Genomic DNA, 230,686 nt, shown 5'->3' on the forward strand with positions numbered 1-230,686 from the left:
GGCTCTGGCCGATGCGACGAGTTCCGCTTCGGCGGCGGCTGACGTGACGGCTGATGCGGCCGCGTCTGCGGCGGCGACGGACGACGCATCCACGGACGCGTCGACCACGGCCACGACGGATGTGGACGCGTCTGCTGCAGCGGCCGCTCAGGCGGCGGCGCAGAACGATGCGACCTCGACGAGTGCGGCTGACGCGTCCGCGGCGGCAGATGCCGATCCGAACGCGTCGGCGGCCGCCGCGGCCAACGCCTCGTCGTCGGCCACGGCGTCCGCGTCGGCGGCGGCTGATGCTTCCGCTGAGGCAGAGGTCGAGGCATCCGCTGCGACCACGGCTGACGCTGCGGCTACGGCCGATGCCTCGGCTGCGGCCGACCCGTCGGCTGAGGTCGACACCAACGCCTCGGCATCCGCTGCGGCGTCGGCTCAGGCTGATGACGACAGCAATGGCCGATGCGACGAGTTCCGCTTCGGCGGCGGCTGACGTGACGGCTGATGCGGCCGCGTCTGCGGCGGCGACGGACGACGCATCCACGGACGCCTCGGCCACGGCCACGACGGATGCGAACGCGTCGGCCGCCTCCGCGGCAGCGGCGCAGGCGTCGGCGCAGAACGACGCGACCTCGACGAGTGCGGCTGACGCATCGGCTTCGGCTGACGCTGATCCGACCGCGTCGGCGGCCGCGGCGGCCAACGCCTCGTCGTCGGCCACGGCGTCCGCGTCGGCGGCGGCTGATGCCTCCGCTGAGGCTGCTGCCGAGGCATCCGCCTCGGCGACTGCTGAGGCCTCGGCGTCTGCAGACGCGGCAGCCGACCCGACCGGACCGATCGCCATCACGATCAAGGTCCCGGTTCTGGAGCGCGGAGAGAAGCAGACGGCGGTCGGCACCGGGTTCCAGCCCGGCGAGTCCGTCACCGGTGTGATGACGTCCGAGCCGATCGCACTGGGCACCCAGGTCGCCGATGCGCAGGGCACGGTCACCTTCACCTGGACGATCCCCTCCGGCACCGACCTCGGAACCCACGCCGTGACACTGACCGGAGCGACCTCCGGCAGCGTGTCGGCCTCGTTCCAGGTCGTGGCCACGGGCCTCGCCACCACCGGTGGTGAGATCCAGGGCGGGTGGATCGCGCTGGCGGCTCTGCTGCTGATGCTCGGACTCGGGATGACGAGGGTCGCGCGTTCCAGACGGCCGCTCGTCCGGACGGAGTAACGCAGTGCAGGAACGCTGAGAGGTCGGGGCCGTCGCTGCGGCGGCCCCGACCTTCAGCGGTGAGAAGGATGTGGATGGGCACGATGACTGAGACCTCACCCGAAGTGCAGGATGCGGCGGTCGCCGCGACCGCCCCTCGACCGCGCCCGACCTGGTGGGTGAAGCTCATCGCGTTCGCCGCCTGTCTGCTCACCCTGTGGCACGTGGGGGCGTCGTTCCTGTGGATCGCTCCGTACTCGGCGCTCCGCGAGATCCCCACGCAAGAAGTCCTCGCCGGGTACATGCTGCCGATGTTCGGTCAGTCGTGGAGCGTCTTCGCGCCCGAGCCCATCAACGGCGACTACCACTTCAACGTGCGTGCCGTCATCGAGAAGGACGGTGAGGAGATCGAGACCGGGTGGGTGAGCGCCACCGACGTCGAGCTCTCGATGATCCGCTACAACCTCTTCCCGCCCCGAGCAGGGATCCAATCGAGCGAGGTCGCGAGCGGCCAGATGAACGCCTACAACAAGCTGGACGACGACCAGAAGGCCGTCGTCGGGCTCGACTTCGCCGAGGACGGATGGGAGGAGTGGATGGTGCGCTCCTTCGACGAACTCGAGGGCGACAACCCGTCGACCGACGCGTACATGGCGGAAGAGCACCTCTCCACCGCCTACGCCACCCAGGTGGCCTATGCGATCTGGGGCGCCGACTCCGTCATCAAGGTCCAGTACCGAGTGAGCCGCCAGAACGTGGTGCCCTATGCGGATCGCAACGATCCGAGCGCGCAGCGCCCCGACCCCACGTTCTCGACCACCGGGTGGCGCCTGCCTATAGAAGAGGAAGGGCAGAGTCGCGAGAACTTCGCGAACACCTTCCGCGCCCAGTTCGAGAGGATCCAGCCGTGAGCGCGCCCACCAAGACCGCGCCCCAGACGAACGGCGCCGCGAACCGGGACCGGAAGAAGGATGCTGCCGGGCGGTCGACCGTGACGGCGCCCGCTCCGGCATCCGCTCCGCCCGCCTCTGCGCCCGAGCCTTCGCCGCCGCGCACGCCCGCGCCTGCCGCCCCGCCTCCCCGGTCTTTCGTGACCCGCCTGCTGAGCTTCGCCTCGTCGATGATCGGCGGACTGTGGTCGATGGTCCTCTCGGCGATCGACCGGATCTCCGCGTTCGCGGGGGACTGGCTCTTCAACGGCAAGAAGGCCCTCTACGGTCTCGCGGTCACCCGCATCCTCTTCGGCATCACGGCGATCGGCCTGCTCGCGTCGAACTTCAGCACTCGTCTCTATACGTTCGGCTCGGGGTCGGCGTGGAACGGCGAACTCGCCGAACCCGTCAGCGAGTTCCCGAAGATCTGGATCTTCAGCGCGTTCCATGCCGCGATGGGCAATGACGCGCTCTACACCGCCCTCTATCTGCTGCTCGGCGTGCTGGCGGTGCTGTTCGTCCTCGGCTGGCGTTTCCGGATCGTCCTCCCGGTGTTCTTCTGCCTCTGGGTCGGGTTCATCGAGGCGAACGACATGGTGGGCGATCAGGGCGACAACATGTTCCGCATCGCGCTGCTCCTGCTGTTCTTCGCCGACCCGGCCGCTCGCTGGTCGATCGATGCCAGACGTCGCGCCAAGAAGGGGGAGTGGTTCGCTCCGGGAAGCCAGCCCGCCCTCCTGGGAACGGTCTTCCACAATCTGGCCCTCGTGGCGCTGACCGCGCAGGTGTGCTTCGTGTACGCATCGGGTGCTCTCTACAAGGCGGGAGGCGCGCCCTGGGAAGAGGGTTACGCGGTCTACAACCCGCTGCAGACCGCTCGGTTCGGCACGTGGCCGGTGCTGAGTGACCTGGTCACGACCTGGGGCCCGATGGTGGTCGCGGCGACCTGGGGTTCGATCATCCTGCAGGTGGCGTTCCCGCTGATGCTGCTCACACGGCCCACTCGGCTGATCGGCCTCATCGGCATCCTCTCCTTCCACATCGGCATCGGCGTGCTGATGGGGCTGCCGTGGTTCTCGCTGACGATGATCGCGATCGACTCGATCTTCATCCGCGATCGGACGTGGGCGCGGTTGAGCGAAGGGACGAGACGGCGGTGGGAGCAGGCGCAGACCGCGCCTCCCACGCCCGCACGCGTCGAGGCCTGAGACTGCGGCTGGGCTGAGACTGTGGTCTGACGACAATCCGACCGGGCGCCGTCCCGGGAGCTTGTTGGAGGATGCGCACACAGCAGTTCGCTCCTGGTTGTGGCAGACCTACCATGGGAGTATCCCTACTTCCCTCTGAGAGGAACGCTCATGGTCGACGCCGCCGTCCGTCCGAAGACGACTCGCCCGCACACCGACAGCGCAGATGCGAACCTGAGGTTCGATGTCGCCCGGGTCACCGATCTGCTGATGGGCACCTGGGCTGACACGCGCCGCGAGGCGCGCGAGCTGATCAAGGATTCGGCGTTCTGGCGCGATGACGCGCTGAGCAAGGACGAGCACCGCGAGCGTGTGCTCAGCCAGCTGCACCTGCTCGTCGAGAACAAGGCAGTGCACCGGGCATTCCCGACCGCACTCGGCGGAGAAGACAACAACGGCGGCAACATCGCCGGCTTCGAGGAGCTCGTCGTCGCCGATCCGAGTCTGCAGATCAAGTCGGGAGTGCAGTGGGGGCTGTTCGGCTCCGCCATCCTGCAGCTCGGCACCGCCGAGCACCACGAGAAGTGGCTGCCCGGTGTCATGGATCTCTCGATCCCCGGCGCCTTCGCGATGACCGAGATCGGGCACGGCTCCGACGTGGCAGCGGTCGGCACCACCGCCACGTACGACCCGAGCACCGAGGAGTTCGTGATCAACACGCCGTTCCGCGGCGCGACGAAGGAGTACCTCGGCAACGCGGCGCTGCACGGCGTGGCGGCGACGGTGTTCGCTCAGCTGATCACGAACGGCGTGAACCACGGGGTGCACTGCTTCTACGTGCCGCTGCGCGGCGAAGACGGCGTCGATCTTCCCGGCATCGGTCGTGAGGATGACGGACTCAAGGGCGGACTCAACGGCATCGACAACGGCCGCCTCAGCTTCGACCACATCCGCATCCCCCGCACGAACCTGCTGAACAAGTACGGCGATGTGGCGGCCGACGGCACGTACTCGAGCGCGATCGACAGCCCCGGTCGCCGCTTCTTCACGATGCTCGGCACGCTGGTGCAGGGACGGGTCTCGCTCGACGGCGCCGCGTCGTGGGCTTCGGCTCTCGGGCTGAAGATCGCGATCACCTACGCGACGCAGCGCCGCCAGTTCGACGGAGCAGACGGCCAGGAGGTCGTGCTCATGGACTACGGCAAGCACCAGCGCCGCCTGCTGCCGCGCCTGGCGACGACCTACGCGCAGATCTTCGCGCACGACGAGTTCCTGCAGAAGTTCGACGGCGTGTTCTCCGGCCGCATCGACACCCCTGATGACCGTGAGGACCTCGAGACCCTGGCGGCAGCCCTCAAGCCGCTGTCGACCTGGCACGCGCTCGACACCCTCCAGGAGGCTCGCGAGGCCTGCGGTGGAGCGGGCTTCATGTTCGAGAACCGTCTCGTGGGACTTCGCGCCGACCTCGACATCTATGTCACTTTCGAGGGCGACAACAATGTGCTCCTCCAGCTGGTCGGCAAGCGGCTGCTCACCGACTACGCCAAGCAGTTCACCGGCAAGGATGCTGCGGCCCTGGCCAAGTTCGCCGTAGGCATGACCGCCGGCAAGCTGTTCCACGGCGCAGGCCTTCGTCAGTTCGGCCAGTCGGTCGTCGACCTCGGTCAGGTCTCGCGTTCGGTCGAGAACGGTCTGCGCGAGGAGCAGCAGCACCAGCTGCTCGCCGAGCGCGTGCAGCAGATGGTCGCCGACATCGCCGGCCGGCTGCGTCCGGCGGGCAAGGACAAGGCCCTCGGCGCGAAGCTGTTCAACGAGAATCAGGCCGAGCTGATCGAGGCGGCCCGTGCGCACGGTGAGCTGCTGCAGTGGGAGGCGTTCACGGATGCCGTCCACCGCGTCGACGACGCCGACACCAAGAAGGTGCTCACGTGGCTGCGCGACCTCTTCGGTCTGCAGCTCATCGAGAAGCACCTCGCCTGGCACCTCATCCACGGGCGTCTCTCGACGCAGCGCGCCGCCGCGGTCTCGCGATACATCGACCGTCTGTGCGCCAGGCTCCGTCCGTACGCACTCGACCTGGTCGACGCGTTCGGCTACGAGCCGGAGCACGTCCGGGCGCCCATCGCCTCCGGCGCCGAGCGCGTGCGGCAGGACGAGGCTCGGGAGTACTACGCGGCGCTCGCGGCATCCGGTGACGCCCCTGTGCTGGAGAAGGCGCTCAAGAAGAACGCGAAGCGCTGAGGTTTCCTCCTCGCTCCGCTGACGAAGGCCGGGATCAGTGGTCCCGGCCTTCGTCGTGGGCGGTCAGGTGCCGCAGAGGAGGGCGCGAGTAGTGTCGATCTGGCCCATCCGCACCGATCAGAGGAGTCCGAGATGACCCGTGTCACCGCCTATGCCGCACCCAGCGAGGCCGCACCGCTCGAGAAGACCGTCATCGAGCGTCGCGAGCTCGGCCCGAACGACATCCTGATCGACATCGCGTTCGCCGGCATCTGCCACTCCGACATCCACACGGTGCGCGGAGACTGGGGGCCGCAGCAGTACCCGCTCGCACCCGGACACGAGATCGCCGGAACCGTCGCGGCCATCGGATCGGATGTCACCAAGCACGCCGTCGGCGATCGGGTCGGCGTCGGCTGTCTCGTGAACTCGTGCGGAGAATGCCGCAACTGCCTGCGCGGCGACGAGCAGTTCTGCTCCAACGGTGCGATCTTCACCTACGGCAGCACCGACCGTGACGGCAGCGTCACTCAGGGCGGATACTCCGAGCAGGTCGTGGTGACCGAGTCCTTCGCCGTGCGCATCCCCGACGCGCTCGGGCTCGACGTCGCGGCACCCCTGCTCTGCGCAGGAATCACCACGTACTCCCCGCTGCGGCACTGGAACGTCGGACCCGGCACGCGCGTGGCGGTCGTCGGCCTCGGCGGACTCGGCCACATGGGCGTGCAGATCGCGCACGCTCTCGGAGCAGAGGTCACCGTGCTGTCGCAGACGCTCAGCAAGAAGGATGACGGCCTCCGTCTCGGTGCCGATCACTACTATGCGACGAGCGATCCCGAGACCTTCCGCTCGCTGCGCGGGTCGTTCGACGTCATCCTCAACACGGTCAGCGCGGTCGTCGACCTCCGCGCCTACCTCGGTCTGCTCGACGTGGGCGGGTCGATGGTCTGCGTGGGAGCCCCCGCAGAACCGCTCTCAGTGAACGTCTCGTCTCTGATCGGCGGGCGTCGATCGCTCGCGGGGTCCAACATCGGCGGCATCCAGGAGACCCAGGAGATGCTCGATTTCTGCGCCGAACACGGCATCGCAGCCGAGATCGAGATCATCAGCGCATCGCAGATCAACGAGGCGTACGAGCGCGTGCTCGCCTCTGACGTGCGCTATCGCTTCGTGATCGACGCCGCGACCATCGCCGACTGAGTTCCGGAGGGGGTCCTCGGGGTACGCCCCAGGGGACCCCCGTCGGTTGCTCCCCTGGGACCGTTCGCGCAGTGGGTGCGGCGGTGTGGGTCGGGGTGGTGCTGGGCCTGTGCGGCAGGGCGGCGCGGTAGCCGTAGCCGTAGCCGCGCTCAGTTCGCGGGATCCGGCTCGCGGTAGTACTCGAGGAAGTTGACGCGCGTCGCGGCGTGCAGCTCGTGGATCAGATCTCCGGCTCGTTCGCCGTCACGGGCTTCGGCCGCTGCAGTGATCGCGCGGATGAAATCGCGCGCCTGGAGAGGCGTGACGAGGTTCTCGCGAGGCGTGAGGAAGCGCACCAGCTGCAGCGACAGGGTCTCGGCCTTCGCTCGCAGCACGGAGTTCGTCGCGGCGCGGACGACGACGAGGAAATACCGGCGGATCGCTCGTCCGAGAGCGGCCGCGTCATCTGCATCCACCGCATCCTCGACATGCGCCAGCTCGCGACGCAGGTCGGCGATATGCGCATCCGCGAGGTCGGCGGTGGTGGTGCGGGCAAGGTGCTCGTGGATCACTCCGATCACGAACAGGCTCTCGTTGATCGCCGCGACGTTCACCGGGGCCACCCGGGTGTGACGGTGCGGCACCAACTCGACGACGTCCTCCTCGGCGAGTCGATTGAGCGCCTCGCGGATCGGGGTTCTGGACGACCCGAGCCACGTCATGAGCTCCTCGTCGTGGAGAACTTCCCCGGGTTCCAGCGTCCCGTCGAGGATCGCCCCGAGGATCGTGTCGTAGACCTCGTCGCGAAGCAGCCGCCGCGGCGGAGGTGTGTCCCTCGTGGGCATCACGCGTCCTCGCTTCCGCGCCGCTCAGCTGTATCGGCGCCAGCAGCGACCTGCGGGCTCGATTCGGCCGCATCTCGTGCCTGCACGCTTGCGGCCCCTGCAGTGAAGTACGCCTGTGCGGCCACGGCTGCGGCATCCGCGTTCCCTGTGGCGGCGGCGGAGGCAAGCGCGTCGAGCGCGGCCGATGTGTCGGTCGCGTCGAGTGCGCCGGGTCGAGCGGTGATCATCCGGGTGACGTGCGGCACCGACTTCTCGCGGATGCGCTGAACGAGGGTGTTGCGGTAGCGGTCGACGAACACGTTCATCAGGTTGTTCACGATCCGTGCGCGTTCGAGGGCGTTCGAGGTCCGGCTCACCGTCGTGTGCAGGTCGGCGATCTGCGTCCGGTCCGCGTCGGTGAGGAGCGGGACAGCCTCGCGCACCGTCGCCGAGTACACGACGCCGAGCATCTCCATCTCCTCTGCGAACCTCGTGGGATCGAGAGGTGCGATGCGGGTGCCCCGCTGCGGAAGCACTTCGATCAGCCCCATGCCGGCGAGCCGGTTCACCGCCTCCCGGATCGGCGTGCGCGAGGCGCCCAACCAGCTCTCGAGCTGCTTGTCGGAGATCGGCTCTCCTGCGGCCAGGTCACCGGCGACGATGGCATCCAGAAGCGTGTCGAAGATCTGGTCGCGCAGCAGCTTTCGGGGCATTTGCGCCGGGGTCTTGGGCACAGGCATGGGTCAATGCTAGTCGGAATCATCTGGGTACCTGATATATCAATCGCCCGCAATATATACCCATGCCCTGTCTCTCGGTGGATGAGGCGACGACTTCAGGCAGGGTGCCCGAGCATTGAAATATCAGATGATTTGTGTCCACGGCTAACTTATGTCATCCTCTAATCATCCAATATGTTAGTTGATGAGAGCGATGTGATCATGCCCATGGGCTCCCTCGAGGACCAACTGCGCCCGCAGCTTCTCAGCGGTCTCGCATACGAGCGCCTGCTCGCCGAGATCGTGAGCGGCCGCATCCCGCCCGGCCAGCGACTGCGGCTCGATCTGCTCGCCCACGCGTGGGCCGTCTCCCGGACGCCGGTGCGCGAGGCGCTGCAACGGCTTGTCGAGATGCGGTTCGTCCAGGTGTCTCCGAGCGCCGGAACTCGTGTGGCGGAGTGGTCGCGCGCTGACATGATCGAGCGCGCCCACGTCGTCGGTCGCCTGATCGTCGAGAAGAGCTGCATCGGCCCGCCCGTGCGCACGCACCAGCAGTCGACGCGACTGGCGGACGAGACCTGCGAGCTGCTCGGCTACCTCGAGCTCTCCGAGATCCTCATCTCGCGGGAGCTCGGCCGTCTGGGCCCCCGCCTCGCCCGCGACCACATCGACCCGCTGCGGCTGTTCGTGGATCCGCAGACGGCCCGCCACCACGGCATCGATCTCGACACGGATCGGGCCTCCCGCCGCCGTCTCCTCTCCGCCGCCCTCGCCGCCATCGAACGACAGGATGCTGCCGCGGCGCGCGAAGCTCTCGACGGGTTCTCGACGTCGTTCATCGACGCGCTCGGATCCGGCCCCGCAGAGGCCGCTGCGTAGTCCCGGCAGGAGAGCCGGGATCACCCGCCGTGTCGGTGGCGGCGGCTAGCGTGGGCTCATGACGTCTCTGATCGCCGGCCCCGACCTCCGCGACCGATGCGGGTGGGTGGGCGACGACGCCGAATACCGCCGGTATCACGACGAGGAATGGGGCACCCCGCTCCACGGCGACCGGGCGCTGTTCGAGAAGATGGCCCTCGAGGGGTTTCAGGCGGGGCTCTCGTGGATCACCATCCTGCGCAAGCGCCCCCGGTTCCGCGAGGTCTTCGTCGGCTTCGAGCCCGAGCGGGTCGCCGAGTTCGACCGATCCGACGTCGAGCGGCTCATGGCGGACGCGGGGATCATCCGCAACCGGGCGAAGATCGAGGCCACCATCGGCAACGCCCGAATCGTGCGCTCGATGGCAGACGGCGAGCTGGATGAGCTGATGTGGTCGTTCGCGCCGGCATCGGGACCGCGGCCCGCATCGTTCGCGGATGTTCCGGCGGTGACGCCGGAGTCGACGGCGATGAGCAAGGAACTGCGTCGTCGCGGCTTCCGATTCGTGGGTCCGACGACGATGTACGCGCTCATGCAGTCCGCGGGCATGGTCGACGATCATGTCGTCGGGTGCTGGCGCGCCTGACCACCGAGGCGTGCTGGGCGCGCCCGCCGTGTCGGGGCGAGTGCCGGGGCGATCGCCCGCCTTCGGGATCGTCCACACCCTCGATATACTCGTGGTCGGGGGGATCGCCCAGCGCGGCGCGCAGGGATCATGCAGAGCGCGGTCTCCCGACCGACCGTGAGGAGCATGGGTGGCCACGCGCATGGCATCGACACCGCCGACGCTGGCGGGGTACAGCTATGTGCGTCCGCTCGGATCCGGCGGGTTCGCAGATGTCTTCCTCTACGAACAGGACATGCCGCGACGCGTCGCCGCTGTGAAGGTGCTGCTGGCGGATGCCGTGAACCGCGAGGTTCTCCGCACCTTCAACGTCGAGGCCGACATCTCCGCGCGGCTCAGCGCCCACCCCTCGATCGTCACCATCTATCAGGCGTCCATCTCTGCAGACGGTCGGCCGTACTTCGCGATGGAGTACTGCCCCGACACCATGAGCGCCCGGTACAAGAAGGCGCCGCTGGCGCTCGCCGAGGTGCTCGACACGGGCGTGCGCATGGCAGGCGCCCTCGAGACCGTGCACAGGGCCGGACTCCTGCATCGCGACATCAAGCCGTCCAACGTGCTCATCAACTCCCTCGGCGCCCCCGTGCTGGCCGACTTCGGCATCGCGGCCGCCGTGATCGACGAGGGCGACGGAGAGACCATCGCGATGTCGGTGCCGTGGAGCTCGCCGGAGGTGCTGCAGGAGCGCGTCTCCGGATCCGTCCCGAGCGAGATCTGGAGCCTCGGAGCCACCCTGTACACGCTCCTCGCGGGAAGAAGCCCGTTCGAACGCGCCGACCGAGGCTCCAACTCCCGCGACCAGCTCACCGAGCGCATCATCAAGGCGCGCTATACCGCGGTGCCGATACCCGGCATCCCGCCGATCATCGACGAGATCTTCGCGACCGCGATGCACCGTGATCCGGCCAGACGGTTCGCAAGCATGGCCGACTTCGCGGAACGCCTGCGCTGGGCGCAGTTCGAGCTGGGTCTGCACCCGACGGCCTTCGAGGCGGCGTCCGCTGAATGGGCCGCAGCAGCGCCCGTCAGCTTCTCCGACTCCAGCGCCCGCGGCCCGGTGATCACCACCGTCGCCCCCGACTCGCGACGTGCAGTGCGCGCCGCGAAGCAGCAGGCGATGCCGCGCGACCGCGACGAACTGCCCGCCGCGCGTGCGAAGACCCGCTCGCCCCTCGTCGCCGGCGTGATCGGCGCGTTGATCGGAGCAGCGGTCCTCGGTGGCGTCGGCGTCGGCGTGCTCTACCTGACCGGGGTCCTGTGATGGCCATCGGCGACCGCGCTCGCGCGGAGGCGAACCCCCGATCGCGCGGACGCCTGATCGCGGCCATCTCGGGTGTCGCCGCCCTGGCGGTGGTGCTCACGCTCGCCATCACGGCCCAGGGATACCAGTCGCAGGAGGTGCCCCGCCTCGAGTCGTCCGTCTGGGTCATGCGCGACAGCGGCCAGTACGCCCGCGTGAACACCGAGCTCGCCGAGATCGACACCGTGCGCAACGTCGACGATCCCGAGGCCGTCTGGCAGAGCGGCTCGGCGGCCGTCATCTACGCCCAGGGCAACAGGCAGCGGTGGGATCTCGACCCCGCGAATCCCGCCGACCTGCTCTCCGACGCGTCGGATGAAGGCACGCCGATCGCTTCCGAGCCGACGCCGGCGGGCACGCGGGAGATCCTGTCGGCCGGTGCCTATGTGGCGTATCGCACCGACACCGGCCAGGTATCGGTCACCACTCTCGAGGCGGGTGCCGCCACTGCTCTCGTCGACCCGTTCGCGGGCGTCGAGGTCGAGGAGGGCGAGGACCCTCCGACGTACACGGCGGATGCGATCGGGCTGTCGCCCGCGGGCCTGCTGGTGCTCTTCTCCGCAGACGAGGGCGCGATCCGCCGGTTCGACATCGACGAGCACCGCTTCCTCGGCGATCCCGAGTCCGTCTCGCAGGCTCCGGATGCCGCAGAGGGCCTCCTCGTCACGGTCGTGGGCGACCGCTGGGCGATGCTCCAGGCGGGCACCGGCGAGCTGTGGCTGCAGGGGCGCGACGAACCCGTGGAGCTGGACGTCGCTGAGGACGCGCGTCTCCAGGAGGGCGCTGAGTCGGGCGAGAACGTGTCGATCGCCGACTCCGACGGACTCGTGTCGGTCGATCTGGATTCCGGAGAGTCGGAGCGGGTCGCTGACGCGTCGGGCGTGCCGGCGACGCCGGTCGTCGTCGACGGCGAGGTCTATGCCGCCTGGCTCGACACGGGTGCGGGCACTCTGTGGGCAGGTGGCGAGACCGTTCCGCTGCGTGTTCCGGACGAGGCCCTCGACTCTTCGACGATCGAACCGGTCTTCCAGGAGAACGGCGATCGAGCGGTGCTGAGCGAGATCGGCACCGGACTCATCTGGACGGCCCCCGACGGCGTGCTCATCCCGCTCGAGCAGTGGGCGATCGAAGACGACACCGAGCAGCAGGAGGGCACGATCATCGTCGAGGACGTGGCCGAGCAGATGCCGCCCGTCGCCGTCGACGACGCATTCGGTGTCCGTGCGGGCGAGCAGGTGATCCTGCCGGTGCTCCTCAACGACCACGATCCGAACAAGAAGGACGTGCTGTCGATCGATCCCGAATCGGTCTCGGGCGGGCTCGGCGACCCGGCGTTCGGTGACCTGACTCTCGTCGCGAACGGGCAGTCGCTGGTGGTCGACGTCAAGGCGGGCTCGGGGCAGGCGAGCTTCACATATGCGGTCACCGACGGCGCCGCGGTGTCGGCTCCGGCGACCGTGACCCTGACCGTCGTCGATCCGGGAGCGAACTCCGCGCCCGTGTGGTGCGGAGTCGACGCCTGCCAGCAGGAGTGGCCGACGCCCCAGCTCCTTCCGGGCGGCAGCACGGTCGTCTCGGCGTTGTCGGGCTGGGTCGATCCCGAGGGCGATCCGTTCGTGCTCAGCGATGCCTACGAGACCGATTCCTCGTCGCCCGTCATGGTCGTGCCGATGGCCGACGGGCGGGTGGCCATCCGCCACACCGACCCGAACGCCGCAGATGCCGTGATCTCGGTCACCGTGGTGGTCGAGGACGTGCACGGCGCGACCGCCGAGAAGACCCTCGATGTGCAGGTCACAGGGAGCCCGGCTCTCGTCGCCTCGCCGGTCGCGCTGACGGCGCGTGTCGGGGAGCTCCAATCGGTGCGCATCTCAGATCATCTGTCCGGCGGCTCCGGTTCGTATCGTCTCGTCGACGCCGTGCAGACTGCGGCGACCGCGCAGGGACTCGAGGTCAACCCGAACGCGGCATCCGGCACCGTCGAGATGACGGTGGCCGAACCGGGGCAGTACGTCGTCACCTACACGGCTCAGGATGTCACCACCCAGGCCGAGCAGTCGGCCGTCATCCGCATCACCGCGGTCGACGGATCCGCGGGCCTCGCGATGGCACCGCTGACCGCGTTCGTCCGCGAGGGCGAGGACACGACGGTCGACGTCATCCGCGCCGTGCAGAACACCAGTGGTCGGGTGCTGATGCTGGCCGATGCGGTGAGCTCGACGCCGCAGCTCGGCGTGCGTGTGGTCGGCAACGAGAGCATCCGGGTGAACGGCACCACGGAGGACGGCGAGCCCGGGGTGATCGGCAAGGCCACCGTGACGATCGCCGACGGCACCGGCGCCGCAGTGCAGGGAACCGTCACGGTCTTCCTCACGCCGCCGTCGACGGTGACGCGTCCGATCGTCTTCCCCGATGCGATCACCGTGCGCGCAGGTTCGCTCACGCGTATCGCTGTCACGGCCAACGACGTGGCGCCGCGAGGGGAGCCCCTGGTCGTTCTCCCCGAGGTGACCGGCTCGGGCGAATCGGGTGAGCTCGTCTTCGCCGACCGCAACGCGCTGCGCTACCTCGCACCCACGACGCCCGGCACCTACCGTCTGTCGTACTCGGTGTCACTCGAGCGCAACCCCGCCCTCGCCGACAACGGTGTCGTGACGGTCACGGTCGTGCCTCCGGGCACCAACCGTGCCCCGACGCCGTCGACCCTGACCGGCCGAGTCCTCAGCGGTCAGACCGTGTCGCTGCCCGTGCCTTCGACCGGCATGGACAGCGATGGCGATCGAGTCGTGCTCGCGGGCGTCGACCAGCCCCAGAAGGGTGCGGGCACGGCGACGATCTCGGCCGACGGCGACGCGATCGTCTACCGGGCGCCCGCGGGCGGTGTCGACGGCGGTCAGGTGAGCTTCGGTTACACGGTGCGCGACCCGCAGGGCGAGCAGGGGACGGGCACCGTCCGCGTCGGCGTGCTCGACGCGGACATCGATGACGCGGCGCCCGTGACCTTCAGCGATTACGTGCGCGTCGAGGCCGGGTCGACGACACCGATCGTCCTCGACCCGCGTCTCAACGACCTCGATCCGGCGCAGAGCGAGCTCGAGATCACCGAACTCGTGCCGAACGCGCCACCGGTCAAGGGGAATCCGCTCTACGACCGCCTGAACGCGCTGATCGATCCCGACACCTCTCTCGAAGACGGCCGTGTCGTGCTGCGCGCGGGGGACACCGCCGGCACGAACTCCTACTTCTATACGGTCAGGTCCACTCGCACATCCAGCACGTCGCAGGGTCTCATCGTCGTGACCGTGACCGACGGTGCGGTCGCCGACCAGCCGAGCGTCGCCGACACGGTGCTCACTGCGCGCGATCGGGAGGAGCTCCCGGATCGCGGCATCGACGTCGTGACCGATCGTGTCAGCTGGCCCTCGGGTGACGCCTCCTCCCTCACCTTGAGCCTGTGGGGCGACCAGCCCGGGTTCACTGTTCAGGGGAACCGCATCGTGGGCGCCGCCCCTGAAGACGGCGCGCTCGTTCCGTTCCAGCTGAAGGGCGAGGGATCGGGCGGCAGAGCAGTGGTCGCCTACGGGTTCCTGCGCATACCCGCCTTCGACGACATGCAGGTCCAGCTCAAGCCCGCCTCGACTCCTGTCGTGGTCGACGAGGACGCCTCGGTCTCGTTCGATGCGGCCGACTACGTCGACCTGACCTCCTCAGATGCCCTCGAAGTGGGATCCGGGCAGTTCACCGCGCAGCGGGCGGCCGCGTCGTGCTCCGCCGAGGGTGCAGGCAGCGTGACGTATCGCGCCGGCCGTGAAGCGCCATGGTCGGACACCTGCCTGGTCCAGGTGCGGTTGCAGGGGCAGGAGCGCTGGTCGTTCATCGACGTGCCGATCAGCATCCGTCCTGCCGAGCCGCAGCTGCTGCTGTCGTCGATCTCGCACACGATCGCCCCCGGAACCACCGAGACGGTCGACATGTACGCGAACATGGCCGCGTGGGAGGGCGGACGTGAGGGTGACGCGGGATCCCTCGAGTACCGGATCGTCTATTCGGGCTCGGCCTTCATCGTCACCCGAAACGGGCCTCAGCTGACCATCGAGGCACGCGCAGACGCGCGACCCGGCAACGCCGAGAACGTCAGCGTCACGGTGCCCCAGTACGGCGAGCCGTCGGCATCCGTCCGCCTCGTCGTCGGAGCAGCGCCGCCGGATGCGCCGCGCGGCGCGACCTTCACGAAGCAGTGCATCGTGACGAACCCCAGCTGCACCATCGACGTCGTCGACGTCGCCGGGGAGTACGACCCGTTCGCCGGGAAGCCCGGATCGGGCCTCCGACTGATGTCCCTCGGCGGGGGCACACGATGCGATGTCGCGTCGATCTCGACCTCGGGAAGCAAGGCGATCACGGCGAGCTGGCCCGGCGGAGGGCAGGCACCGGGTGGACAGTGCATCATCCCCTTCGTCGTGCAGGATGCGCAGGGGCGCACCGGCACCGGAACCCTGACCCTCGATCTGCAGGGCTTCCCGCAGGCACCCGCCAGCGTCACGACGGTCGGATTCACCCGCTCGACCGTGGTGCTCGACGTGCCCCTCGGCGAGGCCGGTCGCGCGCACCCCGGCGTCACGGGGGTCGAGATCCTGCAGGACGGAGCGCCGGCGAACGCGTCGTGCAGCCCGGCGGCAGGTGCCTACCGGTGCACGGTGAACGGACTCGTCAACGGAGCGCCGCACGTCTTCACCGCGGCGGCCGTCAACGCGGTCGGCACATCGGCGGCGACGTCACCGCACACCAGCTGGGCGTACGCCGCCCCTGTGGTGTCGAAGGCGAACGCCACACCCGTCTATCGCCCCGGCAGCACGGAGCGCGGGCGCGGCATCGTCGCTCTCGCGGTCGATGCGTCGGACGACTCCCTCGCGTTCCGCATCGAGGAGACCGGGCAGGTCATCAACCGCACCGGCGCGACGACGACGGCCGACATCGCGCTGGCGCCGGGCCCGCAGAACATCACGATCGTCCCGATCAGCCAGTTCCAGCCGCCGACGGGCGATGGTGGAAACGAGGGCGGAGCCTTCCGCACGTCCGTCACCGCTGCGGGAACCGTCTACTTCGACCCCTCGGGAGCACGCGCGACCGCGACGTCGAACACCTCGATCGACGTCTCGGGAGTGGCTGCGCAGCCGAACGGCAGCGCCCTCGGCATCGACGTCGTGTACCTCGCCTGGCGATCGGGCAACGCGAGCTGCACCGCTGACGGCGACGGTCGTCTGCAGGTCTCGGGTGCGGAGGCGCAGTCCTCGTCGCCCACACTCACCAAGCTCGCCGAGTACTCGACCTACAACGTGAAGGCGTGCGCATCGAACGGCTTCGGCGTCGCCGAGTCGGCGACCACCCAGGTCTTCACGTTCACCTTCGTGGAAGGCCCGAAGGGCAACACGAGCTACACGATCGCCACCCAGCCGTCGGTCCAGGACAACCGCTATTCCTACCGGCTCGAGTCGGCGCCCGACATCGCCGTGCGAGACGGCTTCGTTCCGCAGTACTACATGTACGGGTCCTGGCGGTCGGACTTCCAGCTGAGCACCGACTCATCACCGTTGCCGGTCGGGGCGCGCTCCTGCCACGCGGTGCTGCGGGAGTACTGCTCCGATTCGGTCGAGATCTCGCCCCGGACGGCGCCGACGACGGTGGCGGTCGAGTTCCGCGAGTGCGTGCCCGCCAACCCGGATGACGCGTTCGTCGTCAGCCCTGCCGCCCGCGGGTCGTACTCCCTCGCCGTGACTCCGAGGATCGTCGACGGCATCTCCATGGTCGACATGAAGATCACGTGGACGGGCGCTTTCAGTTCGCTCAAGCCGATCACGCACCGCGTGACGCTGTGCACGCAACCGGAGCCGGAGCCGGAGGATCCGAAGGACTCCGACAAGCCCGCCGACCCCGCCGATCCTGCCGGATGAACCCGCCGCGATGACGACTCCCTCCTCCCCACCGCCCTGCACACCGCAGGTGCCAGAGACGAATACGGTTGCCCTATGCCTGCTCCCTCCGCTGCTCCCGTGACCATCGCCGCCGAACAGGCCGCCTGGTTCGCCGAGACGTTCTCGATCCTCACCGCCAACGTCGAACAGGCGATCCTCGGCAAGCGGCACGTGATCGAGCTCGTGCTCGCCGCGGCGGTCAGCGGCGGCCACGTGCTGCTCGAGGACTTCCCCGGCACAGGCAAGACGGCTCTCGCGCGGGCGATCGCGCAGACCGTGACGGGAACGAGCACCCGGATCCAGTTCACGCCCGACCTGCTCCCCGGCGATGTCACGGGCATCACCGTCTACGACCAGAAGGAGGGCGCCTTCGAGTTCCACGCCGGTCCCGTCTTCGCGAACATCGTGCTCGCCGACGAGATCAACCGGGCGAGCCCGAAGACGCAGTCGGCGCTGCTGGAGGTCATGGAAGAGGGCACGGTCACGGTCGACGGCGTCACGCGGCCGGTCGGATCGCCGTTCCTCGTGATGGCGACGCAGAACCCGATCGAGCAGGGCGGCACCTACCGTCTGCCCGAGGCGCAGCTCGACCGCTTCATGATCAAGACGTCGATCGGATACCCCGACGAAGCCGCGACCATGCGCATCCTCCAGGGAGCAGCCCAGCCGAAGCACGTGCTCGACGGCATCGTCGGCGTCGACACCATCCTCACGATGGCCGAGATGACCCGCGGCGTGTACGTGAACCCGCTGGTCTCCGACTACATCATGCGCATCGTCGATGCGACGCGTCGAGCGTCCGAGGTCCGCCTCGGTGCCAGTGTGCGAGGAGCCCTCGCCCTGTCACGTCTCGTGATGACGTGGGCTGCCAAGAACGGTCGCACCTTCGTCACCCCCGACGACGTCCGAGAGCTCGCCGTCGTCGCCCTCGCGCACCGCCTGGTGCTCGAGCCGGAGGCCGAGTTCGACGGCGTCACCGCGGTCGCCGTGGTGGGGCAGATCCTGCTCGACGTCGAGCCGCCCCGCGAGAACGGCACTGCGTGAGCTTCAGCACCGAGTCCCGTCTGACGCGCACCACGGCGGGCACCAGCACGTCGACGCGCACGTCGACGGTCACGCGCTACGACCGCACGCGCCGCGGCCCCGTCCGCGGCGCCGTCTTCGGCGTGCGTCGGGCCGCTCGCAGCACGGAGCGCGCAACCCGTGCGGCTGTCGCGTGGGTGCGTGAGACGGTCACATCCGCCGGGATGCTGGTCGTCGCGGCGCTGGTCCTGTGCGTCACCGCCGGGCTGCTGTTCGGCTGGGTCGAGGCGTGGGCGGTGGCGGCGATCGCGCTCGTGCTGCTGATCGCCTGCATCCCCTTCATCCTCGGCACCCACGACTATCGCATCGAGCTGACCCTCGACCGCGACCGCGTGGTCGCCGGTGCAGAGATCGGTGCGACGCTCGACGTGCGCAACAACAGCGAGCGTCTGTCGCTGCCCGGCATCGTCGACGTTCCCGTGGGGGAGGGGCTCGTCGAAGCGCACGTCCCCCTGTTGCGCCCCGCCGCCCACCATCGCGAGCAGCTGACGATCGCCGCGCACCGCCGCGGTGTCATCGACGTCGGCCCCATGACCATCACCCGCGGTGATCCGATCGGCATCCTGCGCCGTGAGCTGCGCTGGCCCGATGTCCAGCGCATCCACGTGCATCCGGTCACGGTGCGCCTGCCCAGCACCAGCGCCGGTCTCATCCGCGATCTCGAGGGCACGCCGAGTTCGACCCTCGTCGATGCCGACCTCTCGTTCCACGCGGTGCGCGAGTACGTCGTGGGCGATTCGCAGCGGCACGTGCACTGGAAGTCGACCGCCAAGACCGGCAAGCTCATGGTGCGTCAGTACGAGGAGTCGCGGCACGCTCGCATCGCCATCATCCTCGACCTCGACAGCGAGTCGTACGAGAGCGACGACGAGTTCGAGAACACGGTCAGCGCCGCCGCATCCCTCGCCCTGCAGGGTGTGCGCGACGGTCGTGACGTGCTCTTCTCGGTGAGCAACGAGATCCCCGAGCACAGCCGTGCCGAGTTGCTGTCGATACGCACTCTTCCCACGGTGACTCCCAAGGCCCTCCTCGATGCCACCTCGACCATCGATCCGGCCGACCGCGTGATGCGGCTCGAGGCGGTCGCCGCGCTCACCGCCCAGTCCTACCCCGACCTGTCGATCGGATTCCTGATGACGGGCTCGCGCATGCCGCTCGAGCGTCTGCGCCACGCCGCCATCACGCTGCCGGCGGCAGTCGAGGCGGTCGCGGTGCGCAGCGAACTCGGCGAGCAGCCCACCCTGCGCACGGCGCGCGAACTCGCCGTGATGACGCTGGGCGCACTCGGCGACCTTCCGCAGATGCTCGCCCGCGGAGCACTGCGATGAGCGCCGCGGGTCCGCGGCGCGGCGTCGCGAGGTCGCGCCGGACGTTCGCGCTCTCGGCTCTGACCCTCTGGTCTCTCGGATACGTGCTGGTCGGCATCGGTCTCGCCACGGCGACTGCATGGCCGGTGTACGAGTCCCCCCGGGCGCTGGCGGTCGGTCTGATCGGCGGCCTGCTGGGCATGGTCGTCGCCGTGCTGACCCGGCTGCTGCGGTGGGGGCTGCTGATCGGTGCGCTCGCGGTGACCGGCGTCTATCTGGTCGTCTCGGTTCCGCTCGCCATCCCATCGGCGCTCTCGTCGCTTCCCGCGTTCCTGGGCGGAATCCGCGACGCGGTGCTGGGGGTGGTGCTCGGCTGGAAGCAGATGCTGACGCTGAACCCGCCCCTCGGTGAGTACCAGGCGGTGCTCATCCCGCTCCTCGTGGTCATGCTGTTCGGTTCCTTCATCGCCACTCTGCTCGTGCTCGAAGGCGGACGTCGGGCGACCATAGCGGTTCCCGTCGTGACCGCGATGAGCGTCTTCGGCATCGCCTTCGGTGTGAGCGGCACGACGGCTCCGGTCTCAGTGCTCGGCGTCGCGCTTCCCGCTCCTCGGGAATGGCTGATCGGCGTCGCGCTCTTCGTGGTCTCTCTCGTCTGGCTGGTCGGACGCTCGCGGCTTCAGCGGGCACAGGCGCTGCGCACCGTCGCGGCGGCGAACATCTCGCGCCGGGCGACCCCGGTGTGGCTGACGATCCGTCGGCATCTCCTGTCGGCCGGTCTCGCGGTGATCGCCCTCGTCGCCGGTTTCGCGGTGGCGCCCGCCGCGGCCGGCTGGAGCGACCGCTCCGTTCTGCGCGACGAGGTCGAGCCGATGATCGTCGTGCAGCAGCAGGCGAGCCCCCTCAGCGCCTACCGGTCGTGGTTCGCCGGCAGCACTCTCGATGACACGGTCGTGCAGGTGGAGGGTGATCCTGGAGCGCTGGAGCGCCTCCGGCTCGTCACCCTCGACTCGTACGACGGCGAGGACTTCCACATCGCGCCGGACGACCGGTTCAGCCGGCTGCCCCGCAGTGCGATGCCCGGCGAGGGCCGCGTGTCGCTCGGGATCACGATCGGCGACGCCTATCGAGGCATCTGGGTCCCCTCGCCGGCCGGTCTCGCCGAGGCGCCGGACTTCTCGGGTGCGCGCGCCGAAGCGCTCGCCGACGGGTTCCACGTCAACTCGGGCGGCGACACGGCGATCACCGTGGCAGAGGCGCCCGGCGGGGGAGAAGGGCTCGTTCCGGGCGATCGCTACAGAGTGCTCGTGGACGCCCCGGCGAGCCCCGGCGACATCACCGCCGTGCAGGGCGGTGCCTCGAACCTCGACACCGACCTGTATCCCGCGCTCACCGAGTGGGCCGAGATGCAGGAGCAGCCCCGCACTGGGGCAGGGTATCTCGAGATCATCGACCGCCTGCGCTCCCGCGGTTACCTCAGCCACGCGCTGATCGACGATGAGGCGGCGGCGGGATGGATCGCCTCGTTGAAGGAGTCCGAGGGGTACGCTTTCGCACCCAGCTATGCGGGACACTCCGCGGCCCGCATCGAGGAGCTGTTCACCGACCTGCTCGAACAGGAGCGCAGGGCAGGCTCGGATGCCGCGCCCGAGCTGCTCGTGTCGGCGGTCGGCGACGATGAGCAGTTCTCAGTGGCAGCGGCGCTTCTCGCCGAGCACTGGGGGCTCGAGTCCCGAGTCGTGATCGGTGCGCGCCTTGCGGCCGCAGAAGAGGTGCCCGGCATTCCCGCCTGCACGGAGACCTGCACGGGCGCGAACATGAGCGCCTGGGTCGAGGTGAGAGGATCGGGCGGCGAGTGGATGCCGGTCGACACCACACCGCAGTACGCGATGCTTCCGAGTTCCATCACCGAGGGCGAGCAGCTGCCCGAGCATCCCACGGTGCCCGAGCAGCCCCGGTCGGAGGCGTTGGATCCGCCTCAGGCGCAGAGCGATTCCAACAATGACGCGCCTCCACTCGAGTCGCCGCAGTCAGAGGTGCTCGCCGTCCTGCTGCCGATCCTCCGCGCTGTGGGGCTCGGCATGCTCGCGCTGGCATTGCTCGCGCTGCCCTTCCTCGTGCTGCTGCTGGCCAAACGGCAGCGAGCCAGGGCCCGCCGAACCGCCGAAGATCCCGAGGTGCGTCTCGCCGGGGCGTGGGAGGAGCTGGTCGACGTGTACGCCGACCACGATGTGCCGATGGATGCCGAAGGCACCCGCATCCAGCGCGCACTCTCGACCGACCGAGAGGCAGCGGACCGCCTGGCAGAGATCGTCGATCGCGCCGTGTTCGCCGAGCATCCTCCGACGGACGAGGATGCGCGCGCCGCCTGGGAGATCGTCGACGCCGAGCGGACGGAGCTCGCAGCGGCAGGCAGATGGTGGCATCGCATCGTCATGCGCGTGCGACCGACGTCGTTCGTCGGTCGCATACGGGGCGCGAACGGTCGTGGATTCACGGCCGCCGTGCCTGTGCTCGCTACGCTCGGATTGACCTGGTCGCCCGGCGACCGGAAGAAGGGGAACTCATGATCGCGCCCGTGGATACCGGCTACGTCACGATGCTCGCCATCGTCGGCGGCGTCGGCGTGCTCATCGGCCTCGCCGTCTACGTCTGGTACGCGCTGGCGCTGTCGCGCCTCTTCCCGCGCATCGACGGAGAGGGGTGGAAGGGCTGGGTCCCCATCCTCAACGAGGCGGAGATCCTGGCGCGCGGCGGAGTGCCGGCGTGGTCGGTGGTGTTCTACTTCATCCCGATCGTGCAGCTGTACGGCATCTACCTCAAGGTCGTCGCGACCCACCGCATCAATCGGAGGTTCGGTCGCGGTGCGGGAATGACGGTGCTCGCGATCCTTCTACCTCCGGTCTGGGCGACGGTTCTCGCCTGGGGCGCCCCGCCGTATCCCGAGGGCGAACGGCTGGCCGCTCTGCAGCCCGGCCCGCGCCGAAGCTCGCAGCCCACGGCCACCCCGGCGAGGGACGCATCGGGATACACGATCCCGTCCCTGGCTCCGCATACCCAGAGCCAGCCTGACGCCCCCGCGCCCGTGTTCCCCGACTACGCCGCACCGAGCCGTCCGGCCGTGCAGCCCGACCGGACTGCGACCGCAGCCGCGGCGAGCGGTGGTCCCGCGGGTTCAGGGTGGGGCGCGCCTCCCGTCCCGGGCGCCCCGCCGGTTCCCGTCGCCGGACAGCCCCCGGTGCAGGGTGCGCCGGCGGCATCATTCGCTCCGCCGCAGCCGCCCGCCTCGTCCTTCGCGCAGCAGCCTCCTGCTCCTCAGCCTCCTGCTCCTCAGCCTGCGGCTCCTCAGCCTGCGGCTCCTCAGCCTGCGGCTCCTCAGGCGCCGGCTTTGCAGCCTCCTGCGCCGCCCGCGCCGGTGCGCGCACCTGAGCCCCCTGCGGTGGAGCAGCCACCCGCCGTGAACCCGCCGGCTCCGACCGAGGCGCACCCGACCACCGGCATCATGGCCGCAATGGGTGGCGCGCCTGTGGCTCCGGCGGCGCCGCAGCCACCCGCGCCGCCGGTGCCGGTATCCGACGACGTCGTGCCTCAGCAATCGGCACAGACGCCGGCGGCGGCCCCGGCATCCGCTCCCGTGCCCGAGTTCGAGCGGCCGGCGGAGAACCCGCCTGCCGCGGCTCCCGCCGAAGAGGCGCAGCGGATGGTGCGGCCCGCTCCGCCCTCGTTCCGAGATGGTGGCCTCTCGGATGAACAGCCGCAGGCGCCGGTGATCCGTCCTGTCCCGTCGTCCCCCGCGGCTGCGGGGACCACCGCGGATGTGCCTGCGGCCGCCGTGGTGCCCCCGGCCGATGCAGCGCCCGCACCCGCGGTCGAGGAACCCGTCCCGGCGCCCCTCGCGATGCCGTTCGGAGGCCTCGCGGCCGACGTCGACAAGACGGTCGTCACACCGCGTCCGACGCACGATGTCGACGAGGACCTCGACGCCACCGTCGTCGTCGCCCGCAAGCGCGGAGTCCGCCGATCGCTCGTGCTCGATGACGGACGGAAGTTCTCGCTGTCCGGCGCCAGCGTCGTGATCGGCCGCAATCCGATCGGCGAGCCGGGCGAGCAGCGACTCGCCATCTCCGATACGACCCGCACGCTGTCGAAGACGCACGCTCGTCTCGTCGTGCACGACGACGAGTGGCGTCTCACCGATCTGCACGCCACGAACGGCGTCGTCGTGGTCGAGGAGAACGGCACCGAGACCCTGCTCGATCCCGGAGAGAGCGTCACCGGCAACGGCCGCTTCATCCTCGGTGAAGTGGGGATGCATGTGATCGCGGAGCGCGATTCATGACGCTCTCCTCGGTCGTCCTCAGCGTCGCGTCACTCACCGACACCGGTCTCACGCGCTCGGCGAATGAGGACTCGGTGCTGGTGGCGTCTCCGGTCTTCCTCGTCGCGGACGGCATGGGCGGGCATGAGGCGGGGGATCGTGCGAGCGCTGCGGTGGTGGAGGCGTTCGAGCCGCTTCGCGGGGCGACGGTCGACGTCGCCGACATCGGACAGGCATTGAGTCGCGCTTCGGCTGTGGTCGATGACATCTCCGCCGAGCACAAGCGCGGCGCAGGAAGCACCGTGACCGGTGTCGCTCTCGTCGATCACGACGGCGTGCCGCACTGGCTCGTCTTCAACGTCGGCGATTCCCGTGTCTACCGGCACCACGGCAACGAGCTGACACAGCTGACGATCGATCATTCGCTGGGGCAGGAACTGGTGGATGCCGGTGAGCTCCGCGCCGAGGATCTCTCGACGTTCTCGCAGCGCAACGTCATCACGAGGGCGATCGGTGCTCCCGACAGCACCGCGGACAGCTGGCTGCTGCCCGTGGTCGACGGCGAGCGACTGCTGATCTGCTCCGACGGCCTGAGCGGCGAGGTGAGCGACGAGGCGATCCGAGCGACCCTGACGATGAACGGGCGGCCGGAGACCGCGGCAGCGGCTCTCGTGAGCCGGGCGCTCAAAGCGGGTGGTCGCGACAACGTGTCGGTCGTCGTGATCGACGTGATCTCGGGAGGCGCGAACGGGCACTCGGACGACCTCACTGCGGGCCGCGATGCCGCATCCGCCTCGCTGACCGATTCGATGCTCGAGGGCACGACGATCCCGGTTCGAGCCAGATGACGGACGACGAGACCGAGGTCGAAGAGACCGTCATGCTGACCAGACGCGATCGGCGCCGGGGGAGACCGGTCGCCGAGTCCGGCGAAGTCGCCGAGTCTGCTGAGCCCGCCGAGTCTGCCGAGCCCGCTGAGCCCGTCGAGCCTGCCGAGCCCGCCGAAGTCGCCGAACCCGCTGAGCCAGCGGATGACGTGGACGAGGCGACGGTCGTCGTCGACCGGAGACCCGCGGAGGCTGAGGAGCCAGGTGCCGATCGGGAGGACGACCCTGTCGACGAGTCGACGATGCTCGTCTCCCGGACGCCGCGTCGTGTGCGACGCAAGAGATCGGAACAGCCCGCCGACAGCGACGACTCTGCCGACCGCGCAGAGGCTGACGTGCCCGCCTCGTTCGAGGCGCCGACGGATGCGCCGGCACCGGAGATCTACCGGCCGCGTCCGGCCCCGCTCGGCCCTTCTGCCCCGCCCGTCGTGATCGGCGCCGCGGCGCCCACGCGCACGGTGGACCCGGATCTCCCGTCGGTCGCGAAGCAGGGACTGCGCTGGAGCCGGGCGGCCCTCATCACGTTCGCAGCAGCCTGCGTCGTCTCCGTCGCGGGTCTGGTGGGTCTGGGCTTCTTCGTCTTCGGGTGACGCCCTCACCCTGACGGAGCCGTGCTCAGCGTCCGCGCACTCCCACCGGCCGTCGGGCCGCCTGGATGCCCTGAAGCGGCCGCGCCGTGTCGCTGCGGACCATCGCGCCGCGCGTCTCAGTGAAACGTGCTCGGGTCACCCGATGCCGGACCGGGGATGTTGAGCAGTCCGCCTTCGCGTTCGACCTCGACCGGATCCACGACCGGCTGCTCTCTGCGGCGACGCAGCACGATGAGGATGCCGAGCACACCGAGCAGAGTCGCTCCGCCGATCGCGGTGAACAGCGCGGCCTCCCGTGTGAGCAGGAACGGCGACGCTCCGTGGTCGGGGTCGGCGGTGGCTGCGGGCGGTCGCACGGCGCTCTCCGAGGTGTCGAAGTATGGGCTCACGGGCCCGCGCGTCGTCTCATCCGGGAGCAGCTCGATGGCGGCGAGCGGCTGGATGAAGCCCCAGCCGTCGATGTCGTCCCGATTGTCGGCGTCGGTTCGCAGCGCGGTGGCGGTGAGCCGATACGCCCAGCCGGCGGGCGGATCCTCGGGGTGCGCTTGCGCCACCAGTGCGGCGGCCGCGCTCGCGTATCCGGTCGCGAAGCTCGAGGCAGGGGCATCGGCGGCGAAGACGCAGTCGCCCCCGCCGACCGCGGCGCTCAGCACCGTGCTTCCGGGGGCTGTCACGCCGACCTGGGGGCCGTGGATCGAGTCATCGGTCGCGCGTCCGGTGGCGTCGGCCGCGCTGACCCCGAGAACCTGCTCATAGGCCGCGGGGTAGCGAGCGCCGTCTTCCGCGTCCGGATCTGACGCCCTGTTCCCGGCGCTCGCCACGACCAGGGCGCCGACGGCGGACGCGTGTTCGACCGCCGCCCGGAGATCGGGGGAGTCGGCTGTCTGCGAGATCGAGACGTTGATGATGTCCGCGCCGTTGTCGGCCGCCCAGTGGATGCCGTCCGCGATGCGCTGCGAGGTGGGCCCGTACCCCTTGTCCTTGTCCTGCTGCTGCTCGCTGCGGAACACTCGCACGGAGAGCAGCCGGGCGTCGGGCGCGAGTCCGACGACGCCGGAGTCCGCGACCGGCTGTGCGGCGATCTGCCCGGCGATCGCCGTGCCATGCCCGGTCGTGTCGGTCAGACCGTCAGCCCGCTCGCCGTCTCCGACGAGATCGACACCGCCGATCACGGCTCCGGCGAGATGCGGATTGCCGGCATCGATGCCCGAGTCGACGACGGCGACGACGACCCCTCGGCCCGTGGCGACGCGGTGGGCCTCGTCAGCACCGAGCAGTGCGAGGGCGGGTGGGACCTCGGGCGTGAACACCACGTTGCCGGGTGTGCAGGCATCGCCGGACGTCGCCATCGATGCGATCGACGTCGGGACGGCGGGCGATGCCAGAGCGGATGCCGGTACGCCCAGCAGCGTGGCGCCGAGGACGACGGCCGTGAGAGCGGCTGTGCGGCCGCGCATCAGTCGGTCCCCGAGCCGGGCGACTCTCTCGCAGCATCGGAGGTCAGCGCGGGGCCGGCGGCGAAGAACTCGATCCACGCGTCCGACACCTGTCCGACGTCATCGGGGGAGTACCCGAGCTGAGCGATGGGGCCGCTTGCGGACTCCTCGGCGTTCTGCGCTGCTGCAGCACCGGGGATCGCGAACGCGGTGCCGGATTCGTCGATGAGCACGGCCAGACCCGCCGCGTCCTCGGACCCACCCGTGACCTCGACGAGGGCGCCGCCACCGACCTTCACATCGACGCCGGAGCGCTGCTCGGGCAACTCGGTGGTCGTCGCCGCGAGCACCGTGTGCGCGTCATCGGTGAGCATCGCGCAGGGCGTCTCGCCGGCGGCGAGCGTGGTCAACGGCAGCGTCGGCCAGTCCTCGCCCCCGATGTACGGGCGGGTCTCCACGTCGGCGACCTCGGCGGGGGAGACCTCCTGCTGAGCACCGACCTCCTGGCCGCTGCCGAGGAGGTAGAGCTGATATGCGAGGGGACTGAGCCTGGCGAGCTCGCCGGTGCCGAGCGCCACGTAGCGCTCGTCGGCAGGGCTGCCCTGGGTGTGCACGATCGTGCCGGCTCTCAGATCCGTTCCGGGCACCGATGCGCCGATGCCGTTGATGCGGATCGGCTCGAGCTCGTCACCGGACTCGAAGAGGTTGAGCCATCGTCCGTCGACCTCGAGGACGTCGCTGGTGCCGAGTCCGACGGCGCGGAGCACGGCGTTGGCATCGTCGGCGGGCACTGCGTGGCGTTTGCCGTCTGCGATCACGAACAGCTCGTCGCCGCGCTGGACGACGGCACCGGTTCCCGTCGACACCTCGGCGATCGGCGCGCTCGACAGTGACACGGCGGCGCCGGCCGTGTCGTCGATGCACGCTGTCCAGGAGGAGTTGATCAGCGCCGCGGGCGCGGGCAGATCATCGGGCGCACCGAGGATGCCGATCGAGGGGCCGACCGGGATCCCGTCGAGCGCCGCCTGATCCGTGCGCACCACCTTGAACTCTCCGGCGGGGATCAGAAGCCGCGCGCTGGCCGTGTTGATCACCGGGTACAGCGTGCCCTCGACGGAGACGTAGCGGGCACCGGTGTCGGTGGCGACGATCAGGCGGTTGTTCTGCCAGTCGCCGGGGAGCCCGGGCTGCATGATTCCCCAGAACACCCCGACGAGGATCACGCCGACCGTGAGTGCGACTCCGGCGACGACCGCGCGCAGGGGCTTCGCGGGGTCGAGCTCTTTGCCCCCGGGGGCTCCGCCGGTGAACGCCGAGAGCAGGCGGCGCCTGCTGAAGCCCTGGGCCTCGATCAGATCCTTCTTGGTCGCCATGGGTCAGATGAGTCCGGCCGTCGTGACGCCGAGCGGCAGCAGCAGAGCGAGTGCGATGACCTCGACCGTGTCGCCCAGCCTCGTGAGCCGCAGACGCGCTTTCGGCGTGAGCAGCGTGAGACCGACCAGGATCACGGTGGCCACGACCAGGATGAGAAGCATCCAGGTGCGGACGTCGGGCAGAGCGAGTGCCACCGTCACACCGGTGACGGCGAGCCCGATCGCGCCGATGGCCATGAGGACGAGCACGCCGAGGCGCGCGTGGATCTGACGCGACTGGAACATCATGCCCACGAACGCGAGCACGCAGAGCAGAGCGCCGAAGACGCCGCTCCCGGCGACCAGAGGGGTCGCGATCAGCGCCGCGAGGCCCAGCGCAGCGCGCAGTGCGATGAGAGTGCGTGTCCCCGCGGCGGCGCGGCGCTTGACCTCGTCGGCATCGATGGGCTCGGGTGCGGCGAACATGTCGGCGTCGCTCTGAGGGGAGATGACTCTGATGCGCGTCGAGCTGAGAGCGAGCCACGGGATGCCGTTCGCGAGCAGTGCGGTCGTGGCGAGCATGATCGCGTAGGGAGCGAGCGCATCGCCGAAGATCGCGGCGGTCGTCGCGGTGATGCCGATCGAAGCGCCGAGCGCGATCGGCACGAGATGGATCTCGGGCTTCTCCTGGGTGACGGCGAGGCCGAGGCCGCCGACGATGACGAGACCCAGTCCCATGGCCGCGAGCGGCCAGCCCCAGATGCTCTGCACGGGAACGGCGAGGAAACCCGCGAGCCCTCCGTAGGCCGCGGCGGTGAGTCCCAGGGCGTGTCCGGCTTCCGGCTGACGGAGACGCATGAGCACGGCGGCCGCGACGCTGAGGACGATGGCTCCCGAGCCCGCGATGATCGCGGGCAGGAGGGACGTCGGCGGTGTGGCGACGAGCAGCAGTGCGCAGAGGGCGAGGAAGGTGAGGCTGACGAAGAGCGCCGTGCGCGAGCTGTCCGCGGGCGTCCAGGAGCCGTGCTGCTCTGCCGTCGCATCGATCACCGCTTCGACGACGTCGTCGTAGACGCGCGGCTCCTGCATGAGGCCGCCGCGGACGAGAGTGAGCAGCTCTCCGTCGTGCACCCCCTGCGCCGCCGCGCCGCGTGCCGGGTCCAGGGGTGTGCCATCGGCTCGCTGCAACGAGTAGCCGCCGTGGGTGAGGGTCGGGTCGAGCACGCCGAGACTCCGGGCGAACCCGGGGATGATCTCGACCAGCGGGACCTGCGACGGCACGCCGACGTCGAGCCGACGGTCGTCGCTGACGACGGAAAGCCGCAGCACGGTGCCTGCCGTTGCGCTGCTCTGAGTCATGGAACGATGCCCCCTCCATGGTGTGCAGCCGGGCGGGAGGAGACCCGTGGCTGCGCATTCCGCCTTTCACCCTAGTTGAGGCGTGCGACAACGCACAGTCGCAGGATGCGACGTTTCTCCATCGACTGCACGATCTCCCAGAGGATGCTGTGCGTTCTGGTGATCGGAGGCAGGACCTCTCGAGCCTCTACGCGATACTCGAAGCGCGGGGGAACCAGTGCGCTGATCGTGTGCCCGTGACAGGGCGCGGAACTGAGCATCTTCGATTTTCTCCATCGACTGCAGGATCTCCGCTCGGATGCATCATGAAATCTGGCGATTCGTTCCGATGTGTTCTAGCCTGTGTCGTGAAACAGATTCGTGGGGGGTTGTTTCGTTGTCGTCCCAAGACTGGGATGCGCTCCCCCGCACGTGTGTCCCATGTGGACCGGAGGGAGTGAGTTATGGCTGATGTCATCTCCGCAGAAGAAGGGGCTCTGCGTCGCGGAGCCCAGGCGGTGCGGGAGACCAAGTCCGGGATCGACCAGCAGACCAAGAAGGTCCGCGGTGAGATCGAGCAGCTGCGTGGTTTCTGGACCGGTGCGGCTGCTGTGTCGTTCACGACGCTGATGTCGCGCTGGGACGAGCAGGCGCGTCAGCTGAACGAGGTCCTCGTGACGCTCGAGGATGCTCTTGCGGGCACCGAGCGTGACCAGGCTGCGACCGAAGAAGCTCACCAGCAGACCATCTCGGGCCTCGGCTCGATGATGGGCGCCTGAGCGTAGACCACAGAGATTTCAAGGAGAACATGATGCAGTCGATGTCAGTTCGCCCGGAGCAGGTCAACGCTCTGGCAGCGCAGATCCGCAGCGGGTCGCAGGGTATTCGTTCCGAGCTGGACCGTCTCGAGTCCGAGGTCAGCAAGCTCCGTGCGGCGTGGGATGGTTCCGCGCAGCAGGCGTATGACCAGGCTCAGGCCAAGTGGAACCGTTCGCTGAGCGAGATGCAGCAGCTTCTCACGCAGATCGCGGGCAAGACCGAGGAGATCTCGGGCCAGTACGTCCAGACCGACAAGTCGGCCGCTGGGCGTTTCGGGGCCTGATCCGTGGCGCGGGCCCGACGCAGCGATGCGCCGGGCCCGCGCCGTCTACTGTGCTGTTCGGCGATCGAGTCGGAGGGCGCAGCAGATGTTTCGGAATCATCTGCCGTTGTGAAGGGGAGGGTCGTCGATGAGCATCGCAATCGACTTCGATGGAGTGTTTGCTGAGCTGAAGCGGATCCTGCGTGAGCTGCAGGAGTTCCCCAGCCCGTCTGAGGTGGCGGTCTCCGAGGGAGGGTCGTCGAAGGCCACCGTCGACTTCCGGCGGGCCGTGGCCGATGCCGCGCAGTCGATGGGAGACGCCACGGCGCGGACCATCGCCAAGATCCAGGACACTCACGACGTGATTCGCGCCGCCGTGATGCAGATCGCCGAGCAGGACGCGTCGCTCGCCGACGAGACGAAGCTGATCGTGTCGCTGCTGGACTCGGCCGTCGCCCAGGGCGACGGCGACACCGCGACATCGACAGGCGCTGGGACCGGCGCGACGGGTGGGGGCTCAGCCGGAGTCCAGGCATCTGCACCGACGTCTACGGGTGCCGATGAGCCCGAAGAGGCCGACTACTGATGAGACGCACTCGCCGCGGAGTGATCGCGGCGGTCGGCGCTATGGCGCTGGCCGCCGCGATCGCCGTGCCCTCGAGCGCGACAGCGGCCGCCGCGTCGGGTCTGTGGTGGTTCGATCGCGGCAAGGTCCAAGAGGCGCACGATGCGGGCTTCGACGGGGCGGGAATCAAGATCGCCGTGATCGACAGTCAGATCAACCCCGACGTGGTCGGGCTCCGCGGGGCGAACGTCACCGTCGATGACTCCTCGTACTGCTTCGACGCGACCGGCCAGCCGTATCCGGCGGTCTCTGCCGAGTACGGCAAGTCCTCTCACGGCACCCAGGTGGTCTCGATGATCGCCGGAACCGGCGAGGCTCCGGCCGGGGGCGCCCCGGTCAAGGGTGTGGCGCCGGGGGCAGAGGTGGTCTTCTACAGCACCGGCGTCCTCGACGGCGTCATCGGCGAAGACGGCGGCGATGCGGAGTGCCTCCAGGAGAACGGCGAGGAGCTGGGCGACGACGGTCGTTTCGCTCTCGACCGCGCGATCTCGGACGCCGCGGCAGATGGCGCCGACATCATCTCGATCTCCTCCGGAAGCAGCATCAACATGCGGCAGGGTCTCGCCGACGCCTATGCCTCCGACGCGGTCGTCGTCGCCGGCATGTCGAACGAGGACGGGATCAGCCTGTGGCCCGCGGGGCTCAACGGAGTCGTCGCGGTGCAGGCCTTCGGTGAGGACGGCAAGATCCAGACCGGAACGAACGGCAAGCCGAACCTGGCGGAGGACGTCGTCGTCGCCGCACCCGGGGTCGGGCTCCTCCTGCAGGGGACCCCGGATTCCTGGGACGCCCAGCAGATCGGGTCGGGAACGTCGTTCTCGACGCCTATCGTCGCGGGCTTCCTCGCGATGGTCAAGCAGAAGTACCCGGATGCGACAGCAGGGCAGCTGATCCAGAGCCTGATCCACAACACGGGCACCAAGGGCGAGCACGAGCCGGAGTGGAACGACAGCACCGGGTATGGAGCGGCCTCCCTCACCGGGATGCTCGCGGTCGACCCGTCGAAATATCCTGACGTGAATCCGCTCTTCGACACCGAGGACACGTACGCGCAGCCGTCTCTCGGCGACGTGAACGAGGCGAAGGCGGCGCTCGGAGGCGGCGCGCAGACACCCGTCCCGACGGACGCGCCGGTCGCCGAGCAACCCGATCAGCAGGCATCGCCGATCACTCCCTGGCTCATCGGCGGAGGGATCGTCCTCCTGCTGCTGGTGATCGGCGGGATCATCCTCGCGATCGTACTGACACGCTCCTCACGACGAGACACCACCGAACAAGGGGGAAACCATGGCCGGTAAGCAGATGGGCCCGGGCGGGTACGAGGCGGAACTGAACCGCATCCGGCAGCTCGACGACTCGATCATCCCGCGGCTCTCGGCCGTGACGAATGCGTTCACCTCACTGGAGCGAGCGCTCTCGGCCGTGCGCCTCTCCGAGTTCTGGGAGGGCGAGTCCGCCAAGGGGGCGACCGCTGACATCGACGAGATCCGGTCGAAGGTGTCGGCCATTCTCAGACTCGTCGAGGCCGTGGACTCCGCGGTCGTCGAAGGCAACTCGGCTCGACGCGAGATCGCGGCCGCCGAACTCCCGTCGGCATCGATCGACCCCTTCTGGGCGAACGCTGCCAAGGGCGCGTCCTTGGTGGTGCACCCGGTCCTCGGTCCGCTCGCGGCGGACAAGGCTCTGGACGCCATCGGCGACTTCCTCGGCAACCAGCGGGAGGATGCCGCGCGCGAGGTCGTTCAGAAGGTCGAGGCGTCGCTGACGGAGCCGACGAACAAGCTGGCTCAGGCGGCCCGCGCGATGAACGAGGTCGACTACCGGTCGTCGAAGGCCCCGTCCGGTTCTGACGAGCCGATCCCGGGCGCGGAGATCGACGCCCCGAGGATCGGATCCCCGGGGATCGGCGGCGGCCCGTCCGGGTACACGCCCGGTGGCGGTGGATACCAGACCGGTGGCGGTGGAGGAGGGGTCGGCGAGTATGTCCCGCCGACGCCGACGGACCCGACGGTCCCCGAGTACCTGCCTGACCCCACCTATCCGACGATTCCCGATGGTCCCGGAGACTGGGAGTACGACCCCGACGGACCGGGAGGCCCCGGTGATACCGGCGGCGATGACCCGACGGTCGACTTCCCCGGCGGCGGCGTGCTGCCGGGAGGCACCGGCGGCGGCGGTTCAGGAAATGGAGGCGGGTATCCGCTGCACCCCGGTTCGACGCTCCCCGGCGGAGTCATCGGTGGGGGCAGCGGCATCGGCGGCATCGTGGGCGGCGGCGCAGGAGCCGCTGCCATCGCTGCGGGATCCAAGATCGCCGGTATCGGCAGCATGGGCACCCTCGGCGGATCCGCACTCGGAGGCTCGTCCGGCGCCGGCCAGAGAGGCACTGGCGGCCTGCTGGGCAAGTCCGCCGTCGGCGGAGTGGGTGCGCGCGGCGCGGGTGGATTCGGCTCAGGTGTCGGTGGCGCTGGCGGCGTCGGTGGCGCTGGCGGTGTCGGCGGAGCAGGCGGTGCGGCGGGCTCGTCCGGCGCAGCAGGCTCCGGCATGCGTCCGGGTATGGGAATGATGGGCGGCGCGGGAGGCGCCGACGAGGAGGAGAAGGCCAAGCGCTCCGGTCTCGGTGGTCCGATCGCTCCCAAGCTCGAAGACGACGAGGAGCGCGGTCCGCGTGCCAAGGGCGCCCAGGCGGGCTCCCGCGACGAGCACGCGGACTGATCAGGATCACCGCGGCGGGCGTGGACGGCGGATGCCGTCCACGACCCGCACGCGTGCATGGTCGGTGGTCGGTCACGCCGCGGAGTGAGCAGCCGCACACGGTCGATAGGGTTCAGGTATGTCAGTCGAAACGGTAGAACGGCGTCGGATCGTTCTTCAGAGCGAGGACCGTCGTTTCGACCTCTCGCTTCCCTTCGACGAGACCCTCGATGACGCGCTCGTCCTCAGCGGACTGTCGACGGCCGATCGCTTCGCGACGATCGGTCCCGGCGGATTCGAGATCCCCGGCGACACCGAATGCGAGGACCTCATCGACGGAGGCCTCTACGCGCTGATCGACCGCACGGCACTCGCGCCGCAGGCGCGAGCCACGGGCGCGCCGGAGCGGCCTTCGCGCGCGGACCACGGCGCCCGATGGTGGATGCTCGGCGTCAGCGGACTGCTGCTCGTCGCGGTCTTCGCCCAGGGGGCCGGAGATCCGCTGCTCAGGCTCCTGATCGGTCTCCTCCTCGTGGTCGGCGCCGTGAGCGGTGCCGTCGCATGGTCGCGCCGGGACTCCGCAGCGGGGGTGCGCGGCATCCTCGGCGTCCTCGCGCCTGTCCTCCTGTCGTTCTCGGCCGGAGCGCTCCTGATCCCGGCTCAGCTCGACGCGAGTGCGCACCTCTCCGCCGCATCCGGGTTCCTCGCCGCGGGCATCACCACTTCGGTCATCGCCGTCTCTGCCCGAGCCCGTCCGATGCGCGCGGCCGCCGGAACGGCGACGGTGCTCCTCGTGGGTCTCGCGGCGGTCTGGGGGCTCTCGCTGCTGCTGCGATGGGGCCCCGCCGAGGCCGCAGCCATCTCTCTCGGACTCGTGCCGCTCGGGCTGCGCGCACTGCCCAGCAGCCTGGTGAACCTCCCGGAGGGGTACTTCATCGACTACAAGCACTTCATGACCAGCCGGTGGACGGTTCGAGGAGCGATCCCGGAGTCGGTCGGGCTGCTGCGGCCCGAGCGCATCATCGCCGTCGTCGATGACTCCTCGGCCCGGCTCATCGCCGGAACAGCAGTGCTCAGCGTCGTCGCCGCGCTCATGGCTCCTCTCGCCTTCCTGCGCCCGTGGCCGGACGACCCCTTCGTGATCTCGGGTGGCATCGCACTCCTCGTCTGCGTCGCGCTCGCACTCCTCCTGACCCCTCGGCACACGACGTCGCGCATCCTCCGCTGGCTCCCGCGTGCGGCGGCGGCGGTCGTGTCCGTGGTCGCCGGGTTGCAGGCGGCCGCAGCGCTGGGCTCCGGCTTCCAGGTGCTCGGCGCCGCCGTGCTGTTCGCGGTGGGCCTCGCGGCGGTCGCCGTGATCATCCCCGTCTCTCGCGGTGCGAGCTCGCTCATCTGGTCGCGCTTCGGTGACGCCTTCGAATGGCTCGCCGTCGCCCTCGCCCTTCCCGCCGCGCTGCTCTACGCGAATGTGCTGTCCCTCGTTCGTGGAATGATGGCCGGATGAGCGGGAACGGTGAACCACAGTCCTGGCCGGGCGGTGGAGCGATCCCACCCGTCCAGCCCGGACCCGGCCAGCTCGGGGAGGTCCCGGCGCTCCCGCCGGCGCTGATCGCCGCGGCCCCCGGTGTCGACGGCGCGCCCCTCCGGTCCGCATCCGCGCCTCCCAGCCCCACTCCGATCGTCTCGACACGCGCCAGGACGAGACGACCCGAAGACGGGCTCGGTCCGGCTTTCGTCGGCTCGCCCGCGGGGACCGGGGCGCGGATCGCCGCCTTCACGCTCGACAGCGCCGCCGTCATCCTCGCCGCGTCCATCGTCCTCATCACCACTCGCAGCATGCTGCTGGCCGGCCTCACGGTCGCCGAGCTCGCCATCTTCCTGTGCGTGCTCGAAGCGCGCACAGGACTCACCCTGGGCAACGCCGTGCTGCGTCTGCGCGCGTCTCGCGGCGACCGGCCGTACTCGCCCGGCGTGGGGCGCCAGTTCGTGCGGGGGATCATCACCGGCGCCGGCTTCCTCGTCGCGGTCGGCAGCTGGGTCGTCGTCGCCTCGAGCGCATGGGACCGTGGCGGACGTCGTCAATCGTGGGCCGATCGCGTGGCCGGCACGGTCGTCGTCGCCGTCCCGCCGCGGGCGCCCGCCGATGCGCCGCAGGAGGCGACGGTCGCCGAGGTCGCCACTCCGCTCGCTCCTCCGCAGGTCGTGCCTCTCGGTGCCCATCCGTCCGTCGTCGACGAGGACTCCGAGCCCACCGACGCCCGCGCGGCCTCGCACCGCACCGAGAAGCCCGCCCCCGCGGCCCAGGGTGACGACAAGCCGCTCTTCACGGTCGCCCCGGCGGCTGCGCAGCATTCCGATGCTCCGACTCCGGCATCCGAGTCCGGGGCGTTGCTCCTGATCTTCGACACCGGCCAGCGCGTGCAGCTGGGGCTCCCTCTGGCGGCGAACATCGGTCGCGCGCCGGTGGCGAGTGTGCACGACGATCGGCTGGTGACCGTGACCGACCCCGACTCCTCGGTGTCGAAGACGCACCTCCGGCTCGAGCACTCGCGCGGCAGAACCTGGGTGACCGATTTCGGCTCCACCAACGGGTCCGACATCCGATCCGACGACGGGCAGACGACCGAGCTCGTCGCCGGCGAGCGCGTTCTGCTCGACGATGCCGACCGGGTGCGCATCGGCAATCGGAGCTTCACCATCAGCCTCCTGCTGGCCACCGACAGCAGCGCCGGAGAGAGAGCATGACAGGACCCCGTCTCGCGCCGCCCCGAGTCCCCTCCGGAAAGCTCCCCGTCCAGGCGCCGCCCGAGCTGCAGCCCAATGACGGCGGTATGGGAATCCTCGGATCCCTCCTGCCGATGCTGGGCAGCGTGGGCGCGATCGTCATGGTCACGATGTCGAACCAGTCGGTGACCGGACTGCTCACCGGCGGGATGTTCCTGCTGTCGTCGCTCGGCTTCGTGGCGGTGAACGGATGGCGTCAGCGATCCCAGCGGCAGGCCGCGACGCTCGGCTCGCGCCGTGAGTATCTCGCCTACCTGACCGAGCTGCGTCAGACCGTGCGGGTCGCGGCTCGCCAGCAGCGCCGTGCCGCGAACTGGCACCTCCCCGCACCGTCGGCGCTGCCGTACATCGCGGAAGAGCGCACCAGGGTGTGGGAACGCGGGATGAACGACCCCGACTTCCTCACGGTGCGTGTCGGCACGAGCGACCAGCCGCTGTGCATCTCGCTCGAGGCACCGGAGCTGCCGCCGCTCGCCCAGCTCGACCCGGTCGCCGCCTCTGCCGCGCACCGCTTCATGCTGACGCACGAGATCCAGAAGAACCTCTCGCTCGGCATCACGCTGCGCGACTACGCCCGTGTCGAGATCACGGGAGACGAGACCGAGTCCCGCGGCCTCGCGCGCGCCATCCTGCTGCACCTCGCGACGATGCACGATCCCGACACGGTGCAGGTCGTCATCGCGGCGGACGCGGCGGTGCTCCCGCAGTGGGAGTGGGCGAAGTGGATGCCGCACACGCACTCGCGCACGGTCAGGGACGGGCTCGGCGCTGCGCGCATGATCGGATCTCAGCTGTCGGAGCTCGAGGAGATGCTTCCGGCCGAGGTCAGGGAGCGGTCGCGTTTCGCGCGTGACGGATCCGGTGCCAAGGTGCCGCACATCGTCATCCTGACCGATGGGGTCAGCACCTCCTTCAACGACGCGCTCGTCAGCGGCGACGGCGTGCAGGGTGTGACAGTGATCGACCTCCCCTCACGGTGGGGCGATCTCGACGATCCGAACGCCCTGCGCATCGCGTTCGAGCCGGGGGACAAGGGTCGCCGAGCCGAGCTGGTCAGCCTGCAGGTTCCCGCGCGTCCGTTCGAAGCAGACTCGATCAGCATCGTCGAGGCCGAGGCGACAGCGCGTCGACTCATCGCCCTCTACGCGGGTGGCACGACCATCGCGAAGAAGAAGAGCGCGACGGATCAGGCGGAGCTCGTCGAGCTGCTCGGCCTTCCCGACGTCCGCGATCTCGATCTCGATGCCGCGTGGGCTCCGCGTCTCGAGCGCGACCGTCTCCGGGTGCCCATCGGGCAGACCGAAGACGGCAGCCCTCTGATCCTCGACATCAAGGAATCGGCCCAGCAGGGCATGGGCCCGCACGGCCTCATCATCGGTGCGACGGGTTCGGGCAAGTCCGAGGTCCTCCGCACGCTCGTGCTCGCGCTGGCGATGACGCATTCTCCCGAGCAGCTCAACTTCGTGCTGGTCGACTTCAAGGGTGGTGCCACCTTCGCCGGTATGGCGGACATGCCCCACGTCTCGGCGATCATCACTAACCTCGGCGAGGAGATCTCGCTCGTCGATCGTATGCAGGATGCGCTGCAGGGCGAGATGGTCCGCCGTCAGGAGCTGCTGCGGGCGACGGGGCCCTTCGCCAACGTCGCAGACTACGAGAAGGCCCGCCGTGGCGGACGCACGGACCTCGCTCCGCTTCCCGCTCTGCTCATCGTCGCCGACGAGTTCTCGGAGCTGCTGTCGGCGAAGCCGGAGTTCGTCGACACGTTCGTCAACATCGGTCGCCTCGGACGTTCGCTCCAGGTGCACCTGCTGCTCTCCTCGCAGCGCCTGGAGGAGGGCAAGCTGCGCGGTCTCGACACGCACCTGTCGTACCGGATCGGCCTCCGCACGTTCTCGGCCGCCGAGTCGCGCACCGTGCTCGGAGTTCCTGACGCGTACCACCTGCCCACTCAGCCCGGTGCCGGAATCCTGAAGTCCGACACCGAGACGATGACGCAGTTCCGCGCCGCCTATGTTTCCGGGCCCCCGCCCCGCCGTCGGCGCCGCGCGGCATCGGGCTCTGCGCAGAGCACCGGGTCGACAGCGGTCGAGCTCTTCACCGCAGCACCCGTGTGGCGGGCCGAGACGCCCGTCGACGAGCCTGAGGTCGTCGTCGACGCCGAGCCCGAAGAGAAGCGCAACACGTTCGAGATCGCCGTCGAGACGATGAGTGGCCGAGGACCGGCCGCCCATCAGGTGTGGCTCCCGCCGCTCGAGACGCCCGCGACGCTCGACCAGCTGTTCGGCGACCTCGTCGAAGACCCCGCCCTCGGTCTCATCTCCCCGCGCTGGCGGGGCGCCGGCGCACTCACCGTGCCGCTGGGAATCGTCGACGTGCCGCTCGAACAGCGACGCGAGAACCTCGCGATCTCGCTCGGAGGGGCGGCCGGTCACATGGCGATCGTGGGTGCTCCGCTCAGCGGCAAGAGCACCCTCGCCCGCACCACGTTGGTCGCACTGGCGCTCACGCACACTCCGCAGGAGGTGCAGTTCTTCGTCATCGACTTCGGCGGCGGCAGCTTCACCGGCCTGCAGCGGTTCACGCACATCAGCGGGGTGGCCACGCGTTCGGAACCCGACATCGTGCGTCGCACGGTGGCCGAGGTCACGGGCCTGCTCAACGCCCGCGAGGTGTACTTCCGTCAGAACGGCATCGACTCGATCGACACCTATCGCCAGCGCCGCGCCCAGGGCCTCGCCGACGACGGCTACGGCGACATCTTCCTCCTGGTCGACGGCTGGGGAACCCTGCGTGCCGAGTTCGAGATGCTCGAACCGCAGATCCAGGCGATCGCCGCGCGCGGTCTCACCTACGGTGTGCACATCGTCATCACGGCGTCGCGCTGGATGGAGGTCCGAGCCAACATCAAGGACCTCATCGGCACCCGCATCGAGCTGCGCCTCGGCGATCCGACCGACTCCGAGGTCAACCGCAAGGCCGCCGAGAACGTCACGTCGATCCCGGGCCGCGGACTCAACGAGAACGGCCTGCAGATGCTGACCGCACTGCCGCGCATCGACGGTGTCGATGACGCCTCCTCGCTGGCCGACGGCATCGACGACCTGGTCACCCGGGTGGCATCAGCGTGGCACGGCCCCGCGGGTCCGAAGCTTCGTCTGCTGCCGTCGCGCATCAGCCACGCCGATCTGCGAGCGGTCGCCGCCGCCGCTTCGACCGACGGCTCGGAACCCCGCGAGATCCTGCTGGGAATCGACGAGGCCAACCTGGCCCCGTTCTCGATCGATCCGCTCGAAGAGCCTCTGCTCTATCTCTACGGCGACGCCGACTCGGGCAAGTCGTCGATGCTCCGTGGCGTCGTGCATGAGATCACGCGTCTCTACGGCCCGACGGAGGCGAAGATCTTCGTCGTCGACTATCGCCGAGCACTGCTGGGCGAGATCCCGCAGGAGTATCTCGGCGCCTACCTCACGTCGCACGAGATGACCGAGGGCGGGATGAGCGAGCTCGCGCAGTTCTTCCAGAGCCGCATCCCCGGCGCCGATGTCACGCCCGACCAGCTGCGCTCCCGGTCGTGGTGGAAGGGCGCCGAAGGTTTCGTGCTGATCGACGACTACGACCTCGTGGCGACGTCGCAGGGCAATCCGGTCGCTGTGCTCGCACCTCTGCTCGCGCAGGCCGCCGACCTCGGGCTCCACGTGATCCTCACGCGTCGCACCGGCGGAGCCAGCCGCGCGGCCTACGATCCGATCATCCAGCGGATGACCGACCTGGGTGCCACCGGCATCCTGCTCTCGGGAAACCCCGAGGAGGGTCAGCTGATCGGCAAGGTCAAGGCGATCCCGGCCATTCCGGGGCGTGCCCAGATCGTCAGCCGAGACCGCGGGCTGGTCGCCGCCCAGCTGCTGTGGGTGCCGCCGAGCTACCAGTAGGACCGAGAGAGAGGCCGTCATGACCTTCGAACCCCTAACGCCGTCTCAGCCGATGGTGCCGCCCGTGCTGTATCTGCCGTTGAGCGTGACGTCGACTCCGGAGGCGCAGCTCGTCGAGATCAGGGAGTTGAAGGACGGGCGACTCGCTCTCCTCGCATACACGGCGCTCGACCGGCTGCTGACGCTTGCGGGCGAACGGCAGCCGTGGATCCTGGTGCGCACCGAGGACCTCGCGGAGATCAAACGCGCGCAGCCGTACGACGTCGTGATCTTCGATCTCGATGTGCCCGCGTCGTATCGACGGGACGGGGCGATCGCATGACTCGCATCGCGATGGACCCGGAGGTCATGGCCGTCCACGCGAGCATGCATGAGGAGGCCGTGGAGGCGATCGAAGGCAAGCTCGCCGCCATTCCGACCGCCGTCGACGGTGGCCTCGCTTCCGATGCGGTGGCGGCGATCATGATGCGGGTCGGTGACGGCGTCGACGCGCTGTACCGGATCAACGGCACGCTCGGAGAGATCGTCCGTGCCATCGCACAGGATTCCGCGACGAACGAGCAGGACGTGATCGATCAGCTCACCCCGGTCGCGACGATCGTCGAGGACCTCTGATGACGATCGACACGACCACCCATGGTGACGCCGCGCAGGTGCGGGCGGCTGCGGAGTGGCTCGATCCCGGTCTGAAAGACGCGGCCGACGGTTCGTCCCGCACGACGAGCTTCATCCCCACGGGCGTGCGATCGCACTGGTACGGCGAATCGGCTGACGACTACGTCACCATCCTGTCGCGGACCACGGACGCGGCGGACGAGATCGCAGGGTTGGCGCGCGACGCGGCGGAGAAGCTGCGCTCGTACGCCGGCCAGTTGGAGCGGATGAAGGAGGACTTCGCCGCGCATCGGGAGAAGGCCCGCGGCGAGGGGCTCCCCGTGAACGGAATGGTGATCGGTCGGCCGGTCTCCCTGATTCCCGTGTGTCCTGCGACGCGCGACGATCCGTACTGGGATGAGTGGCAGCAGCACCTCGACCGCATCGACCTGTACAACAAGATCGCCGAGGACGTCGGTTCGTGGTGGGGCGAGCTCGAAGTCTGGATCAGCGAGAATCTCGACGGCTTCCTCGATGGGCTCCCGACGCAGTCCACCGCACAGAAGATCCTCGCCGGGCTCCACGAGGCGGGCGGTGAGGCTCCGAAGATCTACCTGGAAGGGCAGGCGCTCGCGTGGAAGACGACGGCGACCGACCTTGTCTCCCATGCGGAGGATCTCCGCCTCGGGGCCTCCGACTTCGTGCGCGAGCTGCGGTCCGGGAACCCGGCTGTGAAGGCGGCTGCTGAGGCGGCCAACCCCGGCGGAATGCGCTGGGCGGCGGACGAGGCGGAAGACCTCGCTCGGCGACTCTCCCGAGCGGGCAAGGCGCTGCCGGTCGTGGGTTGGGGCATCGACATCTGGAACCTGGGTTCCGACATGTCCACAGGTGACGACCCCTCCTCCACTGCTGTGGAGATCGGCGGCGGTGTCATCGGCGGCATCGCTGCCACCGCCGGCGTCGCGGCTCTCGCCGCGGCGGGCGTGATCACTCTGCCGGTCTGGGGCACTGCGGTCGTCGTCGGCGGGGCTGCGGTGGCAGTGGGCGCCGGCGCTGTCTGGGCGTACGAGAGCTGGGTGCCGCAGGACGTGCGGGAGTCCATCGATGCAGGGATGGAGAACGCATGGGACGCGACCACGGACTTCGCCGAGGACGCGTGGGAGAACACCACCGATTTCGTCGGCGACGTCGGTGACGGCGTCGGGAAGGCGTGGAAGGGTCTGTTCGGGTGATGGGGCAGGAGAAGACCGCGGAGACCGTCTGGGTTCCCGGCCATGCCGGATGGCAGGGCCAGAAGGGGTCGACGACGGGGCTGGTGGTGCTCGGCGTCGTGCTCACGGCAGCAGTCGTCTTCTATGCGGTCACACTGCTGGCTGACCCCGCCCCGGCCATGAAGCTCCTCGGATCGGGGGTCGTGCTGGCGGTCGGCGTCGCGGCGTGGCTGTTGACCGCTCATCTCCGGATCGAACGAGTGAGGGTCGTACGGGTTGCGGTCGACGGATCGACGGTCGTGTTCGGCGGTGCGGCGGAGGTCGTCTGGCCGCTGCGCGCGTTCGTCGCAGCCGGAGCGCTGCTCCTCGCCGGATGGGCGTGGAGCATCTTCACCGTTCCTGCCGAACGGATGACGATACTGACTCTGCTGGGCGTGCCGGTGATCGGGCTGATCCTGCTCACCGTCGGCGTGCGCTCGTGGTTCCGTCCTCTCGACGGCCATCGCCTCACCCTGCGTCGTGACGGGGTCGAGCTGCGGATTCCACGCAACCGCGTGAATGCGGCCTGGGATGAGATCTCGGCTGCATCGTTGGAGGGCGATCGCGTGGTCGTCCGGACGACGACGACGCGTCCATCCTCGTGGGCGACGCGCGATCTCGCGAGTGATCCGGTGATCCTCGCGGAACTCGTCTCCTTCTACGGGAAACGCCCCGAGGCCCGCGCCGAGATCGGAGCGGGAACTCTCGCTCGACTTCGCTCGGGAGACTTCTGAGCGCGAGACATGTGAACCCGCGAGCTCAGCGCGTGGCGTCGGCCAGATGACGCGCGTCGTGACTCAGCACCTTGACGATGATGCCGTGGCGACGCAGCTCCTTGGCGGTACGCGCGCCCTCTTCGGAGTCGCGGCCGAGAGCGTTGATGTTCGCCACGACCAGGACGTCACCGGGCTTCAGCGTGCTGATCAATCGCGACAGCCGATCGCTCCAGCTCTCGAGGATGTCGGGAGCGGGGTGCCGGAATCCTTCGATCGGCACCCCAAAACGCGTGAGATCGTCGCGCTGCTCGACCACCGAGGGCATGCCCTCGCGGGAGACCACGAGCCCGACCAGACGTGAACCGTCCGGGCGTGCGAGCCAGAAGTCGCGATTCTGCTGCAGTTCTGTGAAGCACTTGGGGCACTCCGCAGCCGCGTGCGGCAGATGCAGCGGGCTCGTCAGGGCCTCGTCGACGGATGCCGTCGCCTTCATGGGATCGATCGTCTCGCTCATCGCGCACCTCCGGCATCCATTCTGCCCTGCGCGGAGCCGGAGCGGTGACCTTTCAGAGCATCCCGAGGGCTGTGACCGCGTCCCGTTCCTCGACGAGCTCGGCCACCGAGGCATCGATGCGCGTGCGGGCCCACTCGCTGACCTCGAGCCCCTCGACGATCTGCCATTCTCCGTCGACCGACCGCACGGGGAACGACGAGATCAGGCCGGCGGGCACGCCGTACTCGCCATGCGAGACCACGCCGGCCGAGGTCCAGTCGTCGGTGCCGCGCACCCAGTCGCGCACATGCTCGATCGTGGCGTTCGCGGCGGAGGCGACGGACGATGAGCCGCGCACCTCGATGATCTCGGCACCTCGCTTCGCGACCCGGGGGATGAAGGTCTGCTCGAGCCACGTGGGCACATCGCCGACGATGGCCTCGAGCGCATCCGCGACGGGCCTGCCGCCGACGGTCGCGTGCGAGACGTCGGGGAACTGCGTCGCGGAGTGATTGCCCCAGATCGGCACACGTCGCACGGTGTCGACCGGCACGGCGAGCGTCTGCGCCAGCTGGGCTCTGGCGCGATTCTCGTCGAGCCGGGTGAGCGCCGCGAATCGCTCGGCCGGAACGCCGTCCGCCGAGGCCGACGCGATCAGCGCGTTCGTGTTCGCCGGGTTGCCGACCACCGTGACCCGCACGCCATCCGCGGCATGGGCGGCGATAGCGGCACCCTGGGGACCGAAGATGCCGGCGTTGGCCGCGAGCAGGTCTCCGCGCTCCATGCCCGGCCCGCGCGGTCTCGCGCCGACGAGCAGAGCGATATCGCACCCGTCGAAGCCGACGGCCGGGTCGTCCGTGACCTCGACGTGCTCGAGCAGTCCGAAGGCGCCGTCCTGCAGTTCGAGGGCCGCACCCTCGGCGGCGCCGAGCCCCTGAGGGATCTCCAGCAGCCGCAGCCGTACCTTCTCGTCGGGGCCCAGCAGGTCTCCCGCGGCGATCCTGAAGAGCAGTGCGTAGCCGATCTGTCCGCCCGCACCCGTGAGCGTGATGGTGGTCGTCATGCCTCGAGCCTACGACGGTGCGAGCCCGTGGTGCAGAGTACCCTCGTGGCATGACCTTCAACCCTGACGCAGACGTCTCCGGCAACACGGCCCGCCGACGTGGCCGTGGTGCCGTCGTAGCCGGAGCGGGCGGCGTCGGCCTGCTCGGCATCATCGCCCTGATCGCCGGACCCCTGCTCGGCATCGATCTGACCGGCCTCCTGGGCGGCGGCACGACCGGTGGCGGGACGGAGCCGCAGGGTGGCAGTGTGATCGAGAACTGCCAGACCGGCGAGGATGCCAACGAGAACGTCGACTGCCGTGTCGCCGCATCCCAGCTCGCGCTCGACGGCTACTGGGAGGACTACATCGATCCGTATCGGCCGCCGCAGCTGATCGTGGTCGATGGAGCGACCTCGACCGCCTGCGGCACCGCGTCGAACGCGGTCGGTCCCTTCTACTGCCCGCCGGATGAGACGGTCTACATCGACCCCACGTTCTTCGATCTGATGGAGCAGCAGTTCGGAGCATCCGCCGGCAACCTCGCCCAGCTGTACATCGTCGGGCACGAGTGGGGACACCACATCCAGTACATCACCGGCGTCATGGACAGGTACCCGAACAACGGCACGGGGCCGGACAGCAACGGCGTGCGCGTCGAGCTGCAGGCCGACTGCTATGCGGGTGCGTGGATCGGGCAGATGACGAAGGAGAAGGACCCCGACGGGGTTCCTTACCTCCTGCCGCCGACCGAGGCGGAGCTCGAGGACGCCCTTAACGCCGCGAACACCGTCGGCGACGACAACATCCAGCAGCAGTCGTCCGGCACCGTCAATCCCGAGAGCTTCACGCACGGCACGAGTGTGCAGCGCAAGGCCTGGTTCGCCCAGGGATACACCAACGGTCTGGACGTCTGTGAGCAGCCGCTGACCGTGTCCGGCGGAGAGCTGTAGGCAGGCGCGATGGACCTGGACGCGCTGTACCCGCCCATCGAGCCCCATGAGACGGGCGAGCTGCTCGTCGGTGACGGACACCGCATGTACTGGGAGGTCAGCGGGAACCCCGAGGGCAAGCCCGTGGTCTTCCTCCACGGCGGACCGGGCAGTGGCACCTCGCCCTGGCAGCGACGATTCTTCGACCCGGAGGTCTACCGCATCGTGCTGCTCGACCAGAGGGGCTGCGGGCGCAGCACCCCGCACGCGAGTGCGCCGGACGCCGACCTCCGCTTCGTCACCACCGCGCACCTGATCGCCGACATCGAGCTGCTGCGCAAGAACCTCGGCGTCGAGCAGTGGCAGGTGTTCGGGGGATCGTGGGGTAGCGCGCTCGCACTCGCCTATGCGCAGGCTCATCCGGATGCCGTCAGCGAGCTGATCCTGCGAGGCATCTTCACCCTTCGGCGCGCAGAGCTCGAATGGTTCTACGAGGGCGGGGCCGCCGCGCTGTTCCCCGACCTGTGGGAGGAGTTCATCGCTCCGATTCCGGTGCTCGAGCGCTCGCACATGATCGAGGCCTACCACCGGCGTCTGTTCGACGCCGACCCTGCGGTGCATGGTCCGGCGGCGGTGGCCTGGTCACGGTGGGAGGCGTCGACCGTGACCCTTCGCCCGGACGCCGCGCAGATCGAGGCGATGTCAGACCCGGACACGGCTATCGCCTTCGCCCGGATCGAGAATCACTTCTTCGTGAATCGCGGATGGTGGAGCGAGGGTCAGCTGATCGACGGTGTCGACGGCATCCGCCATATCCCGACGGTCATCGTGCAGGGACGCCACGACGTGTGCACGCCGATGATGACGGCGTGGGATCTGCACGTGGCCTGGCCGGAGGCGGAGTTCGTCGTGGTCGACGACGCGGGTCACTCGGCGACGGAGCCCGGCATCCAGCGAGCGCTGCGTGCAGCGACCGACCGCTTCTCGGCCTGACGGCTCGCGGCCGCAGGGAGTGCGTCAGGCGCGCAGAGCCGCAGTCAGCGTCTTCACCAGCCGGATCAGACCGCCGTCGGCGCGGAATCGCGTGAGCCCTTCGCTGACCGTCGCCCCCGTACGCGCGGAGACGAACCACGGCGGCTTCGGGAGGATGCTGAGGCGTCCGCCGCCATTCGCCACCGGGAGCGACCGGGGGAAGGGACGGAACGGTCCGCGGATCACCGAGCGCTCGACGCGGTCGAGCAGGAGCGCGTTGTGGACCACTCCGATGCCGCTGCCGACGTCGGCGATCGTGCTGCCGGGGAATGCTCCCCAGGTCATCGTCGGGGTGATGAAGCCGAAGGCGGTCCAGCCGTTGATCGCGATAGACCCGTAGCTCAGGGCGGCGATGGCACGGTCGAATCCGGCGCCGAGGGCCTTCTCAGTCGACGGCTCGATGAGCAGGTTCGCCCCGAGGGTCCCCTGCAGCCGGTCATTCGCATAGGCCACCGCCGAGTCGAGGAACTCCTGACCGGTTCCGGTGAGCGAGACGACGCCCAGCACCGGGGCGAAGTACTCGGTGCTCTGCAGCGCCGTGGCGTCGTCGCCCTCGGAGACCTCGACCAGCACCCTGTCGCCGAGCACGAGGGCATCGGGGTACGCGTCGGTCGCGAGGTGCATCCGCGAGGGGGAGCCCGGGTACCAGATCGGTCGTTCCGGAGCGTTCGCATAGGCGCGGCGGAGGGCCGCCCGGAAGTCATCGGCCTGCGCCCAGTCGGAGGACATGATGACGACCTGTCCGGCGATGCAGTTGTGGCCGCTGTTCTGCAGGCGCATGGTGGCGACGTGCTCGGCCTGGTACGTGAGATCGGCATCGGTCCACTCGCCCGGCACGATGATGATGGGCGATACTCCGCCGAGCTCGGCGGTGATGGGCTTCTTCAGCAGCGGGCGGTCCTCACGGCGTCGCCGGGTGGCGGCAGCTCCGGTGCCCCACACGATCGTGTCGAAGGTCGCGGCCGATCCGGTGATGTGCACGTGCGCGAGGCCGGAATGGCCGGTGAGGTAGGTGCCGACCTCGGGCCCGCCACGGGTGATGCGCAGCAGTCCTGGGCCGATGAGCGGTGCGAGCGCCCGCTTGTAGACGGGCACCAGCGCATCCTGGGTCGGATTGACCTTGAGCAGCGCCGTGCGATTGTGCGCGAGCAGTTCGTAGAGCACGTCGAGCACGGGGATGGAGGTGATGTTGCCGGCGCCGAGCACGAGCCCCACGCCCCCCGATTCCGAGGGCGTGCGCTGGGCCAGTCCGGCCGCGGCGCGTGCGCCGTTCGGGGTCACCCCGGGTTCGAGCCAGACCTCGCCCGTGTAGCCCGAGAGCAGGAACCGATCGAGGCCCGTGAGAGGGAAGGCATGCACGCGGGTGCGTCCACCCGGGGCGCGGTCGATCGTGATCCCGTCGAGCGGATTGGTGCCGTGCGCGAGGCGCGCGAGGGTCTCGATGTAGGCGTCGAGGGCGCCGAGAACGCTGTAGGGACCGCTGAGCCATTCCTCGCCACGCAGCGGATGCCGGGCGTCGAGGCCCTTCGAGGCGGCTGCGGTGTGCGCCCAGTCCTCAGCAGCGGCGGCGACGCTCGAGCGGACGGCCCGCAGGAGCGTGACCCGCTGAGCCAGCGTCAGCGCTGCCCAGGTTCGGGTGCCGGCGTGCAGGTCCTCGATCGCGGTGTCGAGGCGAGTGCGCTCGGCCTCACCCAGCTCGGGGCTCGCCGTCGAAGCGGCGGGCGTTGTCGCAGAAGTCATCGGCGTCTCCTTCGGACGGGATCCCAGCTTATGTCGCGTACTCCGGTCGGGTGTCGATGTCGGCGCGACGCAGACGGTAGCGGCGGAGCGTCAGCAGGCTCGCTGCCATCAGGAACGAGGGGAGGATGCTGAACGCGAGCACGATGCCCGTGATCGCGGCATCCGGTTGTGAGGCTGTGGCACCTGCGATGCTCGACACGTAGCCCGTCGCGGCGAGGGTGAGGGACACAGCGCTCGCTCCGAGCGCGAACCCGATGGTCTCTCCCGCCGTCCACACTCCCGTGAAGGTGCCCGCCTGCCCGCGCCCGCTGTGCCGCTCATCGTGCGAGATCACGTCGGGGAGCATCGCCATGGGCAGCGACTGCAGTCCGGCGTAGGCGATGCCCGCCACCGCGATCGAGCCGTACATCCATGCTCCCGGCGTCCAGACCGCGACGACGAGCGATGCGGCGGCGGTCAGGAAGATTCCGCTCGCGATCGCGAACGCCCGCTCCTTGCCCAGGCGTCGCGCCACGATCGTCCAGCCGGGCGTCGCCACCAGGGCGGGGCCGACGAGCGCCAGGAAGACCAGCGTGACGGCGTCCTCCGAGCGCAGCACCCAGGTGGCCACGTACTGCGCGCCGGCGAGCATCGTGCCGGTGGCGAGAGCCTGCAGCAGGAACGTGCCGAGCAGTGCGCGGAAGGGCTGGCTGCGACGCAACGTGTGCAGGCCCGCAGCGTACTGCTCACGCAGGCCCACGGGGGCGAGGGCCTTCGGTCGGTCAGCCGCGGCCATGCTCCGCGCGGCCGCATCGGCTGTCCGCGATGCGATGAGCATGCCGATGCCGATGACCACACCGGCGACCACGCCCATCAGCAGGTATCCCGTGACGGGGTCGGCGGTCGCCCGTCTCAACTCGGGTCCACCGGCGCCGAAGAGCAGGATGGATGCGGTGAGCACGACCACGCGCCACCCGAGCAGGCGGGTGCGCTCGTCGTACCCTGAGGTCAGCTCGGCGGGCAGCGCGACGTAAGGCACCTGGAACAGGCTGAATGACGTCGCGGTGGCGAGGAACGCGAGCAGCACGCACACCGCGCCGGCGAGGGGCCCCCACGCCGGCGGCACCGCGAAGGTCAACGCGAAGAACACGGGGAGCGTCAGAGCGCCGACGACCATGAGTCCGCGACGCGAACCGGTCTTCGCGTACTGGCGGTCCGAGGCTGCGCCGATCAGGGGGTCGATGACGACGTCCCAGATCTTCGCCGCGGTCACGATGAGACCGGCCGCGAGTGCGGCGACGCCGAGATTGTCGGTCAGGAAGTACGTCAGCACGAGCCCGGGCAGCGTGGCATAGCCGCCTGTGCCGAGCGAGCCGATCGCGTACAGGGCGACCGTGCGAACGGGCAGGCGGACGGACGCCCGTTCGGGCCGAGCCGCGGTGCTCATCGCGCCAGTGTATCGGTGCGCGACGAGGCCGCTTCAGGTCAGATCAGGGAGAGTTCGCGGAGCTTCGACTCGACGTCCGCGTTCGACGGCTCGACGTGGTGCGAGGAGTCGGGGTAGACCACGACGGGGATGTTCGTGCGACCGGAGATCTCCTTCGCGACGTCGGCCGCGGAGGGGTCGGCGACGAGGTCGACATAGGTGTACTCCACGCCGAGGGAGTCGAGCTGCTTCTTGGTGCGGATGCAGTCGCGGCACCAATCGGCACCGAACATCGTGATGGCGGAGTCTGCAGGAGAAGTCATGTATCCAGCGTAGAGCCGCTCGGCTGGGCAGGCGCCGAGACGGCGGATGCGGCGATGCGACTGATCCGCCATTGATAGATAAGGGTACCCTTACCTATACTCGGGCGTATGAACAGCGCATGCGAGCACCTCGAGGATCCGGACTGGGAGAACATCGAGGGAGTCGTGCTGATCGCGGGTGATTCGACCGATGCCGGGGCCATCGCTGCCATCGCCGCTCGCATGCCGTGGGATGCCGAGGGGGTCATCCTCATCGAGGCGGCCGCTCGCATCCAGTTCCGCCACATCGACGTGCCCGAGGGAGTGTCCGTGCGGTGGCTGCTGCGCGGTGACGGTGCCCGTCAGCATGCGAAAGGCGAGCGCCTCGCGAACGCGGTGCACTCCTGGTGCGTCGAGTGGACGTGCGCGGAGCCGGCGCTGCAATGGACGGTCTGGCTCGGTGCGCACACGCCGCCGCACGTCGCACGGATGGCGCGCAGCCTGCTCGGCGTCGCGAACTGACTGACGGCAGGGTCCGGCCCGGGCCCGCCCCGCCGTCAGTCAGGGGCAGTCAGCGCGTCGCGAGCGCAGGAGCGCCGCCGACGGTCGCGCCTGCGCTGATCGCATCGAGCGCACGACGCAGCGACGAGCTCGACGTGTGCGCGGTGTACGGGAAGTACACGACCTCGACGCCGACCTCCCCGAACTCCCTCTCGAGCCGCAGGCCCTTCTCGGTGCCCCGCCAGTCGTCGCCCTTGAAGAAGTGCGTGAACTGCACGTCTCGCCACGAATCCATCTTCGACGGCGTGGTCTCGACGTACACATCATCGACGAACGAGATGTGACGGACGATCTCCGCCCGCTCAACGGTCGGGATGACGGGCTCGATGCCCTTCACCTGCCGCAGCATCTCATCGCTGACGACACCGGCGACGAGAATGTCGCAGTGCTGCTTGGCGTGACGAAGAAGGTTGAGATGCCCGACGTGAAACAGGTCGAAAGCACCCACGGCATAGCCGATGCGCGTCCCCATGATCTCCCCAGATCAGTATTTCCCCAGAGGCGGATCCCCATCCGCCCAGCGACTCCCACAGCCGCATCCCGTCACTCTAGCAGGTCGCGGTTTCCCGACGCATAGGAACACATGGAACTATGGAGTCCGCAGTGATGCCGGCACAGGCGAAGGGGGCGGACAGTGGGGACAGCGGTCACCGTCATCGTGCCGACCTTCAACGAACGCGACAACGTCGCTGAACTGGTGGCCCGCACCGCGCTCGCGCTCGCCGCGTACGACGCCGAGATCCTGTTCGTCGACGACAGCACAGACAGCACGGCCGCCGAGGTCGAGCGGGTGGCAGCCGATGCTCCGCTGCCCGTGCGCGTGATCCACCGGGCCGACAACACCGGTGGGCTCGGGGGAGCGGTCGTCGTCGGGCTGGAGGCCGCACAGCACGATCTCTGCATCGTCATGGACGGCGACCTGCAGCATCCGCCCGAGCTGCTTCCCGTTCTTCTGGGAAGGCACGGCGAAGGCGGCGCCGATCTCGTCGCCGCCTCGAGATACATCGGCGGCGGCGACACGAGCGGCTTGGGAACGGCGGTCCGCTTCGGTGTCTCCAGGGCGGCCACCTGGCTGACACGGGCGATGTTCCCGATCCGTCTCGCCCGCAGCACCGATCCGATGACCGGGTTCTTCCTCGTCGACCGGTCGCGTCTGGACCTGGCCGCCCTCAAGCCGCAGGGATTCAAGATCCTCCTCGAGATCCTCGCTCGCACGGACCTCCGCATCGCCGAGGTGCCGATGGAGTTCGGCGAGCGTCGTCACGGGACCTCCAAGGCGAGCCTGCGTCAGGGGGCGACCTTCGTGGCGCACCTGGCCAGACTCCGATTCGGCAAGATGTCGCTCTTCGCGATCATCGGAGTGATCGGCGCGGCCGCGAACCTGGGGATCATGTGGCTGCTCACCGCCGCAGGTGTTCCTTATATATGGGCCGCGATCATCGGCGCCGAGGTCACGATCATCGGCAACTTCCTCCTGCAGGAGCGGTTCGTCTTCGCAGACATGCGCACGGACGCACGCGGACTGGGCGGCCGATTCGCCGCGTCGTTCACCTTCAACAACGTCGAAGCCGCACTGCGGATCCCCGTGATGGCGCTCATGGTCGAGACCTGGCATATCTCCAGCGTGCTCGCGACGGGGCTGTCGCTCATCGTCGCCTTCTTCGCGCGATTCCTCTTCCACTCCCTCGTGGTCTACGCGCCGCAGCGGCGGGCGAAGGAGGCGACGCAGGACGGGGAGCCGAAGCCGGACACGGCGACGCTGCGCATCATACGGGCGATCGATGCCGAGGCGATGAAGCCCGGCGAGCTCTGAGCCGAAGAGCGTACGACCGGGGCCGCCGGTGCTGCGGCTGGCCGCGCTCCGACGCCGGGATCGAGCGACGTCGATGGCGTGCGAGGATGTCAGGCGGGGAGGCGACATGAAGCGCAAGGCACTGGGGGCCGTGATCGCGCAGGCGGCGCAGGCGGGTATCGGTCTGCTCCTGCAGATCCTCGTCGCCCGAATGCTCGGCATCGAGGAGTACGGCCGATTCGCGATCCTGTACGGTGTGGTGATCGTCGCCACCGCTGTCGTCACCGGCCTCGTCGGCGACTCCCTCGTGGTGCTCGACCGCTCGCAGCGCCCGATCAGGGCAGGCCTCGAGACGATGCTGCTCGCATCATCCGCGGTGCTGGCGGTCGGCTCCTTCCTGATCGCCTGGCTCACCGGATTCTCTGACGCAGCGGAATCGGCGCTGTTCGCACTTGCCCTCGCCGCGTTCGCGGTCGAGGAGATCGTCCGGCGGACGCTGATCGCGCATCTGTTGTTCATCCGCACCGCGATCACCGACGTCGCAGGATTCGTCGTCGCGCTCGCCATCATCCTCACGGTGCATGTCACGGGCACCCTGACACTCGCCGCCTTCCTCGGCGGCATCGCCGCGGGACAGATCGTCGCGACGTTCGTCGGCTGGTTCCTGTCACCTCGGAGCGACAGGCGTCTCGTGGGCCTCCGTGGTGCGGACATGGCCGCGGTCTGGCGGTACGGAATGTGGCGTGGGCTTCAGCAGGTGCTGCGCCCGAGCCTGTTCACCGTGCTGCGTCTGCTGGTGCTCGCCGGCGCCGGGCTCACCGCCGTCGGTCTGCTCGAGGCCGCTCGCACCTACACCTCTCCGCTGATCCTCGTGATAGGCGGGCTCTCGTCCTTCCTCTTCGTGCGCTTCGCCGACCAGCACAAGGCAGGCGGAAGCGGATCCGTACGCGAGGCCGACCGTGTCGTGGTCTTCCTGCTCGCAGGCACGGTGGTGATGAGCGCGATCGCCGTGGTGCTCATCCCGTGGGTGAGTCCGCTCCTGTTCGATGTCGAGGTCGACCCGCTTGCTGTGATCGCATGGCTGGCCTACGGAATGTCCGTCGCTGTCGTGACCCCGTACGGGGCGTTGGGGGCGGTCGCCGGTCGCCAGGTAGCGGTATTCGTGATCCGTCTCTCCGACACGATCCTCGCGATCGTGGCCGCGATCGTGATGATCGCGCTGGGTGCGCAACCGTCGACGCTGCCGTTCGCGCTCGCCGTCGCATCACTGCTCGGGGGTCTGGGCCTGCGTTGGCTGGTCGTCGCGGGTCGTGGCCCCGGCAGCCCGCGTGGTGACAGAGCACAGGACCGTGAATGATAGGTTTAGGCCCTGTCTTCGGCTGAGGGGGTTGGCGATGGAAGATGTCCCTTATGGACGTATCCTGCGCGAGGGATGGGTTGTCATCGTCGTACTCGCGGTACTCGGTGCCGGCATGGGGTGGTTCGTCACGAAGCTGTTGCCCGAGACGTACGCGGCCACGTCGACACTGCTGCTCCGCGTCGATTCGACCGAGGCGTCTCTCTTCGAGCGGAATCAGTTCAGCCTCGCCCGCATCAAGTCCTATCCGCCGCTGGTCGACAGCCCCGAGGTGATCGACAAGGTGCGCGCAGAACTCGACCTCGACGAGGACGAGTACACCGACCGTGACATTCGACAGATGCTGTCCGCCGAGAACACGGCCGACACGGTGCTGCTCGTGGTGCGCGCTGATGCTCCCACCGCTGAGCTCGCCACCGACATCGCCAACTCGGCCGCGACGCATCTCTCGGAGCTGATCGGCGAGACCGAGAACGACGAGGACGACGCCCGGTACACCGTGGCACTCGATCAGGTGCTTCCGGCGGTCGCTCCCCTTGCGCCGATCTCGCCTCAGGTGACCGCGATCACCGGACTCGGCGGCATCGCGGGCCTCGCGCTCGGCGCCATCATCGCGGTCTATCGCACGACGACGAACCGTCGGCTTCGGACCATCTCCGACGTGCGGCGCTCCTCGGGTCTCCCGGTCATCGGGCAGATCCCGCGGCGCAGTCGACTCCGTCCCGATGACGGCTCCGGCGCGATCGTCGCATACGAGGAGGCGGCCGGGAACCTCGTGGCGCTCGCCGGAGGGCGCATGCGAACGCATGTGCTCGTCCCCGCCTCGGACGGAGCGATCGACGACGATGCGGTCACCGGGATGCTCGAAGCGCAGCGTCTGATCGGCGCGACCGCCTGTGTCATCGATACCCGCGAGGCCCACGTTGCCGGTCATGGGCACACCCTGAACGAGGTGCTCGACGGGGCGACGATCTCGGACGATGAGGACAAGAGAGCGGTCCTCGTCGCCGCGGAGCCCATCACGCTCGAGAGGCTCGTCTCCGAGCTCCCCGAGCTGGTCAGCTCCATGCACGACAGCTTCGACGTGGTGATCGTCGTGTGCGAACCCGGCGCATCCGCGCTCATCGAACAGCTCATGGGCCCGGGCGCCGGTCTCATCATCACGGTGAGGCACAACTCGACGTCGGCGACCGACCTCGTCGCCGTGGCGACACGGTTGCGGGTCATGGGCGTCCGCCCTCTGGGCGTCGTCATGCTGCACACGGGGTCTCGGTCGCTGGGCTCGATCGCCGAGTCGTGGCGAGTCTCCGATCGCGACACCGTCGCCGCGGGCGCCGGAGGCTCGCATGCTCGCTCCGACTGATCTTCAGCGCCCGCCTCGGCAGCAGTCCGCGCACCATCCCAGCGCGGCGAGAGTGGCGGTGGTGGGGGCTCTCTATGTGCTGATCATCGTGAGCGTGATCCCCTGGCGCAGCGCGACGATCTACTCCGGCGGCGCGGATGGGGTGGTTGTCGCCAAGGCGTTCATCGCGCTTCTCGCGCTCGCCGCGACGGTCGCGCTGGCGGCGAGGACGCGCGAGCGGGTCGCCGTCGGTATCGCACCCGCGGGAGTGATCGCCGTCGCGCTGCTCGTCAGTGTTCTCGGGTCGATTCTCGCGGGCAACGACTCTGCGACGATCGTCCTCGTCGGCAGGATGTTCCTGGTGATGGCGACGATCCTCTTCCTCCTCACGACGGTGCCGTGGGTGACGAGCATCGTGTGCCTGCTCGCGGCGATGGCCTCAGTGGCCGTCGTCGCGGCGGTGACCGGACTGCCGAGCCTGGCGGCGAGCGGTCGTCTCGGTGGGGGTATCCCCGAGATCCACCCGAACGAACTCGCCGGCCTTGTGGCGGCGCCGATCGTCGGTCTCGTCATCCTCATGCTGCGCAACGGCGTGCGGGTCTGGCGGCTGCTCGCCGCCGTCCTCCTGGTCGGCATCGCCGTGGCGAGCGGATCACGCACCGGCCTGCTCGCGATCGTGGTCGGAATCGGCGTCGCAGTGGTGGTCAACGGCATCCGGGACCGCAGCGTCGTCTACCTTCTTCTCGGCGCTCTTCCACTCGGCTACGCGATCGGGTCGTTCACCGACGTCTTCGGCAGCCTCGCCACCCGAGCAGGGTCGAACGACACCTCCACCGCTCTCGACTCGCGTTTCGACGTGTGGAGGGTCGTGATCGGATGGGACTGGAGCGAATGGCAGAAGTGGATCGGCATCGGCCTCTCCGCCAAGAAGATCCCGGTCGACATCAAATGGCGTGACGAGCAGGTGCTCGACAGCAGTTGGGCCTCGCTGCTCGCCCAGACGGGGCTCATCGGCACCGCGCTGATCGGAGCGCTGATCGTGTGGTGCGTGGCGAGCGCGCTGATCTCATCTCGGCGCCGATGGCTCATCACGCCTTTGCTGACGCTGGTCATCATCCGCTCCGTCACGGAGAGCGGTCTCATCGACAGTGCGACTGCCTTCATCCTGTTCTTCGTCGTGGCCTCATTGCTCACCCATCGTTCCAGGCACGCCGATGACCCTGTCGGACCCGAATACGATCGGGTGGACGGGCGCCGGTCGCGACAGGCGAGTCTCACCTAGAATGTCGGAATATCCGTGTCGTCGACGCGGAGACCCGGCGCGGAGGAGAGACCAGTGACTGAGTCGGTCGGAGGTCCGCAGCGGCGGATGGGGTGGCGTGGATGGACGATCGTCGGCGTGGTCGCCGTGCTCCTCATCGGCGGGATCGTGTGGGGCGTGATCGCGAACAGCAACTCAGGTCAGGGGGAGCCCGGCGCGTCGACCACACCGGGGGTCACCACCACACCGGGACCGACGCCGACACCACAGCCCACCGAATTCGAGACTCCGACGCCCGGTGCCACCGACGACGTCGCGAAGCCCGGCAACGGTGAAGAGGTGCCTCTCGACGAACCCGCCCCCGCGGTCGACGGCGTGGTCGCCGAAGTCACGACGATCGAGTCGATCACCGCAGGCAACGACATCCCGGGCGAGCCCAGCGGGCCGGCGATCCAGGTGACTGTCCGCCTCACGAACGATTCGGATGCGCCCGTCGACACGGCGGGGGCGAACGTCACGCTGACCTATGGCGGGGACGACCGGCTTCCCGCGGCGGGCTTGACCGGCGAGGGCACCACAGTGTGGCCGGATTCCATCCCGGCAGGCGCCAGCGCGGATGCGATATACCAGTTTGCAGTTCCCTCTTCTCCTGACGGGGACGTGCGTGTTACTGTCGATATATTGGCCGCTGCGCCAAACGTCGTCTTCGTCGGTCCTCGACCTTAGGTCGTCACCGTCGGACGACGGATTACTGGGGAATCATCGTTCGGTGCCAATGTAGGGGTTGAGCGCGAACGGTCCATCATCTGGGGAGATGAACGATGGGCACTACAGCTCTGTCTTGGGGACGCCGCGCACGGGGAGCATCGATCGCGATCGCGATGACGCTCGCCATAGCCTTCGGATCGCTGGTGGCGATCTCGCCGGCTCAGGCGGACGTCAGTCCACCCGAGGGGGAAGCGCCGACGGTGACCGCCGACTCGCTTCCGACGGTTCAGATCAACGGCATCGTCTGGGATCAGGCAGTCGTGGGCAACGTCGTCTACGCGGCCGGAAAGTTCACCAGCGCACGCCCGGCGGGCGCGGCCGCGGGGACGAACGAGACGCCCCGATCGAACCTGCTGGCCTACGACATCCGCACGGGCGCGCTGATCACGTCGTTCGCCCCCTCGATCAACGGCCAGGTGCGCCAGGTCGAGGCCTCGCCCGACGGAACGCGGCTCTACATCGTCGGCGACTTCACCACGGTGAACACCCAGACGCGCAACCGCGTCGCCGCGTTCGATCTGCCCAGCGGCAACCTGGCCGCGTTCAACCCGAACTCCAACGGCGTCACCTCCGGCGTGGCCGCGACCAACGACACCGTGTACATCACCGGCACGTTCGGCCGAGTCTCGGGCAACGACCGCTCCGGCGCCGCAGCCTTCACCCGCAGCGGCACTCTGCTCCCCTGGGCGCCCGTGCTCGAGTCACGTCAGGGCCGCGTCGTCACCGTCTCTCCCGCGGGTGACAAGGTCGTGCTCGGCGGAAACTTCCTGACCCTCAACGGCAGCTCCAATCCCGGTTACGGACTGGCCATGGTGTCGGCATCCGACGCCTCGCTGCTGCCCTTCTCCGCGAACAACGTGATCCGCAACGCCGGTCTCGACGCGGCGATTCTCTCGCTCAAGTCCGACGGCGACGACATCTACGGCACCGGCTACGTCTTCGGCAACGGCGGCAACCTCGAGGGCTCGTTCCGTGCGTCGTGGTCGAGTGGCAACCTGGTCTGGGTCAACGACTGCCACGGCGACCAGTACGACGTCGAGCCCATGGGCGACAGCGTGTACGCGGCTGGCCACTCGCACTACTGCGGCAGCCTCGTCGACGGATTCCCGCAGAGCGACCCCTGGTCGTTCTACCGCGGCCTGGCCGTCACAAAGGACGTCGAGCGCACCACGCCCTATGGCCTGAACCTCGGCTACTACGACTTCGGCGGAAACCCCGCACCCAAGCTGCAGCACTGGTTCCCCGCCTTCAACGCGGGCAACGTCAGTGGCGCATCGCAGGGTCCGTGGTCGGTCTCCTCCAACAGCGAGTACCTCGTGTACGGCGGCGAGTTCACCCGGGTGAACAACACCGGGCAGCAGGGCCTCGCCCGCTTCGCCGTGACCAGCAAGGCTCCGAACGCACAGGGCCCTATCCTCTGGAACACCGCGTGGCCGGCATCCTCGATCGCGCTCACCGGCGGATCGATCCGCGTGAGCTGGCCACTCAACTACGACCGTGACAGCGAGTTCCTGAAGTACGAGGTCCTGCGCGACAACGTGGTCGTCAAGACCTACGAGAAGATCCGGTCGAAGTCCGCCGACTGGGGCCTGCCCCCGATGGCGTTCGTCGACACCACCGTCACGAACGGCACGAGCTACACATACCGGGTGCGCGCCACGGATAACGAAGGTCATTCGATCCTCGGCGGGACGACGACCGTGACGGCGTCCGGCTCGGCGGCTCCGAGTGCGTACCGTACCGCGGTGCTCGAGGACGCGCCCCTGAGCTACTGGCCGCTCGACGACTCGTCCGCGAGCCTCTCGTACGACTGGGCCGGTGCATCGGACCTCGCGGTACGCAGCGGCGTCACCCGCGGAACCTCGGGCGCCATGCTCTCGGATTCCCGTGACGCCTCCGACTTCGACGGCTCGGCCAACGGCTTCGCGTCGACCACCTCGGCCATCGCCGGCCCTGACACCTTCGGTGTCGAGGCCTGGTTCAAGACGACATCCACCGACGGCGGCAAGATCGTCGGCTTCGGCAGCAGCTCGACCGGCACATCCGGCAGCTATGACCGCCACGTCTACATGGAGGCCAGCGGACGCGTCACCTTCGGCGTCTACCCCGGCTCATCTCAGACGATCAGTTCGTCGTCCGCATTCAACGACGGTCAGTGGCACTACATGTCCGCCGGCCTCAGCGACGGCGGCATGGTGCTCTACATCGACGGCGTCCGGGTCGCCCAGCGCACCGATGTCACCTCTGCCCAGCCGTACAACGGGTACTGGCGCGTCGGTGGAGACACCTCCTGGTCTGGAGCCGCGTTCTTCGACGGTCAGATCGACGAGGTCGCCATCTACGGGGCTCCGCTGACGCGCGAGCAGGCAGCCGCCCATTACACCGCATCCGGGCGCGAGCTCGAGGGCTCGACCGCACCGAGCGACGCATACGGCGCAGCCGTCTACGCCGCCGACCCCGCGCTGTACTGGCGTCTCGGCGAGTCGACCGGCAGTGTCGCGGCAGACGCCTCCGGTTACAACCAGAAGGGCAACTACTTCGGCGCTGTCACCAAGGGCGCGAACGGAGCTCTCGAGGGAGTCAGCAACTCGGCGGCCACGTTCGAGGGCGGCCAGGTCATCAGCCAGAACGCCTTCACGAACCCGCGGTCGTACTCGCTCGAGGCGTGGTTCAAGACGGACACCACGACCGGTGGCAAGATCATCGGATTCGGAAACAGCGCTGACGGCAACTCCTCCGGGTACGACCGACACGTCTACATGACACCCGACGGCAAGCTGATCTACGGCGTGTGGGTCGGTTTCGCCGAGACGCTGCAGACCAGCGCGTCGTACAACGACGGTCAGTGGCATCAGGTGGTCGCGACGCAGGGCGCGACCGGCATGCGTCTCTACGTCGACGGCGTGCTGCAGGGGTCGAACGGCCAGACGAACGCGCAGGACTACACCGGATACTGGCACGTGGGTGGCGACGTCACCTGGGGCCCCGGAGACTGGGAGTTCGACGGAGCCATCGACGAGGTCGCGGTCTATCTGACGCCCATCTCCGAGACCGCCGTCTCTCAGCACTACGCGCTGGGAACGACCGGCGCGCCGGCGAACATCGCGCCGAGCGCCAGCTTCACCACCGCGGTCACGAAGCTCGGCCTCGCGGTCGACGCCTCGGCCTCGACTGACGCCGACGGCACGATCCAGGCCTACAGCTGGAACTGGGGCGACGGATCGCCCGCGGGCTCCGGTGCTACGGCGACGCACACCTACGCCGTCGCCGGGTCCTACACGGTGACCCTCACGGTCACCGACGACAAGGGCGCGACCGACACCGAGACGGCGATCGTCGAGGCGGTGGCCAACCAGGCGCCCGTATCGTCGTTCACCTCGGCGGCGGCCGACCTCAAGGTCGACGTCGACGCGAGCGCTTCTCAGGACACCGACGGCACGATCGCCGGATACTCCTGGAACTGGGGTGACTCGACGGCAGCGGGCTCGGGGGCCACGGCGACGCACACATACGCTGCAGCCGGCACTTACACGATCACCCTGACCGTCACCGACGACGAGGGTGCCACCTCGCAGAAGACCGCCTCGATCACCGTGTCGGCGCCGGTCGGTGCAGTGACATACGCCTCGGATTCGTTCAACCGCACGGCCGCCAGCGGCCTCGGGACCGCAAACACGGGTGGGGCCTGGACGCTGTCGAACACGGCATCCAACTACCTGGTCAGCGGTGCATACGCGGCGTTCCAGCAGCCCGCCGGAGGAGCGCAGCGGTACGCCTACCTCACCGGCGTCTCCTCGACAGACACCGCGGTGGACGTCGATGTGGTCCTGCCGCAGCTTCCGACCGGAGGCAGCGCGTACTACACAGTGGCGGCACGCCGCGTCGGCACCGAGGACTACAGGTCCCGTGTGATCGTGTCTCCGACCGGCGGGGTGCAGCTGCAGCTGCAGCAGACCACCACCGTGCTGACCACGATTCCGACCGGGCTGACCGTCGCCGCGGGCGACGCGCTGCATGTGCGCACCGAGGCGACCGGCACGTCTCCGACCACAGTCCGGGCGAAGGTCTGGAAGGTCGGAACGACGGAGCCGACCGCGTGGACGTCGACCACGACGAGCTCCACGGCGGGGTTGCAGTCGGCCGGCCACGCCGGACTCGGGGTGTACCTGGGCGGATCCGTCACCAACGTGCCCTTCCAGACACGGTTCGACAACTTCTGGGCAGGCTCGACCACGGGCGGTCCCACTCCTCCCGCCAATCAGGCGCCCACGGCCGCGTTCACCAGCTCGGTGAGCGGACTCGCAGCGACGGTCGACGGGTCGACCTCGGCGGACGCCGACGGAACCATCGCGTCGTACGCATGGGAGTTCGGAGACGGGTCCACGGGTTCGGGAGCGACGCCGACGGCGCACACGTACGCCGCGGCGGGCACGTATCAGGTGAAGCTGACTGTGACGGACGACAAGGGTGCGACGGGCACGGTGACCAAGCCGGTGACCGTGACGGCTCCGGCCCCGGGGAACCAGAACCCGGTCGCTTCGTTCACGGCCACGCCGACGGATCTCACCGTCGCAGTGGATGCCTCGGCATCGACGGACCCTGACGGCTCGATCGCCTCGTATGCGTGGAACTTCGGTGACAGCACCACCGGCACGGGCGCGACGACTTCGCACCCGTATGCCGCAGCGGGCACATACACGGTGACTCTCACGGTGACCGACAACGCCGGCGCCGTGAACACCGTCACCCAGTCGGTGACCGTGGTCGCTCCCGCGGGCGCTGCCTTCGCCGCCGACGACTTCGGTCGGGCGAACGGTGCTCTGGGAACGGCGCAGACCGGCGGCGTCTGGTCGCAGACCAGCGGAGCGGCGAACGTGTCGATCGACAACGGCGCCGCGAAGTTCACGACGCAGGCGGCGGGGCAGACCCGCACCGCATCGCTGAACGCGGCGACCTCGACCAGCACGGACCTTACCTTCACGGTCACGGCCCCCGCACTGCCGACGGGCGCGCGGGTCTACGTCGCGGCTCTCGCCCGGGTCGTCGGTGCGGACGACTACCGTGCACGCTGGCTGATCGGGGCCGACGGCTCGGTGACGGCGCAGCTCGCTCGCGGCGGCACGGCTCTCGTCTCGCAGAACCTCACCGGGTTCACATTCGCAGCGGGAACGATATATAACGTGCGAGTGCAGGCATTCGGCACAGGTACGACGACGCTGCGGAGTAAGCTCTGGGCGGCGGGAACGACAGAACCGGCTGCCTGGCAGCTGTCCACGACCGATTCCACCGCAGCCCTGCAGACCGCCGGCTACATCGGGATCTCGACATATGCGGGGTCCGGATTCAGCAGCGTTCCGTACACCGTGGCATTCGATGACTTCCGAGCACGAGGAGTGACCCCCTGAGTTTCGCAGACGCCTACCGGAGCCTTTCAGCAGCGCAGAAGGGGAGGGCCCGCGGGGCCCCCGCCTACTCGGTGTTCGTCAATCGTCCGGTGGGTCGAGTGATCGCGGCGGGCGCATACACCGCCGGCCTCACGCCCAACAAGGTCTCGCTGATCAGCGCCGCGTTCACCTTCACGGGGATCGTCCTGCTGGCGACGGTGCCCCCGTCCATCGTTCTCGGCATCGTCGTCTGGCTGCTTCTCGCGATCGGCTATGCGTGGGACAGCGCCGATGGCCAGGTGGCGCGACTGCGTGGGGGCGGATCGCTCGCCGGAGAATGGCTCGATCACGTTCTCGATTCGACCAAGCTCGTCTCCCTCCCGCTCGCCGTCGCGATCGGGTGGTACCGCTTCTTCCCGCTGCCCTCCGATCTCTGGCTTCTGGTTCCGCTCGGGTTCGCCGTGATCTCGACGGTCACGTTCTTCGGGATGATCCTGAATGACCTCCTGCGCGGCAAGCGCGGGGTGCCGCAGGCGGCGCAGGCCGGGGGATTCTCGCTCGTCCGTTCTCTGATGGGTCTACCCACCGACTACGGCGTGCTGTGCTTCGCGTTCGTGCTCTGGGGTTGGGCGCCCGCGTTCATGCTGGTATACAGCCTGCTGGGACTCGCCGCGCTGCTGTACCTGGCCGCGGCCTTGGCCATATGGTTCCGAAAGATGTCGGCGCTCGGCTGAGTCGAAAGGATCTCCGATCGCTGACGTTTACTCAATCGATATCAGCGAACCCAGCGTGACTACCCAGGGAATTCAGGCTATGGTCTAGGATAATCCGCCACCCGAAGGCGGATGTCGTAGCTGCCACCCCGACCCTGCAGTGACGAGAAGCACATCGGAGCCTCCCCCTCATGCGCAAAAAAACCCTCCCCCTCATCGCATCCCTATCCGCACTTCTACTCCCCTTGGTCGTCGTCTCACCCGCCGCGGCGGCGACGACAGACGTGGTCGTGGTTCAGGACTCCATGACCCGTACCGTCGCCAAGGGCCTCGGCACATCGGCCCAGGGCACGACCTACGACGCGGCACCCGTGACCTCAGCCTCGGTCGCCAACGGCGCGGCGAAGCTGACCGCCGCCGCCTCGGGCGCCACGGTCACCGCTCGGCCTGTCGGCCTGTCGGTCAGAGACTCGACCCAGTCCACGGTCTTCACCCTCCCGAAGCTTCCGACTGCAGGCTCCGGCGTGTACCTGAGCCTGCAGTCGCGCCTCGCCGCCGACGGCTTCTATCAGACCCAGGTGCGCGTCGACCCGAAGGGCGTGATCCTTCTCGAGACGCTCCGAGTCAACGCGGGCGTGCAGACCTCGCTCGGCCACACCTCGATTCCGGACCTGCGGGTCAAGGCCGGAGTCCCCTTCGTGCTCGAGACCCGTCTCGCGGGGACGGTCGCCGTCACCATCGACGCGCGTGTGCACGCCGTGGGCGTGAAGCCGTCCACCTGGAAGCTCAGCGTCACCGACCGTGCGACGAAGCGACTCACGGTCGCCGGCCGCACCGGAGTGCGACTCTATGTCTCGCGGAGCACTCCCGCACTCGCGGTCCTGTTCGACGATCTTCGGGTGACGACGAAGCAGGAGGTGAAGCCGACAACGCCCCCGGCGACGCCGACCGCTCCGACGGCCCCGACGACGCCGACCGCTCCGACGACGCCGACCGCTCCGGCGGCCCCCGCAGGTGGAGCCCCGGTCTGGAACGTTGCCGGCACTCGCACCGCGGCCGGTTCTGCGGCGGTGGGGTCGACGAACTACGCCGTTCCATCGGGTGCGCTGTTCGTGAGCCCCAGCGGCACGGCCGCCGGAACAGGGTCGTCCGCAGCGCCTTTCGCCACCGTGCAGACTGCGGTCGACCGTGCAGCATCCGGGGCCACTCTCGTGCTTCGGGCAGGCACGTATCACGAGTCGGTCGTGATCCCCGCGGGCAAGAAGCTCACGGTGCAGTCCTACCCCGGCGAGGCCGTCTGGTTCGACGGGGCGTCGACGCTGAAGAACTGGCAGGGCTCGAGCGGACGCTGGTTCAGCGCCGACTGGAAGTACGACTTCGACTCCACTCCATCGTTCACGAAGGGTGAGGCCGACGGCACCGAGGCCGGGTGGAGATGGCTGAACGACGCGCATCCCATGGCCGCGCATCCCGAGCAGGTCTGGATCGATGGCGTCGCACAGGCGGAGGTCGCCTCGCTCGCGAATCTCAAGGCGGGCACATTCTTCACGGACGTCGCGAACGACCGCCTCTACCTCGGCACCGATCCGACCGGACGCAACGTCAAGACCTCGACGCTGACGAAGGCGCTCTCGCTCCGAGGCGAGGGAGCCGTGGTGCGGGGGATCGGCATCCGCAACTATGCGACGTCCGTGTGGATGATGGGCGCCGTCACGGTCGAGGCGCCGCGCGCGACGCTTGAGAACGTCGTGATCTACGACAACGCCTCGACAGGACTCTTCGTCGGGTCGTCGAACGCCACGGTCCGCGATGTCACGCTCGCACGCAACGGCCTCATGGGCCTCGGCGCGAATTACGCTGATGCGCTCGTCATCGATGATCTGCTCGCTATCGAGAACAACGCCGAGCATTTCAATACATCGCCGGTGTCCGGCGGAGTGAAGATCGCGAAGTCGCGCGGCGTGACGGTGACCGATTCCGCGTTGCTGCGCAACGACGGACCGGGTGTCTGGCTCGACCAGTCCGTGTACGACGTCCGCATCGCCGGATCCGACATCATCGAGAACAAGGGAGCCGGGGCATTCCTCGAGCTCTCGCAGAAGATCGATTTCGTCAACAACCTCGTGCTGCGAAACGTCGGCAACGGGGTCAAGATCAACAACACCGGTGGTGTGAACCTCTGGAACAACACGATCATCGGCGGCGACCGCGCCGTCAACATCGTGCAGGACAGCAGAAGCGCCGCTGACGCGTCGGTGCCGGGACACAACGCTCGGCGCCCGTTCCCGGACCCGACGATGCCGTGGCTCATCCGCGACGTCTCGATGGGCAACAACGTCATCGGTGAGAGCGCGGGCAACTGCACGGTGTGCGTCGAGGACTACACCCACCGGTACACGCCCGCGCAGCTGAACATCCGCTCGGACGGCAATGTGGTCCAGCGCAACGGTGCCGCCGCACCCAGCTGGTTCGTCGTCTGGTCGCGCGGCGCGGAGAACGTGAACCCCTACGTCTTCTCGACGTGGGCGACGTACCGCGGCACGACCGGGCAGGATGCGAACTCGACCGCGATCGAAGGTCGTGCGGCCACCGATCGCTCCGGAAGGCTGCTGGCCGGGGTGACCGCGTCGGCTCGGACGATCCCGGCAGTGGTGGCGACGATCCTCGGTTCTGCGACGCCGACCATCGGGGCCCGCTTCCCCTGATCGGCGGTACTCATGTAAGAGGCCGGGGTGCGTGAGCACCCCGGCCTCTTTGCCTCCCCTACTGAGCCGGGCCGGACCAGAAGTCGTCGTAGGTGTACACGACCGGCACTGCCGTCGCGCTCCCCGACAGGTAGCTGTTCACTCCGACGTAGCCGCCGGTCTGCAGAGACGCCGTCGCATCCGTGGCAGTGAGTGCCCACGCGGTGGGTTCGGTGGCCGACGTGCGCCACACCTTCGCCTTCAACGTGGTCGGGTTCGTTCCGGTGACCTGCAGTCTGACGCTCAGCTGATCTGCGGTGGTGACCGAGAGACCGGGGATCGTCGTAGACGACAGGACCGTCTCGACCCCGCCGATCGTCTTCGTCAGCCACAGCGACACGACGCCCGTGGAGGCTACACGGAACTTCGCGCGGTAGTCGTTGCCACTGTCGATCTGACGGCCCAGAGCCGAGAAGTAGAAGCCGCCGCCGGTCGACGGCTGGTTGAACGCCACGGTGAACCGCTCCTCGGTGTTCGTCGACGGCGTGGAGCCGGCGAGCGATGCCGAGTAGTTGTTGCCGGCGGACAGCGTGACCGTGCCGCCCGTGCCGTTGACTGCGAACTTGCTGAGGGCCGTCGCGCTGCTCGGGAACATGGTCCATGGGCCGCCCGTCGTCGTCGCGGTGCCCCAGCCGTTGGTCGCCGTGCGCGTGAAGGCGTCCTGCGCCCATACCTGCGGAGCCGCCACCGTGACCGCGTTCGTTGTGGTGGCAGTGGCGCCTCGATCATCCGTCACCGTCAAAGTCACGGTGTACGTGCCCCCGGCAGCGTAGGCGTGCGTGGCTGTCGAACCCGAGCCCGAGGTGCCGTCTCCGAAGTCCCAGGCGTAGGAGGCGACGGTACCGTCGGCATCCGCGGAGCCGGAGGCGTTCACGGAGGCGGTGAGGTTCGCGACCGACGTGGTGAAGGCCGCGGTCGGTGCCTGGTTCTGCGCGACGGTGACGTCGTGCGTGACCGTCGAGGTACCCCCTCTGTTGTCGGTCGTCGTGAGCGTCACCGTGTAGGTGCCGGCATTCGCGTACGTGTGCTCCGCGGTGGCTCCGGTCGCGGTCGCACCGTCTCCGAACTGCCAGGCGTACGACTCGATGGTGCCGTCCGGGTCCGCCGACGTGGACGCGTCGGTCGAGATCCGGAGCATGTCGGTCGCCGTCGTGAAGGCGGCCGTCGGATCCTGGTTCGGCGCCAGCGTCGTCGTCACCGTGCGAGTCGCGGTCGCCGTGGCGCCGCTGTCGTCGGTGACGGTGAGCGTTGCGGTGAATGTGCCCGCCGTCGTGTAGCTGTGCGACGCGGTCGCCCCGGTGCCTGTCCCGCCGTCGCCGAAGTCCCAGGCGTACGAGGCGATCGTGCCATCAGGATCCGTCGATGCCGACCCGTCGAAGGCGACGTCGAGGTGATCCGCGTTCGTGGTGACGACTGCCGTCGGGACCTGGTTCGGAGCGACCGTCACGGCGCGCGTGAGGGTGTTGACCAACGATGTGCTGTCCGTCACCTTGAGCGTGATCGTGTACGTTCCGCCAGCGGCGAAGGTGTGCGACGCCGTCGGCCCGTCCGCCAGGGTGCCGTCACCGAAGTTCCAGGCGTAGACGAGCGGGCCCCCGTCAGCGTCGGTGGAGGTGCTGGCATCGACCGCGATGTTCAGCTTGTTCGCCGCAGATGTGAACGCTGCCACCGGGGCACGTCCTGGCACTGTCCGGCCGCTTGCGGCGAAGTGATCGCGCACCCGCTGCTCAGAGAGAGCGGTGGGGTACACGGCGACCTCGTCGAGTGTGCCGGCGATGTAGTTGCTGAGTGTGCTTCCCCAGGTGCGGTCCGCGCCGATGCGCCAGTAGCCGCGGTAGTTCTCAGCCCCTGCCATCGAGTTGCTGCCCACCAGCTGCGTGTCCAACCACAGTTTCATGCCGCCGGTGCCCTGAGTGGCCACCACATGGTGCCACTGCCCGTCGTTGTAAGCCGTGGGGGTCACGAGCGTCGTCTGCGGCTGCCCGCTTCCGAACTGGATCTTGCCGTCACTCTGCATCACCACGTGACGGTCGTACGACGAGCTCAGTCCGCTGGTCGTGTTCCCGAACCCGATCAGGGTCCCACCCCTGGTCGACGTCGTCTTGAACCACAGCTCGGCGCTGTAGGTGCTCGGCGCCGTCCAAGCCTCCTGAGCGACGACGAGCGCGCTCGTCCCGTTGAACGTGGTCGCCGTGCCGGCCCCGATCGCGGATGCCTGCCCCCGGGTCACGGTGCCGGAGAGGTTTCCGGTCGTGCCGCCGGTCGCCGAATCGACGATGCTTCCCGCAACGGTCTCGTTGAGACGCCAGAACAGGTCAGGCTTGTCCGTGGATACGGCGGCGCCGTAGACATCCGTCGGAGTCGAGGTCCAGGCTGCGGAACGCCCGCTCGCGAGGTAGTGCGACTGGATGTCCGACGGGCTCAGGGCCGCCGGATACACGGCGACGTCGTCGATCGTTCCCGCGAGTCCCGCGTTGGTCGGCTTGTTGGTGAAGCCGTTGGTCTGGTCGGCGCCGATGCGCCAATACCCGTCGTAGATCCTCGGCGAGGTTCTGGCCTGGTCGCGGTCGACGCGCTTGCCGTCGACGAAGAGCTGCATCCCCTCACTGCCGACGGTACCCACGATGTGGTGCCAGTTGCCGTCGTTCACGGCGGTCCGGCTGTAGATCGTGCGGTAGGAGCCGTCGTTGATCGCGAAGTTCGCTCGCCCCGAGGCGTCGAGGTAGAGCACGCGATCGGTGGTGCCCGAGGTCGAGGTGCCGGTGGCCGAGTCGCCGAAGCCGACGATTCGTCCGCCCCTGGTGTTCGTGGTCTTCACCCAGGCTTCGACGGTGACTGCGGCGGGCGCGGCGTTGACGTCCTGCGTCGTCATCTTCGGTGAGCTGCCGCCCGCGGAGGTGATGGCCGCGTTCGTGTCGTTCGTCATCGCGCCGCTCGAGCCGAGCGTGAGGCCTGTCGCAGTGCCCGCTGCGTTTCCGATGTCGTCCTTGAGGCGGGTTCCCGTGGTCTCATCGAGGCGCCAGTAATGCTCGGCTCCGCTCGCTCGCACTGCCGCGCGGTATGCAGCGGTCGGCGTGCTCGACACGGTGACGTAGGGCGACCACGCGCTCCACTGGACGTTGCCGTCTGCGTCCTTGGCCCTGACCTGGTAGCGCACCTGCGCTCCGGGCGCCTGCCCGGTGTCGGTGATGCTGAGGTCCGGGAGGTTCCAGAAGCGGCCGTCGCTGCGCGTGAAGGTCGCGATCTTCACCGACGGGCTGCGGAAGACGTCGTACGTGATCGTGGCGTTGTCACGATCCCAGACACTGGTGAACGGCACGCGCACGACGCCGGACTCGTTCGAGTACGGAGCCGGTGTGAGGCCCGCGTTGTACACCGGGCCGACCGCGTGCGGCGAGACGCTCGTCTTGCCGAAGCGGACGAGCCCCTGCTGAGCGACGTTGTTCACCTTCGGGAACTCGCCGCCGAGCACCACGTAGTTCGCGTTGCCGGTCACTGACCAGGCCGCCTGGCGAGAGCTGGTGTAGGTGCCGAACTCGAGGTCGGGGTACCAGTTCAGCTGCTCGGTGTACGGGAGTCCGGTGAAGTCCCAGCCGTAGGCGTCCTTCTTGGTGATGACGCCCGTGGGTGTCGTGCTCTCGGCGATGGCCTTGGTCCAGCGTGAACGCGGGTTCGTGTCGCCGAACGCTCCGACCACACTGCAGTCGTGTTTGTGCGAGACGGAGTACAGCACCCCGTCCCTGGGGAACGAGCCGTAGGTGTCGCCGAGGCAGTCGTTGACCCAGTTGATCGAGCCCGTGTACGGGTCCGCAGCGAATGTTCCCTCGAACGACGCTCCAGCGCCGAAGGCATAGCCCGTCCCGTAGACCTGGGTGCCGTCAGTGCTGAGGCTCGAGATCGCGCCATTGAGGCCGGCCGTCTTGATCTTGTCGGTCGCGGCCCACGGAAGGGCGGTGCCCGACGCGGCGTCGATCGATGCCATGCCGTAGGCGGACGCGCCGTTGAGCGTCGTGAAGGAGCCTCCGATGATGACGCGGGACGCGTCGGGACTCATCAGCATGTCCCAGACGAATCCGTCGCCGGCGGCAGACGGAGCCCACGGGAGGATCGCCTTGGTCGTGCTGCTCCAGGCGGCCAGCTCGCTGCGCGGTTGCCCCCCGCTGGAGCGGAAGTTGCCGCCGACGTAGACCGTGTCACCGGCGAACGCGAAACCGCGTACCTGTCCGTCAGCGCGCGGTGCCCAATCGAGCATCGCACCCGTTGCGACGTCGAACGAGGCCACATGCGCGCGAGCCTGTCCGTCGACAGCGGTGAAGTCGCCGCCGAAGTAGACCGTCTTGCCGTCGGGGGTGACCCGCACGACGAGGCCCTGGCCGTCGAAGGCATGGTTGAAGTTGGGCACCGGGTTGCCGGTGGTGATGTCGAAGGCGAACACGTTGTTCGCGTCGATCTCGCCGGGGCCGCCGACGGCGACCCCCGGCGGACGCGCCTTGGTGAAGCTGCCCGTGACGTACACGGTGTTCCCGGCGACCGCCTGGCTCCATACGACGCCGTTGATCTGCCACGTCGGCAGGACGTCGGCGGTGACGGTGTCGGGCTGGCCGGGGGTGTCAGCGGATGCCGACTCGGTCGGCATCGCGATGAAAGCGATCATGGCGAGCGCCGTGGCCGCGGTGGCGATCGCGGCGATCACGCGACGGAGACGATCTGCTCCGCGGGCGGTGCGTGTCATGGAAGTTCCTCGTTCTGAGATGCGGTCGAGTCGAGTGGTGGCGCGCGGGCTCAGTGATGACATGTCAGTCGAGCCCTCCGCGGAAGATTGCGGATGTATGGTCGCCGTCGAAGTCGACGACCAGCGTGACCTCGTCGCGCGCATCGGCGGGAACGGCGAAGGCGTACGCGGCGGTGGCGCTCTCTCCGGCTGCCAGGACACCGGCGAGGTCGACGGTCTCAGCCTCTGCGGCGTATACGCGCACGGCGGTCGCGCCGTTAGCGTCGAGCAATGTCAGCACGGAGGTGCCGAGGTCGATCGCCTGCGAGGAGCCGTTGTCGATCGTGATCGTCAGGCGGGCGTACTCGCGGTCCGGGAAGCTCCCGGGGCCCTGCGCCGTCTCGGCTGCGAACGTGACATCGTCGATCGCGACGCTCACGCCGTCGTCATAGGACACCGCATCCGAGGTGCGGGCGGGATCCGCCTTCACGCTCGGGTCGCCCGACTGGCCCGCCCTCTCGATCTTCGCGACCGGTTCGTCCGGAGACGGCCCGTCGGACTCGCTCGGTGCTACGGCGCCCGCGGTCGGATCCGAAGCGGACGTCGCCGACGGATTCGCCGACGGCCCTCCGCCGCTCGGTGCCTCGCTGCTGCCGGTGCAAGCGACCAGGCTCACGCAGAGCGCGAGGGTCGCGATGGACATGCTTGTACGCGCAATCATCATGATTGTCGATCCCCAGATTCCCCAATCAGGGTTGCCGACATCGATCCGTTCAGAACGGATCGGTCAGCTTGTGTCATCCCCAAATGACACTATCCCCAGTGGCGAGATCATATCATGTCCACCGGATGGGGGACAAGAGACCTGTGGATAGCGTTCGCTAGACCTTCAGCGCAAGCGCGGCCAGGATGCCGTCCGAATAGCGCGCAGTCGAGAACGCCTCAGCAACGGCGACGGAATCCGCCAGTGCGAGCCGAGCCTGCGCGGGCCAGTCGTCGATCTTCGCGGCGATGGTCGCAGCCAGTTCGGCGGCGTCGCCGGGGGTGACGAGCGTGGCGCTCTGCGAGGCGCTGACAGCCTCGGGCAGACCCCCGACCCTGCTCACGACTGCGGGGCGCGCGGACAGCGCGGCCTCGACAGCGGTGTTCCCGAACGTCTCGTCGACCAAAGAGGTGACGAGCGCGAGATCTGTGCGGGCCAGGTCGTCCCACACGGAGGCCTTGAAGCCGAGGAAGGATACGCGCTCGCCGAGTCCGCGCTGCTCGATGCGAGCGTGCAGCTCCTCGAGGTAGGACTCGTTGCCCGGGAAGACGGCTCCGACGATGTCGAGGCGGGCGTCCCGGCGACCGCGGACGAGGATGTCGAGCGCATCGACCGCGACATGCACACCCTTGCGGTGAGAGAGACGACCGACGTACAGAAGGCGGGTCGGCGCGACGAGGGACGAACGCGGTGGCACGACCTCTGGCGGCCCCGGAACGGCATTGTGCACCACCACAGTGCGCGAGCGCACCCGAGGCGCGGCCTCGGCGAGGACACGCCTTGTGAAATCGCTGTTCGCGATCACCCGATGGCTGAACACGAGTGGAAGATAGAGCGCGCGTCGCAGGATGCCCGACACGGAGCCTTCACCCTCATGGACATGGCACACGGTCAGCCGGCGGCTCCACCGGGCCAGGGCGATCCACAGCGGGGGAGTGATCGTGTTCACGATCACGGCGCCGGGGTCGACGCGCCGGATCAGTCGGAGGCCCGGTCCGATCGACCTCAGAGCGGTGACGAACAGGCTGATCAGCCCGCGCGGACTCAACAGGCCCTTGCGCACGATGGGAGTCGAGCATTCGACCACCTCGGCACCCGCCTGCGTGAGCAGCGGCACGAGAGGTCCCGAAGCCGGCACGGTGACGACGACTCGTCGCCCCGCACCTACGAGAGCCCGCACGGTCTCGAGCACCATCCGATCGGAGCCGTAGAGGTCGGCACCGGGGTTCGCGATCAGGACGACGTTGGGATCACCGGTGGGCATGTCAGCGCTGCGGCCAGTATTCGTCGACCAGACTCACTGTCGACGCGATGTTCGCCCTGCTCGATGCGCCGAAGACGATCGACTCGAGATTCGGTAGCGAGGTCACCCATTCGATGGCCTCCCGCGGCGGGATGGCACCGCTGGCATACACCGACATCGCGACCGCGCGGAACGGGCGCTTGTCCATCGCCTCGCGGTACGCGTCGACGCCCCCGGACATACGGAAGCCGAGCTTGTTGATGTTCGAGCACACGATCGGGTTCTCGACGCCGGCCTTGTCGAGGTCGTCGAGCAGGCGAGGCAGGTTCATCGTGATGAACCCGGGTTCCGCGTTGTAGCGCTTGCGCACGTGATCGGCGAAGATGCGGAACGCGTCGGTGAAGCCCAGTCCCGAGAGCAGATCGACGACCACGTTCTGAAGCCAGATGACGGGGGTGTCGAGGCCCTCGAACATCTTCATCTCGGCGTCGATGAGCAGCGTCGTCACGCCCTCGATGTCTTTGCGGGCGAGCGAGGAGGTGCCGCGAGCGATGCTGTCGAGGAGTCCCTCCTCCGGGAGGAACTTGCGGATTGCGCCGAGGAAGCCGTCTTCCGTCACCGCATTGGCGTACTTGTGCGCATACGGCATACACGGGAAGAAGGTCATGTCCGAGTAACGATCGGGGTGCGCGCGGACGTGGTCCGTCACCTCGGCGATCCGGTCGTGAGTGGTGCACATGAAGGTGTGGACACCCTCGTCGTACGCGGCGTCGAGGACGCTCATGATGGCGTCTGTGTCCTGGAAGCGCATCTGCTGCGCCCGTGCCTTCTCTTCTGACATGTGATTGACGCCGAAGAACTGGTTGTCACCGAACAGCAGCCGGTCCATCGTTCGAGTGGTTGTCGTCATGGTCATTTCCCTCCGCGCAGCGCGGTCAATGCCGCCGCGATGCGCCCCTTCGGTGCGGTGTTCACTGCGAGATCGGATGCTGCGTCAGAGGTGAGGCGCGAGTCCTCGCGCACCGCGTCCTCGCTGATCATGGAGATCACCCTGTCGGTGACCGCGGCCGACGCGAAGTCGTTCGTGCCGGCGGACGCACCGGCCTGCGCACGCTGCACGAACGAGTCGAGCTGGGCGCTGTATTCCTCGCCGCGCAGATAGAACCACGGTGCCTCGGTGAGCTCGGTGGTGTATCGGACGTTCCAACCGACACGGTATCCCTCGGGGATCGTCGCCGTGTCTCGCAGGTAGACGTGGATCTCCTGGCGGTCTGCGTAGATGCGACCGTTGGTGCCCCACAGCGTGATCTTGGTGGTCATCTTGCGCTGCGACTCGTCAGACCAGTTGGAGATGATCTGCGCCGTGCCGTCGGGGTAGTGCAGAGTGCTCGCGACAGCGTCGTCGATCTGGGCGGAGAAGATGCTCGTCAGCTGACTGCCGCTCACCGACTCCGGTGTGCCCAGGTACCAGGTGAGGAGGTTGAGCGGATGCGCCGCGTAGTCGTAGAGGCACCCTCCACCGGTCGCTCGCTCGCTTCGCCAGGTGCGCCCGGCGGGCTTGAGCACGACGGGGCCGTACGCCTCGGCGAGCGCGGTGTTCACGGTGCCGATCGCGTCGAGGTCGAGGAGTCGCTTGACTTCGCGGAAGGCGCCGACGAACCGATTGTGGTAACCGACCTGTGTGACCAGACCCTTCTGCTCGGCGAGTGCGGTGAGCTCGATGCTGTCAGCGGGGTCGATGACCAGAGGCTTCTCGCAGAACACGTGGATGCCGCGTTCGAGCGCCCGCCGGATCATGCCGGCGTGCAGGTGCGTCGGCGTCGCGATGATGATTGCCTGCGGACGAGCCTCGTCGAGCATCTTGTCGAGGTCCTTGTATGTCGTGACCCCCGTGTACTTCGCGAGGATGTCGAGAAGGTACCCCGTCGCATCGCACACTCCGACGAGATTCACGTCTGGGTGGGCCTTGATCATCGACAGGTGGGACAGTCCCATCTTCCCCAGTCCGACTACCGCGACATCGATCATGCGTTTACCCCTGTCTGCTGATGCGTATGGCCTCGTCGCGCGAGTGCCGTCCGTAGCGCCTTCTCGTACTCGGCGCCGATCTTGGTCCAGGTGAATTCCGCGTGGAACCTGTCGCGGCTGGCGGCGCCCATGCGCTGCCGTCTGCTGTCATCGGAGAGCACGTCGTCGAGCAGGCCGGCGAGATCGTCGGCTCCGGTGAAGTAGGCGTTGTCGGGTCCTGCGACCCAGGTGTTGTAAGAGTTGTCGTGAGCGATCACGGGGTTGCCCGCGGCCATGGCCTCGACGAGCGAGGGGTTGGTCCCACCGACAGTGTGACCGTGCAGATAGAGAGCGGAGTGGAAGCGGAGCGACCGCATCCGCTCCGGCTCGAAGATGGCACCGGGGAAGAGCACCTCATCGGATGCCGCCGCCCGCACAGCCACGTGGTAAGGGTCGTCCTCGCCGTAGGGGCCGACGACCACCAACGGCATTCCCCGTGAGGTGGCCGACCACGCCTGCACGATCTCGAGAACGGAGTTCTCGGGGATCGGTCGGCAGACGACGGTCGCGTACCTGCCGGGCACGAGGCCGAGTTCCTCGACGGGTGCGGTCGGAGCATCGACGACCTCGTGGGCGCCATAGGTGATGGTCTGAACGCGCCGCGTGCCGAAGTGGCGCCGCAGATACGTCGCGATCACGGGGTGGTCGGCGATCAGCACATCGCCGACCCAGCCGGCGAGACGCTCGTTCGCCAGCAGGATTCCCTGCTTGACGATGCCCCAGCGCTTGCGTGTCCACTCCATGCCGTCCATGTTGATGACGTTGGGGATCCGCCGAAGCCGCGGGATGACGTCGAAGACACCGGTGTTGTAGCCGAAGGTCAGCCAGACGTCGCCGTCGATGTGCTCGCGCATCGCGTGACGGATCGTGGTCAGGTCGAATGCCGACGTGCCCTTCCAGCCTTCACGTGGCTCGTGCACGAGCACGCGCTGGAGACCGTTCCAGTCGTCGACCGTGGTCGGACCCTCGCCCGGGAGCTGGCAGTAGACGATGACGTTCCACCCCTGATCGCGAAGATACAGACCGACGTTCTCGGCCGCCGTCTCGAAGCCGCCATAGGCGGCAGGAACGCCGTGGGTGCCAAGTATCCGAACGGTTGATGGCACGGTGATTTCCCCCTCATGTCGGGTGCTCCCGCACCCATTTCACTGCATCACGGCCCTGCATCCGCCTCCCCGGCAGACCGAACCACAGTGTTCTGTACCTAGTATGCCCCGCTGGGCTGGACCATGACCTTGGCGGTGCGCCACATGATCTGCAGGTCGTTCATGACCGACCAGTTCTCGACGTAGCGCAGGTCGAGGCGAACGCTCTCGTCCCACGAGAGATCGCTGCGCCCGGAGACCTGCCACAGGCCCGTGATGCCCGGCTTGATGTAGAGCCGACGGAACACGGTGCCGTCGTAGGCGGTGACCTCGGTGGGCAGCGGCGGGCGCGGACCCACGACGCTCATGTCGCCGATGAGGACGTTCCAGAACTGCGGCAGCTCGTCGAGAGACAGCTTGCGCAGGATCCTGCCCACCCGCGTGACGCGGGGGTCGTCCTTCATCTTGAACAGCAGGCCCGCTCCCTGGTTCTGCTCCTTGAGCGTCGCGAGCTGCTGCTCGGCGTCGGTCTTCATCGAGCGGAACTTCATGATCTTGAAGGTGCGACCGTCGCGACCGACGCGCTCCTGCGAGAAGAACAGCGGTCCGGGCGAGTCCAGCTTGACGAGGAGCGCGAGGATCGGCGTGATGAGTGCGATCGGGATGAGAGCGACGGACGCGACGGCGATGTCGAGTGCGCGCTTCAGCACGTGCTGACCGCCCTCGTACGAGGGGATCTGCACCTGGATCAGCGGAAGACCTTCGACAGGAGCGAAGGAGATGCGCGGGCCCGCGACATCGGTGAGGCGGCTCGAGAGCACGAGCTCTGCGGCGGTGCCCTCGAGCTGCCAGCTGAGGTGCTTCACGAAGTCGGGCTCGCCGTCTGGGCGGCTTGCGACGATGATCGTGTCGGCGCCCAGTTCGGCAGCCACGGTGGAGACGGAGTTGACGTTGCCGAGCACCGGGAACTGCTCGCCGCGTGCTTCGACATCTCGCGCGTTGCCGTCGAGCAGCGTCGCGCCCACCACCTGGTACCCGGAGGCGCCGATCGGGTGCAGGGTGCGGATGACGTACTCGACGTCGTCGCGGTTGCCGACGACGAGCGTGCGCGAGGCGAAACGACCTCGCGCACGCTGCGCCGTCAGCCAGTGCCGCCACGCCCAGCGCGTGACGAGCAGTGTGAGGACACCGAGCGGCAGGCCGACGAGCAGCACGAGCTGCATCGTCTGCCAGCCGAGCACGACGCTGAGCATGGCGATGATCCCGAACGCCAATCCACTCGCGTGTGCCACACCGCGGTACTCGGTGGCGCTGGCGCGGAACAGCGCTGCGTCACGGGTGTGCAGCGCGCCGAGCATCAGATACCAGAGCGTGGCCAGCAGAATGCCGTTGCGCAGGGCCTCTTCCCCTGCGACACCGGTCATCACCTGGACCGCTGCTGTGATTCCGACCGCGAACAGGATGACCCCAGCATCCGTGATCCGCAGTCGCATCCGATAACGCCGCTCCCACTGGCGACGTCGCTCCAGCGTTGCGGACACGCGCGGTGTGACCACCGTGCGCGTGACCGACTTCGCGGCTCGCGGAGCAGAGACCGGCGTGAAGACCGAACCCGCGCGAGTGATGCTCAGAGCATCCTCGACGGAAGTCATGCCGAGGCCCCTTGAGCCGTGAATGTACGCAGAATTCCCCAGTGCGCCATAGTTATCCCCAGATATTCCCCAGACCACGGACCCCACGTCCATGGCATCGTCTGCGTTCCCGACCCCTCGGGTCCTGCTGCATCCGTGATCCCACATCACGGGTTGCGGTCACCGTCCCACACGGTGGTGCTGGCAGCAGGCACTGCAGACTTCGTTCACTCTAGCGGAACCAAACGTTCAGGGGAAGATAATTCACGGGAGTGGATCAACCTGTATTCCGGTACATCTGCTTAGTCGGAGAATGGCCCCGATATTCTGACCGCGTGACCACCACTTCAGCGCCTCGATTCCGTCTCAGCCGCATGCTGCCGAGGGATCCGGCTCAGCCTCATCGCACGGCCAGCACGCTCGAGCTGTTCTTCGATCTCGTCTTCGTCGTCGCGGTGAGCATCGCCTCGGCCCAGCTGCACCACGCGCTGAGCCACGGCGACTTCGTGCACGGAATCACCTCCTACGCGATGGTGTTCTTCGCGGTGTGGTGGGCGTGGATGAACTTCACCTGGTTCGCCACCTCCTTCGACACAGACGACTGGTTGTATCGCGTCACCACCATCATCCAGATGGGCGGGGTGCTCGTGCTCGCTGCCGGCATCCCTGCGGCGTTCGAGGAGGGGGACTTCACCGTCCCGGTGATCGGCTACATCGTCATGCGTGTGGCCATGATCGCGCAGTGGCTCCGGGCGTCCCGCGGTGCGGGAGATCTCAAGGCCGCCGCGCGTCGGTACGCCATCGGGATCGCCGGTGTGCAGGTGCTCTGGGTGCTCTTCCTGCTCATCCCGTCGGGCCCCCTCCAGCTCGTGGCCTTCGTGATCTTCGCTCTCGTCGAGGTCAGCGTGCCCGTGTTCGCCGAGCACCGCAGACAGACGCCCTGGCATCCGCATCACATCACCGAGCGCTACGGGCTGTTCACCCTGATCGTGCTCGGCGAGAGCCTCCTCGCCTCCGCCAATGCGATCATCGACGCGAAGAACGAACTCGACTCCTTCGTCCCTCTCATCTCGATCTCCGTGCTGACCCTGGTCGTGACCGCGTCTCTCTGGTGGATCTACTTCTGGGCGCCGCACCACAGGGCGATCACGACGTTCGGCCGCTCGCTCCGCTACGGGTACACGCACTATCTCGTCTTCGCCGCGGCCGCCGCCTTCTCGGCGGGCATCGAGGTCGAACTCGACGTCCTGATAGGGGAGAGCCATCTCTCCACCATCCAGGCGTCGTTCACCGTGACCATCCCGATCGCGATCTTCCTGCTCGGCGTCTGGTGGATCGCGATCCGCGAGAACGCCGACAGGGTGGTGAACACCGTCGTGCCGGTCGGTGCGGCTGTCGTCCTCCTCGACGCCGTGCTGCCCATCCCTGTCGCGGTCAGCGCCCTCGTTCTCGTGGTGATCGTGGTCGTCCTCGTCCTCCATCCGCCGGTGCGTCGAGAGCCATAGATTCTGCATAGACGCGGCATAGCTCGCTGATCGTCTCCTCCGTGACCATGGGTACATCGACACCCATCCACATCGAGAGGAGCACGATCATGAGCCGCATCCCCGAACCCCTACAGACCCCTGAGGGCCCGACCTACGAGGGGCGGCTGCTCGACCGTGCCGATGAGGAGGTCGTGGATCAGGGCGCCGCCTTCGACATCCGCACCCTGGTGACGCGCCGCGGCATTCTCGGACTCGCCGGACTCGGGGTGGGCGCGATGGTGCTCGCCGCGTGCGCCCCGTCGGGCAGCGGCAGCACGAGCGAGTCGACATCGACGAGCGATACGGGGACGACGTCCGGATCGTCGACCGCGACAGCGGCCGGCGAGATACCCGACGAGACCGCAGGTCCCTACCCCGGAGACGGATCGAACGGACCGGACGTCCTCGAGGATTCGGGCATCGTGCGACAGGACATCACGACGTCGATCGACGGGTCGGCGACAGCCGACGGCATCCCGCTGACCTTCGAGTTCCAGGTGGTCGACCTCGCGAACGGCAGCGTCCCCTTCGAGGGCGTCGCGGTGTACGCATGGCACTGCACGGCTGAGGGGGAGTACTCGATGTACTCGTCGGGGCTCGAGGATGTCACCTACCTCCGTGGAGTGCAGGTGGCGGATGCCGAGGGGAAGGTCTCGTTCACGTCGATCTTCCCCGGCTGCTATTCGGGCCGCTGGCCGCACATCCACTTCGAGGTCTACCCCGACCTCGCCTCGATCACCGACTCGGCCAACGCCATCGCCACGTCCCAGCTGGCACTGCCCGAAGATGTCTGCGCCACCGTCTACGCCGATTCCCGCTACCCGGGCTCGACGCAGAACCTGTCGCAGACGAGCCTCTCCGGCGACAACGTCTTCGGCGACGACTCCGGCGCCCTTCAGCTGGCCGCTGTCACCCGCGGCGGCAGCGGATACACCGCGACGCTCGTGGTCGGCGTCGACACGGCCACGACGCCCGGCGCAGGCTCCGCGCCGTCGGGCGGCGCGGGCGGCCCCGGTGGTGGCGGCGAGCCGCCGTCCGACTGAACCCGAACCCCGACAACCCCTCCACGCGAAAGAACAGAGACCATGCTCCAGAACCTCACAGGGTGGCACGCCCTGATCATCCTCGCGATCGTCGTCCTCGTCTTCGGCGCCGCGAAGCTCCCCGCCCTCGCCAAGAGCGTCGGCCAGTCGATGCGCATCCTCAGATCGGAGGTCGCCGAGCCTTCGAACGAGGCACGGGTCGAGCCGACGCCGAGGGGCCGGGACCGTGTCGACGCTCGGGAGTCCGCAGACCTCCCGCAGCCCGTCCTGCGGCCCGCGGAGTAAACCGTGTCCTCGCTCGCCGCTGATGCCGTCGAGGCGAGCACCGCGCCCGCCCTGGCCCGGATGCCGCTGTCCTCGCACCTGCGGGAGGCGCGCACGCGCTCGTTCCGTGCGACGGCGGCGCTCCTGACCGGGGTGGTCGCCGGGTATCTCCTCTCGGACCAGATCCTCGAGGTCGTGCGAGCACCGATCAGTGCGCTCGCCGAATCGCGCGATGCGAGCCTCAACTACGACAGCATCATCGGGGCTTTCGACCTTCGGCTCAAGATCGCGCTCTTCGCCGGTGTCGCGCTGTCGAGTCCCGTCTGGATGCACGAGCTGCTCGCGTTCCTCGCTCCGGGTCTGACCACCAGAGAGAAGAGGTACACGTTCGGCTTCCTGGCGGCATCCGTTCCCCTGTTCATCGGCGGATGCCTGATGGGCTTCCTTCTCTTCCCCCACATGGTCGAGCTGCTCGCGAGCTTCGCCTCGACCGAGGACAGCACGCTGCTGCAGGCGTCGTACTACGTCGACTTCATCCTCAAGATCGTGCTCGCGACCGGGGTCGCCTTCGTGCTCCCGGTGTTCGTCGTGATGCTCAACCTGCTCGGTGTCGTGTCGGCGGCGGCGATCGCGCGGAGCTGGCGTCTCGTCGTCGTCGCGATCGTCCTCTTCAGTGCGGTCGTGACCCCCGCGGCCGACGTGCTGTCGATGTTCCTGATCGCGATTCCCATGACCCTGCTGTTCCTGATCGCCCTGCTGCTCGCATGGCTGCATGATCGCAGGGTCGGGGAGTCGGCCGTCGGCACAACGGAGGCATGACGATGTTCGGAGTGGCGAGCATCCGCCAGGAATGGACCGCCGTGGATCCCCGGCGGTACGACCCGAGGCAGATCATCCGCGAGGCGTGGGATGCGGGGGAGGAGTCGGACGGCTCGAAAGCCGCTGAGGCCCCGCAGCCGGAGCCCGAGGGGCGCTGGATCGTGGCTGGATCGTCCGGTCATCCACGGCGCGTGTGGGAGCCCGTTGAGGCGGAGGCCCGCGTGCGCGGCGCCGACCTGCTAGACTGATGGAGCAACGTGAGTTCTGGCCGCCCTCTAGGCCACCACGGAGCCACTGATCAGGGCCATTACGGACCAAGCGCATCGATGCGCGCGGCATCCGCCTTCGATCTCACATCTTGCGGGTCGCGACAACGCGTGCCCGTCACACAGCAATGAGTATCACCATGAGCACGACCACTTTTCCTCCTTCCGATCCGTTGACCTGGAAACAGGCCGACACAGATGTGCACGTCGCGACCCGCGGCGGCGAGTTCGCCGGGTTCGTCGAATTCGACGGCACCGCGCATGTCGCCCGCGACCAGCGCGGTGACGACCTCGGCTCGTTCGAGTCGCTGGATGCCGCCCGTGACGCCCTCGAGAGCGCGAATGCGCCGAGATCTCGCCCGCGCAGCCTCACCTCTCCCTTTCGCCGCGCCCTCCGCAGCCGACCGCGTCGCGCACGCGCCTGACCGTTCCATGCGGGGGAACTGTGAATCGGCAAGGGATGCTGATGTATTCCCCAAATCGCATGAGGGCAGGGTTAGCCTGAGTTAAGCGTTCGGCGATCTGCCTTGGGCTTCACATCAGCTCAAGGGCTCCGATCGACGGGAGAGCAACATCTCCATTTCACAGGTCGAAAAGACCGACGCAGTTCTCGGACCGGTACGTCAGACGTATTCGGGCAATGCGGACATTCCTCCGATGACCCACGCCTACAAGCAGGTCTCGCAGGTCATCCGCGAAACCGGCCTCCTCCAGCGCGCCGGATGGTTCTACATCTTCGTGGCCGCCGGCATCGCCGTGGCTCTGGGCGGAGTCATCACGGGCTTCATCCTTCTCGGCGACAGCTGGCTCCAGCTCCTGATGGCCGGGGCTCTCGGCATCATCCTCACGCAGGTGGCGTTCCTCGCCCATGAGGCCGCGCATCGTCAGATCCTCTCCACGGGCCCGGCGAACTTCCGCCTCGCCCGCATCCTCGCCGCCGGCGTGGTGGGAATCAGCTATTCCTGGTGGGACTCCAAGCACACCAAGCACCACGGCAACCCGAACCAGGTCGGCAAGGACCCCGACATCGAGGTCGACACGATCTCGTTCCTCGAGACCGACGCCGCGCAGTCCCGCGGTATCGTCCGTCTGATCACGCGCAAGCAGGGGTGGCTGTTCTTCCCGCTGCTGACGCTCGAGGGCCTGAACCTCCACTACCTGGGCGTGAAGCACCTGGTGACCAGCAAGAAGGCCAAGGGTCGCTGGATCGAGCTGGGCCTCATCGCCCTCCGGTTCGCGATCGTCCTCGTGCCTGTGTTCCTGATGCTGCCGCTCGGCATGGCATTCGCCTTCATGGGTGTGCAGCTCGCCGTCTTCGGCGTCTACATGGGCGCGTCCTTCGCGCCGAACCACAAGGGCATGCCGATCATCGATCCCAACGCCCGTCTCGACTTCTTCTCGAAGCAGGTGCGCACCTCTCGCAACATCCGTGGCGGATGGTGGGCCACCTGGCTCATGGGCGGACTCAACTACCAGGTCGAGCACCACCTGTTCCCGAACATGCCCCGCCCGCACCTCTCGAAGGCTCGCGAGGTCGTGCGCGACTACTGCGCCGCCAACAACGTGCCCTACACCGAGACCAGCCTCGGCCGGTCGTACGCGATCGTGATCGAGTACCTCAACCGCGTCGGTCTCGCCGCCGGTGCTGATCCGTTCGACTGCCCCGCAGCGGCCCAGTTCGTCCGGGCGTAGACACTCTCGCGGCATCGCAGCCGACCTGCACGGCCCCATCCTTCGGGATGGGGCCGTTCGCATGCCAGACGGTCAGTTCCGCCGGATCCAGCGGAACGTCGCGCGGCTGAGGATGAAGCCGACCACGAGCCATGCGGCGAGGGCGACCGCCACGAGCCCGAGATCCCATGATCCGCTCGGCTCTGCCGAGGAGAACGACTCGGGCAGGATCGCCGCGCGCATACCCTGAGCCATCCACTTGAGGGGAAAGACGGAAGCGACGTTCTGCAGCCATTCCGGCAGCGCGGTGAAGGCGATGTAGACGCCGGAGATGAACTGCAGCAGCAGCACGACCGGGATCACCACGGCGGACGCCGTCTTGCCCGACCGCGGCACGGCAGACAGTGCGATGCCGAGAAGCGTGCACGAGAGCAGGCCGAGCACGAAGACCCAGGCGAAGCGACCCCAGGCCTCAGCATCCGAGGGCAGCTCGACCTGATAGAGGACGACCGCGACGACCAGCAGCAGAGTGATCTGCAGGATCGCGGTGACGAAGACCTCACCGATCTTGCCGATGAAGTACGTCGCCGGTGAGATCGGCGTGCTGCCCAGCCGCTTGAGGGTTCCGTCGCTCTTCTCCACTGCGATCTCGATCGACAGGCCCTGCATCCCGGAGAGGAAGATGCCTCCTGCGACGAGACCGGGAAGGTAGTACGTCGCCATGCTGATCTTGTCGGGCCCTTCGCCGATGTCGCCCGTGAAGATCGTCGCGAAGATGAGGTACATGAGGGTGGGGAACAGGAAGGTGAAGAAGACCTGGTCGCTGGCGCGGAAGTACTGACGCAGTTCGAACGGGATGCGGCGTACCCCGAGGCGAACCGTGCGAGCGAGCCCGAAGTTCGGCGTGGCAGTCGTGGTGCTCATGCGGACTCCGCCACATCTGCCCGCAGGGCCTCTGCGGTCGGATCGGAATCGGATGCGGCTCCGTGCTCACGGATGAGGCCGAGGTAGATGTCCTCGAGAGTGGGACGCACGACCTCGAGGCCGTCCGGCTCGCCGCCCGCGCGCTGCAGCTCGGAGACGACCGCACCGGGAGTGGTCGTGCGCTGCTCGCGGCGCACGCCGGCGGCATCCCTCCAGCGAACCATCGGCGTCCTCGCCTCGGGCCCGCCGATCTCGTCGATCTTCCCGATCGCCACGATGCGCCCGTCTGTGATCACCGCCGCGCGATCGCCCAGCCGGGCGGCCTCATCGAGATAGTGAGTGGTCAGCAGGATGCTGGTGCCCTCGGACTTCAGGGTGCGGATGAGCTGCCAGAACTGCTGTCGGGCCTCGGGATCGAAGCCGGTCGTCGGCTCATCGAGGAACAGGAGTTCGGGGCGTCCGATGATCCCGAGGGCGACATCGAGACGGCGCTGCTGACCACCGGACAGCTTGCCCGCTCTGGATCGCTGCTTGTGCTCGAGCCCCACGGCGGCGATCACCTCGTCGACCGAACGAGGGTGGGGGTAGTAACCGGCGAACTCGGTGAGCAGCTCCCGCACGGTGAAGTTGCCGGCCTCTCCGGTGGACTGCAGCACGATCCCCAGTCGCGCCTTCCACGCCAGACCGCCGCGCTGGGGGTCGACACCGAGCACGCGCACGTCGCCGGACGTGCGGTGACGATAGCCCTCGAGGATCTCGATGGTCGTCGACTTGCCAGCGCCGTTCGGGCCCAGAAGAGCGAAGGTCTCTCCCCGGCGGATGTCGAAGCTGATGCCGTCGACTGCGACGGCACCCCCGTACTCCTTGCGGAGATCCCGCACCTCGATCACGCTGTCTGTCATAGGTACAGCGTGCACGCTGACGGCTCCGAGCGATAGCAGGACGGGTGAACGAAGCGGGGGCGTGGGCGGATATCCGCCCACGCCCCCGCTCGGTCAGTCAGGAGAAGTCGCTCAGCGGGAGGCCTTCTGATCGGACTCGACGACCTCGATGGTGATCTTGCCGTCGATCGTCTCGGCGTTCTCGTCGAGGAGCTCGTCCTCCAGTGCCTCGTCACCGCGGAACTCCTCGTCGCCGGTGACCTCGTCGACCGCGTCGTCGGAGTCGTCGATCAGCTCGGCTTCCTCGACCTCGACGGTCTCGGCGTCGGTGTCGTCATCGACCTGCGACGCGGCCGCTGCAGAGCCGACGGATGATGCCTCGTCGCTGAAGATGCCCTCCGGGCGGATCAGCTCGCGCACCTCGGCCATGAAGCTGGCGAGCTGCTGCTGCTGCCAGCGCAGCTGGCGCGCGTGGTCCTCGGCATCCCGCAGCACGGCGGACGTGTGACCCGTCACCGAGTCGACGATCTTCTGCGACTTCACGCGGGCACGGTCCAGGGTGTCGCGGGCGCGCACCTGAGCATCCGCTTCGATGGTCTGCGCCTGCGACCGCATCAGGCGCTCGTAGTCGTCAGCCTTCGCCGAGATGCGCTGCGCGTGATCGAGCGAAGCGGCCACCTGCTCGTTGGCATCGGTGGTGATGCGCTCGGCGTGGGCGACGGCCTGGTTGTGCAGCACCAGGAACTCCTGCTGAGCGTCGTCCTGCCGACGGGTGAGCGTCTCCTCGAACTCGAGGACGCGGGCGTTCATCTCGCGCACCTCGCGCTCGGCCTCGGCGCGCAGCTGGGTGGTCTCGCGGGTGACGAGCGAGCGGAGCGCCGCAGCGCCCTTCTCCGCCTCGGTGCGGATGGCCGTGGCCTCCTGCGTCGCCTGGTGCACCCGCTCGGCGGCGTGCGCTGCCTCGCGCTCGAGCGTCGCCTGGTGGGCGGTGTACTCGGTGTCGATCTTCAGGCGCACCTGGTCGGCGTCGTGCTGAGCGTGCGCGATGATGCGGGTGACGTCGGCATCCGCCTCGGCCCGCTGTGCGGTGACCTCTTCGCGCGCGGCCGCCATCAGACGGTCGGCCTGCACGGCGGCGTTCTGGATGAGGACGTTGGCCTGCTCCTCGGCCACCCGGAGGATCGCCTCGAACTGCTCCCGCGACGGTGCCTCCTGGCCATCCGCGCGCGGGGTGTCGACGAGCTCGTTGGTGAGGGTGGCGACCTGCTGCTCGGTCTCGGCAGCCTTCGCCTTGGTGGCGAGGAGCTCCGCCTCGAGCTCTTCGCGGGCGATGCGCTCTTCTTCGCGAAGCGCCTCGACTGCGTCCTCGTGACGTGCCTCGGTGGCGGCGAGGTCGGCCTTCGCCTGCTTCAGCTGATTGCGCAGAGTGCTGAGGGCCGAGTCGACCTCCGCCTTGTCGTAGCCGCGGAACGAGGCCGTGAAGCCGGACTGCTCGCGCGGCGTCTCTTCGATCAGCTTGTCGAAGAAGTCGGGGGTCCGGTCGTTGTCGGGGGATTCACTCATGGGTCGGCCTTTCCGGCGCAGGTCACAGGGACTGAGAGCTGTGATGAGAAATGGTGCCGTCGCGAGGCCGACTGTGGGCTGGCCGGTGCGTGATCAGCAGTAACACAGCCTAGTTGCGACGGCTGTGAGATGCACCCGATGTTCCGGTACGCGCTGGGCTTCTCTACTCCGCGATCCACGACTCGGTCGCATCGTCGCGCCGGTGCCGCAAGGGCGGCCCGGGCGAGACCTGGACGCCCTCAGCGCGTGCTGCGGCGGAGACGGCGGAGCGCAGGTCTGACCAGAACTCGGAAGTGTTGGGAACGCCCAGATGCTCGCGGATCCTCTCCACCTGCAGACGGGTCCCGTTCTCATCGTCGACCACCCGCACGATCGCGTCATCCGGTTCGACGAATCGGATACCGTAGCCTCCGCTCGCGAGCGGGGTGAACTTGCGTGGCTGCTGACGCACGACCCCGTCGACGATCTCCCTCGCCGTGGCCTCAGACGTCTGCAGCACGAGCGTCGTGCCCAGTTCCTCGAGTATCCCGGTGAGGCGGTCGGCCACGTGACGCTGCCCTGCTCTGCCGCCGGCGGCGCCGGTGGAGCGACGGACCCAGCGGGGCAGGAGGATCGCGAGCACGATGATCGCGCCGATCGCGGCGATGTAGATGAGCGGATTGTCCACGGATACAACCTACGTGCACCTCGTCCCCGAGGCCTTGGAGGAATTTAGCTCCAGTGCTACATTCGGAGCATGACGATCATCCGCGGTGTCCGTGCTCAGCTCCGTCGGCGACTCCTGATCACCTATCGGGTCGAGCCGGAGGTCGCCGCCTCCCTGCTGCCCACGGGATTCCGCCCGCAGATCGTCGACGGGTCTGCGGTGGCCGGCGTGTGCGTGCTGGGGCTGGAGTCGATCCGACCGAGCTGGGCGCGGGGCCGGTGGGGTCTGCGCTCCGAGAACGCCGCCCACCGGGTCGCCGTCGAGTGGGACACCGCGGATGGCGTGCAGAAAGGCGTCTTCATCGTCGGTCGGCACAGCTCGGCGTGGCATCCGGTCATCTTCGGCGGACGGTTGTTCCCGGGGGTGCATCGCCGAGCGAGGTTCGAGATCGAGGAGGGGGATGATCGCTACGCGGTCACGATGGATGCCGGCGAGCACAGTCTCTGCGCGGATGTCGAGGTGGGAGGCGCATGGTCGAGCTCTCTCTTCGCCTCGATCGACGAGGCCTCGGACTTCTATCGCGCCGGTCGGCTCGGCTGGTCGGCGGCGCGGGGAGGGCGCGGCGTCGAATCGGTCGCGCTCACCACCGACGCGTGGAGGGTCGAGAACGCACACCTGCACAGCGTGAGCTCGTCGTTCTTCGACGCTCTTCCCGCCGGCTCAGCGGTGTTCGACAGTGTCGTCGTGATGCGCGATCTTCCGCTGACGCTGTCGGACGTGCGCGAGTCCCGGATCGACGCGGTGCTCAGCCCAGCAGGAACATGATGAGGATCAGCACGGGCAGGCAGCCGAGAGTGGTCAGGAATACGGTGTCGCGCGAGATCGTCTCGCCGATGTCGTAGCGCTGCGAGTAATTGAAGACGTTCTGTGCGGTGGGGAGCGCGGCGAGGATCACGACGATCAGCACCTCGGCCGGCGAGAGCCCGAAGACGAACTCGGCCACCACCCACGCGATCAGCGGCATCGCGATGAGCTTGAGCGAGGTGGCGAGGATGACGTCCCGCCGGTGGCCGGGGGCGCCGAGTACGCGCTGGCCGTGCAGGGAGATGCCGTAGCTGATCAGCAGAACCGGCACGGCGGCATCGGCGATCAGCTGAGCCGGCTCCATGATGATGGGCGGTACTGTGAGGCCCAGCACCGAGATGAGCGTGCCGAGGAGCGACGCGATGATGATGGGATTCGTCGCCGTGCGCACGAGCGTCTTGCGCAGCGAGACGCGATCGCTCGTGACGGCGTCGAGGATCGTCAGCGAGATCGGGGTGAACACCAGCAGCTGCATGAGCACCACCGGTGCGGGGTACGCGGCGCTGCCGAGAAGGTAGAGCGACAACGGGATGCCGATGTTGTTCGAGTTGACCTGCCCCGCCGACAGCGCTCCGATCAGGGTCTCTCCGACCGGGCGCTTCCACCAGAGCCGCGCGATGAGTGTGTAGATCCCGATGATCGCGACGGCCGCTATCGCCGACACGGGCAGCAGCGAGGAGAAGAGCATCTTCGCATCGGCGTGGGCGAGCACGGTGAAGAGCAGGAACGGCGACAGCACGAAGAAGATCAGACGCCCGAGCACGTGCCGGGCGTGCGGTCCGAGCAGGTCGATCCGGCCGAGCAGATAGCCGAGTGCGATCGCGACTCCCACGACGGCGAATCCGGTGAGCGTCTCGAGCATGGTTCGAGCGTATCCAGCCCGGAGGCACGTCGTCGCCACCGGCACGGTCGGCGCGCGGGAGTCCGCCGTAGCAGTCGGAGTGGGCCCGCGTCAATGGATGAGCTCCGATCAGCGTCAAGACGGGGTGCGGCCATACGCTGAGAACACGACGAGCAGCATCTGCCGCTCTCCGTCGGTCGAACCAGACGGTGCCCTCGAGTTCTCTCGGTCTTGAGCGCCCACATGGGGGTGGGTGCGCTTGCGGACCTTCTCATCGACTGCTCCGGTCCCCCCGTTCGGGCGCGGGGGACCGGAACCAACTCCCTCGGGAGTGGCCGCTACTTCAGGCGGAGCATCCTCTGCACGGCCTTCACGCCGGCGTTCGCGCTGCGGGCGCGCATCGCGGACTCGAGCTCCTCGAGCGATTCCTTCGTGTCCACCCGGGGCTCGCCGAGGTAGAGGTCGCGGAACACGAGATACCAGAAGTCGCTCAGCATGAGTCGATAGAGATCGTTGAGCGCGCGGTCGGTGAGGAACTCGAAGAGCTCCACATGGGCTTCGATCCATCCCTCGCCCGTCTCGACGGACTGGATGGCGTCGGCGATCAGTTCGCACGCGATGGCGAGATCCGCCTCGGACAGCGCAAGCGCGGCCTCACGGATGATCTCCCCGCCCTGAGAGGCGGCGAACTCGCGGGTGATGCGGGACCGCTCGTCGGTGATGTCGGTGACCATCGAGTAGCGGTTCGCGTGGACCTCCATCAGCCCGGCGCGCGCCAGTCGCTGCACGGCCTCTCGGACGGGGGTGCGGGTGACTCCCAGATCGTCTGCGATCGCCTTGTCGCTCAGTTTCGCGCCAGGCGCGTAGGTGCCGTCGGCGATCGACGTCGCGAGTCGACGAAAGAGCTCTTCAGCTCCGAGGTTCCGCTGCGCCCCAGGCACAACGGGCAGTTCAGGTCCCATATCGGTATATTACGACGCATAGGTATGGCGGGGCTGTCCGCCGAGCGAATGCGTGTTTGACCTGCGGCCCGTGCACCTGCTCGACGCATCGAGACGGTCGACCTGAGACGTGCCGTCTCGTGGCTGGAGCGCGTGACGACAGGCACAGAACCAGCAGCCCAGGGGAGCGGAGCAGACACCGACTCTCACCGGAAAAAGCGGAAACCCCCGCCATGTAGAAGCTAGGCGAGGGTTCCTAAGGTGACTGTAATGATCACCCTGTGGCTCCGACGGGCGTCGATCCCGTGACCTCACGATTTTCAGTCGTGCGCTCTACCAACTGAGCTACAGAGCCATGCGACCGGCTAGACCTGTCGCATCTAGACGAAAGGCCCTTCTCGAAGAAAAGGGCCCGTCGCTTAGAGCGACCCTGACGGGACTTGAACCCGCGACCTCCGCCGTGACAGGGCGGCACGCTAACCAACTGCGCTACAGGGCCATACTTGTTTTCAATTGTACCGGAAGGAGTGACCCCAACGGGATTCGAACCCGTGCTACCGCCGTGAAAGGGCGGCGTCCTAGGCCGCTAAACGATGGGGCCGAAGTCTGTCCCGGAGGACTTCCTTGCCGACGCTCAAGCATAAGGGAAGATCTGAGCAAAACGCGAATCGAGGGCGAGCCTGCTGTCTCCCGGGCGTGTTCAGGAGGACGATGGACTCACATCGCTGTGCCCTCTCCCGCTGTCCGCCCCCTGGTGCGGATGTGAAAGAAGTTGTTAGTGTGGCATCTGTGAAACCGGCGAAAGGGGCCGTGTGAACGACCATCACTCCACGTCGGATGCTGCTGCGGCGGCGTCCGACGACTGCGGCTGCGCGCCGACCCCTGCGGAGAGCCGCGCGTTCTGGAAGGACCGTTCGGTCACCCGTCGCAGCGCCCTCACGTTCGGCGCGCTCAGCGTCGTCGCCCTCAGCGCCTTCGGCGTCTCCTCAGGAGTGACCGCCGCGTACGCCGCCTCGTACCCCAGCTGGGACGACGTGCAGAACGCCATGAACAACGAGTCCGCGAAGGCAGCGGAGGTCACGCGCATCGAGGGACTCATCCAGTCGCTCAAGCAGCGGGTGGCGGATGCGCAGGCCAAGGCCGTGCTCGCGGGCGAGGAGTACAACGCCGCGCAGCTCGCCTACTTCGACGCCATCGCCGTCGCGGAGGAGCTCCAGTCGAAGGCCGATGAGCAGGCCGTCGCCGCCGATGACGCCACGAAGAAGGCGGCCCAGCTCGCGGCGCAGCTGTATCGCAACGGCGGTGACGACACCGCCCTCGAGCTGTTCTTCGCCGGCTCGGCCGACAACGCCGACCAGCTGCTCTCGCGTCTCGGCACGATGGACAAGGTCTATCAGTACAACCAGACGGTGCACGACAACGCGGTCGCTGCCCGCAACTCGGCCCAGCAGCTCACCGATCAGGCTGTCGTCGCCCGCACGGAGCGCGATCGCCTGCAGCAGATCGCCGAGCAGAAGATGATCGAGGCTCAGGCCGCTGCGGACGCCGCTCAGGCTGCGCTCGACGAGCAGTCGGCGAACCTCGCGACGATGCAGGCACAGCTCTCAGCCCTGAAAGACGCCACGGCGACGACCGTGGCCGGGTACAAGGAGGGCGTGCGCGTCGCGGAGGAGGAGCGCAAGCGTCGCGAAGCGGCCGAGGCCGCGGCAGCCGCCGCAGGCAACGGCGGCGGAGGAGGTGGCGGCGGAGGCGTCGGCGGCTCGCCGGGTTCCGGCGGCTGGGTTCGACCGCACGGAGGACACCGGAGCGCCGGATTCGGCCCCCGGCCCAAGCCCTGCGCAGCCTGCTCCGGCTACCACTACGGCGTCGACCTCGCGAACGGGTGCGGCGCGGCGATCTATGCGGCGCAGTCCGGAACCGTCGACTACGCCGGTCCGCGCGGCAACTACGGCAACTACATCCGCATCCAGCACGGCGGGGGAGTCTCCTCCGGCTATGCCCACATCAGGGACGGCGGCTTCGCCGTCCGCAGCGGGTCATGGGTCAACTCCGGTCAGGTCATCGCCTACGCGGGCAACACCGGAGCATCCGTCGGCTGCCACCTGCACTTCGAGGTGTACATCAACGGCGCGTACACCAACCCGATCACGTTCCTCGCAGATCGCGGCGTCTCGGTCTGAGAACGACCACGACGAGAAGACCCCCGGCCGCTGAGCGGAACCGGGGGTCTTCTCGTCGGAGCCTGGGGTCAGTGACCCTGCTCGCCGAAGCGGACGATCGCCTCGTCGAGGATGCGCTGCGCCTCTGCGGCGTCGCCCCATGCGTCGACCTTGACCCACTTGTTGGGCTCGAGGTCCTTGTAGTGCTCGAAGAAGTGCTCGATCTCCTTCTTGGTGTACTCGGCGACGTCGCCGATGTCGTGGATGTGGGCCCAACGGGGGTCCTTCGACAGCACGGCGACGAGCTTGTCGTCTCCGCCGGCCTCGTCGCTCATCTTGAGCACGGCGACCGGGCGCACCTCGACGACGACGCCGGGGTAGATGGCGTGGTCGAGGAGCACGAGAACGTCGAGCGGGTCGCCGTCCTCGCCGAGGGTGTTGTCGAAGTAGCCGTAGTCGGCGGGGTACCCGAAGGTCGTGTAGAGCACGCGGTCGAGGTGCACTCGTCCGGTCTCGTGGTCGACCTCGTACTTCACGCGGCTGCCGCGCGGGATCTCGATGACGGCGTCGTGTGCGCCCATGCGTGTGCTCCTCAGAAATGACGGTTGGATGCCGCGCACTAGCCTAGCCGGGCCGTCGACGGGTGCTGTCAGCGTTCGGCGGCCGGGGCGATGCCGAGCAGTGCATCCTGGACGGCCGCCGTGCGGTCGCGGATGGCGGCAGCCACCGCGGCGACCGCGGGCTGGCGCAGCGAGTCCGGACGCAGCACCATCCAGTAGGGCAGGCGCTCGGCGAAGTCGTCGGGGAGGAGCCGCACCAGATCGGCGTGGCCGTCGGCCAGGAAGCACGGAAGGAAGCCGATCCCCGCGCCGGCGCGTGTGGCCTCGACATGGACGAAGACGTTGGTCGAGCTGAGCGAATCCGGCATCCCCGGCACGAGTCGTCGAGGAGCATCCAGATCGTCGACCTGGAGCATCGAATCGACGAAGTAGACCAGCGGATGCCTGCTCAGCTCATGGGAATCGGCGGGCGTCCCGTGCTCGTCCAGGTACCCGTGCGACGCGTACATGCCCAAGGTGTAGAAGCCGAGTCGGATGGCCTCGGCGCGGTGCACCTGCGGTTCTCCGACCACCACTTCCAAGTCCAGCCCGGAACGGTACTGCAGAGCCCGCCGGGTGACGTTGACGATCTCGACGCTGAGTCTCGGATACTTTCGCCGCAGCTGCGCGACCGCGGGCGCGATGACGAACGCACTGAACCCGTCGGTGGCGGAGATCCGCACGACCCCGGCTATCTGATCGGACTCGGCTTCTCCTTCATGGATCGTCGCCACCGCCGTCTCCACGTCCTCGGCAGCGCGCACCGCCCGACGCCCGAGGTCGGTCAACTCCCACCCTCCCGAGCTGCGGGCGAGGACCCGCCCGCCCAGGACTCTCTCCAATGCGGCGATGCGTCGCGAGACTGTCGTGTGATTCAGCCCCAGGCTCTGGCCGGCAGTCGTGAAGCGACCGGTGCGCGACACGGCGAGAAGGATGAGGAGGTCGTCGGCGTGCGGCTCGGAGGTACTCGGGGAAGATGTCACATCTGCAATTGTGCACTCCGTCTCTGCTCGACTGGTCATTGGCGCACAGAGCCGGGCGTGCACATACTGGCGGAGGCCGCCCGCAGACGGGATACCGGCCCGCCAGGCAGCCGTCGACGAGGACGCTGCAGAACACGAAGGAGTGCATTCATGGGCGTCGAGCAACCGGTCGACTCGCAGGTCGAGACCCGAACATCCGGGCTGAAGAAGATCGTGGCCGCCTCGATGGTGGGCACGGTGGTGGAGTGGTACGAGTTCTTCCTCTACGCCACCGCCGCATCGCTCGTCTTCGGCACCTTCTTCTTCCCCAACGCCGGCACCGAGCTCGACGGCATCATCGCCGCATTCCTGACCTACGCGGTCGGATTCATCGCCCGTCCGCTCGGCGGCATCGTGTTCGGCCAGATCGGCGACAAGCTCGGCCGCAAGCACACCCTGCAGATCACCATCATCCTCGTCGGGGTCGCGACCTTCCTGATGGGGTGCCTGCCCGGCTTCGATTCGATCGGCTACTGGGCGCCGGCGCTGCTCGTGCTCCTGCGATTCATCCAGGGGTTCGCCGTCGGCGGTGAATGGGGCGGTGCCGTGCTGCTGGTCGCCGAGCAGAGCCCCGACAGGTCTCGCGCGTTCTGGTCGAGCTGGCCCCAGGCCGCCGTCCCGGTGGGCAACCTGCTGGCGACCCTGGTGCTGCTCGGCATGTCCTGGGCGCTTCCCGCCGACCAGTTCCTGAGCTGGGGATGGCGCGTGGCGTTCTGGGTCTCGGCGATCGTCGTCGTCATCGGCTATTACATCCGCCGGCACGTCAGCGAGGCGCCCATCTTCCTCGAGGCCCGCGCACAGGTCGAGGCCGACAAGGCCGTGAGCTACGGAGTGCTCGAGGTCGTGCGCAAGTACCCGCGGGGCATCTTCGGAGCCATGGGCCTGCGCTTCGCGGAGAACATCCTGTACTACATCATCGTCTCGTTCACGATCGTGTACCTGAAGACGGTGCACGCCTACGACACGAGTCAGCTGCTGCTGGCGCTTCTGGTCGCGCACGCCATCCACTTCGTCGTGATCCCGCAGGTCGGCCGGCTCTCGGACGCCTGGGGACGCAAGCCCGTCTACCTCGCCGGCGCGGTGCTCGGAGCCAGCTGGGCGTTCTTCGCATTCCCGATGTTCGACACCCAGAACCCGTTCGTGATCATCGCGGCGGTCACGATCGGTCTGTGCTTCCACGCGCTCATGTATGCGGGGCAGCCGGCGATCATGGCCGAGATGTTCCCGACCCGCATGCGCTATTCCGGCGTCTCCCTGGGGTACCAGGTCACCTCGATCGTCGCGGGCTCGCTCGCGCCGATCATCGCCACGGCCCTGCTGCAGGACTTCGGCTCGTGGCTGCCGGTGGCGATCTACGTCGCGGCAGCTTGCGCCGTCACCGCGGTCGCGGTGGTCACCCTCAAGGAGACCCGCGGGGTGTCCCTGCACGACATCGATGACGCGGATGCACGCAAGCACGGGCTGAACACTCCCCGGGTGAGCGCGGCATGACCGAGCGAAGCATCGAGAGGCCGGGTGCGGCCGGTCTGTCGCTGAGCGGCCGCCGAGCCCTGGTGACGGGAGGCGCCAGCGGGATCGGCCTGGCGGTCGTGCGAGCATTGGCCGCGCGTGGCGCTCACGTCGTGGTCGCAGACAAGGATCGCGCGCAGTGCGAGGCCGCCGCGGCCGAGGTCGGAGGCTCGAGCTGGGTGGTCGATCTGCTGGAGCCGGCCGCCGTCACCGACGACCGGCTGGCCGACGTGCTGGCCGGTGTCGACATCCTGGTGAACAACGCCGGGATCCAGCACATCAGCCCGATCCAGGATTTCGATCCCGAGGACTTCCGACGGATCGTGACCCTCATGTTGGAGGTCCCGTTCCTGCTGATCCGCGCGGCTCTGCCGGAGATGTACGCGAACGGGTTCGGCCGGATCGTGAACGTCTCATCGGTGCACGGACTGCGCGCATCGCCCTACAAGTCCGCCTACGTCGCGGCCAAGCACGGGCTGGAGGGACTGTCGAAGGCCACCGCGCTCGAAGGAGGGGAGCACGGCGTCACCAGCAACTGCGTCAACCCCGGCTACGTGCGCACGGCGCTGGTCGAGAAGCAGCTGTCCGACCAGGCGCGGGTGCACGGCATCCCTGAAGCCGAGGTGCTGGCGAAGATCATGCTGACCGAAAGCGCGATCAAGCGCCTGATCGAGCCCGACGAGGTGGCATCGCTGGTCGCCTGGCTGGCGAGCGACGAGGCGTCGATGGTCACCGGGGCGAGCTATGCGATGGACGGCGGCTGGTCGGCGCGATGAGGAACGATCCGCGTCCAGAGCCGATCCAGGAGCGATGACAGAGGTCCGGTGAGCCAGAGCAGCAGCAGGGCGAGGTACCCCACTCCTCCGAGGCTGATCGCCAACAGCATCGCCACCGCCGAGAGCAGGATCGAGGCGATGTCGGCGGCGGCACCGTGACGGATACGGGAGGGCGGCGTCTTCGTCAGGTCAGGGCGCCGCAGCAGATAGATGCGCGCGCCGAGCGTGGTGATCTGCGTGGCGATGAGCGTGCCGATGTAGAGGACCACCTGCAGTGGGTCGGTGTCCATCTGACCGAGCATCGCCGTAGGCACCGGCAGCCAGACGATCGTCGCCATCCAGGCCACGTTGAGCCAGAGAAGCGGTCTCGTGATCCGCGTGACCTCGTCGTACTGTCGGTGGTGCCCCATCCAGAAATTGGCGATGAGGACGAAACTCAGCCCGAAGCTCAGCAGCTGTCCTGCATGCTCCTGCAAGAACTCGGCGGTGCCCAGACCTCCGGCGGCGGCCTCGGACACGGACTCCATCAGCGGCAGGATCAGCAGCGTCATCGCGATGGCGACGACCGCGTCGACGAACGCCTTGAATCGTTCGGTCCTGAACCGCAGCACGTGATCCGTCACGGCGCCAGGCTAGAGCGCGATGCCCGTCGAGCGCGAGCGCTGTGCGGTGATCCGTCCCCGTGATCTACCGTTGGTCTGTGCCGTCGCTCTCTCCCGTCATCGCCGAGATCCGCCTCGCCGTGCGCACCGCGCTCGCCGATCTGCCCGAGGGGTCGACAGTCGTCGTCGCTCTCTCCGGGGGAGCGGACTCCCTCGCGCTCGCCGCGGCGACCGCTTTCGAGGCGCCCAAGCTCGGGCTTCGGGTGGGCACGCTCACCGTCGACCATGGGCTGCAGAACGGGTCGGATGCCGTCGCCGCGCGCGCTGCGAGAGCGGCGGCCGCGCTGGGGCTCGACGCGCTGGTCGTGCGCGTGGAGGTCGGCGCTGACGGAGGCCCTGAGGCAGCGGCGCGAGACGCGCGGTACCGGGTGCTGAAGGACGCCGCGACGGATGCCGGTGCGGCGGCCGTGATCCTCGGGCATACGCTCGACGACCAGGCCGAGACGGTGCTGCTCGGTCTCGCACGCGGATCCGGCGCTGCGAGCCTGCAGGGGATGGCTCCCGTGCGAGAGGACGATGACGGACTGCGCTGGGTGCGCCCGATGCTCGGGGTGCGGCGCGAGACCACACGAGCGTTCTGCGCGGAATCCGATCTCGAGGTCTGGGACGACCCGCACAACACAGAGGATCGGTTCGCCCGGGTGCGGGTGCGCGACCGGGTCCTTCCGGTGCTCGAGACCGAGCTCGGCCCCGGCATCGCCGAGGCGCTCGCGCGCACCGCCGAGCAGCTGCGCGAAGACGCCGAGGCGTTCGACGAGATGATCCACGAGACGATCGAGGACATCGTCGAGCACGCCGAGGCGGGGATCTCCGTGAGCGTCGCCGCACTCGCCGCGAACCCCGCCGCTCTCCGCAACCGCATCATCCGACTCGTGGTCGACAGCGAGTTCGGCGTGAGCCTGACCCGATCGCAGACCCTCGAGGTCGCTCGTCTGGCGATCGACTGGTCGGGTCAGGGGCCCATCGATCTGCCGGGGTGCTCGGCGGCTCGAGCGGGCGGTCGCATCGTGTTCACCGCGCGCTGAGCCGCGGCATCCCACTCCTCGCGGAGACGGAGAACTCCCGCGGTCGCCTCCTCAGGAGGGGGCCGCAGGGGTGTCGTCCGGCAGGCTGGCGGGGGGCTACTTCTTTCCGCCCAGCAGGCCGCCGAGGATGTCTCCGATTCCGCCGCCGCCGGACGAGCTTCCGCCGCCGAGGATGCCGCCGAGGATGTCTCCGATTCCGCCGCCGCCCGTGGAGCCGCCGCCGAGGATGCCGCCGATGACGTCACCGATTCCGCCGCCGCCCGACTGCGACTCTGCAGGCGCGGACTTCGCGGACTTGTCCTTGGTGGCGTTGGCGATCAGGCCCATCACGATCGGAGCGAGGATCGGAAGGAGCTTGCCGAAGTCGATGCCCGCGGTCTCCTTCGATTCGGTGAGCTTCTGGGTGACCTTCTGCTCGTCGTCGCCGAGGATGTGCGAGACGATCTTGCCGCCGTCGGTCTGATCGATGTCGTCGACCTTCGCCGCACCGGTCCGTCCCTCGTGGCGCTTGAGCGCGTTCTCGATCGCGGAGGAGCCCTCAGCGGTCGAGGCGTTCTTGGCGAGGCCGCCGAGCAGCACCGCTCCGCCCTGTTCGACCGCCTCCTTGGCGACGTCGGGGGAGACTCCGAGCTTCGCGGCGATGTCGTCGATCGGGACCTGCTTCAGGATGTCGTCGAGAGCCATGGGTGAATCCTTCCGTCCGGGGCGTCCGCCCGTCACACCGTCAGAGTAGTGGGGATGCCGGCGCGCATCCGGAATTCTGGTCGACGATCTGCGGATGCTGTGCAGGACCATGGTGATGCGTCGCCTAAAATCGATCCATGCGCGCCGCGGAGATCCAGGACGACCTTGCTCAGATCCTCGTCACAGAGGAGGAGATCATCGCGAAGCTCGATGAGATCGCGGCCCAGGTGGCGATCGATTACGAGGGCAAGGAGATCATCCTCGTCGGCGTGCTCAAGGGCGCGGTCATGGTCATGGCCGACTTCGCCCGCGCACTTCCGTTCCACGCTCCGATGGACTGGATGGCCGTCTCGAGCTACGGTGCGAGCACCAAGTCGAGTGGTGTCGTGCAGATTCGCAAGGACCTCGACACCGACCTGAACGGCAAGCACGTGCTGATCGTCGAGGACATCATCGACTCGGGTCTGACCCTCAGCTGGCTGCTCGAGAACTTCGAGTCGCGCGGCGCGGAGTCCATCGAGGTGCTCGCCCTCCTCCGCAAGCCCGAGGCCGCGAAGGTGGTCATCGACTGCAAGTACGTCGGCTTCGACATCCCGACCGACTTCGTGGTCGGCTACGGCCTCGACTACGACGAGCGCTACCGCAACCTGCGCGATGTGGCCGTGCTGGCCCCGCACGTCTACAGCTGAGCGGACGCTCCGGCGCACCCGCTACGCCGTGGGTGAACGCACAGCGGCCACCTAGGGCGCGCGCGATACGCTGATCCGACCATGGATGTCAAGAAGCTCACGCGGAACCCGCTGATCTACGTCGCTCTGATCGGACTGCTGCTGTTCGGCGGCTTCCTGCTGATCTCGAACCTCGGCGCCCCCAAGCAGATCACGACCCAGGAGGGTCTCGAGCTGCTCGGCGGCAAGACGGTGACCGAGGTCGTCAACACCGACGGCGACCAGCGGGTCGACATGACCCTGTCCAAGGCCTTCGAGGGCGCGGACAAGGTGCAGTTCTACTACGTCGACGCCCGGGCCGAAGAAGTGGTCACGGCGATCAACGACGCCGACCCGAAGGACGGCTTCAACGATGCCGTTCCGCGTGCGACCTGGTTCGACGGCATCCTCTCCCTTCTTCTTCCTCTCGTGCTGCTCGGCCTGCTGTTCTGGTGGCTCCTGTCGTCGATGCAGGGCGGCGGCGGCAAGGTCATGCAGTTCGGCAAGTCCAAGGCCAAGCTCGTCAACAAGGAGACCCCGACCGTCACCTTCGCCGACGTCGCCGGTGCGGATGAGGCGATCGAGGAGCTCCACGAGATCAAGGAGTTCCTGCAGGACCCGGCCAAGTTCCAGGCCATCGGCGCCCGCATCCCGAAGGGCGTGCTGCTGTACGGCCCTCCCGGAACCGGAAAGACGCTGCTCGCCCGCGCGGTCGCCGGCGAGGCGGGAGCCCCGTTCTACTCGATCTCGGGTTCCGACTTCGTCGAGATGTTCGTCGGTGTCGGCGCATCGCGAGTGCGCGACCTGTTCAACGTGGCGAAGGAGAACTCTCCCGCCATCATCTTCATCGATGAGATCGACGCCGTCGGTCGTCACCGCGGTGCCGGCATGGGCGGCGGAAACGACGAGCGCGAGCAGACGCTCAACCAGATGCTCGTCGAGATGGACGGCTTCGACCCGAACGCGAACGTCATCGTGATCGCCGCGACGAACCGTCCCGACATCCTCGACCCCGCGCTGCTGCGTCCGGGCCGCTTCGACCGCCAGATAGGCGTCGACGCCCCTGACCTCCGCGGCCGCCAGAAGATCCTCGAGGTGCACAGCAAGGGCAAGCCGCTGTCGAAGAGCGTCGACCTCGAGGTCGTCGCCCGCAAGACTCCCGGATTCACGGGTGCCGATCTCGCGAATGTCCTCAATGAGGCCGCGCTGCTGACCGCCCGCTCGAATGCGCAGCTGGTCGACAACCGTGCGCTCGACGAGGCCATCGACCGTGTGATCGCCGGCCCTCAGCGTCGCACCCGCGTGATGAAGGACAAGGAGAAGCTCATCACGGCGTATCACGAGGGCGGTCACGCTCTCGCAGCTGCGGCGATGAACTACACCGACCCTGTGACGAAGATCACGATCCTGCCTCGCGGCAAGGCCCTCGGCTACACGATGGTGCTGCCGCTCGACGACAAGTACTCCGTCACGCGCAACGAGCTGCAGGATCAGCTCACGTACGCGATGGGTGGCCGCGTCGCCGAGGAGATCATCTTCCACGACCCGACCACCGGTGCCTCGAACGACATCGAGAAGGCGACCTCGATCGCCCGCAAGATGGTCATCGAGTACGGCATGACCACCCAGGTGGGTCCGGTCAAGCTCGGTTCCGAGGGTGGCGACATGTTCGTCGCGCGCGACATGGGCCGTGGCCGCGAGTACTCCGAGAAGGTCGCGGAGCGGGTGGATGCCGAGGTGCGCGCACTCATCGAGCAGGCGCACAACGAGGCGTACGAGGTCATCAGCGCCAACCGCGACATCCTCGACAGGCTCGCTCTGGCCCTCCTCGAGGAGGAGACGCTGGACCACAATCAGATCGCCGAGATCTTCACCGAGGTGAAGAAGCTCCCCGAACGTCCGCTGTGGCTCTCGAGCGAAGACCGCCCCGTCTCGGAGCGTCCCCCGATCGAGGTCCCGAAGAAGGACGTCTCGCTGGCTGCTTCGATCCAGGCGCCGGCGTCGGCTCCGCGCACACAGCCAGGATCGGCGGGAGCCGGTCAGGCTCGACCAGCGACGGCCTGACCCGTGTCTGTCGACCGCGCGCGTGTCGAGCGACTCACCAGGGAACTGCTCGAGGCGATCGGCGAAGACCCTGACCGTCCCGGGCTGAAGCAGACGCCGACGCGGATGGGCGATCTGTATGCGGAGTTCTTCGCCGGGGTCGGCGAAGACCCCGCAGCGCCTCTCGCGCACACGATCAGCGTCGCCCGGGGTCCCGCACCCGACACGCTCCCCTCGGGGGCCGTGCTGCTGCGGGACATCCGATTCCGGTCGGTGTGCGAGCACCACCTGCTGCCGTTCGCGGGGCGCGCGCACATCGCCTACCTTCCGGGCGAGCAGGTGGTCGGGCTGGGCGCGCTCGTGCGCGTCGTCGAGATCCTCGCCACCCGCCCCCAGGTGCAGGAACGACTCGGCGAGCAGATCGCCGACACCATCGCGGAGCACCTCGACACCCGCGGAGTGCTCGTCGTGCTGGATGCCAGCCACGGCTGTGTGACGATGCGCGGAGGACGGCAGCCGGAGGCGTCCACGCTGACCATCGCCGCCCGCGGCGAGTACACGGACCCGATCGCGAGGGCGGAGCTCATCGCGCTGATCGGCGCCCCGAGCGCGGGGCACGCATGACGGGGATCTGGGGGATCGTCAACGTCACGCCCGACTCGTTCAGCGACGGCGGTCGGTATCTCGACGTGGATCGGGCCGTCGAACACGGCCTGCGGCTGCGGACCGAGGGAGCAACCGTGCTCGACGTCGGCGGCGAGTCGACGAGGCCGGGAGCCGAGCGCGTGGGGGCGGAGATCGAGCAGGAGCGCGTGCTCCCCGTGATCGAGCGACTCGTCGCTGAGGGCGCGCCTGTGAGCATCGACACCATCAACGCGTCGACTGCGGCGGCGGCCCTCCGAGCGGGCGCTCGGATCGTCAACGACGTCTCCGGCGGACTCGCCGACCCCGACATGCTGGCTGCCGTCGCCGAGTCCGGCGCGGACTATGCGATCGGCCACTGGCGTGGTTTCTCCGCTGACATGTACGAGCACGCCGAGTATCGTCGTGCCGCCCGCGAGGTCGCGGGAGAGCTGCGCGAGCGCATGGGCGAGGCCGCGGCTGCGGGAATCGCGCCGTCGCGCCTGATCGTCGACCCGGGGATCGGATTCTCGAAGAAGGGCGGCCAGAACTGGGGCGTCCTCCGCGGCCTCGACGAGATCGTCGCGATGGGGCCACGCGTGCTCGTGGGCACCTCCCGGAAGAGGTTCCTCGCGGAGACCATCGGCGCCGACCCTGCGGCGGTGTCCGAGGCGCGTCGCGACCTCGCGACAGCGGTCACGAGCGCCCTTGCCGCCCGCGCCGGAGTCTGGGCCGTCAGAGTCCACGATGTCGGTGCCACCCGCGATGCTCTGGCCATCGTGCATGCCTGGGAGGGATGAACCATGGATGTCCTCGACGAGATCGTCCTCACCGGACTGACCGTGTTCGGTCGGCACGGCGTGTACGACCACGAGCGGGAGAACGGTCAGGAGTTCACGATCGATCTGCGCCTTCGGATGCCGCTGGACGATGCGGCGTCATCGGACGACGTGGCCGACACGGTGCACTACGGAGAGCTCGCCGAGAGAGTCGCAGAGGTCGTCGCGGGCGAGCCGGTGAACCTCATCGAGACGCTCGCCGATCGCATCGCGGCTGTCGCGCTCGCCGACGCCCGGGTGCACTCCGTCACCGTCACGGTGCACAAGCCGCATGCTCCGATCGCCCTGACCTTCTCGGACGTCGCCGTCACCGTGCACCGGGCGCGACAGCAGTTCGCCGAGGAGGAGTCGCGATGAGTCGCAATCTGGCGAACCCGCCGAGTCTCCCCGGCCCGCGACCCGGGCGCGAGGATGCCGTCGCGGTCGTCGCCTTCGGCGCGAATCTGGGTGATCGCGAAGGCACGATCCGCGCCGCCGCCGAGCGCATCTCGCGACTGCCGCTGGTCAGAGACGTGCGGTTGTCCTCGTTGATCGAGACCGTCGCGCTGCGGCTCGACGGGCCGGATCTCGACGCCCCGGGGTATGTGAACGCGGTCGCCCTGGTCACCACCCGCCTCGCTCCGTCGATCCTGCTCGGCATGCTGCACGCGATCGAAGAAGAGTACGGCCGCGAGCGCCTGGAGAGATGGGGCGATCGGACACTCGACCTCGACCTGATCGCCTACGGTGACGAGTCGGCGGAGGGTGACGGACTGCAGCTGCCGCATCCCCGTGCGTTCGAGAGGTTGTTCGTCCTCGAGCCGTGGCTCGAACTCGATCGCGACGCAGTGCTTCCCGGTGCGGGCCGCGTCGCCGACCTCGTCGCGGATCTGCGACGCCGGGAGCAGCGATGAAGCGCACCTCGATCGGACTCCTCGTGCTCCTCGCCGTGCTCGCCGCCGGCGCGGGTTTCGTCCTCGACCACATGCTGACGGCGATGGGCCGCACGACCTTCACGCCGTCGTTGCTGCTGCCCGTGCTGCTCCTGCTCATCGGCGCAGCCTCGCTGGGCGTCGCCTGGCCCGTGCGCGCGAGTGTTCGCAACGGCGTCCGCATCGATCCGTTCCGTGCGACGCGCGCGGTGACGCTGGCCCGCGCGTCCAGTCTCGTCGGGGCGATCATGGCGGGGTTCGGAGCGGGCCTCTTGGCGTTCCTCCTCTCCCGGCCGATCGATCCCCCGGTAGGGTCGACTGTGGCGATGCTGGCACTGATCGGAAGCGCGGTCGTGCTGGCCGTCGCCGCGCTCATCGCCGAACAGTTCTGCATACTTCCGAAGGATCCTGATGACTCAGAACCCAGAGATCGAGCCGGGGATCCCGGCCCCGCTGAACTCGGCGGAGGTCACTGACCGCGCGGCCCTCGACCAGGGCACGTACCCGCAGCTGCGCACCGCGCGCAGCGAGGCGAGACTCGAGCTCGACGGGACCTGGCATCAGATCTCCCCTCGCTACGTGGTCTCGCAGAACGTGCAGAACCTGATCTTCATCGCCGTCGTCCTCGCGGTCGCGGCGGTTCTCGCGCTCGTGCTGCATCAGACCTGGGCGTGGATCCCGGCGGGTGTCGTCGTGCTCATCACGCTGATCACCATGGTCATCCTGCCGAGGCAGGCGAGGGCCATCGGATACATGCTCCGCGAAGACGACATCGTCTTCCGCAAGGGCATCCTCTGGCAGCGCATGATCGCCGTGCCCTACGGACGTATGCAGCTCGTCGATATCACCCAGGGGCCGCTGGATCGCGCGTTCGGCATCTCCCAGCTGAAGATGGTCACCGCCGCCGCGACGACCGGAGTGCAGATCCCCGGTCTCACCCAGACGGCGGCAGAAGCGCTGCGGGACACCCTGATCGAGGTCGCCGAGACTCGCCGGACGGGCCTGTGAGCGAGCACCAGCCGCCGGCACCGACGGGAGAGCGGCCCAGCGCGGCCACCGGGCGCGAGACCCTCGCCGACGGCGAGTGGCATCGGATGCATCCGCTCACCCCGCTCTTCAAGGGCGGGCTGGCCCTCATCATCATCGCGGGCATCGCGATCGCCAACCTTCGCGACCGTCTGATCGCCTGGTTCGTCGACCTCTTCACCCCCGAAGAGGCGCAGTACGACTACAGCGGCGGGGATCCCGTCGACTGGGTGCTGCAGAACAACCTCATCGTCATCGTGCTGCTCAGCGTGCTCGGACTGGTCGTCGTCCTCGTCCTCATCTTCTGGTTCGTCTGGCGCTTCCAGCAGTTCCGGATCACGGGGGACCACGTCGAGGTCCGCAAGGGCATCGTTTTCCGCTCGCACCGTCGCGCTCCGCTCGACCGGGTGCAGGGCGTCAACCTCACCCGTCCGTTCCCCGCGCGCATCATCGGACTCGCGAAGCTCGAGGTCGTCGGTGCCGGCACCGATTCCAACGTCGAGCTCGAGTACCTCGCGACTCCGCGCGCAGAGGCGGTGCGCACCGACATCCTGCGCCTCGCCTCGGGTGCGCGCGCAGCCAGACTCACAGCTGCGGACGCCGCGGCCGGCGTGCGCTCCTCTGACGCCGCAGGCTCGGGGACGGTCGCGCCCGGTTCGGCACGGGCACAACTCGTCGGATCGATGAACGCCGGCGTCAACGATCTGATCAGCGGCGTCGACCTCGGCGACGTCGAGCCCGAGAGTGTGGTGAAGATCCCGACGGGGCGTCTCGTCGGCTCCCAGCTCATCTCGAGCGTCCTCTGGCTCATCTTCTTCGGGATCATCTTCGGCGTCGCGGTCGGCGGCGTCGCGATCGGCTCGCTGATCGACGGAGACCCCATCGGCGGGTTCCTCGGTCTCGGGATCACGCTGGGCATCGCGATCCCCATGATCATCGCGATCGTCGGAATCACCTGGGCGCAGATCTCGAAGTCGCTGCGCTACTCGATCGCCCCGACGCCCGACGGCGTGCGGATCACGTACGGTCTGCTGACGACCGTGACCGAGACGCTGCCGCCTGGACGCATCTTCGCCGTGGAGGTCACGCAGTCGCTGCTGTGGCGGCCGTTCGGCTGGTGGACCGTCAGGATCAACCGCATGAGCGGCAAGAGCGCCGCTCAGCAGTCGTCAGGTTCGGCGCAGCAGTTCAGCGTCGTGCTGCCGGTCGGCAAGCGCGCCGATGTCGAACGCGTGCTCGCGCTGATCCTTCCCGATGCTCCGGTCGCCGACATCCCGCTCGTGTGGGAGCACGGCATTCTCGGGCCGGTCGAGGGCGACCCGTACCGGACGATGCCTCGGCGCGCATGGTGGCGCAGGCCCGTGTCGTGGAAGCGTCACGGCTTCGCGTTGACCGAGTTCGGACTCCTGCTCCGGCGTGGCATCGTCTGGCGCAAGCTGGCGATCTTCCCGCTCGCCCGGCTGCAGGGAGTGTCGCTCTCGCAGGGGCCGATCGACCGTGCGCAGCGTGTGTCCGGTGCGCAGGTGCACTCCGTGCAGGGGCTCATCACGGGCTATCTGTCGGGTCTCGAACGCGATGACGCGCTGTACCTGCTCGACAGGGTGAGCTCGGCAGCGGTCGCCGCCGCCGCGCGCGATCACACCCACCGGTGGGGCGAATACGTGACGGATGCCGAGGGAGCGCAGGTTCCCGGGTACCCGGTCGCCGGGGCGGATGCCGCTGCAGGCGTCTCCGGGACCCCGCTGCCTCCTCCGGCTCCGCCTGTCGCGCCGCCGGCTCCGCCTGTCGTGCCTCCGGCTCCGCCTGTCGCTCCGCCCGTACCTCCGGCCCCGCCCGCAGCGCCGGCTCCGAACGGTGAGTGATCCGACGCGCCGCGATGGGCGCCTCGGAGTCGGCATCATCGGCGCGGGACGAGTGGGGCCGGTCATCGGCGCGGCTCTCGCCGGAGCAGGACACGCGATCATCGGCATCACGAGCGGCTCTGACGACGACCGTGCGTCAGCGGTGCTGCCGGACGTCCCGATCCTCGATGCGCTGGAGGTCGTGCGTCGCAGCGAGCTGGTCGTGGTGGCCGTTCCTCACGATCAGCTGGCGGGCCTGATCGCGGGCATCGCCGAGGTCGGAGGCTGGCAGCTCGGCCAGCTCGTGCTGCACACGGACCCCGGTCACGGCATCGAGGTGCTGCGACCGGCGGCCTCGAGCGGTGCGATCCCGCTCGCCGTGCATCCGGCGATCACCTTCACGGGCACGTCGATCGATCTGCGTCAGCTGCAGGCGAGCTATGCGGCGGTCACCGCTCCGGCGGCGGTGCTTCCCATCGCACAGGCTCTGGCAGTCGAGATGGGATGCGAGCCGGTCGTGATCTCGGAGGCGGATCGGGAGGCCTACGCCGACGCGATCCAGACCGTCACCGAGTTCTCACGCTCGATCATCGCGCAGTCCACCTCGCGCCTCGGTGAACTCGGCGTCGAGAACCCGGGGGGATACCTCTCCGCCCTGGTGCAGTCGACGGTCGAACGGGCGCTCCGCGATGCGTCAGGGCCGCCCCCTCTGCTCTGACGTCAGCGACCGCCCGAGAAGCCGCCTCCACCGCCTCCGCCGGAGAAGCCGCCGCCGAACGATCCGCCTGCGCTCGACGACGAGCTCGCACTCGGTGCCGCGTACGTCGCGGACGCGTGCGACGTCGCAGCGAACGCCACGAGCTGACCGCGGACGAAGGGCGCGCTGGGATCCCCGATCCACGACGCGCCTCGTTGCTCGTAGGCGTACACCTGCTCGAGAATGGCGCCCCATTCGTTCTCCATGCCGAACAGCATCGCGTAGGGGAGCAGGCGCTCGTAGACGACGATCACGTTCGCGCTGCCGTCCTGTCGCCTCTCGGCGCCCGTGTACGACTGGAGCATCCGGAGTCGATCGGCTTCGGCGACGCGGATGAACTCCCTGACGCCCATGAGGTATTCGTACTGTCGGGCGCCTTCGGCGGTGAGGACGGTGTGCTTCGAGAAGCCGTAGAAGGAGGACAGGAGAACGAGGAAGACACCGAACGCGATCGCGACGAACGCAGGAATCGCTGTGACACGTCCGCCGATGATCCCCCAGAGGCCGAGGGCGAAGCCTGCGAGCACGACGCCGATCGCACACCACTGCAGGATCATCGCGCCCCTGCTGCGCGCCTTGGTGGTGAGGCCGCGTGACACCGCTGCCTCGATGCCGCTCTGCGACAGCGTCTTCATGCGCGCCGCGAAGTCCTCGCTCGAACTCGGAACCTCGGCGACTCCTGCGGCGTCGGCGCCGACGAAGAGCGCATCCAGTGCCTGGGCGTCGAGCTCGTCAGGAATCCTCCCACCCGGAAGGCGTCGCAGCCGTGGCTGCTCGACGTCGGTGCCCTCCTCGATGCGCAGCAGGCCGCGTACCGCGAGGTGGATGATCTCTGCGGGGATCGGGTCTTTGGCGCCGGGCACGATCCCGGCGGCCAGCAGTGGCGGCAGCGAATCCGGCACGTCGTACTGCGCGACGATGATGCCGCTGGATGTGCGTCGCTTCTTCTTGAACGCCGACACGGCGATCCAGCTTCCGACCGAGAGCCCGAGCCCGCCCAGTGCCGCGATCGCGGGAACGGTGTCGGTCACGGGATCGGGCTGCCGAGCCGACGGCTGCACAGCGGTGCGAGGGTCGAATCCGACGGCGACCGTGATCCCCTCGCCGGGGGAGAGCTCTTTCGCCTCGACAGCGAACTGCGCGCCGTCGGGCGACGCGACGAGGTCGCACTCGTTCGTCGATCCCTGGTAGCCGGTGTAGCAGCGGGCGTTTCCGGTCAACCGATCCGTCATCGTCTCGTCGAACACGATCTCCGCACGGAAGTCCTCGACGGGCTGGGTGCTGTCGAGAGGAAGGAGGTCCCAGTAGAACTCGTCGACTCCGGAGTCTGCCGCCAGGATCACGTCGCGCATCTCGTACTCGATCACGTAGGTCGCGAGTCCGCGCACGTAGTCGTCGTCGCCGGTGAGCACCAGCAGCAGCCCGTCCTCCTGCTCGGTCTCGTAGGGCACGTCGGCCCCGGTCTCGTCGGTCACCGACAGCACTCGCACATCGAGCCACGCGTTCTCGTAGCTCGTCGGAAGTCCGCGGACGATCCCCTTGTTCTGATCGACCTCGGGGAATCGAGCCGTGAGGGACTCGGTGACGTGCATGTGCGAGCGGCCGTCGTCGTCGAGACCCACCTCGTACCGTGCATCCCACGATGCGTAGGAGAAGTCGTCCACGTCGGCGCGGATCGCGGTCGAGGCGCCGGCGGCGGGTGCTGGTCCCGCTGCTGCTGCAGCTGCCGGTGTCGTGGGCACGAGCAGTGCAGCGGCGGTGAGACCGATCGTGACGAGCGTGCGGGCGAGTCTGGTGGCTGCCATGCTTCGAGGCTACCCAGACTCGACCGCAGGGTGAGGGGTCGGACCTCGGTAAACTGGACACGACTTTCAAGGAGCCCCGAATGACTGACGCGTCTGCCGCGCCCGAGACGACCACCGCCGTCACCGAAGAAGACGTCCACGAGCAGAAGGCCGTGCGCCTGGCGAAGCGCGAGCGTCTGGTCGCGAACCGCGCGGATGCCGGCGGGGGAGCGTTCCCTGTCAGCGTGCCGGTGACTCACCAGATCCCGGCGCTGCGCGCCGAGTACGGCGAGCTCGAGGCGGGTGCCGAGACGGGCGTCGTCGTCGGCGTCGCGGGTCGTGTGGTGTTCAGTCGCAACACCGGCAAGCTGTGCTTCGCGACGCTGCAGGCCGGCGACGGCTCGCGGATCCAGGCGATGATCTCGCTCGCGAACGTCGGGGAGCAGTCGCTCGCCGATTGGAAGGAGTACGTCGACCTCGGGGATCACGTCTTCGTGCACGGCGAGGTGATCTCCAGCCGCCGCGGCGAGCTGTCGATCATGGCCGACGGGTGGGCGATCGCCTCGAAGGCGATCCTGCCGCTGCCGAATGCGTACTCGGAGCTCAGCGAAGAGGGCCGGGTCCGCAGCCGATACCTCGACCTGATCGTCCGCGAACAGGCGCGCACGACGGTCCGCGCTCGTGCGGCGGTGAACGCGAGCCTCCGAGCGACGTTCGGCAGCCACGACTACCTCGAGGTCGAGACCCCGATGCTGCAGGTGCAGCACGGTGGAGCGTCCGCTCGCCCGTTCGTCACCCATTCGAACGCGTTCGACACGGAGCTCTACCTGCGGATCGCGCCCGAGCTGTACCTGAAACGTGCCGTGGTCGGCGGCATCGAGCGGGTGTACGAGATCAACCGCAACTTCCGCAACGAGGGCGCAGACTCGACCCACAGCCCCGAGTTCGCGATGCTCGAGGCCTATCAGGCCTATGGCGACTACACCCAGATGGCCGCGCTGACGCAGGAGCTGGTGCAGCAGGCGGCGATCGCGGTCGCCGGTTCGACCACGGTCACCTGGGCGGACGGCACCGAGTACGACCTCGGTGGCGAATGGGATCGCATCTCGATGTACGAGTCGCTGTCGGCGGCATCCGGTCGCACGATCACCCCGAGCGATCCGGTCGAGGACCTGATCGCCTTCGCCGAGGCGAACGGCGTGGACCTGCCCGCTCAGGCCACGCACGGCAAGCTCGTCGAAGAGCTGTGGGAGCACTTCGTGAAGGGCGACCTCGTGCGCCCGACCTTCGTCATGGACTTCCCCGTCGACACCTCGCCCCTCGTCCGCGAGCACCGCTCGATCGAGGGCGTCGTGGAGAAGTGGGATCTGTACATCCGCGGGTTCGAGCTGGCGACCGGATACTCCGAGCTCGTCGACCCCGTCATCCAGCGCGAGCGCTTCGTCGAGCAGGCGAAGCTCGCCGCCCGCGGTGACGTCGAGGCGATGCCGGTCGATGAGGAGTTCCTGCGGGCGCTCGAGCACGGCATGCCGCCGTCCGGCGGCATGGGCATGGGCATCGATCGCCTGCTGATGGCGATCACCGGGCTCGGCATCCGCGAGACCATCCTCTTCCCCCTCGTCAAATAACGGGCGTCGCGCCGCGTCTGAACGCCCACTCCGGCAGCATCGCCGCGTCGATCATCGACGCGAGCAGCGCGGCGAGACCGTACTCGGGATCGATCGCCCGCACGAGATCGAGGTACTGCGCGGCATGGCTCGAGCGGCCGAGTGCCCACGAGAGCCATGCCGCAGCGGTGAGCGGAGCGGGTCTCGCCGCAGGCGGGGCGAGAGCGGCAGCCGTGCGGACGAGTGAGAGGGCGACTGCGAGTCGCTGCGGATCAGGAGTGGCTCCCCGGCCGAGGAAGACATCGCCCAGGTCGTCGGGCACCCTGGTCGTCGCGCCCGCGAAGTCGAGCTGCGCCTGGAGCGTGCGCTCGCCGCCGCGCGCATCGGTCGCCCATTGGGTCAGCGCGACGTCTCGGAAGAGCGGGCGATCGAGGCACCACAGGAGGGCCGCGGTGGCGAACGGCGGCAGATCGTCCGGGGATGCCAGAACGGACTCGAAGAAGGCCGGGATGTCCTCGAGGAGCACGAGCGCCGCGATCGCCTGAGGGTTCTCCGTGCCCGTCGCCCCAGGTGTGCCGCCTCGTTCGAGGAGACCGCCGACGTCACGCAGTGCGCGCCCCACCCGCTCCTTGTCGGCGAAGCCGGCCGCAGGAAGAGCAGCACCGGACAGCTGGTCCCCGGAGACGTCACCGACGCCCGGCACCTCTGGTGCGAGGCGGTCGAGACGGCGGACCTGCGGATCGCCGTCGAGGTAGCTCGACCACCCGTCGGGGGTCACGCAGAGCGCGTCGACGATACGCAGTCCGGCCTCCTCCGCCCGACCCAGCACTTCATCGACCTCGACGGCGAAGGGGAGCACCAGCCCGTCGCGTGTGCGCTGCACGGAGTCATCCGTATAGACCACGAGGGCGACCGCATCCGTCCGCTCGACTCGCGAGACGAGGCCGACCGCGGCATCCGCGTAGTCGGCGAGGTCGTCGTGGCTGCGGGGGAGGTCGAGTCGCATCGCGCCGTACGTGCGTGTGCCACGGAACGGCAGCAGGACGAGGCTCTCAGTCGGGGTGAAGCCTGCGAGAGAGGGGACGATGCTGAGGAACTCAGCGGAGCCGGAAGCGCGGAGCAGTGTTGTCATCCGGCGAGTCTCATCGCACGAGCACGCTCGCGGTCGGTCTCCACAGCGCCGATGGCCTATCCCCCTTCTGCGCCCGAGTGTGGAGGAGCAGTGGGGTAGTGAGTCGCGTACCATGGAGCCATGGAGAACTTCTGGCTCGCAGCCGCATGGTCGCTCATCCCGACCATCGGGGTGAGCGTCGTGTTCTTCTTCGTGCTCCGCGGAATCCTGCGGTTCGATCGCACCGAACGCAAGGTGCACGCACGGATCGAAGCCGAGGAGCGGGCCGCACGCGGTCTGCCGCCGCGCTCCTGAGCGGCGTCGGAACCATCGGCTACTGTGTAGCCAGCGCACCGTCATCGGTGCCCACTGAAGCGCCCGGCGTCGAAGTGCCGAGCGGCCGAGAGGACGAGGGATGACGCCCGAGATCTGGGCTTGGTGGACCGCGGCGTTCCTGATCGCCCTCGACCTGACCATCCGCATCACGGCGATCATCATCATCCCGCGCAACCGGCGTCCCACGGCGGCGATGGCCTGGCTGCTCGCGGTCTTCTTCATCCCGTTCGTCGGCGTGTTCCTCTTCCTGCTCATCGGAAATCCACGGCTGCCGCGAGCGCGGCGTCGCAAGCAGGATCAGATCAACGAGTACATCGCCGAGACGAGCGAGCACCTGCACTTCGGCACCCTGCGCCCGAATGCGCCGAGCTGGTTTCCCCCGCTCGTCGAGATGAACCACCGTCTCGGAGCGCTGCCGATCTCCGGCGACAACGGCGCGCATCTGATCGCGGACTATCAGGACTCGCTCGACGCGATGGCCGACGAGATCCGCAAGGCCCAGGACTACGTCCACATCGAGTTCTACATCCTCCAGTCCGATGCGTCGACGGACAACTTCTTCCGCGCGATGGAAGAGGTGGCAGAGCGCGGCGTGCATGTCCGCGTGCTGCTGGACCACTGGGCGAACAGGTGGAAGCCGAAGTACCGGAAGACCGTCGCCCGGCTCAATCGGATGGGCGCGAACTGGCACCTGATGCTGCCGGTGCAGCCGCTGAAGGGACGCATGCAGCGGCCCGACCTGCGCAACCACCGCAAGCTCCTCGTGGTCGACGGCAAGGTCGCGTTCCTCGGCTCCCAGAACGTCACCGACTCGACCTACAACCTTCCCAAGAACATCAAGCGGGGTCTGCACTGGGTCGACCTCATGGTCCGCATCGACGGGCCCGTCGTGCTGAGCGTGAACGCCATCTTCCTCAGCGACTGGTACAGCGAGACCGACGAGGTGCTGCAGGAGATCGACATCTCGCACGCCGAGGCGGGCTCGGGCGACCTGGACTGCCAGGTCGTGCCGTCGGGACCGGGGTTCGAGGTCGAGAACAACCTGCGTCTGTTCCTCGGGCTGCTCTACGCGGCAAAAGAGAAGATCATGATCGTCAGCCCGTACTTCGTGCCGGATGAAGCGCTGCTGCTCGCGGTCACCGCAGCGGTCGACCGGGGGGTCGCGGTCGAGCTGTTCGTCTCCGAAGAGGGCGACCAGGCGATGGTCTACCACGCCCAGCGCAGCTACTACGAGGCGCTGCTGAAGGCCGGGGTGCGGATCTGGATGTATCGCAAGCCGTACATCCTGCACACGAAGAGTCTGACCATCGACGACCAGGTCGCCGTGATCGGCTCGAGCAATATGGACATGCGCTCGTTCGGTCTGAACCTCGAGGTGTCGATGCTCGTCCGCGGCGAGGAGTTCGTCCTCGAGATGCGCGCGGTCGAAGACGTCTACCGCTCGCTCAGCCGGGAGCTCACTCTCGAGGAGTGGATGCAGCAGCCGCTCCGGTCGACAGTCCTCGACAACCTCGCCCGTCTCACCTCGGCGCTGCAATAGGGCGCCGATAGGGGGGGTGCTTTCGGCAGACCGCGGCCGGTACCCTGTGTGCATGGCTTCCCCGTCGCGTGTCGTCGCCGCTCTCTCGTCCCTGGCCGCTCTGCTGCTGATCGCGGGGTGCACGATCGGCCCCGGGGCCACAGGATCGCAGGCGACCTCGAACCCGTCGAGCGGGCCCGGGCAGAGCACCGACGATTCGGACGACGTCGAAGGCACGCTGCTCGACGACGGCCGCATGTTCGCCGTGGTGACGTGGGGCTCCTCGACGTGCATTCCCCAGGTCGACGCGGTGACGGCCGAGGGGCAGACGGTATCGGTGACGCTGGTCGAGCCGGAGTCAGAGACGGACGGCGAGAAGGCGTGCACCGCTGACCTGGCCTCCCGCGCGAGCGTCGGCGCACTGCCCGAGGGAGTCGACCCGACGAAGGAGATCACTCTGCAGGTGACGTACGGCGACATGGTCGACGACGTCGAACTCGACGGCGACCCGTCGTTCACCGGCACCCCCGGCTCATCGACGGAGTACGCGCCGAGTGCCGGCTGGTTCGATGACGGCTCGCTGGTGCTGCTCACGTGGGGCTCCTCAGGCTGCCCCCCGGTGGTCGAGAGCCTCGAGGGATCTGGTGCATCGGGCACCGCGACCTTCACGACCGACGACGATCAGGTGTGCACCATGGACATGGCACCGCGCGCGACGATCCTGGAATTCGGCGAGGACGCCGTCGATGATGACGCCTTCACCCTCACGCTCGTCGGCGGGAACCTCGACGGCACGGTCGAGGTGCGCAGCTGACGCTGTAAGAAGTGCGCGCCCCGGTGGATCAGAGCGATGCGACCGGGTGATCGGCGGGGAGCGCCAGCAGAAGAGCCCCGGGATCGACCCGGCACGTGACGCGCACCGCTGTCCCGAACTCGTCGCCGTCGAGCTCGATCGGGGTGGGAGAGGTCACCGCGGCTTCGGCGACGGCTCCGCGGAAGTAGTGCACCGATGCGTCCCGGCCCCGTCGCTCGAGCACGCGACGGCCGGCGCGCGAGCGTCGCAGCACCGAGTTGTCCCACCAGATCTTGCGCCACACGCCGAGCCAGCCCCAGACGCCGGTCGGCTGGATCACGGCGACGTCGAGGACGCCGTCGGTGATGGAGGCGTCGGGGATCAGCGCGATTCCCGCAGGCAGGGTGCCGCAATTGGCGAACAGGATGCTGTGCACCTTCGTCGAGTGCAGGCGGCCGTCGTCGATCTGGAACACGGATCGGAACGGCTCGGCGCTCACGAGCGACCTCGCCGCGCCGTCGACGTACGCGATCCAGCCGACCGACTTCTTGAGGTCGGGGCGCGTGTTGGCGATCATGTCCGCATCCAGCCCGACGCCGGCGAGAACGACGTAGGCGTGCTCCTCGTCTTGCCCGCTCTCTCTCGTCAGACGCGCCCAGCCGATGTCGATCGCGTGGCGGAATTCGCCCAGCGCCGCGCGGATCATCTCGTCGGGGTCGGCCAGCGGGAGTCCGAGATTGCGCGCCAGCAGGTTGCCCGTGCCACTCGGCAGGATCGCGAGCGGCACCCCGGTGTTGGCGATGGCCTCGGAGACAGCGCGTACCGTGCCGTCTCCGCCGGCCACCAGCAGGACATCCACGCCGCGTGCGAGGGCCTCGGCCGTCGCACCCTGACCGGGATCTTCGATCGTGGTCGGATAGAAGGCCGGATGCTCCCACCCGGCCTCGTGCGAGAGAGCGCGGACTCGCGCCCGCAGCTGCTTCCCGTCGACCTTGATCGGGTTGTAGACGAGCGCTGCCTGGCGTCGGCCGGTGGCGCTCGTGGTCATGGCGCTACTCTAGCCCGGGCGTCGGCCCGCCCGGACGCGGCGGACGCGCCCGGGCCGCACCATAGACTTGATGGATGATCGACCTCGCACTCCTCCGCGAAAATCCGGAGATCGTCCGCCGCTCTCAGGCCGCCCGTGGCAACGACCAGGGCACCGTCGACACCGCGCTCGAGGCTGACCGATCGCGCCGAGCGGCGCTCGCCGCGTTCGAAGAGCTGCGCGCCGAGCAGAACGCCTTCGGCAAGCTGGTGGCGAAGGCTCCCAAGGAGGAGAAGGCGGCGCTCGTCGCTCAGGTCAAAGACCTCGCCGAGCGCGTCAAGCAGGCGCAGCAGGCCGCGAACGAGGCGGCAGACGCCCTGGCGGTGGCTCTCGCACGCATCGAGAACGTCGTCGTCGACGGCGTCCCCGCGGGCGGCGAGGCGGACTTCGTCGAGTTGCGACGCGTGGGCGAGGTCCCCGCATTCGACTTCGAGCCGCGAGACCACCTCGAGCTCGGCGAGATCCTCGGCGCGATCGACATGGAGCGCGGCGCGAAGGTGTCGGGCGCCCGCTTCTACTTCCTGCGCGGGATCGGAGCGCGGCTCGAGATCGCGCTCATGAACCTCGCCCTCGACAAGGCGCTGCAGAACGACTTCATCCCGCTGATCACGCCGACCCTGGTGCGGCCCGAGATCATGCAGGGCACCGGATTCCTCGGCGAGCACGCCGACGAGGTGTATCACCTGGACAAGGACGACGACCTCTACCTCGTCGGCACCAGCGAGGTCGCACTCGCCGGATACCACAAGGACGAGATCCTCGACCTCGGCAAGGGCGCGCTGCGGTACGCCGGATGGTCGACCTGCTACCGCCGTGAGGCGGGCTCCCATGGCAAGGACACCCGCGGCATCATCCGGGTGCACCAGTTCAACAAGCTCGAGATGTTCGTCTACACGAACCCGGAGGACGCGGAGGCCGAGCACCTGCGCCTCGTCGCGCTGCAGGAGGAGATGCTGACCTCGCTCGGTCTCGCCTACCGCGTGATCGACGTGGCCGCCGGCGACCTGGGCTCCAGCGCCGCACGCAAGTACGACATCGAGGCGTGGGTCCCGACGCAGGGCGCGTTCCGCGAGCTCACATCCACCTCGAACTGCACGACGTATCAGGCGCGCCGTCTCGACATCCGCCACCGACCCGAGGCTCAGGAGGGGCAGACCGCGAAGACGCAGCCGGTCGCCACCCTCAACGGCACCCTCGCGACGACCCGATGGATCGTCGCGCTGCTCGAGACGCACCAGCAGGCCGACGGATCGGTCCGCGTGCCGGAGGTGCTGCGCCCGTACCTCGGCGGGCTCGAGGTTCTGGAGCCGACCGCGTGACAGCTCCCTGGCTCGTCGGGCTCGACGTCGACGGCACGATCATCCTGCAGGACGAGACGATGAGTCCCGGTGTTCCCGAGGCGGTCGCGCGCCTGCGAGACGCCGGCCATGTGGTCACGATCGCCACCGGACGCAGCTGGATGGCGACGCGTCGCTATGTCGAGCAGCTCGAGCTGACCGCCGATTTCGTGGTGTGCTCGAACGGTGCGGTGACCATGCGCCGTGTGGGAGACGACTGGGAGCGGTGGCACATCGAGACGTTCGATCCGTCTCCCGTGCTCGCTCTGCTGCGCGAGCGGCTCCCGGAAGCCCGCTTCATGGTCGAGCTCGGGTCAGGGCTGCGGCTCTACACCGAGCACCTGGACGACTGGACGCTCGACGGCGGACGGCAGGTCGGCTTCGAAGAGCTCGTCGCCGAACCGGTGTCCCGTGTCGTCGTCGTCTCTCCCGGGCACGACGAGGAGGACTTCCACCGCCTCGTGGCGGACGCCGGGCTGAATGAGGTCTCCTACGCGATCGGCTGGACGGCCTGGCTCGACATCGCACCGCAGGGAGTGGACAAGGGCACGGCGCTGGAGCGCGTGCGCACCGAGCTCGGCTTCGAGCGCGGGCACGTCTTCGTGGCCGGCGACGGGCGCAACGACATCGGCATGTTCGGCTGGGCGCTGGGTCTCGACGGCCGGGCGGTCGCCATGGGGCAGGCGCCGACAGAGGTGAAGGATGCCGCGGGCGAGGTGACCGGCGATGTCGAGGACGGCGGTCTCGCGATGGCGCTGAACACGCTTCCAGCGGCCGCCCAGGTCAGCGCGGGAGAATAGAACTCGGCTAGACTCACGGCTTGTCGGCAGATTCGTCTGTCGGGAGGGTTGTCCGAGTGGCCGATGGAGCTGGTCTTGAAAACCAGTGGGCAGAGATGTCTCGTGGGTTCGAATCCCACACCCTCCGCATTCCAGGGACGGTGCCTCCGCGCCGTACGCTGAACCGAAAGGCCCCGAGTGAGTCCCACCACGCGACGCCGCCGCACCATCGCGCGCCACGGTCAGCTCCACACGCCGGGCCCCCTCAGCCAACTGCTCAAGTTCATCGCGATCGGTCTCGCCGTCGTCCTGGTGAGCGGCTTCGGCGTCGTCTCCTACATCGTCTACGACCTCTCGAGCACCGTCTCGGCCAACGCTGTCGAACTCGACAGCACCGAGGAGCTGCCGCCCGACATCAGTGAGTACAAGGGCGGATTCAATCTGCTGCTCACCGGTGTCGACACGTGCGAAGAGGCGTACGCGCAGTACTTCGGCGACCGCTGCACGGGCGCGGACTCCGAAGGCACCCTCAACGACGTGAACCTCCTCATGCATGTGTCGGAGGAGCCGCGCCGGATCACTGTCGTCAGCCTTCCGCGCGACATGATGGTCCCGATCCCCGAGTGCGAGGACGCGGAGGGCGAGGTGCACTCCGCGATGAACAAGCAGCAGATCAACGTCGCCTACACCGACGGAGGACTCAACTGCGTCGCGAAGACGGTCTCCGACCTGTCCGGTCAGGACATCCAGTTCGCGGCCTCGGTCACCTTCGGCGGCGTGATCGAGATCACCAACGCGATCGGCGGCGTCGAGGTGTGCCTCGCCTCCCCGATCAAGGACCGGTACACGGGCCTCGACCTCGCAGCCGGAAACCATGTGATCGAGGGCATCACCGCGCTGCAGTTCCTGCGGACCCGACATGGAGTCGGCGACGGAAGCGACCTCGGCCGCATCGGCAACCAGCAGCAGTACATGTCGAGCCTCGCGCGCACGCTCATCAGCGGCGAGACGCTCGGCAACGTGCCGATGATGCTGAAGCTCGCGACGACCGGTCTCGACAACGTCGAGGCGAGCACGTCGCTGGCCGACCCGATGAAGATCGTGCAGATCGCGCTCGCGGTGAAGTCCGTGCCCTTCGAGGACATCGTCTTCCTGCAGTACCCGACCTTCACGGACCCGGACGACCCCAACCGCGTCGTGCCGGACAAGACGTCAGCAGAGGCCATGTGGGACGCGATCAACCAGAACGCTCAACTGCAGGTCACGCATCAGAACACCGAGAACGACGGCGTCGTCGTCACGGACCCGGGAACGCAGGCACCGGCGGAGCCGGGAGCGGAGGCGGCGACGCCGGACCCCTCGGCCGCACCCGAGAACGTGGTGGCGCTGCCCGACACGATCAAGGGCAACTCGGCCGCACAGCAGACCTGCTCGAACGGGAACGTGCGCTGACGCGCCGACTGCACTCTCCGTCACGAAGAACCGCCCCTCGCCTACAGCGCGAGGGGCGGTTCTCCGCATTCAGCCCTCTTGCGCGTCGGGCTGATCGGTCGGCGGGTAGAGCACATCCATCAGAGCGCTGATGATGCCGGGCATGTCGACCGAGCGATCGATCATCCACTGCAGTTGGAGTCCGTCGGCGACCGCCTGGATCACGCGCGCCATGGTGTCCGGATCGAGAGTGGCTCGACGGCCGGCATCGTGGGCGAAGGCGTCGGTGATGCTCTCACGGAGTCGCTCGCTGCGCTCGAGGAAGTACTGATGCGCGGGATGCGCGGGGTCGACGGCATCGACGGAGAGTCGGGAGAACAGCTCCACGACGCCCGGGACCTCGGTGTTGTGGCGGATGACGTCGACGAACGCGGACTTCGCGTCTGCGGGGTTCGAGGTCTGCGGCGCCATCCCGTCGTGTTCGTCGCGCGTGCGCAGCACCTCGGTGAACAACTCCTCCTTGCTGCCGAAGTAGTGCAGCAGGGCGGCCGGGGTGACGCCGACGAGTTCGGCTATCTGCTTGAGTGAGGCGTTCTGATACCCCTTGCGGCCGATCACATCGAGAGCGCTCTCGAGGATCTCCTCGCGCCTGGCGACGCCCTTCGCGTATGAACCTCGTCGTGCCATTCCTCGAGAGTAATCCTGAACAACGTTTGAGATCCAATACTTACTGGCATATAGTTTTCACAAGACACCGTTGTCGCGCGCGAAAGGAAGACCATGACCGACACCTCGGCATCCGATCTCACCCTCGAGGAGAAGGCGTCGCTCACGAGCGGCGCGGACTTCTGGACCACGAAGGCCATCGATCGCGTCGGTCTGCCGTCGATCATGATGACCGACGGGCCGCACGGCCTGCGCAAGCAGTCGGGGGGAACCGACCACCTCGGCCTCTCGAGCAGCGTGCCGGCGACGTGCTTCCCACCGGCCGTCGGCATCGGATCGTCGTTCGACCCCGAGCTCATCGAGCGGGTCGGCGCCGCCATCGGAGTCGAGGCGGCCATCGAAGACGTCGCGATCGTGCTGGGCCCCGGCATCAACATCAAGCGGTCGCCGCTGTGCGGCCGCAACTTCGAGTACTTCTCCGAAGACCCGATCGTCTCGGGAACCCTGGGTGCCGCCTCGGTGCGCGGTGTGCAGTCGCAGGGCGTCGGCACGTCGCTGAAGCACTTCGCCGCGAACAACCAGGAGTTCGACCGGATGCGGGCGAGCTCCGACGTCGACCCGCGACCGCTGCACGAGATCTATCTGCGTGGCTTCGAGCGCGTGGTCAAGGACGCTCAGCCATGGACGGTCATGTGCTCGTACAACCGCATCAACGGCGTCTACGCATCGGAGGACCCCTGGCTGCTCACCCAAGTGCTCCGCGACGACTGGGGCTTCGACGGTCTCGTCGTGTCGGACTGGGGCGCCGTGAACGACCGTGTGGCGGGCGTCGCCGCCGGCCTCGATCTCGAGATGCCGTCGTCGGGAGGTCGGACGGATGCGCAGCTCGTCGCTGCCGTGCGCGCCGGCGAGCTCGCCGAGAGCGTGCTGGACACAGCGGCCGACCGCGCGATCGATCTGGTCCGCAAGGCGCAGCGGCGTCCGGCCGTCTCCGGCCCGCTCGACGTCGACGCGCACCATGCGCTCGCCAGGGAGGCGGCCGGCCGCACGATCGTGCTGCTCAAGAACGACGGAGACCTGCTGCCGCTCGCCCCCGAGCAGCGCATCGCGGTCATCGGCGCCTTCGCCACCGAGCCGCGATTCCAGGGAGCAGGATCGTCGCTCATCAACCCGACCAGGGTCGACAAGGCGCTGGACGAGCTGCGCGCGATCGGTGGGGACGACGTCGCATATGCGCCGGGCTTCGCCGTGGAAGGCGGCGACACCGCCGCATCCGGTCGCTCGGCTGACGACCTGCTCGCGGAGGCGGTCGCCGCCGCGTCCGCAGCGGATGTCGCGGTCGTGTTCCTCGGCCTCCCCGCCGCAGAGGAGTCGGAGGGCTTCGACCGCGAGCACATCGACCTTCCGGCGGCTCAGCTGGCGGTGCTCGACGCCGTGATCGAGGCGAATCCCGCGACGGTCGTCGTGCTCTCGAACGGCGGCGTCGTCGCGCTGCCCTTCGCCGACCGGGTGCCCGCGATCGTCGAGACCTGGCTGCTCGGACAGGCGGGCGGCGGAGCGGTCGCCGACGTGCTCTACGGCGCCGTGAACCCGTCGGGCAAGCTCACCGAGACGGTGCCGGTGCGTGTGGAGGACAACCCGTCGTTCGGCAGCTTCCCCGGCGAGTTCGGTCATGTCCGCTACGGCGAGGGAGTGCTGGTCGGCTACCGCTGGTACGACGCGAAGGGACTCGATGTCAGGTTCCCGTTCGGCCACGGGCTCTCGTACACGGCCTTCTCGTACGGCGAGGCAACGGTCGAAGCGGCCGAGAACGGTGACATCGCCGTGCGCGTCGACGTGACCAACACCGGAACCCGCGACGGCCGCGAGATCGTGCAGGTGTACGCCGCTCCGGTGTCCTCGGTCGTCCAGCGCGCGCCTCGCGAGCTCAAGGCCTTCGCCTCGGTGGCGATCGACGCGGGCGAGACCCGGACGGTCGAGCTGGTCATCCGTCGCGAGGACCTCGCCTACTGGGACGTCCGCGTCGACCGCTGGATCGTCGAGCCCGGCGAGTACCGCATCGATGTCGCGGCATCGAGCCGCGACATCCGCTCCACCGCGACCGTCGAGGTGGCGGGTGATGTGGTCTCGCTGCCCCTCACCATGAACTCCTCGATCGGCGATGTGATGGCGCACCCCGTCGCGGGGCCGATCATGATGGGCGCGCTCGGCGGCTTCCTGGGCGAACTGAGCGGCGCCGATTCGTCGGCGGCGTCGATGATGCCCAACGACGAGGCCATGGAGAAGATGATGGCGTCGTTCCCGATCGGCCGCCTCATCGGATTCCCGGGGGTGGACGTGACGCACGAGCAGGTCGAGGAGCTGCTCGCCGGAGCGAACGCCGGCGCGCTGCCGCAGGCCTGACCGCACGCCTCGGCGCCGAGAACTCAGGCGCCGAGGCGGGCCCCGTCGTCGAGCAGGGGAGCGAAGCGGAGCCCGAGACCGTGGTGCGCGTTCTCGGTGAGGTGGCCGTCGGCGATCGTCACCGGCGAGGGCTCGGCGAGAGCTCCCAGTGCACCGAAGCCGGCGTCTTCGACGTCTTCGACCAGGACCTCGTGGCCGGTGTCGGGCAGAGTCAGCGCGAGCTGACCCGAGAGCTCGGGCAGAAGGTGCGGGTGCAGGGTCGCACCGTGCGCGGCGACCAGCTCGGCGATGCGGAGGAACGGCGTGATCCCGCCGACCCGCACGATGTTGGGCTGCAGGATCTGCGCCGCACCCGCGCGCAGGAAGTCGCCGAAACGGTGCGCGGTGTGCAGATTCTCGCCGAGCGCGATAGGCACGTCGATGCGCCGTGCGAGTTCCTTGTGTCCGTCGAGGTCATCGGCGCGCAGGGGCTCTTCGATCCAGGCGAGGTCGAAGCGCGACAGGACCTCGACGGATGCGGTCGCCCGCGCCAGATCCCACCGCTGGTTCGCGTCGATCATCAGCCCCCGATCAGGGCCGAGCAGCTCGCGGACGGAGGCGACGCGATCGGCGTCCTCGGCGATGTCGGGCTTTCCGACCTTGATCTTGACCGCCTCGAACCCCGCATCGATCCAGCGCTGCACCTGGGCGAGCAGTTCGTCGAGCGAGTAGTGCAGGTTCACGCCTGAGCCGTAGGCGCGCACCCGTTCGCGGCGGCGGCCGATCGACTCCGACACCGAGACGCCGGTCGACCGCGCCTCTGCATCCCACAGCGCCAGGTCCAGACCGGCGAGTGCGATCGTCGTGATCCCCCCGCCTCCGGCTTCGTGCAGGTGCTCCCACATCCCCTGCCAGCTCTCGCCGGGCATGGCGGAGCGGCCGACCGCGGCGGGAGCGATGTCATGCTCGAGCAGCGCCTGCACGGCGGGCGCGCCGATCTGCGGACTCCACGAGAAGCCCCATCCCTCGCCACCGTCAGAGCGCACGACATGAGTCGCGATCACGCCGACGGAGGTGACGTCGGCAGCCCACGGACGAGTCAGCGGCACCCTCTGCAGACGAGTCGACAGGCTCCGGATCGTGGTCACAGCAGTGCCAGCTCTGCACGCCAGGTGCGGGACGGGCGCCAGCCGAGGAGTCGGGCGGCCTTGTCGGACGAGAAGGCGGGGGAAGTGCCGGTCAGCGCCGCGGCCGCGTGCTCGGTGCCGGGGTGGAACTCGGGCAGCAGCTCGCTCAGCGGGCGGCGGGCGAGGGCATCGTCGGCTCCCACGAAGAATCTCTCGCCGTTCGGGATGTGGTCGAGCGCGGCGAGGAGGGTGTCGGTGAAGGCTGCGACGTCGCGGGCGTCGACATAGTTGAAGAGCGCCGGCGCGGAGAGCGCCGGATCGTCGAGACGATCGAGAACGGTGTGGCCCTGCTGGGTGAGAGCGCCGGCCCACTCCTCCGGGGCGATCACGTAGCAGGGGCGGAAGGAGGCGAAGCGCACGTCGTCGCCGGCCTGACGCCGCAGCATGTCGACGGTCTGCTCGATGAGCAGCTTCGACAGGGCATAGGCGTTCCAGGGCTCGGTCGGCGACGTCTCGTCGAGGGGGAGGCGCTCAGGGGTCCAGCCGCGAGGTGCGCCATAGCCGACCACGGTGGGACTCGACGCCGCGACGACGCGGTGGATGCCGGCCCGTACGGCTCCGCCCAGCACCGACTGGGCGAGAGCCGCGTTCGTGCGGATGATCACGTCCTCGGGTGCGCTGAAGGGCACCGCGATCGCCGCGAGATGGATCAGTGCATCCGCCGACGTCGCGGCGAGAGCGGATGCCGTGGCATCCGCGTCCGTCAGGTCGAGGGACGCCTGCGTGATCCCGTCCCGGTCGAGGGCCGCGCTCGGCTCCCGGTCGATCGAGACGATCTCGTGCCCGGCATCTGCGAGGCCCGTCACCAGGGTGCGTCCGAGTCTGCCCGAACCGCCGGTGACGATGATCCTCATGGCCGCGCCAGCAGAGCGATCCCGAGCTCGTCGACCTTCACCGGAAGGCCCGTCTCGAGTGAGCGGTTGCCCGCGATGCCCACCGCGATCGAGCGGATGCCGTCGGTCCAGTCGGCCGGACGCGCGAGGGGGTCGTCCCCGGGGCCCTCGAAGACATCGGACAGCAGCAGCTCGTCTCCACCGCCGTGGCCTCCGTCGCCGCCGTCGATCGGGACCTCGTAGGCCTCTTCCCAGTGGCGCTGCACGATCAGACGCTCGCTCTCAGGGCGCAGTGCGGTCGTGCCGTGGCCGCCGGAGAGGCTGGGGTCGATGTGCGGGTGCAGTCCCTCGCCCGCGAGCACGGCGCCGCGCTCGACCACCTCGAGCTCGACCCGGCCGAGGGTGCCGTTGACGGCGACGCGGTAGCCCTCCCAGGGGGAGTGCGCGTTCAACGAGTACGACATCGTCGCGCCGGACGCATAGTCGACGACGAGTGCGAGGTTGTCCTCGATCGTGATGCCCTCGCTGAACACGTCGAGATCGCGCCGGTACCCGTCGTGCTCCTCGGCGTCGAGGTAGAGCGCGGTGAGACGCTCATCGGTGCGCAGGTCGAGTTCGAACAGGTCGCCGTCGTCGTGGGTGCCTCGCGCCGGTCGCTCGCCGAGGCCACGGCCGGCCGCGTTCTCGGCTCCGTAGAAACGCAGGCCGCCGGAGGCGAAGACGCGGGTCGGCTGCGAACGGATCCACCAGTTGACGAGGTCGAAGTGGTGGCTCGACTTGTGCACGAGCAGACCGCCCGAGTTCTTCTTCTCGCGGTGCCAGCGGCGGAAGTAGTCGGCGCCGTGGTTCGTGTCGAGCATCCACGAGAAGTCCACGGACGTGACGTCGCCGATCGTGCCGTCCTGGATCACCTGGCGCAGTGCGCTGTTGCGGGGCGAGTACCGATAGTTGAACGTCAGCACGACCTGGCGACCGGTGCGCTCGACGGCGTCTTCGATGCGGGCGGCGCTCGCCGCGTCGATCGTGAGCGGCTTCTCGACGACGACGTCGGCGCCCGCTTCGAGCGACCGGACGATCAGCTCGGCGTGGAGGTCGTCGCGGGAGCAGATGATGACCCGGTCGACCCGCTCGTCGCTGATCACCTGCTCGAGCTCGTCGGGGGTGGCGAGGCGGGGCGCCGGCGCGCCGACCTCCGCGATGCGGTCGGCGTAGTGCCCGGCCCGCACCGGGTTCGGCTCGATGATCGCCACGAGCTCGGCGCGGTCACGGTGCGTGCCGATGATCCCCTCGACGTACATCTGCGCGCGGGCTCCGGCACCGGCGAGGGCGTAGCGGGTCTTCGTCATCGTGATCTCTCTTCGATCTCCGGTCAGGAAACGTTTTCTCGACGATAGCACAGGAGAGGTGTCAGGCCCCGGGACCGCCGGCGGTTCAGGGCGTGTGCACGGTGGCGGTGCTGCCGCGCACGATCAGGGTCGGCGTGAAGGTGAGCGCTGCCGTGGGATCGCCGCCGGTGAGCTGGTCGTGCATCGCAGCCCATGCGGCTGCGCCGATCTCGACCGCGGGAACGGCCACGGTCGTGAGCGGGGGTGAGGTGTAGGCGGCGAAGGGGATGTCGTCGAAACCCGTGATCGACAGCTGCTCCGGCACGTCGACACCGCGCACGGTCAGGGCCGAGAGCAGCCCCATGGCGACGAGGTCGTTGTAGGCGATCACTGCGGTGGCTCCGCTCGCGAGAACCTGGTCGGCGACCGCGGTGCCGCTGTCGAAGTCGACGCCTGCGGTGATCTCCTCGACTTCGAGCCCGTCGGTCCGGGAGAGCTCCGCCGCGATCGCATCCTGCCGCGCCCTGTGCGTCACGCTGCGGGTGGCACCGGCGAGATAGACGAGCCGGCGGTGGCCGAGCGAGGTGAGGTGGCCGACGATCTCGCGCATGCCGGATCCGTAGTCGGCGCCGACCACGGGAGTGCTCGTCTGCGGGCCGCGGTTGATCACGACGGCGGGGGAGAGCATCGGCAGCAGTCGGCCGAGGTCCTCCTCGGGCATTCGAGGGGCGCAGAGGATCACGCCGTCGGTGCGCAGCCTGGTCGATCGGGCGAGCGCCTGCTCTTCATCCAGGTCCTCACGCGAGTCGGCGACCAGCACGTGATATCCGTCGGCCGCGGCCGCGCGGCTGAGGCCACGCAGGATCGCCTGGAACGTCGGGTTCTCGAGGTCGGGGATCACGACGGCGATGGTCTGGGTGCGGCCGAGCACCAGGCTCCGTGCGACGGGGTTCGCCGTGTAGCCGAGCTGCGCAGCGGCTGCCTGCACGCGCTCGGCGAGCGCCGGATCGACCGTCGGGTTGCCGTTCATCGCGCGCGACACCGTCGACAGTGAGACGCCGGCGAGTTTCGCGACGTCGGTGATGCCGGGGCGTGTCGATTCGCGTGCCATCGGCATCCCTTCGTGTCCGCGAGAGGTCGCGGCTGTCGTCATACTACGAGAAAACGTTCTTCAGGGAGGGTCTCATGGCTGGAGCATCCGAGGACCGCGCCGAGAAGCAGGATCGGCTGGCGCGCGTGCGCCGAGAGGTCGACGGGGCGCCCGTGGTGCTCGTCTCTCACGAATCGCTGTCGTGGTACCTCGAGGGCGTGCGCACGCATGTGTCGCTCGCGGGTCCTCCGGTGCTCGCGGTGCGGGCGGAGGCGCAGGGCGATGTGCTCTTCATCGCCGAGAACGAGGCCGATCGGCTGATCGCCGAGGAGCTGCTGCCGGAGGATGTCGCGCGCGTGGTGCGCGTGCCGTGGTGGATCCCACCCGCTGCCGCCGCGGCTGAGGAGGCCGGCGTCGCCGAATCGCACGTGGCGGCTGAACTGCGCGCGGCTCGCGCGCGCCTGCTGCCGGCCGAGCGTGCCAGATATCGACTTCTCGGACGGGAGACGGCCGAGGCGCTGACGGATGCGCTCGCCCGCGTCGGTCCGGAGCAGAGCGAGCGGATGGTCGCCGCGATCGTCTCCGCCGAGCTGATCGCCCGAGGAATCGATCCGCTCGTCGTGCTGGTCGCCGGTTCCGAACGGACTGCGTTCCGGCATCCGCTTCCGACCGCCGGGCTGCTCGGAGGGCGGGCGATGATCGTCGTGTGCGGGCGTCGGAACGGGCTCATCGCCAACGCGACACGCTGGGTCGGCGCATCCGTCGACGAGGAGCCGATCTGGGGCGTGGAGCGGGCTCTCCTCGATGCGTCTGTGCCGGGAGCCCGTCTGAACGACGCGTTCACGGCGGGCATCGCGGCGTACGCCCGCTTCGGGTTCGACGCTGACGAATGGCAGCGCCACCACCAGGGCGGACCGACCGGGTATGCCGGTCGCGATCCCCGCGCCACGGCATCCACTGCGGATCTGATCGTCGAGGATCAGGCGTTCGCCTGGAACCCGACCGCACCGGGCCGCAAAGTCGAAGACACCCTGCTGCGCACAGATGACGACTGGGAGGTGCTCACGGTCGATGAGCGCTGGCCGTCGGTCGAGTACGAGGGGCTGCATCGGCCGGTCTCGAGGGCGTACGGGGCCTGATCGGGGGGTCGATGGCGGGGCTCGGCGCCGAATGCCGGCTCAGGTTGCGGATGCACGTGAGCCGCCGATGTCCGGGGAAGGCCGCCCCGGGTCAGCCGCCGGTCGAGCTGCGCACGATCAGCTCGGGCGGGAACACGGTCTGGCGGGGGATGCTCTCGGGGTCGGCCGCCTCTTCGAGCACGATCCGCAGCGCCGTGCGACCGATCATGCGGCTGGGCTGACGGATGGATGACAACGGCACCGCGGCGGCGGCCGCGAACGGATTGTCGTCGAAGCCGATCAGCGCGATCTCGTCGGGGACGAGCAGGCGTCCGCCCGACACGAGCGACTGCAGCAGGCCGAGGGCGAGCAGATCGTTGGCGGCGAAGAGCGCGTCGGGCCACTCGCGCCGAGGGCGGGTGAGCAGGCGCGCTCCGGCGGCGACGCCCTCGTCGACCGTCATCGCCGCCGTCGGCACGACCTCGAGCTCGACGTGCACCGCCGCGTTCTCGGCCGCCGCGCGAGCGCCCGCGAGACGGTCGGTGACCTGACGCATGTCGAAGGGGCCGCCGACGAAGGCGATGCGCCGTCGACCTCCCTCGATCAGATGCTCGACCGCGAGCCGCCCGCCCGCGACGCTGTCGACCGACACCGACGAGAACCCGCTGTCGGCGCTGAACCGGTCGACGAGGACCGTGGCGATGCCGCTCGCCCGGAACTTTCGCAGCTGCGTCATGACGTCGCCGTAGGGGGCGATGAGAAGACCACGCACCTGCTGCTCGCGGAAGAGGTCGAGATAGACCTTCTCGCGAGAGGGGTCGTCGTCGGTGTTGCCGTAGAGGATCGCGATGCCGTGGCTGGACGCCTCATCTTCGGCACCGCGCACGACATCGTTGTAGAAGGGGTTCTGGCCGTCGAGCACGACGAACCCGACGGTCGTGCTCACGCCGGCTCTGAGCTTGCGGGCGGCATCGTTTCGCACGTAGCCGAGCTCTTCGATCGCCTGCGTCACTCGCTCGACCGACTCGCTGGAGACCTCGTCCGGTCGGTTCAGGACGTTCGAGACGGTGCCGACGGAGACGCCAGCGCGAACGGCGACATCGCGGATGCTGACCGGCATTCGGCAGTCCTCTCGTCGTCGGGCGGATCACGCTTCGGCATCGGGGGTTGACCTGAGACCGGCATCACATACACTAGCCTGAAACGAGCTTGAATCGATTCAGGTAAAGTTCATTCCGATCATCATCCCCCTCAACGGAGAGGAAAGCCAGTGGTAGACGCAGCCTCCGCCCGCAGCGCTCCCCCCACCGCGCTCGAGCTGCATCGGGTGGTGAAGTCCTTCGGCCCCGTCGTCGCACTCCGCTCCGGCAGCCTGACGCTCCGCCCCGGCTCGATCCACGCCCTCATCGGCGAGAACGGCGCGGGCAAGTCCACGCTCGTGAAGATCATGGCCGGTCTGTACCGCCGCGACTCAGGCGACTTCCGTCTGCACGGCGACGATGTCGATTTCACCAGCACCGCCCAGTCGAAGGCCGCGGGCATCGCGGTCATCTACCAGGAGCCGACGCTGTTCCCCGATCTCTCGGTCACCGAGAACATCTTCATGGGACGTCAGCCCACCGGCTTCCTCGGCCGCATCGACCGCAAGGCCATGCGCACCGAAGTCGACCGGATCTTCCGCCGCCTGGGCGTGACGCTCGACCCCGACCGCATCACCGAGGGTCTGTCGATCGCCGACCAGCAGATCATCGAGATCGCCAAGGCCATCTCCCTCGACGCGAGCGTGCTGATCATGGACGAGCCGACGGCCGCACTCAGCGGCGTCGAGGTCGACCGACTCTTCGCGGTCGCGCGGAGCCTCCGCGACGAGGGACGCGCGATCCTCTTCATCTCGCATCGCTTCGACGAGGTGTTCGACCTGTGCGACACCGTCACCGTCATGCGTGACGGGGCATACATCGACACCACTCCCATCGCCGAGACCACGGTCGACGAACTGGTGCGCCAGATGGTCGGCCGCGACGTCACCGAGCTGTTCCCCAAGCAGGAGGCCGCCATCGGCGAGCCGCTGCTCGAGGTCACAGCGCTCACCCGTCCCGGCGTCTTCCATGACATCTCGTTCACGGTGCGCGCGGGCGAGATCGTCGCACTGGCAGGTCTCGTCGGCGCCGGTCGCTCGGAGGTCGCCCGCGCGATCTTCGGCGTCGATCCCTACGACGAGGGAGAGGTGCGGATGCTCGGCGCGGGCGTCGCCCGCCGCAACCCGACCGCCGCGATGCGCAGCGGACTCGCGCTCGTTCCCGAGGACCGCCGCAAGCAGGGCCTCGTGATCGACGCGAGCGTCGGAGGCAACATCACGCTCGCCATCCGCCGGCGCCTCTCGAAGTGGGGACTCATCACGAGCGGCATCGAGAACCGTGCGGCGAAGGAGTGGGCATCGCGTCTCGAGGTGAAGACGCACGCGCTCGACACCGTGGCGTCCACGCTCTCGGGCGGCAATCAGCAGAAGGTCGTGCTGGCCAAGTGGCTGGCCACCGACCCGCGCGTCCTCATCATCGACGAACCGACCCGCGGCATCGACGTCGGCACCAAGTCCGAGGTGCACCGACTGCTGTCGCAGCTCGCCGGCGAGGGCATGGGCATCCTGATGATCTCGTCCGAGCTGCCCGAGGTGCTCGGCATGGCGGATCGCGTGCTCGTGATGCGCGAAGGACGCATCACCGCCGAGATCTCCCGCGACGACGCCACCAGCGAGAACGTCATGTTCGCCGCCACCCACTCATCGGAGCTGCACTCATGAGCACCACCACCGCACCCGCGGCCGCCGCTCCGGCGATCGCGAAGAAGCCCGGCGGCATCGGCCGTGCACGCGAGTTCGGCATCCTCGCCGCGCTCGTGCTCGTCGTGATCGCCGCGACCGTCAAGAACCCGGCGTTCCTCTTCAGCTCAGACGGCTGGCGCGATCTGCTGCTCACGCCGTCGATCCTCATGCTCGTCGCCGTGGGCCAGGCGATCGTCATCATCACGCGCAACGTCGATCTGTCGGTGGGCTCGGTGATGGGCCTCACGGCCTACCTGACCGGACGCCTCTTCGTCGACGTCCCCGGCATCCCGATCGTGGTCGTCGTGATCGCGGCCGTCCTGCTCGGTGCCTTCCTCGGCCTGGTCAACGGCGCATTGGTCGCCTTCGCGAAGGTGCCGGCCATGGTGATCACGCTCGGCACGCTCTATGCCTACCGCGGCATCAACGTGCTGTGGACCGGCAGCGATCGCATCAACGCCTCCGACATGCCCAAGGACTTCCTCGCACTCGGCACGCAGCAGATCCTGTTCATCCCTGTGCTGACGATCATCGCGGTGATCGTGCTCGCGCTCGCGGCCTGGTATCTGCGCAACATCCGGGGCGGACGCGAGTACTACGCGATCGGCTCCGACCCCTCGGCGGCCGAGCTCTACGGCCTCAAGGTCACCCGTCGGGTGCTCTCCGCGTTCGTCCTCTCGGGTGCACTCGCAGGTCTCGCCGGCGTCTTCTACGCCGCGCGATACGGATCCATCAGCTCGCAGGCGGGAAGCGGCTGGGAGCTGGATGCCGTCGGCGCAGCCGTCATCGGTGGCATCGCGATCACCGGCGGTGTCGGCACGGTCTGGGGCGCGGCCATCGGCGCGATGCTCCTGATGACCATCAACCGCGCGCTGCCCATTCTCGGCATCCCGGACTTCTGGCAGCGTGCCGTGGTCGGTGTGCTCATCATCGGGGCCATCGTGCTCGACCGGGTGCTCGCGGTCAGACAGAGACGCCAGCTCATCGAGGCGAGGGACGAATCATGACCACGACAACGACGACGACGTCGACCCGCGTCATCCGCGACTACGACCGTCCGCTGTGGCGGCGCATCTTCATCAACCGCGAGTTCGCGATCATCGCGCTCCTCGTGCTGGTGACGATCGTGGCGGCCGTCACGATCCGCGGCTTCGCCCAGCCGATCACCGCGAACTACCTCCTCCTCGACGTCGCACCGATCCTGCTCATCGCGCTGCCCATGACGCTCGTCATGATCACGGGCGAGATCGACCTGTCGGTGGGATCCATGGTGGGGCTCGCCAGCGTCGTCACCGGAGTCCTCACCGAGTCGGGTGCTCCCTTCGAGGTCGCCGCCCTTGCGGCCCTCCTCGTCGGCGTCGTCGGCGGAGCCTTCAACGGGTTCCTCGTCACGATCGTCGGGCTGCCGTCGCTCGCCGTCACGATCGGCACGCTCGCACTCTTCCGCGGGCTTGCGGTCGGCCTGCTCGGCACCACGGCCGTCACGGACTTCCCCGAGACATGGACGGCGCTCGCGAAGGCGAAGATCGCCGGGACGACCATCCCGTACATCGTCATCCCGTTCCTGATCCTGCTGGTGCTGTTCGCGGTGCTGCTGCACTTCACGCCCTTCGGCCGTGGTGTCTTCGCGATCGGTCTGTCGAAGGACGCCGCGCGGTTCTCGGGCGTCGACGTCGAACGGACGAAGTTCATCCTGTTCGTGCTCTCGGGCGTGGTCGCCGCCTTCGCAGGCATCTTCTACACGCTGCGGTTCGGCAGCGCCCGAGGCGACAACGCCACCGGGCTCGAGCTGCAGGTGATCGCGGCCGTGGTGCTCGGCGGAGTGTCGGTGTTCGGCGGACGGGGACACCTCCACGGCGTCGTCGCCGCCGTTCTCCTGATCGGGGTGCTGGGCAGCAGCCTGCGCCTCGCCGGAGTCACATCCGACGTCATCAACATCATCACCGGCGGGCTGCTGATCTTCTCGGTCGTCGCAGCGAGCGTCCTCGCCTGGGCGCAGCGCGTCCGCGCGAAGGCCGGTCCGCCACTGCGCGTAGCAGCCTCTCCCGCACCATGAGGCAGCCTCTCATCGCCGGCACCCGCCAGCGGTGATCATCACGAAAGGAAGAACAATGACGTTTGCACGTAAGAAGATCGCGGGGTTCGCGGCGGTCGCCGTGGCCGCAGCGCTCGTGCTGAGCGGCTGCGCCGACACCAGCGGCGGATCCGGAGGCTCGGGTTCAGAGGGTGAAGGCGGATCCGACAACCTCGCGATCACGTTCCTGCCCAAGAACCTCGGCAACCCGTACTTCGACACCTCGAGCGAGGGCGGCAAGACCGCCGTCGACGAGTTCGGCGGCACGTTCGCCGAGGTCGGCCCGGCCGAAGCCACCCCCGACGCCCAGGTCAGCTACATCAACACCGCGACGCAGCAGGCCGTGGGCGCGCTCGTCGTCTCGGCGAACGACCCGAAGGCGATCTGCGACGCGCTGAACGAGGCCCGTGACGCCGGCGTCAAGGTCGTCACCTTCGACTCCGACACGAACCCCGAGTGCCGCGACCTGTTCATCAACCAGGCCGACTCCGAGGGCATCGCCAAGGTGCAGGTCGACCTGATCGCCGACCAGATCGGCGGAGCCGGCGAGGTCGCGATCCTGTCGGCATCCGCCAACGCGACCAACCAGAACGCCTGGATCGACCTGATGAAGGAGTACGTCGCCAGCGAGTACCCCGACATCACGATCGTCGAGACCGTCTACGGTGACGACGACGACCAGACGTCGTTCGACAAGACCGCTGCGCTGCTGCAGAGCCACCCGAACCTGAAGGGCATCATCTCGCCCACCACGGTCGGCATCGCGGCTGCGGCGCGGTACGTGTCCACCTCGGACTACAAGGGCAAGGTCGCCATCACCGGTCTCGGCACGCCGAACCAGATGCGCGAGTACGTCGAAGACGGCACCGTCACCGCGTTCGCGCTGTGGAACCCTGCCGACCTCGGCTACCTGGCCGCGTTCGCCTCCAAGGCGCTGATCGAGGGTGAGATCACCGGCGAAGAGGGCGACACCTTCGAGGCCGGAGACCTCGGCGAGTACACGGTCGGCGCCGACGGCGTCGTTCTTCTCGGCGACCCGTTCGAGTTCAACGCAGACAACATCGGCGAGTTCGACTTCTGAGTCGAGTTCGTGAGGGGCGTCGGGGCTTCGGCCTCGGCGCCCCTTTCCGTGTGCGCCGCGGTGTGCCGTCTCCGGCGCCTGACAGGGCTGGCATCCGCACCCCCGATGGATCCTGCACCGGCATCCATCGGGGGCTCGGGCGGTCGGATGAGGGGCTGCGACGGGCGTGAGGGAGTCAGCGCGGGTCGAAGCGCTCCGGTTCGTGCGTCGCGGCGACGAGGGCGCGCAGCTCCTCGAGGGATGCCGGGGCGGCGCCGAGAGCCCGTGCCTGCACGAGCACGTTGCCGAGGGCTGTCGCCTCGACGGGGCCGGCGAGCACGGGACGGCCGGTGCGATCCGCGGTGGCCTGGCACAGCAGACGGTTCAGCGAGCCGCCTCCTACGAGGTGGATGCTGTCGAGTTCGCGCCCTGACAGATCGGCTGCCGTCTGCACGGCATCCGCGAAGGCGGTCGCGATCGACTCGACGATCGATCGGGCGAAGGCGGGTCGCGTCGTCGGAGCCTCGGGCCCGAGCAGTGTCGCGATGCGCGCGGGCATGTCTCCCGGTGCGCTGAGCGACGCGTCGTTCGCGTCGAAGAGGGGCACGTCGTCCGTCACGGCGGCGGCCGCAGCCAGCAGCTCGGGCAGGTCGATCCGCGAGCCGTCCTCCGCCTCCCACGCGCGCACGGTCTCGCTCAGCAGCCAGAGCCCCGTCACGTTGTGCAGGAAGCGGTAGCGACGGTCCACGCCGAGCTCGTGCGTGAAGTTCGCCTCGCGCGCGGCATCCGTCAGCACCGGCTCGGTCAGCTCGACGCCGACCAGCCCCCAGGTGCCGCACGAGATGTAGGCGGAGTGCGGGGTCGACAGGGGAGCGGCGACGACGGCGGATGCTGTGTCGTGCGACCCGACCGCGATCACCGGCAGCTTCTTGCCGATGCGCTCGACCAGGTCCGCGCGGAGTGTGCCGATCGTCTCGCCCGGATCGACGAGCGTCGGCAGGATGTGCGTCGGGATGCCGATGCGCTCGGCGAGCTCGGCGTCCCACTCGCCCGACTCGACGCCGAGGAGCCCGGTGGTCGAGGCGTTCGTCCGCTCGGCCACCGCTGTTCGGGTGAGCAGGAACGCGATGAGGTCGGGAATGAGCAACGCGGTGTCGGCGTCGGCGAGGCGGGCATCGACGCGGTACTGGTACAGCGTGTTGAACGGCAGGAACTGCAGTCCGTTGCGGCCGTAGAGCTCGGCGAAGGGCGCGACCGTGTGCACCTCCTCGACCCCGCGCGCCGTGCGCTCGTCGCGGTAGTGGAACGGCTCGGCGAGGAGTTCGCCGTCTCGCAGCAGGCCGTAGTCGACGGCCCACGAGTCGATGCCGACGCTCTCGATCGCCGGTTCGCGCCGTACCGCCTCGGCGAGCCCTGCGACGACGTGCTCGTAGAGAGCGCCGAAGTCCCAGTGCAGACCGTCTTCGCGCTCGACGGGCCCGTTCGGGAACCGCGAGACGAGTTCGAGGTCGAGCCGGCCGTCGCCGATCCGGCCGATCATGACGCGACCGCTGGTCGCTCCGAGGTCGACGGCGGCGACGGACCGCACCGTCATCGCAGGAACGCCGCAGCGACGCCGGAGTCGACCGGGATGTGGAGACCGGTCGTGCGGCTCAGCTCGGGACCCGTCAGCACGTAGACGGCATCCGCCACGTTCTCGGGAACGACCTCGCGCTTGAGGATCGTGCGGTTGGCGTAGAACTGGCCGAGGTCCTCTTCGGCGACACCGTAGGTCGCGGCACGGTTCGCGCCCCAGCCGGAGGCGAAGATGCCCGAGCCGCGCACGACACCGTCGGGGTTGATGCCGTTGACGCGGATGCCGAACTCGCCGAGCTCGACGGCCAGCAGCCGCACCTGGTGGGCCTGGTCGGCCTTGGTCGCCGAGTAGGCGATGTTGTTGGGGCCGGCGAAGACGGAGTTCTTCGACGAGATGTAGATGATGTCGCCGCCGAGCTTCTGGTCGATCAGCACGCGGGCCGCGGCCTTCGACACGAGGAACGAGCCCTTGGCCATGACGTCGTGCTGCAGATCCCAGTCCTTCTCGGTGGTCTCGAGCAGCGGCTTCGACAGCGAGAGACCGGCGTTGTTGACGACGAGGTCGACGCCGCCGAACGCGAGCACGGCGTCGTTCAGCGCCGCCTGGATGGCATCCGCATCGGCGACGTTCGCCGCGACGCCGATCGCGACGTCGGTGCTGCCCAGCTCGGCGGCGGCCGCCTGTGCCTTCTCGAGGTCGAGGTCGGCGATGACGACGCAGGCGCCCTCTGCGGCGAGGCGGGTGGCGATGGCCTTGCCGATGCCGCTGGCGGCTCCGGTGACGAAGGCGATGCGTCCCTGGTGCGACTTCGGCTTCGGCATGCGCTGCAGCTTGGCCTCTTCGAGCGCCCAGTACTCGATGTCGAACTTCTCGGCGTCAGAGATGGGCGAGTAGGTCGACAGTGCCTCGGCGCCGCGCATGACGTTGATCGCGTTGACGTAGAACTCACCGGCGACGCGGGCGGTCTGCTTGTTGGCGCCGTAGGAGAACATTCCGATGCCGGGCACGAGCACGATGAGCGGGTCGGCGCCGCGGATCGCGGGCGACTCGGCGGTCGCGTGCGCGTCGTAGTAGGCCTGGTAGTCGGCGCGGTACTCGGTGTGCAGTTCGTGCAGACGGGCGATCTGCTCATCGGCGGATGCCGTGACCGGCAGGTCGAGGATCAGCGGCTTGACCTTGGTGCGCAGGAAGTGGTCGGGGCAGCTCGTGCCGAGAGCCGCGAGTTCAGGGGCGCGCTCGGAGGCGAGGAAGTCGAGGACGACGTCGGAGTCGGTGAAGTGGCCGACCATCGGCTTGTCGGTCGACGCGATCCCGCGAATGGTGCCGGCGAGGGTCGCTGCGCGCTCACGCCGCTCGGCCTCGGGGAGTGCCTCGAAGCCGGCACGGACGCCGCCGAACGGATCGGCCTTGCCGTTGGCCTCGATGTAGGCGGCCGCGGTGTCGATGATCCAGAGGGAGTTGGCTTCGGCCTCCTCCGACGTGTCGCCCCAGGCGGTGATGCCGTGGCCGCCGAGGATCGTGCCGATGGCCTGCGGGTTCTTCGCCTTGATGGTGGCGATGTCGAGTCCGAGCTGGAATCCGGGGCGACGCCACGGAACCCACACGACCTTGTCGCCGAAGATCTTCGCCGTCAGCTCTTCGCCGTCGGCCGCGGTGGCGATCGCGATGCCCGAGTCGGGGTGCAGGTGGTCGACGTGCGCGGCGTCGACGAGCCCGTGCATCGCGGTGTCGATCGACGGAGCTGCACCGCCCTTGCCGTGCAGGCAGTAGTCGAACGCGGCGACCATCTCGTCCTCACGGTCGAGGCCCGGGTAGACGTCGACGAGTGCGCGCATGCGGTCGAGGCGCAGCACGGCGAGACCCTGCTCTGTGAGCGTGCCGAGGTCTCCACCCGAACCCTTGACCCACATCAGCTCGACGGGCTGACCCGTGACGGGGTCGGTCTCCGTGCCCTTCGCCGACGTGTTGCCACCGGCGTAGTTGGTGTTCTTCGGGTCGGCGCCCAGGCGGTTCGACCGCTCGATGAGGGCGGCGGCGGTGGGGTTGGTCATGGCTGTTCCCTGTTCTGTGGAGACGTGGCGAGGATGCGGGCGGCGAAGCGGTCGATCGATGCTGTCGCTGCCGCGAGTTCGGGCTGATTGAGGTGGCCGTGGCGGGTGCCCGCCTCGGTCGAGATGTCGATTTCGACGCCCGCGTCGCGCAGCAGGGCGCCGAACGCCTCGCCGGAGACACGGAGCTCGTCGACCTCGCCGTTGATCATGATCGTGGCGGGGAAATGCGAGAGCTGGGCGGGGGACGCGGTGCCGGGCACGGCGTAGACGTCGCCACCGTCGACCGGCCCGCCGAGGTAGTTCTCGTACATGCCGCGCACCGGGTCGGGGCCGAACACGTCGGCATCGGGGTCCGCGTCGAGGGCGGCGCGCAGCGCAGCATCCGGGGCTGCCTGCACGGCGTGGAGCGTCGGATAGGCGAGCACCGCGAGCGCAGGGAAGGGCCCGGGACCGTGACTGAGGCGCAGTGCCGCGCCGGCCGCGAGGTTGCCGCCGGCGCTCGCTCCGCCGATCGACCACGGCCCCTCGGTGAGGCCGGAGTCGACCGCCCAACGGAATGCGGCCTCGACCTCCTCGGAGGCGACCGGGTAGTGCACGCCCTCTCGCTCGGGTGCCCCGGCTGCCGCAGCCCAGGTGCGAGGGAAGGGAGCCAGCGCGTAGTCGACCGACACCACGGCGATGCCACGCTCGGCGAAGCTCTGCGCGACCCAGTCGGCCTCCGGCATGTCGATCTCACCGGCGGCGAACCCTCCGCCGTGCACCCAGACGAGTCCGGGGCCGACGGGAGAGGTCGGGGTGTACACCCGCACGCGCAGCGGTCCGTGCGGTCCGTCGAGCACCTGCTCGTTCACGGTGTCATCCGTTCTGTCGGGGGGCGTCGGGATACGGGGATCGGCTCCCGCATCCCGACGGGGCGGGGTGCGGGCTCAGGCGCCCCAGCCGGCCTGCACGCCACCGACGCGGTCGGCGGCGATCTTCTGCTGGTAGCCCGACTCGGCGTAGGCCGCCATCGGGTCGGCTGCGAGGCCGCGCGACTCTCGCCATTCGGCGAGCGCGGGGCGCACGTCGGTGTAGAACGCGTCCATGAAGACGGCGTTGGCGGCGAGCACGTCGCCGGACTTCTGCGCCGCGGTCAGGGCGTCGCGGTCGACGATCAGCGCACGCGCCGTCATCTCCTGCACGTTGAGCACCGAGCGGATCTGACCGGGGATCTTGTCCTCGACGTTGTGGCACTGGTCGAGCATGAACGCCACATCGGGGTTGTTCAGGCCGCCGCCGCGTACGACCTCGAACAGGATGCGGAACAGTTGGAAGGGATCGGCCGCGCCCACGATGAGATCGTCGTCGGCGTAGAAGCGCGAGTTGAAGTCGAACGACCCGAGCTTGCCGAGGCGCAGCAGCTGCATGACGATGAACTCGATGTTGGTGCCGGGGGCGTGGTGGCCCGTGTCGAGGCACACCATGGCCTTGTCGCCGAGGGACGAGACCTGGGCGTAGGACGTGCCCCAGTCGGGAACATCGGTGTGGTAGAACGCCGGCTCGAAGAACTTGTACTCGAGCACGAGGCGCTGGTCGTCGCCGAGGCGTGCGTAGATCTGCTGCAGCGACTCCTGCAGGCGGTCCTGACGGCCGCGCAGGTCGGCCTGCCCCGGGTAGTTCGAGCCCTCGGCGAGCCAGATCTTCAGGTCGCGGCTGCCCGTGGCATCCATCACGTCGATGCAGGCGAGGTGGTGGTCGATCGCCTTCTGGCGGATCGACGGGTCTTCGTGGGTCAGCGCGCCGAACTTGTAGTCGTCGTCCTGGAACGTGTTGGAGTTGATGGTGCCCAGGGTCACGCCGAGGTCCTCGGCGTGCTTGCGCAGGTCGGAGAACGAGTCGACCAGGTCCCACGGGATGTGCAGGGCGACCGAGGGTGCGAGCGCCGTGTACTTGTTCACCTGCGCGGCATCCGCGATCTTCTCCCACGGGTCGCGGGGCGTGCCGGGCGTGCCGAACACCTTGAAGCGCGTGCCGGAGTTGCCGAACGCCCAGCTGGGGAGTTCGATGCCCTGCTGTTCGAGGGCGGCGAGGTTGTCGGACGAGAGGATGCTCATGAGGCGCTGCCTTCGGTGTCGGTGCGGTTGGCGATGTCTGATGCGGGGGAGTCACCGGCGTCGGCGAGCTGGTCTTCGAGGTGGAACACCTCGGCGAGTGCGGTGGCGGCCTGGTCGGGGCGTCCGTCGAGACCGATGAAGAATCGGCTCATCTCGGACTCCCAGCGCGCGGCGACGGGGGAGGCGGCGAGATACGCCTGGGCGGCGGCATCGTCGTCGGTCTCGTAGTAGCCGACGAGCGTGCCGCCCTCGGCGAGGAACAGCGAGTAGTTGCGGCGGCCGGCGGCCGCGATCTCGGCCAGCATCTCGGGCCGGACCGGCGAGTGACGGGCGAGGTATTCGTCGAGCAGTTCAGGACGCACCTGCAACTGGAACGCGACGCGGGTCATGATGGTTCTCTCTTCATCGAGCGGATTTTGAATCGTTTCATTCAATGTCTCAACCCTAGACACGGGCGAGCGACGTGTCAAGTGAGCGTCGGCGGTCACACGGCGGTGATGACCGCGTTGTCGAGCTGATCGGCGTCCACGCCCGGGCGCACGGCCGCGTTCGTGAGCAGCACCCAGCAGACGCCCGCCGTCGGGTGCACCCAGAACTCCGTGCCCGCCCACCCGCCGTGGCCGAAGACGTCACGGTCCACCAGCCCCGGCGCTCGTGAGCGCAGGTTGAACGTGAAGCCCCAGTCCTGACCGCGCTCAGAGGGGTACGGGTCGAGGCGGGGGATCGCGCCGGTCAGCGGGCGGAGCATCATGGCCAGTCCCGCCGGAGACAGGATGCCGTCTGTCGCGCCCTGGCCGATGCGCAGCAGCTCGGCGCCGAGGTGCAGGAGATCCTCGGCTCTGCCCAGGAGTCCTGCGCCGGGAGCACGCGTGGCGTGGAACCGGTCGAGGTCGAGTCCGCCGGCCGCGGCATCCGGAACCCCGAGGGACTCGCTCGGGTCGAGGGTCAGGCCGATCGCGCCGATGCGATGCGCCCAGTCGAATGTGCCGGCATCCCAGGTCGAACCGGTCGCGTGCTCGATCAGCGCCGCGATCCCCTCGAAGGCCAGGGTGGAATACCGCGACGCGGTGCCGGCGGCGAAGTCCCGCCCCTGGCTGAGCAGCTCGTCGCGCAGCGGAAGCGCGGTGTCGAGAGCCGGCTCGGAGATCCCCGAGGTGTGGGATGCCAGGTGCCACAGCCGCACGATGTCGTCACGAGAGATGCCGAACTGCGGCAGGGCGTCGGCGAGCGGAGTGTTCGGGGTGAGCAGACCCCGCTCGATGGCGCGCGTCGCCGTGATGCCGGTGAGCACCTTCGTGATCGAGAACAGCGGATACACGGCATCCGTCGCGGCCCCGAAGCCCTCGAGGTCGACGATCCCGTCGGCGGTGGCCATGCCGAGCACCGCTGTCGGCAGGCGCTCCGCCTGCACGTGACCACGTGCCCAGTCGAATGCTGCGTCGAAGGTCATGGCTGCTCCTGCTGATTCGGATGGTCGCGCTTCCCAGACGGGTGCGGTGACTCTACGATAGGACCATGGCACAGAAAGCGCTTTCCCATCCGGCCGCGCTCATCGACGGTGATCACCCGACCCGCTCCGTGCTGCGCCTCGTCGCCCGCCGTCCCTGGCGACTGACCTTCGCGATCACGGCCTTCGCGATCAAGGAGATCCCGCTCTGGTTCCTGCCGGTGATCACCGCCGCGATCATCGACGTCGTGGCGAGCGACGGCGATGTCACCGAGGTGCTGTGGTGGTTCGCGCTGGCCGCCGTGCTGCTGCTGCAGAACTACCCGAACCACATCATCTACACCCGCAACTTCATGACCGTGGTGCGAGACCTCGGTGCCGATCTCCGCAACGCCCTCACCGCGCGACTGCAGAGCCTCTCGATCGGGTACCACACGAGGATGAGCTCGTCGATCGTGCAGACGAAGGTGGTGCGCGACGTCGAGAACGTCGAGCTCATGCTGCAGCAGGTCACGCATCCGCTCCTGTCGTCGACCATGGTGATGCTCGGCGCACTCAGCATGACGGCGGTCACCGTGCCGCAGTTCCTTCCCGTGTATGCCCTCGCCGTGCCGATCGCGATCGGCATCCGCTACGGCATGCGCAATCGATCGCAGCGTCGCAACGAGGTCTTCCGGCGCGAGATCGAGACGCTGTCGGCCCGCGTCGGCGAGATGGCGTCGCTGATCCCGGTGACCCGCGCTCACGGGCTCGAGGAGACGGCGATCAACCGCGTCGCGGGCGGGGCGGATGGCGTGCGCCGCGCCGGACTCGACCTCGACCTGCTGAACGGCCGGGTGGCCTCGATCTCCTGGGTCGCGATGCAGCTGCTCGGCGTCGCCTGCCTCATGCTCGCCGCCGTGTGCGCGCTCACCGGCTTCCTCCCGATCACGCCGGGCGAGGTCGTGATGCTCTCGAGCTACTTCACGCTGCTGACCGGCGGGCTCACCCAGCTGCTCATGCTCATTCCCGTCGGCGCCCGCGGGCTCGAGTCGGTGCGCTCGATCGCCGAGGTGCTGCAGGAGCCCGACGTCGAGCAGAACTCCGGCAAGCGCGTCGTCTCGGCGGTCGCCGGCGAGATCGTGCTCGACTCTGCGACGCATCGCTACGCGGATGCCGACGACGACGCCCTGTTCGAGATCGATCTGCGGATCGCCCCCGGCGAGACGGTCGCCTTCGTGGGATCGTCGGGATCGGGCAAGTCGACCCTCCTGAACCTCGTGCTCGGATTCGTCCGTCCGACGAGCGGCCGCATCGTGCTCGACGGCGCCGACATGCAGGAGCTCGACCTGCGCACAGTGCGCCGGTCGATCTCGGTCGTGCCGCAGGAGTCGGTGCTGTTCGAGGGGTCGGTCTTCGACAACATCGCCTACGGCATGCCCGACGTCACGCCCGATCGCGTCGAACAGGCGCTGCGAGACGCCAACGCGTGGGAGTTCGTGAGCGAGCAGCCGCAGGGGTGGGACACGGTGGTCGGCGAGCGCGGAGCGCGCCTCTCGGGTGGTCAGCGCCAGCGTCTGGCGATCGCCCGCGCGCTCGTGCGCGATCCGCGGATCCTGCTGCTCGACGAGGCGACGAGCGCGCTCGACCCCGAGTCCGAGGGACTCGTCAAAGAGGCCCTCGAACGGCTCATGCGCGGTCGCACGACGCTCGTGGTCGCGCACCGGCTGTCGACGATCCGGCAGGCCGATCGCATCGTCGTGCTCGAGCACGGACGTATCGTCGAACAGGGCTCGCACGACGAGCTGCTCGCCGCCGACGGGCGATACGCCCGCCTGCACCTGGTGCAGAACGGCATCAGATGACCCCGGCTCAGCGTCCTGAGGAGGAACGATGACAACCGAGAAGACCCTTCGCGCGGCCCTGGTCGGCACCGGGGCGGTGGCGAACGCGCACGCCCGCGCAGTCGCCGCCTACCCGCGCGCCGAGCTCGTCGCCGTCGCCGACCTCAGCCGGGAGAAGGCGCAGGAGTTCGCCGACCGATACGGCATCGATGCCGCCTACGGCGACCTCGACGAGATGCTCGCCGCCGAGCACCCCGACGTCGTGCTCATCTGCACGCCGCCCGGGCCGCACCGTTCGCAGTCGCTCGCAGCCTTCGCAGCCGGCGCGCATGTGATCGTCGAGAAGCCGCCGGCACCCTCGCTCGATGAGCTCGACGAGATGCGCGCGGCGGCCGAGGCCGCGGGCAGGCAGCTGGCGGTCGTCTTCCAGCAGCGCACCGGCACGGCCGCGGCGCACGTGCGCGGGATGCTGCAGAGCGGAGCCCTCGGCCGCCCGCTCGTCGCCGTGTGTCAGACGCTCTGGTTCCGTGACGCCGACTACTTCGCGGTGCCGTGGCGCGGCAAGTGGGAGACGGAGGGCGGCGGAACGACCCTGGGCCACGGCATCCACCAGATCGACCTGCTCGCTCACCTGCTGGGCGACTGGTCGTCGGTGCAGGGCAGGCTCTGGCGGCTCGACCGCGAGACCGAGACCGAGGACGTCTCGACCGCGACCATCGTCTTCGGCCAGGGAGTGGTCGCGCAGCTCGTCACCAGTGCCGTGTCGCCGCGAGAGACGAGCTCGATCCGCATCGACACCCAGAAGGCCACGGTCACGGTCGACCACGTCTACGGCCACGGTCATGAGAACTGGCGGATCACCCCGGCGCCCGGCTTCGAGTCGGAGGCCGAGGGATGGGCGCTCCCGGATGCCGAGGAGCGCAGCGACCACGAGCCGCTGCTGCGCGACGTGTTAGACGCTCTGCTGGAGGGAGCACCCCTGCCTCCTACTGCTGATGCACCCGCACGCTCGCTCGAGATCGTGGCGGCCATCTACGCCTCGGCCGCTGCGGACGGCACGGTGATCACCCCCGAGCTGCTGGGCTCGCACCCCACGCACCGGGCCGGCTTCGCGAGTCCGGTCACCGATCTCCGCAGATGAGAGAGCTCTACCGCGACCCCGTCTACGACGGAGCCACCGACCCGCGGGTCGTGGTCGACGCCGACGGGCTGTGGTGGATGTTCTACACCCAGCGTCGGGCGAGCCTCGCCGATGCGGGACCGGGGGTGTCGTGGGTGCACGGCAGCCGGATCGGGGTCGCGACATCGACCGACGGTCTGGACTGGCGCTACGACGGAACGCTCGAGCCCACGGCATCCGATCTCGTCCTCGAGCCCGGCCCGCCGCCCGCCGAGGTCGACCGCACGCACTGGGCCCCGGAGGTCTTCTGGGACGGTGCGCGCTGGCGGATGCATCTCACCGAGATCGACGGCATCCCCGACCGCTGGCCGGGGTTCGCTCGCGCCATCGTCGAGTACGTCTCCGACGACCTGAGGCACTGGTCGAGACGCGGCCCGCTCGTGCTGAGCAGCGATCGGGTGATCGATGCGGCCGTCGCGCGCACGCCCGACGGACTGTGGCGCCTCTGGTACAAGGATGAGGCGGCCGACTCGGTGACCATGGTCGCGTCATCGCCCGACCTCGCGGACTGGTCCCTCGACGGCATCGCGATCGGAGGGCGGCCGCACGAGGGGCCGACCGTGTTCGAGCTCGGCGGTCTCTGGTGGCTGATCGTGGACGAGTGGCGGGGGATGGGCATCTATCGCTCCGACGACGGCACGCGCTGGACGCGTCAGGGTGATGCGGATGCCGTGATCCTCGCTGATCTGCCGACCGGAGGGCACGGCAGTCACGGCGCGCAGGTGCGCGTCGGCGACGACCTGTGGTTCTACTTCTTCGCCGCCGCGGAGGGGGCTCCGGCCCACTCTGCGACGGGCGAGCAGAGACGATCCGCCGTCCGTCGCGTGGGGCTCGAGGTCGAGGGCGGGAAGCTGATCGTGAGAGGATCGAAGACCCCGCGGTAATCGATGTAATCCCCTCCGCGAATTGCCGGTTGCGAAACGTTTCAATCTGGATTAGCGTGCAGGTAAGCGTTTTCCCCGCACGATGGAGATCGCATCCCGCACCACATGGACACAGGCGTTCCGCGGCCCTGCCGAACGAGGACGTTCATCAGAGAGGACAACGATGTTCAGCAAGAAGCGTCTGGCGGCCGCAGCGGCCGTCGCCACCAGCGCAGCGCTGGTACTCGCCGGCTGCGCCGGCGGAGGCAGCCCCGAGGGCGAGCCCACGTACGACCCCGACGAGAAGGTCACCCTCGACCTGGCGTTCTGGGGCAACGACGTCCGCGCCGATCTCTACAACCAGGCGATCGAGGCGTTCAACGAGGAGTACCCGAACATCACGGTGAACGCGACGTTCCTCGGGTTCCCGGAGTTCTGGGAGAAGCGCCAGACCGAGGCCGCCGGCGGCGGACTCCCCGACGTCATGCAGTTCGACTACTCGTACCTGCGTCAGTACTCGGAGAACGGCCTGCTGCTCGACCTCGAGCCCTACCTCGGCTCGGTCATCGACACCGAGCCGCTCTCCGAGAACATCCTCGGCATCGGCGTCGTCGATGACACGACCTACGGCATCACCACCTCGACCAACGCGTGGGGCGTCTTCACCAACCCCCAGCTGCTCGAGACCGCAGGCGTCGAGGAGTTCCCCGGGGGCGACTGGGAGGACTACGACGAGTGGATGGGCGAGATCACCGATGCCGGCGCGGGTGAGTTCTGGGGCGGGTCCGACTGGACGGGGCGCATCCAGAACTTCGAGCTGCAGCTGCGCAGCGAGGGCAAGAACCTGTTCGACGAAGACGGCACGCCCGGCTTCGACGAAGACCGTCTGAAGGAGTTCTGGGAGGCCGGAGACGACATCCGGGACGGAGTCGTCGTTCCGCAGCAGGTCGTCGAGGAGCTCAACCCCCTCACCGCGTTCGACGCCGCGAAGAACGCCAGCGAGCTGACGTGGGACAACTTCGGTGCGGGCTACCTCGCCAACCTCGGCGAGAGCTACACCGAGCTCGGCCTCGTCGCCCCGCCGGTCACGAAGGAGGGCGCGAAGGATCTGTACCTGAAGCCCTCGATGCTGCACACGATCTCGGCCAAGACCGAGCACCCGGAGGCGGCGGCGACGCTCGTCAACTTCCTGGTCAACTCGCCCGAGTCCGGCGAGATCTTCGGCACCAACCGTGGCCTCCCCGCATCCGAGACCGCTCTCGAGGCCGCAGAGCTCGATCCCATGAGCCAGCTCGTCAAGGACTACGAGGAGTCGATCGCCGACCGCCTCGGCGACGCTCCGCCCGTGCCGATCGTCGGCTACGGCACCCTCGAGGAGAAGTTCCGGGTGCTGGGCACCGAGCTGAACTTCGGCACCACGACGGTCGACGAGGCCGTGACGCAGTTCTTCTCCGAGATGGACGTCGTCCTCAACCAGTGATCCCGTCGGTGGGCCGGGTGGCATCCGCCCGGCCCACCGCATCCCATCCACTTCGGAAGGAGCTGTCATGAGCACGACGGCGACCAGGACGATCGTCACGGGCAAGAAGTCCGGGCGAGGGCGGGCGCTGCGCAGCGGCCGCCGCCCCGAGAACGAACTCGCGCGGCCGGGCCAGCGCGCACGTCTGCGGCGTGAGACGGCGACCGGCTATGCGTTCCTCACCCCGTGGCTCATCGGCTTCTTCGGTCTCACCGCCGTGCCGATGATCTACTCCCTGTACCTCTCCTTCACGAAGTACAACATCTTCCAGCCGCCCAAGTGGATCGGGCTGGACAACTACATCCGACTCTTCACGAGCGACCCGAACTTCATCCAGTCGGCGCAGATCACCCTCGTCTACGTCTTCATCGGCACTCCGATCACCCTCGCGGCCGCCCTCGGCGTCGCGATGCTCCTGAACTACCGCGACAAGGGCGCCGGCTTCTTCCGCTCCGCCTTCTACGCGCCGTCCCTCATCGGCGGCTCGGTCTCGGTCGCCATCGTGTGGCGGGCCATGTTCTCCTCCGACGGTCCGGTCGACAGCGGTCTGCAGATCTTCGGCGTGGATCTCGGCGGATGGATCGGCAACCCGAGCCTCGTGCTCCCGATGATGATCCTGCTCGCCGTCTGGCAGTTCGGAGCCACGATGGTGATCTTCCTCGCGGGTCTCAAGCAGATCCCCAAGGAGCTGTACGAGGCCGCAGAGATGGACGGCGCGAACGCCTACCGTCGGTTCCGCGCGGTGACGATCCCGATGCTCTCCCCGGTGATGTTCTTCAACCTGCTGCTCGGTCTCATCGGCGCGTTCCAGGTGTTCGCCTCGGCGTACATCATCTCGAACGGCACCGGCGGCCCCGCCGGCATGACGAACTTCATCACCGTGTACCTGTACAAGCGAGGGTTCTCCGACGGACAGATGGGCTACGCGGCCGCGATCGCGTGGGTCCTGCTCGTCGTCGTCGCGATCATCGCCTTCATCCTCTTCCGCACTCAGAGGTCGTGGGTGCACTACTCGGGAGACGACAAATGAGCACCTCCAATCAGGCGACCACGTCCGGCGCCGCATCCACTCCGGTCTTCGCCGCGCAGCAGACGACGCCCGTCGGTCCGCCCGCCCCGCGTCGCCGCATCAAGCGCAAGACCTGGCAGACCGTCATCTGGTTCATCGGTCTCCTCGTGCTCACCGCGGTGGTGCTCTACCCGTTGTTGTGGCTGTTCCTGTCGACGTTCAAGCCGAACTCCGAGTTCGGTCAGAACCCCGGTCTGCTGCCGCAGGCGCCGACGCTCGACAACTACGGCAAGGTCATGGAGGGCATCGCCGGAGTGCCGATGTGGCGCTTCTTCCTGAACTCGCTGATCCTCGCGGTCTCGGCCGTCGTCGGCACGGTGCTCTCGTCGGCGCTCGCCGCCTACGCCTTCGCACGAGTGCAGTTCAAGGGACTCGGCGTGCTGTTCGCCGCGATGATCGGCACGCTGCTGCTGCCGTTCCACGTCGTGATCATCCCGCAGTACATCATCTTCAACCAGCTCGGATGGGTCGACACCTTCATCCCGCTGATCCTGCCGAAGTTCCTCGCCACCGAGGCGTTCTTCGTCTTCCTTCTCGTGCAGTTCATCCGCCAGATGCCCCGCGACATGGATGAAGCGGCGCGCATCGACGGAGCAGGCCACCTGCGGATCTTCTGGTCGATCATCCTGCCGCTCATCAAGCCCGCCCTGATCACCTGCGCGATCTTCTCGTTCATCTGGGCGTGGAACGACTTCCTCGGCCCGCTGCTCTACCTGACGAGCCCCGAGAACTACCCGCTGCCGATCGCGCTGCGCCTCTACAACGACCAGACCTCGTCGTCCGACTACGGCGCGACGGTCACGGCGTCGTTCGTGGCGCTCGTGCCGGTGCTGCTGTTCTTCGTGGTCTTCCAGCGCTTCCTCGTCGACGGAGTCGCCACGCAGGGACTGAAGGGCTAGTCATGTCGGTCATCAACGCAGAGCGTCGGGCGCACCGGGCGGCGAAGCGCGAGGCGCGGTCGGGCGCCGGCCCGACGGTCGCCGGTGTCGAGCCCGGGGTCAACCCCGGAGCGACCGCCAAGTTCGGTCTGTTCGGCGAGGTGCTCACGGTCGGACTGCTGATGACGATCATCGCCCTCGGCGTCGTCACGCTGCCGATCGCCCTGGCTGCCGGCATCCGTCACCTGCGTCGCTTCGTCGCCGCGGAGGATTCGCGCACGGCCCTGTTCTGGGACGACGTGCGCACCGGCATCCTGCCCTCGCTCCGCGTCGGGGTGCCGGCGGCGCTGATCGCCGCCGTGCTCACGGTCGACGTCGTGCTCGCGGGCTCGGGCGCACTGCCCGGTGGCGAGTTCATCGCGGTCATCGGCTGGGCGGGGCTGCTCGCTCTCGCGGTCGCCGTGCTGCTCGCCGCCGGCGCCTGGTCGCCGACGACCGGGTGGACCGCCGCGGTCCGCGCGGTGCCGGGGATGATCACAGCGGATGCCGCCGGAGCCGCGTACATCGCGGCCGCGGCCGTCTTCACCGGCGTCGTGACCTGGGCGCTCGCGCCCCTGTTCATCGCGGGCATCGGCTGCGCGGCGCTCGCCGTCGTCGCGGTTCCCGGGCGTCGCCGGCGCGGAGTTCACCCCGCGGAATGAGAAGGTAGTCGTGGCGCACGCGCGGACGGACGGAGGCAGGCCATGGCGGTAGGGGTGAAGGACGTGGCGGCTGCGGCCGGCGTCTCGGTCGGCACCGTCTCGAACGTGCTCAATCAGCCCGAGCGCGTGTCCGCCAAGACGGTCGAGCGCGTGCAGCGGGTGATCCAGGAACTCGGCTTCGTGCGCAACGACGCCGCCAGGCAGCTGCGCGCGGGTCGCAGCCGCAGCATCGGACTCGTGGTGCCCGACATCGGCAACCCGTTCTTCGCTGAGGTCGTGCGCGGCGCGGAGGACCGGGCAGCGGATGCCGGCATGACGGTGCTGCTCGGCAACAGCGACGAGCGAGACGAGCGCCAGGTCGCGCACCTCGAGCTCTTCCAGGAGCAGCGGGTCAACGGCGTGCTGCTCACACCCGCCACCGACGACCTCTCGGCCGTGCATCGATTCGCCGCAGGCGGCATGCCGGTGATCCTCGTCGACCGCGAGGTGGAGGAGGGGCTGCTGCCGTCGGTCTCGGTCGATGACGTCGAAGGCGGACGCCTGGCTGCCGATCACCTGCTGGCTTCGGGACGTCGCCGGCTGGCATTCGTCGGAGGACCGCAGTCGGTGCAGCAGGTCGCCGATCGTCTGCGCGGCGTGCAGGCGGCGGTCGCCGCTCACCCCGATGTCACTCTCGAGATCTTCGAGCAGTCCGCGCTCACGGTGCTCCAGGGCAGGGCTGCGGGCGAGGCCATCGCGGCGCGTGGGCCCGAATCGCGCCCGGATGCCGTCTTCGCCGCGAACGACCTGCTCGCCGTCGGGCTGCTGCAGGCGTTCAGCTTCGGCTCCGGCATCCGTGTGCCCCAGGACATCGCCATGGTCGGGTACGACGACATCGACTTCGCCTCGGCGACCGTCGTGCCTTTGAGTTCGGTGCGCCAGCCCGCCAGGCTGCTCGGCTGGACCGGCGTCGACCTGCTGCTGAAGGAGCTCGACGGGGTCGAGCACGACCGTCGCGTGCGGTTCCAGCCCGAACTCGTGGTGCGTGAGTCCAGCGCCGGCTGAGGGATCGTCTCGAGTCACGCGCCGTCACCCGTGCCGTGTGCATGACCGGAGCACGGATGCGGGAGCATCCGTCGGTTCTCGTCCTGCAGATGTGCTTTCGTCCTGCAGGCGGCCCGGCCGAGGACCCTGAGCCCCGATTCGTTCCAGCCACGGGAACCCGTTATGATTGCAAGGTGCATCCGCTCTTCACGGTTCGGATGCCTGGAGACGTCGCATAGTCCGGCCGAGTGCACCACCCTGCTAAGGTGGAGTCCCCTCACGGGGACCAGGGGTTCAAATCCCCTCGTCTCCGCAGAAAGAATCCCTGCCTCGGCAGGGATTTTCTGTTCTCAGGCGCTGACTCCGAGTTCCTGAGCCGCGATGGCATCCGCGAGGTACGACGCGGTGGTGCTTCCGCTCGCGGAGGCGACGGAACGCGGAGTTCCCTGCGCCACGACAGTGCCGCCGAGCTCTCCGGCTCCCGGTCCCATGTCGATCACCCAGTCGGCCTGTGCGACCACGCGCATGTCGTGCTCGACCATCACGACCGTGTTGCCGGCGTCGACGAGATGCTGAAGATGGACGAGCAGACGATCGGTGTCCGACGGATGCAGTCCTGAGGTGGGCTCATCGAGCAGGTAGAGGGTGTCGCCGTGCTGGGCGCGCCGCAGTTCGGACGCCAGCTTCACGCGCTGCGCCTCGCCGCCGGAGAGCTCGGTCGCCGACTGGCCCAGCGGCAGATACCCGAGCCCCACGTCGAGGAGGGCATCGAGGTGTCGCGCGACGTCGGCATCGTCCTCGAAGAGGACACGCGCGTCGTTCACGCTCAGGGCGAGGACGTCGGCGATGGTGTGCCCGTGGAGCTCGATCTCGAGGGTCTCCGGGTTGTAGCGCGTGCCGCCGCAGGTGCCGCAGGGGGCGTGGACGGTGGGGAGGAAGAGCAGCTCCACCTCGACCGTGCCCTCGCCCTTGCAGGTGGGGCATCTCCCGCTCGCCAGGTTGAACGAGAACCGGCTCGCGGCGTAGCGCCTCCGACGCGCTTCCGGTGTCGCGGCGAACAGCGCGCGGACGCGGTCGAAGAGCCCGGTGTACGTCGCCACGTTCGATCGAGAGGTGCGGCCGATCGGCTTCTGACTGACCTGCACCACGCGTCGCACGCGGTCGGCGGGACCGGAGGCGCGACCCGTCGTGTGGGCGATCGGTGCGGAGAACAGCGGATCAGCTGCTGCGCTGCCCTGCTCTTCCCTCGTCGACGTATCGGTCGACGAGCCGTCCACCTCGCTGGAGAGGCTGCTCTGCAGCAGGTCGGGCAGGGCCTGGGTGACGAGAGACGACTTGCCCGAGCCGGAGACGCCCGTGACGGCGGTGAGGCAGCCGAGGGGGATCGACACCGAGACGCTGCGGAGATTGTTCCGCGAGACGTCGACGAGCACGAGTTCGGCGTCGGGCTCGCGAGGGGCCCGCGGCTGTGCCGTCGGCTGCTCGGCCCGCAGGTCGTCGGCGAACAGATATCGTCTCGTCTGGGAGCGCTCCGCGTCCCGCAGCCCATCGATCGGGCCGGAATAGACGATCTCACCGCCGGTGGATCCCGCTCCGGGGCCGATATCGACGATCCAGTCCGCATGCCGGATCACGTCGAGGGAGTGCTCGACGAAGAAGACCGTGTTTCCGGAGTCTCGCAACGAGCGGAGGATGCGCACGAGCGCTTCGCCGTCGGCGGGGTGGAGGCCGGCAGACGGCTCGTCGAGCACGAACATGACCCCGAACAGCTGCGACAGCACCTGGGTCGCGAGCCGCATACGCTGCAGCTCACCCGACGAGAGCGTCGGGGTCGAGCGATCCAGCGAGAGGTAGCCCAGACCGAGCTCGATGATGGGGGAGATCCGATCGCGCAGCTCGTCGACCAGCCGGTGCGCCGCGAGCTTCTTCTCGGGTGGGAGCGCTTCGCCACCGGCACCGGGGGCATCCGTTCCGTTGCCGGAGGAGTCGAGTGCCGTCTCGAGGAGTGCCTCGAGGTCCGCGAGTGGCATCGCGGCCATCTCTGTGATGTCGAGACCGGCGAACGTCACGGCGAGCGCCTCGGGCTTCAGGCGGCGTCCGTCGCACATCGGGCAGCGGACGCTGACCATGAAGCTCGCCGCCTTCTCGCGCATCTTCGCGCTCTTCGAGTTGGCGAAGGTGTTGAGCACGTACTGCCTCACGCCGACGAACGTGCTCATGTACGAGGGCTCGATGCCGGCCGCGACGGCTTTGCGCACCTGCGCCGGGCCGCGGTCGGTGAACACCGGAACCTGAGGCGACTCCTCGGTGTAGAGCACCCACTGACGCTGCTTCTCAGGCAGATCGCGCCACGGGATGTCGATGTCGTAGCCGAGCGATATCAGGCTGTCGATGAGCTGCTTGCCGTGCCAGGCGCGCGGCCAGGCGTCGAGCGCACGGTCGCGGATCGACAGCGACTCGTCGGGGACCATGAGGTGCAGCGGCACGTCGTACACCTGCCCGATCCCGTGGCAGCGCGGGCACGCGCCCTGCACGGTGTTCGCGGAGAAGTCCTCGGCGAACAGCGGCTCCGCCCCACGGGGGTACGTGCCCACTCGCGAGAACAGCATGCGGATGACGTTGCCGATCGACGTGGCGCTGCCGACGGTCGATCGAGCGCTTCCCGCGGTGCGCTGCTGGGGGAGGGCCACCGCCGGAGGCAGCCCGCCGATGGCGTCGACGTCGGGGATGTCGACCTGGCTCATCAGGCGCCTCGCGTAGGGCGCCACCGACTCGAAGTACCGACGCTGCGCCTCGGCGTACAGCGTGCCGAATGCGAGGGAGCTCTTGCCCGAGCCGGAGACGCCGGTGAAGGCCACGAGGGCGTCGCGGGGTATCGCGACGCTCACGTCGCGAAGATTGTGCACCCGTGCTCCGGTCACGACGATGGCGTTCGACGTGCCGGACAGCTTCGACGGTGGGGTCCCGCCCATCATGGACCTCTTCTCGTTTCCCGCGGGGAGCGGGGGTGAATGCGATGATCGCCGTCTCTCCGTCACGCTACCCCGACCGTCGGACTTCGTCGGTGTGGTTGACAGCGGTCGGTCGGGCCTGCGAGCGCGGACACCCGTATGCCGGCGCAGCATGCATCGGAGTCCTGGTCCCGCCGTGCGAGAAAGCGCTATCCTGAAGCTCTTCCCGCCTCGGATCCAGGAGCGTCCCTCATGCCCATCGCCGCAGATGACCCCCGCCTGACGCATGCCTACGAGGCTGCGGCCACCCGCTACACCGACGTGCCTTTCCAACGCGCAGGCGCCAGCGGGGTGAAGCTGCCGAAGGTGTCGCTCGGACTCTGGCAGAACTTCGGTCGTGACCGCACCTTCGACAGTCAGCGCGAGATCGTGCTGCACGCGTTCGACCGCGGTGTCGTGCACATCGACCTCGCGAACAACTACGGCCCGCCGTACGGGTCCGCCGAGTCGACGTTCGGCGCCGTTCTCGACAGCGGGCTCGCCCGCTACCGAGACGAGCTGTTCGTCACGACCAAGGCCGGCTACGACATGTGGCCGGGGCCGTTCGGCGACGGCGGATCGCGCAAGTACCTCATGCGCTCGCTCGAGCAGAGTCTGCAGCGCATGAACACCGACTACGTCGACGTGTTCTACTCGCACCGCCCCGACCCCGAGACCCCGCTGGAGGAGACGGTCGCGGCGCTCGCCGACATCGTGCGCAGCGGCAAGGCGCTCTACGCGGGCATCTCGAACTACCCGGCCGAGCTGGCGCGTCGCGCGTATCGGCTGCTCGCGGATCAGGGCGTGAGGCTGCTGCTGCACCAGCCGCGGTACTCGCTGTTCGACCGCACTCCCGAGGCCGAGCTGTTCGCGGCGCTGCGCGAGCTGGAGATCGGCAGCGCCGTGTTCTCGCCGCTCGCGCAGGGCCTGCTCACCGGCAAGTACCTCGATGGTGACGTCCCGGCCGACTCGCGTGCCGCGAACAGCCATTTCCTGAACGGGTCCGCGCTCACCGACAGCTACCTCGAGCGCATCCGCGGCATCGACCGCGTCGCGAAGGACGCGGGCCTCTCGATTCCCCAGCTCGCCGTCGCGTGGGTGCTGCGGGACTCCGTGGTGACCACCGCGATCATCGGTGCATCGCGCACGGGCCAGATCGACGACGCGGTGGCGGCCAGCCAGGTCGAGCTCTCTGACGACGTCGTCACCGCTCTCGAGGAGTTCGCTGCGGCGCCCGGCGCCAGCGTCGTCTGACTTTTTCCCTGGCGCTGCGTAATATTCCGGGCGGCAGCGAGTCTGTCTAGTGGGGCCCCTGTCACAGGGGGCGTACACAACGGACCTGGGGAGCACCAATGACCATCGCCTACGCGGATCCACGGACGCACCACTGGACCCATCGCGGTGCCGTGCCGCTGCCCGAACTTGCCTTCCAGCACATCCTCGGGGCGATCCTGCGGGGGGACTACCGGTCGGGCGACACGCTCAACACGATGCGCTTCGCCCGAGAGCTCGACATGTCGCTCAACCCGATCCGCGAAGCGATCATCCGGCTGCGTGACATCGGACTGGTCGAGGTCACTCCCGCGCGCTACACCAAGGTCGCGGACCTCACCGCACCCGAGTCGCGTGCCGCCATCAGCTACGCCGGCGTGCTCGCGGGGACGGCGCTCCGCATGGCACTGCCCACGACTGCGGAAGGTGTCCGCTCCGATCTCGCGGCGTATGCCGAGGAGATCGGTCGCGCGCAGGCCGCACCCGACCGCGACGCCGCGGCCATCGCGTTCCTCACCGCCGTCGACGACCTCGTGCGGCATCCGCGACAGGCGATGCACCTGGTCGAGGCCACGATCCTCGCTCAATGCGCGCTGCAGTTCTCCGAGACTGTACCCGGAGACGACGCGACACCCGGGCTGGTCGCTGCGGCCGAAGCCGTCGCCCACGCGATCCGTGCGGAAGATCCGGATGCCGTCGAAGGGGCCGTCCGCGCGCTCTTCGAGCACCTCGCCTAGGCGGCCTCCTCGCCTGACCCGTCGCTAGAGTCGGATGCATGACTGCGACGACGGTGTTGTTCATCGGTGGAACTGGAATCATCTCCTCGGCGGCGAGTGCGCTCGCGGCGTCCCGGGGGATGGAGGTCACTCTGCTGAATCGCGGACAGTCGCAGCGCGAGCCCGCTGACGGCGTCGAGGTGCTGACGGCGGATGTGTCGGATGCAGCAGCGGTCGACGCCGCCCTCGCCGGTCGTGAGTTCGATGTCGTCGCCGACATGATCGCCTTCACGCCGGATCAGGTGCAGCGGGACATCGACCGCTTCGAGGGCCGGACGGGACAGTACGTCTTCATCAGTTCGGCATCCGCCTACCAGAAGCCGGTCTCTCGTCTTCCGATCACCGAGTCCACACCGCTGCGCAATCCGTACTGGCAGTACTCGCGCGACAAGATCGCCTGCGAGGACCTGCTGACCGCCGCGTACCGGGATCGCGGATTCCCGGTCACGGTGCTGCGGCCTTCGCACACCTACGACAAGTGGACGATCCCGGCGTTCGGAGGGTGGACGGCGATCGACCGCATCCGCCGGGGTGAGGAGATCATCGTCCACGGCGACGGCACGTCGCTGTGGACGCTCACGCACTCGAGCGACTTCGCGGTCGGCTTCGCGGGGCTGCTCGGCAACCCGCTCGCCTACGGCGACACCTTCCAGATCACGAGCGACTTCGTCTACACCTGGAACGAGATCTACGCGATCCTCGGTCGCGCGGCGGGAGCAGAGCCGAAGATCCGGTACGCCACGAGTGCGGCGATCGAGGATGCCGCACCCGACCGCGCCGGGCAGCTCACGGGTGACATGGCGCACTCCGTCGTCTTCGACAACACCAAGGTCCGCCGCCTCGTGCCGGACTTCGCCCCGCTCGTGCCACTGCACACCGCGGCGCGCGAGATCATCGACTGGCACGACGCGCATCCCGAGCTGCAGCGAGTCGACCCGGCCGTGAACGAGCTCTTCGACTCGCTCCTCGCCTGAGAGCGGCGCTCAGCCGGCGGCGAGCACGGCGAGGACGTTGCCGGCGGGGTCCGTGAACCAGGCGATGTCGGGCCCTCGATCGGGACCGCCTCGCAGGATGCCCTTCTCATCGGTGGCGAACTCCGAGTCGTCGTAGATCTTGGTCACGACGCCCCGCTCGTTGAGCTCGTCGACGGCTGCTTCGACGTCGTCCACCGGGAAGTTCAGGATCGTGAAGCTCGCGGGCTCATGGTTCGGCTTGCCGTAGACGAGGATCGATCCGCCGTCGGGCAGGCTGATGTCGAGGAACCCCATGGCATTGGTGGTGACGTCCATGCCGAGGGTGTCGCCGTAGAAGGAGCGGGCGGCGTCGATGTCGTCGACGCTGAACCCGCTGAACGCGTGTGTGGTCTGAAAGGCGGTCATGCCCTCAGCATGCGCCGCTCGCCCCGCGGTGTCCAGACCCTAGGGGTGCACCTGGTTGAGGAGATCATCGCCCGCGAGGAGGCGGGTCACGTTCTGGTCGACCAGGCGTGCCGCTCCGACCGGACGGTTGCCGGCGATGTGAGGGGTGATGAGCAGGTTCGGTGCGTCCCACAGCACGTCGGATGCCGGAAGCGGCTCGGACTTCGCGACATCGATCGCCGCGGCGCGCAGCTGTCCCGACTCCAGCGCCGCGATCAGCGCAGCCTCGTCGACGGTCACACCGCGACCGACGTTCACGAACACCGCGCCCGGCTTGAGCGCGAGGAAGAGCTCGGCGTCGAACAGGTCGGCGGTCTCGTCGGTGGCGGGCAGGATCGAGACGAGCACGTCGGTGTCAGCCAGCACGGCGGCTGCATCGGCATCCGAGTGCACCCGATACCCGGATCGCTCTCCGGCGGTGCGGGCGATGCCCTGCACCTCCGCGCCGAGTGCGGTGAGAAACGGCGCGAGCGTCGAGGCGATCGAACCGAATCCCCAGATGGTCACGCGGGCGCCGGACAGCGTGTAGAGCGCGCGAGTGGGCGCGGCGCTCTGCTCCTCGTTGAACGCCTCGTCCCAGACGTGCTCGCGCTGAGCGTCGCGCAGCCGGTCGAGACGTCGAACGGCGCTCAGGATCAGGGTCAGCGCATGCTCGGCGACGGGTCCGTCATGCAGTGAGCGACCGGAGCAGATGCGCACGTCGGCGCCGAACCCGGCGTTGAGAACCGCATCCGCGCCGGAGGCGAGGGCCTGGACGAGACGCAGGCGGGGCAGTGCGCGGGCGGCTTCCCGGAGCCACGACGAGGAGTTGTGCCAGACGACGAGCGCTTCGGCGTCACGGTGCTCGGCGGGAATCTCGGCGTCGATGTCGTAGACGACGGTCTCGACGTCTGCGGTCACCGGCAGCTCGATGGTGTTCGGGATCAGGATCTTCATGTGCGCCTCCAGGTCTCGGCGGTCAGTGGGGAGAATCGGTCGACTCGCGCCAGATGACGGTCAGCAGACCGTCGGGCTTCATCGGCTCATCGCCGCCGCGGACGGCTGCGATCAGACGGTGCATCGAGTAGGCACCCAGTCTCTCGCGGTCCTGCGACACGCTCGTCAGCGACGGCACGAGGAACGCGCTCTGGGGGTGATCGTCCCACCCCGTGACGGCGACGTCGTCGGGCAGCGTCCATCCGCGTCGTGTCGCCGCTCGGATGGCTCCGGTCGCGATCATGTCGTTGGCGGCGATCACGGCGAGCGGCGGTGCGTCTGCGGGCAGCCTGTCGACGGCGGCCTCGCCGGCGCTGCCGCTCCATTCCTCTCCGAACACACCGAGCGACTCGAGTCCGAGACGCTCGATCGCTTCGAGGTAGGCCGCGCGACGGGCTCGTGCCGACGGGAAGTCGTCGGGGCCGGCCAGATGCACGAATCTCCGATGTCCCTGTGCTGCGAGGCGTTCGATCATCTCGGTGATGGGTCGGGAATCGGTGAAAGCGCCGGTCATGTGCATCGCGTCGTCGAACTCGCCGACCGAGAGCACGACGGGGCCATCGGCGGGGGAGTCGGTGGCGGGCAGCGGCGTGAACGCGAGCACGCCCTCGTACTGCCCCGACCCGATGAGATCGGCGAGGCGATCATCGCGCGCGGTCGCCTCCTCGGGCAGGCTCACCACCTCCACGACGTAGCCTGCCTCGCGCGCGGCGGAGATCGCGCCGGAGAGCAGAGTGAGCGGATTCATCGTGGCGATCGGCACGACGACGGCGAGGCGGCCGGTGCGCTGGGTGCGCATGGACCGGGCGGCCAGGTTGGGTCGGTAGTTCAGCTCGGATGCTGCGCGAAGCACCCGCTCGCGCGTCGCCTCGGAGATCCCCGGCCGCCCGGTGAAGACGAAAGAGACGGTGGACTGCGAGACCCCGGCGAGGTGGGCGACGTCGTGGCTGGTCGGGCGTTTCTCCACGGCATCCTCCTTTCCGGGCTTGACGTGGCGGGTGTCTGTCTCGATAGTATCTACTACGTCTTAGTAATACGTAGTAACACCTCATCGGGGAGGCAGCGAATGCTCAGGATCGGCATCATCGGCACCGGCGGGATCGCCGACGCGCACATCAGCGGATACCTCGCCTTCGCGGGCGACTGCGAGATCGCCGCGCTCGCCGACGTCATCCCCGGGCGGGCCGCGCAGAAGGCCGAGGCGTTCGGGCTCACGCGGGCGGCGACGTTCGATGATCCGCTCGCGATGATCGCCTCGGGTCTCGTCGACCTGGTGAGCATCGCGACCCCGCCGTCGACGCACGCCTCGCTCGCGACCGCTGCGCTCGATGCCGGCATCCACGTGCTGGTCGAGAAGCCCATGGCTCCGTCCCTCGAGGAGTGCGATGCGATGCTCGCCGCGCAGGAGCGCTCGGGCCGTGTGCTGTCCGTCGTCGCGCAGAACCGATTCCGCGACGATCTCGCCGCGCTGAAGGAGGTCGTCGACTCGGGTCTGCTCGGATCGATCTCGCACGTCCGGGTCGACTCGGCGTGGTGGCGTGGGCTGCCGTACTACGACCTCTGGTGGCGCGGCACTTGGGAGAAAGAGGGGGGCGGCTGCACGCTGAACCACGCCATCCACCACATCGACCTGCTGCTGTGGCTGCTCGGACGCCCGGCCGAGATCACGGCCATGCTCGCCAACGCGCAGCACGACAACGCCGAAGTCGAGGATCTCTCGGTCGCCGTCTTCCGCTACGAACGGGGGCTCGCGCAGCTGACCAGCTCCGTGGTGCACCACGGGGAGGAGCAGGCGATCGTGATCCAGGGGGTGAACGCCCGGGTGTCCCAGCCGTTCTCCGTCGTCGCCGAGCAGTCCCGACGCGACGGATTTCCCGCTGACGGCGGAGACCCCGAGGCCGTCGCACGCATCGAGGAGCTCGTCGCCGGCCGCGCCCCGCTCGCCCACCTCGGGCATGAGGGCCAGATCGGCGACCTGCTCAGCGCGATCCGTGAGGGGAGAGTCCCGATCGCCGGCGGACAGGACGGCCGCGATGCGGTCGAGGTGGTGACCGCGATCTACAAGTCCGGCTTCGAGCGCCAGTTCGTCTCGCTGCCGATCACGGCGTCCGATCCCTACTATCGGGCGGGACAGCTGGTGGCGAACGCCCCGCACTTCTTCGAGAAGACCGCGTCGCTCGTGGAGGCGGCATCGTGACCGCATCCTCGTTCCCCGGCGGCACATCGCTGTCGCACCTCGACGTCTACCCGGATGCCGCGCCGGACGGCATCTGCGGCGGCAGCCCTCACATGCACCTCGTCTCGACCGAGGCCTATGTCGTGATCTCCGGTGAGGGAGCCCTGCAGACGATCGACGCCGCCGGGTTCCATGAGACCCCGCTGAGGTCGGGGTCCGTCGTCTGGTTCACCCCTGGCACCATCCACCGTGCCGTGAACGGCGGCGACCTGCGGGTCGTCGTGCTGATGAGCGACGCCGGACTCCCCGAGGCGGGTGATGCGGTGATGACGTTCCCCGCCGAGATCGTGGGCGACCCCGACGCGTATGCGGCGGCGGCCTCGCTCGGAGACGATGCAGATGAACGCGCCGAGCGAGCGGCCCGACGACGCGATCTCGCCGTGACGGGATTCGAGACGCTGCGGGATGCCGTCTCGGGTGGGGATCACGGCGCGCTCCGCGCGTTCCATGCCGCCGCCGGTGTGCTCGTACGCCACCGCGCCGAGGCGTGGGGCGACCTCGTGCGCCAGGGTCCGCTGGCTCAGGCCGAGCGCTCGGTGGCGCTCGCCGATGCCGTGGCATCCGGTTCGGTGGCGCACCTGGCCGATGCTCGCGTGCACGAAGCCGTACCCTCGGGGGGAGACCGCGGATTCGGCATGTGCGGACGCCTGCGCACCTATGACATGAACCACGAGGAGACCCGGCGATGACCCGCACCTACACCTTCGATCCGCTCCCCGAACCTGTCGTCGCACCCGGCGAGTTCGTCTTCGCCGCGATCGGACTGGACCACGGTCACATCGTCGGCATGGTCGAGCAGCTGATCGAGGCCGGCGCAACCCTTTCGCTGGTCTTCGACGAGGACCCGGTGAAGATCGCCGACTTCCTCGAACGCTTCCCGCAGGCGCGTGCCGCCGCGAGCGAGCGGGAGGTGCTCGACGACTCGGAGGTGCGGCTCGTCGCCAGTGCATCGATCGCGAATCGGCGGGCTCCACTCGGCGTGCGCGTGCTCGACGCGGGCAAGGACTTCTTCGCCGACAAACCCGCCATCACGACGATGCACGACCTCGATGCCGCTCGAGAGGCCGTCGAGCGCACCGGGCGGAAGTTCGCCGTGTACTACGGCGAGCGCGTGCATTCCGAGGCCGCGATCCTCGCCGGCCAGCTGATCGATCGGGGCGCGATCGGCACCGTGCTGCAGGTCGCGTCATTCGGCCCCCATCGCATCGGCACGGGGCGGCCCGACTGGTTCTACGACCCCGAGCAGTACGGCGGCATCATCTGCGACATCGGCAGTCACAACTTCGAGCAGATGCTGTACTACACGGGCGCGACGACCGGCGAGATCGTGAGCTCGACCGTCGCCAACTACGCGCACCCCGACACTCCGGGCCTGCAGGACTTCGGAGACGCCCACGTCGTGCTCGACAACGGCACCACCGGCTACGTGCGCGTCGACTGGTTCACCCCGGCGGGGCTCGACGTCTTCGGCGACGGTCGCACCGTGCTGCTCGGCACCGACGGATACATCGAATTGCGCAAGTACACCGACATCACGACCGACAACGGCGGCGGACAGGTGCTGCTCGTCGATCAGGACGGACAGTTCCGCTTCGACGCGACAGGGAAGACGGGGTTCCCCTTCTTCGGCGAGCTGATCCGCGACTGCATCGACCGCACCGAGCACGCGATGACACAGGCGCACGCCTTCACGGCGGCGGAGCTGAGCATCATCGCCCAGCGGGACGCCAGGGTGCTGGCCGGCTGACGGCATCCGCCTCGCTCGTGTGCTCGGTCGTTCGGTCGCCCGCTCGGGAGGAGAACTGCGCTTCGGGAGGACGGATGCGGCGAATTCGTCCTCCCGACAAGGAGATCTCCTCCCGACGGGGTGCGTTCCCGCGGGGTGCGTTCCGGCGGGATCAGCCGACGAGCTGTGATGCCTGCCGGGCGGCGCCGAGCGCGACGTACTCGCCGGGCTCGGGCACCTCGACCGGCAGGCCGAGGATCTCCGGCGCGATGCGACGCACGGCCTCCGACTGCGCTCCGCCGCCGATCAGCAGGGCGCGTTCGAGCGGGATGCCGAGATCGCGCAGTGCATCGAGCCCGGCGCCGAGTCCTCGGAGCATCCCCTCGACGGCGGCGCGGGCGAGGTTCTCCCTCGTCGTCGAGGCGAGTGTCATCCCCGAGAGGGAGGCCGTGGCATCCGGCAGATTCGGGGTGCGCTCGCCCTCGAAGTAGGGGAGCAGAGTGAGGCCGCCCGCGCCGGGGGCGGCCCGCAGCGCGAGGTCGCTGAACTCGCTGTGCGTGACCCCGAGCAGCGCAGCGGTCACATCGACCACCCGCGCGGCGTTGAGCGTGGCGACGAGAGGCAGGAAGTTGCCCGAGGCATCGGCGAAGCCCGCGACGGTCCCGGTCGGGTCACTCAGAGGAGTGGTGCTGATGGCGCAGACCGTGCCCGAGGTGCCGATCGACACGACCACATCACCCGGCACGGCGCCGAGTCCGAGCGCGGCGGCCGCGTTGTCACCCGCTCCCGCACCGACGCGCCGGTCGTCGGCATCCGTCACCCACTCGTCGTGGGCGAGCACCCGGGGGAGGGTCGCGTCATGGCCGAGCGCCGCCACCAGCAGCTCGCGGTCATAGTCGCCCGTCGACGGGTTCCAGTATCCGGTGCCGGAGGCGTCGGACCGATCGGTCACCAGCTCGTCGAGCACGGGGTTGTCGGGTCCGAACCCGCGTAGACGCCACGTCAGCCAGTCGTGCGGCAGAGCGACGGCGGCGACCCGTGCCGCGTTGTCCGGTTCGTGGTCGCGCAGCCAGCGCAGCTTGGTGATCGTGAACGAGGCGACGGGCACGAGGCCGGTGCGGTCGGCGAGTTCGGACGCACCGAACTCGCCGATCAGATCCTGCGCCGCACCGGCGGAACGTGTGTCGTTCCACAGCAGCGCGTCGCGGATCACCGCGCCCGACTCGTCGAGCGCGACGAGGCCGTGCTGCTGCCCGCCGATCGACCACGCGGCGATGTCGCCGAGCGACCCCGCCTCCGCGATCGCGGCGTTCAGCGCCTGCCACCAGGCTTCGGGGTCGACCGACGTCCCCTCCGGGTGCGACGCGCGACCGGAGCGGACGACCGCCCCGGTCGACGTGTCGACGACGACGACCTTGCACGACTGGGTCGACGAGTCGACCCCGAGAACCAGTGGCATGACGATCAGCGAGCGCCGAGCAGGTGCTCGGTCGCGAGCTGCTGCAGCCGGACGAACCCGAAGCCCTTGCCGCCGAAGTACGAGTTCGCGTCGAAGTCCTCGTATGCCGAGCGATCGGCGAGGAAGTCGTCGTAGCTCTCTCCGGGGTTGAGGGTCGGCGTCGAGAGCTCGTCGACGCGGGCGGCGGCGAGCGCCTCCTGCACCTCGGGGTCGGCGCGGAATGCGGCCGCCCGCTCCTTGAGCAGCAGGTACGTGCGCATGTTCGCGGCGGCCGACTCCCACACGCCCTTCTCGTCTTCGGTGCGGCTCGGCTTGTAGTCGAAGTGACGGGGGCCGTCGTAGGCGGGCACTCCACCGGGGCCGCCGTTCTCGAGCAGATCGACGAGCGAGAAGGCGTTGTGCAGGTCGCCATGTCCGAAGACGAGGTCCTGGTCGTACTTGATGCCGCGCTGGCCGTTGAGATCGATGTGGAAGAGCTTGCCGTGGAACAGCGCCTGAGCGATGCCCGCGGTGAAGTTGAGTCCTGCCATCTGCTCGTGCCCGACCTCGGGGTTCACGCCGACGAGCTCAGGGCGCTCGAGCGAGTCGATGAAGGCGATGGCGTGGCCCAGCGTCGGCAGCAGGATGTCGCCGCGCGGCTCGTTGGGCTTCGGCTCGATCGCGAAGCGGATGTCGTAGCCCTTGTCGGTGACGTAGTCGCCGAGCAGGTTGACGGCCTCGCGGTAGCGCTCGAGCGCCTGGCGGATGTCCTTGGCGGAGTCGTACTCGGCACCCTCGCGGCCACCCCACATGACGAAGGTCTTGGCCCCGAGCTCGGCACCGAGATCGAGCTGACGGAACACCTTGCGGAGCGCGTAGCGGCGCACGTCGCGGTCGTTCGAGGTGAAACCGCCGTCCTTGAAGATCGGCGCGCTGAAGAGGTTGGTGGTGACCATCGGCACGACGAGGCCGGTGTCGGAGAGCGCACCCTTCAGGCGGTCGATCTGAGTCTGGCGCTCGGCATCGGTCGAGCCGAAGGCGAACAGGTCGTCGTCGTGGAAGGTCAGGCCGTACGCGCCGAGCTCGGCGAGCTTCTCGACGGCGTGCACCACGTCGAGCGCCGGGCGCGTGGGGCCGCCGAACGGGTCGGCGCCGTTGTAGCCGACGGTCCACAGGCCGAAGGAGAACTTGTCGTCACGGGTGGGGGTGGTCATGGCTGCTCCTGTGCAGGTCATCGAATAAGTTGTGATTCACAACATATCTCATGACAGAAGGTGCGTCCACCCCCTACAGTGAAGGGATGCCGACGCAGCCGAGCCCCGCGCTGGGCACCCGCCCGCACAACCTCGCCCTCCTTCTGCGGCTCGTGCACGAGAACGGCGCGCAGTCGAGAGCCGCGCTGACCGAGCAGACCGGGCTCAACCGCTCGACGATCGCCGACCTCGTCGCAGAGCTCGTCAGACGCGGTCTCGTCGACGAGCGCATACCCGACGTACCCGGCCGTGTGGGGCGTCCCTCACCGGTCGTGACGGCGTCGGCTCGCGTCGTCGCCATCGCGGTGAACCCTGAGGTCGACGCGATCGAGATCGCTGCGATCGGCCTCGACCGCAGCATCGTCCTGCGCGAGCGCCTGCCGAACGAGACCGTTCCGACGCCGGATGCGGTGGTGTCGACGATCGCCGATCGCATCGCCGCCTGGCGCGAAGGGACGCTCGCCGCGGCACGGATCGCGGCGATCGGTGTCGCGGTCCCCGGCCTCGTGCGAACATCCGACGGTGTCGTGCGCAATGCGCCTCATCTCGGCTGGACCGATGTGCCGCTCGCCGATCTCGTCCGTTCGGCGACGGCGTCTGCGGCCTTCGTCGACAACGACGCCACGCTCGGAGCCATCGCCGAGCACCGCTACGGCGCCGGCCGGGGGATCGACGACGTGGTCTACCTGAACGGAGGTGCGTCGGGTATCGGAGGCGGACTGATCATCCACGGGAGGCCGGTCGCCGGGGCGGGTGGGTACGCGGGGGAGTTCGGTCAGAACAGACCCCGGATCTCGGCAGACGCCGACCGCCGCACTCGCGACGGTGTGCTCGAGGCCGAGGTGAGCCGCCGGCTGCTTCTCGATGCGGTCGGCCTCGACTCGGCCGACGATGAGACGCTCGCCGCCGAGCTCTCCGAATCCGACTCGCCGGTGGTGGCCGCCGAGATCACGCGTCAGGCGCATGTGCTCGCGAGCGCGCTGGCCAATGCCGTGAACGTGCTCAATCCTGCTCTCGTGGTGCTGGGCGGATTCCTCGCCACCCTCGCCGATCTGCGGGCGGATCAGATCGTCGACGATGTGACGGCGCTCGCGATGTCGGAGAGCGCTGAGGCGCTCGAGATCCGCCCGGCCGCTCTCGGCGCCGACAGGCTGCTGATCGGCGCGGCCGAGCTGGCATTCGCCGACCTGCTCGCCGATCCGGGCGAGCGGAGCTGACCTCCGAGAGGCGATCGATCGGATCCGACACGGAAAGTCGGGTCGCAGATCGCCCTCGGGCCGCACGATGGTGGGGAAAGGAGGACCTCATGATCGGAACGCTCAACGCACTGGTCGATCTCGTCGAGGCGGGCACCGGCGACGAGATCGACGTCGCCGGGTTCGCTCGCGTGCACGGCACGACGGAGTACCACCTGCGCCGGATGTTCTCGGCTCTGGCGGGGATGCCGCTGTCGGAATACGTCCGCCGTCGGCGGATGACGCTGGCCGGCGCAGAACTCGCCGCCGGCGCCCCGAACGTGCTCGACGTCGCCGTGCGACACGGGTACGGCTCGATCGAGGCGTTCGGCCGCGCGTTCCGCGCCGTGCACGGGATCAGCCCGGTCGATGCGCGCCGAGACGGGGGTCCTCTCCGCACACAACCCACGCTTCGGTTCCGCCTGAGCGTCGAAGGGAGCACCCCGATGCACGTCACCATCACCACCACCCCCGAGCTCGTCCTCGTCGGCCATGCCGCACGAGTGCCGCTCATCCACGAGGGCACCAATCCGCACATCCAGGCGCACATCTCCTCGATCGCCCCGGAGGGGCATGCTCGCCTCAAGGCGCTGAGCGATGCGCAGCCCGAGGGGATCCTGGCCATCACGGGGGACATCGCTCAGGATGCGCCGGAGGGCACCGAGCTCACCTACCTGCACGGAGTCTCCGTGCGGCCGACCACCTCGGTGCCCGACGATCTCGATCTCGTGAGGGTCGAGGCGGGCGCCTGGGCGGTCTTCGCCGCCACGGGTCCGTTCCCGGAGACCCTGCAGACACTGTGGGCGGCGACGGCGACGGAGTGGTTCCCGTCGAATCCGTGGCGGCTGCGGCCCGCGCCCTCGATCGTCCGGTATCTCGAGTTCACCGGGACGCACGCGTCCTGCGAGCTGTGGCTCGCGGTCGAGCCCGCCTGAGCGCGTCAGGGTGGTCGGCGCGGATGCGCGCCGACCACCCTGACGTCCGTCGCCCGTGCGACACTGTGCCGACGGACGGATGCCGATTCCGCCGTGAGAGGACCCGCGATGGCGCTCGACCCGAAGAAGACCCTCGACGCCTATCAGGCGAAGCACGGGGAGTTCCGCATCCTCGATGTTCCCTCGATGCAGTATCTGATGGTCGACGGGGCGGGCGATCCCAACACCGCCCAGGCATACCAGGAGGCAGTGTCCGCACTCTTCCCTATCGCCTACGCGCTCAAGTTCGCGAGCAGGGAGCAGCTCGGGATCGACACGGTCGTGATGCCGCTCGAGGGGCAGTGGCACGCGCCCGACATGGAGTCGTTCACATCGCGCCGCGACAAATCGGCGTGGCGGTGGACTCTCCTGATCATGGTGCCCGACCACGTCACCCCGGAGATGTTCGACCACGCGGTCGACACGGTCGAGGCAAAGCTGGCGAAGAAGAAGCAGCCTGCACCCGCCCTCCGCTCCGTGCGTCTCGAGACCCTCGACGAAGGGCTCAGCGTGCAGACGCTCCATATCGGCTCCTACGACGACGAGGCCCCGGTGCTCGACGGGCTGCACCATCGATTCATCCCCGAGAACGGCCTGTCGATGACGGGCCTGCACCACGAGATCTACCTCAGCGATGTCCGACGGGTCGAACCGGCGAAGCTCCGGACGATCCTGCGCCAACCCGTCGAGAGAGCGACCTGACGAGGGCGGCTCTCGGCACCGACGCAACCCCCTCCGACGTCTTCGCGCCGACAGATATCCTGCTCGGATGACCTCAGCGAAGGGTGCCGCGCGCACGGCGCAGCGATCCGATGCCTTCCGGCGCGTGGCGCGGGCGGGATTCGTGGTGATCGGCCTCGTGCACATCATCATCGGGGCGATCGCCGTGTCGATCGCCAGCGGCGGCGGCGGAGACGCCGATCAGGACGGCGCGATGGAGCAGATCCGCTCGACTCCCGTCGGCGGGCTGGTCCTCGGCGTGATCGCGGTGGCCCTGATCGCGCTCGCGGTCTGGCAGGTCGCCAGCGGTCTCCTCACCGGCGGCAAGGAGACCAGGAAGTGGGGGATGAGGATCAAGCTGATCGGCATCGCGGGCGCGTACCTCGTGATCGCCGGCTTGGCCCTGATCTTCGCCTTCGGCGGGCACGTCGAATCCGAAGACACCTCTCGGGCGCTCAGCGCCGTCGTGCTCTCGGCGCCGGGTGGCATCGTGGCGCTCATCCTCCTCGGTCTGACCGTCGCGGGTGTCGGCATCGGATTCATCGTCATCGGATTCACTCGGGGCTTCGAGAAGACGATGGATGTCCCGACGGGCCCGTCGCGGCCCGGGATCATCGCCCTCGGGGTCGCCGGTTACATCGCCAAGGGAATCGCGATCGCGGTCACCGGTGCGCTCTTCGTGGTGGCCGCGTGGACGCAGGATCCGCAGAAGGCCGCTGGTCTCGACGCGGCTCTGCGGAGCCTCGTCGACCTGCCGCTGGGCCGAGCGATCCTCTGGCTCGTCGGGGTCGGACTCGCGATCTACGGCGTCTTCTCGATGGTCCGCGCCCGCTTCGCGCGTATGTGAGTCTCGGCCTCAGGCGTTCGCAGGCTTGTCGTTCCACAGCAGGAGGAACGCGCCGAGCCCGATCATGAGCAGGCCGCCGGTGGCGCCCATCGCCTCGATGCGTCGCGGAGAGCGTCCGAACCATTCGCGCGCGGCGCTCGCCAGCAGCACCCAGATCGCATCGCAGGCCACTCCGATCGCGACGACGATCGTGCCGAGCACGAAGAGCTGCATCGGCACCGACCCTGCGTGCAGGTCGACGAACTGAGGAAGGATCGCCAGGAAGAAGGCGATCGACTTGGGGTTGGTGACCCCGACGACGAACCCCTCACCGAGCAGACGCACGCCTGATCGCCGTGCCACAGGTCCTGTCACCGTGGCCGCGGCATCTTTTCGATGCCGGATGGCCTGGACGCCGAGGAAGACGAGGTAGCCGGCGCCCAGCACCTTCACGATCGTGAACAGCACGATCGACTGCGCCACGACGGTGCCGACGCCCAAAGCGACGGCGATGACGAGCAGGATCGAGCCGAGCGCCGTGCCCAGGATGCTGAGGAACCCGCCCAGTCTCCCCAGGGCCATCGCCCGGCCGATCGTGAACAGCACTGTCGGTCCGGGGATCACGACCATGACGAACGCGGCCACGACGAAGGTCGCGAGGGTCTCGGCGCTGAACATGGTGCGAGCTTAGGGCAGCCCGAAGAGCCCCCCCGAAAAGTTTTCTCCCTCGCCCGTCATAAAAAGTCCGCGCCGGGGTCTGGGTATGTGACGGGCGGCTTCTGCTTCCTGTCTCGCACTGGGGACACACACGACTTTCGGGGACAGGCATCCGCCTCTCGCGCTCCGCCGTATCCGGCGGGCCGAGGGCATGCCGGGATTGGGACATTCATGAGCATTCGCTCGCACCACCGCACGACGGAGCGGTCATTACGCTCCGCAGTCGCGCCTCGCCGACGGGCGATCACGCGGCTGCTCGGCGTGCTCGCCATCGCCGGCGTGCTCGTCGCCGGAGCGACGCTCGCCCCCAACAGTGGAATCACAGCCGCGGCGACGGTGCCCGGCACACCGGGAACGCCTCAGCCGGGTACTCCGGTGTACACCGAGGACTTCTCGAATCAGAGCGCAGCACTCGCCGCACGGTCGATCACCACCTACGTCGGCGGTGCGGCAGCCGCGAACTCGACGTACACGGCTTCGACGCAGTACACCCCGGCCGGCAACCAGTGCAACGGCTGGATCATGAGCGGTGCGACTCCGACGGCGCCCGTCACTGACCTGGGCTGCCTGAACAACGTCAGCACGACGTGGACGACGCTGCAGCAGATGGCTCGTGCACTCGGAGTCGCGCAGGGCCAGACGACGACGCAGGCCGCGACCAACCAGGTGCTGACGTCGTACACGAATGCGACGAACGGAGCGATCGCCGCGGGCACGCAGTTCCGCACGGTCAACACCATCCCGGCCATCGGCGGTCACTACTACGCGGTCTCCGCATACTTCGCTGCGGTCAACTGTCCCGCAGCCGGCGGAGCGAACCAGCCCAAGGAGACCTTCAGCCTCCTCGTGAACGGCACCCCGATCGTGCTCAGCACGGGACTCAACCCCTGCACGAACAACACGGTCTGGGAGACGCAGATCGCGAAGCTGCAGTCCGCGGCATACCAGGTGCCGGTCGGAACCACGGCGAACCTCGGTCTGATGCTCTACAACGCGACGGCCACCGGCGCGGGCAACGACGTCGCCTTCGATCTGCCGCAGATCGTCGATGTGACCCCGCAGCTCGACAAGGCGTTCAGCCCGACCGTGATCACCAACGGCTCGACCTCGAAGATGACGCTGACCGTCACGAACACGACCGACCTGATGGCCAAGAGCGACTGGACCATCACCGACGCGCTGCCGACGAACCTCAAGATCGCGGCGGCGCCGAACGTGGGCGGCACCTGCACGCAGCGCACCGGTGCGGCTTACGTGGTCACGGCGCCGGCCGGCGGAACCTCGGTGTCGGTCACCGGCGGCGACCTCGCCCTCGGACAGGCATCGTGCACGATCACGGTCGATGTCACCTCGACGGTGAACGGCACCTACATCAACGGTCCCGCCAACATCACGACGAACCTGAACCCGCCGGCCAACGCGTCGCTGGAGGTCATCCAGCCGTCGATCGACATCGTCAAGAGCATCACCGCCGTGAACGGCGTCGCCGTGACGAGCGACACCGATCCCGACAAGGTGTACTCGAAGGTCGGCGACGTCATCACCTACAGCTTCGTGGCGACCAACACGACCCCCAAGGCCGCGACGAACACGACGCTCAACACGAACCTCACGAACGTGCGGATCACCGAGGACACGTTCTCGGGTGCGGGCGACATGACGACGCTGTCCTGCACACCGATTCAGGGATCCACACTCGCCAGTGGCGCCAAGATGACGTGCACGGCCACCTACGTGGTGCAGCAGGCGGACCTCGACAGCGCTCCGCTGACGAACGTCGCACGGGCCACTGGAACGCCGGCGGTCGGACCGAACGTCACGGACACCGATGACGAGATCATCCCCGCCACCTGGACGCCCGCTCTCGTGCTCGACAAGACCGCCTCGGTCGTGGACATCGATCAGGACGGCGTGACCGGGCTCGGCGACCACATCATGTACGCGTTCACCGTCACCAACACCGGAAACATCACGGTCGCGAACATCACCGTGGTCGATGACCGCCTGACGCAGCGCAACATCACCGTCACCTGCACGCCCACGACGATCGCGCCGACCCAGATCTCGACGTGCGCCGCGAATGCGCCGTACGTCATAGGCCAGGCAGACGTCGACGCGAAGAAGGTCATCAACACGGCCTACTCCACGGGAACCGACCCCAAGGGCGGTCCGGTGCGCTCGAACAACGACAGCACCGAGACCCCCGTCGAGCCGTTCCGCATCCCGCTGAAGATCGAGAAGGTCGGCGAAGCCGCAGCGAACACCTGGGTGCGCATGGACGGCTCCTCGTTCGCGGTGCTCGCAGACGCGAACGGGCAGCCGGGCACGGCGCTTCCCTTCACCATCAACGGGGTCGAGACCGGTCTGTTCCAGATCGACAGCATCCCGGCCGGTACGTACTGGTTGAGCGAGCTGACGGCACCCGACGGGTTCAGCCTGCTCGCCGCTCCCGTGAAGTTCGTCATCAACCCGGACCGCACGGTGAGCATCACCGCAGGCGGCGATCAGGCGGTGACCTCCACCGGTCAGATCATCACGGTGCGCGACGTGCCGGCGCTGACCCTTCCGACCACCGGAGGGACGGGCGCACTGCCCTACATCCTCGCCGGTTCCCTGACCGTGCTCGGCGCGGGCGGGCTGGCCCTCTGGGTCCGCCGACGCAACACACGTGCCGACACCACAGACCCGCAGATCTGATCTGCACTTCTCACAATCCACCATCTGCAACCCACCAGGGCGACCTGGCCACCTAGAGAGAGACACAGTGAACACTCCCAACAACGGACGCGGATCCCGCGTCGCGGCAGGTCTGCTCGTCGCAGGCGTCGCCGCGCTGACCCTCGCAGCGCCTGCAAGCGCCGCGACGCCCAACCTCGTCGACCCGGACGCCGTCGGTTCGCTGACGATCCACAAGTTCGAGGCACCCGAGACGCCCACCGGCCTGCCGAACGACGGCACCGAGCAGAACGTCGCACTGGCACCGCTGCCGGGCGTGGGCTTCACGGTCTACAAGGTCGACACGATCGACCTGACGAGCAACCAGGGCTGGGTCGACGCGAACGATCTCGCCGACCTGAACCCCGACAGCGTCGCTGACATCACGGCTGCCGGATACACGGCCAGCGCGATCGGCGGTCAGACCCTGACCGACGCGAACGGTGAGATCGCCCTGGCGAACCTCGACCTCGGCCTCTACTTCGTGGTGGAGACCGCTCCGCTCGCTGGCTCCACCGGCGTGGCCCCGTTCCTCGTGACGGTCCCGCTGACGGACCCGGCCGATGACAGCACGTGGCTGTACGACGTGCACGTCTACCCGAAGAACGCCCTCACCGAGGCGACCAAGACCGTCGAGGACTCGGCCGACATCAAGCTCGGCGACGAGATCGACTTCACGATCACGGCAGGCATCCCCAACGTCGCAGTCATCGACGGCTACAAGATCGTCGACACGCTCGACGCCAAGCTCGACTACGTGAGCGCCGCTGTGACGCTCGTCGACGGGACCCCGCTCGCTGCGGGTGACTACACGGTCGTCCACGACGCCGCCACCAACGCGGTCACGGTCGAGTTCACCGCCGCGGGTCGCGCAGTTCTCGCGGCTCACCCCGCCACCGAGGTTCAGGTCGTCATCACCGCCGAGGTCAACACGGTCGGCGAGATCGCCAACACGGCAGTGCTCTACCCGAACGCCGGTTCGTACACGGTCGCACCGGGCGAGCCCGGCGGACCCACCGTCACCCCCGAGGTCATCACCAAGTGGGGCGACATCACGGTCGAGAAGACCGACAAGGCCGGCGCACCGCTCACCGGCGCTGTGTTCTCGGTGTACCCGACCCAGCAGGACGCGATCGACGGCACCAACGCCATCGCTCTCGCCGGTTCGACCGAGTTCGCGGTCGCCGCTGACGGCACCGTGACCATCTCGGGTCTGCGCTACTCCGACTGGGCTGACAACGCCACCGTCGCCGTGGGCGAAGACGGCTACCAGTCGTACTGGCTCGCTGAGATCGTCGCACCCGACGGATTCGAGCTGCTCGCAGCTCCGATCGAGTTCACCGTCACCGCCGCCACCTCGGCTGTGGGCGTCGACCTCGAGGTCGTCAACGTTCCCTCGAACGCCGGCTTCACCCTGCCGCTGACCGGTGGCACCGGCACGACCCTGTTCCTCGCCGGCGGCGTCATGCTGCTCGGTGGAGCGGTCCTGCTCGCCATCCGCAGCCGTCGCAAGGCCGCAGCACAGGCGTAACCCGAAAGACCGGCCGTGCGGGGGAGGTGAAGAGATCCCTTCCCCCGCACGGCCCATTCGTTTCCACCTACTTCTTCTCCAGCTCCGATCAGAAAGCGCAGCATGACCCTCATCGACGCGTCCGCACCGGACGCCCCAGCGCGACCCGCTACGGGTGCCACCGCCCAGAAGGCGCGGTGGGGATGGAGCCAGTCGATCGTCATGCTCATCGCGACCATCGGCATCGTGGTCCTCGTCTACCCGACCGCGGCCTCCTGGTTCTCGGCCTGGTCTCACGACACCGACGTCGACGGGTACATCCAGTCCGTCGAGCAGATCCCCGATGAGGCGGTCGACGAGATGCTCGCCGCCGCTGAGGAGTACAACGAGAATCTTCCGACCGGGCCGCTGCGCGACCCGTATGCCCTCGGAGCAGACGGACAGCAGACGGCGATCGGCGAGGGGGCCTCGGCGTACTTCGACACTCTGACCACCGAGGGAACCGACACGATGGCGCGGATTCGCATTCCGAGCATCCACGTCGATCTGCCGGTCTTCCACGGCACCGATGAAGACACACTGTCTCGCGGTATCGGGCACCTCTACGGCTCATCGCTTCCTGTCGGTGGACCGGGGACGCATTCGGTGCTCACCGGCCACAACGGCTTCGTGCAGGCCACCCTCTTCGATGACATCGATGAACTCGTCGAGGGCGACGTCATCATCGTCAGCGCACTGGGCGAAGACCTCTACTACGAGGTCGATCAGACCAAGACCGTGCTTCCCGACGACGCGGAAGACCTGCGTCAGGTCGCAGGCAAGGACTACCTCACGCTCGTCACGTGCACGCCCACCGGCGTCAACACGCACCGCCTGCTCGTGCGCGCAGAGCGCATCGATGCTCCGACCGAGGACTCCGCGGTGACGACCATCGCGGACACCACCGACCCCGCCGGCTTCCCGTGGTGGGCACTGCTCGTCGTCGGGGTGCCGGCACTCACGTTCATCGTCGTCAAGCCTCGCCGTGCCCGGAAGAACCGCAGCGGCCGACGAGCGACGCACGTGTCCGCTGGCTCCGACTCATGACGGTCGACGTCGCAGTGGACCGCACCGCCGCGAACGGCGACGAACCCGGCGAGCCCGTGACACGCCGCCGCCCGCGGCGACGTATCGGTCTGCTGTCGACCAGCATCCTGCTCGTCGGACTGGGAGCATCCTTCCTCTCCGCATCCGTGCTCGCCCCCGATGCGGTCGACAAAGTGACCGGTGACGTCAAAGTCTCGGTGCTGAAGACATTCCATGAGGTCTTCGCGCCCGACGAGCTTCCCGTCATCAGGCTCGGGGTCGAGGGCGGGATGGTCGAGCTCGACCGATGCGACGGCACGTTCACCGAGATGATCAGCTACCGCATCGACGACGTGCTGCCGCTGTTCGCCGCACACAACAACTGCGGGGGAGACGTGATCCTCGGCTGGGAGCTCGGTCAGCGGGTCACCGTCGAGGGCTCCGACGTGATCTACGAGGTGGTCGAGGAGCGGCACACGCCCAAGTGGTCGAACGTCGAAGAACTCACCGGTATGACGGGGGAGTTCATGGTCCAGACGTGCTTCTACGGCGAGAACAAGATGCGCTTCCTGTCGCTCGCGCCCGTGGACCCGGCGGCGAGCGGCAGCTGATGTCCTGCACAGCGAGAATCTCGGGTTCTGACCGTCACGATTTCCGGTCATACCGGTCTTGTAGGTATGGCCATCGGCCTCGCGTCGGGTTCCCGGCCGACGCCCGCACAGCAGAGGTCGACCACTCCCCGGCCGAACCTTCTCAGAGCGGATTCGACCCTTACGAGAGTCGGAGGGACGAGGCATCCCCACTGCCTCGTCCCTCAACCGTCTCCGGCGCTGCGCTCGCGATGCCGGACTCGACAGCATCCGGAGCAGCATGATCCTCGGTACGTATCTCGACGACGACGACATCTCGGGTGAGCCGTCCGATGCCGAGATCATCGAGGCGGTGCGGGGTGGCGACATCGGCGACTTCGCCCTCCTGTGGCGCCGGCATGTCGAATCCGCGCGCCGAGCCGCGCGAGCGATCTCGCCCTCGGCGGATCCCGACGATCTCGTGAGCGAGGCGTTCGCGTCGATACTCCGGGTGACCAAGGCGGGCGGCGGGCCGAGCGACGCGTTCCGGCCATATCTCCTCGCCACGCTGCGCAACACGGCCGCGCGCTGGTCCCGCAACGGGACCGACCTGTCGATCGACCTGATCTCGGAGGGCGATCTGTCGTCGGAGGGCGGCGATGCCTTCGAGCGCATCGCCGAGCGATCCAGCATCGCGGCCGTGTTCGGCACGCTGTCGGCTCGGCATCGCACGCTGCTCTGGTATCTCGAGGTCGAGGGCATGAAGCCGCGAGAGCTCGCGCCCCTGATGGGGATGACGGCCAATGCGGTCTCCGCTCTCGCGGCGCGCGCACGCGACAGCTTCAAACGCGCCTGGCTCGAGGCGCACATCCACGATCCCTCGCGGTCTGAGGACTGCAGGTGGTTCTGCGAGCGCGTGGTCGACCGTCGCGGTCGTCCGGTCGCGGTCGGCGACGCCGACCGTTTCAGAGAGCACATGAGCGTGTGCGGCGGATGCCGGATCGTCGCCGCGGAGATCGATACCGTCTCGCAGCGGCTGCGGGCGATCCTGCCTGCCGCGCTGTTGGGAGGCGTGGCGGCGGCGATCTACACCGGTGATGCCTCCGCGGAGGCGCAGGTCATGGGCGCGAGCTCCGTGGTGGGGTCCACCGGGTCGTCTGGCTGGGCCGATGCAGCAACCTCCTCGATCGGCGCGGGGGCGCCTGTCGCCGCGCACGGAGCAGCGGCGGTGGTACCGGCCGGTGGCTTGGCCGCCTTGGCGGCGACCGCCGTCGTCGTGGTCGGCGCCGTCATCCTGGCGGGCAGCGTCCTGAGTCTGTCGGCCGAGGAATCGGACGATTCGGAACTCACCCGGTCGATCTCCGAGGCGTCGGTCTCCGGTGAGGCGGGCCCGGTTCTCGAAGATCTGCCGCGCTTCCCGACTCAGCCGCCCGCATCCGAGCCGATGCCCGAACCGCAGCCCCTGCCGTCGCCGGAGCCCGAGGTCGATGCGGGACTGGAGCCCGATTCGGACGCGAGCCGTGAACCGGAGACCCCAGGACCCGGCGAGAGGCAGCCCCCACTGACCCCGCTCAGTATCGCCCCGGCCCCGTCGACAGCGGTTCCGACCCCGACTCCGACCCCGACCCCGACCGACGCTCCGTCGGAGACACCGCCGCCCATCGACCTGGCGGAGTTCCGCATCACCCGGTCGATCGCCCAGGACTCTCTCGTGCCGGATCTGATCGAGGGGGTCGGCGCTGCAGGCGCGGTCGTCACGGTGACCGACGAGAGCGGCGTCATGCTCGACACCGGGGTGATCGACGAAGACGGCGCATTCGTGCTCGACGTCTCGGGCGAAGCCCTGCGTCAGGGCATGACGCTCAGCGTGAGGCAGTACGACGCGGCGACCGGAGTCACCGAGTGGGCGGAGGCGATGGGGCCGCTCACCTTCGCGACGCCCACGATCGCGGCCGCGGACCAGGATGCCTGTCCTGAGGCGTCCCTCGGCGCTGTCAGCTGTCTGCATCTGAGCGCCGCACCGGATGCGTGGGTCGAGCTGCTCGATGAGCAGGGGCGATCGCGCACTGTGCGGCTCGCGACCGACGACATCGACGGGATCGTCGTGCGATCCGGTGTCGATGAGCCGTTCGTCGCCGCCCGGTACATCGAGCCGTCCACGGGTCGTGCCGGAGTGACCGTGCTGCTGCCGGCGGCGATCGAATGAGTCCTCACACTGCGGTGCGCGCGGTCGCCGACAGCCGGAGCCAGAGCCAGAGTCGCGTGGCCGGCGAATCGATGTCGATCCCGAGCTCGTTGCGCACGACATCGAGCCGATACCGGACGGTGTTCTGGTGAACGTGCAGTGCGCTGGCGGTCTCACGCACACTGCCGAGCTGGTCGAGGAAGACCCGCATGGTGTGCGTCAGACGGGTGCCCTGCGCGGCATCATGCTCGGCGAGGATGCTCGCGGCGTCGCCGACCGTGGCATCCAGGCCGTCGATCAGGTCGGCGACCTGGAGGATCGCCAGGCGATCGCGCATCTCGTCGAAGGTCGCGATGCGGAGCTCATGGTCGTCGCGGAGCGACGAACTCACGAGCACGCCGGCCGTGGCCCCGGCCTCACGATAGGAACGGCCGATGCCGTTGATGTCGTACGCGCGCGTGCCGATGCCGGCGATCAACGCGTCGTCGATCCGGATCACCGCCTGGGTGAAGGTCTCGACCGCAGCCGCGTTCGGGCCCGGGATGAGCGTCACGACCTCCGAGCCGACGACCGCGCTGTGGGAGCCGGGGAAAGCGGCGCCGGACACGCTCATCGCCAGATGGAGTACTCGCTGCAGACCGCGCATCGCCTCCACCTCGTCGAACGTGGTGATCCGGAAGCACACGACCGTGCATCCGGCTTCGGGACGGATGAGGAGCTGCGACGCCGCGCCGCGGGCATGCCGTCGATCTTCGAGAAGCGTGCGGAGCAGGTCGGATGTCCGACGGTCCCGGTCGCCCGCCTCCGCTCGAGCACGAAGCAGATGCTGGGCCACGATCGGTTCCATCTCCTCCAGCAGGGACCGGGTCCGGGCGGCCGGCGATGGATCGATCTGGATCACCCAGAGAGAGCCGAGCAGCTCGCCGGACGCTCGCACGGCGATCCCGACGCGTCCGAACTCGTCGGTGCTCGAGGGGAAGTGCCGTGCCTCGCTGGCGCGGAGCAGCGACCGGTAGCGCGAGTCGGATGCGATCGAGATGTCCTCCTGCAGCAGCAGAGTGGTGCGTCGACGGACGTCGTCGATCGGCTGCTCGCTGTGCGTGGAGTAGCCGACGATCTGACCGGTCGAGTCGACGATGCTGACGGCACCGTCCGCGAGGGTGGCGATGGCGTTGGCGAGGCCGAAGAGGTCTCCCAGTCGCACACCCGAGACCCGGCCGATCGAGTGACCGCTCAGCAGCGACCGCAGGACGTTCGCCAGCTGTGCCCAGTCCCCGTCACTGTGGTGGAGGACAGGCAGGGCGACGTGCAGATCGAGGGCAATGCGCTCCAGGCCATCGCCGTCATCGGGAGCGCGCACCACCAGCGCGGCCGCCCCGACATCGGCCAGCTCGGCGACGAGGGCCGGAACGCTCGTCGTCGCGACACCGGCCCCGAGGACGATGCGATCGGTGTAGTCGGATGCGGATGCCGACGGATCGTAGAACTCCACGCCCACGTACGTCCTGGCATCGAGCCGCGTGCTTCGACGGGGGGAGAAGAGCCTCCCGTCGCTCAGACGGAGCGCGTCGCGCAACGTGGGAGCTTCGGCGCGGATGTCATCGAAGGCCATGGAATCTTCTCTATTCGGTGTCAAGAACTCTCGTATGAATCTACATACCGGTCAGATCGCGATGTCGCGAGACTGACAGTAAGAAGTCGAAAGGGATCCCTGTGAACGACCCGTCCGTTGCTCCTGCCTCGATTCGCGCCGAACGGGTCGCGCTATGAGCTCGTCGACAGTGCGCGAGCGGCGCACGCGGATCGATCCCGAGACGAGTGACGACGAGCTCGTCCTCGCGACCCGAGCGGGGAACAGCAGTGCGTTCGGCGTGCTGTGGGATCGTCACTCGCCGGCAGCCCTCCGCGCGGCGCGTTCGATCACGAGCTCGATCGACCCCGAGGATCTCGTCAGTGAGGCGTTCGCCAAGACCTTCAGCGCGATCCGCAATGGCGGAGGTCCGACGGATGCGTTCCGTCCCTACATCTTCGCGGCCGTGCGCAGCGCGGCCGCCACATGGGGAGGAAAGCAGAAGGACGTCGTCGCGCTCGAATACATCGAGGAGCTTCCGGCCGAGCACACGGAGGATTCGCTCGACCTGCTCTCTGACAAGGCGCTGCTGACGGTGGCGTTCAAGGACCTCCCCGAACGGTGGCGCACACTGCTCTGGTACCTCGAAGTCGAGGGCATGAAGCCGCGTGAGATCGCGCCGCTCATGGGCATGACTCCCAACGCCGTCTCGGTGCTGGCGGCCCGGGCGCGCGAGGGCTTCAAGCTCGCCTGGCTGCAGGCCCACATCAAGGAACCGGGACGTGACCCGGAATGCCGGTGGGTCTGCGAGCGCATCGTGGCGCAGGGGCGCAGGCGCCATGTGGCGCGTGCCGACCGAGCGCGATTCGACGCGCACCTGGAGCGCTGCCAGCGGTGCACGATGGCGAGCGCCGAGATCGAGCAGGCGTCATCGAAGCTGCGCGCCGTGCTGCTTCCCGTGATCATCGGCGGACCGGCGGCGTTAGCCTATTCGGCCGGATCTCCTGCGCCTGCGACGGCTGCGTCTGCGCCGGCCTGGATGCCCAGGGGTACCGCTCGGTGGCTGGTCGTCGGCGGATCCGTCGCGGCAGCCGGGGCCGTCGTCGCGGTCGCAGCGGTGGCCGCACAGCTGGCGCCCGTGGGCGCGCCGAACGCCGAGGAGTCGTCGACACCGTCGTCCGCGCTCGTCGTCGCATCTCCGGCGCCGATCATGTCGCCCGAATCGACGGCGGTCCCGAGCCCGATCGCGCCGGCGGAGGAGGCCGAGACGGGTGTCGACCCGCAGACGCCCGTGACCGTTCCCGAGGAGCACGCCGGCCCCGAGGTCGTCATCGACCCGATCATCGTGGTTCCCCCGGTGGTCGACCCGTCCGTGGTCGCGCCTCCCGCCGGCGGCCCCTCGGTCATCGCGCCTCCCGCCGTGAAGGCGCCGGTCATCGACCCTCCTGTCGTCGACCCTCCTGTCGTCGACCCTCCGGTGGTCGACCCGCCGATGGTCGACCCTCCTGTCGTCGACCCTCCGGTGATCGAGCCCCCGGTGGTTGACCCGCCGGTGGTTGACCCTCCCGTCGTCGAGCCGCCTGCCGTCGACCCTCCGGTGATCGACCCTCCGGTCGTCGAGCCTCCCGTCGTCGAGCCGGTGACGATGGACTGGAGCATCCTGCCGGGGACGACTGTTCCCCCGACCATCACCGGCACGGGAACTCCGGGAGCAGCGGTGCAGATCGTCGACGAGACCGGACTCGTGATCGCCTCCACCCTCGTCGGTCCTGACGGAGATTTCTCGGTGCGCCCCGATGTCGACACGCTTCACCAGGGCATGTCGATCTCGATGCGCCACACATCCCGGACCACCGGCGTGCGGACGGTGAGTGATCCGACGGGGCGCCTCTACTTCCCGGTCCCGGGGCTCGCCGAAGACTCGGACGGTGCGATCTCCCGCGTCGACTCCGACGGCGACGGGCGACGGGATGACCTCTCGCTCGACGTCCGCGGCGTCGCCGGCTCGACGGCATCCGTGTCCCTGGACGGGGAGACGGCGTCGCTCGCGCTGCTCGACGACTCCTCGACCATCGTGTCGTTCATCGACATCCGGCCCGGGCTCCATCGGATCACCCTGCGCTACGTCGACCCGGCGACGGGGATCCTCGGCATCTCGGACACGGACTACATCCTCGTCGTTCCCTGACCGTCGCCCCGTGTGCGCAGGGCCCCGCGGGGTGCGCCAGATGAGAAGCTAGAAGGATGAGCATCTCCCGCGAATCCGACGTGATCGCCCCGACCGGGGGCGGCCCGCTGACCGATGTCGAGGTGAGGCGACTCCGCGAGGACTTCCCGATCCTGCGCTCCGAGGTCAACGGGCACCCGCTCGTGTATCTGGATTCGGGTGCGACGTCGCAGCGTCCGCTCGCCGTGCTCGACGCCGAACGCGAGTTCGCCACCACCCTCAACGCGGCCGTTCACCGTGGTGCGCACACTCTCGCGGCCGAGGCCACCGAGGTGTTCGAGGACGCTCGGGCCGCCGTCGCGCGGTTCGTGGGTGCCGACGAGGGCGAGATCGTGTGGACGTCGAACGCCACCGAGGCGCTCAACCTCATCGCGTATTCGATCTCGAACGCCTCGCTCGGCCGCGGGGGAGCGGCAGCCGAGCGCCTGCGTCTGCACGAGGGCGACGAGATCGTCACGACCGAGATGGAGCACCACGCCAACCTCATCCCGTGGCAGGAACTCGCGGCCCGCACAGGAGCGACCCTGCGGGTCATCCCGCTCGACGACGACGGTGCACTCCGGCTCGACGCCGCCGCAGATCTCATCACCGACCGCACGAAGCTCATCGCCGTCACGCATGTGTCGAACGTGCTCGGCGTCATCAATCCGGTCGAGCATCTTGTGGCGCGTGCGCGCGCCGTCGGCGCGCTCGTCGTGCTCGACGCCTGCCAGTCGGCACCCCATCTGCCGCTGGATGTCCGCGCACTCGACGTCGACTTCGCCGTGGTGTCCGGTCACAAGATGCTCGGGCCGACGGGAATCGGCGCGCTCTACGGGCGGCGCGAGCTGCTCGAGGCCATGCCGCCGTTCCTGACGGGTGGATCGATGATCACCACCGTCACCACGACGGAGGCGGAATACCTGCCGCCGCCGCAGCGGTTCGAAGCCGGCACCCAGCGGGTGTCCCAGGCGGTCGCGCTCGCCGCGGCGATCGACTATCTGACGGCGGTGGGGATGCCGCGCATCGCGGCGCACGAGGCTGCATTCGGCGCGCGACTCGTCGAGGGGCTCACGGCCATCGATGGGGTGCGCGTGCTCGGTGCCGGCATCGATCTGCCGCGTGTGGGCCTCGCGAGCTTCGACGTCGAGGGCATCCACTCGCACGATGTCGGGCAGTTCCTCGATGATCGCGGCATCGCGGTGCGTGTCGGACACCACTGCGCACAGCCGCTGCATCGTCGCCTCGGCGTCACCTCATCGACGAGGGCCAGCACGTACCTGTACACGACCGATGACGAGATCGACGCCGTGATCGACGGCGTCCAGGGTGCGATCGACTTCTTCCGGAGGGGCGCATGAGCGACCTGCAGAACCTGTATCAAGAGCTCATCCTCGATCACTCCCGCACCCCGCACGGGTTCGGGCTCCGGGGTGAGATCGCCGCGCAGTCGCACCAGGTGAACCCGACCTGCGGTGACGAGGTGACTCTGCAAGTGCACCGCGGCGCCGACGGCGGCATCGAGGCGATCGCGTGGGAAGGACACGGATGCGCCATCTCGCAGGCATCCGCGTCGCTGCTCGCCGAGCTCGCCGAGGGGCTCACGGTCGACGAGCTCGAGATCCGCATCGCCGCGTTCCGCGAGGCGATGCGTTCGCGCGGCAAGATCGAACCGGATGAAGAGCTGCTCGGCGATGCCGCTGCTCTCGGGGGCGTCTCGCGATACGTGGCACGGGTGAAGTGCGCCATGCTCGCCTGGGTCGCTGCGGAGGATGCACTCCACAAGTCCTGAGCACCGAGGCGATGCGGTGCAGGATGGAATCATGCCTCTTGAACTGACTCCTCTCACCGCAGACGCCTTCGACGACTGGCGCGAGGCCACGAGAGCACGACTCGTGTCGCTGCGGCAGGAGTCCGGGATGCACGTCGGCGACGATGCCGTCTCGCACGTGGACGCCGTGCTCGACGAGCTGCTCCCCGCAGGGCACGACACCGAGACCTCGCTCATCCTCACGATCGATGACGGCGACGCCCAGATCGGCACCGTCTGGCTCGCCGCGAACAACGGCGTGCTGTTCATCGTCGATCTCGCGTTCGCGACCGAGCCGAGTGGCCGACAGCTCGACGGCCTCCTCGACGAGCTGATGACGCTCGCGCGGAGGCAGCAGGTCGGTCGTCTGAGTGTCGCCCTGCATTCGTCCGACACCGCTGGTCGCGGTTTCGTCGAGGGGCGGGGATTCGAGGTCGCGTCGATCCAGATGCTTCTCGAACCGCTGCCGTCTCGGGCGGCACAGCCGTCAGACGGCGCGTTCGTCGTGGCGCCGATGACCCCGGAGCGCTTCGCGAGCTTCGCTGCCGCGTCCGAGGCGGCCTTCGCGGAAGACCTGGTGGCATCCGGTCGGTATTCGGCGGAGGATGCCGTCGTCGAGTCGCACCGGCAGATGGAGCTCGAGCTGCCGGACGGCATCGATTCGGAGGGGCAGGAGCTGTTCACCGCCCACGTGGACGGCATCGAGGTCGGGGTGCTGTGGATCGGCATCCGTCGGCGAGGAGGGCGCCCGCACGGGTTCATCCTCGACATCGAGGTCGCCGAGGACCAGCGCCGCAAGGGCTATGGTCGTGATCTCATGCTCGCGGCCGAGCGCGAGGCCGCACGACTCGGTGCCGACTCGATCGGGCTGCATGTCTTCGGTTTCAACGCATCGGCGATCCGTCTCTACGAGAGCCTCGGCTACCGCCGGGTCGAGGAGCGCTTCCTGCTCACGGTGTGATCGCGACACGCGGGGTCACGCGGGAATAGCGGCGCGGGACGGGCGTTGGGCCCCACATGACTACTCTCGGAATCATCGGTGCAGGACACATCGGCAGCCAGATCGCACGGGTCGCCGTGGCGAACGGCTACGACGTGATGATCGCGAACTCCCGTGGACCGGAGACGCTCTCGGATCTCGTCGCAGAACTCGGCGATCGAGCGACTGCCGCAACCGCGGTGGATGCGGCTGCGGCCGGAGACGCCGTGGTCGTCACCGTCCCCCTGGGCAAGATCGACGAGCTGCCGGTCGAGCAGCTCGCGGGCAAGATCGTGCTCGACACGAACAACTACTACTTCGAGCGCGATGGGCACATCGAGGCCCTCGACCGCGGCGAGACCACCACATCGGAGCTTCTGCAGGCGCAGCTGCCGACGTCGCGCATCGCCAAGGCGTTCAACCACATCCTCGCGGCCGACATCACGACCGACGGATCGCCCGCGGGCACACCCGATCGACGCGCCCTCGCCACAGCGGGCGATGACGCCGAGGCCGTCGCCTTCGTCACCCGCTTCTACGACGAGGCCGGCTTCGACACGGTCAACGTCGGACCCCTCAGCGAGTCCTGGAGGGTCGAGCGCGATCGCCCGGCATACGTCGTGCGCCAGAACGCCGACGAGCTGACGGCGAACCTCGCGATCGCCAACCGTCTGCCCTGACGACACGGACGAGGGGAGCGGATGCCGAGGCATTCGCTCCCCTTTTCTCTGTCCGCCCCGATGGAGCACCCGTAACATATGCGCCGCGTTGGGATACCAAACTTGTCGGGCGGTTCTCCGAGTGAGACAATTCGGTCATGGCGGGGGTGGGGATTGCCGGCGAACTCGAGTCGGTGCGGGTGACGCGCGTTCTTCGCGATGACATCGTGCTCGGTCGGCGCGCCCCCGGTTCCCGGCTGGTCGAACGAGATATCGCGGCCGAGCTCAACGTCTCGCGGCTTCCGGTGCGCGAGGCCATCCGCACTCTCGTCGGCGAGGGAGTGGTCGTCGCACGCCCGCGGACCTGGGCAGTCGTGCGGGAGTTCACGCATCGGGACATCCGGGACTTCGGGGAGGTCCGCGAGGCGATCGAGACCCTGATCTTCGTCTTCGCCGCCGAACGTCACACCGACGAGGGGATCGCGCGGCTTCGAGCGGCCTATGAGCGCGAATTCGCCGCAGCATCCGCGGGCGAGATCGAGGCAGCGCGGATCGCTGCGGGCGAGTTCCACGAGATCTCGGCCGAGCTCGCCGGCAACGAGATGCTGGGCGAACTCATCGCGGTGTTCGTCACACGGCTGCGCTGGCTCTTCGGGCAGCACGACGATCTGCTCGCGATGGCCGAGGAGCATCGGCTGATCCTCGAAGCGGTCGCCGCGCGTGACACGGACGCCCTGCGCGTGATGGTCCCGCGCCATCTGGCCAGCGGGCAGGAAGCCGCCGAGCGACGCCTCAGCGACCAGGCATAGTCGATCTGATCGGCCCGGCCCGGCGTGCCGCGCGAACGCAGCGCACGACCGCGCCGCGCGGCCGACCACCGACCGGCCTGGAGAGCGGTCTCCCGCGGGGATATATTGGCCATACGGAATGGTTCCGGAGAGTCGTGTCCTGGGGAGCGATATGAGAGGCGTCGCCGTCGTCGCGGGGGGACTGCTGCTCCTCGGCGGAACGGTGCTCATCGCTGTCGCGGATCAGCAGCGTGTGGATGCCCTCGCCGAGGCGAGGGCGGCTGTCGTCCAGGCGGAAGAGCGGCTCGAGCTCGCGCGCGAGGTGAACCTCCGTCTCGCCGAGCAGCTGACGGCACTGCGCACCACCATCGCCGAACAGGAGACGCTGCTCACCGACACCTCCGGGTTCCTGCCATGAGGCGAACTCTGTGATCCGGCGGTTCCTCTCCGTCACGATCGTCGCAGCAGTGATGCTGACTGCGGGCGTCGTCGGTCGCGCCGCGGCCCTGGACGAGGACAGGGCAGAGGCGATCGCCGAGCTGCAGTCGCTGGCGCAGTCGATCCGTACGGCGGAGATGCGCACGGACCACCTCGACGGATCGATCGCGATCGCCGAGAAGGACACCGCAGCGCGTGCCGCAGTCCTCGAGGTGCGGCCCGCGTTCGTCGACGAGATCGCGGCGCTGACTGCGGCGATCGAGGGAGCAGTCGGCAAGGTCGACACCTCGGCACACAGGGCCTCCGCGCAGTCGGCCCAGCAGTCCGTGCTCGACGAGCGCAAGAACCCGGCGACCGTGGTCGCCGCCACAGCCACCGTGCATGCCCTCATCGACAAGGTGGGTCAGGACATCGGCAGCTGGGAGACGGCGCAGTACGCCGCTCCCTCGGGCCCCGCGTGGGCATCGAGCGGGCCGGACGGGTACGCGCGCGTGCGTGCCGCTCTCGACCAGGTCGGCGGCGGGGCGGTCGGGCTCTACGAATCGGCTTCCTGTGCGGGAGGGACCGCGCCGGCGTGCGCGAACAGCGGCGGCTTCATCAAGTACCGCGCCGACATCGTCGACTGGAGTGCCGACCGACTGAACTGGGCGATGGCGCATGAGCTGGCGCACATCTACCAATTCCGGGTGTGGGGCGCCCTGACGTCGTCAGATGCCTACTACTCCGCGTTCGGAGGAGACGCCGAGTTCCTTGCGAACTGCATGGCGGTGGTTCGCGGATATCCGGGATCTGTCGGGTGCGACGCCGACCAGCAGGCGTGGGCGTCCGGGATCTGGGTCGGCGCAGTCGGCTGACTCAGGCGATCGGCGTCGTCGTGTCGATGGCCTCGCGCAGGGGACGCCGCATGACCCGCCAGTAGCTCGACGGGGCGACGCGGGTGAGCACATCGATCAGTCGCGCCTCGCGTCCGACCATCGTGCGGGCGCGGCGACGTTCGGTCGCGCGCACGATCAGCGCCGCGGCATCCGCGGGCTCCGTGTGGTACATCGCCGCCTGGGCGGCCGCGGCTCGCGCGGCGACGGCCGGCTCGATCGCCGCGGCATACCGTCCGTGCAGGATGATGCCCGTGCGCACGCCGGCGGGATACACCGCTCCCACCGTCACCGAGGTGCCGTCGAGTTCGTGGCGCAGGGCCTCGGAGAACCCGCGCACCGCGAACTTGCTCAGGGAGTAGGGGATGCGTCCCGCGGGGGCTGCCAGCGCGTAGACGCTGGCGAGGTGAGTGATGTGGGCGGCCGGTGCCGCGCGCAGGGCGGGGAGCAGCGCCTTCGTGATCGACACCGTGCCCCAGAGGTTCACATCCGTCAGCCAGCGCATCTCCTCCATGGTCAGCTGGTCGAGGTCGCCGAGCATCGACGAGCCCGCGCACGTGATCAGAGCATTCACCCTGGGGTGCGCCGCGGTGATCTCCGCGGCCGTGGCGAAGACGGCGTCGTCGTCGCGGAGATCGACCACATGGGTGGTGACGATGGCGCCCGCGAGCTCGGCGGCGATGGCTGCGAGGCCGTCGGCGTTGTGATCGATGAGCGCCAGATGCACGCGTCGGCGAGCGAGCAGCCGGGCGATGTCGGCACCCATCCCGCTCGCAGCGCCCGTGATGACCGTCGTGCTTCCGGTGAGCGTGAGACGCTTCATCGCATCCCTCCTGGCGGCGATCGGGAGAGCAGCCGGTCGTGGAGCGGGTCGGAGAGACCCGATTCCGATCCATTCTGGCCCACTGCATCCCCGAGCGATACCGGTACGCTCGAAGGGAGGAGGTAGGGGTGGGACGAACAGCGGATGCCATCGCCGAAGGCGTTGCGATCGCGACCGCTGCGGCGCGCCTCGCCGTGAAGAATCACATCCTCATCGGCACGATCGCCGAGAACGGCGTCTTCGACACGGACAAGTACGTCGCCGATGCGCGGGAAGCGCTGCGGGCGATGGCCGAGGAGTCCGAAGAGGTCGAGCGCAACCTGACCGAGCTGCGCAAACGCGCTCGCGGTCGCCATTCCGACCCCTCGGGAACCCATGACTACCGGGACCGCGACGTGCGCAACCTGCGTCGGAGGGCCAAGCAGTCGCACGGGGTCGCGACCAAGCTGCGCGACATGATGGAGGACGAGGCCGCCCTGCGCGTCATCGTCGAAGAGGCGCGCGAAGGCGCCTGGGCCGACGTGCGGCACAACCTCGATCGTCGGCTGCGCGTCGAGGGCATGCGACCCGATCAGGACCCCGATTACGACCGGATGCGCGAGGCGCGGATGCAGGCGCTGCGACTCGTCGACCTGCAGGCGCTGTCGTCTCTGCAGCGTGCGAAAGCGAAGCGGAAGAACAAGCAGAACACGCCCGACGGTGACGAGTGAGCGCTCGTTTCGCTTTCGCGTCTCGTCTGTTGTAGGCTGTTCTACGGCCCGCTGAGCGGTCCAGGAGCGCCCGTAGCTCAATGGATAGAGCATCTGACTACGGATCAGAAGGTTAGGGGTTCGAGTCCCTTCGGGCGCACATCAGCTGAAACCCCCGTCGCGAAAGCGGCGGGGGTTTTGCGTTGTCCGGCATCCATTCGGTCTCCATCTTCGGCTCCACTTTTCGGCCCTCACGCCCGTCCAGCGAAGGAGAACTCACGCTGCGAAGGAGCGGATGCGAGTTTCAGACCTTCGGCACGGGTGATCTCCGTCGCAGCGAGCGAGCGGTGACATGACTGCAGGTCAGTCCCTGCGCCACATCTCGCCGAGGGTGGACGTGCGGGGGAGCAGGCGCGGCTCGAGGGTGACGCTGCGCGCCGCCGCACCGGGGTCGGCGATGCGCTCCAGCAGGAGATCTGCTGCGACGGCGCCCATCTCCTCGCCCGGCTGACTCACCGTGCTGATCGGGATCGCACTCTCGGACGCGAAGTGGTTGTTGTCGTAGCCGGTGATGGCGATGTCGTTCGGAACCGAGAATCCGGGCACCTCGTTGAGGATCTGGATGAGGCCGATGGCCACGAGATCGGATGCCGCGACGATCGCGTCGTAGGTGCCCGCACCGCGGGCGAGGATCTGCCGTCCGGCATCCCGTCCGTGCCTGATGTTCACGCCTCGCGTCTCGAGGATCTCGATGCGCGCGTCGGGGTGCGCGGCGGTCGCCTGCTCGGCGCCCTCCCAGCGCTGGTTGACGGCCGTGAGGAAACGCGGACCGCCTACGAAGAGAAGTCGTCGGCGCCCGAGCGCGATCAGGTGCGATGCGGCGAGCGCCCCGCCGTGGCGCTCGTCGACGGTGACCCCCGGGTACGCGAGAGACGGGGACTCGAAGTTCACCAGCACGGTCGGAGTGGTGCGGTTCTCGGGGTGCGGCGACTTCGCGAGCGCCGTGTCGAGAGGGGCGAGGATGATGCCGGCCACGCGCGAACGGTCGAGCAGCTCGAGGTTGTGCACCTCGCGATCGGGGTCGACGTCCGAGTTGACGATCAGCACGTCCATCTTGTGGCGCCGCAGCGCTCTCTCGGCGCCGCGCGCGATGTCGACGAAGAAGGAGTTGCCGAGGTCGGCCAGCACCAGGCCGACCGAGGTGCTGTTTCCCGCGGCGAGAGAGCGCGCAGCATCATTGCGGACGAATCCGAGCTCGGCGATGGATGACAGCACCTTGCGGCGGGTCGCCTCTCGCACCTTCTCGGGATTGTTGAGGGTGTTGGACACAGTGCCGAGGGCGACTCCCGCGTGAGCGGCGACGTCCGCCATGCTGGGCTTCGAGCGCCCGGGCGGGGGAGTGTCGGTCACGTCATCCTCCTCGGCATCGTCGCCATGACCTGGCCCTTCAACTCTAGAGCATCACTATTCGTGAAGCGCTTCATTTGTGATGCGTAACTCTCTTGACAATGCCTTTTTTTCTATGGCATGGTGTGAATGAAGCGCTTCAAAAGAGGCGTCGCTCTTCAAGGAGGAACAGTGACCACAGCAATGAGGCGCGCCCGTCGCCTGGCCCCCGCAATCGCGCTCATCGGCGTCGGCGCTCTCGCGCTCTCCGCCTGCTCCGGCGGCTCCGGAGGATCGGGCTCCGAGTCCGGCGCCGGTTCCGGCGAATTCACCTATCTCGGCCAGACCGAGAACACCACGATCATCAGCACGCTCGAGACCCTCACCGGCGACCAGTGCAAGGCTGCGGCCGACGCGGCGCCGCTGACGTCCGATGACATCTCGGGCACGCAGTGGGACCAGCAGCTCCAGCTGCTCGCGAGTCAGGACGGTCTGTCGGACATGCAGATGGCTGCCGGCACCCCCGCGCTCATGTCGGAGTTCATCGACGGGGGCAAGGTTCTCGACCTCTCCCAGGCACTCGACGACCTGGGCGTCTCCGACCGGCTGCTGCCCGCGGCTGAATCGACGGTCAAGGCGCTCTATGGTGACGGTGCGCTGTACGCACTGCCGACCGAGTTCAACATCGAGGGGTTCTGGTACAACAAGGAGCTTCTCGAGAAGAACGACATCGAGGTGCCCGAGACGTGGGACGACCTCGTCGATGCCGCAGCCACGCTCAAGGACGCCGGCGTCCAGCCGTTCGCCACCGCGGGCAAGGACGGCTGGCCCGTCACCCGCCTCGTCGGCGACTACATCTTTCGCACGCTCGGCCCCGACGCACTCCAGAAGGTCGCGGACGGCGATGCGAAGCTGACGGACCCCGAATACGTCGCCGCCGCAGACGCGGTCGCTGAACTCGGCAAGGCCGGATACTTCGGTGACGCCGTCGGCTCGATCGACTACAACGCCTCGATGAACCTGTTCCTCAGCGGGAAAGCCGCCTTCTACTACATGGGCAGCTGGGCGCTGGCGAACTTCAACGACGAGGAGCAGAACCAGATCGGGGTCGACAACGTCGGCTTCGCGCGCTTCCCCGCAGTCGAGGGCGGCGAGGGCAGCATCGACCAGATCCCGGCCAACGTCGGCATCCCGGTGATGTTCGCCGAGAAGAACTACGACGATGAAGCGGCCGCGTGGCTGAAGTGCATCGCTGAGGGCTACGGCGACACGGCGCTGAACGAGAGCGGTGTCGTCTCGGGCTTCGTGGTCGACAACCCTCCCGCCGATCTGCCCTCCACGACGCAGACCGTGCAGGACGAGATCGCGAACGCTCCGTCGAGCGTGCTCTGGTTCGAGGCGCTCTTCACCCCGAAGGCGACCGGCATCAGCCAGAACAACGGTGCAGGTCTCGCCAACGGCAGCCTCTCCGGCGAAGAGTTCATGACGCTCGTCCAGGCCGCCAACGACGAAGGCTGACCCACTCTCGGGGCGGGCATCCGCCCGCCCCGAGACCGTCCTCGTCGCATCAGGAGATCCACCATGCACAAAGTCCTCGGTGACAAGCGCGCCATCTTCGTCCTGCTCGGACCCGCGCTGCTCGTCTACTCCCTCGTCATGCTCGTCCCGATCGTGTGGTCGCTGTTCTACACGGTGCAGGACGGCAACCCCATCACGGGCTTCACCTTCAACGGGTTCGACAATTTCACCAAGTTCTTCCAGGACCCCGCCGCCTGGGACGCGATCTTCTTCACCCTGAAGTACGCGCTCATCCTCACCGCCCTGCAGGTGATCGTGGGCTATCTGCTCTCTCTGATGTACGTCTTCTGGCTGCGCAAGGGATCGGGGATCATCCGCACGATCGTGTTCTTCCCCGTGGTACTCCCCACGGTGGCGGTCGCGCTGCTGTTCCAGCGACTGTTCGAGGCCGCGCCGACCGTCGGACCGGTGAACTCGTTCCTCGGGATCCTCGGCGGGCAGAACCTCGACTGGTTCGGCACTCCTGACGCCTCCTTCTGGGTGATCATCGCGATGGACCTCTGGCGGTCGATGGGCTTCTATGCCGTGCTGCTGTACGCCGGACTCGTCGACATCCCTGACGAGCTCATCGAATCGGCGCGCATCGACGGGGCATCCGGCTGGAAGCTCATCCGCACGATCGTCCTGCCGCTGTCGCTGCCCGTGCTGCTGTCATCGATCATCTTCAGCATCAACGGCACGCTGAAGGTCTTCGACACGGTCGTGGCGCTGACCAACGGCGGACCCGGCAACGCGACCACGCCGCTGACCCTGTACATGTTCCGCACCTCGTTCGCCTACGGCGACTACGGGTACGGGAGCACGATCGCCCTCATGCTGACGATCCTGTGCCTGCTGTTCACGGTCTTCATCTTCCGCTCCACCCGCCGCGATCTGACGAAGGACTGAACCAGTGAGTGCGACAACCGCCATCGTCACGGGCACCCCGCTGCCCACCCGCCGCGACGTCGATCCGAACCGTCGAGGCGCCAGAGACTTCTTCCGACGGCTGCCGATCCGGCTGCTCATCGCCGTGCTGCTCATCGTCGAGGTCTATCCGATCCTGTGGATGCTGCTCGGGTCGTTCAAGACGCAGAACGAGTTCCTCAACGAGCCGTTCTGGGCTCTGCCGCAGTCGTGGGACATCGTCAACTACATCGAGGTGTTCACCACCGGCGAGTTCGGCAAGTACATCCTCAACAGCGTCGTCGCAGTGTTCCCGTCGCTGGCGATCATCCTGGTCTTCGGCACCGCAGCCGGCTTCGCGCTCGAGGTCATGGTCTGGAAGGGGCGCGGCACGGTGCTGCTGCTCTTCCTCGCGGGCATCATGGTGCCTGCGCAGATGATCCTGCTGCCGCTGTTCACGATCTACTTCCGCACGAACATGACCGGCACGCTGTGGCCGCTCATCATCACCTACGTGGCGCTGGGGATGCCGTTGACCGTGTTCATGATGGCGACCTTCTTCCGCTCGGTGCCTCGGGAGATCTTCGAGGCTTCGACACTCGACGGCGCATCCATCTTCCGTTCGTTCTTCTCGATCGGCCTCCCGCTGGTAAAGAACGCCCTGTTCACGATCGGTCTCGTGCAGTTCTTCTTCCTCTGGAACGACCTGCTCATCGCCCTGACGTTCACCAACAGCAGCGACCTGCGCACGATCCAGGTCGGATTGCTCAACTTCACCGGAGAGTACGGAGCGGTGCAGTACGGGCCGACCTTCGCCGCGATCTCGGTCAACGTGCTCGGGACGCTGCTCATCTACGTGTTCCTCAACCAGCAGGTCATGAAGGGCCTGACCGCCGGATCGGTGAAGGGCTGACATGACGAACATCATCGAGATCTGGCTGGAGAACAGGCGCGGAGGCAAGACCCTCGGCATCGGCGAAGCCGAACCGCGGATCTCCTTCGTGGCGGATGCTGCGGCCGACGCCTTCGAACTGGAGTTCGTCGCCGACGACCGAACGGTGCGCGCCGAGCGCACGACGTCGACGCAGCGCGTCGCCTGGCCGTTCGCGCCTCTCGCGCCACGCGCCGGGGGAGACCTGCGCATCCGCGCCCTCGATTCCGGGCCCTGGAGCGAACCGGTGCGGATCGAGTCCGGGCTCGGTGACGACTGGCAGGTCGACTTCGTCTCGCCCTCGGTCGTGGCCGACCGCACGGCACCGCGGCCCGCGTATCTGCTGCGGGCTGCCATCGCCGAGGGTGCACTGCCCGGCGACATCGTGCGGGCCCGGATCCACTCCACGGCGCACGGCGTGTACGAGCTCGAGGTCAACGGTGAGCGTGTCGGGGACGACGTGCTCGCACCGGGGTGGACGAGCTATGGCCATCGTCTGCGCTACCAGACGCACGACGTCACCGCGGCGCTTCGTGCCGGAGAGAACGTGATCGGCGCATGGCTCGCCGACGGCTGGTACCGCGGCCACATCGGGTTCGACGGGGGCGTGTGGGACATCTACGGATCGGATGTCGCGCTGCTCGCGCAGCTCGAGGTCACCACGGCGGACGGTGTCACTCGACAGGTGGCCCTCGAGTGGCTCACGGCGCCGTCGCCGATCACCGCGGTCGGGTTGTATGAGGGCGAGAGCTTCGATGCGCGGTTGACGGAGGACGGCTGGTCCGCGCCGGGATTCGACGCCTCCAGCTGGAGTCCGGCGGCCATGTTGCCCCGAACCGATTTCCCGGCGGCGATCGAACCGCCGACCGCTCTGCCGGTGCAGGAGACCGAGACGCTGCGCCCGGTCACGGTCGAGCGTCAGCCGAGCGGCCGCATCCGTCTCGACTTCGGTCAGAACATCTCGGGGGTGCTCCGTATCCGGGTGCGAGCGGATGCCGGTCACACCGTGACGCTCCACCACGCGGAGGTCATCGAGAACGGCGAACTCGGCATCCGTCCGCTCCGGGCGGCGACATCGGTCGACAGCTACACCGCCGCGGGTTCGGGTGAGGAGATCTACACCCCTCGCTTCACGATCCACGGCTTCCAGTACGCCGAGCTCGAGAACTGGCCGGGCGAGCTCCGCGACGGAGACGTCGAGGCGGTGGTGATCCACACCGGCATGCGGCGCACCGGCTGGTTCGAGTCGTCGAACGACGGGCTCGACAGGCTGCACTCGAACGTCGTGTGGAGCATGCGCGACAACTTCGTCGATCTGCCGACCGACTGCCCGCAGCGTGACGAGCGCGTGGGGTGGACCGGCGACATCCAGGTGTTCGCGCCCACCGCGCTGCGCCTGTTCGCGGCCCACGGCACTCTCACCGGATGGCTGCGCGACCTCGCTGTCGAGCAGGCTGATCAGGGGCACGTACCCAACTTCGTACCGTGGGTCGAGTGCGGCTTCCCGAACTTCCCGACGGCCGCGTGGGGCGATGCGGCCGTGATCGTGCCGTGGGAGATGTACCGCAACGACGGCGACATCCGGATCCTCTCCGACCAGTACCCGAGCATGCGCGCCTGGGTCGACCTGGTCGACGAGCTCACCGATCACACAGGACTCTGGAACACCGGCTTCCAGCTGGGCGACTGGCTCGACCCGACCGCACCACCGGAGGACCCCGGCAAGTCCCACACCGACAAATACCTGGTCGCGACGGCCTATCACGTGCGCACGGCGCGCATCGTGGCCGACGCTGCTGCTCTGCTCGGCGAGGAGGCGGATGCCGCGCACTATCGCGGTGTCGCCGAACGAGCGTCCGGGGCCTTCCAGGATGAATTCCTCAGCGACAGCGGCCGCGTGGTCAGCGACACTCCGACCTCGATCGCCGTCGCGCTGGTGTTCGAGCTCTTCGAGAACGAGGAGCAGGTGCGGCGGGCCGGTTCGCGGCTGCAGGAGCTCGTCGGAGCGGGCGGCTTCCACATCTCGACCGGTTTCGTCGGCACCCCGATCATCTGCGATGCGCTGGTGCGCGCCGGGAGCATGGACTACGCCTATCACCTGCTGCTGCAGGACGAGCTGCCGTCTTGGCTGTATCCGGTCAGCATGGGCGCGACGACGATCTGGGAGCGCTGGGACAGCATGCTGCCGGACGGATCCATCAACCCCGGCGACATGACGTCGTTCAACCACTACGCGCTCGGAGCCGTCGCCGACTTCCTGCACCGGGTGGTCGCGGGGCTCGCGGCGGATGCGCCCGGGTGGGAGAGGATCCGCTTCGAGCCGCAGCCGGGCGGTCGTCTCGAGCACGCGAGTGCGCGGTACGACAGCGTTCGCGGCACGGCGTCGATCGCGTGGCGGCGTGACGGCGAGCGCCTGTCCATCGACGTCGAGGTGCCCGCGGCATCCGTCGGCGTGCTCGTTCTTCCGGGATCCGCGGAGGAGATCCCCGTCGGCCCCGGGCGCCACTCGTTCACCACGACGTTCCGCGCCGTGGAGGACGACCCCGAACGGCCGTTCTTCGGCTGGCGCAGACCGGAGCCCGTTCTCGAGACCGAGGGAGCAGCATGACTCAGCAGCACATCCGGCCGGGGCAGGTGTGGCTCGACACGAAAGGCGAGCGCATCCACGCCCACGGCGGATCCGTCATCACCGTCGACGGCGTGCACTACTGGTACGGCGAGAACAAGGAGTTCTCGACGCCGGGGAGCGGGATCTGGCACTGGGGAGTGCGGTGCTACTCGTCGATCGACCTCGTGAACTGGGACGACCGGGGTGTCATCATCCCGCCGGACGAGGACGACGAGTCCTCACCGCTGCATCCGACTCAGGGGCTCGACCGACCGCACATCATCTTCAACGCCGAGACCCGCACGTACGTGTGCTGGGTCAAGGTCATGACGAAGGGATCGGTGCAGCGCTCGACGGTGCTCACCAGTGACAGCATCCTCGGTCCGTACGAGATCCAGCGCACCTGGCTGCGTCCGCTCGACATGAGCGCCGGGGATTTCGATCTGGTCGTCGATCCGCACGACGGCAAGGGGTACTACTACTTCGAACGGGTGCATTCCGAGATGATCTGCGCCGACCTCACCAGCGACTACACCGATGTCACCGGGTACTACTCGACCCACTTCCCGCAGCCGCAGCCGCCGTACGTGCGCGAGGCTCCGGCGCACTTCCAGCGCGGCGGACTGCACTACCTGCTGACCTCCGGCACCACGGGGTACTACCCGAACCCGTCCGAGTCGGCGGTGGCGCGCAGCTATCACGGTCCGTTCGAGGTGCTCGGCGACCTGCATCCGGGCGACGAGTCGCGCACCTCGTACCACTCCCAGATCTCATCGGTGTTCCGGCATCCAAGAAAGAAGGACCTCTATATCGCCGTCGCCGATCGGTGGCTGCCGCGGTATCTCGAGCACGGCGACCGCGCGCGACAGGCGTTCATCGAGCATTTCGCACCGGGGAAGGACGGCGACGAGCCGATGGAGGAATTCGCCTACGTCGACACCTCGATCGCCGACTACGTCTGGCTGCCGATCCGATTCGAGGGCGACCGGCCGATCATCGACTGGCGCGACGAGTGGTCTCCCGACGAGTACGAGGACGCCTGAGCGACCTCAGTCGAGCAGGCTCGTGATGGCAGGGTCTCGGCGGGCGACCTCAGCGGCCGTGCCGACGATCACGTGACGCATCGCGGCCACCGCGACGGCCGGCGTGACGTCCGCACGGTGGGCCAGGCTCACCGTGCGCCTCATCATCGGGTGCGAGATCCTGACCGACCGCAGCGCCGGCTGATCGAGCAGCACCATCGCCGGAACCACGGCCACGCCGACGCCTCGTTCGACGAAGCGGAGCAGCGCGTCCATCTCGGCGCCCTCGAGGACGAAGTTCGGGGTCAGCCCTGCCGAGCGGAAGGCCGCATCTGTCGTCGCCCGCAGCTCATAGGTCTCGTCGAGCGCGATCAGCGGCAGGGTGGCGAGGTGGGCGAGGCTCATCACCGTGGAGGTCGAGACGGGAGGCTCGGATGCCGCGGACACGACCACCAGCTCTTCGGTCAGCAGCGGCATGCGCGTCAGGCTGAAGCCCGACGGCGGCGGACCTTCCGACTCCGTGATGAGCGCGATGTCGACGGCACCCACGGCCAGCTGATCGACGAGCAGCCTCGACCCACTCTCGGTGAGGTGCAGGTCGACGCCCGGGTGGGCGGCGTGGAAGGTGCTGATCGCCTCGGCGACGAGGCTGATGCAGAGGGTGGGCGGTGCGCCGAGTCGCACGCGGCCACGGCGGAGTCCGGCGAGTTCGGCCATCTCCTCGCGGATCGCGTCGGACTCGGCGAGCATGCGCTGAGCGCGGGGGAGCAGGGCCTCTCCGGCGGCGGTGAGTCCGATGTGCCCGCGCGCCCGGTGGAAGAGCTCGGCGCCGAGCTCGCGTTCGAGTGTCGAGATCTGTCGGCTCAGCGACGGCTGCGCGAGGTGCAGGTGCTCGGAGGCACGGGTGAAATGGCCGAGGCGGGCGACCTCGACGAACCCGCGGAGCTGCTCGAGGTTCATGTTTTCAGTGTATCGATACCAGTAGAACAATGCATTGGAGTTATCGGGACACCGTACTTAGCGTGGAAGGCATGAGCACTCGCGAACGTCAGATCTCCACCACGGTCCTGGTCATCGGCACCGGCGGCTCCGGGCTGCGGGCGGCGATCGAGGTCGCCGAGCACGGCATCGACGTCCTCGCCGTCGGCAAGCGCCCGCGCCAGGACGCGCACACCTCTCTCGCCGCCGGCGGCATCAACGCCGCTCTGGGCACCATGGACGAGGCCGACAGCTGGCAACAGCACGCCGCGGACACGATCAAGGAGAGCTACCTGCTCGCCAACCCGCACACGGTCGAGATCGTGACGCAGGGGGCCGAGCGCGGCATCCGGGATCTCGAGCGCTGGGGCATGGACTTCGCCCGCGAGGACGACGGCCGCATCTCGCAGCGGTTCTTCGGGGCGCACACCTTCCGTCGCACGGCCTTCGCCGGCGACTACACGGGTCTCGAGATCCAGCGCACCCTCGTCGCGAAGGCCGAACAGCTCGAGGTGCCGATCCTCGACCACGTCTACATCACGCGTCTGCTCGTGCGCGACAACGTCGTCTTCGGCGCCTATGGCTTCGACCAGTCGGACGGCACGCGCTACCTCATCCACGCGGATGCCGTGATCCTCGCCGCGGGCGGGCACAACCGCATCTGGCGCCGCACCTCGTCACGACGGGATGAGAACACCGGAGACTCGTTCCGGCTCGCGGTCGATGCGGGCGCCCGCCTGCGGGACCCGGAGCTCGTGCAGTTCCACCCGTCCGGGATCATCGAGCCCGAGAACGCCGCCGGGACCCTGATCTCGGAGGCGGCCCGCGGCGAGGGCGGGATCCTGCGCAACGCCCTCGGTGAGCGCTTCATGTCGAAGTACGATCCGGAGCGCATGGAACTCTCGACACGCGACCGTGTCGCGCTCGCCGCGTACACCGAGATCGCCGAAGGACGGGGCACCGAGAACGGCGGCGTCTGGCTCGACGTCTCCCATCTGCCGCGCGAGACGATCATGACCCGTCTGCCCCGCGTCTACCAGACGATGATGGAGTTGCAGATGCTCGACATCACGACCGATCCGATCGAGATCGCGCCCACCGCGCACTACTCGATGGGTGGCGTGTGGGTGCGTCCCGACGACCACCAGACCGACGTCGACGGGCTCTACGCGATCGGCGAGGCATCGAGCGGCCTGCACGGAGCCAACCGCCTCGGCGGCAATTCGCTCATCGAGCTGCTCGTCTACGGGCGCATCGTCGGGCAGGCGGCCATGGCGCATGCCGCGGGGCTCGACGCTCAGCGCCGCTCGGCGGACGCGGTCGCCCAGGCCCGCGCCGAGATCGACGACCTTCTCGCGGCCGACGGTCGCGAGAATGTGCGAGCTCTGCAGCGCGCGATCCGCAACACCATGACCCAGCACGCCGGTGTCGTGCGGTCGGAGGACGGACTCCGTGCCGGCCTCGCCGAACTCGACATGATCGAGGGGCGGATGGAGGACATCGGCATCCACCCGGACATCGCCGGATTCCAGGATCTCGCGCATGCCTTCGACCTCAAGGCATCGGCGCTCGCCGCCCGAGCCACTCTCGAGGCGGCGCTGGAGCGTCGGGAGACGCGCGGCTGTCACAACCGCAGCGACTACCCCGACACCGACCCGACGCTGCAGGTCAACCTCGTCTGGTCGCCGACCGGCGGAGTCACGCGCGAGTCGATCCCGGAGATCCCCGCCGAGATCGCCGAGCTCATGCGCGAGGTCGACACCGAGGGCAAGCTCGTCGAATAGCCGCATCCGAACTCGCTCCCGTCGCAGGGTGCATCGCGACGGGAGCGGTGGGGTGGTCGAGCGAGGTAGGAGTCGCTCAGTCGCCCTCGTCGGTCTCCGGACCGTCGATGACCCCGATCCCGACCGCCTCATGGTCGGGCTCGGGGTCGTTTCGCGACGGAGCCTTGGGCTCTTCCGAGGGCTCCTTCTCGGTGCTCGGCTCTTCGAGTTCGTCGTTGCTCGGAACCTCCGACGGATCCGCGTCTTCGGGGGACTCCGCCTCCGCCGGCTTCTCGGCGGTGTTCGCCGGTTCCTTGAACTCGCCGGCATCGCCGGACGAGGGCGTGGGAGTGGGGGTCTGGGCCTCGGGGTCGAGGCCGGAGGTCGGGTCCTGCTCGGGCGTGCTGTTCGTCATGATCGTCCCTTTCGCATCGAGTGCACCCCCAGCATCCGTCAGCGGCTGCGAGGCGAGAAGGGCCTTGACGACAGCCTCCGGAGCGTCCGTCTTCCTGCGCACGACGTAGGCTGAAGAGGTGACAGCGTACGTCTCGGCCTTCGATCTCTTCTCCATCGGAGTGGGCCCCTCGAGCTCCCACACGGTCGGGCCGATGCGGGCGGCCCTCGCGTTCGCTCAGCGCCTGCGCTCGTCCGGAGCTCTCGATCGCGTCGCCCGCATCGCATGCACGCTGTACGGCTCTCTCGGCGCCACCGGAATCGGTCACGGCACGCCGGATGCGGTCGTCGCGGGCCTTCGCGGGCTGTCGCCGGAGAGCTGCGACCCGGCCGACGTGCGCGCCGCCTGGACCGACCTTCGCGACGGCGCCACGGTGCGCGTCGACGGGGTCCATGAGATCCCGCTCTCGAAGGCCGACATCGTCTTCGAGCCGCGAACCCGGCTGCCCGGTCATCCGAACGCGATGACCATCACCGCCCGGGACGATGCCGGCGGTGTCGTCGCCGAAGAGACCTATTACTCCGTCGGCGGCGGGTTCATCCGCCGGGACGGCGAGGAGGCGAAGCTCGCCTCGGCCCCACTGCCCTACTCGTATGCCGACGCCGCGTCGCTGCTCGCACTGTGCGACGAGCACGGACTGTCGATCGCCGAGATCGCGCGACTCAACGAGACCGCTGAGCGCTCGGAAGAAGAGGTCGCCGCCGGACTCGATGCGATCTGGGACGCCATGGCTGCGTGCGTCGAGAACGGACTGCACTCGGACGGCGTCCTGCCGGGGATGCTCAAGGTCAAGAGGCGGGCGAGCATGATCCGCGCGCAGCTCGAGGAGGCGGAGGCCGACGGTCATCGCGAGCTACCGGGAGAGTGGCTCGGTGCCTTCGCGCTCGCGGTCAACGAAGAGAACGCGGCGGGCGGTCGCGTCGTCACGGCGCCGACCAACGGCGCCGCCGGCATCCTTCCCGCCGTCGCGATGTACTGGTGGCGGTTCCTGGCGGACTCGGGCCTCGGTGCGGGCAATGCCGTGACGCCGTACGGAGAACTCGTCGGCAGTGCGCTGCTCGGCTTCGACGGCACGCGGGCGATCGAGGCGGCGCAGGCCGAGGACGATGACGCCGTCGCCGACGCGAACCGCCGCCGTGGCATCCGTCGGTTCCTCCTCACGGCCACGGCACTGGGCTCGCTGTTCAAGGCCAACGCCTCGATCTCGGGGGCCGAGGGCGGCTGCCAGGCCGAGGTCGGCTCGGCCTGCGCGATGGCTGCCGGAGGGCTCACCGCCGTGATGGGCGGCACCAACCGGCAGATCGAGAACGCCGCCGAGATCGCGATGGAGCACCACCTCGGGCTCACCTGCGATCCGATCGGCGGCCTCGTGCAGATTCCGTGCATCGAGCGCAATGCGATCGCCGCGTCGACGGCGGTCACTGCCGCCCGTCTGGCGCTGCGCGGCGACGGCAGCCACTACGTCTCCCTCGACGCGGTGGTCGAGACGATGCGCCAGACCGGAATCGACATGTCGACCAAGTACAAGGAGACCAGCGAGGGTGGTCTCGCGGTCAACGTCATCGAGTGCTGAGTCACTCCGAGCGCGTCGGTGGCTGCGGATAGCCTCCTCTGAGGAGGCGCGCATGGAATCGATCTGGACCCCGGGCAGTCGCAGGCGGCGGGAGCAGCCCATCGTCGCCGTGCGCGCGAATGGTGACGCGCCGGATTCCGGCCGCATGTGGCCGACCACCATTCCCGCCGTCGCCCAGGTGCTCGAGGAAGGCATCGATCTCGCTCCCGGGGTGACCTTCCTCGTCGGCGAGAACGGCAGCGGCAAGTCGACGATCGTCGAGGGCATCGCCGTCGCCTACGGGCTCTCGCCCGAGGGAGGGTCCCGCCAGGCGATGCACAGCACGCGCCCCAGCGAGTCGCCGCTGTCGGAGTGGCTGCAGCTGCAGCGCGGAGTCGGAGCCAACCGCTGGGGATTCTTCCTGCGAGCCGAGACCATGCACTCGTTCTACACCTACCTCGAAGAGAATCCCTCCGCGAGGGGCGACGTGGCGTTCCACGAGATGAGCCACGGCGAGTCCTTCCTCGCTCTGCTCGACAGCCGATTCGATGAACCCGGCTTCTACTGTCTCGACGAGCCAGAGGCAGCGCTCTCGTTCCAGTCCACCCTCGCCCTGATCGCGGTGCTGCAGCGCATCGTCGACGACGGAGGTCAGGTGCTGTGCGCGACGCACTCGCCGGTGCTCGCCGCGCTGCCGGGAGCTCGCATCCTCGAAGTGGGGGAGTGGGGCATCCGTCCCGCCGAGTGGAACGACCTCGAGCTGGTGAACCACTGGCGGTCGTTCCTGCAGGACCCGCCGCGGTACCTGCGGCATCTGCTCGACTGAGGGGAGCGCGCAGATCTGGTCGTAGGCTGGCGCCATGACCGAGCAGCGTGCGCCCAAGAAGCGCGGGCGTCCGCGTGGCGTGTCCGATGCGCGCGAACGCATCATCGCCGCCGCAGTCGACGAGTTCGGCGAGCACGGATACGACGGCACGACGGTGCGCTCGATCGCGGCTCGTGCCGACGTCGACTCGGCGCTCGTGCACCACTACTTCGGCACGAAGGCAGACCTCTTCGCTGAGGCGGTCGGCATTCCGCTGCGCCCCGACATCGACGTGCCGGCCATCGTCGCGGGTCCGCGTGACGCCGTCGGCGAGCGTCTCGTGCGGTACGTGCTCGAGGCCTTCGAGCAGCCCGACATCCGTCGCCGCGGCGTCATGCTCATTCGGACGGCGATCGGCAGCCGGCTCACCACGCCCCTTCTCGCGGGGTTCCTCTCTCGCGAACTCATCGGCCGGATCGCGAAGACGCTCGGCGTCGCGGATGCCGAGCTGCGCGCCACACTCGTCGCCTCGCAGATCGCCGGCCTGCTGCTCACGCGCTACGTGCTGCGGCTCGCGCCGATCGCCGCGGCATCCGTCGATGACATCGTCTTGCGGGTCGGACCGACCGTGCAGCGCTACCTCTTCGAATAGCGCGGGCCACGCGCCGCACTGCCGCCTGCATCCCGCCTCGGCTTCGGGCACGAGTACCCGTTGACCCCGCGACTCGCGCGGCGCATAATTCATCACATGATGAATAACGCGGCGGTCGAGATCTCGGGGCTGCGAGTGCGACGGGGAAGGACGCAGGTCTTCGACGGTGTCGACCTGGTGATCCCCCGGGGCGAGATCACCGGCTTGCTGGGTCCCTCGGGATGTGGCAAGACCACGCTGATGCGCGCGATCGTGGGTGTGCAGCGGATCACCGCCGGCATGGTGACGGTGCTGGGAGAACCGGGCGGATCGCCGCGGCTGCGTCATCGGGTGGCGTACGGAACACAGGGTGCCGCCGTGTACGGCGATCTCACCGTCCGGCAGAACCTCTCGTACTTCGCGGCGGTGCTGAAAGCACCGAAGGGCGACGTCGACCGGGTGCTCGACGAGGTCGGGCTTCGGGCGCAGGCCGCCCAGCTCGTCGACTCGCTCAGCGGTGGCCAGGCGACGCGCATCTCGCTGGGGATGGCACTGATCGGATCCCCCGAGCTCATCGTTCTCGACGAACCCACGGTCGGCCTCGACCCCGTGCTGCGCGCCGAACTGTGGGACCTGTTCCGCGGCCTCGCCGCGCGCGGCGTCACCATGATCGTCTCGAGTCACGTGATGGACGAGGCGCTGCGATGCGATCGGCTCGTGCTGATGCGGGGCGGGCGGATCATCGCCGACACGGACCCAGCCGGACTCCTCGCCGACACGGGCACGACGGAGCCCGAGGCGGCGTTCCTCGCCCTGATCGAGCGGGACAGCCGAGCGACCGGGGGTCCAGCGGCGGGCAGCACCCGGCGCGCACGGCGGGAGGCCTCGGAATGAACGGCGGTCGGATGCTCGCCACCGCCGCCCGGGTGCTCGGACAGCTGCGGCACGATCCTCGCTCGATCGCGCTGATGCTGATCGCGCCGAGCCTGCTGGTCGGACTCTTCGCGTGGCTCTTCAGCGATCAGGACGGCGTGTTCGATCAGTTCGGGGGAGCGATCCTCGCGCTGTTCCCGTTCATCGTGATGTTCCTGATCACCTCGATCACCACTCTGCGGGAGCGACGCTCCGGCACCCTCGAACGTCTGATGACCACTCCGCTCGGCAAGGCCGACTTCATTCTCGGCTATGCCCTGGCGTTCGGGCTGATGGCGCTGCTGCAGGCGATCATCACCGTGTCGTTCGCGGTCGGCGTCTGCGGGCTCGACGTCGACGGTGAGCTCTGGCAGCTCGGGCTCGTCGCCGTCGTCGACGCTCTCCTGGGCACCGCGCTTGGGCTCCTCGCGAGCGCCTTCGCGCAGACCGAGTTCCAGGCGGTGCAGTTCATGCCGCTGCTCGTCTTCCCGCAGATCATCCTCGGCGGGCTCTTCATGCCGCGCGATCAGATGCCCGACGTGCTGTACGCCATCTCGGACTGGCTGCCCCTGAGCTATGCGATCGACACGATCAACGCCGTCACGGCCGGCGACGAGGGGTGGGACGTGTACAGACCCCTGCTGGTCGTCGTCGCCTTCGGAGTCGGAGCGCTCGTCCTCGCATCGCTGACCCTGCGACGTCGCACCGCGTGAGGCAGGGTCAGCGCGCGGCGCGGTTCTTGGTGTGCTTCGTGGGCACGGCCGCCCACGGGTCCTCCGGCCAGGGATGCCTCGGGTAGCGCCCTCGCATCTCCGCGCGAACCTGGGCATAGGGGCCCGACCAGAACGAGGCGAGGTCGTCGGTGACCGCGAGAGGGCGCCCCGCGGGCGACAGCAGGTGGAACAGCACCGGCACGCGTCCGTCGACCAGTCGAGGGGTCTCGGCCCAGCCGAAGCACTCCTGCAGCTTCACAGCGACGACCGGGGGTGCCGAGGTGTCGTCCGGGTCGGGGTAGGTGATGCGGATACGGGATCCGCTCGGCACCGCGAGGCGCTCGGGTGCGAGCTCCTCGAGGCGCGCCGCCTCGGGCCAGGGCAGCAGTCGACGCAGAGCCGAGGACAGATCCACTCGCGCTGCGGGGGTGCCGCCCGCCAGGGTGTCGAGCTCGGGAGCGAGCCAGTCATCGAGAGTGCCGAGCAGCCCGGCATCCGACACGTCGGGCCACGGGCCGCCGAGCTCTCGCCGCAGCAGGGCCAATCGGCGTCGGAACGCGGTCGCGGCATCCGACCAGGCGAACATGCCGAGCCCGTCGCGCAGGATCGCGCGGCGCACGGCATCCCGCCCCTCTCGAGCAGAGGGTCGCACGGGCGAGGACGAACGCAGGATCGCACCGACGCGGCGCTCACGGCGCGCCTGGACGCGACCTCCCGTGAACTCCGCCTCGACTCGGTCGGTCAGCAGGTGGCTCGCAGCGCGTTCCATCTGGGCTTCCGTGAGCACAGCCGCGGATCGGATGATCGCGCCTGACCCGGCCGCCACTCGGGCCGTGGCCCGCGCGACGTCGGCGACCGCGAGCCACTCGACTGCGGCGAGCGGGCCGGTGACTCCGGCACGGGTTCCGGATGCCAGGAGGAAGACCGCTCCGTCGGCGGTGCGCTCGACGCGATGCGCGATCCGGTCGGGGAATGCGAGTGCGATCACGAGTCCGACGCCGTCGAGACTCGATCGCACGTCCCTCGCCGGAGCGACCATGCGCTCGAGGCGGCTCGCGTCGTCACGCCAGCGGCGAGCGTCCGGTGTCCGTCCGCCGCGCAGGGTGATGAGCGCCTGTGCGACGTCGGCCTCGGCGATGCGCAGGTCGCCGCCGAGCACGGCGACGACCTCTGCGGCGAGACGGCTGCCGACGACCGGGCCGCCGTCACGGAGAGCGCGGGCGAGCCGGGGGTCGGCGGGGATCCGGGCGAGAGCTCGACCCTCGGCCGTGGCGCGGCCCTCGTCGTCGATCGCGCCGAGACCGCGCAGCACCGAGACGGCATCGGCCAGGTTGTCTCGGGGCGGCGGGTCGAGCATGCGCAGGCCTTCTGCACCCGGGGCACCCCAGCAGGCGAGCAGCAGGGCGGCATCCGCGAGGTCGGTCACCGCGATCTCGGGTGCCGGGCGGGCCGGGGCGGCCGCATAGGTGCGTTCGTCGACGCAGCGGATGACGACGCCCGGTCCCTGGCGCGTGGCGCGACCGGCGCGCTGCACGCATGACGAGCGCGACGCGGCAGTCGTGACCAGGCCCGTCATGCCGCGGGCGGCATCACGCTGCGGATGCCGCGACAGACAGCTGTCGACGACGAGGCGCACTCCGGGCACGGTGAGCGACGACTCCGCGAGCGAGGTCGTCACGATGATGCGCGGAGGCTCATCCGGTCGACGCCCGCGGATCACGGCATCCTGCTCCGCCGCGGGGATCTGACCGTGCAGCTCTCGCACGTCGAACGCCGCGCTCGCGTCGCGGATGCGGCGGGCGATCTCCGACACCTCCCGCGCGCCCGGGGCGAACACCAGCACATCGGCCCGAGGGTTCTCGCGGACCAGCTCGAGTGCGGCCGCTGTCGTCGTGCGTGCGACGTGGTCGAGGAAGCCCGAGGTGACACCGCGCTCATCGAGGCGCGGCGTCGGGCTGGGAGCCCAGCGCTCGGTGAGAGGGAACGCCGGCACAGCGTGGTCGACGATCGGCGCGGGCAGGTCGTCGGTGCCGAGGACGGAGGCGATGCGCGCGGCATCCAGCGTCGCCGACATGGCGACGACCACGAGGTCGTCGCGCAGCTCGCGGACCTCCGAGAGCAGGCCGATCAGCAGGTCGGTCTCGAGTGCGCGCTCGTGCACCTCGTCGAGGATGACGGCATCCACACCGTCGAGGCCGGGGTCGTCGATCATGCGACGCAGCAGCACTCCGGCGGTGACGAACTCGATGCGGGTCGCCGCACCTGCCGAGCGCTCGCCGCGCACGGTGAAGCCCACGCGGGTGCCGAGCGCCGAGCCGTCGAGATGAGCGAGGCGGCGGGCTGCGGCGCGAGCCGCGACGCGGCGAGGCTGGGTGACGATCACGCGCCCGGACGACCGTGACGCCAGCAGCGGCGGCACGAGAGTGGTCTTGCCCGTGCCGGGCGGGGCGCTCACGACCACTGCTCCGCTCCCGTCGAGCGCGGCCCCGAGTTCGTCCAGCGCGGCCGCGAACGAGAGCCCGGCGCCGATGGCGGCGAGGTCGAAGGGGGCGGCAGTCATTCCCTCAGTCTGCCTGGTCTCCGGAGTCATGGAGCACGGGTGGCGGAGACGACGGATGCCGCGACCGAATCGGCCGCGGCATCCGCTGTGCGCTGTGTGCTGACTACTCCGCTGCGGGAGCCGGAGGTGCCGGCGGCGGCGGGGTGGTCGGCGCAGACTGGCGGGTCGGCGTGGACGGTGCGGATGCCGCAGCCACGCCTTCGCCGATCCCGCGACCCACGGCCTGGCCCTGGATGATCGACGCGAGGTCGAGGCCGGTCGCCGCGCTGACGCTGTCGAACACCGACTTGAGTGCCTTCGCGCTGTCGGCGCCGACGACGCTCGACGCGCCGTCCTCGCCGGAGCCGCCGATGATCGAGACGCTGCCGATCGCGGCGTAGCCCTTCGAGAACTCGGCCATGATCGACGGCAGGGTGTCGAGCACCCGCTGCGACAGGAACGCGTCCTGGTTCGAGGCGATGGCCTTCGCCTCTGCCTCGACGGCGGCGGCACGCGCCTCACCCTCGGCGCGGATGGCGTCTGCTTCGGCGTTCGCGCGCAGTCGGCGGGCCTCGGACTCGGCCTCGGCCTGCGCACGCAGTGCGTCGGCCTCACCGGTGGCTCGGGCGATCGCGGCTGCGGCCTCACCGTCGGCCTTGGCCTTGTCGGCCTGCGCCTGCTGCTCGGCGATGCGGGTGCGGGCCTCGGCCTGCTTCACCTGCTCGATCGCGCCCGCCTCCGCCGCACGCTCACGCGTGTAGAGCTCGGCCTGTGCCCGGGTCTCTGCCTCATAGCGCTGTGCGTCGGCGACGCGCTTGACGTCGGCGTCGAGCTGGGCCTGGCGGTTCTCCGCCTGCTGCTGCAGCACGGCCTGCTGAGCCTGCTCGCGGGCGAGGTTCTCGGCCTGCTCGGCCTCGGCGCGAGCCCGACCGATGCCGGCGTTGGCGTTGGCGGTGTTCGTGTCGAGAGCCGTCTGCTCGACCAGGTTGGCTTCCTGGTTGGCGATGTTCTTCTGGTTGATCGCGCGGTCGGCGTTGGTCTGCGAGATCTCGGCAGACTGACGCTTCGCCTGGATCTCGGGAGCACCGAGCGACTGGATGTAGCCGACCTTGTCGGTGATGCCCTTGATCTGGAACGAGTCAAGGATCAGACCCTGCTCGGCGAGCTCCTGCGAGACGTCGGCGGCGATCTGGTCGGAGAACTTCTTGCGCTCGCGCATGAGCTCGACGACAGACAGCGTCGCGACGATTCCACGGAGCGCACCTTCGAGCTGCTCAGTGGTGAACTGCTCGATCGCCTTGTCCTGCGAGGCGAAACGCTCGGCGGCGCGGCGCACGAGGATGGGGTCGGAGCCGATCTTCACGATGGCGACGCCGTCGACGTTGAGGGTGACGCTGTCGAGCGACTGGGCCTCGGCGTTGAGCGACACCTGACGCGAGCGCAGCGAGATGATCTCGTGGCGCTGGGTGATCGGGTTGACGAGGGACTTGCCGTTCACGATGACCGTGACGGGCGACTCCGACATCTCGTCTCTGGTCGTGCCGTCGGCCGAGATGACGGCCCGCTGCACCTTCTGCTTGCGCCCCGAGATGACGAGCGCCTCATCGGCGCGAGCCACCTTGATCCAGCTGCGTGCGAACAGCAGCAGGATGAGCAGGACGACGATAGCGATGGCTATGCCGATCCCGACGATGATCAGGATGCCGACGATTCCGGCGATCTCCATGGATGACCTCCCTGGTTCCCCCCGAGGGGGCGGTCGTGGATGCCGGCGCGGCCGCGCGGGCGTTCACGCTCCACCCTGCCAGAAAAGAGGGGAGGGTGTCGGGACGGGATGCCGCCGGATCCCGGCGACGCGGAGGAGATCTGCGATACGGAGGAGGCTCAGCGCCGCGACATCCTCCGTACGGCGGAAACCCTCCGTATGCGCCGAGCTCGTTCGGTCAGCGACCGCGGACTGCGAGCGTGCGTCGGGGTCAGCGACCGCGGAGCTTCTCCGCCAGATCGCGGAGCGTCTTCAGCTCGGCGTCGTCGAGGCGCGACATCCGCTCGGCGATCGACCGGCCATGCACCGTGGCGACGCTGCGGAACTGGCGCACACCCGCGTCGGTGGCCCTGATCAGCGCACCGCGCCCGTCGTCGGGGTCGGGGCACTTCGAGACGAGTCCGCGGGCGACCATGCGGTCGACGAGGCGCGAGACGCTCGGCTGGCTGATCAGCATGTTCGCCGTGACGTCGCGCAGGCGGGCCGACATGCCGGGGGAGCGGGTCACCGTGAGCAGCACGTCATACTCCGCCTGCCCGAGATCGGTGTCATCGAAGTCGGTGTTCATCTCCGTGAACAGCTCGTGCTGTGCACGGAACAGGCTCTCCCAGGCCTCGAGGGCGAGCTTGCGATCGGTCATGGAGAACAGCGTACTGGCAACAGTAAAGGGCCGGTCGGAGAGGCTCCCGACCGGCCCTTGTCCCTTGCACCAAGAGTGTCCTGCAATCACATGCGGTGTATGCCACAGCAAACATTCACCGTGCGATCACTCTATAACGGCGAGGTAACGAATGCAACGGTTTGGTCACGGAAATCTCGACGGGCCTGCGTACTACGGCACGCCGACTGAGACCGTCGATATCGAAGCGGGCTACCCGATCGCCACGCACTTCGTTCCGACTCGCAACGTGATTTCAGGGATGTTGCCAGCAGGGGAACGGCTGGAAGCCACGCATGTCGGCCTGTACGAGACGATCGGGAGCGCGTACGCAGATGCCGCGCGGCATATGTCAGAAGCGAACCTCGCCCCGGCGGGTCTGATGTGGGAAACCTACCTATCGGACCCCACGACCGAACCCGATCCTCAGCACCTGCTGACCCGCATCTGCTGGCCAGTCACCAAGACCGGGAAGACGAGCAAGCAAGGGGACAGGCGATGATCAACGTGTCGCATGTCCTCCGGAGGTGTGCGTCAGCACTCTTCCTGGGCTTCGTCATCCTCGCCACCGGGCTGGGCGCGGCAGCGACCAGTCCGCAGGGCACAGGGTCATCGCAGGCACCTCTCGCGCCAGGCGACGCCCAGGGGCCGCAGTTCTACAGTGGCGTCTCCGTAGACGTGTCCGGAACGATCGACGGCGACGTGTACGCATCCGCGCAGAGTCTCGTGATCAGCGGGGACATCTCCGGAGACGTGATCGCAGCTGCCCAGAGCATCACCATCACCGGCGACATCGAAGGAAGCGTGCGGTTGTCCGCGCAAACCGTCACGATCAGTGGTGACATCTCACGCAGCGGCACTATCCTCGCCGCCGACGTCACCGTTGCGGATACGGGAACCGTCGGCGACGATCTCGTCGGCGCCACAGGCACCATGCACGTTACCGGCGCTGTGGGGAGGGACCTTGTGCTGAGCGTCGGCACCCTCCGCATCGCCGGCTCGGTGGGAGGTGATGTTACCTACGTCAGCGACACGGAAGCGTCCATAGCCGACGATGCGGTCGCCGGTTCAGTGCAACGCATCAGCCAGCCGCAGTCGCCAAAGGTCGAAGTGTCGCCATGGGGTGTGTTCGCCGGCTGGCTCCTCGGACTCGTCTACGCGCTCGTCGCACTCAGCCTCGTCACACTCTTCACCGCCCTTCTGTTCCCGCGCCTATTGCGACGAGTGACAGACCACCTTCGTCCGTCACCGTGGAAGGCGCTCCTCGTTGGTCTTGTCGCGTCGATTGCCGCGCCTCTGGTGCTTCTGTTGCTCTTCACGACGATTGTCGGAGCTCCGCTAGCGCTCGCAGTAACAATCACCTGGTTCCTGCTGACCCTCGCAAGCTTTCCGTTCGTCGCCCACTACCTCGGTTCCCTCATCCTTCGCGGGGACCGACGGCCGGTGAGCCGCTCGCTATTGGGCGGCGTGATCCTCATCGCGGCTCTGCAGATCCCGTGGCTGAACATCGTCGCATGGCTGCTCATGGTGTTCTTCGGCCTCGGCGCCCAGCTCCTCGAGATCCACCGTCAGCGACCGTGGCACGCCACGGAAACGTCGCCTACGCGGCCAGCACAGGAGGCATCGCCTGCGAACATCACTCACTGACGTGTGCCCCCGTCACACATGGGACGTTGGACTCTACGCCACCGCGTCGGAAGGACCAGCGTGGAACCATGGTGAAACTAGTCCGCTCCGGATCCCCGTGGGGAGACCGTGCACAGTGCAGAGAAATGGCTGAGGACGAGTGCTGGAACAGATTCGCGGACGCCGACGTCCGTATCGCAGCGCAGGTGGTGACTGGTCGAGAGGCCACGCCGGTATCTCACGTAATAGAGGACGGTCGCCTCATGTTCTGCGCCGCCTCCGGCAATGGCTCAAGAGACTTCCTGGCTCACAGCCTGATGTCCGTTCAGATCGATGGATACAACACGCGTGAGGCGTTCACCGTGTCCATGATCGGATACGCAGAGGACATCGCGCCAGGATCGGAGGCTCGCCGGCTCGACGGCCATGCACCGCAGCCGTCTCCGTCCACTGACCGGCGCTGGGTGACGTTCGTACCGATCAGCATCGAGGGTCGGATCTTCGCCGTCGACTCTGACCCGTCGGATCGAGAGCCGTCATCGGAGGCGCGGCAGCGCGGAACCGTTCAAGAGCAGCAGCTGTTGACTCCGTGATCTCCGAAGCGGCTTCCCGACTCTATCTAACGTCGGCCAGAGGCTCCGGGCCACTCCGCCTCGACTCTCGCGGCATCAGCACCCACAGGATGGCCGCCGGAACGGCAGGTGCAATCAGCGCGTAGGGGAGGTTCGTGCCGCCGCTCACTACTGCTTGATAGAGGGCGATCACCACAACACCGGCGGAGAACGAGACGAGGGCAGCGACAAGGCGGGCCCGAGCAGTCAAGCCGTGAGTCGCCACGAATGCGATGATGCCGTTGATAAGAAACGGCGCGATGAACAGGCCCTGGACCTTGAGGGTGAGACTTTCCCCGGGGTCGATCTCAGCGCCTGCGGACAGAGCGAAGAGGACCGACACGACCGCATAGCCGGCGAACGCCAGAGATGCCGCCACGAGTGCGCGCAGGAGGCGCTCGAAGATCGGCGGGAGTGCGGCGAGCACTCCCGTCGGGTGGCGGGCTATCAGCGCAGTAGCGATGCTGAAGAGGAGGGTCTGTCCGAGCATCTCGGGCAAGCCGATTAAGTGATACCACAGAGGAAGTCTGGTGTAGATGACTCCTTCGACCGATGATGGTGCCGCAGCTGCGGTCGAGAGGATGCCGATCCCGATGAGCAGCATCCACAGGCGAAGCCACCCGTAGCGCGGTATGAGAGCAGAGCGGAACGGCAGAAGCACGGCGGCGATGATAAGACCACGGAAAACCTGCACCAGCGGCCCGATCAGCACGGCGACGGATCCGAAATCCTTCATGTAGTCACGCACGATTGGTGCTGCGAACACCGACTCGTAATCGAGCATCGCCGCTGCGGCCGCGCCCACCACAAAGTAGGTGACGACATGGGCCACGGTGACCTTGCCGAGAAAGCTGATCTCCTCTGACTGCCTCACCCAGACAGCATGGCCCGCAGGGACCATGACTTCCGGACCGAAGGTCCCACCGACAGTGTGAACGAGGGCGAGTGCGGAGCCAGCTAGGCTGCTTCCTGGTAGGCCTGCACGACCCATCGAAGAAGTTCCTCATCGACATCGGTGACCGAGCGGAGCTCGATGTGATGCATCCAGGTCCGCGGCGACGGATGGACAACCTCCTTGATCCGTGAAGAGCTCAGCGGTCCATTCGTCGCGACAGAGACGACCATCGGTACTGCGCTCGTGATGTACCGGGACGGGTTCCACGCATAAGCGAAAGGGTGCCGCGCCCAGAATGCCACCTGGCTCCGAGTCACGATGAGTCGAACATGCGCGAGAGCACTGACAGAGCGAGCGAAGACGCGGTAGATCTCGACCGCCCGTTCATCAGGAACGAACAGCTGTTCTCCCACCATCTGCATCGTCACACCGGGTGTGCCGTCACGCCCCGAGGATGCCGAGCACGTGGAAGGTCACGTAGACGGGCCAGACCGCTGCCTGAAGCAGGCCGAGAACGACCTCCCAGAAACCCCCGCTGGAGTTCGAGACGAAATAGATGGCAGCACCGATGTAGCAGAGCAGGAAGAAGAACCCCCACGGGCCGGCTTTCTCAACGACCCTGATTCGACTCGGTTGTTCGTGCATGGACGGAGCTTCACACAGCCCGGGCGCAGCTCCTGGGTCGGAAGTCCTTTCAACCTTGACCCATGACCGAGACGGTCATGGGTCGCCTCTGATCCAGTCCCTGCGGGACCAATGACCCTGCATGGGGTTCGCGAAGTCGGGAAGTCTGTGGATAGCGCGCGATATCGCCCGCACCGAAGAGAGGACGAGCAATGAGCACTCCCACCGTGGCGCGCAGCGACCACGACATCCAGACCGCCGTTCAGGACGAACTCGATTGGACCCCGGACGTGGACGCCGCCGGAATCGGCGTTGCTGTCGAGGACGGCGCCGTGATCCTCACTGGTGAGGTCGACCAGCACTCGGAGCGTCTCGCTGCCAAGCGTGCGGCACGGCGTGTGAGAGGCGTGTCGACCGTCGTCGACGCATTGACCGTGCACCCGAAGGCATCGATCACGATCACGGACACGGACGTCGCCCGGGAGGTGCGACGCGCTCTGCAGTGGGCAGACAATGTCCCCGACACAGTCAAAGCTGAGGTGTCGGATCACAACGTGATTCTCACCGGCGAGGTTCTCTGGGACTTCCAACGCCGGGCCGCGCAGCGAACCGTGCAGCATCTGCGCGGGGTGCATCGGGTCGACAACAGGATCACGCTGTTCGCTCGAGTCTCTGCCAGCGATGCGAAGGAGCGAATCAGGAACGCGCTTGTCCGCAACGCGCAGCTCGACGCCAACCACATCGTCGTCACCGTCATCGGGAACAGGGCCACCCTGTCCGGACATGTGCGGTCGTGGGCAGAGAAGGAGCAGGCAGGTCGTGCCGCGTGGGCCTCTCCTCACATCACTGAGGTCGAGAACAACGTGAGAGTCCAGTCAGATTGATGACGAGAGCGTTCGCTGGAGCGGAAAGTAGGATCCCATGCCGGAGAGCATCCTGGTCGGCGTCGTCGACACTCACGCTTCGCGTGAGGCGGTCGAGTGGGCGGCACGACGCGCATATGACCGCAGTGGCAGACTCACCCTCATCTCGATCGTCGGTGGTGCTGTAGGTGCGGTCGGGGAGGGGGAGATGCTCCGGGAGGCTCTCGCGTTGACGGCGGCGATGCTTGCGCGTGAGGCGACTCGGCTGCAGTCACGGGGACTGACCGTCGACACGCGTGTGGGGCGGGGCGATCCGGTCGGCGAACTCATCGAGGCCTCGATAGTCTGCGATCTCCTCGTCATCGGAAGCGACCACCGTGGTCCGTCGAAAGGGGACCGACGCGGTCTGCACGGTGTCCGCATAGCGGCGGGCGCTCATAGCCCGGTCGCGGTGGTGCCCGACATCGATCTCACTAACCGAAGTGGAGTTGTCGTGGGCATCGACGGATCGGCTGATTCCGAGCGAGCAATATCGTTCGCTGCCGAGGAGGCTGACAGAGCTGGCGACGTCCTCACGGCTGTGACGACATGGACGACCGTTCCGCTGCCTGTGGGGATGCACGGTTACCCGTCGACCTACCTGTCAGGGATGCAGCAGGCGGCAGAAGAGACACTCGCCATTGCGCTGGCGGGGATCGGGCAACAGTATCCGGATCTCGTCGTGCATCGCGTGGTGGAGAGGGGCACTCCGGGACGGACGATCAGCGACCGGGCAGCCAAAGCCCGGCTGGCGGTGGTCGGGTCTCACGGGCGCGGGGCGATCGCTCGTTTTCTTCTCGGATCCACCAGCGAGGAAGTCCTCTCCCGGCTCGCGACCGCCACCGTCGTGGTGCGCTAAGCGAGATCCCGCGGGCCCCGCAACGCCCGCAATGCGTAGAGGATCGTGGCCAGATCCACCAACTCCTGCGTGACCGCGCCAGCGACTGCGGGGATGATTCCGGTCATCGCCACGATCATGAGCGCGAGACTCAGCCCGATGCCGATCCAGATCGCCGTGAGGGCGACCCGCAGCGTGTGACGGCCGATGGATACGGCGTCCACGACCTTCGACAGCGAATCCACCAGGATCACGATGTCGGCGGCATCGCCGGCCGCCGTCGCGCCCTTCGCGCCCATCGCCACGCCGATGTCGGCGGCGGCCAACACAGGGGCATCGTTGACTCCGTCGCCGATCATCATCACCGGGCGTGGCTGCAGGTCTTGCGCGAGCCGTACTTTCTCGGGCGGGAGGAGTTCCGCGTGAATGTCGTCGACACCGATTCGATGTCCCACGGATTCCGCCGTCGACCGGACGTCGCCGGTCAGCATGATGATCCGTTCGATGCCGTGACTCCGGAGCCAGGACACCACGGACGCGGCTTCGGGGCGCGCGTCATCGGCAAGTACCAGAACGCCGGCGAATCGTCCGTCCACGGCGACGTATGCGGCGGCTTCGCCGACGTCGAGCGCGGCCCTGGGAGTATCGGGTGCAATGGCGGTGACGTAGGCGGGCTTCCCGACGGTCACGGTGCGCCCGTCGATCGTCGCCACCACGCCGTTGGTCGCTTCTTCACGTGCGGCGCTGGCGGTGCGCAGCGCGAGGCCGCGATCCTCCGCAGCGCGACGGATACCGTCGGCGAGAACATGTGAGGAGTACTCCTCTGCGGAGGCGGCGAGCATCAGGAGCTCATCCTCATCGAAGCCTTCGGCGGGTCGGACTTCGATGAGTCGTGGGCGGCCCTGGGTGAGGGTTCCCGTCTTGTCGAAGGCGGCGGAACGCACGCGGGCGATCTGCTCGATGACGGCGCCGCCCTTCATGATCACGCCGGCCTTCGCAGCCCGGGAGAGCCCGCCGAGGAAGGCGACCGGGGCGGCGATCAGGAGTGGACAGGGCGTTGCCAAGACCAGGACCTCTGCGAACCGTGTCGGATCATTCGACAACGCCCACGCGGTCCCGGCGAGAACGAGCGAGACTGCGGTGAACGGGATCGCGAATCGGTCGGCCAGCCTCACCACGGGCGCATGGGAGTCTTCCGCTGCGCGCACGAGTGCGACGATCTGTTGGTACTGGCTGTCCTCGCTGGTCCGCACTGCTCGGATCCGTACCGCCCGGTTTCCGTTGATCGCCCCGGACATCACTTCGCCGCCCATCTCACGGGTGACCGGCATGCTCTCGCCTGTCAGCGACGACTCGTCGAAGGATCCGGTCTCCGTGAGAAGGGACCCGTCGATGGGCACTATCTCTGAAGGGCGGATGAGAAGCACATCCCCGATCTTGACCTCGTCGACGGGAACGTCATGAATGGCTTCGCCAGCGTCCGCGTCGGCATACTCCAGGACGTGCGCGGTGCGAGGCGAACGGTCCAGAAGTGCCGAGAGGTCGCGCTTTGCGCGTCGTCCGGCGAAGTCCTCCAGCGCCTCGCCTCCCGACAGCATCAACACGATGATCAGCGACGCTACGTACTCACCGACCGCCAACGTGGCGATCATCGCCACGAGCGCCAGTATGTCGAGACCGACGTGCCCTCGGAGCACATCCCGCACCATTCGCACCAGTGTCCAGCTGATGAAGGCGGCGACGTAGATCGTGGCCGCCCAACGACCGGTGTTCTCGGCTTCCATCACGAGCGCCGCGATGACTCCGACGAAGACGAGAACCGTGAGGGTGATGATCGGGTACCGCAACAGGACGGGCCTCAAGGGTTCAGGTCTCGTCCGAAGATGACGGAGAGGGCTCGCTGTCGACCGTCTTCTTCGTGTGAACGATGAGCACGGGGCAGTGGGCGTGTTCCGCGCAGGCTGCGCTGACTGATCCCAGGAGGAGCCCGACGAAGCCGCCGTGCCCGCGGCTGCCGAGCACCAGCATCGATGCCGAGTTGCTGAGGCCGATCAGGGTTCGTGCGGCCGACCCGAGCAGCACTTCGCTGGTGAGGTCGTGTGGTGGGTTGCCGGCGAATGCTCCCTGGATCGATTCGTCCAGAGCTTCGCGGGCGAACTCAGAGGGTGACCACTCGATAGCCAAGTACGGATCGATCGGGGGAGCCGTCCAGGTCGTGACGACATGCAGAGGCTCCTTCAGTGCCTTCCCCAGACGTGCTGCGTAGCGGAGGGCGTCGATAGAGGAATCGGATCCGTCCACGCCGACGACAATGTGGTGTGTGTGTGTGCTCGACATAGCTTCACGATCCTGCTTTTCGCTTCAGGTCACTGGGCCAAAGGTCACACGGAGCGTCGGGGCCTTCGCCCTTGCGGGGTCAGGGCGCGCTCTGCGCCTCAAGATCGAAGACCCTGCCGCGAACCTCAGACGCATCGATCCGTACCCAGCGGTCCTTCTCTTCCGGGGCCCATGGGTGCACATTCAGTCGTTCTGCCGCGAGCACGTCGGCGTCGCGATCGAATTCCTGGGCTGTCCCTTTCACCACCACGCTGAAGGCTTCATGCTCGTCGTAGCCGTCGATCTCGAAGGCGACGGCCGCGCGGATGGTCAGCTCGAGCAACTTCGTGCCTGCCGAGGTGCGAAAGATGATCGTTCGGCCGTCGGTCTTGTGGTTGATCGGGAAGATGTCGATCTCTCCAGCCGCACCGCAGGCGATCCGTCCGTAGGGGGCTCGGGCGAGACGTTCCCAGCACTCGTCCTCGGTCAGCTGTCGTGTCGGCGAGCGTTCGATCTCAGTCATGATTCTCCCGTCCTGAGAGGTTCCTGTCTCGCTCTCATCGTGCACGGGGGACTCAGCGAGCCGGGGGACCAAGGTCCCGTCATCGCGTGGGCTGCATCGGCACGGGCGAGGGACCTTCGGCTCTATCCCGCGACCGTCCCCGGGCAAGACTGCGTGCATGGACGCATCTCGGACTTCATCTCCCGCGCAGACCGAGACTCGTGGCGACACCGCGACCACATCCTCTTGGCCCCGAGGAGCCGGAAACCATCCTGCCGCGTCGACTCTGGAGGGTCTGAACGCCTGGTGGCGGGCGGCGAACTATCTGTCGGTAGGGCAGATCTACCTTCTCGACAACCCGCTACTCCGCGAGCCGCTCAGACCCGAGCACATCAAGCCTCGACTCCTCGGACACTGGGGAACGACCCCGGGGCTGAACTTCATCTACGCCCACCTCAACCGAGTGATCCGAGAACGCTCTCTCCAGACGATCTACATCGCCGGGCCAGGACACGGGGGACCGGGAATGGTCGCAAACGCCTACTTGGACGGCACGTACAGCGAGGTCTACAACAGCATCGACCACTCCGAGGACGGACTGCGCAGTCTCTTCCGCCAGTTCTCGTTCCCCGGAGGAATCCCGAGCCATGTGGCGCCGGAGACGCCCGGGTCGATCCACGAGGGTGGGGAACTGGGCTATTCCCTCTCTCACGCGTACGGCGCCGCGTTCGATAACCCCGACCTCCTCGTCGCTGCAGTCGTCGGAGACGGCGAGGCGGAGACGGGGCCGCTGGCAACGAGCTGGCACGGGAACAAGTTCCTCGATCCGCTGCACGACGGCGTCGTTCTGCCGATTCTTCACCTGAACGGGTACAAGATCGCCAACCCGACAGTGCTCGCACGTATGCCCGAGAAGGAGTTGCTCTCCCTCATGCGTGGGTACGGGCACACTCCATATCTCGCCTCCGGCGGGTTCGATGGCGAGGACCCGATCGACGTGCATCGACGTTTCGCGATCGTGCTGGATGACGTCCTCGACCACGTAGCACAGATCAAAGCGGATGCCGCGGCCGGCGTTCTCCGCACCCGGCCGGCATGGCCGATGATCATCCTGCGCACGCCGAAAGGATGGACATGTCCGCACGAGATCGACGGGCATCCGGCGGAGAACAACTGGCGTTCACACCAGGTGCCGCTGCGTGACGCGCGCGATACTGAAGCGCACACAGAGCTGCTTCACTCGTGGCTGCTGTCGTACCGGCCGGAAGAGCTCTTCGATCAGAAAGGTGCAGTGGCTGAGTGGGTGACGGCGCTGGCTCCAGAAGGAGAGCTCCGTATGAGTGCGAACCCGGTGGCCAACGGCGGGCTGCTGAGGAAAGAACTGCGACTCCCTGACTTCCGCGACTACGCCGTCGACGTGCCCAGCCCCGGTGCCACTGTGAGCGAGGCCACCCGCGTCCTCGGAGGCTGGCTTCGTGACGTGATCACGGCCAACCCCGAGAACTTCCGCATCTTCGGTCCCGACGAGACGGCATCCAATCGACTTGATGCCGTCTTCGAGGTGACAGACAAACAGTGGAACGCGGAGTCGCTGCCGATGGATGCCGACAATCATCTGTCGCGCACCGGCAGGGTGGTGGAGATGCTCAGTGAGCATCAGTGTCAGGGCTGGCTCGAGGGGTACCTGCTGACGGGACGACACGGCGTGCTCAACTCGTACGAGGCGTTCATCCACATCGTGGACTCGATGTTCAATCAGCACGCCAAGTGGCTGAAGACCTCCCGGAGCATCCCCTGGCGTCGCCCGATCTCCTCGCTGAACTACCTGCTCAGCTCGCACGTCTGGCGGCAGGATCACAACGGGCTCTCGCACCAGGACCCCGGTTTCATCGACCATGTCGTCAACAAGAAGGCCGACGTCGTGCGCGTGTACCTCCCGTTCGATGCGAACACCCTCCTGTCGACCTACGACCACTGTCTGCGCTCACGCGATTATGTCAACGTCGTCGTCGCAGGAAAGCAGCCCGCACCCAACTGGCTCGGGATGGATGCGGCCATCGAGCACTGCACCCGTGGACTCGGCATCTTCGACTGGGCGGGCTCCGAATATGCCGGCGAGGAACCCGATGTGGTGCTCGCCGCGGCCGGCGACGTGCCGACATTGGAGGTGCTCGCTGCGGCATCCATCCTTCGCCAGCGGCTTCCCTCCTTGAAGGTGCGCGTGGTGAACGTCGTCGACCTCATGCGCCTGCAGACCGAGGGGGAGCATCCGCATGGCCTCGGAGATCGAGAATACGACGCGATTTTCACCACCGACAGGCCGGTGATCTTCGCCTACCACGGGTACCCCTGGCTGATCCATCGTCTGACATACCGTCGACACGGCCACGACCAGCTCCACGTCCGCGGGTACATCGAGGAAGGAACGACGACCACCCCGTTCGACATGGTGATGATGAACGACCTCGACCGCTTCCACCTCGTGATGGACGTGATCGACCATGTGCCCGGCCTGGGACCCCGGGAGGCTGTCCTGCGTCAGGAGATGCAGGATTCGCGCGTGCGAGCGAGGGCCTACACGCGGCTCCACGGAGAAGACGCGCCTGAGATCAGGAACTGGGAATGGCACGAGCCAGAGCCAGCAGCAAGTGGTGAAGCCCTCGACGAAGAGCGGTCGAAAGGAACAAGACGATGAACACGACAGAACACATCGACGATCGAGATGTGCAAAGGGCTGTCTCTCAGGAGCTGCAATGGACACCGGGTCTCGATGACGCGGCGATCGGAGTGGCTGTGACAGACGGCGCGGTTGCCCTGTCGGGGGAGGTGAACAGCTACTCTGAGCGCCTCACGGTCAAGCACGCGGCTCTCCGCGTCCGCGGCGTGAGCACCGTAGTCGACGACATGATCGTGCGCCCGATGGACGGCGCGCAGATCACCGACACCGATGTGGCTAGGGAAGTCGACCACGCCCTCCACGCCACCGCGAACGTGCCGAACACGGTCAAAGCGGTGATCGACGACGGCGAAGTCACGCTCATGGGGGAAGTCGAGTGGGACCACCAACGCCGGTCGGCGAAGCGCGCAGTACAACACCTTCGCGGGGTCAGGAACGTGAACAGCCTGATCACGTTGAGCGCCCGGCCGTCGGCGGAAGATGCAGAAGAGCGCATTCGTGGTGCCATACTTCGGAACGCGGCGGTGGATGCGAACGCGGTCTCTGTCGCGATCGAAGGGACCACGGCGATCCTCACCGGCACAGTGCGCTCCTGGCCGGAGAAGAGTCAAGCGGCAGACGCGGCCTGGGCCTCACCACACGTGACATACGTGGACAATCGCATCGAGGTGCGCGCCCGGTAACCGGGGATCAGAGCTACGGGGCGCGATGGTCGAACGCGCGGCTGGCTCTCTCGGCCTGCAGGACCGCCGCCTGCGTGCGTCGCTCGAGACCCAGTTTGTTCAACAGAGATGAGACGTAGTTCTTGACGGTCTTCTCCGCGAGGCCGAGCCGGTCGCCGATCTGCCGGTTGGAGAGCCCTTCAGCGATGAGTGCGAGGACTTCCTTCTCGCGCATGCTCAGAGCACCGAAGCGAGGATCAGCAGTGTCGGCACGATCGACGGTGCCAGTGACATGGCGCACCATCGAGGGTTTGATAAGTCGCTGGCCCTGCGCGACGGCGCGGATCGAGTGAAGTAGTTCATCGGTGCGGAGCGTCTTCATCAGGTAGCCGGCCGCGTCTCCGAGAACGGCGGCAAACAAGGCATCGTCGTCATCGAACGCCGTGAATATCAGACATTGCACCTGCGGGTGCGCTTGGCGGATCTCACGACACAGATCGATGCCACTGCCGTCGGGGAGATGTACGTCCAAGACCGCCACATCCGGCAGAGTTGCGGCGACGACCGCTCGTGCATCGTGAACCGTTGCTGCTTCACCGACGACGCTGAGATCAGACTGCGTCTCGAGAAGATCCGCGATCCCGCGCCGCACCATCTCATGATCGTCTACGAGAACGATCCGGAACATGTCGCCCTCCGATCCCCTCACACTGGCGGGTAACCACAGAGTACAACTCCGCGGTGACGCGCCCTCGGGACTTTCGACCCTGCTCACAGGAAGGTGTCAGCGATTGACTGGACGCGTCTCGACCACCGACGACAACACGTCGGCGGCTGATCCGAAGACCCGATGCTCAGGAGACCCACCATGGCGAATGATGACCCCAACCCGTACTACCGGGATCCACCGACCGCGCCGGAGACGGCCGCGTCAGCCGGTGTAGAGGAGATCGGAACAGCCGCTTGCTGGAAACTCGTCGAGGCGAACTCGCTCGGTCGCCTTGCGATTCAGAACATCGACGGACGCCCTGATCTGTTTCCCCTTAACTACCTCGTGCATGAGGGCAGCGTGTTCATGAAATCGGCGCCTGGGGCTAAGCTGCGAAGCCTTGCCGGGCATCCGGACGTTGCTCTCGAGATCGACGGGGTGGATGGCGCGTTCCAGTGGAGCATCGTGATCCGCGGACACGCGATGCGCATGGACACGGATGCTGACATCGAAGCCTCCGGTGTTCTCACGCTTGCATCTGACAGTCCCACGGCGAAGCACAACTACGTGCGCCTCGTACCCGACACCGTGACGGGCCGCCGCTTCCCCGTTCGCGGCCGGTCCGCGACGCGGGGGAACGTCCCATCCGCTTCCACTTCGGGCGGGCGCGCACGTGGCGAGCACGTCGATCAAGGTGCTCCAGGGGCACGGGCGGCCGATAAGCCGCAGCCCATCCCGCACCTTCGGCCGTGGGGTGGATAACTCGTCGACGCTACGCCACTGCACCCGAAAGGGTCGCGGTCAGCCGCCTCTCATGGGGTTTCTCCGTTCGCCAGGTGTGGGGCCCTGGGGAACGAGGAAGGGCGGCGCCGAGGGGGGACGTGGGCAGGGGTGGTGCTTCGGGCAGACCACCCCTGCCCATACGAACGTCAGCCAACCGACCCGTTCGGCGTATGCACGATCAGCACCGGACAACGCGCGTGGGATGCACAGGAGGCGCTTACCGAACCGAGCAAGAGCCTCGAGAATCCGCCGCGTCCGCGGCTTCCCACGACGAGCATGGTGGCGCGATCGCTTTGTTCGAGCAGTACGGCAGCGGCCGGGCCGGGAACGGCTGACTGGCTGAACTGTTCCGGAGGGGATCCTTGAAAGGCCTCCTGCATCGCGTCTTGTAGCAGGTGTTCCGCATCTGCCTTCGGCGACCAGTCGGTGCTTGGGTCGAAAAGGCCCAGCATCACCGGGTAGGTCCACGCGATGATCGCTTGCAATGGTGCGTGGAGTGCTGTCGCGATCGTCGCGGCGCGGATGAGCGCCTCGACCGACGATGTGGAACCGTCTACCCCGACGACTACGGGCGGAGTGTTTGCGTTGTCGCTCATGAATTCTGGGCCGATCCCGGTGAGGTACGGTCGGCGGCAGAGCGCCGCACGACGAGGACAGGGGCATCAATATTCACGAGGACGTCGTGCGTCACAGCGCCGAGCGCGTGCCCGGCACCGCGTGGGTGCCCTACCCCTACGACGAGTAGTGCGGCGTTACGCGAGGCGTCGAGCAGTGCCTCTGCGGGCGGTCGCTGCGTGTAACGCGTTCGAACCCTCGTGCCCGCATCAACCATGCTCTCCACGGCAGCGACACGAGCCGCGATGGTCGCGCGCGTTTCGACCGTGGCAGGAATCACCCCGCTGAAGGACGAATGGATGAGTTCGATCGGCTCCTGGCGGGCCCGGGCCTCACCGGCGGCAGCGCCGACGATAGCGGTCATGAGATCGTCGTCCTTCACGCCGGCGACGATTCCCCGTCGGAAACGTAGATCGATCGTCGGGATAACCGCCACAGAGCACGGCGCCTCGGCGGCGATCTGCAGACTCACGGTGCCGAAAACGCGGCTATGAATGAATCCGGTCTTGCCCGTGCCGATGACCAGAACGTCATCGGCGGTCACGAACCGGGCGAGCGCTTCAGGAACCCGCCCGCCGATATGGACGATGTCCATTTCCTCTGTGCCGTCCTTGAGACCTAACGTTTCGTCGGTGATGCCATCACCGACGTGCACTCGCACCAGCGGAACGGCATCACGGCGGGCGTGGGATTCTGCCCACCGTCCTGCGGCAGCCGCGTCGGAATCGCCGACGCCAAGTACATATCGAGCGGGCATGCGTGCATCGCCTTCACAGATCAGATCGGGCACTCACACCATGCTGCGACCTGCGTCACCGCTCGCACAGAGGCGAAGGTCCCCCGAGCGGCGTTTGAGAGTAAGGTCATCACCAGCGGGAGCCCGGAAGGGAATGTGATGGCCGACGATCACCTCCACGTACCTGGCCGGCGACGGACGGACCCAGATGACACGATCGGGGAAATACTGGATCGTGCCCATCTCGTCCTCGCTGATCAGGGACGACTGAGAAGTCTTCTGCGCGCCAACCAGGCCGTCGTAGAGGACATCGAACTCGAGCACGTGCTCCGTCATATCGCGGAAGCAGCCGTCGCCCTGGTGGAAGCGCAGTACGGCGCGCTCGGCGTCATCGACCGCGACGGAGGCCTCGAGCAATTCATCCATGTAGGCATGGAGGAGGAGCTGGCCCACCAGATCGGACACCTTCCGGAGGGGCTGGGCATTCTCGGGGCGGTCATCGAGAACGAACATCCCATCCGGCTCGACGATCTCGGAGAAGACCCGCGGTCAGTCGGGTTCCCCGCGCATCACCCCCCGATGCGCAGCTTTCTCGGGGTGCCCATTCGCGTACGAGACGAGATCTACGGAAACCTGTACCTCACCAACCCAGCCGCGGGCTCGTTCTCGGAAGAGGACGAGGAGCTCGTGCTCGCCCTCGCATCGACAGCGGCGATCGCGATCGACAACGCGCGACGCTTCGAGGAGTCACGGAGGCTGCAGCGGCTGAGCGGTGCACTCGCGGAGATCAATGCTGCCCTCCTGTCACCCGACGCGGGCGACGTGTTCGGTGTTCTCGCAGAACGCGTGGCGACACTGGTTGACGCCGATGTGGTGTGCATCGTGGTCTCAGACCCGCTCACGGGCGACTACCGCATCGAGACCGCTCGCGGGTTCGGCGCCGAATCTCTCGAGGGCGCTGAGGTCCCTGCCAGTAACACCCTGATCTCAGCGGCCATGTCCGGCGGAGGTGTCGTCGTGGCCGACGGAGTCACCGAGATCCTGTCGGAGCAGCAGCAGGACACCGGTGGATCGACGGTGGCCGTGCCACTGATCGCCACCGGCGCACCTGTCGGTGCACTCTGCGTGACTCGCGATGAGAGCGGTCGTCGGTTCTCGCCCGAGGATCTTTCCAGCCTCGCGGAATTCGCAGCGCAGGCAGGTCTCGCACTCGCGCTTGCTCAGGCCCGCACTGATCGCCAGCGGTTGGATCTCATCGAAGAGCGCGCGCGTATCGCCCGAGATCTCCATGACAATGTCATCCAGCGTCTGTTCGGGACAGGTCTAGGGCTACAGGCGCTTGCCGCACGATTGCCTGCGCACGCTGTCGCCATCAGTGCGCAGGTCGCAGAGATCGACGCTGCGATCGCCGATTTCCGTACGGCGATATTCACTCTTCAGACCTCTGACCCCGAATCCGTTCGACATCGACTCATCGACGTCGCGAATGAACTCGCACCGCTGCTCCAGAGTCCGCCCCGAATCGCTTTCACCGGCCCGGTCGATCTGCTGGTGACCGGCCGACTCGCGGAAGACGTCATCGCGGTCGTGCGAGAGGCACTGAGCAACGTGGCTCGTCACGCCCACGCGAACAGCGCGGAAGTCAGCGTCTCCGTCACAGCGTCGCTCGTCACGGTTGTTGTGGAAGACGACGGGGTCGGCGTTCCCGAAAAACTCCCTCGGTCCAGCGGTACTGCGAACCTCCTCATGCGCGCACGTGCGCATGGCGGTACGTGCGAAATCGAGCGGCGAAGCACAGGTGGCACGCGGGTACGCTGGCGCGTGCCGCTCGGATCAACGTCGCAGGCATCGTCATGACCCGGGTCTTCCTCGTGGACGATCATGAGATCGTTCGCCGCGGCATCGCCCAGATCATCGATGCAGACCCGGGCCTCGAGGTTGTGGGGGAGTCCGGCGCGGTGCAGGGGACTCGCGGCCGTGTCTCAGCGACGATTCCGGACGTCGTCGTCCTCGATGTGAACCTTCCGGACGGAAACGGGGTGGATCTGTGCCGACTCATTCGATCCGACCACCCCGAGATCCGCTGCCTCATGCTGACAGCAGTCGACGACGATGCTGCGAGCGTCGCAGCGGTGATTGCAGGTGCATCCGGATACGTGCTCAAGACGATCCGTGGAACGGACCTCGTCGACTCGATCCATCGTGCGGCGCGGGGAGAGAACCTCATCCCCACCGAGGTCGCCGATGGCGTGCACCGCAGGCTTCAGGCTCGAGTAGCGGAAGCTCAATCGCCAGCGGTGGAGTTGACTCTCAGAGAACGCCAGGCGCTGATGCTGATCGCGGAGGGGCTCACCAACCGTCAGATCGGTGAGCGCCTTGGCCTCGCCGAGAAGACCGTCAAGAACTATGTCTCCGGGCTCCTCGCCAAGCTCGGGATGCAACGCCGCACCCAAGCTGCCGTGTTTGCGACAGAAGAGTGGGAAGGTCGCGCCCGGCCGTGATCAGGCGTCAGCCGGCTCGGCCGGCTGGTCCCGCGCATCACAGATCCGAGGTTCCGGCCTCACCACTTTCGCCGGGGGACCTTCGGCCCTGCCCGGCGAGCACGCGAACGGAAACGATGGGAGGAGGGGGAGCCACATCGCTGCTGAAGGAGCACCATGAACGACTCGATCTTCGCCGTCCTGCCCACCTTGCAGGTTGGTCCCGCTGACCTCGCACTTCCGCCGACCCAGCCCATCGACATCACCGCTCTGATGCTCGAGGAGAAGGAATCGTGACAGCGAACAGCTCACCCAGCCCGGGGCCGATGATCGCGATCGTCTACGAATCGCTGTTCGGCAACACTCGTCTCATCGCAGAGACAATCGCGGACGGCATCCGCGAACAACACATGCCCGTGACCGTCGTGCCGGTCGCGAAAGCAGCCGCGCTCCCAGAATGCGATGTCCTCGTGGTGGGAGCTCCCACCCACGCACACTCGTTGAGCAGCCCGGCGTCACGCACAGAAGCCGAACGATGGGCGCTCAATCCCTCGAGGCACCTGGCGCTCGAGAGCGGGAGTCTGACCACAGGAGTCCGAGAGTGGATCGAGCTACCACCCGCCGCACGACACGGCTACGTGGCCTTCGATACTCGTGTCGACATGCCACGCATCTTCACCGGCGCTGCGTCATCCGCGATCGGTAGGCGGTTGAAGAAGCACGGGCTACGCGAGGTGCTCGCAGCGGAGAGCTTCCTCGTGGATAAGGACAGCCATCTCCTCCCGGACGAGCATGACCGCGCACTGCGCTGGGGCCGTGAGATCGCGGCGACAACACGGACGCTGACGGGCCCCTCGACGCGCGTGCACACGTGAACGCCACGAAGACGCGTCAGCCGCGGACAACATCAGACGCTACCCTCGCCTTCCTCGGCGGCGCCGATACCGTGACCGGGTCGCGCTACCTCGTCACTGACTCCACCTCACGGGTTCTGGTCGATTGCGGTCTGTTTCAAGGCTTCAAGGTGCTGCGCCAGCGCAATCGTGCTCCGTTCCCGGTTCCACCGAGCTCTATCGACGCAGTCGTTCTCACCCATGCCCATCTCGACCACTCCGGGTATCTTCCGGCGCTCGTGCGCGATGGGTACCGCGGACACATCTACACGAGCGAGGGCACAGCGGCTCTCTGCCGGATCATGCTCCTGGACAGCGCGCACCTGCTGGAGGAGGAGGCGCGTCACGCCGCACGGCATGGATGGTCCAGGCATGAAAAGCCGCGACCGCTCTATACGGTCGATGACGCAAAGGTGGCACTCGAACGATTCGCCGCCGTACCCGAAGGGGGAGCGGTGCCGGTGGCGGGTTCGATGACCGCGAGACTTCTCGGTGCCGGCCACATCCTCGGGGCAAGCAGCGTCTACCTCGACGTCGGCGCACGGCGGGTGTGCTTCACCGGCGACCTCGGCCGCTCGGACGACCCCCTCATGCGCGCCCCTCACGCGTTCGAAGGAGCAGACGTCCTTGTCACCGAGTCGACCTATGGAGATCGCCGACACGCCAAGGTCGATCCCGAAGAGCAGCTGCGTGACATCGTGAATCGCACCGTCCATCGTGGGGGAGTGGTGCTGATCCCGGCGTTCGCTGTGGGGCGTACGGAGACAGTACTTCTGCACCTGTCGAGGCTTCGGGAACGTGGCGAGATCCCCGACGTGCCTATCTATGTCAACAGTCCCATGGCGGTCAGTGTCGCCGACGTCTATCGCAGCCGTCATGAGCAACACCGCATATCGAAGGATGAAGTCGAGCGGATTTACGGTCTCGCGACTTTCGTCCGGAGCGTCGATGAATCGAAACTCCTCAACCTGAGGGGAGGCCCGATGATCATAATCTCCGCGAGCGGGATGCTCGACGGTGGACGCATCTTGCACCATCTCCGCGCCTACGGACCCGAGCACCGCAACACCATCGTCCTGACTGGTTATCAGGCCGGGGGCACACGCGGCGCTCGACTTCTTGCGGGGGAACGGTCTCTCCGGATCTTTGGCAACGATGTGCCGATCCGGGCCGAGGTCGCGATGATCGATGCGATGTCAGCTCATGCGGATGCCGACGAGCTCATCGCATGGATGAAGGGTGCTCCGCATCCGCCCCAGGCCGTATACGTCACCCACGGCGAACCTTCCGCAGCGGACACTCTCAGACTCCGAATCGAACGGGAGATGGGGTGGCCGGCTCAGGTGCCCGATCAAGAGCAGCAAGTCCAGATCACGGCGCACCATGCAGCTGCGCACGCGGTATCGATCTGATGCATGAGATCAGGTCCTTCACCGACGCTGCGTCGAAGGACCTTTGACCCGACCAGCGCGCCTGCACGGCGAAAGACTTCGAGCGTACCCACCCGTCAAGGAGGAATGATGCGAGCAGCAGTTGTCTCAGAGTTCGGTTCACCAGCGCACGTCGACGAGCGTCCGATCCCACAGCCCGGTGCCGGACAGGTCCTGGTCCGCTTGGAAACGTGCGGCCTCTGCCACACCGACATCCACGCCATGCACGGAGATTGGCCAGTGAAGCCGAACCTGCCTCTGGTCCCGGGCCACGAAGGAGTGGGGATCATCGAGCAGATCGGCGACGGGGTGACCGGCCGGACTGTCGGGCAGCGGGTGGCGATGCCCTGGCTCGGCCACGCGTGCGGCGAATGCCGCTACTGCGTCAGCGGCCGCGAGAACCTCTGCGAGCAGCAGTACAACAACGGCTACGCCGTCGACGGAGGGTTCAGCGAGTACATGCTTGCCGACGCCCGCTTCGCCACCCCCGTTCCTGACGGTGTCAGCGCCCTCGACGCCGCACCTCTCACCTGTGCCGGAGTCACCACCTATGCGGCGATCAAGAACGCACGCGTCACCCCCGGAGAGACAGTCGCCATCTTCGGTGTCGGTGGGCTCGGACACCTCGCGGTCCAGTACGCACGCCTGGTCGGTGCGAAAGTCATCGCAGTGGATGTCACCACTGAGAAGCTCGACTTGGCCACTGAGCTTGGAGCGGATCATGTCGTCAACGCGCGCGACACGGACCCGGTACAGGCGATCCGGGATCTCGGCGGAGCGGACGTCGTCGTGGTCCTCGCCGTCGCGCCGGCAGTCTTCCATCAGGCATTCAGCTCCCTGAATCGCGGAGGCAGACTCGTCCTCGTCTCGCTGCCAGCCGGAGGGGAGCTGACCGTGCCGGTCTTCGACACCGTCCTAAAGGGGATCAGCATCATCGGCTCCATCGTCGGCACGAGACAGGACCTCGCCGAGGTATTCGCCCTGCATGCTGCAGGGCGAACACGTGTGGTCACTGAGACACGCGAACTTCAGAGCGTGAACTCCTCCGTCGACGAGGTGCTCGCCGGTACGGTGCCCGCTCGTCTTGTGTTCCAGTACCACACCGCGGACGTCGTGCCGGTCCGAGAGCCCGCTACGGCAGGTCGTTGAGGGATTGCGGGCTGAGATCTCCATGTGGGAGCCAGCCAGCCCCGAATCATGCGACAACCACAGAACATGAATCCGGTTGTCGACGACCGTGACGCCGATAGCCGGCAGATGCGGTCAAGTCCCCACGTGGGTCGGCGATGCCGTCCGGGCGACGTGGGCGGAAGGGCGACCGGCGCGGTCACGCTGCAGGCGGGTGACTCCGTGCTCGTCCAGGGGCCGTGGGAGGCACTGCACCGCTATACGAGCTCACCCGATGTGATTCCGGTCAGCTCGCCCCAGCAGATGCAGCGGACAGTGCCGCTCGGCCGGGGTGCGCGGCGCGCGCTGGTGATCCTCGGAGCGATGGTCGTGCTCCTCGCCACGGGTGTCGTCCCGCCCGTCATCGCTGGCCTTCTCGCGGCCGGTGCCCTCATCGTCACGCGGGTGCTCACCGTGACGCAGACGTTCTCGGCGATCTCGTGGCCCACTGTCACGCTCATCGCCGGGATGATCCCGCTGTCATCGGCGTTCGTCTCCACCGGCGCCGCCGATCTCGTCGGCGACGCGGTTCTCCAGCTGGTCGGCAACACCTCGCCCTATCTCGCTCTGCTCACCATCTGCGTCGCGTCGGTGATCCTCGGGCAGTTCATCTCGAACGTGGCGACCGTGCTCGTCATCGCGCCGATCGCGGTGTCGGTCGCATCGAGCATGGGCGTCAGCGTGCAGCCGTTCATGATGGCGCTCACGGTCGTCGGAGCGGCTGCGTTCCTGACTCCGATCGCGACACCCGTGAATCTCATGGTCATGCAGCCCGCCGGCTACCGATTCGGTGACTACTGGCGTCTCGGTCTCCCACTCGTCGCGATCTACGTGGCCGTCGCGGTGCTCTACGTCCCGCTCATCTGGCCGTTCTGACTCCCGATCACGCGGCATCACCGCACGAGGTGCGCGAGTTCCGGCCGACCGCCCAGCCGTGCCACGGTCGACGCGGCAGCCCGTGCAGCGAGATCCGCGACGCGATCCATCGACCACCCGTTCGCGATACCCCGCACGAGTCCCACGAAGAATCCGTCGCCGCCTCCCGTGCGGTCCACCACCGTCTCGTCGTCGTCATGTGCGCGGTAGGCGCTGCCGTCCTCCCAGACGACGAGGTCGCCTTCGCCTGCCACCTCCACGGCCGCTATGCGGGGTCCGCGAGCGAGCAGCCACCGGCACGCCTCGTGAGCCGAGTCCAGGTTCGACACGGCGATCCCCGTCAGTCCTTCGGCTTCCGTGGCGTCGGCACGCACGACGTCCGCTCCGGCGAGCAGTTCGTCGCGAACCTCCGGCTCGGGCGCTCCGTCGAGCGCCACCGTCGCGTCCGCTCGTCGCGCGATCATCAGAGCGGCCGACAGTGCATCGCCCGGTTGCTGAGACTGCAGACAGATCGTGCCTGCACGGCTGACCGCGCTCGCCGATGCCTCGACATCCGCGACGGTTAGCCGCGATGTCGAGCGAGATGCTGCCGGTCATCACCCATGCGCGTGGTTCGCTCCGGGCTGGGGGATGCGCAGCACCACGTTTCCCCGCTTGCGGCCGGTGTCGACATAGCGGTGCGCCTCGACGATGTCGGCCAGATCGAAGGTCCTGTCGATGACGGCCCGGAAGCGACCGGAATCCGCGAGGCTCACGAGGTGGGCGAGGTCCTCCGCGCCCGGCGTGCCGACGTTCCAGGTGACGAGCTTTCCCGACCGGCGAGTGTGCCCGCGGCTCGTCAGCATCGACCGCAGATCGCTGATGACGAGCAGCAGCGCACCGCCGGGGTTGATGAGTGTCTCCACCCGGCTGAAAGGGGCATTGCCGACGCAGTCGACGATCACGTCGTACGTGTCGCCCCCCGCCGCGAACTCCTCTCGGGTGTAGTCGGTGACCCGATCGGCGCCGAGGGACGCGACCAGTGGGACGTTGCCGCCGCTCGTGACGGCGGTGACGTCTGCTCCGAGCTGCTTCGCGAGTTGTATCGCGGCAGTGCCGACCGCGCCGGATGCTCCGTTGACGAGCACGGAGGTGCCGGGGCCGATCGCGACCTGGGCGAAGAAGCACTGCGCGGTGATGCCGCCGAACACCAGCGTCACCGCCTCTTCGAAGCTCATCGTGTCGGGAGCTCTGGTGATCGGGCCGTCGGCAGACAGGCGCACGTACTCGGCATGACCGCCGAACGCTCCGCCGGTCGAGGCGATCACCCTGTCGCC

The 230,686-nt window shown here is 68.2% G+C and carries 199 protein-coding genes, 6 tRNA genes and 1 pseudogene (1 of these 206 cut by a window edge); 134 read left to right on the forward strand and 72 right to left on the reverse strand.

The annotated features are described in order from the left end of the window. From ASE34_RS03590 to ASE34_RS03615, 6 genes are all read left to right on the forward strand, one after another. Positions 1 to 481: hypothetical protein (locus tag ASE34_RS03590; protein WP_235567424.1), on the forward strand; the 481-nt coding region annotated here is incomplete at its 5' end. Next, on the forward strand, positions 432 to 1,211 hold the full coding sequence (locus tag ASE34_RS03595; protein ID WP_157538074.1) for a hypothetical protein: 780 nt from the start codon (positions 432 to 434) through the stop codon (positions 1,209 to 1,211). The genes ASE34_RS03590 and ASE34_RS03595, both read left to right, overlap by 50 nt. 83 nt (positions 1,212 to 1,294) lie before the next feature. Further along, positions 1,295 to 2,101: a DUF5819 family protein gene (locus tag ASE34_RS03600; RefSeq protein ID WP_230100871.1), complete on the forward strand. Its 807-nt coding sequence runs from the start codon at positions 1,295 to 1,297 to the stop codon at positions 2,099 to 2,101. Beyond that, positions 2,098 to 3,330 carry an HTTM domain-containing protein gene (locus ASE34_RS03605; RefSeq protein WP_056276608.1) on the forward strand — a complete coding sequence of 411 codons (1,233 nt, stop codon included), beginning with the start codon at positions 2,098 to 2,100 and terminating at the stop codon, positions 3,328 to 3,330. The genes ASE34_RS03600 and ASE34_RS03605 overlap by 4 nt, the downstream gene beginning before the upstream one ends. A gap of 150 nt (positions 3,331 to 3,480) precedes the next feature. Continuing rightward, positions 3,481 to 5,550: an acyl-CoA dehydrogenase gene (locus tag ASE34_RS03610; RefSeq protein ID WP_056276610.1), complete on the forward strand. Its 2,070-nt coding sequence runs from the start codon at positions 3,481 to 3,483 to the stop codon at positions 5,548 to 5,550. A gap of 132 nt (positions 5,551 to 5,682) precedes the next feature. Further along, on the forward strand, positions 5,683 to 6,729 hold the full coding sequence (locus ASE34_RS03615) for an NAD(P)-dependent alcohol dehydrogenase (protein ID WP_053098655.1): 1,047 nt from the start codon (positions 5,683 to 5,685) through the stop codon (positions 6,727 to 6,729). A gap of 149 nt (positions 6,730 to 6,878) precedes the next feature. Here ASE34_RS03615 and ASE34_RS03620 read toward each other — a convergent pair whose 3' ends face one another. Continuing rightward, positions 6,879 to 7,553 carry a GntR family transcriptional regulator gene (locus ASE34_RS03620; protein WP_056276614.1) on the reverse strand — a complete coding sequence of 225 codons (675 nt, stop codon included), beginning with the start codon at positions 7,551 to 7,553 and terminating at the stop codon, positions 6,879 to 6,881. After that, positions 7,553 to 8,272 (reverse strand): GntR family transcriptional regulator, encoded by a 720-nt coding sequence (locus tag ASE34_RS03625; protein WP_082297969.1) that lies wholly within the window; start codon positions 8,270 to 8,272, stop codon positions 7,553 to 7,555. Before ASE34_RS03625 ends, ASE34_RS03620 begins: the two co-directional genes overlap by 1 nt. A 174-nt stretch (positions 8,273 to 8,446) precedes the next feature. On the opposite strand from ASE34_RS03625, the gene ASE34_RS03630 reads away from it, so the two are divergent. The 10 genes from ASE34_RS03630 (at position 8,447) to ASE34_RS03675 (ending at position 25,251) form a co-directional block, all read left to right on the forward strand. Further along, positions 8,447 to 9,130 (forward strand): GntR family transcriptional regulator, encoded by a 684-nt coding sequence (locus ASE34_RS03630; RefSeq protein ID WP_082297970.1) that lies wholly within the window; start codon positions 8,447 to 8,449, stop codon positions 9,128 to 9,130. Positions 9,131 to 9,188: 58 nt separating this feature from the next. After that, positions 9,189 to 9,755: a DNA-3-methyladenine glycosylase I gene (locus ASE34_RS03635; RefSeq protein ID WP_056276617.1), complete on the forward strand. Its 567-nt coding sequence runs from the start codon at positions 9,189 to 9,191 to the stop codon at positions 9,753 to 9,755. 169 nt (positions 9,756 to 9,924) lie between these two features. Continuing rightward, positions 9,925 to 11,055, forward strand: coding sequence for a serine/threonine-protein kinase (locus ASE34_RS03640; RefSeq protein WP_230100873.1), 1,131 nt, complete (start codon positions 9,925 to 9,927; stop codon positions 11,053 to 11,055). Continuing rightward, positions 11,055 to 17,045 carry an Ig-like domain-containing protein gene (locus ASE34_RS03645; protein WP_056276619.1) on the forward strand — a complete coding sequence of 1,997 codons (5,991 nt, stop codon included), beginning with the start codon at positions 11,055 to 11,057 and terminating at the stop codon, positions 17,043 to 17,045. Before ASE34_RS03640 ends, ASE34_RS03645 begins: the two co-directional genes overlap by 1 nt. A gap of 99 nt (positions 17,046 to 17,144) precedes the next feature. Beyond that, the gene (locus tag ASE34_RS03650; RefSeq protein WP_053099368.1) at positions 17,145 to 18,110 is read left to right on the forward strand and encodes an AAA family ATPase; all 966 of its coding nucleotides are present in this window, start codon (positions 17,145 to 17,147) and stop codon (positions 18,108 to 18,110) included. Further along, entirely contained in the window at positions 18,107 to 19,477 is a 1,371-nt protein-coding gene (locus tag ASE34_RS03655) for a DUF58 domain-containing protein (RefSeq protein WP_053098662.1), read from the forward strand. The genes ASE34_RS03650 and ASE34_RS03655 overlap by 4 nt, the downstream gene beginning before the upstream one ends. Next, the gene (locus ASE34_RS03660) at positions 19,474 to 22,026 is read left to right on the forward strand and encodes a transglutaminase domain-containing protein (protein ID WP_056276624.1); all 2,553 of its coding nucleotides are present in this window, start codon (positions 19,474 to 19,476) and stop codon (positions 22,024 to 22,026) included. The genes ASE34_RS03655 and ASE34_RS03660 overlap by 4 nt, the downstream gene beginning before the upstream one ends. Then, a complete protein-coding gene (locus ASE34_RS18260; protein ID WP_056276628.1) occupies positions 22,023 to 23,795 on the forward strand; it encodes a DUF5684 domain-containing protein in 1,773 nt (590 codons plus the stop codon). The genes ASE34_RS03660 and ASE34_RS18260 overlap by 4 nt, the downstream gene beginning before the upstream one ends. Beyond that, on the forward strand, positions 23,792 to 24,622 hold the full coding sequence (locus ASE34_RS03670; protein WP_056276631.1) for a PP2C family protein-serine/threonine phosphatase: 831 nt from the start codon (positions 23,792 to 23,794) through the stop codon (positions 24,620 to 24,622). Before ASE34_RS18260 ends, ASE34_RS03670 begins: the two co-directional genes overlap by 4 nt. Further along, positions 24,619 to 25,251, forward strand: coding sequence for a hypothetical protein (locus ASE34_RS03675; protein WP_056276634.1), 633 nt, complete (start codon positions 24,619 to 24,621; stop codon positions 25,249 to 25,251). The genes ASE34_RS03670 and ASE34_RS03675 overlap by 4 nt, the downstream gene beginning before the upstream one ends. Positions 25,252 to 25,367: 116 nt before the next feature. Here ASE34_RS03675 and ASE34_RS03680 read toward each other — a convergent pair whose 3' ends face one another. From ASE34_RS03680 to eccD, 3 genes are read right to left on the reverse strand one after another with little or no spacing between them, the layout of a single operon-like run. Further along, entirely contained in the window at positions 25,368 to 26,708 is a 1,341-nt protein-coding gene (locus tag ASE34_RS03680) for a S8 family serine peptidase (protein WP_056276636.1), read from the reverse strand. Then, the gene (gene eccB / locus ASE34_RS03685) at positions 26,708 to 28,060 is read right to left on the reverse strand and encodes a type VII secretion protein EccB (RefSeq protein WP_056276640.1); all 1,353 of its coding nucleotides are present in this window, start codon (positions 28,058 to 28,060) and stop codon (positions 26,708 to 26,710) included. Before eccB ends, ASE34_RS03680 begins: the two co-directional genes overlap by 1 nt. 3 nt (positions 28,061 to 28,063) lie before the next feature. Beyond that, positions 28,064 to 29,398 carry a type VII secretion integral membrane protein EccD gene (gene eccD / locus ASE34_RS03690; RefSeq protein WP_056276643.1) on the reverse strand — a complete coding sequence of 445 codons (1,335 nt, stop codon included), beginning with the start codon at positions 29,396 to 29,398 and terminating at the stop codon, positions 28,064 to 28,066. Between the two features lie 443 nt (positions 29,399 to 29,841). Between eccD and ASE34_RS03700 the strand changes: the two genes are divergently transcribed. The 12 genes from ASE34_RS03700 to ASE34_RS03755 all read left to right on the forward strand — a co-directional run bounded on the left by ASE34_RS03700 (position 29,842) and on the right by ASE34_RS03755 (position 43,071). Further along, the gene (locus tag ASE34_RS03700; protein WP_053098670.1) at positions 29,842 to 30,156 is read left to right on the forward strand and encodes a WXG100 family type VII secretion target; all 315 of its coding nucleotides are present in this window, start codon (positions 29,842 to 29,844) and stop codon (positions 30,154 to 30,156) included. 41 nt (positions 30,157 to 30,197) lie between these two features. Then, positions 30,198 to 30,479 (forward strand): WXG100 family type VII secretion target, encoded by a 282-nt coding sequence (locus ASE34_RS03705; RefSeq protein WP_082298072.1) that lies wholly within the window; start codon positions 30,198 to 30,200, stop codon positions 30,477 to 30,479. 127 nt (positions 30,480 to 30,606) lie between these two features. Beyond that, positions 30,607 to 31,044: a hypothetical protein gene (locus ASE34_RS03710; RefSeq protein ID WP_053098672.1), complete on the forward strand. Its 438-nt coding sequence runs from the start codon at positions 30,607 to 30,609 to the stop codon at positions 31,042 to 31,044. Further along, the gene (locus ASE34_RS03715) at positions 31,044 to 32,381 is read left to right on the forward strand and encodes a S8 family peptidase (RefSeq protein WP_082586491.1); all 1,338 of its coding nucleotides are present in this window, start codon (positions 31,044 to 31,046) and stop codon (positions 32,379 to 32,381) included. The genes ASE34_RS03710 and ASE34_RS03715 overlap by 1 nt, the downstream gene beginning before the upstream one ends. Beyond that, positions 32,371 to 33,798 (forward strand): hypothetical protein, encoded by a 1,428-nt coding sequence (locus ASE34_RS03720; protein ID WP_056276654.1) that lies wholly within the window; start codon positions 32,371 to 32,373, stop codon positions 33,796 to 33,798. The genes ASE34_RS03715 and ASE34_RS03720 overlap by 11 nt, the downstream gene beginning before the upstream one ends. A gap of 118 nt (positions 33,799 to 33,916) precedes the next feature. Continuing rightward, a complete protein-coding gene (locus ASE34_RS17735) occupies positions 33,917 to 35,281 on the forward strand; it encodes a hypothetical protein (RefSeq protein ID WP_053098675.1) in 1,365 nt (454 codons plus the stop codon). Next, entirely contained in the window at positions 35,278 to 36,522 is a 1,245-nt protein-coding gene (locus tag ASE34_RS03730) for an FHA domain-containing protein (protein WP_053098676.1), read from the forward strand. Before ASE34_RS17735 ends, ASE34_RS03730 begins: the two co-directional genes overlap by 4 nt. Beyond that, a complete protein-coding gene (eccCa, locus tag ASE34_RS03735; RefSeq protein WP_056276657.1) occupies positions 36,519 to 40,493 on the forward strand; it encodes a type VII secretion protein EccCa in 3,975 nt (1,324 codons plus the stop codon). Before ASE34_RS03730 ends, eccCa begins: the two co-directional genes overlap by 4 nt. A 19-nt stretch (positions 40,494 to 40,512) precedes the next feature. Next, a complete protein-coding gene (locus ASE34_RS03740; RefSeq protein ID WP_053098678.1) occupies positions 40,513 to 40,815 on the forward strand; it encodes an SAV_915 family protein in 303 nt (100 codons plus the stop codon). Next, positions 40,812 to 41,108, forward strand: coding sequence for a hypothetical protein (locus ASE34_RS03745; protein ID WP_053098679.1), 297 nt, complete (start codon positions 40,812 to 40,814; stop codon positions 41,106 to 41,108). The genes ASE34_RS03740 and ASE34_RS03745 overlap by 4 nt, the downstream gene beginning before the upstream one ends. After that, entirely contained in the window at positions 41,108 to 42,319 is a 1,212-nt protein-coding gene (locus tag ASE34_RS03750; protein WP_056276658.1) for a hypothetical protein, read from the forward strand. Before ASE34_RS03745 ends, ASE34_RS03750 begins: the two co-directional genes overlap by 1 nt. After that, a complete protein-coding gene (locus ASE34_RS03755; protein WP_056276661.1) occupies positions 42,319 to 43,071 on the forward strand; it encodes a hypothetical protein in 753 nt (250 codons plus the stop codon). Before ASE34_RS03750 ends, ASE34_RS03755 begins: the two co-directional genes overlap by 1 nt. A gap of 25 nt (positions 43,072 to 43,096) precedes the next feature. Here the strand turns inward: ASE34_RS03755 and ASE34_RS03760 are convergent, their stop codons facing one another. After that, positions 43,097 to 43,567, reverse strand: coding sequence for a recombinase family protein (locus ASE34_RS03760; protein WP_056276664.1), 471 nt, complete (start codon positions 43,565 to 43,567; stop codon positions 43,097 to 43,099). A 52-nt stretch (positions 43,568 to 43,619) separates the two neighbouring features. Continuing rightward, positions 43,620 to 44,609, reverse strand: coding sequence for a malate dehydrogenase (locus ASE34_RS03765; RefSeq protein WP_056276666.1), 990 nt, complete (start codon positions 44,607 to 44,609; stop codon positions 43,620 to 43,622). A gap of 50 nt (positions 44,610 to 44,659) precedes the next feature. On the opposite strand from ASE34_RS03765, the gene ASE34_RS03770 reads away from it, so the two are divergent. Together ASE34_RS03770 and pip are read left to right on the forward strand one after the other, a co-directional pair. Further along, the gene (locus tag ASE34_RS03770; RefSeq protein ID WP_056276671.1) at positions 44,660 to 45,541 is read left to right on the forward strand and encodes a neutral zinc metallopeptidase; all 882 of its coding nucleotides are present in this window, start codon (positions 44,660 to 44,662) and stop codon (positions 45,539 to 45,541) included. A gap of 9 nt (positions 45,542 to 45,550) precedes the next feature. Continuing rightward, positions 45,551 to 46,513, forward strand: coding sequence for a prolyl aminopeptidase (pip, locus tag ASE34_RS03775; protein ID WP_171821979.1), 963 nt, complete (start codon positions 45,551 to 45,553; stop codon positions 46,511 to 46,513). Positions 46,514 to 46,537: 24 nt separating this feature from the next. Here pip and ASE34_RS03780 read toward each other — a convergent pair whose 3' ends face one another. The 3 genes from ASE34_RS03780 to ASE34_RS03790 are packed head-to-tail and all read right to left on the reverse strand — an operon-like array spanning position 46,538 to position 50,020. Beyond that, entirely contained in the window at positions 46,538 to 48,292 is a 1,755-nt protein-coding gene (locus ASE34_RS03780) for an aldehyde dehydrogenase family protein (protein WP_056276672.1), read from the reverse strand. 28 nt (positions 48,293 to 48,320) lie between these two features. Beyond that, positions 48,321 to 49,718, reverse strand: coding sequence for an MFS transporter (locus ASE34_RS03785; RefSeq protein WP_056276675.1), 1,398 nt, complete (start codon positions 49,716 to 49,718; stop codon positions 48,321 to 48,323). A 38-nt stretch (positions 49,719 to 49,756) separates the two neighbouring features. Beyond that, positions 49,757 to 50,020, reverse strand: a complete 264-nt coding sequence (locus ASE34_RS03790; RefSeq protein WP_053098687.1) for a glutaredoxin family protein — start codon at positions 50,018 to 50,020, stop codon at positions 49,757 to 49,759. 108 nt (positions 50,021 to 50,128) lie between these two features. Between ASE34_RS03790 and ASE34_RS03795 the strand changes: the two genes are divergently transcribed. Next, complete coding sequence (locus ASE34_RS03795) at positions 50,129 to 50,521, forward strand: SIP domain-containing protein (protein ID WP_056276678.1); 393 nt, start codon at positions 50,129 to 50,131, stop codon at positions 50,519 to 50,521. 49 nt (positions 50,522 to 50,570) lie between these two features. On the opposite strand, the gene ASE34_RS03800 is transcribed toward ASE34_RS03795, so the two are convergent. Then, positions 50,571 to 51,032: an adenylyltransferase/cytidyltransferase family protein gene (locus ASE34_RS03800; RefSeq protein WP_053098689.1), complete on the reverse strand. Its 462-nt coding sequence runs from the start codon at positions 51,030 to 51,032 to the stop codon at positions 50,571 to 50,573. A 162-nt stretch (positions 51,033 to 51,194) separates the two neighbouring features. Between ASE34_RS03800 and ASE34_RS03805 the strand changes: the two genes are divergently transcribed. The 8 genes from ASE34_RS03805 to ASE34_RS03840 all read left to right on the forward strand — a co-directional run bounded on the left by ASE34_RS03805 (position 51,195) and on the right by ASE34_RS03840 (position 65,882). Further along, positions 51,195 to 52,373 carry a glycosyltransferase gene (locus ASE34_RS03805; RefSeq protein ID WP_056276680.1) on the forward strand — a complete coding sequence of 393 codons (1,179 nt, stop codon included), beginning with the start codon at positions 51,195 to 51,197 and terminating at the stop codon, positions 52,371 to 52,373. A gap of 106 nt (positions 52,374 to 52,479) precedes the next feature. Beyond that, complete coding sequence (locus ASE34_RS03810; protein ID WP_056276683.1) at positions 52,480 to 53,709, forward strand: lipopolysaccharide biosynthesis protein; 1,230 nt, start codon at positions 52,480 to 52,482, stop codon at positions 53,707 to 53,709. Positions 53,710 to 53,746: 37 nt separating this feature from the next. Then, positions 53,747 to 55,072 carry a hypothetical protein gene (locus tag ASE34_RS03815; RefSeq protein ID WP_056276686.1) on the forward strand — a complete coding sequence of 442 codons (1,326 nt, stop codon included), beginning with the start codon at positions 53,747 to 53,749 and terminating at the stop codon, positions 55,070 to 55,072. A 61-nt stretch (positions 55,073 to 55,133) separates the two neighbouring features. After that, on the forward strand, positions 55,134 to 56,333 hold the full coding sequence (locus ASE34_RS03820; RefSeq protein ID WP_150115149.1) for an O-antigen ligase family protein: 1,200 nt from the start codon (positions 55,134 to 55,136) through the stop codon (positions 56,331 to 56,333). 54 nt (positions 56,334 to 56,387) lie between these two features. After that, entirely contained in the window at positions 56,388 to 57,038 is a 651-nt protein-coding gene (locus tag ASE34_RS03825) for a hypothetical protein (protein ID WP_056276689.1), read from the forward strand. Positions 57,039 to 57,133: 95 nt separating this feature from the next. Further along, a complete protein-coding gene (locus tag ASE34_RS03830) occupies positions 57,134 to 62,485 on the forward strand; it encodes a PKD domain-containing protein (RefSeq protein ID WP_082586495.1) in 5,352 nt (1,783 codons plus the stop codon). Positions 62,486 to 62,574: 89 nt separating this feature from the next. Beyond that, a complete protein-coding gene (locus ASE34_RS03835) occupies positions 62,575 to 63,198 on the forward strand; it encodes a CDP-alcohol phosphatidyltransferase family protein (RefSeq protein ID WP_082586533.1) in 624 nt (207 codons plus the stop codon). 284 nt (positions 63,199 to 63,482) lie between these two features. Beyond that, the gene (locus tag ASE34_RS03840) at positions 63,483 to 65,882 is read left to right on the forward strand and encodes a right-handed parallel beta-helix repeat-containing protein (protein ID WP_157538076.1); all 2,400 of its coding nucleotides are present in this window, start codon (positions 63,483 to 63,485) and stop codon (positions 65,880 to 65,882) included. Between the two features lie 58 nt (positions 65,883 to 65,940). Here the strand turns inward: ASE34_RS03840 and ASE34_RS03845 are convergent, their stop codons facing one another. The 7 genes from ASE34_RS03845 to ASE34_RS03875 all read right to left on the reverse strand — a co-directional run bounded on the left by ASE34_RS03845 (position 65,941) and on the right by ASE34_RS03875 (position 77,442). After that, complete coding sequence (locus ASE34_RS03845) at positions 65,941 to 70,653, reverse strand: PKD domain-containing protein (protein ID WP_056276700.1); 4,713 nt, start codon at positions 70,651 to 70,653, stop codon at positions 65,941 to 65,943. A 64-nt stretch (positions 70,654 to 70,717) separates the two neighbouring features. Beyond that, entirely contained in the window at positions 70,718 to 71,335 is a 618-nt protein-coding gene (locus ASE34_RS03850; protein WP_056276703.1) for a DUF4352 domain-containing protein, read from the reverse strand. A gap of 178 nt (positions 71,336 to 71,513) precedes the next feature. Beyond that, positions 71,514 to 72,659 (reverse strand): glycosyltransferase family 4 protein, encoded by a 1,146-nt coding sequence (locus tag ASE34_RS03855; RefSeq protein ID WP_056276707.1) that lies wholly within the window; start codon positions 72,657 to 72,659, stop codon positions 71,514 to 71,516. Position 72,660: 1 nt separating this feature from the next. Next, positions 72,661 to 73,548: a hypothetical protein gene (locus ASE34_RS03860; protein WP_200955152.1), complete on the reverse strand. Its 888-nt coding sequence runs from the start codon at positions 73,546 to 73,548 to the stop codon at positions 72,661 to 72,663. Between the two features lie 2 nt (positions 73,549 to 73,550). Beyond that, complete coding sequence (locus tag ASE34_RS03865; protein ID WP_053098702.1) at positions 73,551 to 74,666, reverse strand: Gfo/Idh/MocA family protein; 1,116 nt, start codon at positions 74,664 to 74,666, stop codon at positions 73,551 to 73,553. Continuing rightward, positions 74,663 to 75,811, reverse strand: coding sequence for a DUF1972 domain-containing protein (locus ASE34_RS03870; RefSeq protein ID WP_056276710.1), 1,149 nt, complete (start codon positions 75,809 to 75,811; stop codon positions 74,663 to 74,665). Before ASE34_RS03870 ends, ASE34_RS03865 begins: the two co-directional genes overlap by 4 nt. Before the next feature lie 98 nt (positions 75,812 to 75,909). Further along, positions 75,910 to 77,442 carry a sugar transferase gene (locus tag ASE34_RS03875; protein WP_056276714.1) on the reverse strand — a complete coding sequence of 511 codons (1,533 nt, stop codon included), beginning with the start codon at positions 77,440 to 77,442 and terminating at the stop codon, positions 75,910 to 75,912. A gap of 353 nt (positions 77,443 to 77,795) precedes the next feature. Between ASE34_RS03875 and ASE34_RS03880 the strand changes: the two genes are divergently transcribed. The 7 genes from ASE34_RS03880 (at position 77,796) to ASE34_RS03910 (ending at position 83,031) form a co-directional block, all read left to right on the forward strand. Next, positions 77,796 to 78,926, forward strand: coding sequence for a low temperature requirement protein A (locus ASE34_RS03880; RefSeq protein ID WP_056276717.1), 1,131 nt, complete (start codon positions 77,796 to 77,798; stop codon positions 78,924 to 78,926). 89 nt (positions 78,927 to 79,015) lie between these two features. Next, positions 79,016 to 79,990, forward strand: coding sequence for an intradiol ring-cleavage dioxygenase (locus ASE34_RS03885; RefSeq protein WP_056276720.1), 975 nt, complete (start codon positions 79,016 to 79,018; stop codon positions 79,988 to 79,990). Between the two features lie 42 nt (positions 79,991 to 80,032). Beyond that, positions 80,033 to 80,275 (forward strand): twin-arginine translocase TatA/TatE family subunit, encoded by a 243-nt coding sequence (locus ASE34_RS03890; protein WP_056276723.1) that lies wholly within the window; start codon positions 80,033 to 80,035, stop codon positions 80,273 to 80,275. Between the two features lie 3 nt (positions 80,276 to 80,278). Continuing rightward, entirely contained in the window at positions 80,279 to 81,073 is a 795-nt protein-coding gene (tatC, locus tag ASE34_RS03895) for a twin-arginine translocase subunit TatC (RefSeq protein WP_321163932.1), read from the forward strand. Further along, positions 81,070 to 81,321, forward strand: a complete 252-nt coding sequence (locus tag ASE34_RS03900; RefSeq protein WP_056276725.1) for a hypothetical protein — start codon at positions 81,070 to 81,072, stop codon at positions 81,319 to 81,321. Before tatC ends, ASE34_RS03900 begins: the two co-directional genes overlap by 4 nt. A gap of 158 nt (positions 81,322 to 81,479) precedes the next feature. Continuing rightward, on the forward strand, positions 81,480 to 81,764 hold the full coding sequence (locus ASE34_RS03905; RefSeq protein ID WP_150115151.1) for a hypothetical protein: 285 nt from the start codon (positions 81,480 to 81,482) through the stop codon (positions 81,762 to 81,764). A gap of 148 nt (positions 81,765 to 81,912) precedes the next feature. Further along, positions 81,913 to 83,031 (forward strand): fatty acid desaturase family protein, encoded by a 1,119-nt coding sequence (locus ASE34_RS03910; protein ID WP_053098710.1) that lies wholly within the window; start codon positions 81,913 to 81,915, stop codon positions 83,029 to 83,031. Positions 83,032 to 83,103: 72 nt separating this feature from the next. On the opposite strand, the gene ASE34_RS03915 is transcribed toward ASE34_RS03910, so the two are convergent. The 4 genes from ASE34_RS03915 to ASE34_RS03930 form a co-directional block, all read right to left on the reverse strand. Next, entirely contained in the window at positions 83,104 to 83,934 is an 831-nt protein-coding gene (locus ASE34_RS03915) for an ABC transporter permease (RefSeq protein ID WP_053098711.1), read from the reverse strand. Beyond that, a complete protein-coding gene (locus ASE34_RS03920) occupies positions 83,931 to 84,836 on the reverse strand; it encodes an ABC transporter ATP-binding protein (protein WP_056276729.1) in 906 nt (301 codons plus the stop codon). The genes ASE34_RS03915 and ASE34_RS03920 overlap by 4 nt, the downstream gene beginning before the upstream one ends. Positions 84,837 to 84,947: 111 nt before the next feature. After that, complete coding sequence (locus ASE34_RS03925; protein WP_056276732.1) at positions 84,948 to 86,378, reverse strand: hypothetical protein; 1,431 nt, start codon at positions 86,376 to 86,378, stop codon at positions 84,948 to 84,950. A 163-nt stretch (positions 86,379 to 86,541) separates the two neighbouring features. Next, positions 86,542 to 87,045, reverse strand: a complete 504-nt coding sequence (locus ASE34_RS03930) for a hypothetical protein (RefSeq protein WP_056276735.1) — start codon at positions 87,043 to 87,045, stop codon at positions 86,542 to 86,544. Between the two features lie 69 nt (positions 87,046 to 87,114). Here ASE34_RS03930 and ASE34_RS03935 point away from each other — a divergent pair, with 69 nt between their 5' ends. Beyond that, positions 87,115 to 87,849 carry a DUF2071 domain-containing protein gene (locus ASE34_RS03935; protein WP_056276738.1) on the forward strand — a complete coding sequence of 245 codons (735 nt, stop codon included), beginning with the start codon at positions 87,115 to 87,117 and terminating at the stop codon, positions 87,847 to 87,849. Here ASE34_RS03935 and ASE34_RS03940 read toward each other — a convergent pair. The 5 genes from ASE34_RS03940 to ASE34_RS03960 form a co-directional block, all read right to left on the reverse strand. Beyond that, positions 87,830 to 88,750, reverse strand: a complete 921-nt coding sequence (locus ASE34_RS03940) for an AEC family transporter (RefSeq protein WP_056276741.1) — start codon at positions 88,748 to 88,750, stop codon at positions 87,830 to 87,832. The two genes, ASE34_RS03935 and ASE34_RS03940, sit on opposite strands and share 20 nt — an antisense overlap. 317 nt (positions 88,751 to 89,067) lie before the next feature. Beyond that, positions 89,068 to 89,691 carry a GntR family transcriptional regulator gene (locus tag ASE34_RS03945; protein WP_082586498.1) on the reverse strand — a complete coding sequence of 208 codons (624 nt, stop codon included), beginning with the start codon at positions 89,689 to 89,691 and terminating at the stop codon, positions 89,068 to 89,070. A gap of 261 nt (positions 89,692 to 89,952) precedes the next feature. Continuing rightward, positions 89,953 to 90,025, reverse strand: a tRNA-Phe gene (locus ASE34_RS03950). A 70-nt stretch (positions 90,026 to 90,095) separates the two neighbouring features. Next, positions 90,096 to 90,169: transfer RNA gene (locus tag ASE34_RS03955), tRNA-Asp, on the reverse strand. Positions 90,170 to 90,198: 29 nt separating this feature from the next. Next, positions 90,199 to 90,271 (reverse strand) — tRNA-Glu (locus ASE34_RS03960). A 211-nt stretch (positions 90,272 to 90,482) separates the two neighbouring features. On the opposite strand from ASE34_RS03960, the gene ASE34_RS03965 reads away from it, so the two are divergent. Then, positions 90,483 to 91,850, forward strand: coding sequence for a peptidoglycan DD-metalloendopeptidase family protein (locus ASE34_RS03965; RefSeq protein WP_053098718.1), 1,368 nt, complete (start codon positions 90,483 to 90,485; stop codon positions 91,848 to 91,850). A 68-nt stretch (positions 91,851 to 91,918) separates the two neighbouring features. Here ASE34_RS03965 and ASE34_RS03970 read toward each other — a convergent pair whose 3' ends face one another. After that, positions 91,919 to 92,410 (reverse strand): inorganic diphosphatase, encoded by a 492-nt coding sequence (locus ASE34_RS03970; RefSeq protein ID WP_056276743.1) that lies wholly within the window; start codon positions 92,408 to 92,410, stop codon positions 91,919 to 91,921. 68 nt (positions 92,411 to 92,478) lie between these two features. Then, positions 92,479 to 93,450 carry a LysR family transcriptional regulator gene (locus tag ASE34_RS03975; RefSeq protein WP_056276747.1) on the reverse strand — a complete coding sequence of 324 codons (972 nt, stop codon included), beginning with the start codon at positions 93,448 to 93,450 and terminating at the stop codon, positions 92,479 to 92,481. Between the two features lie 111 nt (positions 93,451 to 93,561). Here ASE34_RS03975 and ASE34_RS03980 point away from each other — a divergent pair, with 111 nt between their 5' ends. Continuing rightward, positions 93,562 to 94,941: an MFS transporter gene (locus ASE34_RS03980; RefSeq protein WP_056276751.1), complete on the forward strand. Its 1,380-nt coding sequence runs from the start codon at positions 93,562 to 93,564 to the stop codon at positions 94,939 to 94,941. Further along, on the forward strand, positions 94,938 to 95,735 hold the full coding sequence (locus ASE34_RS03985) for a 3-hydroxybutyrate dehydrogenase (RefSeq protein ID WP_056276754.1): 798 nt from the start codon (positions 94,938 to 94,940) through the stop codon (positions 95,733 to 95,735). Before ASE34_RS03980 ends, ASE34_RS03985 begins: the two co-directional genes overlap by 4 nt. On the opposite strand, the gene ASE34_RS03990 is transcribed toward ASE34_RS03985, so the two are convergent. Beyond that, positions 95,702 to 96,358: a TMEM175 family protein gene (locus ASE34_RS03990; RefSeq protein WP_056276757.1), complete on the reverse strand. Its 657-nt coding sequence runs from the start codon at positions 96,356 to 96,358 to the stop codon at positions 95,702 to 95,704. The genes ASE34_RS03985 and ASE34_RS03990 overlap by 34 nt on opposite strands. A 77-nt stretch (positions 96,359 to 96,435) precedes the next feature. Here ASE34_RS03990 and tilS point away from each other — a divergent pair, with 77 nt between their 5' ends. Then, positions 96,436 to 97,422, forward strand: coding sequence for a tRNA lysidine(34) synthetase TilS (gene tilS, locus ASE34_RS03995; protein ID WP_053099371.1), 987 nt, complete (start codon positions 96,436 to 96,438; stop codon positions 97,420 to 97,422). A 96-nt stretch (positions 97,423 to 97,518) separates the two neighbouring features. On the opposite strand, the gene ASE34_RS04000 is transcribed toward tilS, so the two are convergent. Next, positions 97,519 to 98,106, reverse strand: coding sequence for a DUF937 domain-containing protein (locus tag ASE34_RS04000; protein WP_056276759.1), 588 nt, complete (start codon positions 98,104 to 98,106; stop codon positions 97,519 to 97,521). Positions 98,107 to 98,243: 137 nt separating this feature from the next. On the opposite strand from ASE34_RS04000, the gene hpt reads away from it, so the two are divergent. From hpt to ASE34_RS04050, 10 genes are all read left to right on the forward strand, one after another. Next, entirely contained in the window at positions 98,244 to 98,795 is a 552-nt protein-coding gene (hpt, locus tag ASE34_RS04005; protein ID WP_056276762.1) for a hypoxanthine phosphoribosyltransferase, read from the forward strand. An 81-nt stretch (positions 98,796 to 98,876) separates the two neighbouring features. Continuing rightward, positions 98,877 to 100,877: an ATP-dependent zinc metalloprotease FtsH gene (gene ftsH, locus ASE34_RS04010; protein ID WP_056276765.1), complete on the forward strand. Its 2,001-nt coding sequence runs from the start codon at positions 98,877 to 98,879 to the stop codon at positions 100,875 to 100,877. A gap of 3 nt (positions 100,878 to 100,880) precedes the next feature. Further along, on the forward strand, positions 100,881 to 101,480 hold the full coding sequence (gene folE, locus ASE34_RS04015; protein WP_053098727.1) for a GTP cyclohydrolase I: 600 nt from the start codon (positions 100,881 to 100,883) through the stop codon (positions 101,478 to 101,480). Continuing rightward, positions 101,477 to 102,277 (forward strand): dihydropteroate synthase, encoded by an 801-nt coding sequence (folP, locus tag ASE34_RS04020; RefSeq protein WP_056276768.1) that lies wholly within the window; start codon positions 101,477 to 101,479, stop codon positions 102,275 to 102,277. Before folE ends, folP begins: the two co-directional genes overlap by 4 nt. A gap of 3 nt (positions 102,278 to 102,280) precedes the next feature. After that, positions 102,281 to 102,673 (forward strand): dihydroneopterin aldolase, encoded by a 393-nt coding sequence (gene folB, locus ASE34_RS04025; protein WP_056276771.1) that lies wholly within the window; start codon positions 102,281 to 102,283, stop codon positions 102,671 to 102,673. After that, entirely contained in the window at positions 102,670 to 103,209 is a 540-nt protein-coding gene (gene folK / locus ASE34_RS04030; protein ID WP_056276775.1) for a 2-amino-4-hydroxy-6-hydroxymethyldihydropteridine diphosphokinase, read from the forward strand. The genes folB and folK overlap by 4 nt, the downstream gene beginning before the upstream one ends. Continuing rightward, entirely contained in the window at positions 103,206 to 103,703 is a 498-nt protein-coding gene (locus ASE34_RS04035) for a DUF3180 domain-containing protein (protein WP_056276778.1), read from the forward strand. The genes folK and ASE34_RS04035 overlap by 4 nt, the downstream gene beginning before the upstream one ends. Continuing rightward, positions 103,639 to 104,235 carry a PH domain-containing protein gene (locus ASE34_RS04040; RefSeq protein ID WP_053098732.1) on the forward strand — a complete coding sequence of 199 codons (597 nt, stop codon included), beginning with the start codon at positions 103,639 to 103,641 and terminating at the stop codon, positions 104,233 to 104,235. The genes ASE34_RS04035 and ASE34_RS04040 overlap by 65 nt, the downstream gene beginning before the upstream one ends. Continuing rightward, complete coding sequence (locus tag ASE34_RS04045) at positions 104,232 to 106,115, forward strand: PH domain-containing protein (RefSeq protein ID WP_235567428.1); 1,884 nt, start codon at positions 104,232 to 104,234, stop codon at positions 106,113 to 106,115. The genes ASE34_RS04040 and ASE34_RS04045 overlap by 4 nt, the downstream gene beginning before the upstream one ends. After that, the gene (locus ASE34_RS04050; protein ID WP_053098733.1) at positions 106,108 to 106,812 is read left to right on the forward strand and encodes a DUF2520 domain-containing protein; all 705 of its coding nucleotides are present in this window, start codon (positions 106,108 to 106,110) and stop codon (positions 106,810 to 106,812) included. Before ASE34_RS04045 ends, ASE34_RS04050 begins: the two co-directional genes overlap by 8 nt. Before the next feature lie 2 nt (positions 106,813 to 106,814). Here ASE34_RS04050 and ASE34_RS04055 read toward each other — a convergent pair whose 3' ends face one another. Next, positions 106,815 to 108,656, reverse strand: a complete 1,842-nt coding sequence (locus ASE34_RS04055; RefSeq protein ID WP_056276781.1) for a DUF2207 domain-containing protein — start codon at positions 108,654 to 108,656, stop codon at positions 106,815 to 106,817. 80 nt (positions 108,657 to 108,736) lie between these two features. Between ASE34_RS04055 and lysS the strand changes: the two genes are divergently transcribed. After that, the gene (lysS, locus tag ASE34_RS04060) at positions 108,737 to 110,263 is read left to right on the forward strand and encodes a lysine--tRNA ligase (protein WP_056276783.1); all 1,527 of its coding nucleotides are present in this window, start codon (positions 108,737 to 108,739) and stop codon (positions 110,261 to 110,263) included. Here the strand turns inward: lysS and ASE34_RS04065 are convergent. Next, positions 110,256 to 111,374: a DUF4192 family protein gene (locus tag ASE34_RS04065; protein ID WP_056276786.1), complete on the reverse strand. Its 1,119-nt coding sequence runs from the start codon at positions 111,372 to 111,374 to the stop codon at positions 110,256 to 110,258. The two genes, lysS and ASE34_RS04065, sit on opposite strands and share 8 nt — an antisense overlap. 120 nt (positions 111,375 to 111,494) lie before the next feature. Here ASE34_RS04065 and ASE34_RS17980 point away from each other — a divergent pair, with 120 nt between their 5' ends. The 3 genes from ASE34_RS17980 to ASE34_RS04075 all read left to right on the forward strand — a co-directional run bounded on the left by ASE34_RS17980 (position 111,495) and on the right by ASE34_RS04075 (position 114,022). Beyond that, the gene (locus ASE34_RS17980; protein WP_171821981.1) at positions 111,495 to 111,668 is read left to right on the forward strand and encodes a hypothetical protein; all 174 of its coding nucleotides are present in this window, start codon (positions 111,495 to 111,497) and stop codon (positions 111,666 to 111,668) included. A gap of 100 nt (positions 111,669 to 111,768) precedes the next feature. After that, entirely contained in the window at positions 111,769 to 113,229 is a 1,461-nt protein-coding gene (cls, locus tag ASE34_RS04070) for a cardiolipin synthase (protein ID WP_053098737.1), read from the forward strand. A 52-nt stretch (positions 113,230 to 113,281) separates the two neighbouring features. After that, positions 113,282 to 114,022 carry a hypothetical protein gene (locus ASE34_RS04075; RefSeq protein WP_056276789.1) on the forward strand — a complete coding sequence of 247 codons (741 nt, stop codon included), beginning with the start codon at positions 113,282 to 113,284 and terminating at the stop codon, positions 114,020 to 114,022. Positions 114,023 to 114,050: 28 nt separating this feature from the next. On the opposite strand, the gene ASE34_RS04080 is transcribed toward ASE34_RS04075, so the two are convergent. After that, entirely contained in the window at positions 114,051 to 115,049 is a 999-nt protein-coding gene (locus ASE34_RS04080) for a diacylglycerol/lipid kinase family protein (protein ID WP_056276792.1), read from the reverse strand. A gap of 74 nt (positions 115,050 to 115,123) precedes the next feature. Here ASE34_RS04080 and serS point away from each other — a divergent pair, with 74 nt between their 5' ends. From serS to ASE34_RS04100, 4 genes are all read left to right on the forward strand, one after another. Further along, complete coding sequence (serS, locus tag ASE34_RS04085) at positions 115,124 to 116,407, forward strand: serine--tRNA ligase (protein ID WP_053098740.1); 1,284 nt, start codon at positions 115,124 to 115,126, stop codon at positions 116,405 to 116,407. Next, positions 116,404 to 117,225 carry an HAD family hydrolase gene (locus ASE34_RS04090; protein ID WP_056276796.1) on the forward strand — a complete coding sequence of 274 codons (822 nt, stop codon included), beginning with the start codon at positions 116,404 to 116,406 and terminating at the stop codon, positions 117,223 to 117,225. The genes serS and ASE34_RS04090 overlap by 4 nt, the downstream gene beginning before the upstream one ends. Before the next feature lie 42 nt (positions 117,226 to 117,267). Beyond that, positions 117,268 to 117,352, forward strand: a tRNA-Ser gene (locus ASE34_RS04095). 50 nt (positions 117,353 to 117,402) lie between these two features. Next, positions 117,403 to 118,656, forward strand: coding sequence for an LCP family protein (locus ASE34_RS04100; RefSeq protein ID WP_053098742.1), 1,254 nt, complete (start codon positions 117,403 to 117,405; stop codon positions 118,654 to 118,656). Between the two features lie 69 nt (positions 118,657 to 118,725). On the opposite strand, the gene ASE34_RS04105 is transcribed toward ASE34_RS04100, so the two are convergent. Next, complete coding sequence (locus tag ASE34_RS04105) at positions 118,726 to 119,322, reverse strand: TetR/AcrR family transcriptional regulator (protein WP_056276797.1); 597 nt, start codon at positions 119,320 to 119,322, stop codon at positions 118,726 to 118,728. Positions 119,323 to 119,415: 93 nt separating this feature from the next. On the opposite strand from ASE34_RS04105, the gene ASE34_RS04110 reads away from it, so the two are divergent. Further along, positions 119,416 to 121,704 (forward strand): glycoside hydrolase family 3 C-terminal domain-containing protein, encoded by a 2,289-nt coding sequence (locus ASE34_RS04110; RefSeq protein WP_056276801.1) that lies wholly within the window; start codon positions 119,416 to 119,418, stop codon positions 121,702 to 121,704. A gap of 23 nt (positions 121,705 to 121,727) precedes the next feature. Here the strand turns inward: ASE34_RS04110 and ASE34_RS04115 are convergent, their stop codons facing one another. The 4 genes from ASE34_RS04115 to ASE34_RS04130 form a co-directional block, all read right to left on the reverse strand. Next, entirely contained in the window at positions 121,728 to 122,831 is a 1,104-nt protein-coding gene (locus ASE34_RS04115; protein WP_056276804.1) for a mandelate racemase/muconate lactonizing enzyme family protein, read from the reverse strand. Next, entirely contained in the window at positions 122,828 to 123,724 is an 897-nt protein-coding gene (locus ASE34_RS04120; protein ID WP_056276808.1) for an NAD-dependent epimerase/dehydratase family protein, read from the reverse strand. The genes ASE34_RS04115 and ASE34_RS04120 overlap by 4 nt, the downstream gene beginning before the upstream one ends. Then, positions 123,721 to 125,049, reverse strand: a complete 1,329-nt coding sequence (locus ASE34_RS04125; RefSeq protein ID WP_056276812.1) for a Gfo/Idh/MocA family protein — start codon at positions 125,047 to 125,049, stop codon at positions 123,721 to 123,723. The genes ASE34_RS04120 and ASE34_RS04125 overlap by 4 nt, the downstream gene beginning before the upstream one ends. Before the next feature lie 85 nt (positions 125,050 to 125,134). Further along, complete coding sequence (locus tag ASE34_RS04130; protein ID WP_200955153.1) at positions 125,135 to 126,139, reverse strand: LacI family DNA-binding transcriptional regulator; 1,005 nt, start codon at positions 126,137 to 126,139, stop codon at positions 125,135 to 125,137. A 74-nt stretch (positions 126,140 to 126,213) separates the two neighbouring features. Here ASE34_RS04130 and ASE34_RS04135 point away from each other — a divergent pair, with 74 nt between their 5' ends. Then, positions 126,214 to 127,257 (forward strand): M24 family metallopeptidase, encoded by a 1,044-nt coding sequence (locus ASE34_RS04135; RefSeq protein ID WP_235567430.1) that lies wholly within the window; start codon positions 126,214 to 126,216, stop codon positions 127,255 to 127,257. A gap of 91 nt (positions 127,258 to 127,348) precedes the next feature. Here ASE34_RS04135 and ASE34_RS04140 read toward each other — a convergent pair whose 3' ends face one another. Beyond that, the gene (locus ASE34_RS04140) at positions 127,349 to 128,356 is read right to left on the reverse strand and encodes a LacI family DNA-binding transcriptional regulator (RefSeq protein WP_056276815.1); all 1,008 of its coding nucleotides are present in this window, start codon (positions 128,354 to 128,356) and stop codon (positions 127,349 to 127,351) included. 150 nt (positions 128,357 to 128,506) lie between these two features. Here ASE34_RS04140 and ASE34_RS04145 point away from each other — a divergent pair, with 150 nt between their 5' ends. Genes ASE34_RS04145 through rhaS form a run of 4 tightly spaced genes read left to right on the forward strand, consistent with a single transcriptional unit; the run spans position 128,507 to position 133,212 of the window. Beyond that, positions 128,507 to 130,036, forward strand: a complete 1,530-nt coding sequence (locus ASE34_RS04145; RefSeq protein ID WP_053098749.1) for a sugar ABC transporter ATP-binding protein — start codon at positions 128,507 to 128,509, stop codon at positions 130,034 to 130,036. After that, entirely contained in the window at positions 130,033 to 131,064 is a 1,032-nt protein-coding gene (locus ASE34_RS04150) for an ABC transporter permease (protein WP_053098750.1), read from the forward strand. Before ASE34_RS04145 ends, ASE34_RS04150 begins: the two co-directional genes overlap by 4 nt. Continuing rightward, entirely contained in the window at positions 131,061 to 132,113 is a 1,053-nt protein-coding gene (locus ASE34_RS04155) for an ABC transporter permease (RefSeq protein ID WP_053098751.1), read from the forward strand. The genes ASE34_RS04150 and ASE34_RS04155 overlap by 4 nt, the downstream gene beginning before the upstream one ends. A 55-nt stretch (positions 132,114 to 132,168) precedes the next feature. Next, positions 132,169 to 133,212 (forward strand): rhamnose ABC transporter substrate-binding protein, encoded by a 1,044-nt coding sequence (gene rhaS / locus ASE34_RS04160; protein ID WP_056276817.1) that lies wholly within the window; start codon positions 132,169 to 132,171, stop codon positions 133,210 to 133,212. Between the two features lie 175 nt (positions 133,213 to 133,387). Here rhaS and ASE34_RS04165 read toward each other — a convergent pair whose 3' ends face one another. The 6 genes from ASE34_RS04165 to ASE34_RS04190 form a co-directional block, all read right to left on the reverse strand. Further along, positions 133,388 to 134,785, reverse strand: coding sequence for a rhamnulokinase (locus ASE34_RS04165; RefSeq protein WP_056276819.1), 1,398 nt, complete (start codon positions 134,783 to 134,785; stop codon positions 133,388 to 133,390). After that, positions 134,782 to 136,818 carry a bifunctional rhamnulose-1-phosphate aldolase/short-chain dehydrogenase gene (locus tag ASE34_RS04170; protein WP_056276821.1) on the reverse strand — a complete coding sequence of 679 codons (2,037 nt, stop codon included), beginning with the start codon at positions 136,816 to 136,818 and terminating at the stop codon, positions 134,782 to 134,784. Before ASE34_RS04170 ends, ASE34_RS04165 begins: the two co-directional genes overlap by 4 nt. Continuing rightward, positions 136,815 to 137,669 (reverse strand): alpha/beta hydrolase, encoded by an 855-nt coding sequence (locus ASE34_RS04175; protein ID WP_056276823.1) that lies wholly within the window; start codon positions 137,667 to 137,669, stop codon positions 136,815 to 136,817. Before ASE34_RS04175 ends, ASE34_RS04170 begins: the two co-directional genes overlap by 4 nt. Before the next feature lie 75 nt (positions 137,670 to 137,744). Further along, complete coding sequence (rhaI, locus tag ASE34_RS04180) at positions 137,745 to 138,911, reverse strand: L-rhamnose isomerase (RefSeq protein WP_053098756.1); 1,167 nt, start codon at positions 138,909 to 138,911, stop codon at positions 137,745 to 137,747. Further along, positions 138,908 to 139,300 carry an L-rhamnose mutarotase gene (locus tag ASE34_RS04185; protein WP_056276827.1) on the reverse strand — a complete coding sequence of 131 codons (393 nt, stop codon included), beginning with the start codon at positions 139,298 to 139,300 and terminating at the stop codon, positions 138,908 to 138,910. Before ASE34_RS04185 ends, rhaI begins: the two co-directional genes overlap by 4 nt. A 95-nt stretch (positions 139,301 to 139,395) precedes the next feature. Further along, entirely contained in the window at positions 139,396 to 140,361 is a 966-nt protein-coding gene (locus tag ASE34_RS04190; protein ID WP_056276830.1) for a serine hydrolase domain-containing protein, read from the reverse strand. 65 nt (positions 140,362 to 140,426) lie between these two features. Between ASE34_RS04190 and ASE34_RS04195 the strand changes: the two genes are divergently transcribed. From ASE34_RS04195 to ASE34_RS04235, 9 genes are all read left to right on the forward strand, one after another. Then, a complete protein-coding gene (locus ASE34_RS04195) occupies positions 140,427 to 142,202 on the forward strand; it encodes an ABC transporter ATP-binding protein (protein WP_056276833.1) in 1,776 nt (591 codons plus the stop codon). Between the two features lie 28 nt (positions 142,203 to 142,230). Then, a complete protein-coding gene (locus tag ASE34_RS04200) occupies positions 142,231 to 143,322 on the forward strand; it encodes a Gfo/Idh/MocA family protein (RefSeq protein WP_056276836.1) in 1,092 nt (363 codons plus the stop codon). Further along, complete coding sequence (locus ASE34_RS04205; protein ID WP_056276839.1) at positions 143,319 to 144,245, forward strand: hypothetical protein; 927 nt, start codon at positions 143,319 to 143,321, stop codon at positions 144,243 to 144,245. The genes ASE34_RS04200 and ASE34_RS04205 overlap by 4 nt, the downstream gene beginning before the upstream one ends. A gap of 163 nt (positions 144,246 to 144,408) precedes the next feature. Then, positions 144,409 to 145,704 (forward strand): ABC transporter substrate-binding protein, encoded by a 1,296-nt coding sequence (locus ASE34_RS04210; protein WP_053098762.1) that lies wholly within the window; start codon positions 144,409 to 144,411, stop codon positions 145,702 to 145,704. Positions 145,705 to 145,771: 67 nt separating this feature from the next. Then, on the forward strand, positions 145,772 to 146,773 hold the full coding sequence (locus ASE34_RS04215) for a carbohydrate ABC transporter permease (RefSeq protein ID WP_053098763.1): 1,002 nt from the start codon (positions 145,772 to 145,774) through the stop codon (positions 146,771 to 146,773). Continuing rightward, positions 146,770 to 147,711: a carbohydrate ABC transporter permease gene (locus ASE34_RS04220; RefSeq protein ID WP_053098764.1), complete on the forward strand. Its 942-nt coding sequence runs from the start codon at positions 146,770 to 146,772 to the stop codon at positions 147,709 to 147,711. The genes ASE34_RS04215 and ASE34_RS04220 overlap by 4 nt, the downstream gene beginning before the upstream one ends. Before the next feature lie 2 nt (positions 147,712 to 147,713). Further along, positions 147,714 to 148,391: a hypothetical protein gene (locus tag ASE34_RS04225; protein ID WP_056276843.1), complete on the forward strand. Its 678-nt coding sequence runs from the start codon at positions 147,714 to 147,716 to the stop codon at positions 148,389 to 148,391. 42 nt (positions 148,392 to 148,433) lie between these two features. Next, positions 148,434 to 149,435: a LacI family DNA-binding transcriptional regulator gene (locus ASE34_RS04230; RefSeq protein WP_056276845.1), complete on the forward strand. Its 1,002-nt coding sequence runs from the start codon at positions 148,434 to 148,436 to the stop codon at positions 149,433 to 149,435. Positions 149,436 to 149,638: 203 nt separating this feature from the next. Beyond that, a tRNA-Ser gene (locus tag ASE34_RS04235) sits at positions 149,639 to 149,727 on the forward strand. A 37-nt stretch (positions 149,728 to 149,764) separates the two neighbouring features. Here the strand turns inward: ASE34_RS04235 and ASE34_RS04240 are convergent. Continuing rightward, positions 149,765 to 152,389, reverse strand: a complete 2,625-nt coding sequence (locus ASE34_RS04240; protein WP_200955154.1) for an excinuclease ABC subunit UvrA — start codon at positions 152,387 to 152,389, stop codon at positions 149,765 to 149,767. Between the two features lie 228 nt (positions 152,390 to 152,617). On the opposite strand from ASE34_RS04240, the gene ASE34_RS04245 reads away from it, so the two are divergent. From ASE34_RS04245 to ASE34_RS04255, 3 genes are all read left to right on the forward strand, one after another. After that, on the forward strand, positions 152,618 to 153,658 hold the full coding sequence (locus tag ASE34_RS04245) for an aldo/keto reductase (protein WP_056276849.1): 1,041 nt from the start codon (positions 152,618 to 152,620) through the stop codon (positions 153,656 to 153,658). A 98-nt stretch (positions 153,659 to 153,756) separates the two neighbouring features. Further along, positions 153,757 to 154,413 carry a GntR family transcriptional regulator gene (locus tag ASE34_RS04250; RefSeq protein ID WP_056276852.1) on the forward strand — a complete coding sequence of 219 codons (657 nt, stop codon included), beginning with the start codon at positions 153,757 to 153,759 and terminating at the stop codon, positions 154,411 to 154,413. Positions 154,414 to 154,451: 38 nt separating this feature from the next. Further along, the gene (locus tag ASE34_RS04255) at positions 154,452 to 155,426 is read left to right on the forward strand and encodes an NAD-dependent epimerase/dehydratase family protein (RefSeq protein WP_056276854.1); all 975 of its coding nucleotides are present in this window, start codon (positions 154,452 to 154,454) and stop codon (positions 155,424 to 155,426) included. 9 nt (positions 155,427 to 155,435) lie between these two features. On the opposite strand, the gene ASE34_RS04260 is transcribed toward ASE34_RS04255, so the two are convergent. From ASE34_RS04260 to ASE34_RS04270, 3 genes are read right to left on the reverse strand one after another with little or no spacing between them, the layout of a single operon-like run. Next, entirely contained in the window at positions 155,436 to 155,831 is a 396-nt protein-coding gene (locus ASE34_RS04260) for a VOC family protein (protein WP_053098770.1), read from the reverse strand. Between the two features lie 39 nt (positions 155,832 to 155,870). Beyond that, the gene (locus ASE34_RS04265) at positions 155,871 to 156,806 is read right to left on the reverse strand and encodes an NAD(P)-dependent oxidoreductase (RefSeq protein WP_056276856.1); all 936 of its coding nucleotides are present in this window, start codon (positions 156,804 to 156,806) and stop codon (positions 155,871 to 155,873) included. Positions 156,807 to 156,828: 22 nt separating this feature from the next. After that, a complete protein-coding gene (locus ASE34_RS04270) occupies positions 156,829 to 157,812 on the reverse strand; it encodes a LacI family DNA-binding transcriptional regulator (protein WP_056276859.1) in 984 nt (327 codons plus the stop codon). 99 nt (positions 157,813 to 157,911) lie between these two features. On the opposite strand from ASE34_RS04270, the gene ASE34_RS04275 reads away from it, so the two are divergent. The 3 genes from ASE34_RS04275 to ASE34_RS04285 are packed head-to-tail and all read left to right on the forward strand — an operon-like array spanning position 157,912 to position 160,828. Beyond that, the gene (locus ASE34_RS04275) at positions 157,912 to 159,042 is read left to right on the forward strand and encodes a Gfo/Idh/MocA family protein (protein WP_056276862.1); all 1,131 of its coding nucleotides are present in this window, start codon (positions 157,912 to 157,914) and stop codon (positions 159,040 to 159,042) included. Continuing rightward, on the forward strand, positions 159,039 to 159,770 hold the full coding sequence (locus tag ASE34_RS04280) for a cupin domain-containing protein (protein WP_157538080.1): 732 nt from the start codon (positions 159,039 to 159,041) through the stop codon (positions 159,768 to 159,770). Before ASE34_RS04275 ends, ASE34_RS04280 begins: the two co-directional genes overlap by 4 nt. Continuing rightward, a complete protein-coding gene (locus ASE34_RS04285; protein ID WP_056276867.1) occupies positions 159,767 to 160,828 on the forward strand; it encodes a Gfo/Idh/MocA family protein in 1,062 nt (353 codons plus the stop codon). Before ASE34_RS04280 ends, ASE34_RS04285 begins: the two co-directional genes overlap by 4 nt. A 151-nt stretch (positions 160,829 to 160,979) precedes the next feature. Here ASE34_RS04285 and xylB read toward each other — a convergent pair whose 3' ends face one another. Then, positions 160,980 to 162,266, reverse strand: coding sequence for a xylulokinase (gene xylB, locus ASE34_RS04290; RefSeq protein ID WP_056276869.1), 1,287 nt, complete (start codon positions 162,264 to 162,266; stop codon positions 160,980 to 160,982). Between the two features lie 5 nt (positions 162,267 to 162,271). Beyond that, positions 162,272 to 163,459: a xylose isomerase gene (gene xylA, locus ASE34_RS04295; protein ID WP_056276871.1), complete on the reverse strand. Its 1,188-nt coding sequence runs from the start codon at positions 163,457 to 163,459 to the stop codon at positions 162,272 to 162,274. Positions 163,460 to 163,545: 86 nt separating this feature from the next. On the opposite strand from xylA, the gene ASE34_RS04300 reads away from it, so the two are divergent. The 4 genes from ASE34_RS04300 to ASE34_RS04315 all read left to right on the forward strand — a co-directional run bounded on the left by ASE34_RS04300 (position 163,546) and on the right by ASE34_RS04315 (position 167,274). Beyond that, positions 163,546 to 164,715, forward strand: coding sequence for an ROK family transcriptional regulator (locus tag ASE34_RS04300; RefSeq protein ID WP_056276876.1), 1,170 nt, complete (start codon positions 163,546 to 163,548; stop codon positions 164,713 to 164,715). Positions 164,716 to 164,804: 89 nt separating this feature from the next. Then, positions 164,805 to 165,668, forward strand: coding sequence for an AraC family transcriptional regulator (locus ASE34_RS04305; RefSeq protein ID WP_056276878.1), 864 nt, complete (start codon positions 164,805 to 164,807; stop codon positions 165,666 to 165,668). A gap of 108 nt (positions 165,669 to 165,776) precedes the next feature. Then, a complete protein-coding gene (locus tag ASE34_RS04310) occupies positions 165,777 to 166,409 on the forward strand; it encodes a GyrI-like domain-containing protein (protein WP_056276881.1) in 633 nt (210 codons plus the stop codon). A gap of 67 nt (positions 166,410 to 166,476) precedes the next feature. After that, positions 166,477 to 167,274 (forward strand): DUF1206 domain-containing protein, encoded by a 798-nt coding sequence (locus ASE34_RS04315; protein ID WP_053098781.1) that lies wholly within the window; start codon positions 166,477 to 166,479, stop codon positions 167,272 to 167,274. A 9-nt stretch (positions 167,275 to 167,283) separates the two neighbouring features. On the opposite strand, the gene ASE34_RS04320 is transcribed toward ASE34_RS04315, so the two are convergent. Next, the gene (locus ASE34_RS04320; RefSeq protein WP_056276883.1) at positions 167,284 to 167,931 is read right to left on the reverse strand and encodes a LysE family translocator; all 648 of its coding nucleotides are present in this window, start codon (positions 167,929 to 167,931) and stop codon (positions 167,284 to 167,286) included. A gap of 210 nt (positions 167,932 to 168,141) precedes the next feature. On the opposite strand from ASE34_RS04320, the gene ASE34_RS04325 reads away from it, so the two are divergent. The 5 genes from ASE34_RS04325 to ASE34_RS04345 all read left to right on the forward strand — a co-directional run bounded on the left by ASE34_RS04325 (position 168,142) and on the right by ASE34_RS04345 (position 176,035). Beyond that, on the forward strand, positions 168,142 to 170,667 hold the full coding sequence (locus ASE34_RS04325; protein WP_056276887.1) for a prealbumin-like fold domain-containing protein: 2,526 nt from the start codon (positions 168,142 to 168,144) through the stop codon (positions 170,665 to 170,667). A gap of 67 nt (positions 170,668 to 170,734) precedes the next feature. Continuing rightward, the gene (locus tag ASE34_RS04330; RefSeq protein WP_053098784.1) at positions 170,735 to 172,216 is read left to right on the forward strand and encodes a SpaH/EbpB family LPXTG-anchored major pilin; all 1,482 of its coding nucleotides are present in this window, start codon (positions 170,735 to 170,737) and stop codon (positions 172,214 to 172,216) included. A gap of 102 nt (positions 172,217 to 172,318) precedes the next feature. Next, on the forward strand, positions 172,319 to 173,281 hold the full coding sequence (locus ASE34_RS04335) for a class C sortase (RefSeq protein ID WP_056276889.1): 963 nt from the start codon (positions 172,319 to 172,321) through the stop codon (positions 173,279 to 173,281). After that, positions 173,278 to 173,871: a hypothetical protein gene (locus ASE34_RS04340; protein ID WP_056276892.1), complete on the forward strand. Its 594-nt coding sequence runs from the start codon at positions 173,278 to 173,280 to the stop codon at positions 173,869 to 173,871. The genes ASE34_RS04335 and ASE34_RS04340 overlap by 4 nt, the downstream gene beginning before the upstream one ends. Before the next feature lie 259 nt (positions 173,872 to 174,130). After that, positions 174,131 to 176,035: a sigma-70 family RNA polymerase sigma factor gene (locus tag ASE34_RS04345; RefSeq protein ID WP_056276895.1), complete on the forward strand. Its 1,905-nt coding sequence runs from the start codon at positions 174,131 to 174,133 to the stop codon at positions 176,033 to 176,035. A 4-nt stretch (positions 176,036 to 176,039) separates the two neighbouring features. Here ASE34_RS04345 and ASE34_RS04350 read toward each other — a convergent pair whose 3' ends face one another. After that, complete coding sequence (locus tag ASE34_RS04350) at positions 176,040 to 177,626, reverse strand: PucR family transcriptional regulator (RefSeq protein WP_056276897.1); 1,587 nt, start codon at positions 177,624 to 177,626, stop codon at positions 176,040 to 176,042. 154 nt (positions 177,627 to 177,780) lie between these two features. On the opposite strand from ASE34_RS04350, the gene ASE34_RS04355 reads away from it, so the two are divergent. The 8 genes from ASE34_RS04355 to ASE34_RS04390 all read left to right on the forward strand — a co-directional run bounded on the left by ASE34_RS04355 (position 177,781) and on the right by ASE34_RS04390 (position 185,318). Next, complete coding sequence (locus ASE34_RS04355) at positions 177,781 to 179,772, forward strand: sigma-70 family RNA polymerase sigma factor (RefSeq protein ID WP_056276902.1); 1,992 nt, start codon at positions 177,781 to 177,783, stop codon at positions 179,770 to 179,772. A 56-nt stretch (positions 179,773 to 179,828) separates the two neighbouring features. After that, positions 179,829 to 181,151 (forward strand): cysteine desulfurase, encoded by a 1,323-nt coding sequence (locus ASE34_RS04360; RefSeq protein WP_056276905.1) that lies wholly within the window; start codon positions 179,829 to 179,831, stop codon positions 181,149 to 181,151. Continuing rightward, positions 181,148 to 181,582 (forward strand): Fe-S cluster assembly sulfur transfer protein SufU, encoded by a 435-nt coding sequence (sufU, locus tag ASE34_RS04365; RefSeq protein WP_056276906.1) that lies wholly within the window; start codon positions 181,148 to 181,150, stop codon positions 181,580 to 181,582. Before ASE34_RS04360 ends, sufU begins: the two co-directional genes overlap by 4 nt. A 31-nt stretch (positions 181,583 to 181,613) precedes the next feature. Then, positions 181,614 to 182,561, forward strand: a complete 948-nt coding sequence (locus ASE34_RS17740) for a GNAT family N-acetyltransferase (RefSeq protein WP_056276909.1) — start codon at positions 181,614 to 181,616, stop codon at positions 182,559 to 182,561. A 56-nt stretch (positions 182,562 to 182,617) separates the two neighbouring features. After that, positions 182,618 to 183,259, forward strand: coding sequence for an NADPH-dependent F420 reductase (locus ASE34_RS04375; protein WP_056276913.1), 642 nt, complete (start codon positions 182,618 to 182,620; stop codon positions 183,257 to 183,259). 137 nt (positions 183,260 to 183,396) lie between these two features. Continuing rightward, positions 183,397 to 184,047 carry a GntR family transcriptional regulator gene (locus ASE34_RS04380; protein WP_056276916.1) on the forward strand — a complete coding sequence of 217 codons (651 nt, stop codon included), beginning with the start codon at positions 183,397 to 183,399 and terminating at the stop codon, positions 184,045 to 184,047. Positions 184,048 to 184,198: 151 nt separating this feature from the next. Further along, the gene (locus ASE34_RS04385) at positions 184,199 to 184,444 is read left to right on the forward strand and encodes a hypothetical protein (RefSeq protein ID WP_072590746.1); all 246 of its coding nucleotides are present in this window, start codon (positions 184,199 to 184,201) and stop codon (positions 184,442 to 184,444) included. Between the two features lie 10 nt (positions 184,445 to 184,454). Further along, positions 184,455 to 185,318, forward strand: a complete 864-nt coding sequence (locus ASE34_RS04390) for a hypothetical protein (protein ID WP_230101003.1) — start codon at positions 184,455 to 184,457, stop codon at positions 185,316 to 185,318. A 1-nt stretch (position 185,319) separates the two neighbouring features. On the opposite strand, the gene ASE34_RS04395 is transcribed toward ASE34_RS04390, so the two are convergent. Further along, a complete protein-coding gene (locus ASE34_RS04395) occupies positions 185,320 to 186,159 on the reverse strand; it encodes an SDR family NAD(P)-dependent oxidoreductase (RefSeq protein WP_056276919.1) in 840 nt (279 codons plus the stop codon). A 128-nt stretch (positions 186,160 to 186,287) separates the two neighbouring features. On the opposite strand from ASE34_RS04395, the gene ASE34_RS04400 reads away from it, so the two are divergent. Together ASE34_RS04400 and ASE34_RS04405 are read left to right on the forward strand one after the other, a co-directional pair. Next, entirely contained in the window at positions 186,288 to 186,869 is a 582-nt protein-coding gene (locus ASE34_RS04400) for a hypothetical protein (protein ID WP_056276922.1), read from the forward strand. Positions 186,870 to 186,935: 66 nt separating this feature from the next. Next, positions 186,936 to 187,008: transfer RNA gene (locus ASE34_RS04405), tRNA-Arg, on the forward strand. A gap of 203 nt (positions 187,009 to 187,211) precedes the next feature. Here the strand turns inward: ASE34_RS04405 and ASE34_RS04410 are convergent. Beyond that, entirely contained in the window at positions 187,212 to 188,258 is a 1,047-nt protein-coding gene (locus ASE34_RS04410; RefSeq protein WP_230101261.1) for a LacI family DNA-binding transcriptional regulator, read from the reverse strand. Between the two features lie 168 nt (positions 188,259 to 188,426). Here ASE34_RS04410 and ASE34_RS04415 point away from each other — a divergent pair, with 168 nt between their 5' ends. The 5 genes from ASE34_RS04415 (at position 188,427) to ASE34_RS04435 (ending at position 195,279) form a co-directional block, all read left to right on the forward strand. Further along, positions 188,427 to 189,752: an ABC transporter substrate-binding protein gene (locus ASE34_RS04415; RefSeq protein WP_230101260.1), complete on the forward strand. Its 1,326-nt coding sequence runs from the start codon at positions 188,427 to 188,429 to the stop codon at positions 189,750 to 189,752. A 63-nt stretch (positions 189,753 to 189,815) separates the two neighbouring features. Further along, positions 189,816 to 190,700 carry a carbohydrate ABC transporter permease gene (locus ASE34_RS04420; protein WP_053098799.1) on the forward strand — a complete coding sequence of 295 codons (885 nt, stop codon included), beginning with the start codon at positions 189,816 to 189,818 and terminating at the stop codon, positions 190,698 to 190,700. Positions 190,701 to 190,704: 4 nt separating this feature from the next. Next, complete coding sequence (locus ASE34_RS04425) at positions 190,705 to 191,610, forward strand: carbohydrate ABC transporter permease (protein WP_230101259.1); 906 nt, start codon at positions 190,705 to 190,707, stop codon at positions 191,608 to 191,610. 1 nt (position 191,611) lies between these two features. Next, on the forward strand, positions 191,612 to 194,236 hold the full coding sequence (locus tag ASE34_RS04430) for an alpha-L-rhamnosidase (protein ID WP_082586502.1): 2,625 nt from the start codon (positions 191,612 to 191,614) through the stop codon (positions 194,234 to 194,236). Beyond that, positions 194,233 to 195,279, forward strand: a complete 1,047-nt coding sequence (locus ASE34_RS04435; protein ID WP_056276930.1) for a family 43 glycosylhydrolase — start codon at positions 194,233 to 194,235, stop codon at positions 195,277 to 195,279. Before ASE34_RS04430 ends, ASE34_RS04435 begins: the two co-directional genes overlap by 4 nt. 6 nt (positions 195,280 to 195,285) lie before the next feature. Here ASE34_RS04435 and ASE34_RS04440 read toward each other — a convergent pair whose 3' ends face one another. Next, positions 195,286 to 196,218 (reverse strand): LysR family transcriptional regulator, encoded by a 933-nt coding sequence (locus ASE34_RS04440; RefSeq protein WP_056276933.1) that lies wholly within the window; start codon positions 196,216 to 196,218, stop codon positions 195,286 to 195,288. 71 nt (positions 196,219 to 196,289) lie between these two features. Here ASE34_RS04440 and ASE34_RS04445 point away from each other — a divergent pair, with 71 nt between their 5' ends. Beyond that, the gene (locus ASE34_RS04445; RefSeq protein ID WP_056276936.1) at positions 196,290 to 198,020 is read left to right on the forward strand and encodes an L-aspartate oxidase; all 1,731 of its coding nucleotides are present in this window, start codon (positions 196,290 to 196,292) and stop codon (positions 198,018 to 198,020) included. Between the two features lie 76 nt (positions 198,021 to 198,096). Here the strand turns inward: ASE34_RS04445 and ASE34_RS04450 are convergent, their stop codons facing one another. Continuing rightward, positions 198,097 to 198,516: a hypothetical protein gene (locus ASE34_RS04450; protein ID WP_230101258.1), complete on the reverse strand. Its 420-nt coding sequence runs from the start codon at positions 198,514 to 198,516 to the stop codon at positions 198,097 to 198,099. A 16-nt stretch (positions 198,517 to 198,532) separates the two neighbouring features. Between ASE34_RS04450 and ASE34_RS04455 the strand changes: the two genes are divergently transcribed. The 5 genes from ASE34_RS04455 to ASE34_RS04475 all read left to right on the forward strand — a co-directional run bounded on the left by ASE34_RS04455 (position 198,533) and on the right by ASE34_RS04475 (position 203,066). After that, on the forward strand, positions 198,533 to 200,026 hold the full coding sequence (locus ASE34_RS04455) for an L-serine ammonia-lyase, iron-sulfur-dependent, subunit alpha (protein WP_056276939.1): 1,494 nt from the start codon (positions 198,533 to 198,535) through the stop codon (positions 200,024 to 200,026). A 52-nt stretch (positions 200,027 to 200,078) separates the two neighbouring features. Next, positions 200,079 to 200,831 carry an AAA family ATPase gene (locus ASE34_RS04460; RefSeq protein ID WP_056276942.1) on the forward strand — a complete coding sequence of 251 codons (753 nt, stop codon included), beginning with the start codon at positions 200,079 to 200,081 and terminating at the stop codon, positions 200,829 to 200,831. Positions 200,832 to 200,865: 34 nt separating this feature from the next. Continuing rightward, complete coding sequence (locus ASE34_RS04465) at positions 200,866 to 201,462, forward strand: TetR family transcriptional regulator (protein WP_056276946.1); 597 nt, start codon at positions 200,866 to 200,868, stop codon at positions 201,460 to 201,462. A 96-nt stretch (positions 201,463 to 201,558) separates the two neighbouring features. Next, complete coding sequence (locus tag ASE34_RS04470) at positions 201,559 to 202,335, forward strand: ABC transporter ATP-binding protein (protein WP_157538082.1); 777 nt, start codon at positions 201,559 to 201,561, stop codon at positions 202,333 to 202,335. Beyond that, positions 202,332 to 203,066, forward strand: a complete 735-nt coding sequence (locus tag ASE34_RS04475) for an ABC transporter permease (protein WP_056276947.1) — start codon at positions 202,332 to 202,334, stop codon at positions 203,064 to 203,066. Before ASE34_RS04470 ends, ASE34_RS04475 begins: the two co-directional genes overlap by 4 nt. 7 nt (positions 203,067 to 203,073) lie before the next feature. On the opposite strand, the gene hrpB is transcribed toward ASE34_RS04475, so the two are convergent. From hrpB to ASE34_RS04490, 3 genes are all read right to left on the reverse strand, one after another. Further along, positions 203,074 to 205,626: an ATP-dependent helicase HrpB gene (gene hrpB, locus ASE34_RS04480; protein WP_056276950.1), complete on the reverse strand. Its 2,553-nt coding sequence runs from the start codon at positions 205,624 to 205,626 to the stop codon at positions 203,074 to 203,076. 103 nt (positions 205,627 to 205,729) lie between these two features. Then, positions 205,730 to 207,331 (reverse strand): SPFH domain-containing protein, encoded by a 1,602-nt coding sequence (locus ASE34_RS04485; protein WP_053098808.1) that lies wholly within the window; start codon positions 207,329 to 207,331, stop codon positions 205,730 to 205,732. Between the two features lie 250 nt (positions 207,332 to 207,581). After that, on the reverse strand, positions 207,582 to 208,010 hold the full coding sequence (locus tag ASE34_RS04490; protein WP_053098809.1) for a MarR family winged helix-turn-helix transcriptional regulator: 429 nt from the start codon (positions 208,008 to 208,010) through the stop codon (positions 207,582 to 207,584). A 151-nt stretch (positions 208,011 to 208,161) separates the two neighbouring features. Between ASE34_RS04490 and ASE34_RS04495 the strand changes: the two genes are divergently transcribed. The 3 genes from ASE34_RS04495 to ASE34_RS04505 all read left to right on the forward strand — a co-directional run bounded on the left by ASE34_RS04495 (position 208,162) and on the right by ASE34_RS04505 (position 210,247). Beyond that, a complete protein-coding gene (locus tag ASE34_RS04495; RefSeq protein ID WP_056276953.1) occupies positions 208,162 to 208,530 on the forward strand; it encodes a GyrI-like domain-containing protein in 369 nt (122 codons plus the stop codon). A 176-nt stretch (positions 208,531 to 208,706) separates the two neighbouring features. Next, positions 208,707 to 209,675 (forward strand): polymer-forming cytoskeletal protein, encoded by a 969-nt coding sequence (locus ASE34_RS04500; protein ID WP_157538084.1) that lies wholly within the window; start codon positions 208,707 to 208,709, stop codon positions 209,673 to 209,675. Positions 209,676 to 209,971: 296 nt separating this feature from the next. Next, positions 209,972 to 210,247, forward strand: coding sequence for a hypothetical protein (locus ASE34_RS04505; RefSeq protein WP_056276957.1), 276 nt, complete (start codon positions 209,972 to 209,974; stop codon positions 210,245 to 210,247). Between the two features lie 22 nt (positions 210,248 to 210,269). On the opposite strand, the gene ASE34_RS04510 is transcribed toward ASE34_RS04505, so the two are convergent. From ASE34_RS04510 to ASE34_RS04520, 3 genes are read right to left on the reverse strand one after another with little or no spacing between them, the layout of a single operon-like run. Beyond that, positions 210,270 to 211,256, reverse strand: coding sequence for a hypothetical protein (locus ASE34_RS04510; RefSeq protein WP_157538086.1), 987 nt, complete (start codon positions 211,254 to 211,256; stop codon positions 210,270 to 210,272). After that, entirely contained in the window at positions 211,223 to 211,582 is a 360-nt protein-coding gene (locus tag ASE34_RS18325) for a DUF5655 domain-containing protein (protein WP_414855532.1), read from the reverse strand. Before ASE34_RS18325 ends, ASE34_RS04510 begins: the two co-directional genes overlap by 34 nt. A 19-nt stretch (positions 211,583 to 211,601) precedes the next feature. Further along, positions 211,602 to 211,805 (reverse strand): hypothetical protein, encoded by a 204-nt coding sequence (locus ASE34_RS04520; protein ID WP_056276965.1) that lies wholly within the window; start codon positions 211,803 to 211,805, stop codon positions 211,602 to 211,604. Positions 211,806 to 211,996: 191 nt separating this feature from the next. On the opposite strand from ASE34_RS04520, the gene ASE34_RS04525 reads away from it, so the two are divergent. Next, positions 211,997 to 212,668 (forward strand): BON domain-containing protein, encoded by a 672-nt coding sequence (locus ASE34_RS04525; RefSeq protein ID WP_056276968.1) that lies wholly within the window; start codon positions 211,997 to 211,999, stop codon positions 212,666 to 212,668. 37 nt (positions 212,669 to 212,705) lie between these two features. Next, a complete protein-coding gene (locus ASE34_RS04530) occupies positions 212,706 to 213,545 on the forward strand; it encodes a universal stress protein (RefSeq protein ID WP_056276971.1) in 840 nt (279 codons plus the stop codon). Here ASE34_RS04530 and ASE34_RS04535 read toward each other — a convergent pair. The 3 genes from ASE34_RS04535 to ASE34_RS04545 all read right to left on the reverse strand — a co-directional run bounded on the left by ASE34_RS04535 (position 213,542) and on the right by ASE34_RS04545 (position 216,363). After that, positions 213,542 to 215,308: a heavy metal translocating P-type ATPase gene (locus ASE34_RS04535; protein WP_157538118.1), complete on the reverse strand. Its 1,767-nt coding sequence runs from the start codon at positions 215,306 to 215,308 to the stop codon at positions 213,542 to 213,544. The genes ASE34_RS04530 and ASE34_RS04535 overlap by 4 nt on opposite strands. 82 nt (positions 215,309 to 215,390) lie before the next feature. Beyond that, positions 215,391 to 215,861 carry a universal stress protein gene (locus ASE34_RS04540; protein ID WP_056276975.1) on the reverse strand — a complete coding sequence of 157 codons (471 nt, stop codon included), beginning with the start codon at positions 215,859 to 215,861 and terminating at the stop codon, positions 215,391 to 215,393. Positions 215,862 to 215,940: 79 nt separating this feature from the next. After that, positions 215,941 to 216,363 (reverse strand): pyridoxamine 5'-phosphate oxidase family protein, encoded by a 423-nt coding sequence (locus ASE34_RS04545; RefSeq protein ID WP_056276978.1) that lies wholly within the window; start codon positions 216,361 to 216,363, stop codon positions 215,941 to 215,943. A 157-nt stretch (positions 216,364 to 216,520) separates the two neighbouring features. On the opposite strand from ASE34_RS04545, the gene ASE34_RS04550 reads away from it, so the two are divergent. Next, positions 216,521 to 219,037, forward strand: coding sequence for a phosphoketolase (locus ASE34_RS04550; protein WP_056276981.1), 2,517 nt, complete (start codon positions 216,521 to 216,523; stop codon positions 219,035 to 219,037). Continuing rightward, complete coding sequence (locus ASE34_RS04555) at positions 219,034 to 219,702, forward strand: BON domain-containing protein (protein ID WP_056276983.1); 669 nt, start codon at positions 219,034 to 219,036, stop codon at positions 219,700 to 219,702. Before ASE34_RS04550 ends, ASE34_RS04555 begins: the two co-directional genes overlap by 4 nt. A 13-nt stretch (positions 219,703 to 219,715) precedes the next feature. Here ASE34_RS04555 and ASE34_RS04560 read toward each other — a convergent pair whose 3' ends face one another. Then, on the reverse strand, positions 219,716 to 220,369 hold the full coding sequence (locus ASE34_RS04560) for a response regulator (RefSeq protein WP_056276986.1): 654 nt from the start codon (positions 220,367 to 220,369) through the stop codon (positions 219,716 to 219,718). 180 nt (positions 220,370 to 220,549) lie between these two features. On the opposite strand from ASE34_RS04560, the gene ASE34_RS04565 reads away from it, so the two are divergent. Then, positions 220,550 to 221,152: a pyridoxamine 5'-phosphate oxidase family protein gene (locus ASE34_RS04565; protein ID WP_056276990.1), complete on the forward strand. Its 603-nt coding sequence runs from the start codon at positions 220,550 to 220,552 to the stop codon at positions 221,150 to 221,152. Positions 221,153 to 221,319: 167 nt separating this feature from the next. Here ASE34_RS04565 and ASE34_RS04570 read toward each other — a convergent pair whose 3' ends face one another. Together ASE34_RS04570 and ASE34_RS04575 are read right to left on the reverse strand one after the other, a co-directional pair. Continuing rightward, positions 221,320 to 221,769 carry a universal stress protein gene (locus ASE34_RS04570; protein WP_056276993.1) on the reverse strand — a complete coding sequence of 150 codons (450 nt, stop codon included), beginning with the start codon at positions 221,767 to 221,769 and terminating at the stop codon, positions 221,320 to 221,322. Continuing rightward, complete coding sequence (locus ASE34_RS04575; protein ID WP_157538088.1) at positions 221,766 to 222,578, reverse strand: universal stress protein; 813 nt, start codon at positions 222,576 to 222,578, stop codon at positions 221,766 to 221,768. Before ASE34_RS04575 ends, ASE34_RS04570 begins: the two co-directional genes overlap by 4 nt. A gap of 105 nt (positions 222,579 to 222,683) precedes the next feature. Here ASE34_RS04575 and ASE34_RS04585 point away from each other — a divergent pair, with 105 nt between their 5' ends. The 6 genes from ASE34_RS04585 (at position 222,684) to ASE34_RS04610 (ending at position 229,370) form a co-directional block, all read left to right on the forward strand. Beyond that, complete coding sequence (locus tag ASE34_RS04585; RefSeq protein WP_082586506.1) at positions 222,684 to 224,381, forward strand: GAF domain-containing protein; 1,698 nt, start codon at positions 222,684 to 222,686, stop codon at positions 224,379 to 224,381. Beyond that, positions 224,378 to 225,025 (forward strand): response regulator, encoded by a 648-nt coding sequence (locus tag ASE34_RS04590; protein WP_056277004.1) that lies wholly within the window; start codon positions 224,378 to 224,380, stop codon positions 225,023 to 225,025. The genes ASE34_RS04585 and ASE34_RS04590 overlap by 4 nt, the downstream gene beginning before the upstream one ends. A gap of 272 nt (positions 225,026 to 225,297) precedes the next feature. Further along, a complete protein-coding gene (locus ASE34_RS04595) occupies positions 225,298 to 225,879 on the forward strand; it encodes a flavodoxin family protein (protein ID WP_230100892.1) in 582 nt (193 codons plus the stop codon). After that, entirely contained in the window at positions 225,876 to 227,309 is a 1,434-nt protein-coding gene (locus ASE34_RS04600; protein WP_056277010.1) for an MBL fold metallo-hydrolase RNA specificity domain-containing protein, read from the forward strand. The genes ASE34_RS04595 and ASE34_RS04600 overlap by 4 nt, the downstream gene beginning before the upstream one ends. A 108-nt stretch (positions 227,310 to 227,417) precedes the next feature. Continuing rightward, positions 227,418 to 228,476, forward strand: coding sequence for a zinc-dependent alcohol dehydrogenase (locus ASE34_RS04605; protein ID WP_056277711.1), 1,059 nt, complete (start codon positions 227,418 to 227,420; stop codon positions 228,474 to 228,476). A gap of 126 nt (positions 228,477 to 228,602) precedes the next feature. Further along, entirely contained in the window at positions 228,603 to 229,370 is a 768-nt protein-coding gene (locus ASE34_RS04610; protein ID WP_235567433.1) for an SLC13 family permease, read from the forward strand. Positions 229,371 to 229,387: 17 nt separating this feature from the next. On the opposite strand, the pseudogene ASE34_RS04615 reads toward ASE34_RS04610, so the two are convergent. Then, positions 229,388 to 229,903, reverse strand: a pseudogene (locus tag ASE34_RS04615) (PfkB family carbohydrate kinase); the annotation flags it as partial. Positions 229,904 to 229,966: 63 nt separating this feature from the next. After that, a protein-coding gene (locus tag ASE34_RS04620) for an NAD(P)-dependent alcohol dehydrogenase (RefSeq protein WP_056277017.1) crosses the window boundary here: on the reverse strand, positions 229,967 to 230,686 show its 3' portion. The gene runs 297 nt beyond the window's last position; 720 of the gene's 1,017 nt are visible here — the last part of the coding sequence; its start codon lies off the right edge, out of view — the gene reads right to left on this strand; its stop codon occupies positions 229,967 to 229,969.

The sequence above is a fragment of the Microbacterium sp. Root280D1 genome (assembly GCF_001428975.1).
In the GTDB taxonomy this organism is placed as follows: domain Bacteria; phylum Actinomycetota; class Actinomycetes; order Actinomycetales; family Microbacteriaceae; genus Microbacterium.

Coding starts and splice junctions, on each gene's coding strand:
- ASE34_RS03595 (WP_157538074.1), top strand. CDS start 432: ATGACGACAGCAATGGCCGATGCGACGAGTTCCGCTTCGGCGGCGGCT.
- ASE34_RS03600 (WP_230100871.1), top strand. CDS start 1,295: ATGACTGAGACCTCACCCGAAGTGCAGGATGCGGCGGTCGCCGCGACC.
- ASE34_RS03610 (WP_056276610.1), top strand. CDS start 3,481: ATGGTCGACGCCGCCGTCCGTCCGAAGACGACTCGCCCGCACACCGAC.
- ASE34_RS03615 (WP_053098655.1), top strand. CDS start 5,683: ATGACCCGTGTCACCGCCTATGCCGCACCCAGCGAGGCCGCACCGCTC.
- ASE34_RS03620 (WP_056276614.1), bottom strand. CDS start 7,553: ATGCCCACGAGGGACACACCTCCGCCGCGGCGGCTGCTTCGCGACGAG.
- ASE34_RS03625 (WP_082297969.1), bottom strand. CDS start 8,272: ATGCCTGTGCCCAAGACCCCGGCGCAAATGCCCCGAAAGCTGCTGCGC.
- ASE34_RS03630 (WP_082297970.1), top strand. CDS start 8,447: ATGTTAGTTGATGAGAGCGATGTGATCATGCCCATGGGCTCCCTCGAG.
- ASE34_RS03635 (WP_056276617.1), top strand. CDS start 9,189: ATGACGTCTCTGATCGCCGGCCCCGACCTCCGCGACCGATGCGGGTGG.
- ASE34_RS03645 (WP_056276619.1), top strand. CDS start 11,055: ATGGCCATCGGCGACCGCGCTCGCGCGGAGGCGAACCCCCGATCGCGC.
- ASE34_RS03660 (WP_056276624.1), top strand. CDS start 19,474: ATGAGCGCCGCGGGTCCGCGGCGCGGCGTCGCGAGGTCGCGCCGGACG.
- ASE34_RS18260 (WP_056276628.1), top strand. CDS start 22,023: ATGATCGCGCCCGTGGATACCGGCTACGTCACGATGCTCGCCATCGTC.
- ASE34_RS03670 (WP_056276631.1), top strand. CDS start 23,792: ATGACGCTCTCCTCGGTCGTCCTCAGCGTCGCGTCACTCACCGACACC.
- ASE34_RS03675 (WP_056276634.1), top strand. CDS start 24,619: ATGACGGACGACGAGACCGAGGTCGAAGAGACCGTCATGCTGACCAGA.
- ASE34_RS03680 (WP_056276636.1), bottom strand. CDS start 26,708: ATGCGCGGCCGCACAGCCGCTCTCACGGCCGTCGTCCTCGGCGCCACG.
- eccB (WP_056276640.1), bottom strand. CDS start 28,060: ATGGCGACCAAGAAGGATCTGATCGAGGCCCAGGGCTTCAGCAGGCGC.
- eccD (WP_056276643.1), bottom strand. CDS start 29,398: ATGACTCAGAGCAGCGCAACGGCAGGCACCGTGCTGCGGCTTTCCGTC.
- ASE34_RS03700 (WP_053098670.1), top strand. CDS start 29,842: ATGGCTGATGTCATCTCCGCAGAAGAAGGGGCTCTGCGTCGCGGAGCC.
- ASE34_RS03705 (WP_082298072.1), top strand. CDS start 30,198: ATGTCAGTTCGCCCGGAGCAGGTCAACGCTCTGGCAGCGCAGATCCGC.
- ASE34_RS03710 (WP_053098672.1), top strand. CDS start 30,607: ATGAGCATCGCAATCGACTTCGATGGAGTGTTTGCTGAGCTGAAGCGG.
- ASE34_RS03715 (WP_082586491.1), top strand. CDS start 31,044: ATGAGACGCACTCGCCGCGGAGTGATCGCGGCGGTCGGCGCTATGGCG.
- ASE34_RS03720 (WP_056276654.1), top strand. CDS start 32,371: ATGGCCGGTAAGCAGATGGGCCCGGGCGGGTACGAGGCGGAACTGAAC.
- ASE34_RS17735 (WP_053098675.1), top strand. CDS start 33,917: ATGTCAGTCGAAACGGTAGAACGGCGTCGGATCGTTCTTCAGAGCGAG.
- ASE34_RS03730 (WP_053098676.1), top strand. CDS start 35,278: ATGAGCGGGAACGGTGAACCACAGTCCTGGCCGGGCGGTGGAGCGATC.
- eccCa (WP_056276657.1), top strand. CDS start 36,519: ATGACAGGACCCCGTCTCGCGCCGCCCCGAGTCCCCTCCGGAAAGCTC.
- ASE34_RS03740 (WP_053098678.1), top strand. CDS start 40,513: ATGACCTTCGAACCCCTAACGCCGTCTCAGCCGATGGTGCCGCCCGTG.
- ASE34_RS03745 (WP_053098679.1), top strand. CDS start 40,812: ATGACTCGCATCGCGATGGACCCGGAGGTCATGGCCGTCCACGCGAGC.
- ASE34_RS03750 (WP_056276658.1), top strand. CDS start 41,108: ATGACGATCGACACGACCACCCATGGTGACGCCGCGCAGGTGCGGGCG.
- ASE34_RS03755 (WP_056276661.1), top strand. CDS start 42,319: ATGGGGCAGGAGAAGACCGCGGAGACCGTCTGGGTTCCCGGCCATGCC.
- ASE34_RS03760 (WP_056276664.1), bottom strand. CDS start 43,567: ATGAGCGAGACGATCGATCCCATGAAGGCGACGGCATCCGTCGACGAG.
- ASE34_RS03765 (WP_056276666.1), bottom strand. CDS start 44,609: ATGACGACCACCATCACGCTCACGGGTGCGGGCGGACAGATCGGCTAC.
- ASE34_RS03770 (WP_056276671.1), top strand. CDS start 44,660: ATGACCTTCAACCCTGACGCAGACGTCTCCGGCAACACGGCCCGCCGA.
- pip (WP_171821979.1), top strand. CDS start 45,551: ATGGACCTGGACGCGCTGTACCCGCCCATCGAGCCCCATGAGACGGGC.
- ASE34_RS03780 (WP_056276672.1), bottom strand. CDS start 48,292: ATGACTTCTGCGACAACGCCCGCCGCTTCGACGGCGAGCCCCGAGCTG.
- ASE34_RS03785 (WP_056276675.1), bottom strand. CDS start 49,718: ATGAGCACCGCGGCTCGGCCCGAACGGGCGTCCGTCCGCCTGCCCGTT.
- ASE34_RS03790 (WP_053098687.1), bottom strand. CDS start 50,020: ATGACTTCTCCTGCAGACTCCGCCATCACGATGTTCGGTGCCGATTGG.
- ASE34_RS03795 (WP_056276678.1), top strand. CDS start 50,129: ATGAACAGCGCATGCGAGCACCTCGAGGATCCGGACTGGGAGAACATC.
- ASE34_RS03800 (WP_053098689.1), bottom strand. CDS start 51,032: ATGGGGACGCGCATCGGCTATGCCGTGGGTGCTTTCGACCTGTTTCAC.
- ASE34_RS03810 (WP_056276683.1), top strand. CDS start 52,480: ATGAAGCGCAAGGCACTGGGGGCCGTGATCGCGCAGGCGGCGCAGGCG.
- ASE34_RS03815 (WP_056276686.1), top strand. CDS start 53,747: ATGGAAGATGTCCCTTATGGACGTATCCTGCGCGAGGGATGGGTTGTC.
- ASE34_RS03830 (WP_082586495.1), top strand. CDS start 57,134: ATGGGCACTACAGCTCTGTCTTGGGGACGCCGCGCACGGGGAGCATCG.
- ASE34_RS03840 (WP_157538076.1), top strand. CDS start 63,483: ATGACCCGTACCGTCGCCAAGGGCCTCGGCACATCGGCCCAGGGCACG.
- ASE34_RS03845 (WP_056276700.1), bottom strand. CDS start 70,653: ATGACACGCACCGCCCGCGGAGCAGATCGTCTCCGTCGCGTGATCGCC.
- ASE34_RS03850 (WP_056276703.1), bottom strand. CDS start 71,335: ATGTCCATCGCGACCCTCGCGCTCTGCGTGAGCCTGGTCGCTTGCACC.
- ASE34_RS03855 (WP_056276707.1), bottom strand. CDS start 72,659: ATGCCCACCGGTGATCCCAACGTCGTCCTGATCGCGAACCCCGGTGCC.
- ASE34_RS03860 (WP_200955152.1), bottom strand. CDS start 73,548: ATGACGACAACCACTCGAACGATGGACCGGCTGCTGTTCGGTGACAAC.
- ASE34_RS03865 (WP_053098702.1), bottom strand. CDS start 74,666: ATGATCGATGTCGCGGTAGTCGGACTGGGGAAGATGGGACTGTCCCAC.
- ASE34_RS03875 (WP_056276714.1), bottom strand. CDS start 77,442: ATGACTTCCGTCGAGGATGCTCTGAGCATCACTCGCGCGGGTTCGGTC.
- ASE34_RS03880 (WP_056276717.1), top strand. CDS start 77,796: ATGCTGCCGAGGGATCCGGCTCAGCCTCATCGCACGGCCAGCACGCTC.
- ASE34_RS03885 (WP_056276720.1), top strand. CDS start 79,016: ATGAGCCGCATCCCCGAACCCCTACAGACCCCTGAGGGCCCGACCTAC.
- ASE34_RS03890 (WP_056276723.1), top strand. CDS start 80,033: ATGCTCCAGAACCTCACAGGGTGGCACGCCCTGATCATCCTCGCGATC.
- ASE34_RS03900 (WP_056276725.1), top strand. CDS start 81,070: ATGACGATGTTCGGAGTGGCGAGCATCCGCCAGGAATGGACCGCCGTG.
- ASE34_RS03905 (WP_150115151.1), top strand. CDS start 81,480: ATGAGCACGACCACTTTTCCTCCTTCCGATCCGTTGACCTGGAAACAG.
- ASE34_RS03915 (WP_053098711.1), bottom strand. CDS start 83,934: ATGAGCACCACGACTGCCACGCCGAACTTCGGGCTCGCTCGCACGGTT.
- ASE34_RS03920 (WP_056276729.1), bottom strand. CDS start 84,836: ATGACAGACAGCGTGATCGAGGTGCGGGATCTCCGCAAGGAGTACGGG.
- ASE34_RS03925 (WP_056276732.1), bottom strand. CDS start 86,378: ATGAGTGAATCCCCCGACAACGACCGGACCCCCGACTTCTTCGACAAG.
- ASE34_RS03935 (WP_056276738.1), top strand. CDS start 87,115: ATGACGATCATCCGCGGTGTCCGTGCTCAGCTCCGTCGGCGACTCCTG.
- ASE34_RS03940 (WP_056276741.1), bottom strand. CDS start 88,750: ATGCTCGAGACGCTCACCGGATTCGCCGTCGTGGGAGTCGCGATCGCA.
- ASE34_RS03945 (WP_082586498.1), bottom strand. CDS start 89,691: ATGGGACCTGAACTGCCCGTTGTGCCTGGGGCGCAGCGGAACCTCGGA.
- ASE34_RS03970 (WP_056276743.1), bottom strand. CDS start 92,410: ATGGGCGCACACGACGCCGTCATCGAGATCCCGCGCGGCAGCCGCGTG.
- ASE34_RS03975 (WP_056276747.1), bottom strand. CDS start 93,450: ATGACCAGTCGAGCAGAGACGGAGTGCACAATTGCAGATGTGACATCT.
- ASE34_RS03980 (WP_056276751.1), top strand. CDS start 93,562: ATGGGCGTCGAGCAACCGGTCGACTCGCAGGTCGAGACCCGAACATCC.
- ASE34_RS03985 (WP_056276754.1), top strand. CDS start 94,938: ATGACCGAGCGAAGCATCGAGAGGCCGGGTGCGGCCGGTCTGTCGCTG.
- ASE34_RS04000 (WP_056276759.1), bottom strand. CDS start 98,106: ATGGCTCTCGACGACATCCTGAAGCAGGTCCCGATCGACGACATCGCC.
- hpt (WP_056276762.1), top strand. CDS start 98,244: ATGCGCGCCGCGGAGATCCAGGACGACCTTGCTCAGATCCTCGTCACA.
- ftsH (WP_056276765.1), top strand. CDS start 98,877: ATGGATGTCAAGAAGCTCACGCGGAACCCGCTGATCTACGTCGCTCTG.
- folP (WP_056276768.1), top strand. CDS start 101,477: ATGACGGGGATCTGGGGGATCGTCAACGTCACGCCCGACTCGTTCAGC.
- folB (WP_056276771.1), top strand. CDS start 102,281: ATGGATGTCCTCGACGAGATCGTCCTCACCGGACTGACCGTGTTCGGT.
- folK (WP_056276775.1), top strand. CDS start 102,670: ATGAGTCGCAATCTGGCGAACCCGCCGAGTCTCCCCGGCCCGCGACCC.
- ASE34_RS04035 (WP_056276778.1), top strand. CDS start 103,206: ATGAAGCGCACCTCGATCGGACTCCTCGTGCTCCTCGCCGTGCTCGCC.
- ASE34_RS04040 (WP_053098732.1), top strand. CDS start 103,639: ATGACTCAGAACCCAGAGATCGAGCCGGGGATCCCGGCCCCGCTGAAC.
- ASE34_RS04055 (WP_056276781.1), bottom strand. CDS start 108,656: ATGGCAGCCACCAGACTCGCCCGCACGCTCGTCACGATCGGTCTCACC.
- lysS (WP_056276783.1), top strand. CDS start 108,737: ATGACTGACGCGTCTGCCGCGCCCGAGACGACCACCGCCGTCACCGAA.
- ASE34_RS04065 (WP_056276786.1), bottom strand. CDS start 111,374: ATGACAACACTGCTCCGCGCTTCCGGCTCCGCTGAGTTCCTCAGCATC.
- ASE34_RS17980 (WP_171821981.1), top strand. CDS start 111,495: ATGGAGAACTTCTGGCTCGCAGCCGCATGGTCGCTCATCCCGACCATC.
- cls (WP_053098737.1), top strand. CDS start 111,769: ATGACGCCCGAGATCTGGGCTTGGTGGACCGCGGCGTTCCTGATCGCC.
- ASE34_RS04075 (WP_056276789.1), top strand. CDS start 113,282: ATGGCTTCCCCGTCGCGTGTCGTCGCCGCTCTCTCGTCCCTGGCCGCT.
- ASE34_RS04080 (WP_056276792.1), bottom strand. CDS start 115,049: ATGACCACGAGCGCCACCGGCCGACGCCAGGCAGCGCTCGTCTACAAC.
- serS (WP_053098740.1), top strand. CDS start 115,124: ATGATCGACCTCGCACTCCTCCGCGAAAATCCGGAGATCGTCCGCCGC.
- ASE34_RS04105 (WP_056276797.1), bottom strand. CDS start 119,322: ATGGCACGACGAGGTTCATACGCGAAGGGCGTCGCCAGGCGCGAGGAG.
- ASE34_RS04110 (WP_056276801.1), top strand. CDS start 119,416: ATGACCGACACCTCGGCATCCGATCTCACCCTCGAGGAGAAGGCGTCG.
- ASE34_RS04120 (WP_056276808.1), bottom strand. CDS start 123,724: ATGAGGATCATCGTCACCGGCGGTTCGGGCAGACTCGGACGCACCCTG.
- ASE34_RS04125 (WP_056276812.1), bottom strand. CDS start 125,049: ATGACGAAGACCCGCTACGCCCTCGCCGGTGCCGGAGCCCGCGCGCAG.
- ASE34_RS04130 (WP_200955153.1), bottom strand. CDS start 126,139: ATGGCACGCGAATCGACACGCCCCGGCATCACCGACGTCGCGAAACTC.
- ASE34_RS04135 (WP_235567430.1), top strand. CDS start 126,214: ATGGCTGGAGCATCCGAGGACCGCGCCGAGAAGCAGGATCGGCTGGCG.
- ASE34_RS04140 (WP_056276815.1), bottom strand. CDS start 128,356: ATGCCGGTCAGCATCCGCGATGTCGCCGTTCGCGCTGGCGTCTCCGTC.
- ASE34_RS04150 (WP_053098750.1), top strand. CDS start 130,033: ATGAGCACCACCACCGCACCCGCGGCCGCCGCTCCGGCGATCGCGAAG.
- ASE34_RS04155 (WP_053098751.1), top strand. CDS start 131,061: ATGACCACGACAACGACGACGACGTCGACCCGCGTCATCCGCGACTAC.
- rhaS (WP_056276817.1), top strand. CDS start 132,169: ATGACGTTTGCACGTAAGAAGATCGCGGGGTTCGCGGCGGTCGCCGTG.
- ASE34_RS04165 (WP_056276819.1), bottom strand. CDS start 134,785: ATGACGGTGCGGTCCGTCGCCGCCGTCGACCTCGGAGCGACCAGCGGT.
- ASE34_RS04170 (WP_056276821.1), bottom strand. CDS start 136,818: ATGACCAACCCCACCGCCGCCGCCCTCATCGAGCGGTCGAACCGCCTG.
- rhaI (WP_053098756.1), bottom strand. CDS start 138,911: ATGAGCATCCTCTCGTCCGACAACCTCGCCGCCCTCGAACAGCAGGGC.
- ASE34_RS04185 (WP_056276827.1), bottom strand. CDS start 139,300: ATGACCCGCGTCGCGTTCCAGTTGCAGGTGCGTCCTGAACTGCTCGAC.
- ASE34_RS04190 (WP_056276830.1), bottom strand. CDS start 140,361: ATGACCTTCGACGCAGCATTCGACTGGGCACGTGGTCACGTGCAGGCG.
- ASE34_RS04195 (WP_056276833.1), top strand. CDS start 140,427: ATGGCACAGAAAGCGCTTTCCCATCCGGCCGCGCTCATCGACGGTGAT.
- ASE34_RS04200 (WP_056276836.1), top strand. CDS start 142,231: ATGACAACCGAGAAGACCCTTCGCGCGGCCCTGGTCGGCACCGGGGCG.
- ASE34_RS04205 (WP_056276839.1), top strand. CDS start 143,319: ATGAGAGAGCTCTACCGCGACCCCGTCTACGACGGAGCCACCGACCCG.
- ASE34_RS04210 (WP_053098762.1), top strand. CDS start 144,409: ATGTTCAGCAAGAAGCGTCTGGCGGCCGCAGCGGCCGTCGCCACCAGC.
- ASE34_RS04215 (WP_053098763.1), top strand. CDS start 145,772: ATGAGCACGACGGCGACCAGGACGATCGTCACGGGCAAGAAGTCCGGG.
- ASE34_RS04220 (WP_053098764.1), top strand. CDS start 146,770: ATGAGCACCTCCAATCAGGCGACCACGTCCGGCGCCGCATCCACTCCG.
- ASE34_RS04225 (WP_056276843.1), top strand. CDS start 147,714: ATGTCGGTCATCAACGCAGAGCGTCGGGCGCACCGGGCGGCGAAGCGC.
- ASE34_RS04230 (WP_056276845.1), top strand. CDS start 148,434: ATGGCGGTAGGGGTGAAGGACGTGGCGGCTGCGGCCGGCGTCTCGGTC.
- ASE34_RS04240 (WP_200955154.1), bottom strand. CDS start 152,389: ATGATGGGCGGGACCCCACCGTCGAAGCTGTCCGGCACGTCGAACGCC.
- ASE34_RS04245 (WP_056276849.1), top strand. CDS start 152,618: ATGCCCATCGCCGCAGATGACCCCCGCCTGACGCATGCCTACGAGGCT.
- ASE34_RS04250 (WP_056276852.1), top strand. CDS start 153,757: ATGACCATCGCCTACGCGGATCCACGGACGCACCACTGGACCCATCGC.
- ASE34_RS04255 (WP_056276854.1), top strand. CDS start 154,452: ATGACTGCGACGACGGTGTTGTTCATCGGTGGAACTGGAATCATCTCC.
- ASE34_RS04260 (WP_053098770.1), bottom strand. CDS start 155,831: ATGACCGCCTTTCAGACCACACACGCGTTCAGCGGGTTCAGCGTCGAC.
- ASE34_RS04265 (WP_056276856.1), bottom strand. CDS start 156,806: ATGAAGATCCTGATCCCGAACACCATCGAGCTGCCGGTGACCGCAGAC.
- ASE34_RS04275 (WP_056276862.1), top strand. CDS start 157,912: ATGCTCAGGATCGGCATCATCGGCACCGGCGGGATCGCCGACGCGCAC.
- ASE34_RS04285 (WP_056276867.1), top strand. CDS start 159,767: ATGACCCGCACCTACACCTTCGATCCGCTCCCCGAACCTGTCGTCGCA.
- xylB (WP_056276869.1), bottom strand. CDS start 162,266: ATGCCACTGGTTCTCGGGGTCGACTCGTCGACCCAGTCGTGCAAGGTC.
- xylA (WP_056276871.1), bottom strand. CDS start 163,459: ATGACCACCCCCACCCGTGACGACAAGTTCTCCTTCGGCCTGTGGACC.
- ASE34_RS04300 (WP_056276876.1), top strand. CDS start 163,546: ATGCCGACGCAGCCGAGCCCCGCGCTGGGCACCCGCCCGCACAACCTC.
- ASE34_RS04305 (WP_056276878.1), top strand. CDS start 164,805: ATGATCGGAACGCTCAACGCACTGGTCGATCTCGTCGAGGCGGGCACC.
- ASE34_RS04310 (WP_056276881.1), top strand. CDS start 165,777: ATGGCGCTCGACCCGAAGAAGACCCTCGACGCCTATCAGGCGAAGCAC.
- ASE34_RS04315 (WP_053098781.1), top strand. CDS start 166,477: ATGACCTCAGCGAAGGGTGCCGCGCGCACGGCGCAGCGATCCGATGCC.
- ASE34_RS04320 (WP_056276883.1), bottom strand. CDS start 167,931: ATGTTCAGCGCCGAGACCCTCGCGACCTTCGTCGTGGCCGCGTTCGTC.
- ASE34_RS04325 (WP_056276887.1), top strand. CDS start 168,142: ATGAGCATTCGCTCGCACCACCGCACGACGGAGCGGTCATTACGCTCC.
- ASE34_RS04335 (WP_056276889.1), top strand. CDS start 172,319: ATGACCCTCATCGACGCGTCCGCACCGGACGCCCCAGCGCGACCCGCT.
- ASE34_RS04340 (WP_056276892.1), top strand. CDS start 173,278: ATGACGGTCGACGTCGCAGTGGACCGCACCGCCGCGAACGGCGACGAA.
- ASE34_RS04345 (WP_056276895.1), top strand. CDS start 174,131: ATGATCCTCGGTACGTATCTCGACGACGACGACATCTCGGGTGAGCCG.
- ASE34_RS04350 (WP_056276897.1), bottom strand. CDS start 177,626: ATGGCCTTCGATGACATCCGCGCCGAAGCTCCCACGTTGCGCGACGCG.
- ASE34_RS04355 (WP_056276902.1), top strand. CDS start 177,781: ATGAGCTCGTCGACAGTGCGCGAGCGGCGCACGCGGATCGATCCCGAG.
- ASE34_RS04360 (WP_056276905.1), top strand. CDS start 179,829: ATGAGCATCTCCCGCGAATCCGACGTGATCGCCCCGACCGGGGGCGGC.
- sufU (WP_056276906.1), top strand. CDS start 181,148: ATGAGCGACCTGCAGAACCTGTATCAAGAGCTCATCCTCGATCACTCC.
- ASE34_RS17740 (WP_056276909.1), top strand. CDS start 181,614: ATGCCTCTTGAACTGACTCCTCTCACCGCAGACGCCTTCGACGACTGG.
- ASE34_RS04375 (WP_056276913.1), top strand. CDS start 182,618: ATGACTACTCTCGGAATCATCGGTGCAGGACACATCGGCAGCCAGATC.
- ASE34_RS04380 (WP_056276916.1), top strand. CDS start 183,397: ATGGCGGGGGTGGGGATTGCCGGCGAACTCGAGTCGGTGCGGGTGACG.
- ASE34_RS04385 (WP_072590746.1), top strand. CDS start 184,199: ATGAGAGGCGTCGCCGTCGTCGCGGGGGGACTGCTGCTCCTCGGCGGA.
- ASE34_RS04395 (WP_056276919.1), bottom strand. CDS start 186,159: ATGAAGCGTCTCACGCTCACCGGAAGCACGACGGTCATCACGGGCGCT.
- ASE34_RS04420 (WP_053098799.1), top strand. CDS start 189,816: ATGCACAAAGTCCTCGGTGACAAGCGCGCCATCTTCGTCCTGCTCGGA.
- ASE34_RS04430 (WP_082586502.1), top strand. CDS start 191,612: ATGACGAACATCATCGAGATCTGGCTGGAGAACAGGCGCGGAGGCAAG.
- ASE34_RS04435 (WP_056276930.1), top strand. CDS start 194,233: ATGACTCAGCAGCACATCCGGCCGGGGCAGGTGTGGCTCGACACGAAA.
- ASE34_RS04440 (WP_056276933.1), bottom strand. CDS start 196,218: ATGAACCTCGAGCAGCTCCGCGGGTTCGTCGAGGTCGCCCGCCTCGGC.
- ASE34_RS04445 (WP_056276936.1), top strand. CDS start 196,290: ATGAGCACTCGCGAACGTCAGATCTCCACCACGGTCCTGGTCATCGGC.
- ASE34_RS04460 (WP_056276942.1), top strand. CDS start 200,079: ATGGAATCGATCTGGACCCCGGGCAGTCGCAGGCGGCGGGAGCAGCCC.
- ASE34_RS04465 (WP_056276946.1), top strand. CDS start 200,866: ATGACCGAGCAGCGTGCGCCCAAGAAGCGCGGGCGTCCGCGTGGCGTG.
- ASE34_RS04470 (WP_157538082.1), top strand. CDS start 201,559: ATGATGAATAACGCGGCGGTCGAGATCTCGGGGCTGCGAGTGCGACGG.
- ASE34_RS04475 (WP_056276947.1), top strand. CDS start 202,332: ATGAACGGCGGTCGGATGCTCGCCACCGCCGCCCGGGTGCTCGGACAG.
- hrpB (WP_056276950.1), bottom strand. CDS start 205,626: ATGACTGCCGCCCCCTTCGACCTCGCCGCCATCGGCGCCGGGCTCTCG.
- ASE34_RS04485 (WP_053098808.1), bottom strand. CDS start 207,331: ATGGAGATCGCCGGAATCGTCGGCATCCTGATCATCGTCGGGATCGGC.
- ASE34_RS04490 (WP_053098809.1), bottom strand. CDS start 208,010: ATGACCGATCGCAAGCTCGCCCTCGAGGCCTGGGAGAGCCTGTTCCGT.
- ASE34_RS04495 (WP_056276953.1), top strand. CDS start 208,162: ATGCAACGGTTTGGTCACGGAAATCTCGACGGGCCTGCGTACTACGGC.
- ASE34_RS04505 (WP_056276957.1), top strand. CDS start 209,972: ATGTCCGTTCAGATCGATGGATACAACACGCGTGAGGCGTTCACCGTG.
- ASE34_RS04510 (WP_157538086.1), bottom strand. CDS start 211,256: ATGGGTCGTGCAGGCCTACCAGGAAGCAGCCTAGCTGGCTCCGCACTC.
- ASE34_RS18325 (WP_414855532.1), bottom strand. CDS start 211,582: ATGCAGATGGTGGGAGAACAGCTGTTCGTTCCTGATGAACGGGCGGTC.
- ASE34_RS04520 (WP_056276965.1), bottom strand. CDS start 211,805: ATGCACGAACAACCGAGTCGAATCAGGGTCGTTGAGAAAGCCGGCCCG.
- ASE34_RS04525 (WP_056276968.1), top strand. CDS start 211,997: ATGAGCACTCCCACCGTGGCGCGCAGCGACCACGACATCCAGACCGCC.
- ASE34_RS04530 (WP_056276971.1), top strand. CDS start 212,706: ATGCCGGAGAGCATCCTGGTCGGCGTCGTCGACACTCACGCTTCGCGT.
- ASE34_RS04535 (WP_157538118.1), bottom strand. CDS start 215,308: ATGGAAGCCGAGAACACCGGTCGTTGGGCGGCCACGATCTACGTCGCC.
- ASE34_RS04540 (WP_056276975.1), bottom strand. CDS start 215,861: ATGTCGAGCACACACACACACCACATTGTCGTCGGCGTGGACGGATCC.
- ASE34_RS04545 (WP_056276978.1), bottom strand. CDS start 216,363: ATGACTGAGATCGAACGCTCGCCGACACGACAGCTGACCGAGGACGAG.
- ASE34_RS04550 (WP_056276981.1), top strand. CDS start 216,521: ATGGACGCATCTCGGACTTCATCTCCCGCGCAGACCGAGACTCGTGGC.
- ASE34_RS04555 (WP_056276983.1), top strand. CDS start 219,034: ATGAACACGACAGAACACATCGACGATCGAGATGTGCAAAGGGCTGTC.
- ASE34_RS04560 (WP_056276986.1), bottom strand. CDS start 220,369: ATGTTCCGGATCGTTCTCGTAGACGATCATGAGATGGTGCGGCGCGGG.
- ASE34_RS04565 (WP_056276990.1), top strand. CDS start 220,550: ATGGCGAATGATGACCCCAACCCGTACTACCGGGATCCACCGACCGCG.
- ASE34_RS04570 (WP_056276993.1), bottom strand. CDS start 221,769: ATGAGCGACAACGCAAACACTCCGCCCGTAGTCGTCGGGGTAGACGGT.
- ASE34_RS04585 (WP_082586506.1), top strand. CDS start 222,684: ATGGCCGACGATCACCTCCACGTACCTGGCCGGCGACGGACGGACCCA.
- ASE34_RS04590 (WP_056277004.1), top strand. CDS start 224,378: ATGACCCGGGTCTTCCTCGTGGACGATCATGAGATCGTTCGCCGCGGC.
- ASE34_RS04605 (WP_056277711.1), top strand. CDS start 227,418: ATGCGAGCAGCAGTTGTCTCAGAGTTCGGTTCACCAGCGCACGTCGAC.